The organism is Mesorhizobium sp. 2RAF21 (assembly GCF_052115345.1).
Taxonomy (GTDB): domain Bacteria; phylum Pseudomonadota; class Alphaproteobacteria; order Rhizobiales; family Rhizobiaceae; genus Mesorhizobium; species Mesorhizobium terrae.
Genome location: NZ_JBFRGM010000012.1, coordinates 1 through 222,551 on the forward strand (window position 1 = coordinate 1; position 222,551 = coordinate 222,551).

236 protein-coding genes, 2 tRNA genes, 4 pseudogenes and 1 riboswitch (1 of these 243 running past the window's edge) are annotated in these 222,551 nt (G+C 62.7%); of the genes and pseudogenes, 104 read left to right on the forward strand and 138 right to left on the reverse strand.

The window, feature by feature from the left end:
- Positions 1-1,126: porin (locus AB4136_RS19935; RefSeq protein WP_441931551.1), on the forward strand; the 1,126-nt coding region annotated here is incomplete at its 5' end.
- Between the two features lie 155 nt (positions 1,127-1,281).
- Positions 1,282-2,394, forward strand: a complete 1,113-nt coding sequence (locus tag AB4136_RS19940) for a pyridoxal phosphate-dependent aminotransferase (RefSeq protein WP_137900959.1) — start codon at positions 1,282-1,284, stop codon at positions 2,392-2,394.
- Between the two features lie 64 nt (positions 2,395-2,458).
- On the opposite strand, the gene AB4136_RS19945 is transcribed toward AB4136_RS19940, so the two are convergent.
- The gene (locus AB4136_RS19945; RefSeq protein ID WP_137900960.1) at positions 2,459-3,043 is read right to left on the reverse strand and encodes a histidine phosphatase family protein; all 585 of its coding nucleotides are present in this window, start codon (positions 3,041-3,043) and stop codon (positions 2,459-2,461) included.
- 284 nt (positions 3,044-3,327) lie between these two features.
- Between AB4136_RS19945 and AB4136_RS19950 the strand changes: the two genes are divergently transcribed.
- Entirely contained in the window at positions 3,328-4,305 is a 978-nt protein-coding gene (locus tag AB4136_RS19950) for a sterol desaturase family protein (RefSeq protein WP_036254879.1), read from the forward strand.
- Here AB4136_RS19950 and AB4136_RS19955 read toward each other — a convergent pair.
- Positions 4,302-5,159: a MurR/RpiR family transcriptional regulator gene (locus tag AB4136_RS19955; RefSeq protein ID WP_024925430.1), complete on the reverse strand. Its 858-nt coding sequence runs from the start codon at positions 5,157-5,159 to the stop codon at positions 4,302-4,304. The genes AB4136_RS19950 and AB4136_RS19955 overlap by 4 nt on opposite strands.
- 128 nt (positions 5,160-5,287) lie before the next feature.
- Between AB4136_RS19955 and murA the strand changes: the two genes are divergently transcribed.
- The 9 genes from murA (at position 5,288) to AB4136_RS20000 (ending at position 15,895) form a co-directional block, all read left to right on the forward strand.
- Positions 5,288-6,544, forward strand: a complete 1,257-nt coding sequence (gene murA / locus AB4136_RS19960; protein ID WP_024925431.1) for a UDP-N-acetylglucosamine 1-carboxyvinyltransferase — start codon at positions 5,288-5,290, stop codon at positions 6,542-6,544.
- On the forward strand, positions 6,541-7,437 hold the full coding sequence (locus tag AB4136_RS19965) for an N-acetylglucosamine kinase (RefSeq protein WP_024925432.1): 897 nt from the start codon (positions 6,541-6,543) through the stop codon (positions 7,435-7,437). The genes murA and AB4136_RS19965 overlap by 4 nt, the downstream gene beginning before the upstream one ends.
- 124 nt (positions 7,438-7,561) lie before the next feature.
- Positions 7,562-8,494 carry an N-acetylmuramic acid 6-phosphate etherase gene (murQ, locus tag AB4136_RS19970; RefSeq protein WP_024925433.1) on the forward strand — a complete coding sequence of 311 codons (933 nt, stop codon included), beginning with the start codon at positions 7,562-7,564 and terminating at the stop codon, positions 8,492-8,494.
- A 72-nt stretch (positions 8,495-8,566) separates the two neighbouring features.
- A complete protein-coding gene (locus tag AB4136_RS19975; protein ID WP_024925434.1) occupies positions 8,567-10,084 on the forward strand; it encodes an ABC transporter substrate-binding protein in 1,518 nt (505 codons plus the stop codon).
- Positions 10,085-10,189: 105 nt separating this feature from the next.
- A complete protein-coding gene (locus AB4136_RS19980) occupies positions 10,190-11,149 on the forward strand; it encodes an ABC transporter permease (protein WP_024925435.1) in 960 nt (319 codons plus the stop codon).
- Complete coding sequence (locus tag AB4136_RS19985; RefSeq protein ID WP_137900961.1) at positions 11,149-11,982, forward strand: ABC transporter permease; 834 nt, start codon at positions 11,149-11,151, stop codon at positions 11,980-11,982. The genes AB4136_RS19980 and AB4136_RS19985 overlap by 1 nt, the downstream gene beginning before the upstream one ends.
- 1 nt (position 11,983) lies before the next feature.
- Positions 11,984-13,747 (forward strand): ABC transporter ATP-binding protein, encoded by a 1,764-nt coding sequence (locus tag AB4136_RS19990; protein WP_024925437.1) that lies wholly within the window; start codon positions 11,984-11,986, stop codon positions 13,745-13,747.
- 16 nt (positions 13,748-13,763) lie between these two features.
- A complete protein-coding gene (locus tag AB4136_RS19995) occupies positions 13,764-14,783 on the forward strand; it encodes a serine hydrolase domain-containing protein (RefSeq protein ID WP_024925438.1) in 1,020 nt (339 codons plus the stop codon).
- Positions 14,780-15,895: an anhydro-N-acetylmuramic acid kinase gene (locus tag AB4136_RS20000; protein WP_024925439.1), complete on the forward strand. Its 1,116-nt coding sequence runs from the start codon at positions 14,780-14,782 to the stop codon at positions 15,893-15,895. The genes AB4136_RS19995 and AB4136_RS20000 overlap by 4 nt, the downstream gene beginning before the upstream one ends.
- A 36-nt stretch (positions 15,896-15,931) precedes the next feature.
- Here AB4136_RS20000 and AB4136_RS20005 read toward each other — a convergent pair whose 3' ends face one another.
- From AB4136_RS20005 to pdxR, 6 genes are all read right to left on the reverse strand, one after another.
- Complete coding sequence (locus tag AB4136_RS20005; RefSeq protein ID WP_024925440.1) at positions 15,932-16,363, reverse strand: GNAT family N-acetyltransferase; 432 nt, start codon at positions 16,361-16,363, stop codon at positions 15,932-15,934.
- Positions 16,364-16,515: 152 nt separating this feature from the next.
- Positions 16,516-17,526, reverse strand: coding sequence for a FecCD family ABC transporter permease (locus AB4136_RS20010; protein ID WP_024925441.1), 1,011 nt, complete (start codon positions 17,524-17,526; stop codon positions 16,516-16,518).
- Positions 17,527-17,528: 2 nt separating this feature from the next.
- Positions 17,529-18,476, reverse strand: coding sequence for an ABC transporter substrate-binding protein (locus AB4136_RS20015; protein WP_024925442.1), 948 nt, complete (start codon positions 18,474-18,476; stop codon positions 17,529-17,531).
- A gap of 20 nt (positions 18,477-18,496) precedes the next feature.
- Positions 18,497-19,285 carry an ABC transporter ATP-binding protein gene (locus tag AB4136_RS20020; RefSeq protein ID WP_024925443.1) on the reverse strand — a complete coding sequence of 263 codons (789 nt, stop codon included), beginning with the start codon at positions 19,283-19,285 and terminating at the stop codon, positions 18,497-18,499.
- Positions 19,286-19,469: 184 nt separating this feature from the next.
- Positions 19,470-19,675: riboswitch (cobalamin riboswitch) on the reverse strand.
- Between the two features lie 152 nt (positions 19,676-19,827).
- Positions 19,828-21,045 carry a zinc metallochaperone GTPase ZigA gene (gene zigA, locus AB4136_RS20025; RefSeq protein ID WP_024925445.1) on the reverse strand — a complete coding sequence of 406 codons (1,218 nt, stop codon included), beginning with the start codon at positions 21,043-21,045 and terminating at the stop codon, positions 19,828-19,830.
- Positions 21,046-21,283: 238 nt separating this feature from the next.
- Entirely contained in the window at positions 21,284-22,783 is a 1,500-nt protein-coding gene (gene pdxR / locus AB4136_RS20030) for a MocR-like pyridoxine biosynthesis transcription factor PdxR (RefSeq protein ID WP_051512108.1), read from the reverse strand.
- Between the two features lie 132 nt (positions 22,784-22,915).
- Between pdxR and AB4136_RS20035 the strand changes: the two genes are divergently transcribed.
- From AB4136_RS20035 to AB4136_RS20060, 6 genes are all read left to right on the forward strand, one after another.
- Positions 22,916-23,983 (forward strand): SIS domain-containing protein, encoded by a 1,068-nt coding sequence (locus AB4136_RS20035; protein ID WP_024925447.1) that lies wholly within the window; start codon positions 22,916-22,918, stop codon positions 23,981-23,983.
- Between the two features lie 569 nt (positions 23,984-24,552).
- Complete coding sequence (locus AB4136_RS20040; protein ID WP_024925448.1) at positions 24,553-25,146, forward strand: TetR/AcrR family transcriptional regulator; 594 nt, start codon at positions 24,553-24,555, stop codon at positions 25,144-25,146.
- A gap of 31 nt (positions 25,147-25,177) precedes the next feature.
- Positions 25,178-25,588, forward strand: coding sequence for an LIC_13387 family protein (locus AB4136_RS20045; protein ID WP_024925449.1), 411 nt, complete (start codon positions 25,178-25,180; stop codon positions 25,586-25,588).
- Positions 25,589-25,779: 191 nt separating this feature from the next.
- Positions 25,780-26,412 carry a DUF998 domain-containing protein gene (locus AB4136_RS20050; protein ID WP_036254882.1) on the forward strand — a complete coding sequence of 211 codons (633 nt, stop codon included), beginning with the start codon at positions 25,780-25,782 and terminating at the stop codon, positions 26,410-26,412.
- 228 nt (positions 26,413-26,640) lie between these two features.
- The gene (locus AB4136_RS20055) at positions 26,641-27,273 is read left to right on the forward strand and encodes a TetR/AcrR family transcriptional regulator (RefSeq protein ID WP_024925451.1); all 633 of its coding nucleotides are present in this window, start codon (positions 26,641-26,643) and stop codon (positions 27,271-27,273) included.
- Complete coding sequence (locus tag AB4136_RS20060; protein WP_024925452.1) at positions 27,254-28,417, forward strand: isovaleryl-CoA dehydrogenase; 1,164 nt, start codon at positions 27,254-27,256, stop codon at positions 28,415-28,417. Before AB4136_RS20055 ends, AB4136_RS20060 begins: the two co-directional genes overlap by 20 nt.
- 40 nt (positions 28,418-28,457) lie before the next feature.
- On the opposite strand, the gene AB4136_RS20065 is transcribed toward AB4136_RS20060, so the two are convergent.
- Complete coding sequence (locus AB4136_RS20065) at positions 28,458-29,606, reverse strand: PcfJ domain-containing protein (protein WP_024925453.1); 1,149 nt, start codon at positions 29,604-29,606, stop codon at positions 28,458-28,460.
- Positions 29,607-29,861: 255 nt separating this feature from the next.
- Positions 29,862-30,254 carry a hypothetical protein gene (locus tag AB4136_RS20070; protein WP_024925454.1) on the reverse strand — a complete coding sequence of 131 codons (393 nt, stop codon included), beginning with the start codon at positions 30,252-30,254 and terminating at the stop codon, positions 29,862-29,864.
- A 321-nt stretch (positions 30,255-30,575) separates the two neighbouring features.
- On the opposite strand from AB4136_RS20070, the gene AB4136_RS20075 reads away from it, so the two are divergent.
- From AB4136_RS20075 to AB4136_RS20100, 6 genes are all read left to right on the forward strand, one after another.
- Positions 30,576-31,469, forward strand: coding sequence for a hypothetical protein (locus tag AB4136_RS20075; RefSeq protein ID WP_024925455.1), 894 nt, complete (start codon positions 30,576-30,578; stop codon positions 31,467-31,469).
- A 12-nt stretch (positions 31,470-31,481) separates the two neighbouring features.
- Positions 31,482-33,089 (forward strand): carboxyl transferase domain-containing protein, encoded by a 1,608-nt coding sequence (locus AB4136_RS20080; RefSeq protein WP_024925456.1) that lies wholly within the window; start codon positions 31,482-31,484, stop codon positions 33,087-33,089.
- 44 nt (positions 33,090-33,133) lie between these two features.
- Positions 33,134-33,595: a hypothetical protein gene (locus AB4136_RS20085; protein ID WP_244431233.1), complete on the forward strand. Its 462-nt coding sequence runs from the start codon at positions 33,134-33,136 to the stop codon at positions 33,593-33,595.
- A gap of 215 nt (positions 33,596-33,810) precedes the next feature.
- Positions 33,811-34,257, forward strand: coding sequence for a DUF2019 domain-containing protein (locus tag AB4136_RS20090; protein WP_024925458.1), 447 nt, complete (start codon positions 33,811-33,813; stop codon positions 34,255-34,257).
- An 88-nt stretch (positions 34,258-34,345) separates the two neighbouring features.
- Positions 34,346-34,753, forward strand: coding sequence for a VOC family protein (locus tag AB4136_RS20095; protein WP_024925459.1), 408 nt, complete (start codon positions 34,346-34,348; stop codon positions 34,751-34,753).
- 42 nt (positions 34,754-34,795) lie between these two features.
- On the forward strand, positions 34,796-36,748 hold the full coding sequence (locus tag AB4136_RS20100; RefSeq protein ID WP_024925460.1) for an acetyl/propionyl/methylcrotonyl-CoA carboxylase subunit alpha: 1,953 nt from the start codon (positions 34,796-34,798) through the stop codon (positions 36,746-36,748).
- Between the two features lie 90 nt (positions 36,749-36,838).
- Here the strand turns inward: AB4136_RS20100 and AB4136_RS20105 are convergent, their stop codons facing one another.
- Positions 36,839-37,963 (reverse strand): ABC transporter substrate-binding protein, encoded by a 1,125-nt coding sequence (locus AB4136_RS20105; protein WP_024925461.1) that lies wholly within the window; start codon positions 37,961-37,963, stop codon positions 36,839-36,841.
- Between the two features lie 319 nt (positions 37,964-38,282).
- Complete coding sequence (locus tag AB4136_RS20110) at positions 38,283-38,549, reverse strand: SEL1-like repeat protein (protein WP_024925462.1); 267 nt, start codon at positions 38,547-38,549, stop codon at positions 38,283-38,285.
- A gap of 449 nt (positions 38,550-38,998) precedes the next feature.
- Between AB4136_RS20110 and AB4136_RS20115 the strand changes: the two genes are divergently transcribed.
- The 4 genes from AB4136_RS20115 (at position 38,999) to AB4136_RS20130 (ending at position 41,578) form a co-directional block, all read left to right on the forward strand.
- The gene (locus tag AB4136_RS20115) at positions 38,999-39,340 is read left to right on the forward strand and encodes a DUF2147 domain-containing protein (protein ID WP_024925463.1); all 342 of its coding nucleotides are present in this window, start codon (positions 38,999-39,001) and stop codon (positions 39,338-39,340) included.
- A gap of 219 nt (positions 39,341-39,559) precedes the next feature.
- On the forward strand, positions 39,560-39,718 hold the full coding sequence (locus tag AB4136_RS20120; RefSeq protein ID WP_162835303.1) for a hypothetical protein: 159 nt from the start codon (positions 39,560-39,562) through the stop codon (positions 39,716-39,718).
- A gap of 32 nt (positions 39,719-39,750) precedes the next feature.
- Positions 39,751-39,945, forward strand: a complete 195-nt coding sequence (locus tag AB4136_RS20125; RefSeq protein WP_024925464.1) for a hypothetical protein — start codon at positions 39,751-39,753, stop codon at positions 39,943-39,945.
- Between the two features lie 172 nt (positions 39,946-40,117).
- Positions 40,118-41,578, forward strand: coding sequence for an AMP nucleosidase (locus AB4136_RS20130; RefSeq protein ID WP_441931565.1), 1,461 nt, complete (start codon positions 40,118-40,120; stop codon positions 41,576-41,578).
- A gap of 43 nt (positions 41,579-41,621) precedes the next feature.
- Here the strand turns inward: AB4136_RS20130 and AB4136_RS20135 are convergent.
- Positions 41,622-41,721: pseudogene (locus AB4136_RS20135) on the reverse strand (winged helix-turn-helix transcriptional regulator); the annotation flags it as partial.
- 216 nt (positions 41,722-41,937) lie between these two features.
- On the opposite strand from AB4136_RS20135, the gene AB4136_RS20140 reads away from it, so the two are divergent.
- Positions 41,938-42,564: an MBL fold metallo-hydrolase gene (locus tag AB4136_RS20140; RefSeq protein WP_024925466.1), complete on the forward strand. Its 627-nt coding sequence runs from the start codon at positions 41,938-41,940 to the stop codon at positions 42,562-42,564.
- 71 nt (positions 42,565-42,635) lie between these two features.
- Here AB4136_RS20140 and AB4136_RS20145 read toward each other — a convergent pair whose 3' ends face one another.
- Positions 42,636-43,244: a DUF922 domain-containing Zn-dependent protease gene (locus AB4136_RS20145; protein ID WP_051504854.1), complete on the reverse strand. Its 609-nt coding sequence runs from the start codon at positions 43,242-43,244 to the stop codon at positions 42,636-42,638.
- A 75-nt stretch (positions 43,245-43,319) separates the two neighbouring features.
- Here AB4136_RS20145 and AB4136_RS20150 point away from each other — a divergent pair, with 75 nt between their 5' ends.
- Positions 43,320-44,381, forward strand: a complete 1,062-nt coding sequence (locus AB4136_RS20150) for an endonuclease/exonuclease/phosphatase family protein (RefSeq protein WP_244431231.1) — start codon at positions 43,320-43,322, stop codon at positions 44,379-44,381.
- 34 nt (positions 44,382-44,415) lie between these two features.
- Here AB4136_RS20150 and AB4136_RS20155 read toward each other — a convergent pair whose 3' ends face one another.
- The gene (locus AB4136_RS20155; protein ID WP_024925469.1) at positions 44,416-45,018 is read right to left on the reverse strand and encodes a DUF922 domain-containing protein; all 603 of its coding nucleotides are present in this window, start codon (positions 45,016-45,018) and stop codon (positions 44,416-44,418) included.
- 128 nt (positions 45,019-45,146) lie between these two features.
- On the reverse strand, positions 45,147-46,826 hold the full coding sequence (locus AB4136_RS20160) for an electron transfer flavoprotein-ubiquinone oxidoreductase (RefSeq protein ID WP_024925470.1): 1,680 nt from the start codon (positions 46,824-46,826) through the stop codon (positions 45,147-45,149).
- A 227-nt stretch (positions 46,827-47,053) separates the two neighbouring features.
- On the opposite strand from AB4136_RS20160, the gene AB4136_RS20165 reads away from it, so the two are divergent.
- The 3 genes from AB4136_RS20165 (at position 47,054) to AB4136_RS20175 (ending at position 49,403) form a co-directional block, all read left to right on the forward strand.
- Complete coding sequence (locus tag AB4136_RS20165; protein ID WP_024925471.1) at positions 47,054-47,698, forward strand: hypothetical protein; 645 nt, start codon at positions 47,054-47,056, stop codon at positions 47,696-47,698.
- A 132-nt stretch (positions 47,699-47,830) separates the two neighbouring features.
- Complete coding sequence (locus AB4136_RS20170; RefSeq protein WP_024925472.1) at positions 47,831-48,475, forward strand: MATH domain-containing protein; 645 nt, start codon at positions 47,831-47,833, stop codon at positions 48,473-48,475.
- Between the two features lie 64 nt (positions 48,476-48,539).
- The gene (locus AB4136_RS20175; protein ID WP_024925473.1) at positions 48,540-49,403 is read left to right on the forward strand and encodes a uracil-DNA glycosylase; all 864 of its coding nucleotides are present in this window, start codon (positions 48,540-48,542) and stop codon (positions 49,401-49,403) included.
- A 75-nt stretch (positions 49,404-49,478) separates the two neighbouring features.
- Here the strand turns inward: AB4136_RS20175 and AB4136_RS20180 are convergent, their stop codons facing one another.
- Entirely contained in the window at positions 49,479-49,868 is a 390-nt protein-coding gene (locus AB4136_RS20180; RefSeq protein ID WP_024925474.1) for a hypothetical protein, read from the reverse strand.
- Positions 49,869-50,071: 203 nt separating this feature from the next.
- Here AB4136_RS20180 and AB4136_RS20185 point away from each other — a divergent pair, with 203 nt between their 5' ends.
- Entirely contained in the window at positions 50,072-50,890 is an 819-nt protein-coding gene (locus AB4136_RS20185) for a helix-turn-helix domain-containing protein (protein WP_024925475.1), read from the forward strand.
- Here the strand turns inward: AB4136_RS20185 and AB4136_RS20190 are convergent, their stop codons facing one another.
- Both AB4136_RS20190 and AB4136_RS20195 read right to left on the reverse strand, forming a co-directional pair.
- Complete coding sequence (locus tag AB4136_RS20190) at positions 50,891-51,841, reverse strand: DMT family transporter (protein ID WP_036254885.1); 951 nt, start codon at positions 51,839-51,841, stop codon at positions 50,891-50,893.
- Complete coding sequence (locus AB4136_RS20195; RefSeq protein ID WP_024925477.1) at positions 51,838-54,144, reverse strand: xanthine dehydrogenase family protein molybdopterin-binding subunit; 2,307 nt, start codon at positions 54,142-54,144, stop codon at positions 51,838-51,840. The genes AB4136_RS20190 and AB4136_RS20195 overlap by 4 nt, the downstream gene beginning before the upstream one ends.
- A 152-nt stretch (positions 54,145-54,296) precedes the next feature.
- Here AB4136_RS20195 and pepN point away from each other — a divergent pair, with 152 nt between their 5' ends.
- Together pepN and AB4136_RS20205 are read left to right on the forward strand one after the other, a co-directional pair.
- Complete coding sequence (pepN, locus tag AB4136_RS20200; RefSeq protein ID WP_024925478.1) at positions 54,297-56,939, forward strand: aminopeptidase N; 2,643 nt, start codon at positions 54,297-54,299, stop codon at positions 56,937-56,939.
- Between the two features lie 176 nt (positions 56,940-57,115).
- On the forward strand, positions 57,116-59,434 hold the full coding sequence (locus tag AB4136_RS20205; protein WP_024925479.1) for a PAS domain-containing sensor histidine kinase: 2,319 nt from the start codon (positions 57,116-57,118) through the stop codon (positions 59,432-59,434).
- 70 nt (positions 59,435-59,504) lie between these two features.
- Here the strand turns inward: AB4136_RS20205 and AB4136_RS20210 are convergent, their stop codons facing one another.
- The 16 genes from AB4136_RS20210 to AB4136_RS20285 all read right to left on the reverse strand — a co-directional run bounded on the left by AB4136_RS20210 (position 59,505) and on the right by AB4136_RS20285 (position 77,406).
- Positions 59,505-59,954: a hypothetical protein gene (locus AB4136_RS20210; RefSeq protein ID WP_137900962.1), complete on the reverse strand. Its 450-nt coding sequence runs from the start codon at positions 59,952-59,954 to the stop codon at positions 59,505-59,507.
- A 62-nt stretch (positions 59,955-60,016) separates the two neighbouring features.
- A complete protein-coding gene (locus tag AB4136_RS20215) occupies positions 60,017-62,983 on the reverse strand; it encodes a bifunctional [glutamine synthetase] adenylyltransferase/[glutamine synthetase]-adenylyl-L-tyrosine phosphorylase (protein WP_137901063.1) in 2,967 nt (988 codons plus the stop codon).
- A gap of 15 nt (positions 62,984-62,998) precedes the next feature.
- Positions 62,999-64,456 (reverse strand): sensor histidine kinase, encoded by a 1,458-nt coding sequence (locus AB4136_RS20220; RefSeq protein WP_024925482.1) that lies wholly within the window; start codon positions 64,454-64,456, stop codon positions 62,999-63,001.
- A gap of 6 nt (positions 64,457-64,462) precedes the next feature.
- Complete coding sequence (locus AB4136_RS20225) at positions 64,463-65,137, reverse strand: response regulator transcription factor (protein WP_024925483.1); 675 nt, start codon at positions 65,135-65,137, stop codon at positions 64,463-64,465.
- Between the two features lie 190 nt (positions 65,138-65,327).
- Complete coding sequence (locus AB4136_RS20230; protein ID WP_024925484.1) at positions 65,328-66,857, reverse strand: Do family serine endopeptidase; 1,530 nt, start codon at positions 66,855-66,857, stop codon at positions 65,328-65,330.
- 127 nt (positions 66,858-66,984) lie between these two features.
- Positions 66,985-67,455, reverse strand: a complete 471-nt coding sequence (locus AB4136_RS20235; RefSeq protein WP_373426409.1) for a cytochrome c-type biogenesis protein — start codon at positions 67,453-67,455, stop codon at positions 66,985-66,987.
- A gap of 5 nt (positions 67,456-67,460) precedes the next feature.
- On the reverse strand, positions 67,461-69,446 hold the full coding sequence (locus tag AB4136_RS20240) for a heme lyase CcmF/NrfE family subunit (RefSeq protein ID WP_024925486.1): 1,986 nt from the start codon (positions 69,444-69,446) through the stop codon (positions 67,461-67,463).
- 11 nt (positions 69,447-69,457) lie between these two features.
- Positions 69,458-69,901, reverse strand: coding sequence for a cytochrome c maturation protein CcmE (gene ccmE / locus AB4136_RS20245; RefSeq protein ID WP_024925487.1), 444 nt, complete (start codon positions 69,899-69,901; stop codon positions 69,458-69,460).
- A 15-nt stretch (positions 69,902-69,916) separates the two neighbouring features.
- Positions 69,917-71,035, reverse strand: a complete 1,119-nt coding sequence (gene ccmI, locus AB4136_RS20250; RefSeq protein ID WP_024925488.1) for a c-type cytochrome biogenesis protein CcmI — start codon at positions 71,033-71,035, stop codon at positions 69,917-69,919.
- 203 nt (positions 71,036-71,238) lie between these two features.
- Positions 71,239-71,673, reverse strand: coding sequence for a hypothetical protein (locus AB4136_RS20255; protein WP_024925489.1), 435 nt, complete (start codon positions 71,671-71,673; stop codon positions 71,239-71,241).
- Between the two features lie 104 nt (positions 71,674-71,777).
- Positions 71,778-73,214 (reverse strand): ATP-binding protein, encoded by a 1,437-nt coding sequence (locus tag AB4136_RS20260; protein ID WP_024925490.1) that lies wholly within the window; start codon positions 73,212-73,214, stop codon positions 71,778-71,780.
- Positions 73,198-73,863, reverse strand: coding sequence for a response regulator transcription factor (locus AB4136_RS20265; RefSeq protein ID WP_024925491.1), 666 nt, complete (start codon positions 73,861-73,863; stop codon positions 73,198-73,200). The genes AB4136_RS20260 and AB4136_RS20265 overlap by 17 nt, the downstream gene beginning before the upstream one ends.
- A 64-nt stretch (positions 73,864-73,927) precedes the next feature.
- Positions 73,928-74,230, reverse strand: coding sequence for a hypothetical protein (locus tag AB4136_RS20270; protein ID WP_024925492.1), 303 nt, complete (start codon positions 74,228-74,230; stop codon positions 73,928-73,930).
- Between the two features lie 103 nt (positions 74,231-74,333).
- A complete protein-coding gene (locus AB4136_RS20275) occupies positions 74,334-74,540 on the reverse strand; it encodes a hypothetical protein (protein WP_024925493.1) in 207 nt (68 codons plus the stop codon).
- 30 nt (positions 74,541-74,570) lie between these two features.
- Entirely contained in the window at positions 74,571-76,982 is a 2,412-nt protein-coding gene (locus AB4136_RS20280) for a baseplate megatron protein TIM-barrel domain-containing protein (protein WP_137900963.1), read from the reverse strand.
- Entirely contained in the window at positions 76,936-77,406 is a 471-nt protein-coding gene (locus AB4136_RS20285) for a hypothetical protein (protein ID WP_036257044.1), read from the reverse strand. The genes AB4136_RS20280 and AB4136_RS20285 overlap by 47 nt, the downstream gene beginning before the upstream one ends.
- A gap of 430 nt (positions 77,407-77,836) precedes the next feature.
- On the opposite strand from AB4136_RS20285, the gene AB4136_RS20290 reads away from it, so the two are divergent.
- The 5 genes from AB4136_RS20290 to AB4136_RS20310 all read left to right on the forward strand — a co-directional run bounded on the left by AB4136_RS20290 (position 77,837) and on the right by AB4136_RS20310 (position 83,281).
- The gene (locus tag AB4136_RS20290) at positions 77,837-78,313 is read left to right on the forward strand and encodes a hypothetical protein (protein WP_024925496.1); all 477 of its coding nucleotides are present in this window, start codon (positions 77,837-77,839) and stop codon (positions 78,311-78,313) included.
- A 227-nt stretch (positions 78,314-78,540) separates the two neighbouring features.
- Positions 78,541-80,694 (forward strand): transglycosylase domain-containing protein, encoded by a 2,154-nt coding sequence (locus tag AB4136_RS20295; RefSeq protein ID WP_024925497.1) that lies wholly within the window; start codon positions 78,541-78,543, stop codon positions 80,692-80,694.
- Between the two features lie 84 nt (positions 80,695-80,778).
- A complete protein-coding gene (locus tag AB4136_RS20300; RefSeq protein WP_024925498.1) occupies positions 80,779-81,363 on the forward strand; it encodes a DUF1214 domain-containing protein in 585 nt (194 codons plus the stop codon).
- Positions 81,356-81,904: a DUF1254 domain-containing protein gene (locus AB4136_RS20305; RefSeq protein WP_024925499.1), complete on the forward strand. Its 549-nt coding sequence runs from the start codon at positions 81,356-81,358 to the stop codon at positions 81,902-81,904. The genes AB4136_RS20300 and AB4136_RS20305 overlap by 8 nt, the downstream gene beginning before the upstream one ends.
- 396 nt (positions 81,905-82,300) lie before the next feature.
- Complete coding sequence (locus AB4136_RS20310; RefSeq protein ID WP_024925500.1) at positions 82,301-83,281, forward strand: DUF2336 domain-containing protein; 981 nt, start codon at positions 82,301-82,303, stop codon at positions 83,279-83,281.
- Here AB4136_RS20310 and AB4136_RS20315 read toward each other — a convergent pair.
- The 4 genes from AB4136_RS20315 to AB4136_RS20330 form a co-directional block, all read right to left on the reverse strand.
- On the reverse strand, positions 83,268-83,615 hold the full coding sequence (locus AB4136_RS20315) for a DUF1491 family protein (protein ID WP_024925501.1): 348 nt from the start codon (positions 83,613-83,615) through the stop codon (positions 83,268-83,270). The two genes, AB4136_RS20310 and AB4136_RS20315, sit on opposite strands and share 14 nt — an antisense overlap.
- A gap of 125 nt (positions 83,616-83,740) precedes the next feature.
- Complete coding sequence (locus AB4136_RS20320; RefSeq protein WP_024925502.1) at positions 83,741-84,544, reverse strand: peptidoglycan-binding protein; 804 nt, start codon at positions 84,542-84,544, stop codon at positions 83,741-83,743.
- Entirely contained in the window at positions 84,519-86,237 is a 1,719-nt protein-coding gene (locus AB4136_RS20325) for a sensor histidine kinase (RefSeq protein ID WP_024925503.1), read from the reverse strand. Before AB4136_RS20325 ends, AB4136_RS20320 begins: the two co-directional genes overlap by 26 nt.
- Before the next feature lie 73 nt (positions 86,238-86,310).
- On the reverse strand, positions 86,311-86,457 hold the full coding sequence (locus AB4136_RS20330) for a hypothetical protein (RefSeq protein WP_161773083.1): 147 nt from the start codon (positions 86,455-86,457) through the stop codon (positions 86,311-86,313).
- Positions 86,458-86,761: 304 nt separating this feature from the next.
- Between AB4136_RS20330 and AB4136_RS20335 the strand changes: the two genes are divergently transcribed.
- A complete protein-coding gene (locus AB4136_RS20335) occupies positions 86,762-87,124 on the forward strand; it encodes a DUF5330 domain-containing protein (RefSeq protein ID WP_024925504.1) in 363 nt (120 codons plus the stop codon).
- A 146-nt stretch (positions 87,125-87,270) separates the two neighbouring features.
- Positions 87,271-87,699, forward strand: a complete 429-nt coding sequence (locus AB4136_RS20340; protein ID WP_024925505.1) for a SufE family protein — start codon at positions 87,271-87,273, stop codon at positions 87,697-87,699.
- A 25-nt stretch (positions 87,700-87,724) separates the two neighbouring features.
- Here the strand turns inward: AB4136_RS20340 and AB4136_RS20345 are convergent, their stop codons facing one another.
- Complete coding sequence (locus tag AB4136_RS20345; RefSeq protein WP_244431229.1) at positions 87,725-88,465, reverse strand: DUF6456 domain-containing protein; 741 nt, start codon at positions 88,463-88,465, stop codon at positions 87,725-87,727.
- 55 nt (positions 88,466-88,520) lie between these two features.
- Positions 88,521-88,928, reverse strand: a complete 408-nt coding sequence (locus AB4136_RS20350; protein WP_024925507.1) for a helix-turn-helix domain-containing protein — start codon at positions 88,926-88,928, stop codon at positions 88,521-88,523.
- A 221-nt stretch (positions 88,929-89,149) separates the two neighbouring features.
- On the opposite strand from AB4136_RS20350, the pseudogene AB4136_RS20355 reads away from it, so the two are divergent.
- Positions 89,150-89,416 (forward strand): annotated as a pseudogene (locus AB4136_RS20355) (cytoplasmic protein); the annotation flags it as partial.
- A 148-nt stretch (positions 89,417-89,564) separates the two neighbouring features.
- Here AB4136_RS20355 and AB4136_RS20360 read toward each other — a convergent pair.
- Positions 89,565-89,990 (reverse strand): MucR family transcriptional regulator, encoded by a 426-nt coding sequence (locus AB4136_RS20360; protein WP_024925509.1) that lies wholly within the window; start codon positions 89,988-89,990, stop codon positions 89,565-89,567.
- A gap of 421 nt (positions 89,991-90,411) precedes the next feature.
- Here AB4136_RS20360 and AB4136_RS20365 point away from each other — a divergent pair, with 421 nt between their 5' ends.
- Positions 90,412-92,517: a S9 family peptidase gene (locus tag AB4136_RS20365; RefSeq protein WP_137900965.1), complete on the forward strand. Its 2,106-nt coding sequence runs from the start codon at positions 90,412-90,414 to the stop codon at positions 92,515-92,517.
- 115 nt (positions 92,518-92,632) lie between these two features.
- Here the strand turns inward: AB4136_RS20365 and AB4136_RS20370 are convergent, their stop codons facing one another.
- The 4 genes from AB4136_RS20370 to AB4136_RS20385 all read right to left on the reverse strand — a co-directional run bounded on the left by AB4136_RS20370 (position 92,633) and on the right by AB4136_RS20385 (position 96,046).
- Complete coding sequence (locus tag AB4136_RS20370) at positions 92,633-93,565, reverse strand: cytochrome c (RefSeq protein WP_036254888.1); 933 nt, start codon at positions 93,563-93,565, stop codon at positions 92,633-92,635.
- Positions 93,566-93,578: 13 nt separating this feature from the next.
- On the reverse strand, positions 93,579-94,016 hold the full coding sequence (locus AB4136_RS20375) for a c-type cytochrome (protein ID WP_024925511.1): 438 nt from the start codon (positions 94,014-94,016) through the stop codon (positions 93,579-93,581).
- A 219-nt stretch (positions 94,017-94,235) separates the two neighbouring features.
- A complete protein-coding gene (locus AB4136_RS20380; RefSeq protein WP_024925512.1) occupies positions 94,236-94,832 on the reverse strand; it encodes a superoxide dismutase in 597 nt (198 codons plus the stop codon).
- 335 nt (positions 94,833-95,167) lie between these two features.
- Complete coding sequence (locus AB4136_RS20385; RefSeq protein ID WP_024925513.1) at positions 95,168-96,046, reverse strand: branched-chain amino acid aminotransferase; 879 nt, start codon at positions 96,044-96,046, stop codon at positions 95,168-95,170.
- 405 nt (positions 96,047-96,451) lie between these two features.
- Between AB4136_RS20385 and AB4136_RS20390 the strand changes: the two genes are divergently transcribed.
- Together AB4136_RS20390 and AB4136_RS20395 are read left to right on the forward strand one after the other, a co-directional pair.
- Complete coding sequence (locus AB4136_RS20390; protein ID WP_024925514.1) at positions 96,452-97,279, forward strand: L,D-transpeptidase; 828 nt, start codon at positions 96,452-96,454, stop codon at positions 97,277-97,279.
- A gap of 173 nt (positions 97,280-97,452) precedes the next feature.
- The gene (locus AB4136_RS20395; RefSeq protein WP_024925515.1) at positions 97,453-98,559 is read left to right on the forward strand and encodes an agmatine deiminase family protein; all 1,107 of its coding nucleotides are present in this window, start codon (positions 97,453-97,455) and stop codon (positions 98,557-98,559) included.
- Between the two features lie 95 nt (positions 98,560-98,654).
- Here AB4136_RS20395 and AB4136_RS20400 read toward each other — a convergent pair whose 3' ends face one another.
- Positions 98,655-100,172 carry a helicase HerA-like C-terminal domain-containing protein gene (locus tag AB4136_RS20400; protein ID WP_024925516.1) on the reverse strand — a complete coding sequence of 506 codons (1,518 nt, stop codon included), beginning with the start codon at positions 100,170-100,172 and terminating at the stop codon, positions 98,655-98,657.
- Between the two features lie 366 nt (positions 100,173-100,538).
- On the opposite strand from AB4136_RS20400, the gene fic reads away from it, so the two are divergent.
- From fic to scpA, 3 genes are all read left to right on the forward strand, one after another.
- Positions 100,539-101,636, forward strand: coding sequence for a protein adenylyltransferase Fic (fic, locus tag AB4136_RS20405; RefSeq protein WP_024925256.1), 1,098 nt, complete (start codon positions 100,539-100,541; stop codon positions 101,634-101,636).
- 153 nt (positions 101,637-101,789) lie between these two features.
- Positions 101,790-103,232: a methylmalonyl-CoA mutase subunit beta gene (locus AB4136_RS20410; protein WP_024925255.1), complete on the forward strand. Its 1,443-nt coding sequence runs from the start codon at positions 101,790-101,792 to the stop codon at positions 103,230-103,232.
- Positions 103,229-105,346: a methylmalonyl-CoA mutase gene (gene scpA, locus AB4136_RS20415; RefSeq protein ID WP_171020962.1), complete on the forward strand. Its 2,118-nt coding sequence runs from the start codon at positions 103,229-103,231 to the stop codon at positions 105,344-105,346. Before AB4136_RS20410 ends, scpA begins: the two co-directional genes overlap by 4 nt.
- Positions 105,347-105,439: 93 nt before the next feature.
- Here the strand turns inward: scpA and greA are convergent, their stop codons facing one another.
- The 3 genes from greA to AB4136_RS20430 all read right to left on the reverse strand — a co-directional run bounded on the left by greA (position 105,440) and on the right by AB4136_RS20430 (position 106,801).
- Positions 105,440-105,907, reverse strand: a complete 468-nt coding sequence (greA, locus tag AB4136_RS20420) for a transcription elongation factor GreA (protein ID WP_024925253.1) — start codon at positions 105,905-105,907, stop codon at positions 105,440-105,442.
- Positions 105,908-106,044: 137 nt separating this feature from the next.
- Positions 106,045-106,356: a hypothetical protein gene (locus tag AB4136_RS20425; protein ID WP_137900966.1), complete on the reverse strand. Its 312-nt coding sequence runs from the start codon at positions 106,354-106,356 to the stop codon at positions 106,045-106,047.
- A 19-nt stretch (positions 106,357-106,375) separates the two neighbouring features.
- Positions 106,376-106,801, reverse strand: a complete 426-nt coding sequence (locus AB4136_RS20430; RefSeq protein ID WP_024925252.1) for a hypothetical protein — start codon at positions 106,799-106,801, stop codon at positions 106,376-106,378.
- Positions 106,802-107,124: 323 nt separating this feature from the next.
- On the opposite strand from AB4136_RS20430, the gene AB4136_RS20435 reads away from it, so the two are divergent.
- Entirely contained in the window at positions 107,125-108,501 is a 1,377-nt protein-coding gene (locus AB4136_RS20435; protein WP_024925251.1) for a TIGR03808 family TAT-translocated repetitive protein, read from the forward strand.
- Between the two features lie 15 nt (positions 108,502-108,516).
- On the opposite strand, the gene AB4136_RS20440 is transcribed toward AB4136_RS20435, so the two are convergent.
- Positions 108,517-109,521, reverse strand: a complete 1,005-nt coding sequence (locus AB4136_RS20440; protein ID WP_137900967.1) for an asparaginase — start codon at positions 109,519-109,521, stop codon at positions 108,517-108,519.
- 183 nt (positions 109,522-109,704) lie between these two features.
- Between AB4136_RS20440 and AB4136_RS20445 the strand changes: the two genes are divergently transcribed.
- Positions 109,705-111,117 (forward strand): purine-cytosine permease family protein, encoded by a 1,413-nt coding sequence (locus tag AB4136_RS20445; protein ID WP_024925249.1) that lies wholly within the window; start codon positions 109,705-109,707, stop codon positions 111,115-111,117.
- Positions 111,118-111,281: 164 nt separating this feature from the next.
- Here the strand turns inward: AB4136_RS20445 and AB4136_RS20450 are convergent, their stop codons facing one another.
- On the reverse strand, positions 111,282-112,448 hold the full coding sequence (locus AB4136_RS20450) for an acetyl-CoA acetyltransferase (protein WP_024925248.1): 1,167 nt from the start codon (positions 112,446-112,448) through the stop codon (positions 111,282-111,284).
- Between the two features lie 189 nt (positions 112,449-112,637).
- Between AB4136_RS20450 and betI the strand changes: the two genes are divergently transcribed.
- Genes betI through betB form a run of 5 tightly spaced genes read left to right on the forward strand, consistent with a single transcriptional unit; the run spans position 112,638 to position 118,903 of the window.
- Complete coding sequence (gene betI / locus AB4136_RS20455; protein WP_024925247.1) at positions 112,638-113,222, forward strand: choline-binding transcriptional repressor BetI; 585 nt, start codon at positions 112,638-112,640, stop codon at positions 113,220-113,222.
- Entirely contained in the window at positions 113,219-114,745 is a 1,527-nt protein-coding gene (gene betC, locus AB4136_RS20460; RefSeq protein WP_024925246.1) for a choline-sulfatase, read from the forward strand. The genes betI and betC overlap by 4 nt, the downstream gene beginning before the upstream one ends.
- Positions 114,745-115,746, forward strand: coding sequence for a threonine/serine dehydratase (locus tag AB4136_RS20465; protein ID WP_024925245.1), 1,002 nt, complete (start codon positions 114,745-114,747; stop codon positions 115,744-115,746). Before betC ends, AB4136_RS20465 begins: the two co-directional genes overlap by 1 nt.
- On the forward strand, positions 115,739-117,391 hold the full coding sequence (betA, locus tag AB4136_RS20470) for a choline dehydrogenase (RefSeq protein WP_024925244.1): 1,653 nt from the start codon (positions 115,739-115,741) through the stop codon (positions 117,389-117,391). The genes AB4136_RS20465 and betA overlap by 8 nt, the downstream gene beginning before the upstream one ends.
- A gap of 48 nt (positions 117,392-117,439) precedes the next feature.
- Positions 117,440-118,903, forward strand: a complete 1,464-nt coding sequence (gene betB, locus AB4136_RS20475) for a betaine-aldehyde dehydrogenase (protein ID WP_024925243.1) — start codon at positions 117,440-117,442, stop codon at positions 118,901-118,903.
- On the opposite strand, the gene AB4136_RS20480 is transcribed toward betB, so the two are convergent.
- The gene (locus AB4136_RS20480) at positions 118,900-121,152 is read right to left on the reverse strand and encodes a mannose-1-phosphate guanylyltransferase/mannose-6-phosphate isomerase (protein ID WP_024925242.1); all 2,253 of its coding nucleotides are present in this window, start codon (positions 121,150-121,152) and stop codon (positions 118,900-118,902) included. The two genes, betB and AB4136_RS20480, sit on opposite strands and share 4 nt — an antisense overlap.
- Before the next feature lie 66 nt (positions 121,153-121,218).
- Positions 121,219-122,739, reverse strand: a complete 1,521-nt coding sequence (locus AB4136_RS20485; RefSeq protein ID WP_024925241.1) for a phosphomannomutase/phosphoglucomutase — start codon at positions 122,737-122,739, stop codon at positions 121,219-121,221.
- Positions 122,740-122,937: 198 nt separating this feature from the next.
- On the opposite strand from AB4136_RS20485, the gene AB4136_RS20490 reads away from it, so the two are divergent.
- Positions 122,938-123,014: transfer RNA gene (locus AB4136_RS20490), tRNA-Pro, on the forward strand.
- Between the two features lie 72 nt (positions 123,015-123,086).
- On the opposite strand, the gene AB4136_RS20495 is transcribed toward AB4136_RS20490, so the two are convergent.
- Positions 123,087-123,395 carry a hypothetical protein gene (locus tag AB4136_RS20495; protein ID WP_441931552.1) on the reverse strand — a complete coding sequence of 103 codons (309 nt, stop codon included), beginning with the start codon at positions 123,393-123,395 and terminating at the stop codon, positions 123,087-123,089.
- A complete protein-coding gene (locus tag AB4136_RS20500; RefSeq protein WP_137900968.1) occupies positions 123,392-123,718 on the reverse strand; it encodes a hypothetical protein in 327 nt (108 codons plus the stop codon). Before AB4136_RS20500 ends, AB4136_RS20495 begins: the two co-directional genes overlap by 4 nt.
- Positions 123,719-123,899: 181 nt before the next feature.
- Between AB4136_RS20500 and AB4136_RS20505 the strand changes: the two genes are divergently transcribed.
- From AB4136_RS20505 to AB4136_RS20525, 5 genes are read left to right on the forward strand one after another with little or no spacing between them, the layout of a single operon-like run.
- The gene (locus tag AB4136_RS20505) at positions 123,900-124,250 is read left to right on the forward strand and encodes a hypothetical protein (RefSeq protein ID WP_137900969.1); all 351 of its coding nucleotides are present in this window, start codon (positions 123,900-123,902) and stop codon (positions 124,248-124,250) included.
- A gap of 8 nt (positions 124,251-124,258) precedes the next feature.
- Entirely contained in the window at positions 124,259-124,990 is a 732-nt protein-coding gene (locus tag AB4136_RS20510; protein WP_137900970.1) for an SOS response-associated peptidase, read from the forward strand.
- 21 nt (positions 124,991-125,011) lie between these two features.
- On the forward strand, positions 125,012-125,209 hold the full coding sequence (locus AB4136_RS20515) for a hypothetical protein (protein ID WP_137900971.1): 198 nt from the start codon (positions 125,012-125,014) through the stop codon (positions 125,207-125,209).
- A gap of 41 nt (positions 125,210-125,250) precedes the next feature.
- Complete coding sequence (locus AB4136_RS20520; protein WP_137900972.1) at positions 125,251-125,493, forward strand: hypothetical protein; 243 nt, start codon at positions 125,251-125,253, stop codon at positions 125,491-125,493.
- Between the two features lie 9 nt (positions 125,494-125,502).
- A complete protein-coding gene (locus tag AB4136_RS20525; RefSeq protein ID WP_171020963.1) occupies positions 125,503-125,649 on the forward strand; it encodes a hypothetical protein in 147 nt (48 codons plus the stop codon).
- Positions 125,650-125,689: 40 nt separating this feature from the next.
- On the opposite strand, the gene AB4136_RS20530 is transcribed toward AB4136_RS20525, so the two are convergent.
- From AB4136_RS20530 to AB4136_RS20590, 13 genes are all read right to left on the reverse strand, one after another.
- On the reverse strand, positions 125,690-125,908 hold the full coding sequence (locus tag AB4136_RS20530; RefSeq protein WP_137900973.1) for a hypothetical protein: 219 nt from the start codon (positions 125,906-125,908) through the stop codon (positions 125,690-125,692).
- A 165-nt stretch (positions 125,909-126,073) separates the two neighbouring features.
- Entirely contained in the window at positions 126,074-126,433 is a 360-nt protein-coding gene (locus tag AB4136_RS20535) for a DUF4406 domain-containing protein (protein WP_441931553.1), read from the reverse strand.
- The gene (locus tag AB4136_RS20540; RefSeq protein WP_137900974.1) at positions 126,430-126,738 is read right to left on the reverse strand and encodes a dATP/dGTP diphosphohydrolase domain-containing protein; all 309 of its coding nucleotides are present in this window, start codon (positions 126,736-126,738) and stop codon (positions 126,430-126,432) included. Before AB4136_RS20540 ends, AB4136_RS20535 begins: the two co-directional genes overlap by 4 nt.
- Positions 126,735-127,760, reverse strand: coding sequence for a hypothetical protein (locus tag AB4136_RS20545; RefSeq protein WP_137900975.1), 1,026 nt, complete (start codon positions 127,758-127,760; stop codon positions 126,735-126,737). The genes AB4136_RS20540 and AB4136_RS20545 overlap by 4 nt, the downstream gene beginning before the upstream one ends.
- A gap of 15 nt (positions 127,761-127,775) precedes the next feature.
- Entirely contained in the window at positions 127,776-128,207 is a 432-nt protein-coding gene (locus tag AB4136_RS20550; protein ID WP_137900976.1) for a hypothetical protein, read from the reverse strand.
- Positions 128,204-128,749 carry a hypothetical protein gene (locus AB4136_RS20555; RefSeq protein ID WP_441931554.1) on the reverse strand — a complete coding sequence of 182 codons (546 nt, stop codon included), beginning with the start codon at positions 128,747-128,749 and terminating at the stop codon, positions 128,204-128,206. Before AB4136_RS20555 ends, AB4136_RS20550 begins: the two co-directional genes overlap by 4 nt.
- The gene (locus AB4136_RS20560) at positions 128,746-129,144 is read right to left on the reverse strand and encodes a MotA/TolQ/ExbB proton channel family protein (protein ID WP_137900977.1); all 399 of its coding nucleotides are present in this window, start codon (positions 129,142-129,144) and stop codon (positions 128,746-128,748) included. Before AB4136_RS20560 ends, AB4136_RS20555 begins: the two co-directional genes overlap by 4 nt.
- Positions 129,141-129,491, reverse strand: a complete 351-nt coding sequence (locus tag AB4136_RS20565) for a hypothetical protein (protein ID WP_137900978.1) — start codon at positions 129,489-129,491, stop codon at positions 129,141-129,143. Before AB4136_RS20565 ends, AB4136_RS20560 begins: the two co-directional genes overlap by 4 nt.
- Before the next feature lie 65 nt (positions 129,492-129,556).
- Positions 129,557-129,841: a hypothetical protein gene (locus AB4136_RS20570; RefSeq protein WP_137900979.1), complete on the reverse strand. Its 285-nt coding sequence runs from the start codon at positions 129,839-129,841 to the stop codon at positions 129,557-129,559.
- A complete protein-coding gene (gene lysC / locus AB4136_RS20575; protein ID WP_441931555.1) occupies positions 129,838-130,107 on the reverse strand; it encodes an Rz1-like lysis system protein LysC in 270 nt (89 codons plus the stop codon). The genes AB4136_RS20570 and lysC overlap by 4 nt, the downstream gene beginning before the upstream one ends.
- Positions 130,040-130,408, reverse strand: a complete 369-nt coding sequence (locus AB4136_RS20580) for a hypothetical protein (protein WP_137900980.1) — start codon at positions 130,406-130,408, stop codon at positions 130,040-130,042. Before AB4136_RS20580 ends, lysC begins: the two co-directional genes overlap by 68 nt.
- Positions 130,408-130,911, reverse strand: a complete 504-nt coding sequence (locus tag AB4136_RS20585) for a lysozyme (protein WP_137900981.1) — start codon at positions 130,909-130,911, stop codon at positions 130,408-130,410. The genes AB4136_RS20580 and AB4136_RS20585 overlap by 1 nt, the downstream gene beginning before the upstream one ends.
- The gene (locus tag AB4136_RS20590) at positions 130,904-131,134 is read right to left on the reverse strand and encodes a DUF7940 domain-containing protein (protein WP_137900982.1); all 231 of its coding nucleotides are present in this window, start codon (positions 131,132-131,134) and stop codon (positions 130,904-130,906) included. The genes AB4136_RS20585 and AB4136_RS20590 overlap by 8 nt, the downstream gene beginning before the upstream one ends.
- Positions 131,135-131,377: 243 nt before the next feature.
- Between AB4136_RS20590 and AB4136_RS20595 the strand changes: the two genes are divergently transcribed.
- Positions 131,378-131,638 carry a hypothetical protein gene (locus AB4136_RS20595; protein ID WP_137900983.1) on the forward strand — a complete coding sequence of 87 codons (261 nt, stop codon included), beginning with the start codon at positions 131,378-131,380 and terminating at the stop codon, positions 131,636-131,638.
- A 162-nt stretch (positions 131,639-131,800) separates the two neighbouring features.
- Positions 131,801-132,322, forward strand: coding sequence for a hypothetical protein (locus AB4136_RS20600; RefSeq protein ID WP_137900984.1), 522 nt, complete (start codon positions 131,801-131,803; stop codon positions 132,320-132,322).
- A 113-nt stretch (positions 132,323-132,435) separates the two neighbouring features.
- Here the strand turns inward: AB4136_RS20600 and AB4136_RS20605 are convergent, their stop codons facing one another.
- Genes AB4136_RS20605 through AB4136_RS20640 form a run of 8 tightly spaced genes read right to left on the reverse strand, consistent with a single transcriptional unit; the run spans position 132,436 to position 140,039 of the window.
- Positions 132,436-133,224, reverse strand: coding sequence for a hypothetical protein (locus tag AB4136_RS20605; RefSeq protein ID WP_137900985.1), 789 nt, complete (start codon positions 133,222-133,224; stop codon positions 132,436-132,438).
- Positions 133,221-134,822 carry a hypothetical protein gene (locus AB4136_RS20610; RefSeq protein WP_137900986.1) on the reverse strand — a complete coding sequence of 534 codons (1,602 nt, stop codon included), beginning with the start codon at positions 134,820-134,822 and terminating at the stop codon, positions 133,221-133,223. Before AB4136_RS20610 ends, AB4136_RS20605 begins: the two co-directional genes overlap by 4 nt.
- Positions 134,823-134,833: 11 nt before the next feature.
- Positions 134,834-135,958 carry a hypothetical protein gene (locus AB4136_RS20615; RefSeq protein ID WP_137900987.1) on the reverse strand — a complete coding sequence of 375 codons (1,125 nt, stop codon included), beginning with the start codon at positions 135,956-135,958 and terminating at the stop codon, positions 134,834-134,836.
- A gap of 16 nt (positions 135,959-135,974) precedes the next feature.
- On the reverse strand, positions 135,975-136,724 hold the full coding sequence (locus tag AB4136_RS20620; protein ID WP_137900988.1) for a DUF2612 domain-containing protein: 750 nt from the start codon (positions 136,722-136,724) through the stop codon (positions 135,975-135,977).
- A 4-nt stretch (positions 136,725-136,728) separates the two neighbouring features.
- Positions 136,729-138,165, reverse strand: a complete 1,437-nt coding sequence (locus AB4136_RS20625) for a baseplate J/gp47 family protein (protein ID WP_137900989.1) — start codon at positions 138,163-138,165, stop codon at positions 136,729-136,731.
- Positions 138,165-138,515 (reverse strand): hypothetical protein, encoded by a 351-nt coding sequence (locus AB4136_RS20630; protein WP_137900990.1) that lies wholly within the window; start codon positions 138,513-138,515, stop codon positions 138,165-138,167. The genes AB4136_RS20625 and AB4136_RS20630 overlap by 1 nt, the downstream gene beginning before the upstream one ends.
- A gap of 1 nt (position 138,516) precedes the next feature.
- Positions 138,517-139,176, reverse strand: coding sequence for a Gp138 family membrane-puncturing spike protein (locus tag AB4136_RS20635; protein WP_137900991.1), 660 nt, complete (start codon positions 139,174-139,176; stop codon positions 138,517-138,519).
- Positions 139,173-140,039 carry a baseplate hub protein gene (locus AB4136_RS20640; protein ID WP_137900992.1) on the reverse strand — a complete coding sequence of 289 codons (867 nt, stop codon included), beginning with the start codon at positions 140,037-140,039 and terminating at the stop codon, positions 139,173-139,175. Before AB4136_RS20640 ends, AB4136_RS20635 begins: the two co-directional genes overlap by 4 nt.
- 78 nt (positions 140,040-140,117) lie before the next feature.
- On the opposite strand from AB4136_RS20640, the gene AB4136_RS20645 reads away from it, so the two are divergent.
- Together AB4136_RS20645 and AB4136_RS20650 are read left to right on the forward strand one after the other, a co-directional pair.
- Positions 140,118-140,396, forward strand: a complete 279-nt coding sequence (locus AB4136_RS20645; protein WP_137900993.1) for a type II toxin-antitoxin system RelE/ParE family toxin — start codon at positions 140,118-140,120, stop codon at positions 140,394-140,396.
- Positions 140,396-140,704, forward strand: coding sequence for a HigA family addiction module antitoxin (locus AB4136_RS20650; protein ID WP_137900994.1), 309 nt, complete (start codon positions 140,396-140,398; stop codon positions 140,702-140,704). The genes AB4136_RS20645 and AB4136_RS20650 overlap by 1 nt, the downstream gene beginning before the upstream one ends.
- A gap of 487 nt (positions 140,705-141,191) precedes the next feature.
- Here AB4136_RS20650 and AB4136_RS20655 read toward each other — a convergent pair whose 3' ends face one another.
- From AB4136_RS20655 to AB4136_RS20755, 21 genes are all read right to left on the reverse strand, one after another.
- Complete coding sequence (locus AB4136_RS20655) at positions 141,192-141,497, reverse strand: phage baseplate plug family protein (protein ID WP_137900995.1); 306 nt, start codon at positions 141,495-141,497, stop codon at positions 141,192-141,194.
- On the reverse strand, positions 141,497-142,051 hold the full coding sequence (locus AB4136_RS20660; RefSeq protein ID WP_137900996.1) for a hypothetical protein: 555 nt from the start codon (positions 142,049-142,051) through the stop codon (positions 141,497-141,499). Before AB4136_RS20660 ends, AB4136_RS20655 begins: the two co-directional genes overlap by 1 nt.
- A complete protein-coding gene (locus tag AB4136_RS20665; RefSeq protein ID WP_137900997.1) occupies positions 142,051-144,312 on the reverse strand; it encodes a phage tail tip lysozyme in 2,262 nt (753 codons plus the stop codon). The genes AB4136_RS20660 and AB4136_RS20665 overlap by 1 nt, the downstream gene beginning before the upstream one ends.
- A gap of 175 nt (positions 144,313-144,487) precedes the next feature.
- On the reverse strand, positions 144,488-144,967 hold the full coding sequence (locus AB4136_RS20670) for a hypothetical protein (protein WP_441931556.1): 480 nt from the start codon (positions 144,965-144,967) through the stop codon (positions 144,488-144,490).
- Positions 144,968-144,977: 10 nt separating this feature from the next.
- Positions 144,978-145,409, reverse strand: coding sequence for a phage tail fiber protein (locus AB4136_RS20675; protein WP_137900998.1), 432 nt, complete (start codon positions 145,407-145,409; stop codon positions 144,978-144,980).
- Between the two features lie 28 nt (positions 145,410-145,437).
- Complete coding sequence (locus AB4136_RS20680; protein WP_137900999.1) at positions 145,438-147,390, reverse strand: DUF3383 domain-containing protein; 1,953 nt, start codon at positions 147,388-147,390, stop codon at positions 145,438-145,440.
- 14 nt (positions 147,391-147,404) lie between these two features.
- On the reverse strand, positions 147,405-148,133 hold the full coding sequence (locus tag AB4136_RS20685) for a phage neck terminator protein (protein WP_137901000.1): 729 nt from the start codon (positions 148,131-148,133) through the stop codon (positions 147,405-147,407).
- Between the two features lie 301 nt (positions 148,134-148,434).
- The gene (locus AB4136_RS20690) at positions 148,435-148,821 is read right to left on the reverse strand and encodes a hypothetical protein (RefSeq protein WP_137901001.1); all 387 of its coding nucleotides are present in this window, start codon (positions 148,819-148,821) and stop codon (positions 148,435-148,437) included.
- A gap of 8 nt (positions 148,822-148,829) precedes the next feature.
- Positions 148,830-149,267 carry a hypothetical protein gene (locus AB4136_RS20695; RefSeq protein WP_441931557.1) on the reverse strand — a complete coding sequence of 146 codons (438 nt, stop codon included), beginning with the start codon at positions 149,265-149,267 and terminating at the stop codon, positions 148,830-148,832.
- A complete protein-coding gene (locus tag AB4136_RS20700; protein ID WP_137901002.1) occupies positions 149,267-149,686 on the reverse strand; it encodes a hypothetical protein in 420 nt (139 codons plus the stop codon). Before AB4136_RS20700 ends, AB4136_RS20695 begins: the two co-directional genes overlap by 1 nt.
- A gap of 15 nt (positions 149,687-149,701) precedes the next feature.
- Positions 149,702-150,115 carry a DUF4054 domain-containing protein gene (locus tag AB4136_RS20705; RefSeq protein ID WP_171020964.1) on the reverse strand — a complete coding sequence of 138 codons (414 nt, stop codon included), beginning with the start codon at positions 150,113-150,115 and terminating at the stop codon, positions 149,702-149,704.
- An 8-nt stretch (positions 150,116-150,123) separates the two neighbouring features.
- Positions 150,124-150,549 (reverse strand): hypothetical protein, encoded by a 426-nt coding sequence (locus AB4136_RS20710; protein ID WP_171020965.1) that lies wholly within the window; start codon positions 150,547-150,549, stop codon positions 150,124-150,126.
- Between the two features lie 381 nt (positions 150,550-150,930).
- Complete coding sequence (locus AB4136_RS20715) at positions 150,931-151,329, reverse strand: hypothetical protein (RefSeq protein WP_137901004.1); 399 nt, start codon at positions 151,327-151,329, stop codon at positions 150,931-150,933.
- Between the two features lie 111 nt (positions 151,330-151,440).
- Positions 151,441-152,487, reverse strand: coding sequence for a major capsid family protein (locus AB4136_RS20720; protein WP_137901005.1), 1,047 nt, complete (start codon positions 152,485-152,487; stop codon positions 151,441-151,443).
- Positions 152,488-152,498: 11 nt separating this feature from the next.
- Entirely contained in the window at positions 152,499-152,999 is a 501-nt protein-coding gene (locus AB4136_RS20725; protein WP_137901006.1) for a structural cement protein Gp24, read from the reverse strand.
- 12 nt (positions 153,000-153,011) lie between these two features.
- A complete protein-coding gene (locus AB4136_RS20730) occupies positions 153,012-154,724 on the reverse strand; it encodes a DUF2213 domain-containing protein (RefSeq protein WP_137901007.1) in 1,713 nt (570 codons plus the stop codon).
- Positions 154,725-155,181: 457 nt separating this feature from the next.
- On the reverse strand, positions 155,182-155,820 hold the full coding sequence (locus AB4136_RS20735) for a phage head morphogenesis protein (RefSeq protein ID WP_441931558.1): 639 nt from the start codon (positions 155,818-155,820) through the stop codon (positions 155,182-155,184).
- Positions 155,821-155,920: 100 nt separating this feature from the next.
- Positions 155,921-156,091, reverse strand: a complete 171-nt coding sequence (locus AB4136_RS20740) for a hypothetical protein (RefSeq protein WP_441931559.1) — start codon at positions 156,089-156,091, stop codon at positions 155,921-155,923.
- Entirely contained in the window at positions 156,088-157,653 is a 1,566-nt protein-coding gene (locus tag AB4136_RS20745; protein WP_137901009.1) for a phage portal protein, read from the reverse strand. The genes AB4136_RS20740 and AB4136_RS20745 overlap by 4 nt, the downstream gene beginning before the upstream one ends.
- 9 nt (positions 157,654-157,662) lie before the next feature.
- Positions 157,663-159,126 carry a PBSX family phage terminase large subunit gene (locus AB4136_RS20750; protein WP_137901010.1) on the reverse strand — a complete coding sequence of 488 codons (1,464 nt, stop codon included), beginning with the start codon at positions 159,124-159,126 and terminating at the stop codon, positions 157,663-157,665.
- Positions 159,093-159,494 (reverse strand): terminase small subunit, encoded by a 402-nt coding sequence (locus tag AB4136_RS20755; protein ID WP_137901011.1) that lies wholly within the window; start codon positions 159,492-159,494, stop codon positions 159,093-159,095. Before AB4136_RS20755 ends, AB4136_RS20750 begins: the two co-directional genes overlap by 34 nt.
- A gap of 312 nt (positions 159,495-159,806) precedes the next feature.
- Here AB4136_RS20755 and AB4136_RS20760 point away from each other — a divergent pair, with 312 nt between their 5' ends.
- Positions 159,807-160,349, forward strand: coding sequence for a hypothetical protein (locus AB4136_RS20760; RefSeq protein WP_137901012.1), 543 nt, complete (start codon positions 159,807-159,809; stop codon positions 160,347-160,349).
- 78 nt (positions 160,350-160,427) lie between these two features.
- Entirely contained in the window at positions 160,428-160,793 is a 366-nt protein-coding gene (locus AB4136_RS20765; protein WP_137901013.1) for a hypothetical protein, read from the forward strand.
- A 466-nt stretch (positions 160,794-161,259) separates the two neighbouring features.
- Here the strand turns inward: AB4136_RS20765 and AB4136_RS20770 are convergent.
- From AB4136_RS20770 to AB4136_RS20800, 7 genes are all read right to left on the reverse strand, one after another.
- Positions 161,260-161,336, reverse strand: a tRNA-Arg gene (locus AB4136_RS20770).
- A gap of 167 nt (positions 161,337-161,503) precedes the next feature.
- Positions 161,504-162,202, reverse strand: coding sequence for a hypothetical protein (locus AB4136_RS20775; protein ID WP_137901014.1), 699 nt, complete (start codon positions 162,200-162,202; stop codon positions 161,504-161,506).
- Positions 162,199-162,645, reverse strand: a complete 447-nt coding sequence (locus tag AB4136_RS20780) for a hypothetical protein (protein WP_137901015.1) — start codon at positions 162,643-162,645, stop codon at positions 162,199-162,201. Before AB4136_RS20780 ends, AB4136_RS20775 begins: the two co-directional genes overlap by 4 nt.
- Entirely contained in the window at positions 162,642-163,043 is a 402-nt protein-coding gene (locus tag AB4136_RS20785; RefSeq protein ID WP_137901016.1) for a helix-turn-helix domain-containing protein, read from the reverse strand. The genes AB4136_RS20780 and AB4136_RS20785 overlap by 4 nt, the downstream gene beginning before the upstream one ends.
- On the reverse strand, positions 163,040-163,408 hold the full coding sequence (locus AB4136_RS20790) for a hypothetical protein (RefSeq protein WP_137901017.1): 369 nt from the start codon (positions 163,406-163,408) through the stop codon (positions 163,040-163,042). The genes AB4136_RS20785 and AB4136_RS20790 overlap by 4 nt, the downstream gene beginning before the upstream one ends.
- Positions 163,408-164,901: a DnaB-like helicase C-terminal domain-containing protein gene (locus AB4136_RS20795; protein ID WP_137901018.1), complete on the reverse strand. Its 1,494-nt coding sequence runs from the start codon at positions 164,899-164,901 to the stop codon at positions 163,408-163,410. The genes AB4136_RS20790 and AB4136_RS20795 overlap by 1 nt, the downstream gene beginning before the upstream one ends.
- Positions 164,902-164,914: 13 nt before the next feature.
- Entirely contained in the window at positions 164,915-165,472 is a 558-nt protein-coding gene (locus AB4136_RS20800) for a hypothetical protein (RefSeq protein WP_137901019.1), read from the reverse strand.
- 40 nt (positions 165,473-165,512) lie between these two features.
- Between AB4136_RS20800 and AB4136_RS20805 the strand changes: the two genes are divergently transcribed.
- Complete coding sequence (locus AB4136_RS20805; RefSeq protein ID WP_441931568.1) at positions 165,513-165,674, forward strand: hypothetical protein; 162 nt, start codon at positions 165,513-165,515, stop codon at positions 165,672-165,674.
- Here the strand turns inward: AB4136_RS20805 and AB4136_RS20810 are convergent.
- The 17 genes and pseudogenes from AB4136_RS20810 to AB4136_RS20890 all read right to left on the reverse strand — a co-directional run.
- A pseudogene (locus AB4136_RS20810) lies at positions 165,627-166,115 on the reverse strand (DNA cytosine methyltransferase); the annotation flags it as partial. The gene AB4136_RS20805 and the pseudogene AB4136_RS20810 sit on opposite strands and share 48 nt — an antisense overlap.
- Entirely contained in the window at positions 166,112-166,786 is a 675-nt protein-coding gene (locus AB4136_RS20815; protein ID WP_137901020.1) for a hypothetical protein, read from the reverse strand. The gene AB4136_RS20815 and the pseudogene AB4136_RS20810, both read right to left, overlap by 4 nt.
- Positions 166,786-167,058, reverse strand: coding sequence for a hypothetical protein (locus tag AB4136_RS20820; RefSeq protein WP_137901021.1), 273 nt, complete (start codon positions 167,056-167,058; stop codon positions 166,786-166,788). The genes AB4136_RS20815 and AB4136_RS20820 overlap by 1 nt, the downstream gene beginning before the upstream one ends.
- A complete protein-coding gene (locus AB4136_RS20825) occupies positions 167,055-168,485 on the reverse strand; it encodes a DUF4942 domain-containing protein (protein WP_441931560.1) in 1,431 nt (476 codons plus the stop codon). Before AB4136_RS20825 ends, AB4136_RS20820 begins: the two co-directional genes overlap by 4 nt.
- Positions 168,419-169,555 (reverse strand): DNA-methyltransferase, encoded by a 1,137-nt coding sequence (locus tag AB4136_RS20830; RefSeq protein ID WP_441931566.1) that lies wholly within the window; start codon positions 169,553-169,555, stop codon positions 168,419-168,421. Before AB4136_RS20830 ends, AB4136_RS20825 begins: the two co-directional genes overlap by 67 nt.
- Positions 169,556-169,564: 9 nt before the next feature.
- Complete coding sequence (locus AB4136_RS20835) at positions 169,565-169,957, reverse strand: hypothetical protein (protein WP_137901022.1); 393 nt, start codon at positions 169,955-169,957, stop codon at positions 169,565-169,567.
- A 5-nt stretch (positions 169,958-169,962) separates the two neighbouring features.
- Positions 169,963-170,208, reverse strand: a complete 246-nt coding sequence (locus AB4136_RS20840) for a hypothetical protein (RefSeq protein WP_137901023.1) — start codon at positions 170,206-170,208, stop codon at positions 169,963-169,965.
- Entirely contained in the window at positions 170,201-170,458 is a 258-nt protein-coding gene (locus AB4136_RS20845; RefSeq protein ID WP_137901024.1) for a hypothetical protein, read from the reverse strand. Before AB4136_RS20845 ends, AB4136_RS20840 begins: the two co-directional genes overlap by 8 nt.
- A gap of 5 nt (positions 170,459-170,463) precedes the next feature.
- Entirely contained in the window at positions 170,464-171,021 is a 558-nt protein-coding gene (locus tag AB4136_RS20850) for a hypothetical protein (RefSeq protein WP_137901025.1), read from the reverse strand.
- A 50-nt stretch (positions 171,022-171,071) separates the two neighbouring features.
- On the reverse strand, positions 171,072-171,437 hold the full coding sequence (locus tag AB4136_RS20855) for a hypothetical protein (RefSeq protein WP_441931561.1): 366 nt from the start codon (positions 171,435-171,437) through the stop codon (positions 171,072-171,074).
- A 222-nt stretch (positions 171,438-171,659) separates the two neighbouring features.
- On the reverse strand, positions 171,660-171,827 hold the full coding sequence (locus tag AB4136_RS20860) for a hypothetical protein (RefSeq protein ID WP_171020967.1): 168 nt from the start codon (positions 171,825-171,827) through the stop codon (positions 171,660-171,662).
- Entirely contained in the window at positions 171,824-172,129 is a 306-nt protein-coding gene (locus AB4136_RS20865; RefSeq protein ID WP_137901027.1) for a hypothetical protein, read from the reverse strand. Before AB4136_RS20865 ends, AB4136_RS20860 begins: the two co-directional genes overlap by 4 nt.
- Positions 172,126-172,491, reverse strand: coding sequence for a hypothetical protein (locus tag AB4136_RS20870; RefSeq protein ID WP_137901028.1), 366 nt, complete (start codon positions 172,489-172,491; stop codon positions 172,126-172,128). The genes AB4136_RS20865 and AB4136_RS20870 overlap by 4 nt, the downstream gene beginning before the upstream one ends.
- Positions 172,492-172,887, reverse strand: a complete 396-nt coding sequence (locus tag AB4136_RS20875) for a hypothetical protein (protein WP_137901029.1) — start codon at positions 172,885-172,887, stop codon at positions 172,492-172,494.
- Positions 172,884-174,398 (reverse strand): hypothetical protein, encoded by a 1,515-nt coding sequence (locus AB4136_RS20880; protein ID WP_441931562.1) that lies wholly within the window; start codon positions 174,396-174,398, stop codon positions 172,884-172,886. Before AB4136_RS20880 ends, AB4136_RS20875 begins: the two co-directional genes overlap by 4 nt.
- Positions 174,395-174,712, reverse strand: coding sequence for a helix-turn-helix domain-containing protein (locus AB4136_RS20885; RefSeq protein ID WP_137901030.1), 318 nt, complete (start codon positions 174,710-174,712; stop codon positions 174,395-174,397). Before AB4136_RS20885 ends, AB4136_RS20880 begins: the two co-directional genes overlap by 4 nt.
- Positions 174,709-174,924 (reverse strand): helix-turn-helix domain-containing protein, encoded by a 216-nt coding sequence (locus tag AB4136_RS20890; RefSeq protein ID WP_137901031.1) that lies wholly within the window; start codon positions 174,922-174,924, stop codon positions 174,709-174,711. Before AB4136_RS20890 ends, AB4136_RS20885 begins: the two co-directional genes overlap by 4 nt.
- Before the next feature lie 94 nt (positions 174,925-175,018).
- On the opposite strand from AB4136_RS20890, the gene AB4136_RS20895 reads away from it, so the two are divergent.
- The 27 genes from AB4136_RS20895 to AB4136_RS21025 all read left to right on the forward strand — a co-directional run bounded on the left by AB4136_RS20895 (position 175,019) and on the right by AB4136_RS21025 (position 192,322).
- Positions 175,019-175,441, forward strand: coding sequence for a helix-turn-helix domain-containing protein (locus tag AB4136_RS20895; protein ID WP_137901032.1), 423 nt, complete (start codon positions 175,019-175,021; stop codon positions 175,439-175,441).
- 807 nt (positions 175,442-176,248) lie between these two features.
- Positions 176,249-176,650 carry a hypothetical protein gene (locus tag AB4136_RS20900; RefSeq protein WP_137901033.1) on the forward strand — a complete coding sequence of 134 codons (402 nt, stop codon included), beginning with the start codon at positions 176,249-176,251 and terminating at the stop codon, positions 176,648-176,650.
- A 640-nt stretch (positions 176,651-177,290) separates the two neighbouring features.
- Positions 177,291-177,518, forward strand: a complete 228-nt coding sequence (locus AB4136_RS20905) for a hypothetical protein (protein WP_137901034.1) — start codon at positions 177,291-177,293, stop codon at positions 177,516-177,518.
- 3 nt (positions 177,519-177,521) lie between these two features.
- Positions 177,522-177,971, forward strand: coding sequence for a hypothetical protein (locus AB4136_RS20910; protein WP_137901035.1), 450 nt, complete (start codon positions 177,522-177,524; stop codon positions 177,969-177,971).
- Positions 177,968-178,285 (forward strand): hypothetical protein, encoded by a 318-nt coding sequence (locus tag AB4136_RS20915; RefSeq protein ID WP_137901036.1) that lies wholly within the window; start codon positions 177,968-177,970, stop codon positions 178,283-178,285. The genes AB4136_RS20910 and AB4136_RS20915 overlap by 4 nt, the downstream gene beginning before the upstream one ends.
- A 23-nt stretch (positions 178,286-178,308) precedes the next feature.
- A complete protein-coding gene (locus tag AB4136_RS20920; RefSeq protein WP_441931563.1) occupies positions 178,309-178,635 on the forward strand; it encodes a hypothetical protein in 327 nt (108 codons plus the stop codon).
- A complete protein-coding gene (locus AB4136_RS20925) occupies positions 178,635-179,066 on the forward strand; it encodes a hypothetical protein (protein WP_137901038.1) in 432 nt (143 codons plus the stop codon). The genes AB4136_RS20920 and AB4136_RS20925 overlap by 1 nt, the downstream gene beginning before the upstream one ends.
- A 254-nt stretch (positions 179,067-179,320) precedes the next feature.
- On the forward strand, positions 179,321-179,770 hold the full coding sequence (locus AB4136_RS20930; RefSeq protein ID WP_137901039.1) for a hypothetical protein: 450 nt from the start codon (positions 179,321-179,323) through the stop codon (positions 179,768-179,770).
- A gap of 97 nt (positions 179,771-179,867) precedes the next feature.
- Positions 179,868-180,107: a hypothetical protein gene (locus AB4136_RS20935; RefSeq protein ID WP_441931564.1), complete on the forward strand. Its 240-nt coding sequence runs from the start codon at positions 179,868-179,870 to the stop codon at positions 180,105-180,107.
- Positions 180,104-180,274, forward strand: a complete 171-nt coding sequence (locus tag AB4136_RS20940; RefSeq protein WP_171020968.1) for a hypothetical protein — start codon at positions 180,104-180,106, stop codon at positions 180,272-180,274. The genes AB4136_RS20935 and AB4136_RS20940 overlap by 4 nt, the downstream gene beginning before the upstream one ends.
- Positions 180,271-181,374, forward strand: coding sequence for a PD-(D/E)XK nuclease-like domain-containing protein (locus tag AB4136_RS20945; protein ID WP_137901040.1), 1,104 nt, complete (start codon positions 180,271-180,273; stop codon positions 181,372-181,374). Before AB4136_RS20940 ends, AB4136_RS20945 begins: the two co-directional genes overlap by 4 nt.
- A 4-nt stretch (positions 181,375-181,378) precedes the next feature.
- A complete protein-coding gene (locus tag AB4136_RS20950; protein ID WP_137901041.1) occupies positions 181,379-182,725 on the forward strand; it encodes a hypothetical protein in 1,347 nt (448 codons plus the stop codon).
- Complete coding sequence (locus AB4136_RS20955) at positions 182,725-183,414, forward strand: hypothetical protein (RefSeq protein ID WP_137901042.1); 690 nt, start codon at positions 182,725-182,727, stop codon at positions 183,412-183,414. The genes AB4136_RS20950 and AB4136_RS20955 overlap by 1 nt, the downstream gene beginning before the upstream one ends.
- Positions 183,411-183,821: an HNH endonuclease gene (locus AB4136_RS20960; protein WP_137901043.1), complete on the forward strand. Its 411-nt coding sequence runs from the start codon at positions 183,411-183,413 to the stop codon at positions 183,819-183,821. The genes AB4136_RS20955 and AB4136_RS20960 overlap by 4 nt, the downstream gene beginning before the upstream one ends.
- Positions 183,821-184,015, forward strand: a complete 195-nt coding sequence (locus AB4136_RS20965; RefSeq protein ID WP_137901044.1) for a hypothetical protein — start codon at positions 183,821-183,823, stop codon at positions 184,013-184,015. Before AB4136_RS20960 ends, AB4136_RS20965 begins: the two co-directional genes overlap by 1 nt.
- A 1-nt stretch (position 184,016) precedes the next feature.
- A complete protein-coding gene (locus AB4136_RS20970; protein ID WP_137901045.1) occupies positions 184,017-184,703 on the forward strand; it encodes a hypothetical protein in 687 nt (228 codons plus the stop codon).
- 4 nt (positions 184,704-184,707) lie between these two features.
- Positions 184,708-185,061 (forward strand): hypothetical protein, encoded by a 354-nt coding sequence (locus AB4136_RS20975; protein ID WP_137901046.1) that lies wholly within the window; start codon positions 184,708-184,710, stop codon positions 185,059-185,061.
- Positions 185,054-185,863: a hypothetical protein gene (locus AB4136_RS20980; RefSeq protein ID WP_137901047.1), complete on the forward strand. Its 810-nt coding sequence runs from the start codon at positions 185,054-185,056 to the stop codon at positions 185,861-185,863. The genes AB4136_RS20975 and AB4136_RS20980 overlap by 8 nt, the downstream gene beginning before the upstream one ends.
- Position 185,864: 1 nt before the next feature.
- Positions 185,865-186,317: a hypothetical protein gene (locus AB4136_RS20985; protein WP_137901048.1), complete on the forward strand. Its 453-nt coding sequence runs from the start codon at positions 185,865-185,867 to the stop codon at positions 186,315-186,317.
- Positions 186,310-186,474 carry a hypothetical protein gene (locus AB4136_RS20990; protein WP_171020969.1) on the forward strand — a complete coding sequence of 55 codons (165 nt, stop codon included), beginning with the start codon at positions 186,310-186,312 and terminating at the stop codon, positions 186,472-186,474. The genes AB4136_RS20985 and AB4136_RS20990 overlap by 8 nt, the downstream gene beginning before the upstream one ends.
- Positions 186,471-186,668 carry a hypothetical protein gene (locus tag AB4136_RS20995; protein ID WP_137901049.1) on the forward strand — a complete coding sequence of 66 codons (198 nt, stop codon included), beginning with the start codon at positions 186,471-186,473 and terminating at the stop codon, positions 186,666-186,668. The genes AB4136_RS20990 and AB4136_RS20995 overlap by 4 nt, the downstream gene beginning before the upstream one ends.
- Complete coding sequence (locus tag AB4136_RS21000; RefSeq protein WP_137901050.1) at positions 186,665-187,213, forward strand: hypothetical protein; 549 nt, start codon at positions 186,665-186,667, stop codon at positions 187,211-187,213. The genes AB4136_RS20995 and AB4136_RS21000 overlap by 4 nt, the downstream gene beginning before the upstream one ends.
- Entirely contained in the window at positions 187,210-187,422 is a 213-nt protein-coding gene (locus tag AB4136_RS21005; RefSeq protein ID WP_137901051.1) for a hypothetical protein, read from the forward strand. The genes AB4136_RS21000 and AB4136_RS21005 overlap by 4 nt, the downstream gene beginning before the upstream one ends.
- Positions 187,415-187,660: a hypothetical protein gene (locus tag AB4136_RS21010; protein ID WP_137901052.1), complete on the forward strand. Its 246-nt coding sequence runs from the start codon at positions 187,415-187,417 to the stop codon at positions 187,658-187,660. The genes AB4136_RS21005 and AB4136_RS21010 overlap by 8 nt, the downstream gene beginning before the upstream one ends.
- 437 nt (positions 187,661-188,097) lie before the next feature.
- Positions 188,098-189,345, forward strand: a complete 1,248-nt coding sequence (locus tag AB4136_RS21015) for a site-specific integrase (RefSeq protein ID WP_137901053.1) — start codon at positions 188,098-188,100, stop codon at positions 189,343-189,345.
- Between the two features lie 432 nt (positions 189,346-189,777).
- Positions 189,778-191,868, forward strand: a complete 2,091-nt coding sequence (locus AB4136_RS21020; RefSeq protein ID WP_024925240.1) for an O-antigen ligase family protein — start codon at positions 189,778-189,780, stop codon at positions 191,866-191,868.
- 139 nt (positions 191,869-192,007) lie between these two features.
- Complete coding sequence (locus AB4136_RS21025; protein WP_024925239.1) at positions 192,008-192,322, forward strand: YMGG-like glycine zipper-containing protein; 315 nt, start codon at positions 192,008-192,010, stop codon at positions 192,320-192,322.
- Between the two features lie 148 nt (positions 192,323-192,470).
- Here AB4136_RS21025 and AB4136_RS21030 read toward each other — a convergent pair whose 3' ends face one another.
- From AB4136_RS21030 to AB4136_RS21045, 4 genes are all read right to left on the reverse strand, one after another.
- Positions 192,471-194,090, reverse strand: coding sequence for an ABC transporter ATP-binding protein (locus AB4136_RS21030; RefSeq protein ID WP_024925238.1), 1,620 nt, complete (start codon positions 194,088-194,090; stop codon positions 192,471-192,473).
- Position 194,091: 1 nt separating this feature from the next.
- Positions 194,092-195,216 (reverse strand): ABC transporter permease, encoded by a 1,125-nt coding sequence (locus AB4136_RS21035; protein ID WP_024925237.1) that lies wholly within the window; start codon positions 195,214-195,216, stop codon positions 194,092-194,094.
- Positions 195,209-196,132: an ABC transporter permease subunit gene (locus tag AB4136_RS21040; RefSeq protein WP_024925236.1), complete on the reverse strand. Its 924-nt coding sequence runs from the start codon at positions 196,130-196,132 to the stop codon at positions 195,209-195,211. Before AB4136_RS21040 ends, AB4136_RS21035 begins: the two co-directional genes overlap by 8 nt.
- Positions 196,133-196,199: 67 nt before the next feature.
- On the reverse strand, positions 196,200-197,792 hold the full coding sequence (locus tag AB4136_RS21045; protein WP_024925235.1) for a peptide ABC transporter substrate-binding protein: 1,593 nt from the start codon (positions 197,790-197,792) through the stop codon (positions 196,200-196,202).
- Between the two features lie 380 nt (positions 197,793-198,172).
- Between AB4136_RS21045 and AB4136_RS21050 the strand changes: the two genes are divergently transcribed.
- Together AB4136_RS21050 and AB4136_RS21055 are read left to right on the forward strand one after the other, a co-directional pair.
- The gene (locus tag AB4136_RS21050) at positions 198,173-198,634 is read left to right on the forward strand and encodes a TadE/TadG family type IV pilus assembly protein (RefSeq protein WP_081766933.1); all 462 of its coding nucleotides are present in this window, start codon (positions 198,173-198,175) and stop codon (positions 198,632-198,634) included.
- Positions 198,634-200,412, forward strand: a complete 1,779-nt coding sequence (locus tag AB4136_RS21055; protein ID WP_244431227.1) for a pilus assembly protein TadG-related protein — start codon at positions 198,634-198,636, stop codon at positions 200,410-200,412. Before AB4136_RS21050 ends, AB4136_RS21055 begins: the two co-directional genes overlap by 1 nt.
- Positions 200,413-200,485: 73 nt before the next feature.
- On the opposite strand, the gene bglA is transcribed toward AB4136_RS21055, so the two are convergent.
- A complete protein-coding gene (gene bglA / locus AB4136_RS21060) occupies positions 200,486-202,114 on the reverse strand; it encodes a beta-galactosidase BglA (protein ID WP_137901054.1) in 1,629 nt (542 codons plus the stop codon).
- Positions 202,111-204,120 (reverse strand): glycogen debranching protein GlgX, encoded by a 2,010-nt coding sequence (glgX, locus tag AB4136_RS21065; RefSeq protein WP_441931567.1) that lies wholly within the window; start codon positions 204,118-204,120, stop codon positions 202,111-202,113. Before glgX ends, bglA begins: the two co-directional genes overlap by 4 nt.
- Before the next feature lie 210 nt (positions 204,121-204,330).
- On the opposite strand from glgX, the gene AB4136_RS21070 reads away from it, so the two are divergent.
- Entirely contained in the window at positions 204,331-204,774 is a 444-nt protein-coding gene (locus AB4136_RS21070) for an SRPBCC family protein (protein WP_024925230.1), read from the forward strand.
- 44 nt (positions 204,775-204,818) lie between these two features.
- On the opposite strand, the gene AB4136_RS21075 is transcribed toward AB4136_RS21070, so the two are convergent.
- The 8 genes and pseudogenes from AB4136_RS21075 to AB4136_RS21110 form a co-directional block, all read right to left on the reverse strand.
- The gene (locus AB4136_RS21075; RefSeq protein ID WP_137901056.1) at positions 204,819-206,447 is read right to left on the reverse strand and encodes an alpha-D-glucose phosphate-specific phosphoglucomutase; all 1,629 of its coding nucleotides are present in this window, start codon (positions 206,445-206,447) and stop codon (positions 204,819-204,821) included.
- Positions 206,444-207,895, reverse strand: coding sequence for a glycogen synthase GlgA (gene glgA, locus AB4136_RS21080; protein WP_137901057.1), 1,452 nt, complete (start codon positions 207,893-207,895; stop codon positions 206,444-206,446). Before glgA ends, AB4136_RS21075 begins: the two co-directional genes overlap by 4 nt.
- A 3-nt stretch (positions 207,896-207,898) precedes the next feature.
- Positions 207,899-209,164: a glucose-1-phosphate adenylyltransferase gene (gene glgC, locus AB4136_RS21085; RefSeq protein WP_024925227.1), complete on the reverse strand. Its 1,266-nt coding sequence runs from the start codon at positions 209,162-209,164 to the stop codon at positions 207,899-207,901.
- Positions 209,165-209,271: 107 nt separating this feature from the next.
- A pseudogene (gene glgB / locus AB4136_RS21090) lies at positions 209,272-211,425 on the reverse strand (1,4-alpha-glucan branching protein GlgB); the annotation flags it as partial.
- A 103-nt stretch (positions 211,426-211,528) separates the two neighbouring features.
- Entirely contained in the window at positions 211,529-213,997 is a 2,469-nt protein-coding gene (locus AB4136_RS21095) for a glycogen/starch/alpha-glucan phosphorylase (RefSeq protein ID WP_024925225.1), read from the reverse strand.
- A gap of 197 nt (positions 213,998-214,194) precedes the next feature.
- A complete protein-coding gene (locus AB4136_RS21100; RefSeq protein WP_024925224.1) occupies positions 214,195-214,986 on the reverse strand; it encodes an ATP-binding cassette domain-containing protein in 792 nt (263 codons plus the stop codon).
- Entirely contained in the window at positions 214,983-216,065 is a 1,083-nt protein-coding gene (locus AB4136_RS21105; protein WP_024925223.1) for an ABC transporter permease, read from the reverse strand. The genes AB4136_RS21100 and AB4136_RS21105 overlap by 4 nt, the downstream gene beginning before the upstream one ends.
- Positions 216,066-216,386: 321 nt before the next feature.
- Entirely contained in the window at positions 216,387-217,418 is a 1,032-nt protein-coding gene (locus AB4136_RS21110; RefSeq protein ID WP_137901058.1) for a sugar ABC transporter substrate-binding protein, read from the reverse strand.
- 215 nt (positions 217,419-217,633) lie between these two features.
- Between AB4136_RS21110 and AB4136_RS21115 the strand changes: the two genes are divergently transcribed.
- From AB4136_RS21115 to AB4136_RS21130, 4 genes are all read left to right on the forward strand, one after another.
- Entirely contained in the window at positions 217,634-218,860 is a 1,227-nt protein-coding gene (locus AB4136_RS21115) for an ROK family transcriptional regulator (protein WP_024925221.1), read from the forward strand.
- 2 nt (positions 218,861-218,862) lie between these two features.
- On the forward strand, positions 218,863-219,300 hold the full coding sequence (locus tag AB4136_RS21120; protein WP_024925220.1) for an RbsD/FucU family protein: 438 nt from the start codon (positions 218,863-218,865) through the stop codon (positions 219,298-219,300).
- Between the two features lie 5 nt (positions 219,301-219,305).
- Positions 219,306-220,229 (forward strand): carbohydrate kinase family protein, encoded by a 924-nt coding sequence (locus AB4136_RS21125; RefSeq protein WP_024925219.1) that lies wholly within the window; start codon positions 219,306-219,308, stop codon positions 220,227-220,229.
- A gap of 261 nt (positions 220,230-220,490) precedes the next feature.
- Positions 220,491-221,630, forward strand: a complete 1,140-nt coding sequence (locus AB4136_RS21130) for a DegT/DnrJ/EryC1/StrS family aminotransferase (RefSeq protein ID WP_024925218.1) — start codon at positions 220,491-220,493, stop codon at positions 221,628-221,630.
- Between the two features lie 51 nt (positions 221,631-221,681).
- On the opposite strand, the gene cysQ is transcribed toward AB4136_RS21130, so the two are convergent.
- Both cysQ and cysN read right to left on the reverse strand, forming a co-directional pair.
- Complete coding sequence (cysQ, locus tag AB4136_RS21135) at positions 221,682-222,455, reverse strand: 3'(2'),5'-bisphosphate nucleotidase CysQ (RefSeq protein ID WP_036254906.1); 774 nt, start codon at positions 222,453-222,455, stop codon at positions 221,682-221,684.
- A gap of 42 nt (positions 222,456-222,497) precedes the next feature.
- On the reverse strand, positions 222,498-222,551 hold the 3' portion of the coding sequence (cysN, locus tag AB4136_RS21140) for a sulfate adenylyltransferase subunit CysN (RefSeq protein ID WP_024925217.1). Its footprint extends 1,884 nt past the window's final position; the window shows 54 of its 1,938 coding nt (coding positions 1,885-1,938); its start codon lies beyond the right edge, outside the window — the gene reads right to left on this strand; the stop codon is at positions 222,498-222,500.

A 222,551-nucleotide genomic window follows, 5' to 3' on the forward strand; every position in this document is an offset into this window, starting at 1 on the left:
GGGCTCCGCTGCGGCACTGCTCGCAGTCTCCGGTGCGCGCGCCGCCGACGCTGTCGTCGTTGCCGAGCCGGAACCCGCTGAATACGTCAAGATCTGCGACGTCTACGGCGCTGGCTACTTCTACATCCCGGGCACCGAGACCTGCCTGCGYRTCGGCGGYTACATCCGTTATGACGCTGGCTTCGGCGACGTCGGCTCGTTCGATGGCGCTCGCGCCAACGACCGCCTCACCGGCAAGGACCAGGGCACCTGGTGGAAGCGCGGCCGCTTCGCGCTGAAGACCTGGACCGGTCAGGAGACCGAGCTCGGCACCCTGAAGACCTACACCGAGACCCGCTTCAACTTCGGCAACTCGCAGAACTACGGCTCCAACAGCTCGGGCAGCAGCTTCTCGCTGAACTTCGCCTGGATCCAGCTCGGTGGCCTGCGCGTCGGTAAGGACGAATCGGCCTTCAACACCTTCATCGGTTACGCCGGCAACGTCATCAACGATACGCTGGTTCCTTACGGCGACTTCGACACCAACCTGATCAGCTACACCTTCGATGCCGGCAACGGCCTCTCGGCGATCGTGTCGTTCGAACAGGGTTCGGGTGGCGAATCCCGCTTCCGTCGCCCCGGCGACACTTGGGTTATCGACAACAACACCATCGACAGCTACGTCCCGCACGTGGTTGGCGGCGTGAAGTACACCGCTGGCTGGGGTGCGATCACCGGCGTCGTTGCTTACAACAGCAACTATGAAGAGTGGGCTGGCAAGGTTCGCTTGGATGTGAAGGCGACCGACCAGATCGACCTGTTCATCATGGGCGGCTACGGCACCGACGACAATATCGACCGCAGCTTCTACAAGCAGTGGGGCGGCAACTGGGCTGTGTGGGGCGGTGGCACCTACAAGTTCAACGAGAAGACCTCGTTCAACGCCCAGATTTCGTATGACGACGCCAAGAACCTCGGCGTGGCTGCAAACATCGCGCACCAGCTGGTTCCGGGCTTCACCGTCACGGCCGAAGTCGACTACCTGAACGAAGGCAACTTCGGCAAGCCGGACTACACCGGCAGCTGGACCAACGCCAACAAGAAGAACAGCGTCGGCGGCCTCATCCGCTTCCAGCGCGACTTCTAAGAACAGTCCCTACGGACTTTCTGAAAACCCGGCGGGCAACCGCCGGGTTTTTTCTTTTTTCCCTCGTCATGCCGTTCCAGCGATCAGCAGCCAGTGCTTGCGCGGTTCGGTCGGTCGCTGTAGCCAGAACGCGAAACACCATCCGGGGCCTCTCCATGCCAAAACATCCTCCGCTGTCACCGATCGTCGCGGCGCTGCCGGCCACAGTGCCCTTCGTCGGCCCGGAGGCGCAGGAGCGCGACCGCTGCAAGCCGTTCCGGGCTCGCCTCGGCGCCAATGAAAGCAGCTTCGGCCCGTCGCCGCGCGTCGTCGAGCGCATGAAGGCGATCGCCGGCGACATGTGGATGTATTGCGACCCCGACAATCACGACCTCAAGCTCGCCGCGGCGGCGCATCTCGGCATCTCGGCCGACAACGTCGTGGTCGGCGAAGGCATAGACGGGCTGCTCGGCCTGGTGACGCGCATGTATGCCGGGCCGGACATGGCGGTCGTGACCTCGCTCGGCGCCTATCCGACCTTCAACTTCCATGTCGCCGGCACCGGCGGGCGGCTGGTCACCGTTCCTTATGAGAAGGATCGCGAGAGCCTCGACGGGCTGCTGGCGGCGGTAAAGCGCGAAAACGCGCCGCTGGTCTATCTCTCCAATCCCGACAATCCGATGGGGAGCTGGTGGGAGGCGGCGGACATCAACCGCTTCATGGAGGCCCTGCCCGCAACCACCATGCTGGTGCTGGACGAAGCCTATGGCGAGCTCGGCCCCGCCTCGGCGCTGCCGGCGGTCGACGCCAGCCTGCCTAACCTCATCCGCATGCGCACTTTCTCCAAGGCTTACGGGCTGGCCGGCATACGGCTTGGCTACGCCTTCGGCGAAGCCGGGGTGATCCGCGACTTCGAGAAGATCCGCAACCACTATGGCGTCAGTCGCATGGCGCAGGAGGCCGGCGTCACAGCGCTGGCCGACCAGGACTGGCTGCGGGCCGTGGTGGGCAAGGTCGAGGCGGGGCGCAAGCGAATCGCGACAATCGCCCGCGACAACGGTCTTACTCCCCTGCCCTCGGCCACCAATTTCGTGACGGTCGACTGCGGCCGCGACGGCGCCTTCGCGGCAAAAATCATGCAATCGCTGCTGTCGCGCGACGTCTTCATCCGCAAGCCGATGGCGCAGGGGCTGGATCGCTGCATCCGCATCAGCGTCGGCCTCGATCATGAGCTCGACATACTGGCCGAGGAACTGCCGGGCGCGGTCGCGGCGGCCCGAGGCAACTAGGCGCGGCAACTGCCGCAGCCTACTCAATAGAATAACAATAGCCTGTTGCGCGGAACCGGTATGCTCAGGCGCGCCTGGGCTTCGGCGCCGTCAAACCGCATGACCGCAACATCCAGCGGCGGCCGTCGCTGCGCAGGTCGGCGAGGCTGAGCGGTTCGACATCGATGTGACGGAAGCCGGCAAGCGGCGCCTGCAGCACACGCAGGATGGCGGCGCGGACGACCGTGGCGTGGGTGATAGCGACCGTATGACCTGGCTGGGCGACAAGGCTGTCGAGCAAATCCGAGACGCGGGCCGCGACAGCCGAGAAAGGCTCCCCTTCCGGCGGTGACGTGTCGGGATCGGTCAGCCAGCCCTGCGCCGCTTCCGGGGCGACCCGCTCGACCGCCTCGAAGGCGAGGCCGGCCCAGCCGCCATAGTGCTGGTCGCGCAGCGCCGGCGTTTCCACTGCGTCCAGCCCCAATGCTTCCGCCGTCTGGCGCGCGCGCCGGGCTGGAGCGGTGAGGAACCTATCCGCCGGATCGACAAGCCTGGCCAAGCGCGCCGCGGCGGTCACGGCCTTCGGCTCAAGCGGCTCATCGGACGGGAAAAAGCCGCGCCGGCTGGCCGCGCTGGCGCCGCAGCAGATCAAGGTAAGACGTACGAGCATCAGGCAAGCATCTGGAATCACGGCCCCAACTGCCGGCAAGCTAGCACAAGTCCGGCGCGCGGCGGCGCCACGCGGCTCGACATGGCTGGGGAGGAAATTGCCCGCAAGGCTTGCGGGTCCGGCGATCAGCTTTCAAACTGCCCGGCGAATCCGCAGCGTCCTGGTCAATAGGATGCGATTTCACCAATCCGTCGATTTTCTGCCTGCGACGGAGATTTGCAAGGCTCTTGTAATCCGGCCGCCATACTGAGCCGCGATGACAGATCGAGCCCGAGAAGGACAGCATGCAGGCGACATACTTCAATCCGCGGAGCATGATCTACGGGCTTCTCTCCGTCATTCTCTGGCCAGTCATCTTCACCGCCAGCATGATCGGCTCGTATTTCGCTTTCGAAAGCGACCATCCGATCCTGTGGTTCAACGTCGTCTACCTCACCAGCATCGCCGTCATCGCGCTTTTCGAGCGTTTGATGCCTTATGAGCGGAGCTGGCTGGAGCCGGATGGCGAGACGTTCAACAATGTCGCCCACACCACGGTGACCAAGGGGCTGACGCAGATCGCCGCCGCCATCACCACCTCGTTTCCGCTTCTGTTCGCGACCATCGCGCAACCGGCGCTGCACCCTTCCTATTCGCTGTGGCCAAGCGAAGCGCCGATGTTCGTGCAAGCCGTTCTCGGCCTGGTGATCGCCGAATTCGGGCTCTATTTCGCGCATCGGCTGAGCCACGAACGCCTGACGCTGTGGCGGTTCCATGCGCTGCACCACAGCGTGGAGCGGCTGTGGGTGCTCAACACCGGGCGATTCCACTTCGTCGATTCGCTGTTCAAGATGCTGCTTGGCCAGTTGCCGCTCTATCTTCTGGGCGCGCCGCTGCCGGTGTTTCTGTGGCTGGGCGCGGTCTCGGTGTTCATCGGCCTGCTCACCCATTGCAACATCGACATGCGCACCGGCCTGCTCGACCGGATCTTCACCACGCCGCGCATCCATCGCTGGCACCATTCGCGCGACCTGCGCGAAGGCAACACCAATTATTGCGAGAACATCGTGATATGGGACCAGGTGTTCGGCACCTATCTCAACCCGCCGCGCCCATCCTCGACCGACATCGGCATCAGCGGAACCATCGACAAGAGCTTCCTCGGCCAGATCGTGCAGCCCTTCTCCAAGGCCGGCATGCGGCGGATCATGGGCAAGGCTCCGCGCGAAAGCGACAGGAGCGTCCCAAAAAGCCAGGAACAGCCGGAGCGGCAGGAAGCCTAGGATGCATCCTGCTTGAGCGCGGACACCGCCATCTCGCTGTCGCGGATGTGTTCGTTGGCGTCGGGCTGGCGTTGCACCAGAAGGATGAACAAAAGATCGGTGAGCGCCAATTGCGCGTCGCGGGCCGAAATGGCGGAGGAGCGCACGCCATCGTCGTCGCCGACTGAATAGAGCACGACATCGGCGATGCGGCTGAGCGGATTGTTTTTCAGCGATGTCATGACGATGACCGCGGCGCCGCGGGCCTTGGCCAGTTCGGCGATACGCAGCGTCTCGATGCTGGCGCCGGAATGCGAAAGCGCGAAGAGAACATCATTGCGCCCAAGCGAGGAGGCGCTGGCGAGCTGCACATGGCTGTCGCTGTCGTGCAGGACGTTGCGGCCCAGCTTCATCAGCTTGATGGCGAAATCGCGCGCCACCAGCGCCGAGGCGCTGACGCCGGCAAGATGGATGCGCCCGGCCTTGTCCAGCCGGTCGAGCACCTCGCCGATGGTCTGCTCGCTGTTGACCGACATGCTCTGCTGCATGGAGGCGAGCTTGGAGGCGACCAGCTTCTGCAGGACGGTCATATAGCCGTCGCCGCGCTCGATCGAGCCATGCACCATGCCGGCCGGCGCGTGCCATTGCTTGGCCTTGGCCTCGCTGACGGCGAGCTTCAATTGCTGATAGCTGGAATAACCCAGCTTCTGCGAGAACTTGACGACGCTGGACTGGCTGCGGCCGGTCTGCTCGGCCAGCGCCGCGGACGACAATTGCAGCATCTCGTCGGGATTATCGACGATGAACTGGCCGATCTGCCGATCGGCCGGCGCCATGGTGTCGAGCGTGGCGTGGATCTTCTTGAGAACCGACATAGAGCCTGCTTCTTTGCCAATCGGGCAAGGAATAGAATATTCCAACGCAGGTTGACAGGGAAGAATATCCCGGTCAACTCTCGCCATGGTACCGCCAGTTCAACAGCTGCCGGAATGGACCCTGAACCATGGACAGATTGCGCATTGTCGGCGGGCAGCGACTGCAAGGCGCGGTCGCCATTTCCGGTGCCAAGAATGCGGCGCTGCCGCAGATCGCGGCATCGCTGCTCAGCCCCTCCCCGCTGGAACTGACCAACCTGCCGGCGGTCAGCGACGTGGACAACATGCTGAATGTGATTGCCCAGCATGGCGCCCAGATCAGCCGTTCGGCCCAGGCGGTGACGATCGACACCAGTGCGGCCGCTTCCAGGGAGACGACATACGACACGGTGCGCAAGATGCGCGCCACCGTGCTGGTGCTGGGGCCACTGCTCGCCCGCTTCGGCCAGGCGCAGGTATCGCTTCCCGGCGGTTGCGCCATCGGCGCGCGGCCGGTGGACATGCATATCAAGGCACTCGCACAATTGGGCGCCGACATCGGCATCAAGGGCGGGTCGATCGTGGCCAACGCGCCGGACGGCCTGACCGGCGCACGCATCGTGCTCGGCTCGCCCTCGGTCGGCGCCACCGAGACGGCGATGATGGCGGCAACGGCCGCCAAGGGCGAGACCGAGATCGTCAATGCCGCACGCGAGCCGGAAGTGGCCGACCTCGCCGCCTGCCTTGGCGCCATGGGCGCCACCATCGAGGGCGCCGGCACGCACCGCATACTCGTGCAAGGCGATACGCGCTGGCGCGCCGCCAGCCATCACACCATTCCCGACCGCATCGAGGCCGGCACCTATGCGATCGCGGCGGCCATCACCGGCGGACAGCTGGAACTGACGCATGCGCGGCTGGAGCACCTCGCCTCGGTGGTGCAGATCCTGGAGGCGACCGGCGTCAGCGTGTGGCCCGGCGACCGTGGCCTGATCGTCTCGCGCGACGGGCCGCTGCGTTCCGTCGACGTCACCACCGAGCCCTATCCCGGCTTTCCGACCGACCTGCAGGCGCAGTTCATGGCGCTGATGTGCTGCGCGCCGGGCGCCTCACTGCTGCGCGAAACGGTATTCGAAAACCGCTTCATGCACGTGCCGGAACTGATGCGGCTGGGCGCCAACATCACCTTGCAGGGAACCTCGGCGCTGGTGCGCGGCGGCAACCCGCTGCGCGGGGCGCAGGTGATGGCAACCGATTTGCGCGCCTCGGTTTCGCTGGTGCTGGCGGCGCTGGTGGCCGAGGGCGAAAGCGTGGTCAACCGCGTCTACCACCTCGACCGCGGCTATGAGAGCCTCGACCGCAAGCTGCGCATGTGCGGCGCGACGATCGAGCGGTTCCGCGAATGAGCGCCGCGCCGCATTTCTATCTCGGCGTCGACGGCGGCGGCACCGGCTGCCGCGCCCGCATCGAGGACGAAGGCGGCACGGTGCTCGGCCAGGGCCTGTCCGGACCGGCGACGACGCGGCTTGGCATCGAAGCCGCATGGGCCTCGATCGCGCGCGCCTTCGGGGCGGCCGCCGAGGAGGCCGGCTTCGGCCGGGCCGAACTCAAGCACACCTTCGCCGGCATCGGCCTGGCCGGCATCGGCCGCAAGGGCGCGCTGGAGGCGCTGCGGGCGATCGAGCATCCCTTTCTCGGCATCGACTTCACCAGCGATGGCATGGGCGCCTGCCTTGGCGCCCATTCGGGCCTCGACGGCGCCATTGTCATCGCCGGCACGGGCTCGATCGGGCTGGGTTTTGTCGGGGACCGCAATCTGCGCGTCGGCGGCTACGGTTTTCCAATCTCGGACGAAGGCAGCGGCGCCGACCTAGGACTGAAGGCAGTGCAACTGGCGCTGCGCGCCCAGGACGGCCGCCATGACCGCTCCGCCCTGCTCTCGGAAATCATGCAGCGTTTTCAAGACGATCCGATGGAGGCGGTGGCCTGGATGGATCGCGCCACGGCGACCGATTACGCGGCCCTCGCCCCGACCGTGATGCGCCATGCCGACCAGGGCGACGCGGCGGGACGGCGCATCGTGCAGGCGGCGGCCGAGCAGATCGACACGCTGGTGCGCACGCTGTTCGACAAGGGAGCGCCGCGCGTCACCTTGTTAGGCGGATTGGCCAGCCCGCTGGAACCGTGGCTGGCGCCTGATGTGCGCCGGCGGCTGAAACCGGCCGATGGCGACGCGGTGTCGGGCGCCATCATCCTGGCACGGCGGGCCGGTAGCCGGATGGCGAATTGCCCGCCTTGAGGTGGTTTGGAATATTTAATTCCATCCTATATTGACACAAAGGAATAATGCATTCTAAAAAGTTAACGGGATACTACCGGACCGGTATCGATGCGGTCCAAACGGGAATGCGCAGGTGAAGATCGTGTCCGAACAAGGCCTGATAGCGGAGCTGGAGCGACTGGTTTCCGAGGATCGGAACCCGCGCACCATGGACATGGACCTGTTGCCGACGGTCGAATTGCTGCGCAGGATCAACGACGAGGACCAGGGCGTCGCCGGCGCGGTCGCCAAGGTGATCCCTGAGATCGCCGCCGCCGTCGACCGCATCGCCGCCGCCTTCCGGAAGGGCGGCCGCCTGATCTATATGGGCGCCGGCACCAGCGGCCGCATCGGCGTGCTCGACGCCTCCGAATGTCCGCCGACCTTCCGCGTGCCGCCGACCATGGTGGTCGGGCTGATCGCCGGCGGCTATGACGCGCTTTTGAAGGCGACCGAGGGTGCGGAAGACAGCCAGGCCAAGGGCGCCGAGGCGCTGGCCGAGATCGGGCTGACCGCGAAGGACGTGGTGGTCGGCATCGCGGCCAGCGGGCGCACGCCCTATGTCATCGGCGGGCTGAACCACGCCAGGAAGATCGGCGCCACCACGGTGGCGCTGTCCTGCAACCCGCAATCGACGATTGCCGATATCGCCGAGATTGCCATTTCGCCCGTGGTCGGCCCGGAAGCGCTGACCGGGTCGACGCGGATGAAATCCGGCACCGCCGAGAAGCTGGTGCTGAACATGCTGACCACGGCCAGCATGGTGAAGATCGGCAAGACCTATCAGAACCTGATGGTCGACCTGAAGGCGTCGAACAGGAAGCTGGTGGCGCGCGCGGCGCGCATCGTCATGCAGGCGACCGAGTGTACGCTGGAGGAGGCTGAAGCGGCACTTGCCAAGACCCATAACGACGTGAAGCTGGCCATCCTGATCACAATGACGGGGATGAACCTCGCCGAGGCGCGGATTGCGCTGGAAGGTGCTAACGGCTTCCTGCGAAAAGCGATCGAACACGGCGGGCCTGCCGCGATGTGAGGCTGTCGGCATCGATCCGGACTTGGACAAAGAAGACCATTTCGACCAAGAAGAACATAAAGGGAGGATGAAATGACCAGTCAATTCAAGCGCCTGCTCGGCCTGACCGCGGCCATCGTGCTCGGCGCCACCGCATTTGCCGGCACCGCCGACGCGGCCAAGCTGCGCATGGCCTGGGCGCAGGATGCCACCGGCCTCGACCCGCACAAGCAGACAGCCTTTTCCTCGCTGCGTCTTTTGGAACTCATCTATGAGCCGCTGGTGCGCCTCGATGCGGAACTCAAGATCGTGCCCGGCATCGCCAAGAGCTGGGCCTTCTCCGCCGATGGCAAGGAACTGACCTTCAAGCTCGACCCCAAGGCGAAATTCCAGAACGGCGCAGCGGTCACTCCGGCCGACGTCAAGGCCTCGTTCGAGCGCATCCTCGACGAGAAGACGGGGGCGGCCAACCGCGCCAACTATCTGTCGATCGCCAGCATCGAGACGCCGGACGCGGAAACCGTCACCTTCAAGCTGTCGCAGCCGGACGCGCCGATCCTGACCGCGATGACCGACACCAATTCCTCGATCGTTCCGGCGGCCGACATCGCCGCCGGCACCATCGGCACCAAGGCCGTCGGCTCCGGCCCGTTCAAGCTGGAGCGCTGGGACCCGAATTCCAAGGAAATACTCACCGCCAACAAGGACTGGGCCGGCGGAGCGACCGGCGTCGAGGGCATCGAGATCAGCGTTCTGCCCGACGAAACCGCCATCCTGGCGGCGATGCGCACCGGGCAGATCGACTTCGCGCTGCTCAACGACCCGCTGATCGCCACGCTGGTGCCGAAGGAGCCGAAGCTGCAGCTGAACCGCGCGCCGGTGCTTGCCTATCACGTGTTGCAATTGAACCCGGCGCGCAAGCCGATGAACGAGCTGGCGGTGCGCCAGGCCATTTCCTGCGCCGTCGACCGGCAGGCAGTGCTCGACACCGCCTCGCTTGGCGAAGGCAAGGTGACCGGCCCGCTGACCATGCCGTTCTTCGCCTCCGATCCGAACACGCTGTTCTGCTACAAGCGCGACGTGGAGAAGGCGAAGAAGCTGATGGCGGATGCCGGCATGACCGGCGGTTTCACCGCCACGGTCATCGCCGCCACCGGCGAGCCGCCGACGGCGGCGGCCGAGGCGCAGGTGCTGCAGGCGCAGCTCGCCGAGATCGGCGTCAAGCTGGACATCAAGATGATGGAGCTGAACGTCTATGTCGACACCTGGCTGAAGGGCGATTTCGACATGGCGATCGCGCTGAATGGCGGCCGGCCTGATCCATATACGATGTACAACCGCTACTGGACCAAGAACGGCAACCTGCAAAAGGTCTCGAACTTCGCCGACGACACGCTGGACGCGCTTCTGCAGAAGGGCCGCGTCGAGACCGATCCGGAAAAGCGCAAGGCGATCTTCGCCGATTTCGACAAGGAGCTCGCCGAAAAATCGCCCTGGGTGTGGCTCTACACCTCCTATGGCTATACGGCGCAGCAGAAGAACGTGCAGGGCTTCGTGCCGATGCCGACGGGCTCGCTGGCCAGCCTCGGCAAGGTGACCGTCGGGCAATGACGCGGACGGCCTTACCTTTCCTTCAACCGGGAGGGTAAGGCGCCTCGCCTGACCGAAACCCGCACATCCCGACACCCCGCACATCCCGACACAAGGGCACGTCGCGTGAACTATCTGATACGGCGCCTTGCGGCCTTCCCCCTCGTGCTGATCGGGGTTTCGATCGTCGTCTTCATCGCCATCCGTCTCGTGCCGGGCGATGCCATCACCGCGATGCTGGGCACCGAGGCCGGCCTTTTGACGCCGCAGCAGCGCTCGTCGCTCGCTGCCTATTTCGGCATCGACCAACCCTGGCCGGTGCAATACTGGCGCTGGTTCACCGGCCTGTTTTCGGGCGATCTCGGCATTTCCGTCACCTATGGCAAGCCGGTGCTGGCGGTGATCCTCGAGCGTTTCCCGCTGACGCTGGAACTGGCGCTGCTGTCGATGCTGATCGCGCTGGCGATCGGCGTGCCGGCCGGCGTCTTCGCCGCCACCCGCAACGAGCGGCCGGCGGACCTTGGCGTGCGCGTCGCCGCCATGATCGGCCAGTCGACGCCGAGCTTCGTCGTCGGGCTGGTGCTGATCTACATCCTGTCCGCGGGTTTCGGCGTTTTGCCGACGATGGGCGCCTTCACCCCGCTCTGGCAGGATCCGCTGCAGAATCTCGGCCAGATGATCCTGCCTGCGGTCACGCTGGGCTGCGCCTTCGCCGCATCGGTGACGCGGGTGTCGCGCTCGGCCATGCTCGACGTGCTGAGCGACGACTATGTGCGCACGGCGCGGGCCAAGGGCGCGCCGGAACGCAGCGTCATCTGGCGGCACGCGCTGCCCAACGCGCTGGTGCCGGTGGTGACGCTGAGCGGCATCGAATTCGGTTACCTGCTGGGCGGCGCCGTCATCGTCGAGCAGATCTACGCGCTGCCCGGCCTTGGCCGCATGGTGCTGGAAGCGATTTTGCAGCGCGACTACGCGCTGGTGCAGGGCTCGGTGCTGTTCATCGCCCTCAACTTCATGATCGTGAACCTCCTGGTCGACCTCGCCTATGTGGCGCTCGACCCGCGCATTCGCCTGGAAGGCCGGTGATGGGCATGGTCAGAGCCATCTTCGCGCATCCCAGCGGCCGCATCGGCGGCGCGATCGTGCTGGTCTATGTTGTCATCGCGCTGTTCGGCGCCTTCGGCCTGACCCCGCACGATCCGCTGATGCAATACCGCATCGACCGGCTGCACGGGCCGTCTCCCTCCTACTGGATGGGCACCGACCTGTTCGGCCGCGACGTGGCGAGCCGGCTGATGAAGGGAGTGGGCCAATCCTTCACCGTGGCCTTCTTCTCGGTCGCGGCGGCCGCGCTCTCCGGCACGGTGCTCGGCCTCACCGCCGCCTGGTACGGCAAACGCTGGGACACGGTGATGATGCGGCTGATGGACGTGCTGCTGGCTTTCCCCGCAATCCTGTTGGCTCTCTTGGTGGTGACGATCATCGGACCCGGCACCTGGACCAGCGTGGTGGCGATCAGCATCGTCTACACGCCGATCTTCACACGCGTGGTGCGCGGCCCGGCGCTTTCGCTGAAAACCCGCGACTTCGTCGACGCCGCGCGCACCTTCGGCTCCAGCCGTTTCTACATCCTGACCCGCCACCTGCTGCTCAACCTCGTGGCGCCGCTCGCCGTGCAGGTGACGCTGGCGCTCGCCTGGGCATTGCTGACGGAGGCGGGCCTGAGCTTCCTCGGCCTCGGCACCCAGCCACCGGCCGCCTCGCTCGGCCTGATGTTGAGCGACAGCCGCAATTTGATGGAACAGGCGCCGTGGCTGCTGGCATTCCCGGCACTGGCCATCATGCTCTCCATCCTGGGCTTCAATCTGCTCGGCGACGCGCTGCGCGACATCCTCGACCCGAAGACGAGGAGGGCGTGAGATGAAACCCATTCTCTCCGTCCGCGACCTGCATGTCAGCTTTGGCCGAGCGCCCGATGCCAAGGAAGTCGTGCATGGCGTGAGCTTCGAGGTTGGCGTCGGCGAGGTGCTGGCGATCGTCGGCGAAAGCGGCTCGGGCAAATCGGTCACCGCGCTGTCGACCAACCGGCTGATCGATTATGCCGGCGGCCGCATCACCAGCGGCACCATCGAGCTGCTGCGCGCCGACGGCACGGTCACCGACATCGGCAGCGCCAGCACGCAGGAACTGACGAAAATCCGCGGCGCCGAAATCGGCGTGATCTTCCAGGAGCCGATGACCTCGCTGAACCCGGTGCTGAGCATCGGCGCGCAGGTGGAAGAAGCGTTCCGGCTGCATCGCGGCCTGACCGGCAGACAAGCCAAAGCGGCGGCGCGCGAGGCACTGGAGCGGGTGCGCATCCCCGATGCGGAGCGGCGCCTGTCGGCCACGCCCGACCAGCTTTCCGGCGGCATGCTGCAGCGGGTGATGATCGCCATGGCGCTGGCCTGCAACCCGCGCCTTTTGATCGCCGACGAGCCGACGACGGCACTCGACGTGACGGTGCAGGCGCAGATCATGGCGCTGCTGGCCGAGCTTCGGCGCGAGACCGGCATGTCGATGATCTTCATCAGCCACGACATCGGCCTGGTGGCCGGCATCGCCGACCGCGTGATGGTGATGCAGGACGGCCACGCGGTCGAACAGGGCGAGCTCGGCCAGATCCTCGACCATCCGCAGCATCCCTATACCAAACATCTTTTGCATGCCGTGCCGCACTTTTCCGGCGGCGACGCGGCACGGACGGACACCATCCGCGCGCAGGCGGACGAGATGCGGCCGACGGTGGCCAAACCGACGCTCGCGGTGGACGATCTCGTCGTGCGTTATCCCTTGAAGAGCGGCTGGCTGAGCCGGCCTTTCGGCGCGGTTCACGCGGTGGATGGCGTCGGCTTCGACCTTTTGCCCGGCGAAACGCTGGCGATCGTTGGCGAAAGCGGCTCGGGCAAGTCGACCACGGCGCGCGCCGTGCTTGGTCTCGTGGCGCCGACGCGCGGCGCGTTCTCGGTCGACGCACATGCGGCGCGGCCCGGACAAAGCCGGCTGCCGGTGCAGATGGTGTTCCAGAACCCCTATGCCTCGCTCAACCCGCGCCTCAGCATCGAGCAGATACTGGGCGAGCCGGTGATCGCCGCCGGCCAGCGCATCGACGCCACTGTGCGCGCCAGGATGACGGCGCTGCTCGCGCGCGTCGGGCTGCCGCAGGACAGCCTGGCGCGTTATCCGCACCAGTTTTCCGGCGGCCAGCGCCAGCGACTGTGCATCGCGCGCGCGCTGATGCTCAACCCCTCGGTGGTGGTGCTGGACGAGGCTGTCTCCGCGCTCGACGTTTCGGTACAGGCACGCGTGCTGGAACTTCTGGTCGACCTGCAGCGCGAATACGGCCTTGCCTATCTATTCATTTCGCACGACATGGCGGTGGTGGAACGTATCGCGCACCGGGTTGCCGTGATGTTTGCCGGCCAGATCGTCGAGATCGGCGAGGCGAAATCGGTGCTGTCCGATCCGCAGCATCCCTACACGAAAAAGCTGATCGGCGCGGTGCCGACCATCGCGCGGCGGCGCCAGCATTTCGAGCTCGATACAAGGCAGGTGCCCTCGCTGGTCAGGCCGCTCGGTTTCGAGCCGCCGCCGGCGACATGGCGCGAATATGGGCGCGACCACAAGGTGCGTGCGGAGGCCTGAAGGGGAACAACAAGGAATGGCCAGCGACGATTTCCGCCAGCGTTTCGACCGTGCCTTTGCCCCGCTGCAGGGGGCGATCGAAGCCGGCCGCATCCCCGGCGGCGTGCTGGGCCTGGCGACGCGCGACGGCCAGCGGCTGACCCGCGCCATCGGGCTGGCGCAACGCGTGCCGGGCGAGCGGCCGATGCGGGAGGACAGCTGGTTCGACCTCGCCTCGCTTACCAAGGTGATCTTCACGACGCCGCGCATCCTGGCGCTGGCCGAGGCAGGCGCGATCGATCTTGATGCGCCCTTGACCACGGCCCTGCCGGACCTGCGCCAATACGATGCCGATGCCTGGGAACGGCAGGTGACGTTCCGCCAGTGCCTCGGCCACCAGACGCCGTTCCCCGCCGTCGCGCCGATCTACACCTATGGCCGCGACCCCGATTTGTTGCGCACCTTCGTGCTGCAACGCGAATGGCGCCGGCTGGACGAGCCGGTCTATTCCGACATCAATTTTATTCTTCTCGGGCTCGCCATGGAGCGGCTGTCCGGCAAGACGATCCGCGCCATGGACGCGGGGCCGGGTTTCGCGTTCTTTGCCGAACCGGAGCGATCGGCGGCGACGGAGGACTGCACCTGGCGCCACCGGGTTTTGAGTGGCGAGGTGCATGACGACAATTGTTCCGCCCTGCAAGGCGCCGGCCATGCCGGGCTGTTCGGCACGGCCGGTTCGGTGCTCGACTTCGCGCAAGGCCTGCTCGACGGCAGCGGCGCCTCGGCAAGCGCCGTCGCGCTGATGCGGAAACCGCTGTCGGCCAGGCGCACACATGGCTGGGAACACGCTTATGCCGGCTGGTCGGGTGGCGATGGTTGCAGTGCCGGCACGATCGGCCATACCGGCTTCACCGGCACCGGGCTGTGGATCGACTTCGACGCAGGCCACGCCTGGACCTTGCTCACCAACCGCATTCACCCGACCCGCCATTTCGACAGCGGCATTGTCGATCTTCGCCGCCAGGTCGGCGACCTCTTGAACGGAGCAGAACCATGAACCCCATCTGGTCGGTCGGGCTGATGACCGGCACCGTGCTCGACGGCAATATCGACGTCGCGCTGTTGAAGACCGACGGCGAACGCATCGAGACTTTCGGGGCCTATGCGCTGGTGCCCTACGACGCCCCCATTCGCCCCATGCTGGAGGAAGCGCAGGCTGCAGCCCGCGTCTGGAATTTCGAGGGGCCGGAACCGGCGATCTTCGCCGAGGCCGAGGCCGCATTGACCCGCGCGCAATCGGCGGCGGTGAAAAAGGTGGTGGAAGAGGCCGGCATGACGATGGCCGAGATCGGCGTCGTCGGCTTCCACGGCCAGACCGTGCTGCATCGCGGCCCGCAGAAGGGCCGGCCTGGCGACACGCGCCAGCTCGGCGACGGCGCGCTGATGCAATCCATTCTCGGCACAAAAGTGGTCTACGACTTCCGCACCGCCGACATCCGCGCCGGGGGCCAGGGCGCGCCGCTGGCGGCGGTCTATCACGCGGCGCTGCTTGGTACGGCCGGCGCGCACGGTGACAGCGCCATCCTCAACCTGGGCGGCGTCGGCAACGTCACCTGGTGGGACGGCAAGGGCGACATCGTCGCCTTCGACACCGGCCCGGCGAACGCCCCGATCAACGACTTCATCAAGGCGCGGGGCTTGGGCGAAATGGATCGCGACGGCGCCCTTGGCGCCGCCGGCAAGGTGGACGAGGCGCGGCTGGCGAAGCTGCTGGAGCACCCCTATCTCGCGGCGCCCTTCCCGAAATCGCTCGACCGCTTCGACTTCACCGCGGCAATGGCCGACGGTTTGAGCGATGAGGACGGCGCCGCCCTGCTCACGGCGTTCAGCGCTTCCTGCGTCGGCAAGGCGCTCGACCTTTTGCCGCGGCGGCCGAAGACGCTGTTCGTGTCGGGCGGCGGCCGCCACAACCCGACATTCATGGCGATGCTGACCAGCCGCGCCGGCGTCGATGCGGTTTCCGCCGACAAGCTCGGCTGGCGCGGCGATGCCGTGGAGGCCGAGTGTTTCGCCTTCCTGGCGGTGCGCGCGCTGCGCGGCCTGCCGATCAGCTTCCCCAGCACCACCGGCGTGCCGAAGCCGATGACCGGCGGACGCATCGCGGGGTGACAGGCGGCCTCGCCTCCCCACTCGCGGGGCGGCGGGTCAGCCTTCTTCGCCGACCCGCAAACTCTTCGCCAAAAAGGTCCGCGTGCGGCCTTTCGGGAAATCCGGCAGGGTTCCGAAGGGCTGATAACCCTGGCGCTGATAGACCTTCAGCGCGGTCGGATTGAAGGTATCGATATAGGCACCGTGGCAGCCGCGCGCGGTGGCCTCGTCCTCGGCCGCCTGCAGCATCCTTGCCGCCATGTTCTGGCCGCGCAGGCTCTCGTCCACCCAGAGCCACTGCACGTAGAGCCAACCCCAGGCGGTGTAGCCGGAGATGCCGGCGGCCAGCCTGCTCTTGTCATCGCGAACCAGCACCGCCAGCGCGCGCCGCTCCGCCGGGCCGACATCCTGAACGTTGAACGCCGCGAGGCTGTCGCCAACGACGGCGAGCACCACGGGGTCGGGGGTCTCGGTGACTTCGATCTTCATGCGGTGCCTTCCAGTCCCTGCCTTACCGGCAAAGCCGATCCGGGACTTGGTGTAGCGGCCTTCGCCGGCCGCTTCAACGGCGCGGCGGTGCTGTTGGCATCGATCGGGCCGATGCCTGCGAAGATCGCGAATAGGCGGACAGGTCCTCCCCCTCAAAGCCGATTGCGCAGCAAGGTCGCGACCACGAAGAGCGCGCCGACCGAGGAGGTGATGATGCCGATCGGCAGTTCCTGCGGCGGCAGCAAGGTGCGGGCCAGGAGATCGCTGGCCAGGAGCAGGACGGCGCCGAAAACCGCGCAGGCAATGACCAGCCGCAGATGGAGCTGTCCGGCGAAACGGCGCGCCAGATGCGGGATCATCAGGCCGACAAAGCCGATGACGCCGGCGACCGAGACGAGGATGGCGGTGGAGAAGGCGGCCGCCAGGAAGGTGAAGGTCCTGAAGCGGGCGACCGGAACGCCGAGGCTTTCGGCGGTGTTCTCGCCGGCCAGGAACGCGTCGAGCCAGCGATGGTAGCGCAGCGCGAAGGCCAGGATGACGGTGGCGCCGAGAAGCGCCAGGCCGATATTGCTCCAGCGGGCGAGACCGAGCCCGCCCATGGTCCAAAACAGCACGGAATGGGCGGCGCGCTGGTCGCCGGCGAAGACCAGGTAATTGGTCAGCGCCGTGAACAGGAACGAGACGGCGAGGCCGGCGAGGATCAGCCGTTCCGGCCCCTGGCCGCGAATGCGGGCGACAAGCAAGAGCACGACGATCGCGGTGAGGATGCCGCCGGCGAAGGCGGCAAGCGGCAAGGTCCAGATGCCGAGCCGGTCGCCGAAGACGGTGATGACCGAAACCGCGCCGGCGGCCGCGCCTGACGACAGGCCGAACAGGAACGGGTCGGCCAGATCGTTGCGCGTCACCGTCTGCAACAGCGCGCCGACGACGCCGAGGCCAGCGCCGACGCAGATGGCGAGGATCGCCCTCGGCAATCTCAAGTCGACGACGATCTTCTCGACCGGCACCGAAACGGCGGCCGCGTCGAGGCCGACGGCGCGCGCAAGTGCCGCGATCACGTCTCCCAACGGAATGACCGTCGAGCCATAGGCGATCGACAGCAGCGCCAGCAGGACAATCAGTGCCGCGCCAATACCGATCGCCGCGCCGTAGGACCTCGTCACGTTCAGAAAGCCTCCGGGTGCATGGCCTTGGCGATCTTGTCGATGGCTTCGATGTTGGCCGGCCCGGGCGTCAGCTCCGCATAACGAAGGGCGACGAAGCGGTTGTTCTTGACCGCGTCCGTTTCCTTCATGGCCGGGTGGCTTTTAAGAAAATCAATCAGCTTCCGGTAGCCGGCCGCATCCTGGTAGTCGAGCAGGACCAGGAATTCCGGGTTCCTGGCGGCGACCGTCTCCCAGTCGGTGTTGCCCCAGCTGGTCTGCATGTCAGCCATGATGTTGGTGCCGCCGGCGGCCTCGATCATCGCGGTCGGAATGGCGAATTTGCCGGCGGTGAAAGGCTTGTCCTCGCCGGAATCGTAGAGGAAGACGCGCGTGCCGCTGCGGTTGCCGACCTTGGCGGTGATAGTGCCAAGCCTTTCCTTCCAGCCGGCGACCAGGGCGTTCGCCTTCTCTTCCTTGCCGAAAATCTTGCCGAGTTTCTCGACGTCGCCAAACAACAGGTCCATCGACGCCGCCGGGCGGTTCTTGTCGACGTGGATACAGCTTTCGGTGAGAAGCAGCGTCTTGATGCCGTGCGGGGCCAGCGTATCAGGCGTCACCTCGCCGCCGGGCTTCATGCCGTAATACCAGCCGGCGAAGAAGAAATCGGGCTCGACCGCGAGCAGGTTTTCCAGCGTCGGATACTTCGGCGCGAGTTCCGGGATCGCGCCCTGGGCGGCCTTGAACGCGGCATCGACCTTGTACCAGCCGGTGATGCCGGTCAGGCCGACGATCTCGGGCTGCAGCCCCAGCGCGAAGGCCATTTCAGACATGTTGAGATCGTTGATGACCGCGCGCTTGGGCGGCGCGTCGAAAGTCAGCGGAACGCCGCAATTGTCGACGGTGACCGGGAAGGCAAAAGCCGCCGATGCAAACAGCGAGAGGGCAAGACCAAGCGCAAGACGTTTCATGGGAACTCCGTTGGGATTGTTCAGCGGGAAAGGCGGATCGGAACGTCGAAGACCGTCAGTTCGCGGTCCCGTTCTTCCGGATGGGGGAACCGCAACACGTCGATCGAAAAGACCTCGCGCACCAGAGCGGGCGTCAGCGTCTCGACCGGCGAGCCGAGCGCGCGCAACCGCGCCTTGTCCATGACGGCGACATGGGTGGCAAAGGGCGCGACCAGCGGCAGGTCGTGCAAGACGGTGACGACGGCGATGCCCAGCCTGGCAACGAATTCGAGCAATTCGCCGCGCGCGCGGGGGTCGAGGTGATTGGTCGGCTCGTCGAGGAACAGCACGGTCGGCCGCTGCGCGATGGCGCGGGCAAGCTGGGCGCGCTGGCGCTCGCCGCCGGAGAGTGAGCCCATGGCGCGCGCTTGCAGCGGCAGCAGGCCGGTCTGACCAAGCGCATCGACAACGATGTCGCGCTCGTCCGCCTGGCCATGCAGGCTGGCATGCGGGATGCGACCGAGCCCGACATAGTCGAGGACGGACAGGCGTGGGTCCGGCTGGTCGGACTGGCCGACGACGGCGATCCTGCGCGCCCGCTCGGCCATCGACAGCCGGTCGAGCCGTTGGCCCTCGAGGCTGACCGTGCCCCGGCTCGGGCGCAGCATGCCGCACAGCATGCGCAAAAGCGTCGTCTTGCCGGCGCCGTTGGGGCCGATGATGGCGAGCCTTTCACCGGCTGCCAGGTCGATGCCGACTTCCTCGACGAGGCTGACGCCGGTTTCAGGCCGGTAACAAAGGCCGCGGGCCTGAAGAACCGGCCCGTTCATGGCAGAACGTCCGATGCGACGCGTGAGGTGCGTGGCGAGACCGACGCGGCCGCCGCGCGGCATACGCGTTTGCGTCGAAGAGCAGCAATACCTTCCACCGATCTCTCTTTCGATCAGGCGCGGAAGGATGGCCGGGATGACGGCAGACGCCGCCCTCTAAGCTTCCTCCCGGCACACCCCGTCCGGTCAACTCGTTGCGATGGCAGGTCTCCTGGCTCGCGGGTCTCGGCTCGGTCCTGCCTTCCCGGCCTGTCGGCCAGTGGCGTATTTCGGACTTTGCTACCGCTTACAGTTGCGGGGGCAGCCATGGCCTCGGCCCGAAGAGCCTCACCATGTTCCCTTTTCACCCCGGACCTTTCGATTCGGGGAACCATCGTCGGGCACCCTATTGGGGCGGCCGCCGCGTGGCAATGGCCATTCATGCTCGCCCGCGGAGCCGGCGGCGGGCCGATCGCCGGGCGGCGTATAACGAACGCGCGGGCGGTGGCAGTCGCAGTCGATATGGCTCCGGGCGGTGAACAGTTTGCGCAGCGAAGCGATGATCATGCCGCCTGCCCTTCCCAGTTCGGGAACGGATCGGACATGTCGCGCCACAGCTCCGGCGCGAAGACCGGACAATCGACGAGGCAGGCATCGAGCTCGGCCCGGATATGGACCTCGTTCATGGGATTGCAGCCGATGAAGACCAGTTCCTGGCGGCGGTCGCCCCACATTGGATCGAGATAGGGCAGCATGGCGTCCCGCCATTCATTGCTGTCGGGCCAGCGGTTGCGGGGAACTGCGGCCCACCACAGGCCGCGCCTGCCGGTTTTGACCAGCGCGCCGGCCTGGCTCAGTTCGCCGACATGGCTTGGCCGCGTCGCCAGCCAGAAAAAACCCTTGGCGCGCACCACGCCCGGCCACGGCCGGCTGACGAATGCCTTCAGCTTCATTGGATCGAAGGGGCGGCGCTCGCGATAGACAAAGGAGCGGATGCCGTATTCCTCGGTCTCGGGCATGTGGTCCTTGAAGCCGTTCAGCTCCTTGAACCAGAGCGGGTGCTGTTCGGCGCGTTCGAAATCGAAGCGGCCGGTGTCGAGCACCTTGCCGAGCGGGACGCGGCCGAAATCCGCCTCGATCAGTTCGGCCTCGGGGTTGAGCGCACGGACGATCTTGCGCGCCAGTTCGCGATCGGGCGCGGCGCAGGCCGAGACCTTGTTGAGCACGACGACATCGGCGAATTCGATCTGCTCGACCAGCAGATCGACCAGAGCGCGCTCGTCGGATGCGCCGAGCGAAGCGCCGCGATCGCGCAGGAAGTCGGCGGAGGAATAGTCTCGCAACAGGTTTGCCGCGTCGACCACGGTGACCATGGTGTCGAGGCGGCAGACGTCGGACAGGCTGGCGCCCGTCTCGTCGCGGAATTCGAAGGTGGAGGCGACGGGCAGCGGCTCCGAAACGCCAGTGGATTCGATCAGCAGATAGTCGAACCGCCCCTGCTCGGCGAGCTGGCGCACCTCCTTCAACAGATCGTCGCGCAGCGTGCAGCAGATGCAACCATTGGTCATCTCAACCAGCTGCTCGTTGGTGCGCGACAGGTTGGCGCCGCCGTCGCGGACGAGCGCGGCATCGATGTTGACCTCGCTCATGTCGTTGACGATGACTGCGACGCGGCGGCCCTCGCGGTTGTGCAGGATGTGGTTGAGAAGCGTCGTCTTGCCCGCCCCCAGGAAGCCGGAGAGCACGGTGACGGGAAGGCGGTTTGGACTGGGTTGGGGCATGGCTGCTTTCCGGGGATGACGATGAGGTCTGCGGCGGGTGAGGCAAAGGGTGCGGACGGGCCGTGTCGTCACGTCCGGCATCGGTGCCCGCCTTGGCGAGGTAGTTTTGTTATAACGTAACATATTTTGAAAAGGCAAGCCTCGGTTTGAAATCTCCTGTGTCGGCGGAATTGTCGTGCGGGTCTTCGGCACGGCCCGCGCGACATGACGTCGGCAATTGCGTGTGCGCAACTGTCGGTCAGGCCTTCGGGGTGAATGTCGCTAGCAGCCCGCGCAACTGCTCGACCGATTTCAGCATGTCCTGATCCGACAGCGCGCCGAAGCCCAGGACAAAACCCTGCTTGCGGGGCGTGCCCTCGTAGAAGGCGGAAAGCGGCACCAGGGTCAGGCCGAGCTTTTCGCCCGCCCTTGCCAAAGCCTGGTCGTCGATCCCTCGGAGAGTGTTTTCGTCCAGTTCCACGATGACATGCTGGCCGCATTCGCTGTTTGACACTTTCAGCCAGGCGGACAGATTGTTTTCGAGCAGCTCTACGAAACGCGCGCGACGAAGCGAATAATGTCGCCGCATCTTGCGCAGATGGCGGGTGAAATGACCGCGTTCCATGAAGCGGGCAAGCGCCAGCTGGCTTGCGGCCGGTGCGTGGTTGCCGGTCGCCGCGCGGACGTTGCACAGCGGATCGACAAGGGGCTTCGGAACAACGAGATAGGCAAGCCGCAAGGCGGGAAACAGCATCTTGGAAAAGGAACCGAGATGAATGACGCGCTCGCCGCCATCCAGGCCCTGCAGCGCCGGCAGCGGATTGCCCAGATGCCGGTATTCGCTGTCGTAATCGTCCTCCAGGACCCAGGCACCGACCGCGCGCGCCGCCGCAAGCAGCGAAAACCGCCTCGCCGGGCTCATCGTCATGCCGAGCGGAAACTGGTGGCACGGTGTTGCGCAGATCAACCTTGCCCCGGACCACTCGGCGCTGTCGGCCGGGACGATCAACCCCTCCCCGTCAACGGGCTTTGGGCGAACGGACAGTCCCCATGAGGCAAGCACGCTCTTCAGGCCGCTGTAGCCCGGCTCTTCGACAATCGCTTCATCATTCGGCGCAAAAAGGGCGCGGCACAGGAGATCAATGCCATCCTGGGCGCCGCCGACAATGAAGACCTGATCGTCCTCGCAGCGGACATTCCTGGCGGCCCTCAGATAGGCGGCGACCACTGAGCGCAGCTGCGCGTTTCCGCGTGGATCGTCGTGTTCCGCCAGCTGATGACGCGTCGTTCGCGACGCGGCAGCGACGCATTGCGCCCACGCCTTGGCTGGAAAGGCCTCGGACGAAGGCAAGCCCGGCGTGAAGGCCGGATTGCGGGATTGCGGCGCCAATGCGTGGCGCAGCGTAGCCTGGCCGCGCGCGGACAGCACCGACCCGGGCCGTGCTTCCGGCACGTCGGCGCCAGGCGCCGGCTGCGTCGAACTGCGTTCGGGAAGCATGCGGGAGACGAAGGTTCCGGCGCCGGCCCGCGCCTCCAGATAGCCCTCGGCGACGAGTTGGCTCAACGCTTCAGCGACGGTGTTGCGGGAGATGTCCAGCTCCAGCGCCAGATTGCGGGACGAAAGCAACCGGGTTCCCGGCGGCAGCTCTCCGGCGAGGATCTTCGCGCGCAGCTGGTGATAGAGCTGGCGCCCGAGCGAACGTCCCTGCCGCCGGTCGATGCCGAGCGGTGCCAGTTCACCCATATTCGTTGCCATCATTGTCCCCGCGACGCGTTCAAGACCAATGGCCCATGAAATCCGATATTTTCTGGAACTGGAAGTGGGACAAGATAACGCTTCAACATGCGGACAGCCGCTGATGACCAGCGGCCGACATCTGGAGAAGCGACAATGGCCATTGGCACCGAATCCGCACTGTATCAAACCATCCACCGGCAGCCCGCCGACCTGAGAAGGGTTCTCTCGGAAGAGTGGAAGCCGGCGGCGGAAGCGGCCACGATATTGGCCGGTGCGCGGCGCGTGTTCCTGGCCGGCATGGGCACGAGTTATTGCGCGGCCCTGGCCGGCGCCTGGATGCTTCGCGCCGCCGGCGCCGATGCCCGGCCGGTCAATTCCTACGACCTCGCATGCTACACGGATGCCTATCGGCCGTCGGAAAAGGACGTGTTCATCATCCTGTCTCACACCGGCGTGAAGCACTATTCGCGTGTGCTGTTCGATGTCGCCAGGCAGGCGCGCTGCCGCGTCGTGGCCATTGCCGGAACCGAGGCGGCGATCGGCGATGCCGATGCGGTGCTGCGCACGACGCAGCGCGAGACTTCGGCTGCCTACACCTCGTCCCACCTCTGCGCCATGGCGGCCATCGCCCAGATCGCAACCGAACTGGGGGATATCCGTCGATCTGACGGGACCGCCGGTTTCCGCCGATGCCTGGAGGCGATGCCGAGCCAGGTCGAGGAGGTGATCGAGCGCGGCGAAGAACTGGCGCCGTTCGCGCGCCGCTCGGCCAGCCGCGCGAACTACGCGGTCGGCGCCGGGCCCAACGAAGCGTCGGCCTGGGAAGTGGTGATCAAGGTTCGCGAGGCTGCTTTCGGCAAGATAGACGGGCTCGGGCTGGAGCAATATCTGCATGGCCCGGTCGTATCGCTCAACGCCGGCGACGGCGTGCTTCTGGTGAACTACCCCGGCGCCTCGACACGCCGCGTCAACGTGGCCGCCAGGGTCTTCGACATGATCGGCGCCGACATGCTCGTTCTGGGAGACGCACCGGAGCAGCCGACCGACGCCGCCGTCTTCCCCCTGCCCTCCACCGACGAACATCTCTCGCCGATGCTGTCGCTGCTGCCGATGCAGTTCTTCGCCTATCACATGGCGGCGGCCCAGGGCGTCAATCCCGACATGGCGCGTCGTGACACGCCAAAATACCACGCCGCGATTGCCGAACTGCTCAGGGCCTGAGGGGCGAAGCGATCCGAGACAAGGGCAGGTGGTCGTGGGTGATCCGGGTCACTCAGGAAATTGACGGTGAACGACCTTCGGAAGCCGGGGCATGGACCTGGTCGGCCATTGCGTCTTTATGCTCCCGATGCATAGTCAGGTTCGTCCAACGCGTTTTCGTCCGGCAATGGTCTAGCGACTGATCGCGCCGGACGAAAACGCGGTGGCGGTCGCGTTGCCCTTGCTCGGCATCGCCAGAATGCGTTTCGCGAACGGAGGCGCTGTTCAAGCCCTCCTCTAATCAACACCCCAGTCTCCCCGGCAGTTGGACCGCGTTGCTGGATCCCGCTTCCGTCGGAGCTCGCGAACGCAGCCCCCACTTGACTTGTTTTTATACAATGTCTAATATTGCACATAGTTCAATTATTGCCGCAAGGTTGAACCCGCCGAGCACCGGAGCAACTAACATAGGCACTCCTCGGCCAGGGATCAGTCCAGCAAAACGACGGCGATGCATCGCCAAGCCGGCGTAGTTGGACGCGAATTAGACGTCACTCGCATTTAGACATTGTATATTTTTGGAACACGCCATGGCCAGCAGACCGCAACTCGGGAAAAGTCAGCGCACACGTCTTCGTATCGCCGAGACCGCCCACGCGCTGTTCGAGCGCCACGGCTTCGACGCCGTGACCATGGAACAGATCGCCATCGAAGCCGACGTCGTACGCGGAACGCTTTACAACCACTTCCCGGTGAAGGAGGCCGTGCTCGTCGAATGGATGCACCTACGCCTGGCCGAAGATTTGGCCCCTTTGATAGGGCAGGTCATGACGCAGCGTTCATTTTCGGCCCGCATCTCGACCCTGCTGGACGCGTCCGCGTTATGGTGGGAGCAGCACCGGCAATACGCAGCCGCCTATCTCCGCTTTCGCTTCCAGCAATTGAAGCAAGGAGAGGCTGGGCAGACGTCCTCCGACATGGCCGCCGCCTATGCGGCTCTCATCGCCAAAGCCCAGGAGGTTGACGAAGTGCGCGTCGACGAATCCGCCATCCGGCTCGCCAACTATCTGCATTTCCTCATTCTCTACGCACTGATGACTTGGCTTGAAAGCCCGACGGCATCGTTGCGCGATGAGCTCGCGCATGCGTTCGAGTTCTTCATGCTCGGCGCGAAACCTCGTTGATCCATTTCCTCTTTTCATTGCGAGAAACAATATGACCATCAACTGGCCTGTAGCCGTTTGCGCCCTGATCGTCGCCGTCATCGGCGCGATGCACCTGGTGTACACGCTGTTCGGAACCGAACTTCATCCTCGCGAAGAAACGGCGCTGAAAACACTCCGCAGCGCGACACTGCGCGTCAGTCCCGGCGCATCGATGTGGCGCGCCTGGATTGGCTTCAACGCGAGCCACAGCCTGGGCCTGATCCTGTTCGGCGCGATTTACGGCTATCTGGCCTTGTTGCAGCCCGCGGTGCTCGAACTCCCCGCCTTGTCCGCGGTCGGCGCGGGGTTCCTGGCCACAATCGTGCTGATTGCAAAGCGTTTCTGGTTCAGCGTGCCTTTCATCATCATGTCCGTAGCCTTGGTGCTCTATCTGGCCGGAATGGTGATGGCGCACGGATGACCCGACGCGTCGGCTGACTTTCGAATTTCCAGACACCCCCGCCTTCAATTTTGGCGACGCGTTCTCCGTGGCCATCTCCGGCCATGGCCGCCACCCGCTGCGGGCGACCGGCACCGGCGCCCGCATCGCCTGCGAGCCGCCTTCCACGGCCATTCAGTCCCATTCCATTCCCTTCACTCATGGAGAGCCAGATGAAAACCGCCTCGCCCCAGCCTGTCGATCGCGCCCTCCTCGCCTGCGGCGTTGCGACTGCCCCGGTCTTCTACGCCGTCGTTGCCCTGCAACTGGCGCTGAGGCCGAGCCATGACATTCGGACCCAGCCTCTCAGCCTTCTTGCGCTGGGTGAGCTCGGCTGGATCCAGATCGCCAACTTTCTTTTGACCGGTTTTCTGGCGCTCGCTGGCGCGGTTGGGCTGCGCCGGGTTTTGCGTGACCAGCGCGGGAGCAGTGCTGGCCCCATCCTCGTCGGCCTTTACGGCCTTGGCATGATTGGGGCCGGATTGTTCGGCCCCGACCCGCTCCCTTCCCCGGGCCAAGCGCCGCAGATAAGCGCCACCGGCGCCTTGCATCTGGTGGCATTCCTGGTCTCGTTCCTGTCACTGATCGCGGCTTGCTTCGTCCTTGCGCGCCGGTTCAGTGCCGCGGGCAAGCCCGGCTGGATGGTCTACAGCATCGCCACGGCCCTGCTTGCCCCGGCGCTTGTTGCGACAGGCATAGCCAATCCTTCCTTTGCCGGTGTGATTATCGGAGGCGCCGGCGTCGTGCTCTTCGGCTGGTTTTCGCTCGTCTCTTTCGAGCTTCGCGACTCAAACGTCGTGTCGTGAGACTTGCCCAGCGCGGCACCAATTCGTCTTCCTGGACCACGCCCTTATTGGTCCTGAAAAAGGCTACGCGCGCCGGCATCGAACGAAGCGCAGGCTGCAACTGAATTGCAAGTTGCAGCCCTGAATCGGAAAATCCGCCCGGGACATCAACCGCCTCGTCACAGCGCGTGTCATCGCTCTTGAATTAATTGAACGTTCGTTTTATTATCCTCCAATCGGGAGGAGACGATGGCGAGAACAACGGGCTCTGACGGCGGCAGGACGCAGGCGGCGATCCGGGATGCGGCGCTGTCGCTGATCGCGCGTCACGGCTACGAGGCCGTCTCCATGCGCCAGCTGGCCGCCGAGGTGGGCGTGCAGGCCGCCGCGCTCTACCGCTATTTCCCGACCAAGGAAGACCTGCTCTACACGCTGATGCAGGACCATATGAACGGGCTGATCGCGGCCTGGGAAGGCGCACGCCCCGCCACGGTCGACCCGACGGCGCGGCTTGCCGCCTATGTCGAAAACCACATCGCCTTCCACATCGAGCGCCGCTCCTCGACGCATGTCTCCAACATGGAACTGCGCAGCCTCGCGCCGGAGCGGCTGACCCACATCCTGAAACTGCGCACGGCTTACGAGAAGGAATTGCGCACCATCCTGCGCGACGGCGCCGAGAAGGGCGTCTTTGCCGTCGACGATATCGGCCTCACCGCCATGGCACTGATCCAGATGATGACCGGCGTCATCGTCTGGTACCGGCCGGGCGAGCGGCTGTCGATCGACGGCGTCACCGAAACCTACCTATCCATGACCATGCGCCTTGTCGGCGCGCCACAGCCTGCTGGGGAGCAAAGGCATGTACACGCACACGCTTAATTTCGGATTGAACGAGGACGTCGAGGCAATCCGAGACCTGACGCGGCGCTTTGCCCAGGACAGGATCGCGCCGCTGGCGGCCGAGATCGATACCAGCAACGAATTTCCGCCGCATCTTTGGCCCGAACTCGGCGCACTCGGCCTGCTCGGCATGACCGCCGATCCGGACTATGGCGGCTCGGGCATGGGCTATCTGGCGCATGTGGTGGCGATGGAGGAGATCAGCCGTGCCTCGGCCTCGGTCGGGCTCTCCTACGGTGCGCATTCCAACCTGTGCGTCAACCAGATCAACCGCTGGGCAACGCCGGCGCAGAAGGAAAAATACCTGCCCAAGCTCTGTTCGGGCGAGCATGTCGGCGCGCTCGCCATGTCGGAGCCGGGTGCCGGCTCGGACGTGGTGTCGCTGCGCCTGCGCGCCGACAAGAAGAACGACCGCTATGTGCTGAACGGCACCAAGATGTGGATCACCAACGGCCCCGACGCCGAGACCATGGTGGTTTATGCCAAAACCGACCCGGAGCGGCATTCGCGCGGCATCACCGCTTTCATCATCGAGAAGAGCTTTGCGGGGTTCTCGGTGGCGCAGAAGCTGGACAAGCTCGGCATGCGCGGCTCCAACACCGGCGAACTGGTGTTCGAAAACGTCGAGGTGCCATTCGAGAACGTGCTGCACGAGGAAGGGCGCGGCGTGGAGGTTTTGATGTCCGGCCTCGACTATGAGCGCACGGTGCTGGCCGGCGGCCCGCTCGGCATCATGGCCGCCTGCATGGACGTGGCGATGCCCTATGTGCACGAGCGCAAGCAGTTCGGCCAGCAGATCGGCACCTTCCAGCTGGTGCAGGGCAAACTCGCCGACATGTATACGACCATGAATGCCTGCCGCGCTTACGTCTATGCCGTGGCGGCCGCCTGCGACCGCAAGGAGACGACCCGCAAGGACGCCGCCGGCTGCATCCTTTTTGCCGCGGAAAAGGCGACCTTGATGGCGCTGGACGCGATCCAGCTGCTTGGCGGCAACGGCTACATCAACGACTATGCGACCGGCCGCCTGCTGCGCGACGCCAAGTTGTACGAGATCGGCGCCGGCACCTCAGAAATCCGCCGCTGGCTGATCGGCCGCGAGATGATGGCGGAGGCGATCTGAGATGAAGCCCGCGCGACATTTCCGCCGCGCGGGCTGTCTTCTAGCGCTCGGACAGCGCGATGGCTTTCGCTTTCGCCCATCGGCCAAGCACCTGACGCTCTTCAGCGGTGGCCAGGCGATTACCGTGGCCGCGCACCTGCACCACATGGTGCTGGCGATTGAGCTCGATGGTGAGCAGACGCTTGATGTTGCCCTCCACGCAGCGACGCAACGACCAGATCGAAGCCTGCCCGGAGATGCACTTCTGCGCGTAGCTGGACACGCAGTGATGCATGGCGCGGGACTCGGCCACGAGCTCGTCGGCGGTGACGAGTTGCGTCACCGTGAACTGCTCCTTACGCACGCGCACCTCCCCCGCCGTCGGCTTCCAGCTCCAGTCGTCGAGCGGCGAACCGGCCCAACGCCCCTCGGGCTCGCCGCCCGCTGCCCGGAAGGCCCGGCGCCGGGCCGCCTCGATGCGAGCGATAGTCTCGAGGTCGCGATGCCACTCGGCCATCTGGCGCTGCAGCGAGGCGAGCGTACGGCCGTTGAGGCTGTAGCCGGGCTCCCGCTCGCGCCGCGCGGCAAGGTAGTCGCAGAGATCGTCGATCTCCGCGATGGTCGCCACGTTCACGCAGAAGAAGCGTGCCACCTCGCGCCAGAAGACGAAGCCGGCACGCGGCGTCCGCGCGATCTTCGAACGGGCAATGCGCAGCGCCGAGCCGAGGTCGCCGGTGTAGGAGCGGGCCACGGCCAGCCAGATCGCCTCGTCGAAACCGAGATCGCCGGGCGAGTTGAGGAACCAGTGGACTTCCTTGCGGGAAAGCCACGTTCGCGCCTCCTCCTTCCACAGCGAACGACCGCGCGCGGCAACCACGTACCAGCGCCGGCGCAGCGCGATTTCGTCGGCGTCGAGACCGGAACCGTCGAGCCAGATTTCTTCCAGCGCATAGGGAACCGGGTAGAGCGCGAAGAGATGGCGTGCCGCGGCCAGCTGCAGGCGTGCGGCATCGCGCGTCTTCAACATGGGGCGCCATGCCTCGGGTTCGCGGGCCATGACGCCGGCGAACCCTTGCCCGGCGTCGTTCAGCGCACGCGCGAAGTCCGGAGCCGGACGCGGCGCGCGCTGGACACGCCGCAGCGTCGCTTCATAGCAGGCAATGCGTTCGCGCTCGGCCTCGCGCCGGCGCTTGATCGTGGACTTGGCCATGGCCGTTCATCCTTGGTGAAACCCTGTCAGCCGGACGCGCGTCGAGCGCCGGCACGGAATGTGTCGATCTCGGTCTCGCGGTCATGGACGGGTCTCCTTTCGGTTGAACGGGGCGGCTCTCTAGGCCGCCAACGGATTTCGGGCAAGTGCGGAAAGAGTATTGTTTCCAATGCGATAAGTGCCTGTTGCATTCGCGCAACTGAGGCTTTGGACAAACCGGTGGCGTCGGCGGGGAGCACCTGGCTCCCCGCCGTTTCAGTTGAAGCCGCGCGGCGCTTCGAACGTCGGCTTCACCACCACCTGGTGCGCGTCGCGCCACAGCACTTCGCGGTGGCGGTCGATCCTGACCGCCCGCACCGGCAAGCCGCCCTCTTCGATCAGCCAGGCGCAATAATGCGCCCGGGCGATCATCTCGCGCGCGTCGTGGTCGAACCAGCACACGCCCCAGATCGAGTTGCGCCGCTTGAAATGGCGCGCCACCCGGCCCGGCACCGGCAGGTGCTCGTTGAACCATTCGAACTCGTCGTAGAGCTCGCGCAGAATCCAGTCCGGCGCGCCGATCCGGTGGAGATACCAGGACGCCCGGAAGAAGCCGGTCTCCACCCGGCTGTCGGGGTGGATAAGCGGCGTGACGAACCGCACATACATGATGACACTGGCGGCGCCGCGCGCCGCTCCTCAAACTTGCTGATGTTTCTGGCTAAAAAGTCGCCGCCCTCAGGCGGCTTGCTCGCACGCCCGAGGCAGACATTCGCGGGAAAGCAGAATTCTGCTTTTCATCGTCGCCTCCATCACAGTGTCATGCGCGACCAGACAGACGAGGCTTCGCGCGGGGCGTGGCCAATACATCGAAACGATTTGCGCCGCAAGGCCGGTCTGCCGAGAAATCGCGACGAAACTATAGTAAAACGCCGAAATGTTCCCTATAAGTTCCTCATACGTTCAAATGGAGCGTATTGGGGGGACATCATGAAACTGAAACAGCTCTTGAAGCTATTGATCCCGCTCGGGCTTCTGGTCGCGGTTCCGCTCGCGGTTTCGAGCCCGGTCTCGGCGGCGCAGCAGCAGGGTTATGCAACGGTCGAGCAGCTGGCGGCGGCGGTAGAAAAGCGCCTGCGCAAGGATGGCCGCTTTGTCGACATCAAGCCCAATCCCGACGACCCCGCGCAGATCGATCTTTCGCGCAAGAACGGCGAAGGCGGCCGCATCCGCATCGACGTGACCTACCTGCTCGACCAGGTCCGGGGCCTTCCACCGGCGGAGGCCGGAGAAGCGATCGAGACCTTCATCGGCGCTTTCGCCACCCTGCAAGAGGGGTACACCAGCGATCCGGCGCGGATTTTCGCCAATGTGCGCTCCAAGGGCTACCTCATGCAAAGCGGGGGAGACCTGACAAAGCGCGCGGTTTTCCAGGAACTGGCTGGCGATCTGATCGTGCTCTACCAGATGGACGAGCCGACGGCGCTGCGCACGCTCGACCGCTCGGAAACCGGCGGCCGCAGCCTCGAGGAACTTGCCGAACTCGGCCGCAAGAACCTGAAAGAGCAGATCAAGAAGGTGATCGAGCAGCGGATCGGCGACGATGTGTCGGTGTTCGAGATCGACGGCAATGCGCCGCTTTCGGCCGCCCTGCTGCTGTCGGACTGGTTCCACGGTTATGTCGCCAAGAGATTCCCCGGCGGCTATTTTCTGGGCGTGCCGGAGCGCGACTTCGTCATCGCGTTCAACAAGAATGCGCCGCAAGGGCTGCAAATGGCGCGCCAGCTCATGGACGAGTTCACCAAGGACGACCAGAATATCATGTCGCCGCTGCTTTACGAGCGGCGCGGCGGCAAGCTCGCGGTCGTGCACGAACCCATTTGAAACGAGGTCTTAATGCCAGCGCTCACCTCTTCGGTCTCCACCTCCTCCGAAACCTTCCGCGCCAATGCCGAGCGCATGCGGGCGCTGGTCGCCGACATTTCGGACAAGGCGGCAACGGTCCAACGCGGCGGGACGGAAGAGGCGCGCGCCCGCCACACCCAGCGCGGCAAGCTGTTGCCTCGCGACCGGCTGGCGCAACTCCTGGACACCGGCTCGCCCTTCCTGGAGATCGGCCAGTTCGCCGCCTGGGGCATGTATGACGATGCCATTTCCGCCGCCGGCATGATCGCCGGCATCGGACGCATCGAAGGCCGCGAGGTGATGGTGGTGGTGAACGACGCTACCGTGAAGGGTGGTACCTATTATCCCGTCACGGTGAAGAAGCACCTCAGGGCGCAGGAGATCGCGCTGCAGAACAGGTTGCCTTGCGTCTATCTGGTCGATTCCGGCGGCGCCAACCTGCCCAACCAGGACGAGGTGTTTCCCGACCGCGAGCATTTCGGCCGCATCTTCTACAACCAGGCCAATATGAGCGCCGCCGGCATCCCGCAGATCGCCTGCGTGATGGGTTCCTGCACGGCCGGCGGCGCCTATGTACCGGCGATGGCGGATGAATCGATCATGGTGCGCAAGCAAGCGACCATCTTCCTCGGCGGCCCGCCGCTGGTTAAGGCGGCGACCGGCGAGGATGTCAGCGCCGAGGAACTGGGCGGCGCCGATTTGCACACGCGCCAAAGCGGCGTCGCCGACCACTATGCGATGGACGACGAACACGCGCTGGCGATCTGCCGCCGCATCGTGCGCAACCTCAACCGCAAAAAGGAGAGCGGCCTCGACTTGCGCCAGCCCGTGGCGCCGCTCTACGACCCACGCGAAATCCTCGGCATCGTGCCGACGGATCTGCGCCAGCCCTATGACGTGCGCGAGGTGATCGCGCGCATCGTCGACGGCTCGGAGCTGGACGAGTTCAAGCAGAATTACGGCACCACGCTGGTCACCGGCTTTGCCCATATCCATGGCATGCCTGTCGGCATCATCGCCAACAATGGCGTGCTGTTTTCGGAGAGCGCTGTGAAGGGCGCACATTTCATCGAACTGTGCTGCCAGCGCAAGATCCCGCTGGTGTTCCTGCAGAACATCACCGGCTTCATGGTCGGCAAGAAATACGAGGCCGGCGGCATCGCCAAGGATGGCGCCAAGCTGGTGACGGCGGTGGCGACCGCGCAGGTGCCGAAGGTGACGATGATCATCGGCGGCTCGTTCGGCGCCGGCAATTACGGCATGTGCGGGCGCGCCTATTCGCCCCGCTTCCTGTGGATGTGGCCCAATGCGCGCATCTCGGTGATGGGCGGCGAGCAGGCGGCGATGGTGCTGGCGCTGGTGCGGCGCGAGAACATCGAGCGCAAGGGCGGCAGCTGGACGGCCGCGGAAGAGGCCGAATTCAAGCGCCCAACGCTGGAAAAATACGAGCGCGAGGGCCACCCGCTCTATTCATCCGCAAGGCTTTGGGACGACGGCATCATCGACCCGGTAAGGTCACGCGAGGTGCTGGCGCTTTCGCTGTCGGCCGCGCTCAACGCGCCGATCCCCGACACGAAATTCGGCGTGTTCAGGATGTGACGCCGTGCACTTGTTTTCACCGAAGCCAATACAGTGCTGTTCAAATGGGCCAGTCGAAGAATTGCATTGCCCGACAGCGACAATTTCTTCTATTGATTACGGTGTTCAATATTGGGCACATGGGGATAAATTTGCGACATCTTCGTTCTTTGAATATTTCCGTTCTGGCTTGCATGCTTCTTGCAGCGACTTCAAACATAACAACCGCCGGATCATTGGCGGGAAATCAGGGCGACAAGCGGTTCCCTCCGACTTTGCCGGACAATCCGAAAGACCCCTGCACCAAAGCGTGGAAGGCCTATGTGGCGGCTGGAGGCCACTCAGCCTACGCAATCACGCCCTATTCTCGCGTGCGGGATATCTTCGTCATTTGCGGCAATTCGTTGAACGCAAAGACGCAGGCGGCTGCGGAAGAAAAGGCGATGGCAAGCTGCGTGAGGACCCGCGACAGTTACAAGGGCAAGATCAACATAGGCGGCAGCTGCGAGATCGCGGCTTCGAAGTAAGCCGCGCGCGTCTCTCCGGCCGCAAAGCCGCGTTGCTAAGTCCAGCTGCGTGCCGGCCTTGCCATGATGGTGGCGGCCGGCACTACGGGGCAAGTGTCGATGCTCGGCCCGAGCGCCGCATTCGACGTGCAAATCCCGGACGCGACGTTCGGCGTGTTTGGGATGCGAGGTCTCCTATGGCCGCCGTTCCGAACCCGTCCGGAAGGAGTTCGCCCATGGCCTCTCCCGTTACCGATGCGCGTATCACGACCCTCGTTAGTCGTCTGATCGAAGCCAATGAGCTCGAGATTGCCGCACGGGAGCGCGAGGACACGCGTGCAGGAAACCGTCAGGTGGATCGGATGCGGCTCGTGCTGGATGAGCTTGTTAACTCCCCAATCGGGCGCGATACACTTGAGCGTCTGATGACACATGAGATGCCCGAAGTGCGCCTGCGCGCGGCCGGCCGAGTTATGGGGTGGGCGCCCAAAAAAGCCATTCCTGTACTCGGATCTCTGGTCGCCAATTGGATGCCGAAAGACCCGAAAAAGGGATATGTCGCCGTTGGCCTTTCTGCCGGCTGGAAACTCTACGAATACTTCGGCGTCAAGGATTTCGACCACAATAAGCTCATCGAGCCGTTGCGCACCTATGGGATCGAGCTGCCGAGGCGGCCAGACTAGCAGCGGAACAATCGAAGACGCGACCGGCGCGCGATGGCGCGCCGGCAGCACCACAACTACCCGGTACCAACACGAGGAAAGACTACCGATGCAATTCCATCGCGGCCGCCTGATCGACCATATCCATCTGCGCGCGGCCGACCTTGAAACGACCAGGCGCTTCTACCGCGCAGTACTCGAAGCCATCGGCCACGCCTCCTCCATTCATGAGGGCGAGACCTTCTTCTCGGCCGACGAATTGTGGATCGACGCCGCCAGCGGCCAGACCTCGCGCGTGCATCTCGCCTTCCAGGTGCCCGATCGCGAGACGGTGGCGAAATTCTACCAGGCGGGCCTTGCCGCCGGCGGCAGGGACAATGGCGGACCGGGCGAGCGCAGCTATCACCCCGGCTACTACGCCGCCTTCCTGTTCGACCCGGACGGCAATAACATCGAGGCCGTCCACCATGGCCCCTTCGAGCGCTCGGCGCCGTCGGTGGTGATTACGCCGAAATAATCAAGTCCGGCACCTTAATTGCCCTTACCATTGGAGGCCCCGATGTTTTCGAAGATCCTGATCGCCAACCGTGGCGAGATCGCGTGCCGCATCATCCGTACCGCGCGCAAGCTGGGCATCGATACGGTCGCCGTCTATTCCGACGCCGACGCCGCCTCCCTGCATGTCGCCATGGCCGACGAGGCGGTCCATATCGGCGCCTCCCCGGTCGGCGAGAGCTATCTTAGGGCCGAGCGCATCATCGCGGCGGCAAAGCAGACGGGTGCCGAGGCCATTCACCCCGGCTACGGCTTCCTTTCGGAAAACCCGAATTTCGTCGATCAGGTGGCGGCGGCGGGGCTGGTCTTCATCGGCCCGTCGGCCGCGTCCATCCGCGCCATGGGCCTCAAGGATGCTGCTAAGCGGCTGATGGAAAAGGCCGGCGTGCCTGTCGTGCCCGGCTATCACGGCGAGGCGCAGGACATCGTGCTGTTGGCCACCAAGGCGCGCGAGATCGGCTATCCGGTGCTGATCAAGGCGCGCGCCGGCGGCGGCGGCAAGGGCATGCGCCGGGTCGATCATCCCGATGATTTTTCCGAGGCACTGTCCGGCGCGCGGCGCGAGGCCAAGGCCGCCTTCGGCGACGACCGCGTGCTGGTCGAGAAATATGTCGACAAGCCGCGCCATATCGAGGTGCAGGTGTTCGGCGATAATTTCGGCAATGCCGTGCATCTTTACGAGCGCGACTGCTCGGCGCAGCGGCGCCATCAGAAGGTGATCGAGGAGGCGCCGGCGCCCGATATGACGCCGGCGCTGCGCAAGGCGATGACCGATGCCGCGGTGAAGGCCGCCAAGGCGATCCAGTATTCCGGCGCCGGCACCATCGAGTTCATCGTCGACGCCTCGAAGGGACTGTTGGCCGACCGCTTCTGGTTCATGGAGATGAACACGCGCCTACAGGTCGAACATCCGGTGACGGAAATGATCACCGGCGTCGACCTCGTCGAATGGCAGCTGCGCGTGGCTTCCGGCGAAAAGCTGCCGAAGGCCCAGGACGAGATCGCGCTTTCCGGCCATGCCTTCGAGGCGCGGCTCTATGCCGAGGATGCGACCAAGGGCTTTCTGCCGGCGATCGGCACGCTGCATCACCTGCGCTTTCCCGAGACCGCGCCGGCGGGTGCCAGCATGCGCGTCGAGACAGGCGTGCGCCAGGGCGATGCCATCTCGCCCTATTACGACCCGATGATCGCCAAGCTTGTCGTGCATGGGCCCGACCGCGCGAGCGCGCTGGCCGCGCTCGGCGAAGCGCTGGCCGGTACCGAAATCGCCGGCTCTGTCACCAACACCGCCTTCCTGGCTGCGCTGGCCGCCGATGAGGATTTCGCCGCCGGCGATGTCGACACCGGCCTTATCGGCCGCAAGCAGGAGGCTTTGACGGCGATCGCCCTTCCCGGCGACGATGTCATCGCGACGGCAGCACTTGCGGCGGCGGACGTCTCCATCCCTCGAAACGGTTCCGACCCATGGTCGTCACTTGTCGGCTACGCGCATTTCCACGCCGGCGCGCGCCGCATCAGGCTGAAAGCCGGCGACGAGGAAATCGCTGCCCGCATCACCGCGCGCGACGACGGTGGCTTCGATGTCGCGACCGAGACGGGCGTGCACGCCTTGCGGGCCGGCGGCGGCAAGCGGCTGGCGCGCTGGCCCGGCCACGTCACCGTCTTTGCCGGCGCCACGGGCTATAGTTTCGGCGTGCCGGATCCGCTGGCCAAGGCTGATGATGCCGGCGCGGGTGTCGGCAATCTGCGTGCGCCGATGCCGGGGCTGGTCAAGGTGGTGCGCTCGGTGGCTGGCGACGTGGTGGTCAAGGGGCAGCCGCTGCTCATCCTGGAAGCGATGAAGATGGAGCACACCATCGCCGCCCCGCATGACGGCACCATCGCCGAGATCGCTACGGAGGGCGCGCAGGTGACGGACGGAACGGTGCTGGTGCGGTTCGCCGAGACGGAGGCCTGAGCCGCCGACGATCCACGCCACGATCTCCAGCAAACAAAATGGCCGGGACAAGCCCGGCCATTCCGCTTTCATCAATCATCCCATGCGGGATCAGTCGACCTTGATCGGCGCGTACTTGCCTTCATGCCACTGGTTGATGTCGTACTTGGCGTTCTTCAGGTCACCCTTTTCGTCGAAGATGACTTCGCCAACCACGGTGCTGATCGGCTTGCCGTCCTTCAGCGCGGCGGCAACCTTGCCCGGATCGTCGCTGCCGGCGCGCTTGATGCCTTCGGCGAAAGCCTGGATCGTGGCGTAGGAGAACAGCGTGAAGCCTTCCGGCACGAAGCCCTTGGCCTTGATCTTCTCAATCGCTTCCTTGGCTTCCGGGCGGGCCTGCGGGTCAGCCGGGAACACGAACATCGTGCCTTCGCCAGCCGGGCCGGCAACCTGCCAGAATTCCGGCGAGGCGATGGAGTCCGGCATGATCAGCTGGTACTTGAAGTTCTGCTCGGCCGACTGGCGCAGGATGAGGCCGGCCTCCGGATGATAGCCGCCGAAATAGACGACATCGGCCTTCAGGTTCTTCAGCTTGGTGACCAGTGCCGAATAGTCCTTCTCGCCGGAATTGATGCCTTCATAGAGCACTTCCTTCAGGCCGCCCGCGTTCATCGTCGCCTTCACGGCGTCGGCGACACCCTGGCCATAGGCGCTCTTGTCGTGCAGCACGACGACGTTCTTGCCGGCATACTTCTTGGCAATCCACGGACCGATGAAGGCGCCCTGGGCGTCGTCACGGGTGTAGAGGCGCATGATCGTCGACCAGCCCTTCTTGGCGGCGTCGTCGGTCATCAGCGGGTTGGACGAGGCCGGGCTCATCATCAGCGCGCCGGCTTCGGCATAGACGGCGGAAGCCGGAATGCTCGAGCCCGAGCAGGCGTGACCGTCAATGAACATGACGCCGTTGCCGACGATGCGGTTGGCCACCGAAACGGCCTGCTTAGGGTCGCACTGGTCATCCTCGATGTCGATCTTGATCTGGCGTCCGTTGACACCGCCGGCGGCGTTGATGGCGTCGGCCGCGGCCTGCGCGCCGTGCTTGAACTGGTCGCCGATGGTGGCGAGCTGGCCCGTCATCGGCCCGACAACCGCGAAGGTGATGTCTTCGGCATAAGCGGCCGAGGCGCTGAGCGCCATGCCGAACAAGGCAGCGCTCAAAAATTTGGTCTTCTTCACTTTAAACCTCCCAAGGCTTGCGCAACCCCCTGGCCACGCTTGGCCGAGAATGGCCTCAAAATTCCACCGCTCGTCAAGCCCGTCGAAGCGTTTTTGCAATCGTCGGGTTAATCGCGCCGGCCAAATGCCGGGTCGAAAATGCGAAAACCGCGCCGGTCTTGTAACGACCGGTCGCGGTTTTCTTTCGCCGGGGCGGTTTCGAGCCAGATGGCTTCGAAAACGACCCGCCTTCCCTGTTTCGCCGGGCGGCCTTGCTGGCCGCTTCCGTTTCTTCAATTCGCCGTTGGAGCGGCGAGACCATCCCCTCGCGGGGCGGAATTCAGTGCGTGGTCATCCAGTCGCGGGCTTCGCGCAGGGCATGAGCGATCTCGCCCTTGGTCATGGAAGCCGAAAGTTCGGACCGCAGTTCCGCGGCGCGGGTCGAGCCCTTGATCGCGGCGATGTTGAACCATTTGTGAGCCGTGACTACGTCGGTCTCGCAGTCGCGGCCGGTCGCATACATCATGCCCAGTTCGAAGAGAATGTCGGCTTGAGCGGTTGCGCCCATCGTACCGAACCCTGCTTCCAGCATCTCGAAACGTGCCATTTCAAATCCCCTTGTCTGACCCTGTCTGCTCCTGAAAGCCGCCACCCTTTTCTTCAGTGGGTGTGCGCTCTTCCGATGCTTCGAAGAATGAAGGGGACGCTTGAATCCGTCGTTAAATGGCTTGCTTAACTGGAAGAAAACAAAGCTAAAACAAGAAGTAAACGTGAGAAACCGTTAAGGATAGGAAGTCCGCGATTGCTGGGTTTTCGCTCAAATTCGACGAAAATCCGAACCTCGCAAAACAAGGTTTCGCTAACCACGCGAAAGCTTCGCGAATTGAGAAATGCCTCAGCAGCCGGCGAAATGCCCTTTCGAACGCCGATGAAAAAGCGCTTTTCCTTCCCCAGCGGCACGGCTTTTGTTTTATTGGGGACTGGATTAGCCTGCTTGGGCGTGAGGGATGGAGAGGCTGGACCCGCAGGTCCGGCGGAGCGCACAGGGAGGAAGGAATGTTTCGCAAACTCAGCTTGGCTGTTGCGGCCACATTGATCATGGCGGGCGCGGCCTGGGCCGACCCGATCGAAGGCAACTGGAAGACGGCATCCGGTGCCACGGCGGCGATCTCGGGCAGCGGCTCGTTCTCGATCACGCTGAAGACCGGCAAGCATGCCGGCAAGACGATCGGCTCGTTCAAATCGACGGGTGAAGGCAAATATGCCGGCACCATCACCGATCCGGAGAACGACAAGACCTACAACGGCAAGGCCTCGATCTCCGGCAAGTCGCTGAAGATGAGCGGCTGTGTGCTGGGCGGCCTCATCTGCAAGAGCCAGACCTGGACCAAGATGTAAGCCGAACAGCAGACCCGGTTGACGACAAGGCGTTTCCGCCATGCGGGAACGCCTTTTGTTTTGGGAGCTGCGGTTGCAGTTGCCTCTCCTTCTCCCCTTGCGGGAGAAGGGGCGCTGCATCTGAATTTCCGTCAATCATTTTGAACCCTGGATGAACGGTGGCCTCAGAAGGGGTTCAGCCGCGCTCGGGCATTCTCTCCAGCATTGAGGGAGAGACCAATGCTTGCGCGCCGCTTCACCATCGTCTGCCTGCTGATGACGTTGTTCGGCATGGGCTTCGCGACACTGGTTGCCGGAGACGGCCGCTCCGCCCGGGCCTGGGATCAGGCCGGCTTGCGGCTCTGCGGTCTCGCCTGCCCCGACAGCTACACCCGTTGAACACCCGACACCTCGTATCGAAAGCCGCCGCCATGAACAGCATCGCCGAAAACACCGTCGCCGTTCTGAAGCTGTTGCCGCGCGCCATGCTGATCCTGATGCTGCTGGCTGCTCCGGTGCTGGCCGTGCCGATGATGCGGACAGGCACGGGCTCGACCATCGAGGCGCCGGCACTCAAGAAGAACGGCATCGGGCTGGTTCTTCTGGTCAGCCTGCAGCGCGGCTGATCAAGCTGATTGCTCAATCAGCTAAAAGCACGGGCAGCTAGAAAACACGGACCACTAAAAAAGCATGGGCCAATGAGCCTTTGGCGGGGCGGCCCCTCCCCAGTGTCATGTTCCATCTCTATAATGGGTCATGGAAAAGCGAATCTATCCACAAGCCATCGAGACCCTGGTCATGCCGGAGCCCTATGCCCGGCAATCCTTCGACGATGCCGGCGAGGCCGTCGCCGCGCTCAAGGTGCTCTACGAGCGCAACACCAAATTCCTGCGCGACTCCTTCTCGGCACTTGCCGCCGGCGGCGGCAACGACAAGCGCTACCGCGCCTTCTATCCGGAGGTCAGCGTCGTCACCAACTCGTTCACCCAGGTCGACTCGCGCCAGGCCTACGGCCATCTGCCGACGCCGGGGCAGTTCTCGACCACCATCACCCAACCGCATCTGTTCGAAAGCTACCTGACCGAACAGCTCAGGCTGATCATGCGCAATCACGGCGTGCCGGTGATCGTTTCGGAATCGGAGACGCCGATCCCGCTGCATTTCGCCTTCCTGGAAGGAACCTATGTCGACAGTGCCGCCGCCGAGCGCATCCGCCGGCCGATCCGTGACCTGTTCGACGTGCCGGACCTCGACGGCACCGACGATCAGATCGCCAACGGCACCTTCGAGGTGGCGCTGGGCGACCCGCGCCCGCTGGCGCCCTTCACCGCCCAGCGCATCGACTATTCCCTGCACAGGCTGACGCATTACACGGCGACCAGCCCGCAGCATTTCCAGAATTTTGTCCTCTTCACCAACTACCAGTTCTACATCGACGAGTTCTGCGCGATGGCGCGCGAGTTGATGGCGAAGGGTGGCGAGGGTTATTCCGAATTCGTCGAGCCGGGCAATGTCGTCACCAGGCCGGGCACGCCGCTGCTCAGCGAAGGCACCGCGCCGGGACGGCTGCCGCAGATGCCCGCCTATCATCTGAAGCGGCCGGACCATGGCGGCATCACCATGGTCAATATCGGCGTCGGTCCGTCCAACGCCAAGACCATCACCGACCACGTCGCCGTGCTGCGCCCGCATGCCTGGCTGATGCTTGGCCACTGCGCCGGCCTGCGCAACACGCAGGCGCTGGGCGACTATGTGCTGGCGCATGCCTATGTGCGCGAGGACCATGTGCTGGACGACGACCTGCCGGTGTGGGTGCCGGTGCCGGCGCTGGCCGAGGTGCAGGTGGCGCTGGAGGAAGCGGTGGCCGAGGTGACCGGGCTTTCCGGCTACGACCTCAAGCGCATCATGCGCACCGGCACGGTCGCCACCATCGACAATCGCAACTGGGAACTGCGCGACCAGCGCGGGCCGGTGCAGCGGCTTTCGCAATCGCGCGCCATCGCGCTCGACATGGAATCGGCAACCATCGCCGCCAACGGGTTCCGCTTCCGCGTGCCCTACGGCACGCTGCTGTGCGTTTCCGACAAGCCGCTGCATGGCGAACTGAAGCTGCCCGGCATGGCGACCGAATTCTACAAGCGGCAGGTGGCGCAACACCTGACCATCGGCATTCGCGCCATGCAGAAGCTGGCCGAAATGCCGATGGAGCGGCTGCATTCACGCAAGCTGCGCAGCTTCTCGGAGACGGCGTTCCAGTAGGAGGCCGTACTCCGAGCGGCGGTGTGCGGCGTCGGCCTCAACCGACTATAGTGACGGCGGTTGCCGAACATCAGGTCGCCGATGACGATCAGACTCCAGCGATCCCCCAGGGCCTCGAGAATCCGATTGATCGGGCAGCCCAGCGCAGGGCATTCACGCGCACTCCAAAAACCGATTGCAATATAAAATCAGTTTATGTAACCTACAACCGGTTGCGAGATGCAATCAGTCAGGCAGATATGCGCGTGGCTGATTGCAAGCGATGGAGGCGGAGGGATGCTCAAGACCGACGGCGTTATCTAGATGATCCCAAAACCCTGTTCGCAGCAGCGTGCAAAACTGTTGAGGGAGACGAAAAGATGAATGCCCCCGCCTCTATCACCATCTCGCCAATCCTCGTTGCCGACCTTTTCGTCGAGGGCGAGCGAATGCCAGTCTACGTGCACGTCATCGACCATCCCAACGGGCGCATACTGGTCGACACCGGCATGACGGAGCTGCACCCGGCAGTGGTGGCCGCCTTCAGTCCGCGCCTGTATCCGCTGAGCAAGCAGGACTTCGACCTCGCCGGCATCGACATCGTCGTCAACACGCACCTGCACGCCGACCATTGCGGAGGCAACCATCTCTTCGCCGGCAAGCCGATCTACGTCCAGCGCCGGGAACTCGACAACGCGCGCAACGAGGACGACTACACCATTCGCGAGTGGGTCGATGCACCCGGCGTGGAGTACGTGCCAGTCGACGGTGAGCTCGAGCTACTCCCCGGGCTCCGGCTTGTCCCGGCGCCCGGCCACACAGCCGGCATGCAGGTCGTCGTCGTTGAGACTGGCGGGCACCCGGTCGTCGTTGGCGGCGACGTGGCGGTCTGGTTTGGCGAGCTCGACGAGCCGCAGACCGAAGGCCAGCTGCGGGTGCGCGCGCTCGACCCCGAACTGGTCTGGCTCGCGCACGAGCACGAGCCGTGGCGACCCCGCACCGCATAAGGCATCTGGATGCCGGGCAGGCGCGCTACCGGAGAAAAGGTCGCCGTCAGCTCTCGCACTCGCCGAGTATCTCAGTCGCCGTTGACCAGCCCCAGGACAAGCCGCTGGATGTTGCCGCCCGGCCCCATCTCGACGCGATCGAACTCGCTGCTCTCCTGGCGCTGCGCCAGCGAGGCCTCCGACAGCGGCGTCTGGATCTGCTTGCGGATCTTCTGGCAGCCGGGGTCATTCGGCACCGAAACGCCGATGGTCGTCGCCTCGATCCGCTTCAACATCGCCTTCATGTGGTCGCCATGGACTTTCTCGTGACGCCGGATGCCGTCGATGAAGACGTCCCAGCGTTTCTGCACCGCCGGCGCAAGCGCATTGGCGGGCTTCGGCAGCGTATAGGTGATGGTTAGCTTGGGCGTCGCCGACACCAGCGTGCAGCCGCCGCCCTGCGGCACGTAATTCCTGGACCAAGTGAGCGTGAAGAAGGTGTGGGCGATGACGCGGCGGCCGCTGCTGCCCACCGCCGGGCCGTTCTGGCCGATGGAACTGTAGAGCTCAGCGCCGGATGCGCCGGTGATGGCATAAGGCTTTTCCTGTTCGATGGTGCGGCCACCGGCCTGCGCGGAGGAGGCCGCCAAGACAAAGCCGGCCGTAGCCGTCAGCAGGACAAGTCCGTTCTTCAAGATCATCGCGTTTCCAGGATAGGGCATTGCATTTTTCGCGCGCACCATAGAGAGCGCTTGCCCTACCATCAATGAGCCGCAATGTTTCGAGCTATGACCGCCATGGACAGCGCCCGTATCCTGTTTCAATTCCTGATCGCCGCCTGCGCGGTGGCGTCCTCCGTCGCGCTTCTGGCCGGATTCTTCGGCGCCTTTCATCCGGCGTTGGATTCCTTCTCGCATTTCCGCACCCACCTCGCGGCGCTGCTCGTCTTGTTGGCGCTGGTGATGATCATTGCCGGCCCGCGCTGGCAGGCGGTGCCGTTCCTGGTTTTTGCGATCGCCTGCCTTGCGACGACGACCAGCCTTCCGGGCCTCGGCAAATCACAGGCCGGCTTCACCGCCAAGCCGGACGACCGCGCCGTCTACCGGCTGCTGCAGATGAACCTGCGCTACAACAACCCGACGCCTGAAAAGGTGTTGTCGCTGATCGACAGCGTCAAGCCGGACGTGGTGACGCTGAACGAGGTTTCCGACATGTGGGCGGGCAAGCTGAAGCTCCTGTCCGGTGTCTATCCCTACAGCATCGCCTGCCCGTTTCCGAACGGCTTCTTCGGCGTGGCGCTGCTGTCCAGGCAGCCCTTTGTCGAAGGCAGCGAGCCGCAATGCAATGACCGTGGATCGATGGCGACGGCCCATATCGACTTCGGCGGCACGGAAGTGGCGGTCGCCGCCGTCCATATTGGCTGGCCGTGGCCGTTCAACCAGTTCCGCCAGATCCGCAGCCTGAGCCACCCGCTGGCAACACTGGGCGAAGACGCCGTCGTCGCCGGCGATTTCAATGCCGTGCCGTGGAGCGAGGCGGTGCAACGGTTCGCCAGAGCCGGCGCCTTGACGCTGGTGCCCTCCGCCGGCCCGACCTGGTTTTACCGGAGGCTGCCCGCCGCTTTGTCCTTTGCCGGACTGCCGATCGACCAGGTGTTGTACAAGGGCGCCGTGGTGGTCCACTCGGCCACGCTTCTGGAAGACACCGGCTCGGACCACCGGCCGGTCCTCGTCGAATTCTCGCTGAAGCCGGCGGCGGCGGAACCGGAGGGCGGACCGAAAACGGCGACTGTTTCGGCCGAACGACCCGAACAACGCAAATTGGTACGCGGCGGCTGACCGCCGGCGCCTCCCGGGATTTCAGGCGAAGACCTTATTGCGCTTTCTGCAGGGCGGTGACGAGTTTCTGGACATGGCCGCCAGGGCTGTGCTCGCGCATGTCGAAGGCGACCTGCCTGGCTTCGTAGTCGGCGGTGGCGGCGGCGGTCCTGCGCTCGGCTTCGCGGCGTGTCTTGATGCATTGCGGATCGTTGGCGAGGTTGAGACCGGAAACGGAGCGCTCGCCGGCCGCGACCATCTGGCGGGCGATGCGGCCGTGGGTTTCCTCATGTGCCCGCACGCCGGCGAAAAAGACCTGCCAGCGCTTGCGCAGCGCCGGCGACATTTTCGAGGTGACGCGCGGATATTGGTAGGTGAGGTCCAGGGTTCCGTCGGCGCGCAGCAAACGGCAGCCGCCAGCTGACGGCTCGGTCTTGTAATCCCAATTGAGGGTGTAGGACGTGCGGGCGATGGCGCGCGTGGTGAAGCCGTGCCGCGGGCCGCTCTGGTCCATGGCGGCGACCAGCGCCTTACCGCTGTCGCCCGCGATATCGTAATTCGTGGTGTGGACGACCACCTTGGCACCGGCCATGGCGAGGCCGGGCAGGCTTCCTGCAATCAAAAGTCCGGCCAGACAGCGAACCGCGGCGTGACGCATCAATGTTCCTCCCAACCCTCCGCCAGACCTTCAATGGTCGTCTTTTTCACGGAAGCTTGATCGAGCCTTGCTACGTCTCTGCGGTCGAATTAAGGCGCTAAGGTGCCCCATAGCGCCTTAGTCCCCAACTACATGTTCTGATAGACCGGCCCCTCGCCACCCTGCGGCGGCACCCAGTTGATGTTCTGGTTCGGGTCCTTGATGTCGCACGTCTTGCAGTGCACGCAGTTCTGGGCGTTGATGACGAAGCGCACATCCTTGGCCGTCGGATCAGCGGCGGCATTGCCTTCCGCGTCGACCCATTCATAGACGCCCGCCGGACAATAACGCGTCGACGGTCCGCCGAAGACGTCGTGCTCCGAACTCACCTGCAAGGCCGGGTTCTTGACCTGGAGATGGACCGGCTGGTCCTCCTCATGGTTGGTGCCCGACAGGAAGACAGACGACAGTCGGTCGAAGGTCAGCACGCCGTCCGGTTTCGGATAGACGATCTTCTGGTGCTTCGATGCCGGCTCGAGCGCGGCGGCGTCGGTCTTGCCGTGCTTCAGCGTGCCGAAGGGCGAGACGCCGAACAGCGTGTTCAGCCACATGTCGAGGCCACCGAGGCCAACGCCGACGATGGTGCCGAAACGCGACCACAACGGCTTGACGTTGCGAACCTTCTTCAAGTCCTTGCCGATGTCGGTGCCGCGCCAGGCTTCTTCATAAGAGGCCAGTTCGTCATTGGCCCTGCCGGTGGCGATGGCTTCCGCGACGTGCTCGGCCGCCAGCATGCCGGACAGGACGGCGTTGTGAGAACCCTTGATGCGCGGCACGTTGACGAGGCCGGCCGCGCAGCCCATCAGCACGCCGCCGGGGAAGGACATCTTCGGCACCGACTGCCAGCCGCCCTCGGTGATGGCGCGCGCGCCATAGCCGATGCGCTTGGCTCCGGCGAAGGTCGGCGCGATCGCCGGATGCGTCTTGAAACGCTGGAATTCCTCGAACGGCGACAGATAAGGGTTCTTGTAGTTCAGGTGCACGACGAAGCCGACCGCAACCTGATTGTCTTCCAGGTGATAGAGGAAGGAGCCGCCGCCGGTCTTCATGTCGAGCGGCCAGCCGAAGGAATGCTGGACGAGGCCGAGCTTGTGGTTCTCCGGCTTGACCTGCCAGAGTTCCTTCAGGCCGATGCCGAACTTGGCGGGCTCGCGGCCTTCGGCGAGGTTGTATTTGGCGATGAGCTGCTTGGCGAGCGAGCCGCGCGCGCCTTCGCCGATCAGCACATATTTGCCCATCAGCGCCATGCCGGGCGCGAAGTTCGGGCCATGCGAACCGTCTTTCTCGACGCCCATGTCGCCGGTGTAGACGCCGGTGACCGCGCCCTCTTCGTTATAGAGCAGCCCGGCGGCGGCGAAGCCCGGATAGATTTCGACGCCGAGCGCCTCGGCCTTGCCGGACAGCCAGCGGCAGACGTTGCCGAGGGAGACGATGTAGTTGCCGTGATTGTTCATCAGCGGCGGCATCAGGATGTTCGGCAGGCGGAAGGAACCGGCCGGTCCCAGAACCAGGAAATGATCAGCCGTCACCTCGGTCTTGAAAGGGTGGTCGCTCTCCTCGCGCCAGCCGGGCAGAAGGCGGTCGATGCCGATCGGGTCGACGACGGCACCGGACAGGATGTGGGCGCCGGCCTCGCCGCCCTTTTCCAGGACGACAACGGAAAGATCGGGGTTGACCTGCTTGAGCCGGATCGCCGCGGCGAGCCCCGCCGGCCCCGCGCCGACGATCACCACGTCGAATTCCATGCTCTCCCGTTCGATCTCGCTCATCAGGTCCCTCCGCACTGGCTTGCCGTTCCGGCATCTTGCTGGCTCATGCGCTCCATAGCGCATCATTCCGCGACGCGAAACCGGCTCGCAACGACAGCACCGTTCCGCCGGCCGGCAAAGCTTCACGTTGGCGCAGAATATTTGACGTTCACGTAAACGTCAAATAGAGCGCAACCCTTGAAAACGGGAGCTTTTCGCGGAACCGGATATCGGTCATAGTCCTGTTCATGCGCAGTCGTGGGCCAGCCGGCTTAACATTATCGCGCCTATCCCCTGCCCCAGGCCGACTATGGCCGGCGGCCATCCTCGGTTTTCTCCTGACGATCTCGACTGGCGCGGCGCAGGACAAGCAAAAGGTCTGGGACAGCGGCCCCTATTCCTTCTCCGACGAGCTGGGCGGTTTCCGCATCACCGGCGTTTCCGGCAAGGGCACGCGGCAGGACCCGATCGTCATCCAGGAAGAGCTGAGGTCGGCGACGCCGATTACCCTGACCATCAGGGCGATCCGCCCGGTCATCCCGTTCGATCCGTCCGGAGACTATGTCAGCGGCATCCTCTACATGCGTGTCGTCACGATGAACAACAGCGGCCATCCCTGGCAGGAATTCCAGTTCGAGCTGCAGAAGATACTGGGCGAGCCGAGCACATTCAGCGATGGCCTCTCCTTCGACCAGCGCGACCCCGAGCCGGAGCATGTCTCGTCGTCCAACTTCGCCAAATTCGAGCGGCTGCTGGAGCCCTATGACCGCCTGCTGTTCTCGCAGGGCAAGATCGACCCGAAAAAGTCCGGCGAGTTCGAATTCCTGATCACCGATTATACGCCGCGCTGGGCCTTCTACATCGTGCAGGACCCGCGCATTCCCTCGACCTGAACGATTGTTTCCACCCTGCGAGACCCTGGCGGCGGCCGGCCCGAAGGGTGGCCGCAGGGCCTTGTCAGCATAGTGCGAGGCCGACGCGGCGCGCCGCTTTCCGAAAAGCCCGCAATCAGTCATACTTGCGTCATGCGCAGCACCGGCCAGAGGTGGTTTCCAGCTTGGTGCCTTCCCACCGCCCGGCGCCTTGCGAGCCTGGCGATCCTTCCCGGTTTCCTTGCAGTATCAGCACCTCACAGCCATGCCGGCGAACACAAGGCGTGGCCGTGCGGCCCCTACGCCGTCTCGGACGAACTCGGCGGTTTCCGCATCTCGGGCGCTTCCGGCAAGGGCACGCGCACCGATCCCATCGTGATCGACGAGGAGCTGGATTCGCCCGAGCCCGTGACGCTGACCATCCGCACCACCCGCCCGATCGTGCCCTTCGATCCTTCCGGCGACTATGCCTCGGGGCAGCTCTATCTGCGCATCAACGCGCTCAACAACAGCGGCGAACCGTGGGTGGAGTTCGAATTCGAACTGCAGTCGGTTCTCGGCCAGCCGAGCGACGACACCGACGGTCTTTCCTTCGACCAGCGCAACGTGACCCCCGACAACATCCACTCCAGCACTTATGCCCAATACCACCGGGAGCTGCGCCCCTATGACCGGCTTCTGTTCAAGAAGGGCCAGGTCGACCCCAAGCATGTCGCGGAATTCGAATATCTGGTGACCGACTACACGCCACGCCTGGCGATCTACATCCTGCAGGAACCGCGCGTGCCGGTGATGTGAACAGCGGCCTCTTCGCGCGGGCTCCGCTCTTGCAAATCGCGGCCGGCCGGCAGATGGTGCCGGCATGACTGCCCCCAATCTCGACCATGGCGCGGACCTTTACGGGCTGCTCGCCTTCTATGCCGAAGCCGGCGTGGATGAAGCGCTGAGCGACGAGCCGATCGACCGCTTCGCCGAAGCGCGGCAGGCCGTCAACGCTGCGCCGATTGCAGCGGCGCAAGCCAGTGAAGCGACGGCTCCGACGCGCGCGGCCCCGGCGCCAGCCGCACGGTCGGCGCCCCCGCCCATGCCGGCGCAACCCTCAGCGAGCGTGCCGGATGAGGCGCAGGCGGCCCTGGCGCGCCAGCTTGCTGCCCAGGCCTCGACGCTGGACGAACTGCGACAGGCCATGGCCGGCTTCGACGGCTGCAACCTTAAATTCACCGCCAAGAACCTGGTCTTCGCCGATGGGAACCCCAATGCGGCGCTGATGCTGGTGGGCGAAGCGCCTGGCCGCGACGAGGATTTGGAAGGCCTGCCCTTCGTCGGCCGTTCCGGCCAGCTGCTCGACCGCATGCTGAAGGCCATCGGCCTCGACCGCAGCTCGGCCTATATCGCCAATGTCATCCCTTGGCGTCCGCCGGGCAACCGCACGCCGACGCCGCACGAGACCGAAATCTGCCGTCCGTTCATCGAGCGCCAGATCGAGCTGGTCAATCCGAAGGTGCTGATCAATCTGGGCGGGCCTTCGGCGAAAACCCTGCTCAACACCACCGAGGGGATTCTGAGGCTGCGCGGCAACTGGCGCGTCCATATGACGGCCAGCGGCACCGCCATTCCCGCGATGCCGACGCTGCACCCGGCCTATCTGCTGCGCACGCCCGCCCACAAGCGCCTGGCCTGGCGCGATTTCGTCGAAGCCAAGATCAAGCTGCGCTCCCTCGCCTGACGACAAAAACCAAGCGCCGCGACCCGTATCCGGTTCTCGGCGCATGATTTGTTCGGCACTTTGGCCAGTTCATTCTCAGGCAGGCTGACGGCGCAGCCCGACATATTGCAGCTCGGCGAACAGCGCGACCGCCACGGCCTGGGCGCTGACGAAGGCGATGCCGAGCAGGTTCGGCGAGATGGCGCCCGAGACGAGCAAGCCGAAGCTGGCGACGACCCAGAGCACGTTGATGGCGATGATCTCGACCAGCATGGCCCGCGACACCGTCTGACGGCGCGACACGGCGAAGACCATCGCCACGAAAGGCACCAGGGCAACGCCCGCCCAAAACAGCAGGCCGGAAGGAATGCCGAGCAGCGGGCCGAGCAACGACGCGCCGGCAAGCGCCAGGACGGCAGTGGCGCCCGTGGCGACGGCATCAAGCAGCAGCACGTTGCGGAGGAACGGGGTGACAGTGATCGGCATTGGCTTTCTCCTGTTGGTGATGCGGCGGACCGTTCCGGCATCTGATGACCGGACAATGCCAAGGCCGTTCATGCCTGGCGATTACGCGCCAGGTAATGGAAATAACTTTCTTCCGATCATAGATTTGCAGCCATCCGAGGAGCTTCAACGCGCTGCTGGCCTGCATTGCCCGCCGTCCGCGCGACAAGAAAGAAAAGACCACGATGACCACGCCCGAAACCTCAGCCGGCAGCCTGATCCGCGAATGGCGCACCCGCCGCCGCATGAGCCAGCTCGACCTCGCCATGGAGGCGGAAATCTCGCAGCGGCACCTCTCCTTCGTAGAAAGCGGCCGCGCCATGCCCTCTCGCGACATGGTGCTGCGGCTGAGCGAGCAGCTGGCGGTGCCGCTCAGACAGCGCAACCAGATCCTGTTGGCTGCCGGGTTCGCTCCGTCCTTCTCGGAGCGCAAGCTTTCCGATCCCGACCTGGCACCGGCCATGGACGCGGTGAAGCTGGTGCTGAAGGGGCATGAACCGTTCCCGGCGCTCGCAGTCGACCGCCACTGGAACCTGATTTCCGCGAACGCGGCACTGGCGCCGCTGCTTGCCGGCGTCACCGATCCTGCCCTGCTCGAGGCGCCGGTGAACGTGTTGCGGCTCAGCCTGCACCCCAAGGGCGTCGCGCCCAACATCGTCAACCTCGCGGAATGGCGCGCGCATCTGCTTGAACGGCTGAAGCAGCAGGTTGCGGCTTCGGCCGACCCTGTTTTGGAGAAACTAGAGGAGGAGCTGCGCTCCTATCCCGTCCTGTCCGCCACGCGGGCACCGAAACCGGAGGCCAACGCCTTCGTGCACCCGCTGCGGCTGAAGCTGGACGGCACCGTGCTGTCCTTCATCAGCACCACCACGGTGTTCGGCACACCGCTCGACGTGACGCTGTCGGAACTCGCCATCGAGACCTTTTTCCCGGCCGACGAAGAGACGCGCCACGCGCTGGCCTGCCTTGCGCTCGAACGCACAAAGGCAGTCGGCAAGGCCTGATCAGCCGGGCGGTTGCGACGCCTTGCGCGAGGCGGCGCGTTCGAGGCCGAGCTGCCGCTCACGCAGGATGATGAACAGGCCAGCGGCGACCACGATGGCGCCGCCCACCAGCATGTGCAGGGTGGGCACGTCGCCGAACGCGAAATAGCCGACGACGATCGACAAGAGCATGGACGTGTATTCGAACGGCGCCACCACCGACGCCTCGGCGTGGCGATAGGCCGAGGTCATCAATATCTGCCCGAGCCCGCCGCAGAAGCCGGCAAGGATGAGCAGCAACACTTGACGGGTGGCTAGCGCCTGCCAGCCGAACGGCACCGTCAGCAATGCTACCACGCTGGCGGTCAGCGAAAACCACAGGACGATGGTGGCGGTGCGCTCGCTGTGAACGAGGCTGCGTACCAGAAGCATGGCGACCGCCGAAATCGCGGCGGCGATGAAGGCGGCGATGACGCCGAGGACTTCCTGGTCGCCAAGTGCGGCGCCCGAGCGCAGCAGCGTCAGGGTCGGCCAGGAGATGATGAGCACGCCAACCAGCCCGACCGCCACCGCGCCCCAGCGGTAGATGCGGATGGTTTCGCCAAGGAAGATCGCGCTGAACACCACGACCAGCAGCGGCTGGGCATAGTTCAGCGTGATCGCCTCGGGCAGTGGCAGCCGGGTCAGCGCGAAGAAGCCGAAACCCATGGCGCTGACGCCGACCACGCCGCGCGCGATGTGGTTGAGCGGCCGTTTCGTGGAGAAGGCGGTGCGCAGCTCGTGCCGGAAACCGAGGAAGATCAGGATCGGAAAAATAGCGAAGAAGGAGCGGAAGAAGACGATCTGGCCGGCCGGCAGTTCACCGGCGGCCTTGATCAGCGACGACATCGCTACGAAGACGGCGACTGAACAGATTTTGAATGTGATGCCGACCAGCGTGCGCTGCTGGCCGGACGATGCGTCCGATGTCACTGCATGCCAGCGTCCTGGATCGCTCCCCAGATGCGCGACGGAGTTGCCGGCATGTCGATGTGCCTGATGCCGTAGGCGCGGTAGAGCGCGTCGGTGACGGCATTGAGCGTCGCCGGCGTAGCGCCGATGGTGCCGGCCTCGCCTGCCCCCTTGATGCCGAGCGCATTGGTGGTCGACGGCACGTTGCGGGTCTCGAAATGGAAGGACGGCACGGTGTCGGCGCGCGGCATGGCGTAATCCATGAAACTGGCGGTCAGCAATTGCCCGTCCTCGCTGTAGACCGTGTCTTCGGTGAGCGCCTGGCCGATGCCCTGCACGACGCCGCCATGCACCTGCCCGGCCAGAAGCAGCGGGTTCACCGTTACGCCGAAATCGTCGACGATGGTGTAACGCGTAATCGCGGTGGCGCCGGTGTCGGGATCGATCTCGACCTCGCAGATATGCGTGCCGTTGGGATAGGTGCATTCGTCCTGCAGGAATTCGCCGAAGCCGCGCAGATCGTCCGGTCGCTTGGCCGCCTTGGCAATCGCCGCGAAATCCATCGACCGGTCGGTGCCGACGATGCGAGCCATGCCGCCCTCGAGCTCGATGTCGGCGGCGGCCGCCTCCATCTCGTCGGCGGCAATGCGCCTGATCTTCTCGGCGAGGTCTTCGCCGGCACGCGCGGTGGAAACACCGCCGAGCGGGATCGAGCGCGAACCGCCGGTGCCGCCGCCGGCCTTCAATTCGTCGGTGTCGCCCTGTCGAACGTGGATCCTGTCGATCGGCAGGTTGAGCTTGTCGGCCAGGAACTGCGCATAGGCCGTGGCGTGGCCCTGGCCGTTGGACTGCGTGCCGATCTTCAACGTCACCGTGCCGTCGCCATTCAGCTCGACATGGGCCGGCTCGGAACCGGGGAAGGCGCAGGCCTCGACATAGGTGGCCATGCCGATGCCGCGTATCCTGCCGCGCCGTTTTGCGTCCTCCAGCCGTTCTGAAAATTGAGTCCACGCAGCCCGTTGCATGGCCTGGCTCATGTGGCCCTCGAATTCACCAGTGTCGTAGAGCCTGCCTGTCTGGGTGCGATAGGGCATCTGCTGTGGGCGGATGAAGTTGCGGCGGCGGATCTCCTCGACCGGCAGGCCGAGGTCGTGCGCGCAGGCGTCGACCAGCTTCTCGATCAGCAATGCCGCCTCGGGCCGGCCGGCGCCGCGATAGGCGTCGACGGGCGTGGTGTTGGTGTAGACGGCGGTCACCGAAACATCGAGCGCCTGGATGTCATAGACGCCGGTCGACATCGAAACGCCGACGACGGGAATGTAGGGACCGTATTGCGAAACATAGGCGCCGAGATTGGCGGTGAGGCCGATGCGCAAGCCGAGGAAACGCCCCTCGCCGTCCATCGCCATTTCCGCGGTGGCGAGGTTATCGCGGCCATGCGCGTCGGTCAGGAAATGTTCGGTGCGGTCGCCTGTCCATTTGACCGGCGTGCCAAGCCGCTTGGCCGCCTCCAGCACAAGCACGTGTTCGCGGTACGCGAAAGCCTTCGGACCGAAGCCGCCGCCGACATCGGGGGTGATGACGCGCAGCTTGTCGCGACCGATGCCGAAGACGCCGGCCACCACATATTGCATCGAATGCACGCCCTGCGAGCCGGTGGTCAGAACGAAGCGATCCTCATCGGCATTCCATTCGCCGATGGCGGCCCGCGCCTCCATATAGTTGCAGATCAGCCGGTTGTTGACGAAGTCGATGCGGGTGACCCGCTTGGCGCGGGCGAAAGCGGCGTCGGTCTTGGCCTTGTCACCGATATGATAGGCGTAGGCGCGGTTCGAGCCGAGTTCGGGCCAAACCAGCGGTGTTCCGGCATCGAGCGCCGTCGCGGTGGCGCCGGCGGCGTCCAGGCTGTCGTAATCGACCTCGATCAGTTCGGCAGCGTCCTGCGCCAGCGCCCGGCTATCGGCGACGACGAAAGCCACGGCATCGCCGACATAGTTGACCTGATCATGGCACAGGATCGGGATGTCGCGCGTCGGCGCGCGCGTGCCGTCCGGCTGCGGCTGCATCACCGTGGAACGCAAAGCCCGCAGATGACCGAGATCGGCGCCGGTCAGCACCAGATGCACGCCGGGCGCAGCCTTAGCGGCCTCGGTCGAGCCGATGGAAAAGCGCGCCTTGGCCGCCGGCGAGCGCAACACGTAGCCGTGCAGGACACCGTCTGGGCGAATATCGTCGGTATAGCGACCGCGGCCCGTGATGAAGCTGACGTCTTCGACGCGGCGGACCGCGGCGCCCATCCCGAATTTCGGAGTGACGGCCGTCATGGGAACCTCGCAGCGGATGGCGAAAGGATGGATCAGGTTGAGATAGACCTACCGCCAGTTTTGTCGAGGGGTGGTTTCGTGTAAAGAGCCGCAACCTCAATAATCTTGAACCAGCGTCTGCTGGTCTCGCCAGCCTTTCAGGAAAGCCACGGATGCGCACAGACACCGGCCAGGTCTTCAAGCTCGAAGACTACCGTCCAAGCGACTATCTCATCCCCGCCATCGACATGGCTTTCGCACTTGCACCGGACGCAACCAGGGTTGTGGCGACATTGACGGTGGAACGCCGGCAAGGCGTGGCCGCGGGCACGCCGCTGCTGCTCGACGGCGACGAGCTGAAGCTGGTCCGCGTCGAGATCGATGGCAAGCCGCTGAAAGAGGCCGCCTATGCGGTAACGCCCGACCAGCTGACGATCCTTGCTCCGCCAGCCGCACGCTTCAGCCTGACCATCGAGACCGAGGTGAACCCGTCGGCCAATAGCGCCCTGATGGGGCTCTACCGTTCGAACGGCGTCTATTGCACGCAATGCGAGGCCGAGGGTTTCCGGCGCATCACCTATTTCCTCGATCGGCCCGACATCCTGTCGGTCTACACGGTGCGCATCGAGGCGCCCAAGGCCGAGGCACCGCTGCTGTTGTCCAACGGCAACCCGGTCCGCCATGGCGAACTTGCCGGCGGCCGCCACTTCGCCGAATGGCACGACCCCTTCCCCAAGCCCTCCTACCTGTTCGCGCTGGTGGCTGGCGATCTCGGCAGGCTGGCAGACGAATTCACCACCATGTCCGGCCGCAAGGTCGAACTCGGCATCTATGTCGAGCACGGCAAGGAAGCGCTGGCCAGCTATGCGATGGACGCCCTCAAGCGCTCGATGACATGGGACGAGGAAAAGTTCGGCCGCGAATACGACCTCGACGTCTTCAACATCGTCGCCGTCTCCGACTTCAACATGGGCGCGATGGAGAACAAGGGCCTCAACATCTTCAACGACAAATATGTTCTGGCCGACCAACAGACCGCGACCGACGCCGATTTCGCCAATATCGAGGCGATCATCGCGCATGAATATTTCCACAATTGGACAGGCAACAGAATCACTTGCCGCGACTGGTTCCAGCTCTGCCTGAAGGAAGGGCTGACCGTTTATCGCGACCATGAATTCTCGGCCGACCAGCGTTCGCGCCCGGTCAAGCGTATCGCCGAAGTGCGCACGCTGCGCGCGCACCAGTTCCCGGAGGATCAGGGGCCGCTGGCGCATCCGGTGAGGCCGCGCCGCTACCGCGAGATCAACAACTTCTACACGGCGACCGTCTACGAGAAGGGCTCGGAAGTGGTGCGCATGATCCGCACCATCCTGGGCGCCGAGATGTTCCGCGCCGGCATGGACCTCTATTTCGAGCGCCATGACGGCGACGCCGCCACCATCGACGACTTCCTGAAAGTGTTCGAGGACGTTTCCGGCCAGGACCTGTCGCAATTCGCGCTCTGGTATCACCAGGCCGGCACGCCGCATGTGACGGTGAGTTCTGCCTACAACGCAAGCACCCACGAGTTCACGCTGGAGATCGAACAGTCGTCGCCGCCGACGCCGTCGGAGAGCCGCAAGCGGCTGATGCACATTCCGCTGGCCTTCGGGCTTGTTGGCCCCGATGGTGAAGACCTCGCTTTTGGCGAGGTGAGCGGCGCCACGGTGGAAGACGGCGTCCTTCACCTGCACAAGCGCCGGCAGACAGTGGTTTTCAAAGGCCTCAGCGAACGGCCGGTGCTGTCGCTGAACCGAGGCTTTTCCGCGCCGATCACGCTGTCGCTGGAGCAGAAGCCCGAGGACCGGATCTTCCTCGCCGGCAATGACGGCGACGCCTTCTCGCGCTGGCAGGCCTTCAACACGCTGCTCACCGACGCGCTGATTGCCGGCTTCCGCCGCATGCTCGGCAACAGGCAGCCGGAGTTCGCCGCCTCGCTCGGCGAGCTTGCCGGCCGCATCGCCGCAAATGCGTCGCTGGAGCCGGCCTTCCGCGCCCTGGCGCTGACGCTTCCCGCCGAAGCCGACATCGCCCGCGAGATCGGCAAGGGCATCGACCCGGACGCGATCTTCGCCGCACGGGAAGCGCTGGCCCGGTCGATCGCGACGGTCAATGAAGAGGGTTTCAGGCAGCTCTACGCTGAATTGAACAGCGATGGTCCGTTCCGGCCCGACGCCGACGGCGCCGGACGGCGCGCCCTGCGCAACGTGCTGCTCGACTATCTGGCGCTGCTGCCAGGCGGCGCCGAATTCGCCGCCCTGCACTTCGCCAGCGCCACCAACATGACCGATCGCGCCGCCGGCCTGACCGCGCTGGCGCATCGCCATGCCGGCACGCCGCAGGCCGTGGATGCACTGGCGCGGTTCGAAAACGAATATTCCAGCGACGCGCTGGTGATGGACAAATGGTTCCTGATCCAGGCCAGCGCGCCGGGACCCGCCGCGTTGGACACCGTGCGTGGGCTGACCGCGCATCCCGCCTTCTCGATCGGCAACCCGAACCGCGTCCGTTCGCTCATCGGCACCTTCGCCGGCGCCAACCAGACCGGCTTCCACCGCGCCGACGGCGAGGGTTACCGCTTCTTTGCCGAGACGGTGCTGGAGGTGGAGAAGCGCAATCCACAGGTCGCGGCGCGGCTCGCCACCGCGATGCGCTCCTGGCGGTCGCTGGAACCGGTGCGCCAGGGCAAGGCGCGCGAGGCGCTGGTGTCGATCCTCAAGGTGGAAAAGCTCTCGGCCGATCTGAAGGACATCATCGAGCGCACGCTGGCCTGAACCGGCCCAAGTGGAAGCTTTGGCCGGCGATACAGAAAACGCCGGTCAAATTTATTAAATCTTTAATATTTTCTCCCCGCCCACTGGACAAGGCGAATCACCTTTGATTCTTTAGTGACGATTCGGAAGTGCGGTGTAACCGGGTCATCATCGGGGTTTTTGGGGAGAGCCAGTCAATGGCCAAGGCGGACGCGTTGCGCGCGCCCGGACGGACAGCTTTTGAGCGGCGCGGGCAATCGCGACGCGGTGGCGCCTTCGCAGGCAATGCCCGGCTCATCTCTGCTCCGACCTACGGCCAGTTGCTCGCCGCCGAGCCGGTTCTGCGCCGGCTGATCCCCTCGCTCATCATCCTGTTTCTCATTGCCATCGCCGGCCTGCGCTGCCTGTCGCTGATGAACTGGCACGACGAGATCGACCGCAACGCCAAGGCGATCCTGACACTCGCAGCCGGCGAACTGGCGAAGTCCGGTCCGGCTAGCGGCGCCAGCGACCCGCAGGACCTGATCGAAGAGGCCGTGCGCCAGGGCTCGCTCAGCCCCGACCATGTGCTGGCGCTGACCGACCGGAACTTCAAGGTGCTGGCGGTATCGCCCAAATCGACGCGCTGGCAGGGCCGCGCGCTGGATACGGTCGTGTCCGGCGGACAGCCTCTGTTCCTGTTCGGCGAACGCGCCGGCGTGCTCGACGTGCAGATCGGCGAGCAGAACTGGTACGCCGCCGTCGATCTGAGACCCGATGGCAAGGGCGCCGCCGCCGTGCTGGTGCCGCAGGACGCCGTCTTCGTCGAATGGCGCAAGGCCGTCTCGCTCAATGTGACGCTGTTCGTGCTGACCGCCGGCGTGCTGCTCGTCGTGCTCTACGCCTATTTCTGCCAGGTGACGCGCGCTAAGAGCGCCGACCGCATCCTGGCAGAATCGCTGCAGCGCATCGACATGGCGCTGGTCAGGGGCCGTTGCGGCTTGTGGGACTGGGACATGGTGCGCGGCAAGATGTACTGGTCGCGCTCGATGTACGACATGCTGGGCTACGAGCCCTGCGAGACGATGCTGTCCTTCGGCGAGGTCGACGAGATCATCCATCCCGAGGACGGCAATCTGTTCGAACTGGCCGAACGCATCGTCGCCCGCGAAATCGACCAGATCGACCAGGTCTTCCGCATGCGCCATGCCAATGGCCAATGGGTGTGGATGCGCGCCAGGGCGCAGGTGATGGACCCGGACGCGCCCGAAATCCAGCTCATCGGCATTGCCGTCGACGTCACCGAGCAGCGCCATCTGGCACTGCGCTCGGAGGCCGCGGACCTGCGCCTGCGCACCGCGATCGAGAACATCAACGAATCCTTCGTGCTGTGGGATGCGGCCGAGCGGCTGGTGATGTGCAATTCCAAGTTCCAGTACGACAACGGCCTGTCGGACCGCAGCGTCATGCCCGGCACCGAGCGCACCGAGATCGAGGAACGCATGCTGGCCTTCGCCTCGGAGCGGCGGCTGGCCAACACCAACGGTCCGAATGGCGGCGTGAGCATCGAGCGGCAGCTTGGCGACGGCCGCTGGCTGCAGGTGAACGAATTGAAGACCCGCGACGGCGGCACCGTCTCGGTCGGCTCGGACATCACCCAGATCAAGCAGCATCAGGACAAGCTGATGGACAGCGAGCGCCGGTTGATGGCGACGATCCACGACCTCAGTCTCGCCCGCCGCGCCGAAGAAGAGCGCGCCCGCGAACTGGTGGAGCTGAACCGCAAATACATCCGCGAGAAGGACCGCGCCGAGGCCGCGAACCAGGCCAAGTCGGAGTTCCTGGCCAACATGTCGCATGAGCTGCGCACGCCGCTCAACGCTATCATCGGCTTCTCGGAGCTGATGGAACAGGGGCTGTTCGGGCCGCTCGGCTCGTCGCGCTACGACGAATATGCCACCGACATCAATTCGTCCGGCAAATATCTGCTCGGCGTCATCAACGACATTCTCGACATGTCGAAGATCGAGGCCGGCCAGTTCTCGATCGACCGCGAGGAGATCGATCTCAACCCGCTGATCAGCGAAACGGTGCGGGTGGTGTCGCTGCAGGCCGCGCAGAAGTCGATCACCGTGGAAACGCGCATCGCCGACAGCCTGACGCTGGTGGCCGACCGCCGCGCCATCAAGCAGATCGTCATCAATCTCCTGTCCAACGCCGTCAAGTTCACCGGCCAGGGCGGGCATATCGTGGTCAGGGCGCGCAATGCGTCGGGCGCGCTGACGCTGACCATCGAGGACAATGGCTGCGGCATTCCGAAGACGGCGCTTGGCAAGCTCGGCCGGCCGTTCGAACAGGTGCAGAACCAGTTTTCCAAGAACCACACCGGTTCCGGTCTCGGGCTCGCCATCTCGCGCTCGCTGGCCGAACTGCATGGCGGCGCGTTGAAGATCCGCTCCACGGAAGGAACCGGCACCATCGTTTCGGTGCGCATCCCGATCCGCAAGGCGCAGCAGCCGGTGAAGGCGGCGGCCTAACTTTCCGCAATGCCCGTCAGGCAATGGCCGGCGACTTCCGTCGCCGGCGTGCTCGCTTCATCGACCGCGCTTACTCCGCGCCTTCGAGGCGGTGGCCGCGGCCACCCTTCGGCAATTCGTTCTTCTCGATCTTGCCGTCGTTGTTCTTGTCGAGCAGCGCGAAGACCTTCTTCTGGCGGGCAGTGACATCTTCCTGGGTCATGACGCCATCACCCTTAGTGTCGTAGCGGGAGATGATGCGCTTGGCCATCTGCTCGAAGCGGGCTTTTTCGAGCGCCGCGGCAAGCTGTTCAACGGTGACCTTGCCGCCATTGTCGGCGAGGATCTTCGTCAGTTGCGGGTTCATCGCCGCCTCGAACTGGTCGAAAGTGATGCCGCCGTCGTTATCCTTCAACGCCTTCTGCAGACGCATGCGGACACCGTCGCGCATGCCGTCGCCCTTTTCCTGCGCATAAGCGGCCGTGCCAACCACACCGGCCAGGGCCACGAACGCAAATGCCAGTTTTGTCGATTTTCTCATCGGTATCTCCTGTTGCATCGTTACCCCCGATGCTTCGGGAAGGGGCGCGAGGTGTCAGTGCCTCATGACCGCTTCCCACGCAGCAAAAGGTCGAAATCCTTCCGCACCTTTTGCGACGTCTCCTTGAGGTGCGCTTCCAGCACCCCGAAATCCGGCAGATCGGTTGCTGCCAGAAGAAGGTCGGCCAGACCGGGCGGCACATCGTTCTTGTCGAAGGCGCTGGTGAGGCACAACCTGATCATCTGGGTAACCGACAAATAGAGCGAATATGCGTCGCAGAGCTCGCGCGTCGTGGTCGCATCGGCATAGTCGGGCGCCAGCCGCGCCAGCGTCTCGGCGGTGCCCGGCGTGCGTTCGGCACCGGTGAGGCGGCCGGTGATCGTCGCCACCTGCGCGATGAATTCGAGATCGATCAACCCGCCCGGAATGAGCTTGATGTCCCACAGATCGTGCGCCGGCTTCTCCTCTTCGATCAGCTTGCGCATTTCGCCGGCATCGGCACGCACCTTGGCGGCATCCCGCGGCAAAGCCAGGATCGCGGCCACTTCCGCTTCGAGCTCCGCTCCCAGCGAGGCATCGCCGGCGATGGCGCGGGCGCGGGTCAGCGCCATCTGTTCCCAGGTCCAGGCCTCCTGGCGCTGGTATTTGCGGAACGAACCGACATGGGTCGCCACCGGCCCCTTATTGCCGGACGGGCGTAACCTGAGGTCGAGTTCATAGAGCACACCCTCGGCTGTCGGCGCCGAGACGGCGGCGATCAGGCGCTGTGTCATGCGCGCAAAGTAGTGCGACGGCGCCAGCGGCCGCTCGCCATCGGAATCCTCGGCATCCTCGTCGTGATCGTAGAGCAGGATCAGGTCGACATCGGAGCCGGCGGTCAGTTCGCGGCTGCCGAGTTTGCCCATGCCGAGCAAAGCGACGCGCCCGCCGGCGATGCGGCCATGACGTTGCGCGAATTCGGCGCTGACCGCTTCGAGTGCCGCGCCGATGGTGAGGTCGGCGAGGTCGGAGAAGGCGCGGCCGGCGCGCGTGGCGTCGATGGAGCCGGCCAGCAGGCGCACCCCGATCAGGAATTTCTGCTCGGCGGCGAAGATGCGCAACCGGTCGAGCACGTCCTCATAAGCGCGGTCACCATCGATGAAGGCGGCAAGCCGGGCAGACAAATAGGCGCGGTTCGGCAGTTCGGTCAAAAGTGCAGGATCGAGCAGCCCGTCGAACACATGTGGACGGCGCGTGATGATGGCAGCCAGCCGCGGTGCCGCGCCCATGATGGTCGCCATCAGCCGCAGCAGGCCGGGATTGGACTGCAGCAGCGAGAAAAGCTGGATGCCGGCGGGCAGGCCGGAGAGAAACTCGTCGAAGCGCATCAACGCCTCGTCGGCGCGGCGCGTCTTGCCGAAGGCTTCGAGTAGCGCCGGCGTCAGTTCGGTCAACCGCTCACGCGCTTCGGCCGAGCGCGTCACCCTGTAGCGGCCGAAATGCCAGGTGCGGATGACGCGGCAAATGTCGCTCGGGCGCTGGAAGCCCAGGCGATGCAAGGTCTGCAAGGTGTCGGGGTCGTCGACATCGCCGGTGAAGACGAGGTTGCCGACGCCGGCCGAAAGCTCCGGCGCCGCCTCGAACAAAGCGGCGTAATGACCCTCGACCTGTAGCAACGCGGCGCGAAAGGCTGCGGCGAAGGTCTCGGCGTCCTTGTAAGCCAGCATGCGGGCGATGCGCTCCAGCCCCTCGTCGTCCTCCGGCAGCATATGGGTCTGTTCGTCGGCCACCATCTGCACGGCGTGCTCGACCCGGCGCAGGAACCAGTACTGGTTGGCCAGCACGTCGCGCGCCTCGGCGGTGATCCAGTTGCGCCCGGCCAGTTCGCCCAGCATCGGCACGGTCTCGCGACCGCGCAGTTCCGGAAAACGGCCGCCAGCGATCAGCTGCTGGGTCTGCACGAAGAATTCTATCTCGCGGATGCCACCGCGGCCGAGCTTGACGTTGTGGCCCTTCACGGCCACCTCGCCATGGCCCTTATGCGCATGGATCTGGCGTTTGATCGAATGGACATCGGCGATCGCCGCGTAATCCATGTATTTGCGCCAGACATAGGGCTGCAGTTCCTTGAGGAAGGCTTCGCCGGCCGCAATGTCGCCGGCAACCGGCCGCGCCTTGATCATGGCGGCGCGTTCCCAGTTCTGGCCCCTGCCCTCGTAATAATTGAGCGCCGCCTCGACCGGGATGGCCAGCGGCGTCGAGCCCGGATCAGGACGCAGCCTGAGATCGGTGCGGAAGACATAACCGTGTTCGGTACGGTCCTGCAGGATGCGGACAAGGCGGCGGGTGAGCCGCGAAAACAGTTCCGTGGCGTCCAGCGGATCGATCACCGCCGGCGCGAAGGGGTCGAAGAAAACAACCAGATCGATATCGGACGAGAAATTCAACTCGTTGGCGCCGAGCTTGCCCATGCCGAGCAGGACCCAGCCGGATTTCAGCGTCGGGTTCTCGGGATCGACCAGCTTCAGCTTGCCCTGCCCATGCGCGTCGCGCAGCAGGAAATCGACCGCAGCGCGGATCGAGGCATCGGCCAGGCTGGAAAGGCGGCGAACGGTGAGCACCGTTTCAGAGACGCCGGCGAGCTCGGCAAGCGCGATCAGGAAATGCGCCTCCGCCTTGAACTGGCGAAGCTCCATCATCAGGCTCTGTTCCGAAACGCCCTCGGCACGGGGAGCCATAGCAATCGCCTGCCCGATCGCCGCGAGCCGCTCCTCGACGGTTTCATCGAACAGCGCGTCGAGTATCTGCGGCCGCCGCCGGGCGAGATCGCGCAGGAAGGGAGAAAGGTCGAAAACGGCGGCAAGGAAATCCTGCACAGGCCCCTTGGCGGACAGGAACCGGGCGAGACGCGGCAGCTCGTCCTCGGCTGCAGCGGCGGCAACGTCGGCCAGCTCGTCTTGCGCGTGCCGGGCATCCAGCGGCGAAAGCCGCGCCTTCGGCTCCAACCGCCACAATGCCTTGGTCTTTTCCTTGCCCGCCGCGACTGCCATCATTCCGTCTCTCCCCTAGAAACCTTCCCGCGCGGGAAAGCTCATGACGACGCATAGTCCGGGATCGGCGGGTTTAAGATCAAGGGTGCCCTTGTGGAATTTCATGATTGCCTTGGCGAGACTGAGCCCCAGCCCCGAGCCCGGCTGCGAACGGCTCTTCTCAAGACGCACGAAACGCTCGGTGGCCCGCGCCCGGTCGGCGTCGTCCGGTATGCCCTGGCCGTTGTCGGCCACTGACAGCATGATCTTGCCGGCGACGCGTTCGAGCGAAACCTTGACGACCGGCTTGGCGGTCGCGTCGGTCGAATATTTGATGGCGTTGTCAACGATGTTCGATAATGCCTGCCCGACGAGCTCGCGATTGCCGTCGACCAGATAGGGTCCGGTCAGCCCTGCCTCGATCATCACGCCGGCCTCCTCCGCCACGGGCTCGTAGAGCTCGACGACGTCGCGCACGGCGGCGGCGAGATCGACCTGCGTGACGTTCTCGGACGAATAACCCGCCTCCAGCCTGGAGATCATCAGGATGGCGTTGAAGGTTTTGATGAGCTGGTCGGACTCGGTGATCGTGCCCTCCAGCGCCGCCTTGTAGTCGGCGGCGCTGTGTTTGCCGGACAGCACGGCCTCGGCCCGGTTGCGCAGCCTGGTCAGCGGTGTCTTGAGGTCATGGGCGATGTTGTCGGAGACCTGCTTCAGCCCTTCGTTGAGCGTGGCGATGCGGGCCAGCATGGCGTTGAGGTTTTCCGACAAGCGGTCGAACTCGTCGCCGGCACCGGTAACCGGCAGGCGGCCGGTGAGGTCGCCGCCCATGATGCGCCGGCTCGCCTCCGAGACGTTGTCGATGCGTTTTAGTGCGGCATGGCCGACGAAGAACCAGATCGCCAGGCCACCCAGCCCCATCATGCCGAGCGTCAGCATGAGCGCGCGCCGCACGACGGAGCGGAACTGCTCCGGCTCGCCCATGTCGCGGCCGACCAAAAGAATCATCTGGTTGGGCAGGCGCACCACCAGCGCAATGGCGTTGTGCCCCTTGCTCTGCTTGGCCTGGGCAGCAGGATGGCTGCTGTCACCCGCCGCCTGCGACTGCTCACCACCGGTCTCGCCGTAGCGTTCGTAGGAGAACGGCAATTCGGTCCAGCCTTCGCGGGCAATCACGCCGGGTTCGATGCTCTGGACGTTGCCGGTCAGGATCTGTCCGTTCGGATCGGCGATCATGTAGAGATTGGCGCCCGGCGCCCGCGAGCGTCGCTCCACGGTGCGCACCAGGAAAGGCAGGCCGCCGCGCTGATAGGCGCGGGCAAGGCCCAGCGCTTCCTCGTTGATGGTCTCCTGCGTCTGCGAGGTCAGCATGCGCGCCGACAGCGAGGTCATGTAGAAGACCAGAAGCATGGCGCAGAGCGCGAACAGCAACAGATACAGCGCGGAGAGCCGCGCCGCCGTCGTCCTCATGATGGCCGGTAAGGTCAGCGCCATAGGCAGCTAGCCGCTCTTCAGCATGTAGCCGGCGCCGCGGATGGTGTGCAGGATGGGCTTCTCGAAACCCTTTTCGATCTTGCCGCGCAGCCGCGACACATGCACGTCGATGACATTGGTCTGCGGATCAAAATGATAGTCCCAGACATTTTCCAGGAGCATGGTGCGCGTCACCACCTGGCCGGCATGGCGCATCAGATATTCAAGCAGCCGAAACTCGCGCGGCTGCAGCACGATTTCCTTGCCCGCTCGCTTGACGGAATGGGACAGACGGTCGAGCTCGAGATCGCCGGTGCGATAGACCGTCTCGGTCTCCTTCGCGCCGGCGCGGCGGTTCAGCACCTCGACGCGGGCGAGCAGTTCGGAAAAGGCGTAGGGCTTGGTCAGATAGTCGTCGCCGCCGGCGCGCAGACCGGTGACACGATCGTCGACCTCGCCGAGCGCGGAAAGGATGAGGACCGGGGTGGCATTGCCGCGCGAGCGCAAGCCGGCGATCACCGACAGCCCGTCGCGGCGCGGCAACAGGCGATCCACCACCATGACGTCGTATTCGCCGGAATCGGCGAGCGCAAAACCGGTCTCGCCGTCGCCGGCGACATGGGCGGTATGACCCGCCTCGGTGAACGCCTTCTCCAGATAGTCGGCGGCCTCCCGATCATCCTCGATGATGAGAATCTTCATGGGATCGTTATACGCAATTTCGGACGCTCTGGCGGCAGTCATTGCAACATCCCTAAAGTTTTGCGGCAGCGGGCGACGAGGCCCGCTGCCGCCGAGGTCGGACACCGAAGACTGACAGACTGTTCCGACCAGGTTTCCTTTGCGGCGATCCGGGGGTGTGGAAACCGCCGCATCGGAAAACGGAAGACTATCAGCCCTTGGCGACCGGCAAGGTGATGAAGCGGTTGTTGTCGTTGCGGGTGATCTGCACCAGCACCTGCTTGCGGCCGGCCTTCTGGGCGTCGGTCATCGCCTTGCTGATGTCGGACGCCGCGGTGACTTCCTGCGAGTTGATCGCGGTGATCACGTCGCCGGCCTGGATGCCACGGTCGGCGGCATCGCTGTCGGGATCGACCTCGGTGACAACCAGACCCTTGCCGTCCTCGGACTTGGTGACGGTAAGACCGAGGTCGGTCAGCGAATTGTGGTCCTTGGCCGGCGCCGACTGCTGTTCGGCCGAGGCCATCTTGTCGTTCTTCGGCAGGGTGCCGAGATCGACCTTGATGGACTGTTCCTTGCCGCCGCGCCAGACGGTGACGTCGACGGACTTGCCGGGCTGGTAGTTGCCGATGGTGCGGGCCAGATCCTTGGTCGTCTCGACCGACTTGCCGTCGACCTGGGTGATGACGTCGCCGGCAACGATGCCCGCCTTCTTGGCCGGGCTGTTGTCCTGCGAACCAGCGACCAGCGCGCCCTTTTCACCCTTCAGGCCGAGCGATTCGGCGATGTCGGAGGTGACCGGCTGGATTTCGACGCCGAGCCATCCGCGCTCGATCGATCCGCCCTTCATCAGAACCTGCACCACATTCTTGGCGGTGGAGGCCGGAATGTCGAAAGCGATGCCGACGCTGCCGCCCGAGGGCGAGAAGATGGCGGTGTTGATGCCGACCACCTGGCCGTTGAGGTCGAAGGTCGGGCCACCCGAGTTGCCGCGGTTGACCGGGGCGTCGATCTGGATGAAGTCGTCATACGGGCCGGCGCCGATGTCGCGGCCACGGGCCGAGACGATGCCGGCGGTCACGGTGCCGCCGAGGCCGAACGGGTTGCCGACGGCCACGACCCAGTCGCCGACGCGGGTCTTGGCATCGTCGGCGAAGTCGACATAGGTGAATTTCTGTCCGCCGCCGTCGACCTTGAGCACGGCGAGGTCGGTGCGCGGGTCGGTTCCGACCAGCTTGGCGTCAAGCTCCTTGCCGTCCTTCATGACGACGGTGAAGGCGCTGCCGCCATCGACAACATGGTTGTTGGTGACGATGTAGCCGTCTTCGGAAATGAAGAAGCCGGAGCCCTGCGCCACCGGGCGCGGTTCGCGATTGGGGTTATCGCGGTGCTGGAAGCGGCGGCCGCCCTGGCCGTCGGGACCGCGGAATTCCTTGAAGAAGCGCTTCAGCTGCGGGTTGTCCTGGAAGAAGTCCGGACCGTCGAACGGGCTCGCCTGGCCGTCGTCTGCAGCGGGCTGAACCTTGGCCTTGACCTGAACGGAGACGACCGCCGGCGAGACCTTCTCGACGAGGTCGGCAAAACCCGCAACCTGGGGAGCCTGGACGCGCACGGCCTCGGCCATCACGGGGGCGGTGCCGGTGGTCACGGCGACGAAGCCGATCGCGCCGGCGATGGCCACGGAAGCAGCGGCAGCAGTCAGGCGCGAGCGGGTGCGGGAGGAAATGGGGGAAGCAGTCATCGGTCTGTTGTCCTTTTGCACGCAGGTGCCAAAAGCACCCTTCGAACAAAAGGAATAAGATCGCCGACATTACGGCGCCATTTCCGGTGCATGAAATTTTGGTAATCTTGGGCGGTTGCCCGACGCTTCAATCCTGCTTCAGGATGGCGTCCAGCCTGGCCTTTTCTTCGTCGGACAGGGCTGCGGTCTCGGGCGCTTTGCGGCGGCGCGCGGCGCGCACCATGAAGGCGCCGCCGACGACCAGCAGCAGCACCGGCGCCCCCCACAGCAAGGCGTTGCGCCATTCGAAACGGGGTTTCAGAAGGACGAACTCGCCGTAGCGCGACACGACATAATCGATCACCTGCCCGTCGCTGTCGCCCGCCTTCAGCCGGTCGCGCACCAGGATGCGCAGGTCGCGCGCGAGGTCCGCGTCGGATTCGTCGATCGACTGGTTCTGGCAGACCATGCAGCGCAGGCCGGACGACAACGCACGGGCGCGAGCCTCGAGCGCGGGATCGGACAGAACCTCGTCCGGCTTCACCGCAAGGGCAGTGCCGGATGCCAGAACGCCGAGCACCAGCACGCATGCCGCCAGCGAACGAACGATGCCGGCCACGGGCTTCACGACAGACTTCCGGCAGGCACGGTCTTGGCCTTGCGTTTGGCAGGCGCGCCGACGCGCAGGCGGCGGTCGGCCAGCGACACGGTGCCGCCCGCCATCATCACCACCCCGCCCAGCCAGATCAGCGTCACCAGCGGTTTCCACCAGATGCGCACGACAACCGAGCCGTCCGCAGCCTCATCGCCCAGCGAGATGTAGAGCTGGTTGAAGCCGATCGTCTTGATGCCGGACTCGGTAGTCGGCATCTGGCGCGCCGGGTAGAATCGCTTGGCCGAGCTGATTTCGCCCGTCACCTGGCCGTTCGCGCCGATGAGTTCGAAGCGGGCGCGATCCTCGCTGTAGTTCGGTCCCTTCATCGGCATCAGGCCGTCGAAGTGCACGACACGGCCGGCGATCTCGACGGTCTCCTGCGGACGCATCGTCAGAATATGCTCGCTGCCGAACCCCAGTGTGCCGACAATACCGATCAGCGTGATGCCGAGGCCGGCATGGGCGAGCGCCGTGCCGAACACCGAACGGGGCAGGCCGGCAAAGCGGCGCAGCATGATCGGGAATGTCACCGAACCGAAGCCGGATTTGGCGGCGAGATCGGTCAGCGCGCCCATGATGAGCCAGAAGGACAGGCCGGCGCCGAGCGCGGCAAGGGCGGAACTGCCGTCGATGAAAACGAGCGTGACAATCGCTGCCAGCAGCGCCGCGCCAAAGGCGGCCATCAAACGCTGGGCGGCGGCCAGAATATCGCCGCGCTTCCAGGCCAGCAGCGGGCCGAACGGCACCAACAACAGCAGCGGCAGCATCAAAAGGCCGAAGGTCAGGTTGAAGAACGGTGCGCCGACCGAGATTTTGTCGCCGGTAAGCGCCTCCAGCCCCAACGGATAGAGCGTGCCGACCAGGACGGTGGCCGCCGCCGTGGTCAGGAACAAATTGTTGAGAACCAGCGCGCCCTCGCGCGAAATCGGCTGGAACAGCCCGCCGGCCGTCAGCGAAGCGGCGCGCAGGGCAAACAGCGCCAGAGACCCGCCGATAAAGAACAAAAGGATGCACAGGATGAAGACGCCGCGCGAAGGGTCGGTGGCGAAGGCATGCACGGAGGTGAGCACGCCCGAACGCACCAGGAAGGTGCCCAGCAACGACAGCGAGAAGGTGAGGATAGCGAGCAGCAGCGTCCAGATTTTCAGCGCCGAACGCTTTTCCATCACGATGGCCGAATGCAGCAGCGCCGTGCCGGCCAGCCACGGCATGAAGGAAGCGTTCTCGACCGGGTCCCAGAACCAGAAACCACCCCAGCCCAGTTCGTAATAGGCCCAGTAAGAGCCCATGGCGATGCCGCCGGTCAGGAAAATCCAGGCGACCAGCGTCCACGGCCGCACCCAGCGCGCCCAGGCGGCATCGATGCGTCCGTCGATCAGCGCGGCGACCGAGAAGGAGAAGCAGATCGAGAAGCCGACATAGCCGAGATAGAGCAGCGGCGGATGAATGGCGAGGCCGAGATCCTGCAGGATAGGATTGAGATCGCGCCCTTCCACCGGCGCCGGCGACAGCCGCGCGAAGGGATTGGACGTGGTCAGGATGAACAGGAAAAAGGCGGTGCCGATCGAACCCTGCACGGCAAGCACATTGGCTTTCAGCGTCGCCGGCAGATTGCTTCCGAAGGCCGCGACCAGCGCGCCGAAGAAGGTGAGGATGAGCACCCACAAAAGCATGGAGCCTTCGTGATTGCCCCAGCTTCCGGTGATCTTGTAGATCATCGGCTGCAGGGAATGCGAATTCTCCCAGACATTGACCACCGAGAAATCGGAACCGGCATAGGCCGACACCAATGCGGCGAAAGACAGCGCGGTCAGCGCGAAGCCGGTGATCGCGGTCGGACCGCCTACGGCCATCATGCGCTCATTGCCGGCGCGAGCGCCCACCAGCGGCACCACGGTCTGCACCAGCGCCAGCGCGAAGGCGAGTACGAGGGCGAAGTGACCGATCTCAACCATGGCGGCGTCCGCTATTCACTCTTCGTCTCCTGCCACACGCCCTTGGCCTTCAGCCCGTCGGCGACTTCCTTGGGCATGTAGCGCTCGTCGTGCTTGGCCAGCACGCTGTCGGCCACGAAAGTGCCATCCGGACCAAACGCGCCTTCGGTGATGACGCCCTGCTCCTCGCGAAACAGGTCGGGCAGGATGCCGGTATAGGTGACCTTGACCGAATTGTGCGTGTCGGTCACCGCGAAGGAAACCGTCGTCCCCTGCCCGCGCAGGATCGTGCCCTTCTCCACCAGCCCGCCCAGCCGGATGCGCTGGCCGGGCGCCAGATTGGCGGCGGCGATATCGGCAGGCATGTAGAAATAGGACGCCTTCTGACCGAGCGCATAGAAGGTCAAGCCGGCGGCCAGCGCCAGGAAACCCAGCCCCGCCACGATCACCGACAGCCTTTTCTGCTTGCGTGTCATGATCCCGTTTCGCCCCTACTCTGTCGCCGTCAGGCCGAGCGTGCCGGCAAAGGCGGTGAATTGCTTGGCCTCCGGGCTGTCGGCACCGAACACGGCAATGCCACGGCGCAGCGCGGCACGCGCCTCGTCGGGCTTGCGCAACACGGCATAAGAACGAATGAGGCGCATCCACCCTTCCGCGTCGCGTGGATTCTGCTTCAGTTTTTCATCGAGGCCGGCAACCATGGTCTCGATCATCGCGCTGCGGTCCTCGTCGGAAAGCGAGGAGGCTGCGGCCACTTGGTCCTCGCTCGGCCCTGCGGCCGGCCGCGAACCTTCAGCGGCCAGCGCCTGGCCGACGGCGCGACGCCACGGCGAATCCTGAGGCAGCGATGCCTGCATCTTCTGCAGCATGGCCACGGCCTCGGGCTTGCGACCCTCCTGCGACAGCGCCAATGCGAGATAGAAATTCGCCTTGGGGTTGGCGGGCTCAAGCTTGAGGGCTGCCTCAAACACCGCCTGTGCCTCGGCGGAGACGACCCCGCCGGCGCCATTGACCATGGCTTCGCCAAGTCCGGCCTGGCGCGCAGCCGTTTCGCCTGCCAAGCGAATGGCATTGCGGTAGGCGGTGACGGCATCGGGGAAACGACCGATCCTGAGATAGATCGGGGCCAGAACGTCCCAGCCACGGCCATCCGACGGGTTCTTCGTCAGATGCGCCTCGGCGCGCGCGACAAGTTCGTCCACCGAACTGTCGGCCGGGTTCTTCGCCAGCCGCTCGGCGAGCGGTTGGGACGGCAGATCGGGCGAACCGATACGGCTGTAGATGCCCCAACTCAACAGCGGCACGGCCAGCACGGCGGCCATCGACAACAGCCCCGCCAGCTTCGGCATCGTACCAGGCGCGGCGGCCGCCGTCTCGCCAGTTCCCAGCCGAATGATGCGGCGGGCGATTTCGGCGCGCGCCTGCTCGGCCTCGACCGGCTGGATCAGCCCGCGGGCGAGATCGCGGTCGAGTTCGGAAAGCTGGTCGCGGTAGACTTCGAGGTCATGGGCGTCCTGCGAATCCCGCTCCTTCGCGCTCCCCGCGAGGGGCAGCAGCACCGCCAGGCTCGCACCCAGCGTCAGCACCGCGGCTATGACCCAAAACAGCATGGAACTTCCAATAGCGGTCCGGCTTCGTCCTGCCAACACAAGCGTCCTGCGACGCTTTGACAGAATTACGGCCGGCCGCACTTGATCGAGCGCAAACGCTCAATCGAAATCGGACATTCGAAGCAGTTCGAGCGCCTTCACCGCAAATCAAATTGTCGGAGCGTCCTTTTGCGCGTCCAAAAAGGAGGCGCGGCGCTCCAACGTCAGGTCAGCGGCGTCCACGACCCGTCGGTGTTGCGGCAAGCCGTGCCACGGGCGATCTGGCCGTTGCCGCCCGAATAGACGGTGTGGCGATACTGGCGGCAGTCCTGCGAGCCGACGCGATAGGGCTGCGCGGCAACCACTTCGCCATAGCGCCCTCCCTGGTCGCTCTTCCAGGTGACCGTCTGGCCGCTGGCGGTGTATTCGAGCGCCTTGTATTCGGCCTCCAGCGCCTTGCGCTTGTCGGCCGCGGTCAAGCCGGAGCCGATATTGCCACCGATCAGGCCGTCACCCAGTTCCTCGAGCACGGTCGATGTGACCGAACCGCTGTCCTTGCCGGCTTTCGGCGCGGTGTCCGAACCATTGCCGGTCAACCCGGTCGTGGCGCAGCCGGTCAGCAGCAACATTCCGGCAACGAAGCCAATGCGAATCGTCATTCTCTCAAAAGTCCCCTCTTCGCCACGCACTGGGCGACGGTCGCGGCGATAGTGCCGATATTGGGCTGAAATTGGGCCGCATGCCAATCCCATAACTCTGTTCCTCACCGGACACTTCGCAGGCGCACAATCGCCTTGAGCCCACCGAGGTCCGAACGTTCCAGCGCGAGGCTGCCGCCATATTCGTTGACGAGGTCGGCGACGATGGCCAGACCAAGCCCCGTCCCGGGCTTGGTTTCATCGAGGCGTTTGCCGCGCTGCAAGGCATCGCGCGCCTTGTCTTCCGGGATTCCGGGGCCATCATCCTCGATGAGTATTTCGAACGGTTCGCCGCCTTCGCCACCCGTTGCCAATGGCCGGACCGTGACCCTGGCCGCGCCATTCGCCCACTTCATCGCATTCTCCAGAAGGTTACCCAAAACCTCCTCGAGATCCTCGCGCTCGCCGGCAAAAATAATGCCCTCCGGCGGCAGTGATAGCGACAGCGCGACGTTGGGATTGAGCTTCTGCATCACCCGCACCATGCGCTCGGCCAGTGGCGCCACCGGGGTGCGGTAGACGACGCTGTCGCGCTGCGCGGCGATGCGGGCGCGCTGCAAATAGTGCTCGACCTGTTTCTGCATCGAGGCCGCCTGGCCGGCGATCAGCTCGCCTTTCGGCCCGCCCAGCGCGCGGCCCTCGTTCAGCATCACGGCAAGCGGCGTCTTCAGCGAATGGGCGAGATTGCCGACCTGCGTGCGCGAACGTTCGACGATGCGTTTGTTGTTCTCGATGAGCGCGTTGGTTTCGTCGGCCAGCGGCTCGATTTCGGACGGAAAACGGCCGTCGAGCCGCTTCGCCGTGCCTTCCCGTACCATGGCAAGGGCGGCGCGCACGCGCCGCAGCGGCTGCAGGCCGAACAGGATGGCAATGGCGTTGATGGCGATCATGCCAACGCCGAACAGCGACAGGTAGGTGAGCAGCCGGCGCTGGAAAGAGCCAATCTCTTCTTCCAGTTCGCTCTTGTTGCCCATGACGCGGAAGCGGGCGATGTGGTTCTTCGAATCGAGCACGAATTCGCTCTCGAAGATTTGCAATTCCTCGCCTTTCAGCCCGTGAGCAGCGTAGCTGCGCTGGAAGCTGGAATTGAACGGGACGTCGCTGATGCTCGGCGAGGGAATTGCCTGCACCATGGAGGACGAACGCAGATGGCCGCCGACGCCGTCCGACGCAGGCTCCACCGACCAGTACCAACCCGAAAACGGTTCGGAAAAGCGCAGGTCGCCGAGATCCGGCGCGCCGATCAAAACGCCCTTGTCGGAAATGCCGACCGAGCCGATCAGGTTGAAGAGATGGGCTGAAAGCAGGCTGTCGAAGCCGCGTTCGCTGGCCTGGCGATAGAGCGTCGTGATCAGGGTGAAGATGACGACCAGCGTCAGCACGGCCCACATCGAGGAAAAGGCCACGACGCGAAAGGTCAGCGAGCGCAGCCAGAACCGCAGCGGCGCTCTCGTCTTGACCCGTTTGGTGGGAAGCGGTTCCGCTTTACGCCTCCGGTTCACGCATGCGGTAGCCCATGCCGCGCACGGTCTCGATCATGTCGACGCCCATCTTCTTGCGAAGCCGGCCGACAAACACTTCGATCGTGTTGGAATCGCGGTCGAAATCCTGATCGTAGAGATGCTCGACCAGTTCGGTGCGCGACACCACCTCGCCCATGTGGTGCATCAAGTAGGCAAGCAGGCGAAACTCGTGCGAGGTGAGCTTCAGCGGCACGCCGTCGACATCGGCTTTCGAAGCCTTGGTGTCGAGGCGCAGGGGACCGCAGGTCAGTTCCGACGAGGCATGGCCGGCGGCCCGGCGGATCAGTGCGCGCACCCTGGCCAGCACTTCCTCGATGTGGAACGGCTTGGTGACATAATCGTCGGCGCCGGCGTCGATGCCGGAAACCTTGTCGCTCCAGCGGTCGCGCGCCGTCAGTATCAGCACCGGCATCTTGCGGCCATCGCGGCGCCAGCGCTCGACCACGCTGATGCCGTCCATCTGCGGCAGGCCGATATCGAGCACGACCGCGTCATAGGGCTCGGTGTCGCCGAGATAATGCCCTTCCTCGCCGTCATAGGCGCGGTCGACCACATAGCCGGCATCGACGAGTGAATCGGCCAACTGCCGGTTCAACTCCTTGTCGTCCTCTACCACCAATACGCGCATCGTGCCTCGTGTCGTTGCTTTCGGTTGCTGAGATATAAGCCGATTCCGGCGGTAAGACGACCGCTCAGCCCTGCGGCACCACCACTTCGGCCCGGCGCGGGCGTTCGCCTTCCTTGCCTGGCACGAGGATGACGACCACGCAAACCGGCTGCCCGCCACGCGTTGACGGCGAGGCTTTGGCGAGCGTGCCGCCGTTCTGCGCCGCGACCTCTTGGCCGATGGCGTAGCAATCGGACGCCACCGTCAAAACCTGGCTGGGGCTGTCGAGAGGGGTGATCGGAAGCGCCCCTGCCGGCGGCACTGCAAACAGCCCGCTGGCGCCGAGCGCCAGCACAATCGACCGGAGATTGGAACGAAAGCTTTTCATGGTGCCCTTACTAGCGCACCGGGGCTGAACACGAAATGAACACCGGCGGCTGCGTCCCCTTTGACCTCGCACCATCGCGGCCGGATGGCGAGTTGCAGGAAGCTTAACCTATGCGGTCGGTGGCGGACAACCGGCCAAACAGGGCCACCAGCCCGGCGATCGCGCCGACGCCTTGCAGCAAGGCGTCGGTCAGCGCCGTTTCGTCGACCTGTTCAGGCGAAGCGCCAGCCAGTCCGGCGGCGCCGGTCAGGATGGTCACCAGCGCCGCCCAGATGGTGCGGGAAAGATACCAGGGTTTCATCGTTTTCATCTTCGTTCCTTTCGACGGAAAGTAGAGCTCTCAGGCAATGGAGAGGCGCTTGGAGACCGGTACGCCCCAACCTGCGGTGACGCTGAACTGCCGCACCGTGACATCGATCGCGGCAGGCGGCGCGGTGAAGTCGGCAACGATCATGGCCGCCTCGTAGAGCCAACGCGGTTCCGCGGTGACGACCGTACGCACCGGCATGCCGCCAGGCGCCGCAATCTCGACGCGATATTGTTCGACGGCTTCGCCGAGCGGGATGTCGCTCGCATCCCAGCCATCGGCGTCAACACGGCCACGGCGGATCCAGGAAAACACCACGTCGGCGCCGGCTCGCCGTGCGCGCAGATGCACTGGCGCCAGTGGCAACGCAGCCCGCTGGCCGCCGACAGCCGTGCTCTCGGCAACATTGAGGCCGGAACCGTCCAGGCCGGTCGGCCCGACCCGCCAGTTCAGCACGAGGCCAACTTCGCTGGAGCGCAGGCCGGCCGGCACGACCGCGTCGTCCAGCAGGACAAAATCCGCGCCTTCGGCGGCGCCGGCGGCCATCGCGTCCGAGGTGCCGAGCTGGCCACGCAGCAGACCGGACAGTCGCCAGAGCTGCGGCTCGATTTCCGTGGCCTGCTGGAATTGCAGAACTTCCCACACCCCGACCGTCGACCGCACCGCCGCCGCGTTGGCGCCGTTGAGCATTTGCGCCACGCTGATGCTCTCGGCCTGGCGATCGAAAAGCTCGACGAAGATCGCCCCGGCACGGTCGATACGTCCCTCGAAACCGGGGGCGAGCGGGGCGGTCAAGCGGCCCAGAACCGCCGATTTCGCCACCATGGCGCGCGCGGTGAAACCGGTCGTCTCCGGCGATGCGGAGAGCGCCTGCGTCCGCCACGGCTTTTGCCAGACCGCAACACGAAGCTGGTCGTGCAGGCTGCCCTCGCCGACACCCGCCGGCAGATCGAGAAAGACCGCGTGCGGTCGTCCTGACACGATGACCGGCGGAACCGGCGGCCTCGGCACGACGCTGCGCCAGCGCGGCACCGCACCGCGCGCGATCTGCCTTGCCGAGACGCGGCACACCAGCCCATCCTCGACGCCCGTGACCAGGAATTCGGACGGATTTCCCGAGGCAGGCAGCGTCACCACGGCGCCGGGCGCAAGTGCGTCGTCGGGCATGGCCACCGAAAAGCCGATCGTCTCGCGCTCGTACCAGGTGCGGCGCAGCCAGTCCTCGGCCAGCGCCTGCCCCTGCCCCTTTTCGAGCACTCCGGAAAACGACTGCACCTGCTGGCGGGCGCCGGCCGCACCCTGCCGCGCGAAGCGTGCGGTTGCGGATTGGTAGTCCGAGAAAGGATCACGAAACGCCAGCAGCGCCTCGGCGGGCAGTTGCTGGTCGGGCACGCGCATGGTCTCGACCGCCGGACGGTCGTCGTCCAGCACCAGTTCTGTTACCGACACAGCGGCGCCAGCCTGGCCCGCCTGCCGGAACACCAGCCCGTCGGCCTGTTCGATCACTGTCAGGTCGAACAGATCGACCAACGGTTCGAGGCTTGCCCTCGCCGAGGACGGGTCGTCGACGACATAGCCATGCACGACGCCGTCGGCGCCGGAAACGTCGGCAGCCGGCAAGCCGTGATCGGCCAGGACGGCGTTGATCAGCGCGCCGAGGTCCGGGCTCGCCAATCGTCCGTTCAGCCAGTGTCCACGCTCCCAGTTGACGCCGTCCGACCACACATCGGCGCGCTGCGGAAAAGCCGGAAACGGCCGCGCGTCCCACGCCCACAGATAGATGCGCGACAGATCGAGCATACGCCCGCCATAGGCTGGCGAAACCGGGTTCCAGGCCTGCTGGAAGCCGGGCCCAGCCGCATCCCAATGCTGCAGATGGGCCTCGATGAACCGGCGCTGGGCGATGTCGGAGCGGCTGCCGTCGGAAAAATAGGGAGCGGCGCTCTCCATCGATTTGGGATCGGGAAAGACATTGGGCTGGTTCGGGCCCTTGTCGGTCGCCGGGCATCCAAGCTCGTCACACCACGCGGCTGAAAATTGCGGCCCGCGCAGGCTCTCCGGATCTTCCGAGGAGAACAGCTGCGCCACCGCGCCGCTCGGCCACAACAGCCGCCGGCGCGTCGGCTCGAAACGCGGCCGGTCCTCGCGGGCGATGGTGAGGATGCCGGAAGGCCCCTCCACCATCACCTCGCGCGCATCGCCCAGCGTTTCGCCCACCAGCGCGATGCGGTCGTAGCGATTGCCGAACTCGGCGAAGGGCGGCAGGCACCGCGCCAGCGCGGTCGCCCATTCGGCGCCCAGCCTGGTCTTGCCGGAACCGCGCCCGCCGGTGACCAGCCAGGTCGCCGGCGTCGGGCGCCCCACCGGATATTGCACGCCATGGGCGCTCAGAAACCACTCATGCCATGCCAGCTCGGCGCCCCGCAGGCCGACCTGGCTCGTCATCCAGTAACGATTGATCCGCGACCATTTCGGCCGCCATCCGGGTGGCAAGTTCGACAATGCGTTCATTGATGCGTCCAAGAACCTCCGCGAGGTCTTCATTGCGCTTGATCTGGCTTTCCCTGGCGATGCCGCCGGTGCGCAAAATCTCGGCGATGCGATCCAGCGCGCGGATGGCGGCCGTCAGCGCATCGAAGCGGGCCTTGTCGATGTTCTCATTGGCCAGCAGTGCGCTGCACAACGTCTCCACCCGCTCCAGCGCCTGCGCCGCGATGGCTTGCACGCGCTCAGCCGCGTCGGTGCTAGGTCGCCGCGCGTGTGCCCAGCCTTCGCGCTCGGCCTGTTTCTTCAGCGCCTGCAGCGAGCGGCCGGACGCATCGGCCAGAAGATCGAGCGTCACCCGTGCGCCTTCCGCCAGCGCGCGCAACGCCCGCTGTTTCGCGTTCGGTCTCGAACTCGGCATTGCTTTTCCTGAAAACGGTCGGAACCTGACGGTTACTCAAAGTGCGCCGGCAGCCGAACAACCATGCAGGTGCCGCGCGCCGGCATCGTCTGGTGCTGGTGCAGAGACCGGCAGGCTAGATATTAAGGGGAAATCGCCGGGGCGCCGCTGCGCCACCTACACTTTTCCGACGATAACCAAATCCTAGCAAAGCATCGTAACGGTGTCAAGGACTATTTTCCTATTTTTTGAAAATGGCCGTTCATCACCGTTTGTCGTCGTAAGCCCGCAATTGGCGGCGGCACTTCGAAACGGCCTGATGGTCGCGCGCTTCTGGCACGGCGATCTCCGTGACCTTCCTCACATTCAGTCGGGCGGTTTCCGTTGTATGGAAATCCCGCTTGGGGGAAGCGTCATGTCCAACATCGATATCCTGTTCGCCGTGGCCGGCACCGTCCTGGTCGTGCTGGCGATCATCCTGATCCTGAAGAAGCTGGAAGTTTCGGCCGGGCATTCGGCCATCATCGTCATCGGCGCGGCGCTGCTGGCGCTGCCCTATGTCGCCAATTTCGAATGGACCGGAAGCGGCATCAGGTTCACCACCCGGGACCAGGGCTCGCAACTGGCCGAGCAGATCGCCGCCAACAGCGCGCAACTGGCCAAGATCAACGCCGATATCGCGGGCGTCGCCGACGCGTTGAAATCGTCGAACGAGCGCATAGCGGCGATCGAGGCCAAGCAAGGCGGCAGCGCCACGCAACCGCCCGTCAAGCCAATCAATCCCGCCTTCTTCGACAGGCTTATCCAGGAAAACAACAACGCCAAGCTGTTGACCAACCGGCGCCTGCAGGACCTCGACATGCTGAAACAATCGCTGTCGGTTGGAAACTGATCAAATTCAGCGCTTAGCTGGTCGCTAATATCGTTTATCCCTAATGGTTTGCCTTTACCCTCCCTTCACCAATCGCGCGTCCAATGGCTGAGCCCTTGCCAGTGCCGCAGCAATCGACGAATAGTCGGCCCTGACCGCCGAGAGGGCGCCGTCCGCGTTCCCGTTTGCGCGGCGAACGCGTATAATCCGATCACCGCGCAACCATCCGAAGCCAGTAACCGTCCTCGATGAGCAATTCCCAGGAACCGCGCAAGAAAAGAGGCCCGATCGCCGCCTGGTTCCTGTCGTTGGATGCCTGGCTCGATTCCAGCCTCTACGAGTTGCGCTACCGGGCCGGCGAGTTCTGGGAAAGCGCCACCATCTTCTTCCGCCGCTTCAAGGTCAAAGGCTGGCGGCGCTGGCTGGTCGAGATCCTGTCGGAAGGCTTTACGCTCGGCACCGGCGGCGCCGTCGTCATGCTGGCGCTGGCGCTGCCGGCCTTCCAGGAAACCAAGGGCGACTGGCGCGCCCAGGGCGACTTCGCCGTCACCTTCCTCGACCGCTACGGCAACGAGATCGGCCAGCGCGGCATCATCCAGCGCGATTCCGTGCCGGTCGACCAGATGCCCGACCATGTCATCAAGGCTGTGCTGGCGACCGAGGACCGCCGCTTCTTCGACCACTACGGCATCGACGTCCTCGGCCTGATGCGCGCCATGACCGAGAACGTGCGCGCCAATTCGGTCGTCCAGGGCGGTTCCTCGATCACCCAGCAATTGGCCAAGAACCTGTTCCTCACCAACGAACGCACGCTGGAGCGCAAGGTCAAAGAAGCCTTCCTGTCGCTCTGGCTGGAAGCCAATCTTTCCAAGAAAGAGATCCTGCAGCTCTATCTCGACCGGTCCTACATGGGCGGCGGCACCTTCGGCATCGAGGCGGCGGCCGATTTCTATTTCGGCAAGAGCGTGAAGGACCTGACACTGGCGGAATCGGCGATGCTGGCCGGCCTGTTCAAGGCGCCGACCAAATACGCGCCGCACGTCAACCTGCCGGCGGCGCGCGCCCGCGCCAACGTCGTGCTCAACAACATGGTCGAAAGCGGCTTCATGTCGGAAGGCCAGGTGCTGCAGGCAAGGCTGCATCCGGCCAATGTCGTCGACCGCGGCGAGCGCAAGAGCCCGGACTATTTCCTCGACTGGGCCTTCGACGAGGTCAAGCGCATCGCACCCAAGGGCACGCATTCGCTGGTCGCCCACACCACGTTCGACGCCAACATCCAGGACGCCGCCGAGGAATCTGTCGAGTTCCACCTGCGCCAATACGGCAAGGACTATCGCGTCACCGAAGGTGCGGTCGTGGTCATCGAGACCAATGGTGCCGTGCGCTCCATCGTCGGCGGCCGCGACTACGGCGCCAGCCAGTTCAACCGCGCCACCAAGGCGCTGCGCCAGACCGGCTCGTCGTTCAAGCCCTATGTCTATGCGACCGCTATGGAGCATGGTTTCACGCCGGAATCGGTGATTTCGAGCGCGTCGGTCAGCTGGGGCAACTGGACGCCCAAGAATTACAGCGGTGGTTTCGGCGGCAAGATCACGCTGCTCACCGCCTTCGTCAAATCCATCAACACCGTGCCGGTGCGGCTGGCCAAGGATTCGCTGTCGATCCCGCCGATCAAGAAGATGGCCGAGGACATGGGCGTGGAATCGCCGCTGGAATCGCACAAGACCATGGTGCTCGGCACCTCCGGCATGACGGTGATGGACCAGGCGACCGGCTATTCGGTCTTCGCCCAGAACGGCTTTGTCGGCACGCGCCACGGCATCACCCAGCTCGTCACTCACACCGGCCAGGTCGTCTACGACTGGGCCAAGGACGCGCCGCCGCCGCGCCGCGTACTGTCGGAAAAGGCGCTGCATTCGATGAACTCGATGCTGGTGCAGGTGCCGGTCATCGGCACGGCCCGCCGCGCGGCATTGCCCAACATCGTTTCGGGCGGCAAGACCGGCACCACGCAGAGCTACCGCGACGCCTGGTATGTCGGTTTCACCGGCAACTACACGGCTGCGGTCTGGCTCGGCAATGACGACTTCCGCCCCACCAACAACATGACCGGCGGCTCGCTGCCTGCGATGATCTGGCAGCGGATGATGGTCTATGCGCACCAGAACATCGACCTGAAGCCGATCCCCGGCATCGACCAGCCCTTCGTCGACAAGACGGTGGCGGCCAAGACCGAGCCCGAGAAGAAGCCGGCAGCCGACGACCAGGCCAAGGTGGCCGCCGAGCGGCCGCCCGTTCTGTCCAGCCGCACCACGCAGACCCTGCGCACGCTCAGCAAGACCTTCGAGGATGCGCCGGTGCTCACCCCGCCTACCAAACCCGAAACGCTCTCGGCGCTGTGAAGCAGCCCACAGCCTTGCACCAGCCCCGCACCGCCGCTATGCCGGCCACCATGTCGCAATGATCCCCTGCCCTGACGAGCCTCCATGCTGAAGAACGCATTGCTGACGCTTCTGGCTCTCGCCATCGCCATCGGGTTGGGCGGCGGCAGCGTCTGGTACGCGCTCGATGCCCAGAGCGGCGGCGGCGCCATCCGCATCGGGCCGTGGACGGCCTTTCCCGATATCGGCACAGCGGAGGCCGATCCCTATTCGCAGGCGCGCGTGGCCCGCCAGGGCGCGCTGGCGCTTGGCCGCGCCGAGGGTCTTTCCTTCGTCGCCGAGGCCGATTCCAACGGCGAAAGCCTGCGGCGCGAATGCAGCTACACCATCGAAGGCAGTTTCCCGACGGCGCGGTTCTGGACCCTGCACGCCGCCGACCAGGCGCTTGACCCGATCGTGTCCGGCCGGCCGCGCCAGGCGGCGCTGCAGTCGCACGAGATCCTGCGCCAGGCCGACAATTCCACCGTCATTACGGTGGCCAGTAACGCGGCGCCCGGCAACTGGCTTCCCGTCGCCGGCGCCGGTCCGCTGCGCTTCGTGCTCAATTTCTACGACACGCCGATTGCCGCCTCGACCGGGCTCTCCGACGTCAAGCTGCCGGCCATCCTGAGGATCGGCTGCGATGGCTAGGCTGTTCCACGCCATCCTGCTCGGCCTCGTCGGCGCGGCCATCGTACACATCGCCGTGCTTTTGCTGGTGCCGACGTTTTCCGAGCGCGACGCCTGGTCGAACCTGGCGATGAAGTCGGATTTCTACACCATGGCCCGGCTTGACGCGGATGCCGGCAGTCCGGCGCCGGTGAAGTCGATCGATCCGCAATTCTACGCCGCCGCCTGCCGCTTCGACCTCGCCGACGGCATGATACAGCTGACCGCGCCGGGCTCGGTGCCGTTCTGGTCGGTCTCGGTCTACGACCGCAACGGCCACAACATCTACAGCTTCAACGATCGCAGCGCGACAAACGGCCAGTTGGATGCGGTGGTGCTGACGCCGGCGCAGATGATCGAGGTGCGCAAGGCCCTGCCCGACGGGTTCCAGGGCTCGATCTTTGTCGAGGCGCCGATTGAGGAAGGCATCGTGGTGGTGCGCGCCTTCGTGCCGGATGAAAGCTGGAAGCCGGCGGTGGCGCGTTTCCTCGATCAGAGTTCCTGCGAATTGCAGCAATTCTGATCGGAAAGCGACTTACGCCGCCTCAGTGGCGCGGCTTCGACGACGGCGCGCCTTGCGTGCCCGTCTCGGCGCCCGATGCCGTTGCCGCACCTTCCTGCGGCCGCTCGTAGCGCACCCCTGGAAAGATGATGACGGACGCGGCCGTATCAACGCTTCGCGGAAGTCTGTTTGGTGCCGCGTTCCGCGGCTGGAAAGACAGTACCTGTCCCATGGTTCGCGCATTCCTCTCGGTTCGACCCAGAGCACAAACGCAACGCCTACAGGGTTGATTAGGCGCCTAGAGGGTTAACGGAGCGCTAACGGATCGCGGCTAATTTGATGCTTGTTCGCGCGCCCTCGGCCGGACTGTTGTCCGCGTCGGGATCGGAGCGCCGTGTGTTTGTACAGGCGTAACTCGTGTCATCTTCTGACTTCCGGCATATCGCGGTGCGGATGGAAACGGGAAAGGCCGAGCGGCTTTTCCGGGCCGCCATTTCGGCGTTCTGCTCGCTGCCGCGCCCGTCGCGCCGCGAGATAGCGCAGTTGGAAGACCTTGCCCTGCCATTGTTCGACGATACGCCCAATGAGGCGCTGCGCTTCGGCGCAGCCGCCCTTTCGGAAACCGAATACGCGCCGCGCCAATTGGTGCTCAGGCTTGCCGACGCCAAGGTCGATATCGCGGCGCCGCTCCTGATCCGCTCGCGGGCGTTGACGGATGTTGACCTCATCGCCCTGATCGGCCGTCATGGCTTGCCCCATGCGCGCGCCATCGCCCGCCGCAAGGACCTCAACCCCGCGATTTCGCATCTGATCCGCGCACTGGAACGGCCAGCACAGGGCCGGTCGCGCGAGATGCGCGATACCGCAACTGAGGCGCCTGGACCGGCCAAGCCCATGCCTGGCCAGGCGGCCGAGGCGGTGCGCCAGCGCCTGCGCGCGGTGATGGCCGACCCTAACAACACCGCCACCACCGCTCCGGCCAGAGCCGACACCAATCCCTACCGGAAGCTGCGCGACATGGCGCTGAGCGGCAACGCCGCCTTCTTCAAGACCGCGCTCGCCGACGCGTTGCGGATCGACTTCGCCACGGCGCATTCGATCGCGGCGGCGGACGACTATTCGCGGCTGCTCACCGCACTGCGCACACTCGAACTCGGCGACGACCACGCCTTCCTGATCGCCGTGGCGGTCTTTCCCGGCCAGTTTCCGCATCCGCAGTCGATCCGCCTGTTCCTCGACCGCTACAGGTTGCTGCCGTTGGACGTGGCGCGCGGCCAGCTGGCGCAGTGGCAGGCCGAGGCGCTGTCGCCGGGCCTGCGCGACGCGCGCGAGACAACCGCCAATTCCGACACGCCGGCGGCAACGCAGCAGGGCAAGCCGGCGTTCAAGGCGTCCTGATCGCGATCAGTTCTTCCACCGGTTCCGAACCCGGCTCGATCTCGACCACCCAGATGTCGGGGTCGAACTTCTTCTCCCGCTCCAGCCTTTTGATGACGACCTCCTCGTCCAGCGTCGTCTCGAGTTTGCCGAACAGGCGCTCGTCGGGCCGCGCGTTGTCATAACTGGTCTGCGGCGCCGGGCCGTAGAGTGTCACCTCGCCGAAGCGATCGCGCGTCAGCACGAAGACGGCGCCCGCCTCGGTGGCGCCGCGCTGGAGGATCGCCGCGAAGCCGCTCGACGAAAAGGCCCGGCGCACCAGCGCCGACACCCACAGGTCGGTGGTCACACGCATGGGCGGGCTCCGCGAGAAGCGGATTGCGGGAAATGCTTTTTCATAGGTGATTGCTGTAGCAGGGCGTGCGCTTGTGTCCAGCGCATGGTCCGTCGCCGTTTTGCCCGCGGGCGGAGAACCCGACCTCAGTTGGTCAGGCCGATCTCGCGCATCTTGGCATAGACCACTTCGTCCGGCTCGCCGGTTTCGGGCAGTCCGAACAGCGACTGGAACTCGCGAATGGCGGATTTGGTGCGGGCGCCGATGACGCCGTCCATCTTGATGTCGTTATTGCCGAAGGCGCGCAGGCCCGCCTGGATCTTGACGAGGCGGGCGTCGGTCTTCTGCTGATCCGTCATGGCATTGGCCGGCGCCGGTTTCGGGACCGTGCCTGTGGTGTCGCTGCGCGGCGCCGGTTGCGGCACCACCGAGGCGGTGGTGGCAATGCCGAGATGGTCGAGCAACGCTCCGTCGATGGCGCCGGAAACAGAGAGGCCCATCTTCTGGCGATAGGTCTCGATCGCCTTGCGCGTCGCCGGCCCGGTCAGGCCGTCGACGGTACCGTCGTAATAGCCGATCTCCTTCAGCACGCCCTGCACCCGCTGCACGACCGGATCGCTCTTGGCGACTGCCTGCTGCGAAGTGGCGGGGACTGCCGCCGCATTCGGGTCGGGTCGCTCAATGTTGATGGTGGTCTCCGGCTCCGGCACGGCCGGTACCGGGAATTGCTGGAAGCTGCGCGTGGCAAAGAAGGCGCCGGTGTGCAGGCCCGGCTGATACCACAGAGCGTTGGCCGAGACGTAGAATAGCGTCACCAGGAAGGCGGTCGAGCCACCGACCAGGACAGGGTTGTTGGCGATCATCTCGCCCAGCGCCGCGGTGCCGGTCTGCAGCATGCCGGGGCGCTTGTTGCGGGCGCCTTTCCTAGGCTGTTTTGCGGAGCGAGCCAAGGCCGGCCTCCTTTTCGTTCCTTGGCTGGGTCAACGGCAGCACGGTCGACTTGGGGGCATTCCCCTTCGGACCATCCACCGGCAGGCTGATGGTCACCTTGGTGCCCTCGCCCGGCGCGCTTTCGACCGACATCGTGCCTTCGTGCAGGCTGACGAGGCCCTTGACCAGCGACAGGCCGAGGCCGGTGCCTTCGAAGCGGCGTGTATAGTCGTTCTGGATCTGCATGAACGGCTTGCCGAGATTGCACAGATCCGCCTCGGCTATGCCGATGCCGGTATCGCTCACCCAGAAATGCAGGCGCGAACCGATGCGGCGCGAACCGATCGAGACCGCGCCGCCGTCCGGCGTGAACTTGACGGCGTTCGAGGTCAGGTTGATGAGGATCTGCTGCACGGCGCGGCGGTCGGCGTTGATCTCGCCCGAATCGGCGGCGATCTGCGTGGTCAGCCGGATGTTCTTGGCCTCGGCCTGCATGTGCATCATCGACTGGCACATCTCGACGGCGTCGACGAAGCGGAACGGCTCCGGCTGCGCCGAATAGGCGCCCGATTCGATGCGCGACACGTCGAGGATCGAAGTGACGACGGCGAGCAGATGGTGGCCGGAATCGCGCACCAGCTCGACATATTCCTTCTGGCGCGGGTCCTTGAAGCCGCCGAATATCTCGTTCAGCAGCATGTCCGAGAAGCCGATGATGGCGTTGAGCGGCGTACGCAACTCGTGGCTGACGGCGGCCAGGAACCTGCCTTTGGCGACATCGGCGCCAGCCGCCGATTCACGCGCGCCGGCCAGCGCATGCTTCAGGTCCTGCATCTCTTCGTTCGAGCGCAGCAGCGCGACGAAACCATCGCCGGCGCGCATCAGGTCGAGCCGGAACGGCTGGTGGTTGGAGGCGCCATCGCCCGCCTCGCCCCTGGGGAGGCGCACGCGCATCTCGACGCTGCGCAGCGCAGCGCCCTCGCGCATGTCGGCCAGCGACGACAGGTAGGCGACGCGGTCGGCCAGATGGATGCGGTCGAACAACCCGTTGCCGGACAGGAGTTCAGGCGCGAGCTTCAACAGCCCGCGCGACTGCGCCGACGCTTCCAGCACCTCGCCGTTCTGCGCCAAACGCAGCACCACGGCGTCGATAATGTCTTCCAGGCGCGTTGCCTCCGGCGTCGCGTCGTCATCGGCGAGCGACCGTCCGAGACCGCGAACGCGCGGCAGCCAGGTCAGGCCCCAGGCGACCGGGAACAGCCAGTGCCAGGCGGTCGGTGCTTCCACCGGCAGCAACGGCGCCAGGGCGAATTGCAGAACGAGCGCGGCGAGCGCAGCCGCGAGGCCAATGCCCGCGGCGCGGCGCGAATTGCCAATCCAGAAAGCCTCGGCCGACAGGGCCAGCGCCAGGATGACCAGCGGCGACGCGAGACCGCCACCGGCGGCGACCAGGCCGGCAAGGCCGACGGCGCCGGCGCCAAGTGCCACGCCAGCGGCCGGCATCAGGCGGCCCGTGGCAGCCACCAGCAGTGCGGTGAACCAGGACAGACCGAAGATCGCGAAAATGGTGGCAACGGTGACATCGGCACCCAGCCTGGCGGTGACCAGGACAACGGCGGCGCTGGCGAACAGGAAAGGTGCCGCCAGCATCAGGCCGATGAAACGGCGCTGGCTGCGGCGGGCGGCCTGATCGGTAACGCCAGCATGCACCAACCGCTCGCAGCCTGCGGCCACGGCGTCGGGCAAATCAACGTATCGGGTCGCTATCGAATTCAACGCAACGCACTCACACTGGTCTGCTTTGCAGATCGCTTTTGTTGATCTGAAACTCGCATCCAGCCTTTAAGGAATGAATAAAACCGGGCCGAACTAGGCCGATCACGGTGCGAATATCGGTATCCCCCGGCATCCATGCCCAGCCGATTGCGGTCATGGTAAACACCGGGTTAGCCGGACCGCCTTCAGGACTTTTCCGGCCATTTCGGACGCTATCGGAGCAGTGCCGGAAAAGACGAATAAACACAGCATCTTAGATGGTTACCGCAGCCCTAACGAAAAAGGCCGCATTTTAGCCTTGTCTAAATCGAAAATCGGGCCTTTCCAGATTGTCTAAAATTTGAGGCAAATTCTCGCATGGACCGCAAGCCGTCCTTTGCGCGGCTGTGTCAGGATCATCCTCAACAAACGAGACTGCGGCACAACGATGCCCGGTCCGGTCACAACGAGAGGGTCGTGTCATGTTCTTTCTGCTCAGAGCCGCTTTCTGGTTCTCGCTCGTGCTGCTCGTGCTGCCGTTCAGCGTCGGCTCCGACGAACAGGGCCAGAGCGTAAACCCCATCCAGGCGCTGCTGGCGGCGCGCGACGCGGTCGGCGACATTGCCGGCATGTGCGAACGCAAGCCCGACGTCTGCGAAACCGGCAAGGCCGCGGTGCACACCATCTCGGTACGCGCCAAGGAAACCGCCAAGATCGCCGCCGACATGCTGGACGACCAGCCGGCCAAGCAGGCCGAGGCCGCGCCGGCCGGCCCGTCGGACACCACGACCATCACCGGCAGCGTCATCCCGACGCCGTCCGCCCGCCCCGATCCGAACAACTGATCGGCCGGGGCGCCAGGCCCCGATCCCACTTTTGTCGCGAAAATCCCCTTGCCGATCTTCGGCATCACCCGCAGGCCGCCTCCCTCTCGGCGCCTGCGGTTTTCTTTTTCCGTGACTGTAGCGGCCGGCGTGACTATATCGCCTGCATGAGCGCCACCATCGAAGCCATACGCGACGACTTCTCCCTGCTCGACGAGTGGGAAGACCGTTATCGCTATGTGATCGAGCTGGGCGAAGCGCTGCCGGAATTCCCCGATACCGCCCGCATACCCCAGAACAAGGTGCCCGGCTGCGTCAGCCAGGTGTGGCTGACCACCGAACAGGGCAGCGGCGGCGATCCGGTGCTGACGTTCCAGGGCGATTCTGACGCGCATATCGTGCGTGGGCTGGTGGCGATCATGCTGGCGCTGTTTTCCGGCCACACTTCCAGCGATATCCTGAAGACCGACGCGGAAGCCACGCTGAAAGCGCTGGGGCTGGACGAACATCTGTCGCCGCAGCGCGCCAACGGCCTGCGCTCCATGGTCAAGCGCATCAAGCACGATGCCGAAGCGGCGCTGAAGCAGACCGCCTGAGCGTTTCGCGAAAGACTATCTACCGTCACGCGATGCGCGGGCGATAATCCTGCGCGCCCCAATGCAGGGGTTGCCTTGGTCCACGCGCCGGCGGGCGGTAGTGCCGCGCCAGTACTGCCAGGCCGGTCTTGAGCACGATCTTGGCCGAGCGCAGCGGCCAGCCGCGTTCGCTTTCGACCCGTTCGAGCCCCTTCAGGAAACAGCAGACATCGACCAGAACGCCGGACAGTTCCGGGCCGACCGCCGCCAGCGCGGCCTCGACGCGATGGCGCGCGGCGAGCGCGGCGTCGGTCAGGTCGGCGAGGCCGTCGGCGCGCCGGCCCGACGAGACCGATGCCTCCCAGTTGGCGCCCAGCCTCGGCATGATCTGGCCGCGCGTATAGTCGGCGCGCAGCCTTTCGCCCGCCTCGAATTCCGGTGGGCTCAGAAACGGCTTGCCGTCCTTGGTCTTGCGCCGCACCAGTTGCGCCAGCGGCGATTCCGACAGATTGGCCATGACCGAAACCGGACAGGTGCCGGTATCGGCGGTCACCACGCCAAGTTCGCGTTGTCGCCCGCCAAATGCGTCGGCAGGCGCGGACAGGCGCTGCGCCAGCGCAGCGCCGCTGGCCGTCAATGCCAGGCTGAACCCTTCGCGTTTGATCACGCCGCCGGAAGCGAGCGTGGCAAGCACATGCTCCTCCACCGCGATCGCACCCCGCCCCGAAGCTTCGACAAGCAGCCGGCCCGCGACCGAGGCCGGCCGCAGCGAGGCCGGGCCCGGCATCAGAAAATGCAGCAGCCTTCTTTCGCTTGAAACCACAGTCGCGCACGCCTCCATCTCAGCGCCCCAGCCGGTCGCGGAAGGCGGCATAGGCAATCCGTTCGACCACCAGCACGAGATGGTCGAATTCGGCGTCGTCGCGCATGTCCTCGATGAGGTGGCAGGCATGAACCACCGTCGTGCGGTCGCGGCCGAAGGCGCGGCCGATCTCGCCCTGGGTGAACTGCAGCACGACATGCGCGACATACATGGCGATCTGCCGGACCCGCGTCACCGGCGCCGACGTGCGCTGCGCCTTGCGCAGTTCCCTGCTCGACACCGAAAACAGCGCCGCGGTCATGTCGATCAGCCCTTCGCAAAGTTCGAACACGATCTCGTCGCGTCGCTTCGCATGTGGGTGAGACCCTTCCGAAAATACGAGCCCGCTGGTGGCAGGTTCGCCCGGTTCATCGGCTAGGACGGTCATCAATTGCACGAAACCCCTCCCGTTATAGGAATAAGTTCCTTTGTAGCCGGATACGCCGTACATGTGAACAAATCAAGAACATTGAATCTGGCAAATAGCGCGCAAAGTCTTGAAATGACTTGCGAATAATTTTCACCGTCCCGAAGCGCGCTTGTCCTTTCTCCCCACGCCCCGCGTAGCGGAGATGATCTCACCGTCACAGCAACAGCGAGGCAGGACGGATGAAGCGGTTCGAGGAAGAAGCGAAAAGTTTCGGTGCCAGGAAAACAGCGCAGGCAAACGAGGCACGCCAGCTCGCGGCGACGAGCCTGTTATGCGGCATCGATCTGGCGGCCGCGTTTACCGCGCCGCCCGAGACGAAAGCCAAATTGATGCAAAGGCTTGAGCGGGTCATCGAACGCGAGCGGCTAAAGGGCATGCGCCGCCACTGGAGCTACGATCTCAACCGTCATATCGCGCTGAAACAGGCACTGGACCGGCTGCGCGGCGAAGCGCCGGCGCAAAGCGAGGATGGCGGCCATGTCGGAAACCGGGCGCGCAGCCATGCCCGAAAAATGAAACGGCGCCCGAAGGCGCCGTTCGATCACGCGGGCAACAACTCCTTGGCGAAGCCGTGAACCCGTGAAAAGCCTGGAACTACCGGCCCTTCGGCTTGCGGCCGAGGCCCATCTTCTTGGCCAGCTGCGAGCGCGCGGCGGCATAGTTCGGGGCGACCATCGGATAGTTGGCGTCCAAGCCCCACTTTTCGCGGTACTGGTCGGGGGTCAGCCCGTAATGGGTCATCAAATGGCGCTTGAGCGACTTGAACTTCTTCCCGTCCTCGAGGCAGACGATGTATTCGTCATGAACCGAGCGCTTCGGATTGACAGCCGGCTTCTGCTTGTCGGCAGGCGGCTGTTCCACCGTTCCACCCACGCGGCCAAGGGCAGCGTGAACATCGGCGATCAGATTCGGAAGCTCACCCACCGGAACAGGATTGTTGCTGACGTATGCGGCAACCACGTCTGCGGTCAACTCGATCAGCATATCGCTGTTTTTTGGAGGCGTTTCGACAATATCCATAGCGTTCGGGTCCCAACGAGAGTTAAGTCTTGCCCATTCTGGAGAGGGCGCTGCACGCTTCTGCACAGGCTGTTGCCCGCGAGTCGTGTCACGGGGCTTTAATGGACTTGATAGACAAGTAAGTCAATTCATTCTTCAACTATATTAATACTGCTCAAGAAAATATTCTTTGACGGGTGGATATTTTTCCGTACTCCGTACAACTTCTGCGTTATCGCTTGGCCTAATCGAACCGCGGCTCTGGAGAACATCTTGAACTACATCCGGGCCGCCGGCGAGCGTTTCCCAACCTTCCCCAACGTCAACTACTGAGCAGCGCCTCCCTCGACCGCCGTCCGCCGCGTAAAGAAGCGGGCGCCTCTTGAATGCCGCCGCCTCGCCGTGTTCAGTCGCAACTCGGATTCTGCACAGCGAGATTTGGATGACCCGACCTGCAATTTTTCCCCAGGCCACTGCACCGCGCCCGGAAAAGCGACCCCATTCCGACACCCACCACGGCGTGACCCGGGTCGACAACTATGCCTGGCTGCGGGCCGACAACTGGCAGGAAGTATTCAAGAATTCCTCCGTGCTCGATCCGACGATCCGCAAGCATCTGGAGGCCGAGAATGCCTACCAGGCGGCCTTGATGACCGACACCGCCGACCTGCAGAAAGCTCTGTTCGGCGAGATGAAGGGCCGCATCAAGGAGGACGATTCCTCCGTGCCGATGAAGGACGGCCCCTTCGCCTACGGCTCCTCCTTCAAGCTCGGCGGCGAACAGCCGCGCTATTTCCGCACGCCGCGCGACGGCAGCGAACAGCAGATCCTGCTCGACGGCGACCTCGAAGCCGAAGGCAAGGCCTACTTCCGCCTGGGCGGCGTCGACCACTCTTCCGACCACAAAAGGCTGTTGTGGGCCTTCGACGACAAGGGCTCCGAATTCTACACGCTATACGTGCGAGATCTTGCCGACGGAAACGATCTTGCCGACCGCATCGAGGATACTGGCGGCGGCGGCGTGTGGGCGGCCGACAACAGCGGGTTCTTCTACACCAGGCTCGATGCCAATCATCGCCCATCCAAGACTTTCTACCATGCGATCGGCGCCAATTCGCAAGAAGATCTTCTTGTCTACGAAGAACAAGATCCAGGTTTCTTCATGAATGTTGGCGGAACGCGCAGCAACGAATGGATCATGATCGGCATCAACGATCACGAGACCTCCGAATACAGGCTGCTGCGCGCCGGCGAGCCGCTTGCCGAGCCGAAGCTGGTGGCGGCACGCGAAATCGGGCTGCAATACGACCTCGAGGAAGGCGGCGATGTCTTCTTCATCCTGACCAATGCCGACGGCGCCAAGGACTTCAAGATCATGACCGCGCCGGCACACGACCCTGTGCGCGCCAACTGGCGCGAGCTGGTGCCGCACGAGCCGGGACGCCTCATCCTCTCGGTCATCGGCTTCAAGGACTTCATGGTACGCCTGGAGCGCAAGGACGGCCTGCCGCGCATCGTCGTGCGCGAGCGGGCGAGCGGCGAGGAACATCTGATCTCCTTCGACGAGGAGGCCTTCTCGCTTGGCCTGTCGGGGTCCTACGAATACGACACCGAAATCATGCGGTTCTCCTATTCGTCGATGACGACGCCGTCGCAGCTGTTCGACTACGACATGCGCACGCGCCAGCGCACATTGTTGAAGACGCAGGAAGTGCCGTCCGGCCACGATGCCAGCCACTATGTCACCCGACGGCTGATGGCCCCCGCTCACGATGGCGAATTGGTGCCGATTTCGCTGATCCACCACCGCGACACGCCCATCGACGGCTCGGCGCCCTGCCTGCTCTACGGATACGGTTCCTACGGCATCGCCATACCGGCATCCTTCAACACCAACTGCCTCTCCTTGGTCGACCGCGGCTTCGTCTATGCGATCGCCCATATCCGCGGTGGCAAGGACAAGGGCTACGCCTGGTACGAGGACGGCAAACGCGCGACGAAGATGAACACCTTCACGGATTTCATCGCGACCGCCCGGCATCTGGTGGCCGAAGGCTACACCGCCCATGACCGCATCGTGGCGCAGGGCGGTTCGGCCGGCGGCATGCTGATGGGCGCCATCGCCAACATGGCGCCCGACGCATTCGGCGGTATCGTCGCCGAAGTGCCTTTTGTCGATGTGCTGACGACCATGCTGGACGCGACCCTGCCGCTGACACCGCCAGAATGGCCCGAATGGGGCAACCCGATCGCCTCGGCGGACGACTACCGCACCATCGCGGCCTATTCGCCCTACGACAATGTCGGCGCGCTCGATTATCCACCAATCCTGGCGCTGGCCGGGCTGACCGACCCGCGTGTCACCTATTGGGAGCCGGCGAAATGGGTGGCGCGGCTGCGCGAAATGAAACGAAGCGACAGCCCGGTCCTGTTCAAGATCAACATGGAATCCGGCCATGCCGGTGCGTCCGGGCGCTTCTCCAGGCTGGAGGAGATCGCCTTCACCTATGCTTTTGCTCTCAAGGTGACGGGGAAGATGGAAGCCTGAGCTGTCGGCAGTCGGCAGTCGGAAGAGATTGTTGACGTGGAATTCGCCGTCTCGCCTGTCGCAGCCGACACTGCGACGGGTTTTCTTCCCGACTGCCGATTGCCGACGGCCTTCGCTACTTCCGCGCCGGATAGCCATTGGCGTGCGGCGGTATCGCCTTCAGATAGGCGGCGATCGCGGCGCGATCTTCGGTCGTCAGTTGCGCCATGTTCTTCTGCACGTCGGCCATCGAACCGCCGACGGAATCGAACTCCGGCGTGAAGCCGGTCTCCAGATAGTTGGCGATGTCGGCGGCCGACCAGCCGGCGAAGCTGCCCTTGCCAGGCGTGATGTTCGGCACGATGCCGCCACCTTCGGCGGCGACCGCGCCGGCCAGCCATTGTGTCTTGTCGGGTCCGCCAGAGACATCGCGCGGTGTGTGGCATTCGCCGCAATGGCCGGGCCCTTCAACCAGATAGCGTCCGGCGACGACCGCGGCGGGTGCGTCGGCGGCGAGCGCCACAACCGGGTTGCTGTCTAGATAGAGCCGTTTCCAAAGGCCGATGCCGCGACGAATGGTGAAGGGGAAAGACAGTGAATGCGCCGCCGCCTTTCCGGGAACCGCTGGCAGCGTCTTCAGATAGGCGTAGAGATCGGCCACATCCGACGGCTTCATGCGGGCATAGGAAGTATAGGGAAAGGCCGGATAGAGATGTTCGCCGGAAGGCGAGACGCCGCGCATCATGGCGTTGGCGAAGTCCTCCAATGACCAGGCGCCGATGCCGTCTTGTCTGTCCTGCGAGATGTTAGGCGCAACGAAGGTGCCAAACCCGGTCTTCAGTTCGACCCCACCCACCAGTTCCAGCCGGGCGTCGCCTTCAGCCTTGGGCCGCGCGTGGCAGGATGTGCAGCCGCCGGCGTTGAAGATGCGTTTGCCGCGCACCGCATCGCCCGCCCCGAGCCCGGCAACGGTGGCTGCATCCAGCCCGACCGGCGCGGACAAAATCCATCCGGCTCCGGCGACAATGCCGGCCAGCGCCACGCCGGCGCCGACTATCCTGCCCCACACCGGGCGCGTCCCGTCAGCTCTTCTTCAGGCGATAGGGCTGGTGACAGCCGCCGCAATTGGCGGTCACCGCGCCAAAGCTGGTCTTCAGCGCGTCGACGCTGTCGGGCGCGGCAGCCACGGCTTCCTTCACATTGGCCAGATATTTATCCCCAGCGGCCTTGAAGCCGCTCGGGTCTTCCCAGATCTTCGGAGCGGCTTCGGTTTCGCCCTTGTCGCTGCCGGCCGGGAACATCGTCGCGACATCGAATTTCTGCGCATTCGCTTCCAGGGCCTTGAGCTGGTCGAGCACGGCGGCCGCGTCGAAAGCGGCATCACCCTTGACCACTTTGGCAAGGCCGCCCACGAGCTTGCCGCGCTCCTTCATCAGGGCCTGACGGTCGGCGATCGGATCAGCGAAGGCGGCCGAGCCCGCGAAGGCAAGCATCGAGACGGCGAGGACAAGCTTTCTCATTCGGTGAGTTCCTTGGTTGACGATCGAGACATTCGTATGCCTGGGACAACGGCCAAGGTGGCCCAAAAATTCCGGAATATCCACTCACGCGCCTTTGAACCTCAGTTGAATGGTCGCGAGATCGGCAGGACGGCCAAGCCCGGGCCGCTGGGCCAAAGAAAAAGCCCCGCAAAAGCGGGGCTCCTCCAGATCAAATTCAGTGGACCGAAAGAGCGGTCTTCACGCCTTTTCGTAGAGTTCCAGCACGTAATCCCAGTTGATCAGGCTGTCGACGAAAGCCTCGAGATATTTCGGGCGCGCGTTGCGATAGTCGATGTAATAGGAGTGCTCCCACACGTCGACGCCGAGGATCGGGGTAGCGCCGTGAACCAGCGGGTTCTCGCCGTTCGGGGTCTTGGAGATGGCGAGCTTGCCGTCCTTGACCGAGACCCAGGCCCAGCCCGAGCCGAACTGGGTGGTGCCAGCGGCGATCAAGTCAGCCTTGAACTTGTCATAGCCGCCGAGATCGCTGTCGACCGCCTTCTGCAGCGCGCCCGGCAGCTTGTTGCCGCCGCCGCCCTTCTTCATCCACTTCCAGAAATGGACGTGGTTGTAGTGCTGGGCGGCGTTGTTGAAGAGGCCGGCATTCTTGCCGAACGACTGCTTCACCACCTCTTCCAGCGACAGGTTTTCCATGCCGGCCTCTGCGGCCAGCTTGTTGCCGTTGTCGACATAGGCCTTGTGATGCTTGTCGTGGTGGTACTCCAGCGTTTCCTTCGACATGAAGGGCTGAAGCGCCTCGTAATCGTAAGGCAAGGCGGGCAGTTCAAAAGCCATGGTCGTACTCCTTCGTTGGCAATTTCCGGCAATCTCTCACCGGACAGACATATGGTGGAACTGTCTCGCGACAACCCATGAAACTGGTGTGCGGTTCCTTCTAAAGCATCGCACCGGAAAGTGGCAGGCCGTTTTCGCCATGGAACCGGGTTTACCCGAAAAAATATACTAAGGGAACACTTGGAAAATTAATTTTCAAGCGGTCGCCAGGCCGTGTGGGCAGTTCGAGATCGAACTCGCAAGCGGTCATTCCGGGTTCCACTAAGCGCCCCCGGGAATGACGTAGGTAAGGGTGGCCGGTCGCATCTTATGGAGGCCTAACCGTCCACAGGCTGCTAACCGGCGGGCGTCGAATGCGCCCATTCCCAATAGAGCTCGCGCGCCTTCTTGGCGACCGGACCAGGCTGCAGGTCGCGATCCTCGATGCGGGTGATCGGCACCACTTTCGAATGGTTGCCGGTCGAGAAAATCTCGTCGGCCTCGCGGAAATCGCGCACCGTCAGCGTCTTTTCGGTGGTGCGGAAGCCGTAATCAGCCAACAGCTTGACCGTGCGCGCCCGGGTAATGCCAGACAGGAAGGTGCCGTTGGCGGCGGGCGTGTAGATGTGCCCGTCCTTGACCATGAACACGTTGGACGAGCCGGTTTCGGCGACGTTGCCCAGCATGTCGAGTACCAGCGCATTGTCGAAACCGCGCGCCTTGGCTTCCAGAATGGCGCGGCCATTGTTCGGATAGAGGCAACCGGCCTTGGCATTGGTGGGCATGGTTTCGATCGATGGCCGCCTGAATGGCGACACGGTGATCGAAAATCCGGCCGGCGGCATCATCGGCGCCTCGTAGAGGCACAGGCAGAAGCGGGTCGAGGCGGGATCGGCCGGCACGCCCATATAGCCGCCATGCTCGGCCCAGTACATTGGGCGGATATAGACGGCGGTCTTGCCGTCGAATTTCTTCAGCCCTTCCCAGGTCAGGCCGATGATCGCTTCCGGCGTCATGGTCGGCTCCAGGCCGAGTGCGACAGCCGAGGCGTTGACGCGGGCGGCATGGCGGTCAAGGTCCGGGGCGACGCCCTCGAACCAGCGCGCCCCGTCGAATACCGACGAGCCCAGCCAGAACACGTGGCTGCGCGGCCCGACTAGCGCGACATTGCCCTCATGCCAGTCGCCGTCGACAAAGGTCCAGGTGGTTGAAAGTGCGGCGCTCGCCAAAGTCATGGTCGGATCCCGTTGCTGCCGATGAGGCTGGCAAGATTGGGCGCGAGGCGATGGTGCCGTCAACCGGCATCGGCCGGAATTGGTGAGGCCAGCGGCGACCGCTCCGTATCCGCAACCCCGTCACGCAGATGTGATCGGCTGGCGCGAAAATCATAAAGAAAACCATGTCAAACAAGGCTTTGCGCGACCGGAGCCAGCTTGAAAGGAGGCCGCGCCCGGCGAAAGCCATGAAAATGGCGTTGCCGATCGGCAACACTAGCCGGACCGTCACCCCCTCGCCTCTTTTTGTCCACCTTGCCGCCGGAATCAGAAACGCCTATCGCCCCCATCACAACGGCACGACCGTCAAGCGGGCCAACGCCCATTCACGCTTTCTTCGACATATCGAACTAATCCAAGGCCATTATGCTCAAGACGCCCACCATCCCCATGACCCGCCGGGGGTTCCTGAACACCGCATTGGTCGGCGCCGCCTCGATGGCGCTGGCCGCCTGTACCACCGTCAGCCAGGAGCCGCCGCCGGTGGTAGCACCGCCTCCCCCGCCGCCGCCCGCCGATCCGATCCTGCCCGACTACGCCGTCATGTATGGCCCGGTGGTCGACGAGAATTACGAGATCCCCGCGATCCCCTACCGCAAGATCGACCAGCAGTTCCTGCGCCAGGTCGTTCCGGACCCGACCGGCGAGAAGCCGGGCACGGTCGTTGTCGAGACCTCGACGCATTTCCTCTATGTCGTGCTGCCGGGTGGTCGCGCGCTGCGCTATGGTGTTGGCCTCGGCCGCGCCGGCTTCGCATGGTCGGGCACCGCCGTCATGCAGTGGAAGCGCAAGTGGCCCAAGTGGACGCCGCCCGAAGACATGATCAAGCGCCAGCCGGAACTGCGCAAGTTCAGCGCCGACAATGGCGGCATGCCGCCCGGCCTCAAGAACCCGCTCGGCGCCCGCGCGCTCTATCTGTTCCAGAATGGCGAGGACACGCTCTACCGCCTGCACGGTTCGCCGGAATGGAGCTCCATCGGAAAGTCGGTCTCGTCCGGCTGCGTGCGCCTGATCAACCAGGACGTCATCGATCTCTTTGATCGGGTCAAGAACGGCGCCAAGGTGATCGTCACCGAACGCGCCGGACAGCCGCTGGTCGCCAATTCCTACGACCAGGAGCAGGGTATCCCGATCGACAGCGGCGTCCCCGCTGGCTCGCAGTTGCTCGGCCCCGCCGGCCGCTCCTGGTTCTAAACACCGTTCGATATCGCGAAACGGCCGCTGCCCTGCTCGGACAGCGGCCGTTTTCGTTTGACGCTCGGCCGACGCGCCGTGCTCCAACCCGCCGCGCGCGTTGAAGCAGGTCGGGAATACGGATATCCGTTGTCCGTAACGTGCGCGGATGCAGCCTGTCTCGGGAGATCGCCATGCCGACACGCAGAGCATTTTTGGCAAAGGGTCTGCTGGCCGCGGGCGGCGGCATCCTTGGAGCAAGCATGACCGGCGTCGCCGCCCGCGCGGAAGACGCAGCCCGGCAATGGCACATGCCTGAAGAGGGCGAGCCGCACGCCGCCACATGGATGGCGTTCGTGCCGAGCACCCGGATCTGGGGCAAGCAGCTGCTGCCGGTTGTACGCGAAAACCTCGCCCGTATCGCCAAGGCCATCGCGGCCTATGAGCCGGTGAAGATGTTGGTGCGGGAAGACGAGTACGACCTGGCACAGCGCCTGTGCGGTCCTTCGATCGAGCTCGTCGTCCAGCCGATCGACGATCTGTGGATGCGCGATACCGGCCCGGTCTTCGTAAAGGACCAGTCCGGTCAACTTGGCGGCGCGGGCTTCAACTTCAATGGCTGGGGCGACAAGCAAAGCCATTCGCGCGATGCCAAGGTGGCCGCGTTCGTCGCCGGCCAGGCCAGCGCCCGGTTCCTGGAAACGGATCTGGTGCTGGAAGGCGGCGGCATCGAGGTGGACGGCGAAGGCACGGCCATCATTACCGAAAGCTGCGTGCTCAATCCGAACCGCAACCCGGATCTCACCAAAGCCGCCTGCGAGAAGGAATTGTTCCGGCTGCTCGGGCTTGAGAAGATCGTCTGGCTGCCCGGTATAGCCGGCAAGGACATCACCGACGGCCACACCGATTTCTACGCGCGCTTCGCCGGTCCCGGTGTCGTCGTGGCGGGGTTGGATACCGATCCCGCCTCCTTCGACCATGCCGTCACGAAACGGCATCTGGAGATATTGGGACAGGCGACCGACTCCAAGGGAAGGCGCCTGCGCGTCGTCACCCTGCCCGGCCCGACAAGCGTGCGGGAGGACTATGAGAACCGCGAGTTCGCCGCCGGCTACATCAATTTCTATGCCTGCAACGGCGCGGTGATCGCGCCCGAATTCGGCGACAAGGACGCCGACAGGACGACCCACGACACCCTATCGGACCTGTTCCCGAAGCGAGAAATCATTCAGCTGAACATCGACGGCATCGCCGCCGGCGGCGGCGGCATTCATTGCACGACCCAACAGCAACCGGTTTAGTGTGCGCCTGAAAATCGGCGTCGATTTTCGCAAAGGATCACGCGCAAAACCGGACTGTCAGGGACTACCCTTTAAGCGCCAAACAGCGATGCGGATCACCGCCGCGTAAGGCTGCCCAAGATTCCGCGCACGATCGCCCGGCCGAGCGAGGAGCCAACCGAACGCACGACGGACTTGATCGCCGCCTCGGTGACGGTCTGCCGGTTCGACGGCCTTGGCGCCGGCGCGCGTTGTCCAGGCTGCTGGCGGCCGCCGCCGCCGAAGTCCGGCAAGGTCCAGCCCGAACCGCCGCTTTGCGGGGCCTGCGCCTCGGCGGCCTTCTTCTGGAGGACCTCGAAGGCGGATTCGCGGTCGATCGTCTCGTCATACTGGCCGGCCACCGGGCTCTCGGTGATCAGCTTGCGGCGCTCCTCCGCAGTGATCGGGCCGAGCCTGGAGGATGGCGGGCGGATCAGCGTGCGCTGGACCATCGACGGCACGCCCTTCTCCTCCAGCGTCGAAACCAGCGCCTCGCCGGTGCCGAGTTGGGTGATGGCGGTGGCGCAGTCGAATTCGGGATTGGGACGGAAGGTTTCGGCCGCCGTCCTCACCGCCTTCTGCTCGCGCGGCGTATAGGCGCGCAGCGCATGCTGCACGCGGTTGCCGAGTTGGGCGAGCACCGTTTCCGGCACGTCGAGCGGGTTCTGGGTGACGAAATAGACGCCGACGCCTTTCGAGCGGATCAGCCGCACCACCTGCTCGACGCGGTCGACCAGTGCCTTCGGTGCGTCGTCGAACAGAAGATGCGCCTCGTCGAAGAAGAACACCAATTTCGGCTTGTCGGGATCGCCGATCTCGGGAAGCTGTTCGAACAACTCCGACATCAGCCAAAGCAGGAAGGTGGCATAGAGGCGCGGATTGGCCATCAGCTTGTCGGCCGCCAGCACGTTGACGGCGCCGCGGCCGTCGCGGGTGGTGCGCATGATGTCGGCGATCCTGAGCGCCGGTTCGCCGAAGAAATTGGCGCCGCCCTGCTGTTCGAGGATGAGCAACGAGCGCTGGATGGCGCCGACCGACAGTTTGGTGACATTGCCGAAGCGGGCCGATATCTCGGCGGCGCGCTCGGCGATGTTGGCGAGCAGCGCCTGCAAATCCTTCATGTCGAGCAGGAGCAGGCCTTCCTCGTCGGCGATGCGGAAGGCGATGTTCATGACGCCTTCCTGCGCCTCGGTGAGGTTCATCAACCGCGACAGAAGCAGCGGCCCCATTTCCGAGACGGTGGCGCGGATCGGATGGCCTTGTTCGCCGAACAGGTCCCAGAAGATGACCGGAAATTCCTGGAACTGGTACGGATCGAGCTTCACATCCTTGGCGCGCTTGACCAGGAAATCCTTGGCCTCGCCGATGGCCGCGATGCCGGAAAGGTCGCCCTTGATGTCGGCGCAGAACACCGGCACGCCAGCGTTCGAAAAACCTTCGGCCATGATCTGCAGCGTCACCGTCTTGCCGGTGCCGGTGGCGCCGGTGACCAGGCCGTGGCGGTTGCCATAACGCAGCAAGAGCTGTTCCGGTTTCTGGTAGCTGTCATCCGGCTTGCGGCTGGCGCCCAGGAAAATGCTCGTCTCGTCAGCCATTGTCTCGTCTCCGCAAAGCCGCTGTGCGCATCGTCACAAACCCGTTCCGCCGCAGGTATAGTAACGCAGTCGTCAAAATCAAAGGTGCGAAGTTCGAGGAGCGTGGCGGGGTAGCTCTCGGATTGTCGTCATTCCCGACCTCGTGAGGGAGCGAAGCGACCGGAGAGTGTCGGGAATCCATGCCGGAATGGCGGCGAGGGCTGCAACGGTCCAAAATCTGGCATTCATTCGCGCCGATTATCTGTCAATGCTCTTGTAGATCAGATAACATGTCGATAAAGTCAGAAAAAATCGACACAATAACCTCATGTGTCGAAGACATCGACATATCTGCCCTTCATGTCGATCAAACGGCAGATTATCACCATGAGCTTCCGCCCGGACCAGCCTTTCAACGATCTTCCGCCCCTGCCACCGGCGCAAGACATCGAAACCAAAGCAGTGCTGAAAGCCTGTATCGAGGCACGTGCCGCCTTGGCAGAGTTGAGGGTCTCGGGGCAACTCATCCCCAATCAAGCGGTGCTGATCAACTCGATCCCCTTGCTTGAAGCCCAGGCCAGTTCCGAGATCGAGAACATCGTCACCACCAGTGACCGGTTGTTTCGTTTCGCCAACGACGCGCAGGGGCAAGCCGATCCTGCGACCAGAGAGGCGCTGCGCTATCGCACGGCGCTGCATCGCGGTTTCGGGATGCTGAATCAACGTCCGCTCTCGACAGCCATCGCCGTCGAGGTATGCCGCACAATCAAGGGCGTCGATCTCGATATCCGCAATACGCCCGGCACCGCATTGGTGAATGACGCGACCGGCGCCGTGATCTATACACCTCCGGAAGGAGCCGACCTTCTACGCTCAAAGCTCGCAAACTGGGAGCGTTATATCCACGAGGTCGAGGAAACGGACCCGCTAATCCGTCTCGCGGTGATGCACTATCAGTTCGAGGCCATCCACCCCTTCGCTGATGGCAACGGCAGGACGGGGCGCGTACTGAATCTGCTCTATCTGGTGGACAAGAAACTGCTGGATATTCCCGTGCTCTATCTCAGCCGGCACATAATCCAGAACAAGGCGACCTACTACAGATATTTGCTGGAGGTTACGACCAGCGGTTCGTGGACGCAGTGGGTGTTGTTCATGCTGGAGGCGATCAGGACGACAGCCCAATGGACCACCGCAAGGATAGGCGCCATCCGCGATCTGCTGGAGCAGACGGCCGACCGGATGCGGCAGAACCTGCCGAAGATTTATTCCCGCGAACTGGCCGAGTTGATCTTCGTGAACCCCTATTGCCGGATTAGCGATCTGGTTGACTCCGGCGTGGCCAAACGCCAGACAGCCGCGGTCTATCTCAAGGCGTTGACGTCGGAAGGGTTTCTGCACGAGGCAAAGGCCGGGCGGGAAAACCTTTATATAAACCCTGCCTTGTTGGCGCTGTTGTCGGATCGTGGTCAGTCAACTGCCTGATCAGATGGCAATCGGACGGCCGCGTAGCTCCTTCAAACACCTGCACTTCAAACCTGACACACCACACTTGCCATGTTGCTGCATTGCGATGCGCGGCAATGGACCTTAGAGTGATTTGCAATGGCTGGTGCGGCCGGCAGACGAGGATGGATGATGGGCAGCAAAGCCATCGACGAACCGAGCGAACCCGACAGTCCGCAGCGGCAGCGCTGGCTGGCGCTGGCCGAGAAGGCATTGGCCGGCGCTTCCTTCGAGGAAAAGCTGGTTTCGCACAGCGATGACGGCATTCGCATCAATCCGCTCTACGAGCGCGCCAGCGGGCATGAGCACAGCCTGCGCGCCAACCCGCTGAAGCCCTGGATCGTTTCGCAGCGCGTCGACGACCCGGATGTCGAGCGTGCCCGCGCGCAGGTGGCCGAAGACATCGCCCAGGGCGCGACCGGCCTTTCGCTTGTGTTCGAAGGCGCGCCGAATTCATTCGGCTATGGCCTGCCCTATGCGCCCGACACGATCGACCGTGTGCTGGAAGGCGTGCCGCTCGACCAGACCTATCTGCGCGTCGACGTGCATCCGGCCAGCCGCGCCATGGCCGACTGGCTGACCGCCTTTCTCGCCAAGCGGCGTGTCGATCCGGCGAGGCTGAACCTTTCCTTCGGCATCGACCCGGCCGCGATCTTTGCCGGCACCGGGCGGCTGCGCATGTCGATCGAGGCGCTGCAGGCCTCGATGCCGCAGTCGCTGGCGCATTTCTTCGCCATGGACGTGCCGGGCGTGCTGCTCGAGGCCGATGGGCGCGTGTTCCACAATTCCGGCGCCACCGAGGCGCAGGAACTCGGCATCATGCTGGCTTCGGCCGTGTCTTACCTGCGCCTGTTCGAGGAAGCACGCCAGGCGCTGATCTATGCCGCGCCGCATATCGGCTTCGCATTGGCCGTCAACCAGGATCAGTTCCTGTCCATCGCCAAGATCCGGGCGCTGCGCAGGCTGTGGATGCGCGTTCTGGAGGCAAGCTCGATTCAGCCGACGCCGGCCAGCGTGCACGCCGAGACCTCCTACAGGATGGTGACGGCCGCCGACCCCGAAACCAATATCCTGCGCTCCACCATCGCCTGTTTCGCGGCTGCCGTGGGCGGCACCGATTCCATCGCGATCCTGCCGCACACCATCGCGCACGGCCTGCCGGCCGCCTTCGCCCGCCGCGTCGCCCGCAACACCCAGCTTGTCATCGCCCGAGAGAGCCATCTCGGCCATGTCGGCGATCCGGCCTTCGGCTCGGGCGGCATCGAGGCGCTGACCGACAGCCTGTGCGAAGCGGCCTGGAAGGAATTCAGGCAGATCGAAAAGGAAGGCGGCGTTCTTCAGAGCCTGAAGGACGGCCACATCCAGAGCCGCATCGGCGAAGCGCGCAAGGCACGCGCCGAGGCCTATCGCAGCGGCGAGCGCGCCATAGTCGGCACCACGCTGCATCCGGTGAAGACCGAACGGCCGGTGGAGACGCTGGAGGCGACGCCGCGCATCGCGCCCAGCGACGGTACGGTCTTCTGCGAACCGCTGCCGCCGGTCCGCGACGACGCGTCGGTCGGAGGCATGGTTTGATCCCAGATTTCAGCAGCATGGCGTGGACGGCGCCGCGCATGCCATCCGCCACGGTCGACGGCATCTGGGAAACGCCGGAAGGCATCGCGGTCAAGCGCCAGTACGGCCAGGCCGATCTGGAGGGCGTCGGCAATCTCGACACCTGGCCGGGTCTCGCGCCGTATCTGCGCGGCCCCTACCCGACCATGTATGTCCAGCAGCCTTGGACGATCCGGCAATATGCCGGCTTCTCCACGGCAGAAGAATCCAACGCCTTCTACCGGCGCAACCTCGCCGGCGGCCAGAAGGGCCTGTCGATCGCCTTCGACCTTGCCACCCATCGCGGCTATGACAGCGACCATCCGCGCGTGGCCGGCGATGTCGGCATGGCGGGCGTGGCGATAGATTCCATTCTCGACATGCACCAGCTCTTCGACGGCATCCCGCTCGGCGAGATGACCGTCTCCATGACCATGAACGGCGCGGTGTTGCCGATCCTGGCGCTCTACATCGTCGCCGCCGAAGAACAGGGCGTGGCGCAGAAGGATCTCACTGGGACCATTCAGAACGACATTCTGAAAGAGTTCATGGTGCGCAACACCTATATCTATCCGCCGAAACCCTCGATGCGGATCGTGTCGGATATCTTTTCCTACACATCCAAGAACATGCCGAAGTTCAACTCGATCTCGATCTCCGGCTATCACATGCAGGAGGCAGGGGCGACGGCCGACCTGGAGCTCGCCTACACCATCGCCGACGGCATCGAATATGTGCGCGCCGGCGTCGCCACCGGCCTCGACATCGACAAGTTCGCGCCGCGGCTCTCCTTCTTCTGGGCGATCGGCATGAACTTTTTCATGGAGGTCGCGAAACTCCGCGCCGCGCGCCTGCTCTGGGCCGAACTCATCGAGAAGAATTTCGCGCCGAAGGATCCGCGCTCGCTGTCGCTGCGCACTCACAGCCAGACGTCCGGTTGGTCGCTGACGGCGCAGGACCCCTACAACAACATCGTGCGCACGATGATAGAGGCGATGGCCGCCACGCAAGGCCACACCCAGTCGCTACACACCAACTCGTTCGACGAGGCGCTGGCACTGCCGACCGACCATTCGGCGCGCATTGCCCGCAACACGCAGATCGTCCTGCAGAAGGAAAGCGGCACCACCCGCATCATCGACCCCTGGGGCGGCTCGGCCTATGTCGAGCGGCTCACGCATGAACTGGCCGAGCGCGCCCGCGCCCATATCGAGGAAGTCGAGAAGCTCGGCGGCATGGCGGCCGCACTCGAAAAGGGCATTCCGAAGCTGCGCATCGAGGAAGCCGCCGCCCGCACACAGGCACGTATCGATTCAGGCGAGCAGGTGCTGGTCGGCGTCAACGCCTTCCAGCCCGAGCGCGACATCGAAGTCGATGTCCTGAAAATCGACAATGCCGAAGTTCGGGCCAGGCAATTGTCCAAGCTGCAGCGGCTCAAGGGCACGCGCGAAGTCGCCGCCGTCGAGAGCGCGCTGGATGCGCTGACGAAAGCCGCGCAGGGCGACGGCAATCTGCTGGAATTCGCCATCCGGGCGGCACGGGCCAAGGCTACCGTCGGCGAGATCTCGCTGGCGCTGGAAAAGGCGTTCGGCCGCCATGTCGCCTCGGTTCTGATGATCTCGGGTGTCTACCGCGCCGCGCTCGGCGACAATCCCGAAGTCGACCGGCTGCAGGACAAGATCGCTGTCTTCGAAAAGAAGAATGGGGCGAAGCCACGCATTCTCGTGGCCAAACTCGGCCAGGACGGCCACGACCGCGGCCAGAAGGTGATCGGCACCGCCTTCGCCGATCTCGGCTTCGACGTGACGGTGGGCGCGATGTTCCAGACGCCAGACGAGATCGGCAAGCTGGCGGTGGAGAACGACGTCCACATCGTCGGCGTCTCCTCGCTCGCCGCTGGCCATCTGACGCTCATCCCGGAACTGAAGGCCGTACTGAAGAAGCTCGGCCGCGAGGACATGCTGATCGTCGCCGGCGGCGTCATTCCGCCACAAGATTTCGACGCCGTGTTGAAGGCGGGTGCGGCCGAGATCTTCCCGCCAGGCACAGTGATCCCACAAGCGGCCGAACGGCTGGTGGACAGGCTGCTGGGATAAAGTCGGAATTGGTACCGCTGCTGACGCTCGACCGGCTGCTGCGCGAAACCGACGCAAACGTTGCCGGCGTAGGCGGCAAGGAACAGACAGCCCCTACCCCAGCCCCACCACTTCCCATTCGCGGCCGTTGACCGCGATCGTATCGCCAACGGCCTTGCCGAACAAAGCCCGCGCCACCGGCGAGACATGCGAGATCGAACCCTTGGCGGGGTCGGCTTCGTCCTCGCCGACAATGTGCCAGGAAACCGCTGCGCCGTCCTCGCCTTCCAGCGAAACCGTCATGCCGAAGCGCACCACGCCGCTGTTCGGCTCGGGCACGGAAAGCTCCGCGTTTTCGCGGCGCGCGTTCCAATAACGCAGGTCGCGCGAGACCAGCGCGATGCGTTCACGGTCGCTTGCCGTCTCGGCATTGGCCAGTGCTGCCCGCAAGCCTGCCAGTTCGGCATCGATCATCGCCAACCCTTTGGGCGTGACCAGATTGCGGTGTTGGCTGACAGGCCGCTCGCCAATACCGGCGATGGCGTTCTCGCTGTCTTCTTCACGGGTGAAAGCTCTGCTCATGAAGGAAACTTAAGGCCGGAGAGTTGGCTTAACAAGCACCGGTCGAAGCTCGGATGTCCTGAGTTTCAAAACATGGCGAACTGGAACATCCACGCACCCTAGTCAGCCAACCCACGGCATGGCACGGTCGCCCAGCCTCATTGAAGACGGGAACCGAGCCGATGTTGGATAGACGCCGCCTTCTGGGCTTTGCCGCCGGCGCTGCCGTGCTCAGCCTGATGCCGGGCAAGGCAGCCGCGGCCAAGGCTTCGGGCGCGAAGGCTTTGTCCAGAACCGGCGGGATCGATCCGGCCGATTTCGATGTGCGGCCCGGCGCCACGGATGACCAGAGCAAGGCGTTCACCAAAATGCTCAAGGCGGCGAGCGATGCCAACCAGAGAGTTCGAGAAACGATGCAGAACGCAGAAATCTGGAAACCGGCTTCGCTTAAATCGAGCGAAAGCCGTCATAAGCACCTCGTTGCGAGCTTCAATTATGACTGCGCTCGATGGCACAGCGCTCAATCCACTCGGCCGGCAATACATTCACCGCAGCGTTCGGAGGTAGCTCGTAAAAATCCATCTCACGATAGCTCCACGCATATGGCTTGCAGTGTTTCAAAGCGGCAGCGTGGAGAAAGAACTGAAATTCGTTTGGTGCCTCCTGCAACGAGCGGAAGAATGGTTTTTCAACATAGCTATCCGGTGCGAATTCCAAAACTTTCACTCGCCTCAAACGCTCTGCGTAGGCACCGACCAGACCAACGGAAAGGACCATCGTCAGTCCAATAAAAAGAGGTGTGCGGCTGAGAGCAAACCATGCTGGAACCCACGAGGCGACATACGCAGCGCATGCCATGCTCAAAACGACAATCCACCGCCAGAACGGCGCGCCAAGATCATTCGAATAAAACATAAGATATCCGATGGGAGGCAAGATACTATGGAAAAGAAGAAGTGAAGTGAATATACAAACGATAGCAGAGCTTCCAAAGCATATAAAATTTCTCACAATGGTTCCCTACCCCGTTCTCAAGATAGGTTCGTATCACATAAATTTCTGGGTCGCCACGCACCAACGCGAATGCCTGTTTCCGCAAACCGGGACTTGTTCACAACACATGTAACCGGATTCTGAGTTTTGCTCTCGCTGCGTTTGCAGGCTCACTACTTGCACTAGCCATCACTGCCACGCCATGGCACGGTCGCCCAGCCTCATTGAAGACGGGAACCGAGCCGATGTTGGATAGACGCAGCCTTCTGGGCTTTGCCGCCGGCGCTGCCATGTTCAGCCTGGTGCCTGGCAAGGCAGCCGCGGCCAAGGCTTCGGGCGCGAAGTCTTCGTCCAGAACCGGCGGGATCGATCCGGGCGATTTTGGAGTCAGGCCCAGCGCCACGGACGACCAGAGCAAGGCGTTCGGCAAAATGCTCAAGGCGGCGAGCGACGCCAACCAGCCTATAGTTCTGCCACCGGGCACCTATATCGTGTCCGGCCTCATCCTGCCGCCGCGCGTGCGGCTGGCCGGCACTGCCGGCGCCACCCGGCTGATCCATGGCGGCGGCGGGCCGTTTCTATCAGGCGAAAACGCCGACCATGTCGAATTCTCCGGCCTCGTCTTCGACGGCGCCAACCAATATCTCGGCGAAAGCGTTTCGGGCCTTCTCGACCTGCGTTCAGTGAAGACACTGTCGATCGACAACTGCCAGGTGAACGGCGCCTCGAAAAACGGCATTGCGCTGCAGCGCGCGGCCGGGCGCATCGAGCGCTGTTTCATTTCGGGCGCCGCGGACGCCGGCATCTGGTCGGTCGACGGAGCCGGCCTTTCAATCAGCGGCAACAGCGTGATCGATTGCGCCAATGGCGGCATCCTTGTCCATCGCCGGCAGACGGCCGAGGACGGCACGATGGTCACCGCGAACCGCATTTCTCGCATCGCGGCGCGCAATGGCGGCACCGGCCAGAACGGCAACGGCATCAATGTCTTTCGCGCAGGCGGCGTGCTGGTCTCCGGCAATGTCGTTGCCGACTGCGCTTTCTCGGCGATCCGCGCGAATTCCGGCTCGAACGTGCAGATCACCGGCAATTCCTGCCTGCGCTCCGGCGAAACGGCACTCTATTCCGAATTCACCTTCGAGGGCGCGGTGATCGCCAACAATGTTGTCGACGGCGCCGCCAACGGCATTTCCATCGTCAATTTCAACGAGGGCGGGCGCATGGCGACCTGCAGCGGCAACATCGTGCGCAACCTGTCGACCACTGGTCCGTATCCACCGGAAGTCGGCGGTTTCGGCATCGGCATCGGCGTGGAGGCCGACACGACCGTTTCCGGCAACATCGTGGAAAACGCGCCGCTCTACGGCATGCAGCTTGGCTGGGGGCCTTATCTGCGCAACGTCGTGGCCACCGGCAACGTCATCCGCAACGCCGGCACCGGCATCGCCGTCAGCGTCGTGGAAGGCGCCGGCAGCGCCATCATTGCCGACAACATCATCGACGGCGTGACCAACGGCGCCATCATTGGCCACCGCTGGGCAAAGCCCGCCACCGGCGATCTCGCCCAGAGCGGCACCAGCGGCTATCCGCACCTCGTCATCGAGCGCAACAGGGCAAGCTGAGTTGCCGACGGCCGTTCAGGCCAGCGCCGCCGTCGGCCGCATGCCGCCGACAACCGCGCCGATGCGGCTTTCGATGGCGGGATTGGCCTGTTCGGTGAGTTTGGCGGAGACTTCACGGTCGCCGCTCAACAGCTTCGCCAGAACCGCCGCCACCATCACCTCGGCGGCGCGGGCGGCACCGTCATCGGATTTCAGCGCTATGCCGAAGCCGAGTTCAGGCAGCGCCGCGCAATAGACGCCCTCGGCGCCGACCTTGACGAAGGTGCGGCCGGGGGCGGCCTGCATCAGCGCGACGTCGGCACGGCCGCTGCCGGCCACCAGGAAGGGCTCGGCCATGCAGGCGCCGAGCAGCCGGCGCGCCGCCCTGGCGCGTTCCGTGCCCAGCCCGTTGCCGGTGGCCATCCTGGCGAAGCCCAGCGCGAAGGAGCGCAGCGGCACAGCATAGGTCGGGATCGAACAGCCGTCGGTCGCCTGGTGGGCGGTATCGTGCGTCGCCCCGGTCACCGCCTGCATGGCATCGCGCACCATCTCCTGCAGCGCATGGCCGGCCGCGACGTAACCGCGATGGTCGACGCCGGCGTGGCAGCACACGCACAGAAAGCCGGAATGCTTGCCCGAACAATTATTGTGCAAGGCGTTGGGCACCCCGCCCTGGCGCGCCAGCGCGACGGTCGCATCATGGCTCGACGGCCAGTGCGTGCCGCATTCCAGCGCGTTGACGTCGAGGCCGGCTTTGGCCAGCATAGCAACCGCCAATTCCACATGCTCCGGCTCGCCCGAATGCGAGGCGCAGGCCAGCGCCAATTCGCGATTACCGAAGCCATAGGCGTCGGCCGCGCCGCTCTCGACCAGCGGCAGCGCCTGGATTGCCTTCACCGCCGAGCGCGGAAAGACGGGATGGGCGGTGTTGCCGATCTCCAGCACCGTGCGGCCATCGCCGTCCAACACCGCAACCGCACCGCGATGGGCGCTTTCGACGACAGCGCCGCGCAACACTTCGACCAGAACCGGATTGGCCATGAATCCCTCGAACAAGCTGTACTTTCGGCAAGGGGTAGCGGCTCAGTGGTCCGCTCGCAACCAGGATCGATGGGCACAGCCTAAAACCGCGGCTCTTGACTCTCGGCATCGCGCAATGCAATTTTATGTATATACATATTCTACCCCAGGTGGATAGGCCCACCGGGTCTCGGGAGGAACATCATGGCAGCGGCATCAACGGGCGTGGCCGAACGGCGCACGATCGACCGGATTCCGGAGAGCGAGCGACACGGCTCTCCCATCAACCAGTTCACCTTGTGGTTCGGCGCGAACCTGCAGATCACGGCCGTCGTCGACGGCGCGCTCTCCATCGTGTTCGGCGCCGAGGCGCTGACCGCAATCATCGGCCTTGCCATCGGCAATCTGCTTGGTGGCGCGGTGATGGCGCTGCATTCTGCGCAGGGCCCTCGCCTCGGCCTGCCGCAGATGATCTCCAGCCGGGCGCAGTTCGGCGTGAAGGGCGCTGCCCTGCCGCTCATCCTCACCGTTCTGATGTATCTCGGCTTCGCCGCCACCGGCACCGTTTTGTCCGGCCAGGCAATCAATTTGATGTTCGGCGTCCAGACGCCCGCCTTCGGCATGCTGGCCTTCGGCCTCATCACGGTCATCGTCGCGGTGGTGGGTTACAATCTCATCCACGTCATCGGACGCATCGCCACTGTGGTCGGCATTCTTGGCTTCGGCTACCTCTCGGTGCAGCTTTTATCGCACTACAATGTAGCAGAGGCGTTCGGCCAGAAACCCTTCACTGTCGCCACCTTCCTGCTCACCATTGCGCTGGCCGCCGGCTGGCAGATGACCTTTGCACCCTATGTGGCCGACTATTCGCGCTATCTGCCGACGAAGACGCCGGCCCCTACGACCTTCTGGTCGACCCTGCTCGGCTCGGCCATCGGCGCGCAAATCGCCATGAGCTTCGGTGTGATCGTGGCGGCACTTGGCGGCAAGTTCCTGCAGAACCAGGTCGGTTTCATGGGCGAACTGGCCGGCGCCGGATTGGCCGCATTGCTCACCTACATCGTCATCGTCACCAACAAGCTGACGGTGAATTGCCTGAACGCCTATGGCGGCTCGATGACGATGCTGACCACAGTCAGCGCCTTCACCGGCCAACAGCGCGTCTCGCAGGCGGTGCGCATCGCCTACATCGTCGCCTTCGTGGCGGCCTCGGTGGCAATCGCCATCTTCGCCAGCGCCAACTTCCTGTCGGCGTTCAAGAACTTCGTGCTTCTCCTGCTCGCCGTCTTCGTGCCGTGGAGCGCGATCAACCTCGTCGACTACTATCTGGTGTCGAAGGAAAAGGTCGATATTCCGGCGCTTTACGATCCAGCCGGCCGCTACGGCGCCTATAACTGGACGGCGCTGGGCTGCTATCTCTTCGGCGTGGTGGTGCAGATCCCGTTCCTGAACCAGGCGCTTTATGAAGGCCCGATCGCGGTGTTGCTGGGCGATGCCGACATTTCCTGGATCGTCGCCCTGGTGGCAACGTCGCTGCTCTACTACTTCCTGGCGCGCGGCAACGCCAATGTGCCCAAAGCCATGATCCTGCCCGAGGATGCGCCTGCCCGCGCATGAGCTAGGAGAGAGCCTGGGTGGAGGATGTATTGAGATTCAAGCCAGGGCGAGCCGAAAATGGTGGCTTTCGAGAACCGGAACGGAGCGTACATTCAAGTACGTGAGTACCGGAAGCGCAGAAAGCCGCCATTTGCAGGCCGGCCTCGCTTGAATATCAGAACATCCTAGCGGATGCGGTCGAGGATCGAGACGTAGTTCGCGACCGCGGCGCCGCCCATGTTGAAGATGCCGCCGAGCTTGGCATCCTTGACCTGGATACCGCCGGCCTCACCGGCAAGCTGCATGGCGGTCAGCACATGCATGGAAACGCCGGTGGCGCCGATCGGATGGCCCTTGGCCTTGAGGCCACCTGATGGGTTGACCGGCAGCTTGCCGTCCTTGGCGGTGTAGCCTTCCAGTGCCAGCTTGGCACCCTCGCCAGGCTTGGCCAGTCCCATCGCCTCGTATTCGATGAGCTCGGCGATGGTGAAGCAATCATGCGTCTCGACGAAGGAGAGATCGCCCAGCGCCACGCCTGCCTTCTTCAGCGCCCGCGTCCACGCCTGTTCGCAGCCTTCGAAGGCAAGGATGTCGCGCTTCGACATCGGCAGGAAGTCCTGCACATGCTCGTTGGCACGGAAGGTGATGGCACGGCGCATGCCGAGCGCGGTCTGGGTGTCGGCAAGTACCAGGGCAGCAGCGCCGTCCGAAACCAGCGAACAATCGGTGCGCTTCAGCGGACCGGCGACGAAGGGATTCTTCTCGCTTTCCTGACGGCAAAAGTCGAAGCCGAAATCCTTGCGCATCTGCGCGTAGGGATTGTCGACGCCATTCTTGTGGTTCTTGGCAGCGATCATGGCCAATGCATCGGACTGGTCGCCATAACGCTGGAAATAGGCCTGCGCGATCTTGCCGAAGACACCGGCGAAACCGGCCGGCGTGTCGCCATCCTCCGGCAGATAGGAGGCCTTGAGCAGGTTCTTGCCGATCTCGGGTCCCGGCGTCGTCGTCATCTGCTCGGCGCCCACCACCAGCACGATGCGGGCAGCGTTGGCGTCGATGGCGCGGATGCCCTGGCGCACTGCGGCCGAACCGGTGGCGCAGGCGTTCTCGACGCGGGTCGCTGGCTTGAAGCGCAGCCGGTCGTCGGTCTGCAGCACCAGGCTCGCGGTGAAATCCTGGGCCGAGAAGCCGGCATTGAAATGGCCGAGTACGATCTCATCGACGTCACCCGGGCCGATGCCGGCATGCTCGAGCGCCTCCGCGGCCACCTTGGTGATCAGGCCTTCGAGCGTCTCGCCCTCCAGCTTGCCGAAGCGCGAATGCGCCCAACCGACGATGCTTGCCGTCATGGGAGTTCTCCAGATTGGCCTTGTCTTTCCTAGCACAGTAAGCCCCTCGGCGTAACTGTTCAATCATGAACATATAGGCCACGGCATGGCACTCTACCCTCCCCCCGTCGCAATGATCACACCGCATGGCGGGATTTTTGTTGATTGATTAGTCAATAAAAAATAACTTACCCAGCGGGAGAAGCTGATATGCCGAAAATAGGAATGGAACCGCTGCGCCGCAGGGCGCTGATCAACGCCACGATCTCGGCGATCGGCGAACGTGGCTCGCTCAACGTCACCATGTCGGAGATCGCCGACCGCGCCGGTGTGTCCTCGGCGCTCGCCCACCACTATTTCGGGCCAAAGGACGAGCTGCTGCTCGCCACGATGCGACATCTTCTGGCCGATCTCGGCGCCGATGCCGTCGCGGCTTTGAACAAGGCCGGCACGCCCCGCGAACGGCTCTCGGCCATTGTCGGCGTGAACTTCAACGCCGGCCAGTTCCGCGAGGAGACCGTGCATGCGTGGCTCGCCTTCTATGTCGAGGCGCAGAACTCATTGCCGCTGAGGCGGCTGTTGCGCGTCTATGCGCGCCGGCTGCATTCGAACCTGATGAGCGGCCTTGCGCCGCTGGTGCCGCGCGAGGAAGCCGCGCGCATGGCCGAAGCGATCGCGGCCATGATCGACGGGCTCTACATCCGCCGGGCGCTGCGCGACGGCCTTCCTAACCCGGTCAGCGCCAGTGCGCTGGTCGAGGACTATATCGATGCCAAGCTGGCGCAAGCACGATGACAAGGGCGCCCAACATCCTCATCGTCATGGTCGACCAGTTGACGGGGACGCTGTTCCCCGACGGTCCGGCGGATTTCCTGCACGCGCCGAACCTGAAGGCGCTGGCCGCGCGCTCGGCGCGGTTCCGCAACAACTACACCGCCTCGCCGCTGTGTGCGCCCGGCCGCGCCGCCTTCATGAGCGGGCAATTGCCGTCGCGCACGGGGGTGTACGACAACGCGGCGGAGTTCATCTCGTCCATCCCGACCTTCGCCCATCACCTGCGCGCCGCCGGCTACTACACCTGCCTGTCGGGCAAGATGCATTTCGTCGGGCCGGACCAGTTGCACGGTTTCGAGGAGCGGCTGACGACCGACATCTATCCGGCCGATTTCGGCTGGACGCCGGACTACCGCAAGCCCGGTGAACGCATCGACTGGTGGTATCACAATCTGGGTTCGGTGACGGGCGCTGGCGTCGCTGAAACGACGAACCAGATGGAATATGACGACGAAGTGGTGTTTTTCGCCGGCCAGAAGCTCTATGAGCTGTCGCGAGCACAAGACAATGCGGCGCGGCGGCCGTGGTGCATGACCGTCTCACTGTCGCATCCGCATGACCCGTTCGTGGCGCGGCGCAAATACTGGGATCTCTACGAGAACTGCCAGGCGCTCGATCCCGAAGCCGGCTTCATTCCGCAAGAGAAGCAGGACCCGCATTCACAGCGGCTCTACCGCGCCAGCGACTACGCGTCCTTCGAGATCACGCGCGACAACGTGCAGAAATCGCGGCGCGGCTACTTCGCCAACATTTCCTATGTCGACGACAAGATCGGCGAACTGCTCGACCTCCTCGAGCGCACCCGCATGGCCGACGACACGGTCATCGTGTTCTGCTCGGACCATGGCGAGATGCTGGGCGAGCGCGGCCTGTGGTTCAAGATGAGTTTCTTCGAGGGCTCCGCGCGCGTGCCGCTGATGATCGCTGGCAAGGGCGTGCAGGCGGGTTTGATCAGGACGCCGGTTTCGAACCTCGACATCTGCCCGACACTCTGCGAACTCGCCGGCATCGACATGTCGGCGATCATGCCGTGGACGGACGGGCAGTCGCTGGTGCCACTCACCGGCGACGGCATCCGCACGGCGCCGGTGCTGATGGAGTACGCGGCCGAGGGCAGTTACGCGCCGCTCGTCGCCATTCGGCAGGGCCGCTACAAGTTCGTGCATTGCGAGCTCGATCCACCGCAGCTCTTCGATCTGGAAAACGATCCGCTGGAGCGGAACAACCTCGCCGAAGACCCAACCAAGGCGGCGCTGGTGGCGGAGTTCATGCAAGCCGTGCGGGCGCGCTGGGACATGGCGCAGTTCGACGCCGCGGTGCGCGAGAGCCAGGCGCGCCGCTGGGTGATCTACCCGGCGCTGCGCAACGGCGCCTATTACCCGTGGGATTTCCAGCCGCTGCAGAAGGCGTCCGAACGCTACATGCGCAACCACATGAACCTCGACACGCTCGAGGACAGCAAGCGCTTTCCGCGAGGCGAATGATGACCGAACCGCTCGTTCCCTCCCTTGACCATATCAGGCGCGCCTATGCCGAGACGGCGAAGGCAACGCAGATGACGCCGCTGCTCGAATCGACCGCGCTCGCCCGCGAGACCGGCGCTGCCCGTGTCTTCGTCAAACCCGAATCCTTGCAATGGGCAGGCTCCTTCAAGGTGCGTGGCGCCTATTGGCGACTGAAGCAGCTGTCGCCCGAGGAAGCCAGGAAAGGCGTCGTCGCTTATTCCTCGGGTAATTTCGCGCAAGGGCTGGCGGCGGCCGGCCAGGTGCTCGGCATTCCCGTCACCATCGTCATGCCGTTCGACGCGCCGGCGGCCAAGCGCGAGGCGACCGCCGGCTACGGCGCGCGCGTGGTGCTGACCGAACATGGCGACCGCGCCCGCGAGGAAGTGGCAGCGGCCAAAGCGCGTGAGATCGCGGCTACCGAAGGCCTCGCGCTGCTCCATCCTTTCGACGATCCCGAGATCGTCGCCGGTCAGGCCGGCGCCGGGCTGGAGGCGCTCGAACAGCTGGCCGCGCGCAATGCCTCTGTCGATCTCCTGTTCTGCCAGGTTGGCGGCGGCGGCCTGATCGGCGGCGTCTCGCTCGCCTTCCACTATCTGTCGCCGAAAACCCGCATCTTCGCGGTGGAGCCGGAAGGCTTCAACGGCATGGGCTCGTCGCTGGCGCGTGGCGCCATCGAGACAATGCCGCTCGGCCCGAAATCGATCTGCGACGGGCTGATGGCGCGGGCGCCGGGCGCGGCCCCGTTCGCGGCGCTGAAGACGGCCGGCGCCGAAGGCATCACCGTGGGCGACGCTGCGGTGCGGCGGGCGATGAAGACCGCCTTCGAGCGGATGAAACTGGTGCTGGAGCCTTCGGGCGCCGCATCGCTGGCGGCACTTCTTGGCGGCGGCGTCGACGTCGCTGGCAAGACGGTGCTGGTGATCGCAACCGGCGGCAACGTATCGCTCGCCGATTTCATGGCGCATATGCAAAATGCTTGAAGCGGATTTCGTCATCATCGGCTCCGGCTCGGCCGGCTCGGCCATGGCCTATCGCCTGTCTGAGGACGGCAAACATTCGGTGATCGTCATCGAATATGGCGGCACCGATGCCGGCCCGCTGATCCAGATGCCGTCGGCGCTGTCGATCCCGCTCAACATGCCGCTCTATGACTGGGGTTTTGCCTCAGAGCCGGAACCGCATCTCGGCGGCCGCATCCTCGCGACTCCGCGCGGCAAGGTAATCGGCGGCTCGTCCTCCATCAACGGCATGGTCTATGTGCGCGGCCATGCGCGCGACTTCGACCATTGGGCCGAACAGGGTGCTGCCGGCTGGGGCTACGCCGACGTGCTGCCCTACTTCAAGCGTATGGAAGACAGCCATGGCGGCGAAGACGGCTGGCGGGGCCAAGGCGGCCCGCTGCATGTGCAGCGCGGCGCCCGTGCCAACCCGCTCTATGCCGCCTTCGTCGAAGCCGGTCGCCAGGCAGGCTTCGAACTGACCGACGACTACAACGGCGCCAAGCAGGAAGGCTTCGGGCCGATGGAGCAGACCATCCGCAACGGCCAGCGCTGGTCGGCGGCGAATGCCTATCTGCGGCCGGCGCTGAAACGCAAAAACGTGAGTCTGGTCAAGGGTTTCGCGCGGCGCGTGGTGATTGAGAATCAACGCGCGGTCGGCGTCGAGATCGAAGCTCACAAACAGATTCAGGTCGTTAAGGCGCGACGTGAGGTGATCGTCGCCGCCTCTTCCATCAACTCGCCCAAGATCCTGATGTTGTCCGGCATCGGCCCGGCCAAACATCTGGCCGAATACGGCATTCCGGTCGTCGCCGACCGGCCCGGCGTCGGCCAGAATTTGCAGGACCATATGGAGCTCTACATCCAGCAGGAATCGACCCAGCCGATCACGCTGAACTCGATCCTCAACCCCTTCTCCAAGGCGCTGATCGGCGCGCGCTGGCTGTTCTTCAAAAGCGGGCTCGGCGCGACGAACCATTTCGAGGCGGCCGCCTTCGTGCGTTCGGCGCCCGGCATCGACTATCCCGACATCCAGTACCACTTCATCCCGGCCGCCGTGCGCTATGACGGTAAGGCGGCGGCGAAGTCGCATGGCTTCCAGGCGCATGTGGGGCCGATGCGGTCGAAGTCGCGCGGCTCGGTGACGCTGCGCTCGCACGATCCCAACGCCAAGCCGGTGATCCGCTTCAACTACATGTCGCACCCCGACGACTGGGCCGATTTCCGCCACTGCATCCGCCTCACCCGCGAGATCTTCGGCCAGGCAGCCTTCGACCCCTTCCGCGGCGAGGAGATTTCGCCCGGCAGCAACGTCCAGAGCGACGACGAACTCGACGCCTTCATCCGCGCCCACAGCGAGAGCGCCTACCACCCCTGCGGTACCTGCCGCATCGGCAGTGCCGACGACCGTCTCGCCGTTGTCGACCCCGAATGCCGGGTGATCGGCGTCGACGGCCTGCGCGTCGCCGACTCCTCGATTTTCCCACGCGTCACCAACGGCAATCTCAACGCGCCGTCGATCATGACCGGCGAAAAGGCGGCCGACCACATTCTCGGCCGCCCCATGCTCGCGCCGTCGAACCAGGAGCCCTGGATCAATCCGCGCTGGCAGGTCTCGGACAGATAGAGCATCATCGGCCGCCGCATCCGGCAGCCACAGAATTCGGAGTATTCCATGCGCGCCCAACCCAAGGCATCGCACTACATCAACGGCCGCTTCGTCGATGACGAGCAGGGCGCGCCCTTGCCGGTGATCTATCCGGCCACCGGCGAGACCATCGCCACGCTGCATTCGGCGACGCCCAACATCGTCGAGCTGGCGATCGAGGCCGCGCGCGCCGCGCAGCCGGCCTGGGCCAGGCTGAAGCCGGTAGAGCGCGGCCGCATCCTGCGCCGTGCCGCCGACATACTGCGCGCCCGCAATGCCGAGCTCGCCCGACTGGAAACGCTCGACACCGGCAAGGCCATCCAGGAAACTCTGGTGGCCGACGCACCGTCCGCCGCAGACTGCCTGGAGTATCTCGGTGGCGCGGTCGGCTCCTTTAACGGCTCGTTCATCGATCTCGGCGGACCGTTCGCCTATACGCGGCGCGAGGCGCTCGGCGTCTGTGTCGGTATCGGCGCCTGGAACTATCCGATCCAGATCGCCGGCTGGAAATCGGCCCCGGCGCTCGCCATGGGCAATGCCATGGTGTTCAAGCCGTCGGAAAACACGCCTTTGTCGGCGCTGGCGCTGGCCGAAATCTACAGCGAGGCCGGCCTGCCGGACGGGCTGTTCAACGTGGTGCAGGGTTATGGCGACGTCGGCGCGGCCCTGGTCGAGCATGAGGTCGTCGCCAAGGTATCGGTCACGGGCTCCGTGCCGACCGGCAAGCGGGTGCTGGCGCTGGCGGGCTCCAAGATGAAACATGCCACCATGGAGCTCGGCGGCAAATCGCCCATCGTCGTGTTCGACGATGCCGACCTCGAAAACGCCATCGGCGGAGCGATGCTCGGCAATTTCTATTCGACCGGCCAGGTCTGTTCCAACGGCACCCGCGTCTTCGTGCAGAAGGGCCTGCATGACCGTTTCGTGGAGCGGCTGGTGGAGCGCACCAAGGCGATCCGTATCGGCGATCCGCTCGACCCGGATACCCAGATGGGCCCGCTCATCAACAAGGTGCAGCACGACAAGGTGCTGTCCTATATCGACGTCGGCAAGCAGGAAGGCGCCACGCTTGCCTGCGGCGGCGGCGTTCCCGCCTTGCAAGGTTTCGGCGGCGGTTTCTTCGTCGAGCCGACCGTCTTCACCAATGTGACCGACCAGATGCGGATCGCACGCGAAGAGATATTTGGCCCAGTGATGAGCGTGCTGTCCTTCAGCGACGAGGAAGAGGTGATCGAGCGCGCCAATGACAGCGAATTCGGCCTTGCCGCCGGTGTCTTCACCCGCGACCTGCCTCGCGCCCACCGGGTGATCGGCGCCTTGCAGGCCGGCACATGCTGGATCAACGCCTACAATCTGACGCCGGTGGAAATCCCCTTCGGCGGCTACAAGCAATCCGGCATCGGCCGTGAGAACTCGCTGGCGGCACTGACGCACTACTCGCAGGAGAAGGCGATCTATGTCGAAACCGGCGACGTGGCGAGCCCGTATTAGGCTCGTCGCCTCGCCCCAGTCCCTTCGGTCTTGTCCAGGTACTGCGTAAGCGCGGTGACCAGATGATAAAAGATGCTGGCCGGCACTTCCGTCGCCTGCGAGCGGCCGCGTTCATCGATGCGGTCGATCCACAGGCCGACGGGAGCGGGGTCGATGTGCCAGCGGAACAGACGACCGACGCGCGCTTCGATTTCCGGTTTCAGATCAGGTCCGCCAGTGCCATCGAGGGCGATCGCTGCCTTGATCGCTTCAGTCTGCGGCCAGCTGCGCGAAATGCGGTCGAGCGGCAGCCCATCCCGCGACACGGCGCCATAAGCCAGCCCTGTTGCCCGGTTAAGGCCGTTGGCGATGGCTGAGGCGTAAAGTTTGCGTGCGTAGCCGGCGAGATCGTCGCGGTGGCTGCGCCCGGCGAAATCGACCAGCAGCGACGCCCATTCGAAGTGATGGCCGGGTTCGGTCCACTCACCCCGGTCGCCCGGGGCCGGTTTCCACGCTTCGTCAAAATACTCACCCAGCGTCCAGCTCTCGCGATCAAAGAAATGACTGCGGAAAAGATCGACCAATCGCGCCGCACGGCGCAAATAGGTGCGGTCGCCGGTCGCCGCGTGCCAGGCCAGGAATGCCTCGAGCAGATGCATATGCGGGTTGGATCTGCGTTCGCCTTCTCCCCCCGACGTCTCCAGAAAGCCCGTGAGGCGCTCATCCTCCAGATGCGCGTCGAGGAAGGAGAACGTCTCCTGAGCAAGTCGCAGCGCGTCGGGATTACCGCACATATGCGCATGGGCCAGCGCCAGCAGGACGCAGGAGTGGTCGTAGGCGTCTTCCGCCGCGTCGGCGACGCTGCCGTCGACATTCAGCGTGCGCACCCAGCCGCCCTTGTCGGTGCGGCCATTTCTGGTCATGAACTCAAGTCCATGCGCGATCAACCGGTCGGCGGGCCCGTCCCAGCCACGCGTCTTGGCGACGGCGAAGGCATAGACCTGGCGGGCCAGCGTGCGCATGCGTTTCTGCTTGACCAACGGCACGGCGTCGAAGCCCAACGCTTCATGGAAGCCGCCATGATGGTCGTCGACGCCGACCGTGGACCACAAGGGCATGGTCTCGTCGAACAACCAATGATGCACGCGCTTGCGCCAGGCACCGTTCTCAACCACGCGGTCATGCGTGGGCGTGAACTTGGTTTCGAGACGCCCGCTCTTTTCGAGCTGTTCGACCACCTTGCGCACATTCTGGCTATGGCTGACCGGAGCGACGAAAGTGGCATCGGCGGTGGAAACGATGGCGATGTCTTTCAGACCGACCGCGGACAGCAGACGGCCTTCGCTGCGGATGTAGGAGTTTTCGCAGTCGATGGCGACAACGTCGCCGATAACGACATTGCCATCCACGTCGGCCGGGCCGACATCGAGCAACGACTGCCACGAGCCGAGGTCGTTCCAGCGGAACCCGGCCGGCACCATGGCGATGTCGCTCGCCCGCTCCATGATCGCGTAGTCGATCGAGATGGACGGGATTGCCTCGTATAGATGCTGCGCCATGTAAAGACCGGACACATCGGTGGTGGCGGCATTGAACGCAGCCTCCGTCGCTTTCCATATGTCGGGACGAAATGACAGGAACGCATCGCGCATGGCGCTGGCGCGGAACAGAAAGATGCCGGCATTCCAGTAGAAATTGCCGGCCGCAAGATAGCTTTCTGCCGTCGCCAAATTCGGTTTCTCGACAAAACGCGACACGTCGAACGTACCGCTGTTTTCCGCCCCGACCTCGATATATCCGTAACCTGTCTCGGGTTGGGTTGGCTTGACGCCGAACACCACAAGCCTTCCGGCGCGGGCCGCGGGAACGCCCGCCTCAACCGTCTGCCAGAATTGCGCTGTCGTCGATATTTCGTGGTCCGATGGCACCACCAGCACCAACGCGTCGTCATAGTCGGAAAGGGTGCGCAGTGTCGCCAGTGCCACGGCGGCCGCGGTGTTGCGGCCGACCGGCTCAAACAGGGCGTCGCCGCCACGCAGATCGATACCAGTGAGGTCCGCGCCGACGCGCTGGGCATGACGCTCGGAGGCGATCAGGAAAACCGGCGTCTCGCCGCCCTTGCGCGCGGCAAGACGCTGCAGCGTCTTCACCAGCATCGACCCGTCGCCCGACAGGTCATGAAACTGCTTGGGATTGTCCTCGCGCGACAACGGCCACAGCCTGGAGCCAACGCCGCCACTCATGACGAAACCGACAATGCGTTCGCTCATCCCACCCCCAGACGCTCGTTGCGTCGCCCCGCTAACCTTGTCACCAATCGACATTCGCGATTGGTCCTAGAATGTCTGGTTGTAAGGGCCGACTTCAGGACTGCGCCGCAACACCCCATCGACCGCTTCGAACATCTGCAGGCGCCTTTCGGCTGAAACCGGACTTTCCACCACCACGACCAGTTCCGGCTTGTTCGATGAAGCCCTTACCAACCCCCAGGTGCCGTCTTCTGCCACGACCCGAACGCCGTTGACCGTGATCAGGTCCACGATCTTTTGGCCTGCGAAGATTTCGCCGCCGGCCTTCATCGCCTGGAAATCCGCCACCACCCTGTCCACCACACCATATTTCTTGTCGTCATCGCAATGCGGAGACATGGTCGGCGTCCCGTAGGTCAGCGGCAAGGCGCGATAAAGGTCGGCCATCGAGCTTTGTCGATTGCGGTCGAGCATCCGGCACACGGCAATGGCCGTCACCAGCCCGTCGTCATAACCACGGCCGATCGGCGGGTTGAAGAAGAAATGGCCGGACTTCTCGAAACCGGCGATGGCGCCAAGCTCGGCGACGCGGCGCTTGATGTAGGAATGGCCGGTCTTCCAGTAATCGGTCTTTGCTCCGTTGGCGCGCAGCACCGCATCGGTGTTGAACAGGCCTGTCGATTTGACGTCGACCACGAATGTAGAGCCAGGATGTTGTCCCGAGAAGTCGCGAGCCAGCATGACGCCGACCTTGTCGGCGAAGATCTCGTTGCCCTCATTGTCGACGACGCCGCAGCGGTCACCATCACCATCAAAACCCAGACCGACATCCGCGCCGGTCTCCAGAACCTTGTCGCGGATGGCATGCAGCATCTTCATGTCTTCGGGATTTGGATTGTAGCGCGGGAAGCTGTGATCGAGTTCGACATCGAGCGGAATGACTTCACAACCGATGCGCTCCAGAACTTCGGGGGCAAATGCGCCGGCAGTGCCGTTGCCACATGCCGCCACCACCTTGAGCCTGCGCGCGATGCGGCCCCCGGCAACAAGATCGTCGATATAGGCCGCGCGGAAATCGGCCACGAACTCGTAGCTGCCGCCGCCTACCAGATCGAAGTCGCCCGACAGGACGATTGCCTTCAGCGCGCTCATCTCCTCCGGGCCGAAGGTCAGCGGCCTCTGCGCGCCCATCTTCACGCCGGTCCAGCCGTTCTCATTGTGGGAAGCCGTGACCATGGCGACCGACGGCGTGTCGAGCGCAAACTGCGCGAAATAAGCCATGGGCGATAAGGCCAGTCCGATGTCCTTGACGCGTGCGCCCGCCGCCATCAAGCCGGAGATCAGGGCAAGCTTGATGGAAAGCGAATAAGATCGGAAATCATGGCCGGTGACGATATAGGGACCGGCTCCCAGCCGGCGAATCAGCGTGCCCAACCCCATGCCCAGCGCCTGCACGCCGACGAGGTTGAGTTCCGGCTGCTGCGTCGAGCCTGGATGGCCGAGCCACCAGCGCGCGTCATATTCACGAAAGCCGGATGGCTTGACGAGCGCCGACGTCTCGAAGGCGAACGTATTGGGCTTGGCTTCGGCGACAATCCTGAAGGTCAAAACAAAGAGACTCCCCTGTGGTCGAACCCCGGCAACAAGTGCGTAAACGTGGTTCAGCCGCCTCTCTTAGCACGTTAGCCTAACAGGAAACTTACTGCAGCAGGCGGTCGGTCAACAAAGCTGACGAAAGCCACCAAAGTTGCACCATTGCCGCTTGCAGGATCGGGATGCGGCAGCTATAAGCCCGCCGTCTGGTCGCGGAGTGTAGCGCAGCCTGGTAGCGCACATCGTTCGGGACGATGGGGTCGCAGGTTCAAATCCTGCCACTCCGACCAGAAAATTCAAAGGGTTAGCATTGACTGCGCTACCCACCCCACCCGATATCCCACCTGAAACGGCGAGAATCGCTAGCCGCCCTTGGCGTAGCGGCTCATCCGTTCCTGCGCCTCTTTCGCTTCGCGCTCCCGGCGTTCTGCGTCCATTCGCTCGTAGTTCGGATGTCGAATGATCCCCACCTTCTTGCCGCCGCACTTTGAGCAGCGAAGCTTGGGAACAATGTCATCGTGCATGCAGCCGTAGTCCGGCCCGAACTTGTCTCGTAGCTTGATCAGGTCGAGGGTTTGGTTATGACCGCAAAGTGGCTTGTGACAGTAGGCGGTCAGCGTATCGCCACTATCGATGAGAGACTGGATTGTTGATCCCTTCCTGGCACTCACGCTTTCTCATCCCGCCACGTCACTTTTCGCACATAGACAATGCTCTCGATGCGCCGGACTGTCATCCGCTGGCGGTCTTCCGCTGATGGCTTGACCACTTCCATCTCCAGAACACTGCCCTGGCCGCATTTCTCGCAGCGCCATCCAGGCTGGTAGACAACGTCATCGCACTCGATGTCGCCAAATAGCTGTTTGAGATCATCGATCCAGAAGTGCCTTTGCGTCTTGCAATAGCTGCACCAAATCCGCGCGATCTCAAAATGCTGACGGGCGTGCGACAGCTTGTACGCGTTCTTGCGTTTTGGCCAATAGGGTTCGGGCATGCCTTTCAAAAAGGACCAAATTCCTACGCCGTCAAGAGGGCACTTGACTCTTTTGTTCCTTTTTTGTTCACTATCGATTGCGGGCAAAACGGAGAATGGTGCCATGCCAGCGAGAAGGCCGCCACGTTTTCTAAAATCAGTCGGCTTGGATGTAATCCCGGCCGAACCAGGAGAGGAAACGTTGGGCGTTTTGACCGTCGACAGCGACCGGGGCATCGTGGAATACATGATCACGGCAGAAAGTGCCCGAGCGTTCCGCACCACAATGGACCAGTTCCTAGACTACGGAAGCGCGGTGTCCGGAGCCGGCCAACCCGGGCCACAACAGGAAGCCCAAACGCTTACCGTTCCGATTTCGCCAGCATCCATCACGGTTGGCGAAGCTGAAGTGGCGGGGCAAAAGGTCGGTGTCCTTCAAATACAATCGGAGGATGGCCGCGAAGCCAGCCTCTTGCTCGACGAAGGACAAGCGGAGTTCATCATCCAGGCCGCGACGCAATTGCAGGCCATTCTGAACCAGACCCGGCAATAAGGTTTCCCATGTGCAACCTCTACAACCTGACCACGACGCAGCAAGCAGTACTGGAATGGACACGCGCGCTTCGAGACATCTCGGGCAACTGGATGCCGAGCATGACGGTCGGCCCGGATCGCCATGGCCCTATCGTTCGCAATGGCCTCGACGGTAAACGGGAATTGGTAAAAGTGCGCTGGGGCATGCCGTCATCCCCCTATGCAATCTTGCAGGCCACAGAGGACCGCGTGACGAAGATGCGGGCCAAGGGAAAGACCGTCAGCAAGGAAGAATTCAAGGAGTTGATGAAGGTCGAGCCCGACGCGGGCACAACCAATGTGCGCACGCTCAAGAGCGAACATTGGGCGCAGTGGTACGATCTTCAGAACCGATGCGTCGTACCGATCACCAGCTTTGCTGAGTGGGATAAGGAAAACAGGCGGAACCAGTGGTTTTCTGTCACGGAGGAAAGGCCGCTAGCCTTCTTCGCCGGGCTGTGGGTTCCGCAACACACCAGCATCCGCAAAAAGACCGAAGGACCGGTGACGATCGATGTGTATGGCTTTCTGACCACCGAACCGAACAACGTCGTCAAGCCTATCCACTTCAAGGCCATGCCCGTCCTTCTCACCACACAGGAAGAAACCGAGACCTGGCTAACCGCACCGTGGGATGAGGCGAAGAAGCTGCAGCGCTCTCTGCCTGACAGCATGACAGCCTTGGTTGATGCACCGAAGGACGCGATCAGCGTTCAATAGGCGCTGTTCTAGGAGGTTCGAATGGACCGGATTGTTCGTCTCGATACACGGCAGGAAGCAGCGCTACAGCGCGTCGCTGACCGATTTGTGGCCAGCCACAAGGGCGACGTGATGATGGCGCTGAAGCAGATGATCGTACTCAACGGCGAACTGCAGCAGCGCATTGAGACGTTGGGAGACGGCTCGCTGTTCGACCAGGAGCATCGCAACCACCATTGAGCGATGATTGACCGCGCTGCAATCGCAGCTACACTATCTCCATGTGGTTCAACCCGCCAAAGCGACAGGACCCCTACCCCGACCGGCAGATAGACTGCCAGGAGGCGCTTGAACCGGGGTTTCAAATCCTCGTTGAAGAAATGATGGCCGTTGGCTGGAGCTGTGACGAAATCCGGCAAGCGTTCGTCGGCCTGATGTCGGCACACGATCTCGCTCAGGAATCGAATGCTGCGCTTGAAGTAGAGCTTGCCTTCATGCGCGCTCAAATGAGGTTGCCGAAATAGCGGGGGATCATGGCCAGCAAAGACAGTCGCGAGTATTTCGCCTGGGCCTACGGCCAGCAGGCCCGCAAGGATGGCCGCCCGCGCGAGGTGCCAGATGCGTGGAAAGACCATGCTACGGGCTGGTTGAAGGGCTACGACGGAGAGCCGGCGCCGTGATGACATACCGGGCTGCTGGCGCCATCAACGCTTTAGCGGCCTACTTCTTGCTGATCGACTGAATCTGGGGCGCGAGCGAAGCCAGCGCATCGACCGTCGGCTGGTAAGTATGGGCGTATGCGGGATAGCGTTGCTGCTGCTCCCGGTAAAAACCGACCCATTTCGCATGGTCTGAAATCGGATACGTGCCAATCCAGCCGCCGGCTTCGGAGAGCGTGAAGGTGCCGGCATCGGAATCAATTGTCGTCTTGGTTGTCATGCCGGCGGTCTAGCTCTTTTTGGGTGGCCGCCAAACGCAAAAAAAGCCCGCCCCGGCGAACCGGAGCGGGCCTATTGCCTGAGTGCGCTCGCCAACGGACAAGCGCGCAGCCGATTAGCTGCTGGGAATGGGCTAGGCAAGCATACGGAACATTCGATGACTCTGTCAGAGATACATCACGCGATGCCCCAGGGCTTCGGAGAGAGCAAGCTCCGCTTTTGCGCCTTTGCTACGTTCCCATCCCGGAAGCAGAGCGATCGTATCGGCCTGACGACATATCCACGCCGTATCGTCAGCCAATGCCTCCCTTAGTGAAAAGCCATGTTCGCGAGCGGCGGCTTCCTCACACCCGGTTAGGTTGCCCTTGGAAATATCCTTACCATGGCGCTCGTTGTCGCGTTCGGCGGGATTGAAAACCTCGTGCCCTTGTCCCCGCAGAATGGCCGTCGCCGCATTGAAGGCCGGAAAGTTGAATTCCGGTATCCCCCGCATCGGGCCGGCTACATAGATACGCATCCTGTTCATGGCCGATCATCCTCGCCAATCTGACGTGTTTCGTACGCAATGAGAAATGAGATGCAGCACGCGGCGTGCCAGAGATGGGAGCATCCGGTTTCCGGGTCGGCTCTCTCTTTGCGCCACCATGCCCACAAATGCCGCATGAGCGCTCCGAACACTCGGCCCCACTTCATGCCTTTTTCCCAGTTTCGATCCTCATATTTTTGAGCACCGAAGGTCAGGATTGTTGCGGTTGCTTCGAGCAATTCCGGCGGCAGCAGCTCCATCCGGATTTTGCCGGAATCGTCCTTGCGACCTTCTTGTGGGTTCATCGACGCAACCACGCCAGATAGTCCGCGCCCTGCTCCACATCGGCGAAGCATTGGACCTTCCCTGTCTGCGGAAACACGACTGACAACACCGCCGCGCCGCGATTGGACTGGGCATAGCCATTCACGAGGGCATGGCGATCGCCCATCTTGTAGCCCGATATCTGAGCCAGCCACGCGTTCGACTTCTTTTCAGGAAACTCGATATCGAATAGCCCGAACGAATGGATATGGCCGGTAACGAAAAGTGCCGCGTCCTGGCCGAACTTGGCATCTCTCAGCGTGCCATGGGTCGGATTGTAGATCGATGAGCCCTTACGGCCGTGGGCGGCATCGACACGCGTTTCCGACCCGTTCTTGTGGCAAAGTGTGAACTGTGCCCGCCAATCGATCACGGGGATCTGCGAAGCGCCGAGAAGCTTGTAGAACTCGGTGCCACCGTTCCATTCGTCGTGATTACCGCCGAGCCAGAGAAGCCATTTGATCCCGGCTTCCATCATGAACCAAGTCGCTAGACGCCGCTCGGTCTTGGATGAAATGTCGGCCTCGGCCCATAGCCGCGCCAACCTCCCGGTCCATGGCCAATTGTCTGAGGTGTCACCTATGTTCCCGCCATAGACGCCGGGATGTCTGGCGATGGCGATATGGCTTTCTAGCGTCTTCCAGTCACAATGGACGCCGAGATGAGGATCGCCGAACCAGAGAATTCCGTAGGGCTTCTCATCCTTGATCTTGATCGGGAACCAAGATCGAGCCTCGATTGCCTTCTGCTTGCGGTCGTGGGCTTTGCGAAATCGATCGAGGATGTCGTCAATCGGTTCTTCTTCATCGCCGTGGACGAAAGCGGGGAACTCCACCGCTTCATCCTTTTCGACGTGGATGCTACGGCGTTCCGCAGCCGCAAACTGACTTTTTAATGTTGATGCTGGTAGCCCTAAAGCCTTTGCAGCGGCCGCCTTTGATCCGTGTTCCTGTACTGCACAGAGCACGGCTCGCAGTTGTGCCTCATCGGTTGATACGACCATATGTGAGCCTCTGAATTATTGGAAAGCTGGGGTTTCGGGCCGTTTTTCAACGTTCCTCGAAACAGGAGGCGGTCCGTCAAAGGACACGCCTTCGTCATTGCGGCCGCGCTTTATGTGCGCTGAAACCCCATCGCCGTTACCGGCGTCGAGGGCATCTTGAAGTTGGTTGGCCGCAGCGGTCGAATAGGGAAGGACGTAGAAGGTCGGAACATCGCCAGCATCGAGCAGGACATAGATGGCCTTGTCGACCACAATCTTTGCCCCGACGACGGCATAATCACCTTGTGGTGGGGTTGTGAAGCGAGGCGAACCCGTTGGAACCCACAACGCAGCAGCGGCGACAAGACAAGAGATCGGTAGCGTGAGTAGGACCAGACGGCGATTAATGAACCATCCCATTGCGCATAGGATGAATGCTAGGCAAAGCCATGTTGTTGCGATGATCATTTGCCAACCTCGCGCAGAGGTTTGAACACCCTGTTCTCGCTGCCCTCGATCAGGCGCCCCTCGCCGTCGAGCCGGAACCGAATGACGGTCCTCTCCTGCTTGGGCTGGAGATCAATATTGGTTTTCACCAAAAGCCGGCCGTTGAGAGAGGCCTCGACATAGACCGGAACCGGACCTGTCGGCAGGGAATACCCATGGACGTTGACGACATACTCGCCGGCCGGTGTCGCGCGGGCGAAGGCGTTTTCCATGTTGATGGGAGACACGTCACCGGTGGTTCCCATATCGTCACGCAGAAGGCTCCAAAGCTTCCCCTGCTTGTTGCTATAGCCGACGGCGACAGGTTCGCCCGGACCAGTTACCCAAAGATCGACATCAATTGGTCCAACGGGCCACGAGATCATGACCGCGATGTTGCCGGGTGGCTTTGTTTCTTCGTTCGATTTGGCGGCTGGATTGATCTGCGCCAGCACGAGCACGACCAGCGCAGTGAGCCCAAGAAGCATATTCATGAGCAGGTCGCGCGTGAGGATCGGTATCATTTCGAAACGATCCAGGCGTTGACGTTCAGCCAAAGGGCACAGACCGCGCCGACGAGGGTCGAACAAAACGCGACACCCATGCCGGCCAAAAGAGACGCAGCGACCTTCTGCACACCCTCGGCAGTTCCAAGAGAGTTCATATCGATGTGATGCAGGGCAAGCACGAAACCCACGACGTTGCCGATGAGGCCCAGCGTCACGAGCCACACTTCATAGCGATCGAGATGATTGGTTCGTCCTGCAAAGACGCCGACCATCACAGCAAGGAAGATGGCGGTGATGAGATAGCTGAGACGGGAAATATCATGGCTGTAAACGAAACCGAGATATCCCATCCACCACGTCCATGCGAGAAAACACAGGGCCGCGAAGTTTAGAACAGCGAGCCTGATCATGGCGTTTCCGTCCCCGGAACGACTTCCTTGGGCGGGATGACATCAAGCCAATCCTGACCTGTCGCCACGACGCAGGCCTGCCCTTTCTGGTCGAGGATCGCGACGGTCCAGGTAGCTCCGGCTGGCGACGCGAATACAATCAGTGCAGCACTTCCCTGCCCCGTGATGCCGGAACCGGCGGGAACTTCGTGATATTTGTCAGCGAGACCCTTGGCGAGTTTCTGGAACTCGAGACAGGCCATCGACTGAGCATGTGCCTGCGAAAGGCTTAACGCGATGAGCGCAGCAACGATGCCGGCCAGCCACAACAATGTGAACCAGATGCGAAAACGAAATGCGGTACCCATGGCCAGAGTCCTTTCCGGCGTGCGAGGGAACGAAATTTCGATGCGAATGAGAGAGGCGAAGCGCCCTATGGTGGATTGCGGCCGCGTCGGCCGCCTTGGTCGTAGAGCCGGTCCAGGCGCTCGTGGAGACCATCCATCCGGCCGGCGACGCCTTCAATGGCGCGCATGATCGCGGTGGTCTGTTCCTGCATGCCGGCCTTCGTCGAATACGTCTCGGCAACGTGCGTTTTGTATTCCGAGAGTTCCTTGTCGACCTTGGCGATCGCCTGAGAAAATCGCCAATAGGCCGCGCCAACAGCGCCAACGACCGTCGCGATGAACAGGATGGCGCGCATGAGTTCTTCGCTCATTTGGCGGCTCCCGTACCGGCATTCCAGCGCCGAACCCCGTCGACCTGCGCTGCACAGACCCTCAGCGATGCCTCATTGGCCGTTGCTGTGCCCACGATGTCCTTCACCGTTGACCATTTGCGGCGATCAGCCTTCGGGCATGGGACCGTGAACGCCTCTGGTACCCGCAACTGCTCGACCTTCGGCGCAACCACGGTCTCAGTGCTGATACAACTTGCCAAGGTCACTGGGCACAGGACGATTGAGAAAATCGCGCACCACTTCATTTGACTTTTCCAGTTCGGAGAGTTTTTGGGATTGATCTTCGACCGACGCACCGATGTTGCGCATTTCTTGGACCAGCGAGGAGACAAGGCGGCTATCTAGCCGCGCCTGTTCCTGCAGAGCGTCGATAGTGCTGTTTGCGGCCTTGTTGGCATCGACGGCCACGGACAGCTGTTTCTGCGCGTCCCTGGCCTCGGCGGAGGCGCTTATGGCCTGCCCGCGATACCAGAGCGCCGTCGCGATAAGTCCGGCGAGCAAGACAGCGATTACCAGCGCTGCATAGAGCTTGGCTTGGGTGAACATCACAGCCCCGCCAGGCACAGTTCGAGTTCGCCAAGGCGACTTGCGTCGCCAAACTGCCGACGGTTCTTCAACCCCTGTATCTCTTTGCCATTCGCTTTATCGAACCAGGTCATCGCGTAGCAGGAGCCGGTGTAATCACCGACACGGGCGCGCTTCGCCGCGGTCGAATTGCAAACTGCCCCGACGCCCACGTTGTAGGAAAGGTCGAGCGTAGCGGCCTGCCAACTCAGTGGTTTGCCGTCGAACCCTTTGATGCAGCGGGTGAGCGGCTGGTGAAAATCGACCTCGAGGCGGCGATACAGCATGGCGCTGCACTGCTGGTCGGACATCACCATGTCGGGCTTCACGCCCTTGGTTTCGCCCGTGCAGATCGTCCACACCTTACCCAGCCTATCCCAATAGGCGCGGTTTACCGTCCCCTCCCAAGGCTGCGTCAAATAGGTCGCAGTCATCGCGACAAGGCCAAGACCGGAGGCGAGCGCCGCTTTTGCGCGCTTACTCATTGTCGTCATCCTTCAGGTTGGATTGGTCGATGATGCGGACCACCGGAACGGCAACAGCTAGAACGCCGTTGAGTGCAGCGAGCCACATCGGGGCGACTGGCAATGATCCGGTGATGATGGAGACGGTCACGGCAGCGCCGTTGAGTATAGCGGCCAAAAGCGCCAGACGGACGGTCCATGCATAGCGCAGGACCGCTCGCCAGTTCGTAACGAGACGAGGCACGGTCTTTCCTTTCCGGCGTTATTCGATTAGTTTCCCGGCATCTCACCGAAATGAGGTGGGATGGGGCGTGAGAACCCCTCCAAGCGACGCTCTCCGGCACAGGCTGGGGAGCGTTTCATACCCTCCCGATTACCGTTCGGGTCGGGGAGGCATACGCGTATGTCCAGGGCGAAAGTCTAAAGGCGTATGCGGTCGTCGCTTGGCGGCTTCTCAACTCCCCGATCCAGATTTGGGGAGATGGGTATGTTCGAAAACCTCTATGAACTTTCCTGCCAGTGGCTGGACCATTGGCAGCTAACGCATCCGAAGCACTGGTGGACGTGGTGGCGGACCGACCCTTTCGAGTGGTCGCCCTATATGCCGTTCGGACGAAAAATCCGCGATGAAGCTGGCAACCTGATCGAAGGCAACTGCATGAGGCGGTTTCGTGATGGCTCTTGGACCTACCGGCCGTTTACCGAAAAAGAATCAGCTGACGACGACATGTGGCACGGGGTCCGCTGACGCCGGATCGTCTCCCCCTGCTATGCAGATCGCGCCGAAGCGGGTGGTTATGAGTTCCAGATATTAAGCCGGGTCAACGAAAGTACATCTCCGCTGGAATTGCCCAATGGCGATGTTCCCATCTACTTTGTCGCTAGGGCAAAAAAACAATGGGACTGGGGAATGAAAAAAACCATTGCATGCGTCGTCGCCATAACGCTCACATTCTTGTTGTCGCCTGTGGCGGCAGATGAGTTTCGCGGTGCTCTGGTTCACAAGAATACCGATGCCGAGCAGATCGTTCCGAATAGCTATTCGCACGCACAGTGGGTGCAGGTTGAATTTCCTGAGGTCGAATACGACACGAGCGGCTTATGGGACGCGGCAAACCATCAATTCGTAATTCCTGACGGCGTACATTTTGTTCGTCTCTCAGGACAAATAGTATGGGACCACGACGCTAAGGGCTCGCGGCAGACACTCATTACCAAAAACAATGCCCTTTTCGACGGTTATGCCGCCCAGAACGGGCGAGCAACTTTTGGTACCACTCCCGATCAAAACGTAGCGACAGCCGTCATTCCGGTAAAAGCAGGAGACACGTTTCAGTTGCAGGCGTGGCATATACGCCAAAAACCAACAGGTGCGCCAACTAAGATTTACGGAAATCACGGAACGTGGTTTTCCATAGAAGTAATTGATTGATGACAAGAGGCGACCTACGGGCGTCCCAGTAGGTCGCACCATCCCATCATATCGACGGTATGCATCTGAGCATGGCGGGGGTTGCCAATCGTTCCCGTTGTTCTCGGCCGCTACTACGCAAGAACAAGCTGCAGAGCAGCCTTGATCGAAGCGCACTGAATGTCGTCCCCCGCCATGCTCAGATGCATACCGTCGATATGATTGGCATCGGCTAAGTTCCCCGAATTATCCACCAGTTGAGCCTTCGGACGCGCGAACTCCACGCGGGCCGTGCTGCTTGCCCAAGCTAAGCGGATGCGCGCGTTCACAGCATCGACCTGGGCATTGAACCCGGCGTAATTGGAGCTGACATTGGCAACCAACACCGGCTCATTGACCGGCAAGATTTCGCGGATCACCCATTTGCCAGTGGCCTGAGCCGCAACGCACTGATGCATGACGGCGATGTTGTTCAGCTTCGCTTCAAGCGGGTAGGCGTTGTAATAAGCGAAATTCGCCAGTTCATTCACGCCTGATGCCAGCACGACAGCCCCGGCCCTGTGGATCAGGCCGCCCCTGGAAAGCCGGTTCAGGCATCTGCGAAGGCTCTCACCACCAACGCCGAAGCCCTCGACAAATGGCCCAATCTTCCACGTCACCATGTCCTGCACGATGGAATCGCCCAAGACCATGATCGTGCCATTGAGGCAATGCGCCATCTTCCGATCATAATAGCCCAGATCCACCGCCGTGGGGACGGTGTCATTTGACGTATATCCGAGCGGATAAGGGAGGAGCGCCGTAGGCCACACACCGCCGAGACAATCAACCCCGGTTGGCATGGTGTAGGTCGACAGGCCGCCGCCGGGAATATTATCGAAAGCAGTAGCGATCGAGCGGAAGGTATCTCCAAGGGAGGTCATGCATTCCATCCATCAATTGGTACTGAGAAGCGAAGTTCCACCGGGACGGCGGAGCCAATAACCGTCCCAGGCACAGGGGTCACGCTATCGCGGCCGGCCGAGGCATAGCTGAGATTCACGACGTTCGAACCACCAAGCGCCAGAACATAGATGCTCTGCGTGCCGGCAACCTGGGATACTCCCACACCAACAACAGGCCTAAACGTATTCCAGTATGTATCGCAGACGACACCGCCACTGAGCCCGTTAAACCCCATCGTCATATCGAACGTCGTCGCAGTAACGGTACCGGTCATAAATGCCACTTCCACTTCCAGATTGGCGCCGACACGTCTTGATCGACATTGAATGCCGGTAGCGGTGCCGATCCCATTAAACGTTGGCGTGTAAGCCACCCACGGGGTCATGAATGAAACCGTGGGTAACGCGACGGCGACCTGATACGAGATCACCTTCCAATTGCCCGAGCCGAGTGATTGAACGACTGCACTATCACCGGCGGCGGTCGTGATATTGGCGCGCCCGGGCAAGATCATGGAAGTGGCATTGTAGGTTAGCGTCAACGCGGCCGAAAACGTCAGGAACCGCAGGGCACCGGCAGGGAGCGTACCAAAGGACGCGATTGTTGTCGTGCCGGTAATCGTAACCTCGGATGCAGCTACGATTGAAAGATTCGTCGTCGAGGCCGAGGCTATTGTTCCAGTGGACAACGCCAGCGTGGTTGCAGTTAATGCCTTGGGCGTACTGGCGCCGATAACCATGTTGTCTATGGTGCCAACGGTCGCCGGGTACACGGACACGAGGCCCGAGCCAGTCGGTGACACAATCACATTGTAGTTGGCCGGCGAGAGTGTAATAGCACTGCTTGCGGTCAGTGTAGTAAAAGCACCGCTTCCAGCGACAGTCGCCCCGACACTCATGTTATCCATGGCACCGGCTGTTGCCGGATTGATGGTGACCACACCGGAGCCTGTCGGCGACAGCGCAACGTTGGCGTTGGCTGGAGAAAGGGTTGTTGCGCCGCTGGCTGTAAGGGCCCCCGTTACCGTGAACGCTTTTGAGATCGTCAGCAGGTTGTTTGAGTGGGTTACGGTGACGTTGCCGTTGGCGAAGTTGATGGCTGCCCCACTGGCCAAGAATAGGCCCGACCATTGCAGGGTCGTTGACCCGAGCGATCCACCATTGTTAGAGACTGGCGTGATCCCTCCCGACGCGGAAAGGCTTGTAAAGGTTCCAGCCCTCGCCGTAGTCCCTCCGATGACCATATTGTCGATCGTGCCGGGACTCACCGGATTGATGTTGGTGATGCTGTTGCCGGCAACCAGCGGTCCAACGCTGACATTGTTCACCTGGATGAACAATCCGGTGGATGCCAACCACATATCGCCGTTATTGGGATTGGCTGGCGCGACACCTTGGTAGAGGCGAAAGCCGGAACTCTGTGCCGTTGACGCAGCGATAGACAGCTTCCCGACCATCGTGCCGCCCGCCTGATTGAGGGGCGTGTAGTCGAGATTGTCCTGCTTGTTGCCGAAGGCGTTGTTCCATTGGGCAGTCGTCGGAACAAAGCCGTAAGACCAGTTTGGATTCCAGCTCATTCAGATCAACCTCAGACAGTCGTGAGACGTTGGAATGCAACACGATTGACGAGCGTCATGGGTTGTGTTGCCCCTGAAACTTGGAAGCCCCACAGGTCGAAAACATCTCCGACCAAAACATCCTTGATTTCAGCGGCACCGCCGAAGAGCTGGCTAATAACCGTCGTGCTCAAGCGGAGAGAGCTCGAAGATAGTTCGTTGCCATTGTAATGGAGCCCAAAGGTAAGAGCCGTAGCTTGGGCTGAAACCATAGTGCCCCCAAGGGTGGCGAAGATGTTGTAGCGCCCAGCCCGCTGGCAAACCACGGTGTTCCCAGTCTGAACAAAATCGCCTTGGCCGTCGTCGGAAAACGACGTGATTGGCAACGTCGTGATGGTATTGTCCGCCATGCTGAAGGGCGAACCAAAGCTATACGCGGATGCGAAACGAGTGACGGATGTTAGTGAGATGTTTCCCGCGTCGACCCCTTGGAGCAGGAAGTTCGTGCCATCATAGACCGCGCCGTAAATCTTGCCGGTTTTGAGCCGGATGAGCGGCAAAAGGTTTTTGTTACCGAGCCCATTGGCGTTGAGGGTAAGTGCGCCGGTGCTGTCAGCCGTCGCCTTGAAGTAGATCACCGTACCGGCCGTGTAGGCAGGAAGCGCTGGCGCCAATGCCACCGTCAGGGCATTGGCTGTCCCGCCCGCGACGGCATAATTCCACTTTCCGGACTGCACATCAGTGGATATCGCGATCTGAACCCAGTTCACCCCCCCGGAATCCGGGTTCGTGATGTTGTCGTCGACTAGATTGAGCCACACCACACCTGCCGTCGAAGCACTGGCAAGCAGGGCTGATTTTGGATACCCGCCAACGGTTGTCGAGAATGTCCCGTCGTAGGTCGCAAGACCACCAGCACCCTGCCACTGACTCCAAAGCGTGATCTGCTTCAGAATGCCGTTCATATCCTGACCGAAGGGGGGCACGCCGCCCGCGCCAACGGGAAGGAAATTCATCGGCGGGAACCCCGTCGTAAGCGAGGCGGCACCGTCCTGAACACCGATCTGGGATGCCTCCGGTACTGGCCGCACGTAGCCGCCGCCAGCGCCGTTCGCAAAAGGGATGTTGAACCTTGCGGGAAGGTTGGAAAGTTTCATGACTGCCTCGAGGAGTTCAGAGAATGACGATGGCGGCCGCGACGCCGGTAGGCTTCGGCAAAACGCCTGAATTCTGGACGATGGCGAGTTCGACAGGGCTAAGCGGGAACTCGAACGTGTATGTCATCGTCATGGTTGTAATCGGCGAACCCGAGTAGAATGCCGCTTGATTGAAACCTTGGGCATTGACGGATTCCGCAAACCCGAACCACGTACCTTGCTGCTTGCCTTCGGTGACGTATGTGTTGCCACGATGAGGAAACAGATCCATCAGAATGCGGTTGATCGCCGGGATTGATCCGCTTGTGATGTTGGCTGCGGCCTTGGCAATGATCAGCGTTCGATAGGACGCATCGGATAGCGCGAAGTTATCGGTGAGCGTCTGACCTGAGTAGAGCGCTGACTGTCCGAAGGTGAATGAGCCTGGCAGCGCCTCGTCGTATCCGAACCAGTCGCCATTGACGACCTTCAGGACGCGATTGACACCAACAATTCGCCCCCAGCAATCTAAGCCGTATCCTTGGGCGGTATCGAGGTTCATCACCAGATCGAAGAAGGCTTCGATGTTTTGGGTCTGATCGACGTATTCGAAGATGTTTTCGATCAGCGTCGTAAGCACTGGTGAATTTGCGTACTGGCTGATGATTGTCTGCCAGACATCGAAGCTCGAAATGCCCCCGATCTGGCTAACGCCAATCTTGAAGAGCCCAACGCCATTCGACCCGGGAAGCGGCCCAGGCGGGTAATCCGGTCCTGTATCTGCCATGAGATCAGCTCAGCGTGACCGCAACATCGGCAGCCGTCACCGTTGGGATTTGGTTGATGTTGATACCGATCTCAAACAGGTTCGCTGCTACGGTCTGCATGGTTTCGGTCGCAACGGTCAGGCTGTTGCTCAGCGTGTAAGTGCCTGTGCCTCCTGTGCCCGTGCCCAAGGCGATGATGGATGTGCCAGCCACCACGGCACCCGAAGCATCAAGCACGTTTTGCCCAACGGCCAAGGTTCCCGATGAGATAGCCGAGACCGTCAACGTGTTGCCATTGATCGATCCCGTGAACGTGGCTGCCGCCGCATTTGTGGATCCGATCCTGATCGAGACAATCTGTGCCCACGGTCCAAGAAGTGAGATCGGAGCGTAGAACCGGCTCGCAAAGACTGGAGCACCGATCTTTGCTCGCAGACCGCCGTCGAGCCCGGCGAAAGCACCAACAATGGCATTTCGAATTTGTGTCGCGGCATCGGCCGGTACCAGCGTCGAGTTGTTGATGTTGACGTTGAAGATGATCCGAAGCGGGTTCGGAATTTGATATGAGACGGAGTATGCCGGATAGGGCGGCACATATCCGGGGCTCTGATCGAGGACGACGACCGAAGTATTGCCGTTATAAGCGCATCCCGGCGACTTCTTCGACCAGATGGCACGAACAATGTCATTGGGCGCTCCGCCCGCTGCCGCGACATAGAGCGAGTTCGGTAGCAACGACACTCCGCCAATCACCTGCGGGGCGTTGCTGGTGTTCTCGGTAACGTAGGCGTCAATAACGCCAGGAACCGTCAGAACAGCACCCAGAACCGATGGAAGAGTTCCGATGGAATTGTGAGCGACAGATGCGGCGCGCCTTGCTTCGAACGCGGCTCGTGATTCCACATTGTTGCCAAGCACGCCGGCACTTGGATTGTTGATCGAATCCCAACCAGGAATAGATTGATAGACCTGATTGAGCGTATCGGCGGGGCATGGGATCGGACCCGGAAGAACGCAATCGAACGGCAACGTGATCTGTCCCGAAACCGGGATGACCCCGTCTTGGGTGCAGACATAGCGATTGCCGTCCGCCGCAACTGCCAAGGCCCCCTGCGGGATCARCACGCCCTGTAGGCCGGTGCAGAGACATTGAACCGTTGTTGGCTGCGCCGGATTGCGCGAGATGAAGTAGATGCGCGCCAGCGCGTCCTGATAGCGGCCAAAGGCGAAGGCCGGATCGAACATCTGGGTCAGAAAGAGAAAATCGGCATCGGTGTTAAGAACAACAGCCGCTTCGCTCGATGCAAGCTGCCCTTGAGGCGTCTCCAGGGACGGATTGAGGCCGCCGCCAAAGGCAGAGTTGATATCCGCCTGCACGCCGTCCAACACTTGCTGCGAGGACGGAATGACAAAACCCCGCGGCCCGAACGTCGGGCGCGGCACATTGGACGTTGTTGCCATCAGAACGAAGCTGCCGTGACGTTGCCGTTGCTGTCTTTGACCTGAACCTGGCCCCGGACGGTTCGGTCAGTCCATTCCGAGATGTAGGCGACTGCCGAGACGACGCCCGGCACGGTCATTGCCGACCGGACGAACCACGCCTTCATCAAAGAGATCGGCGGAGCCTGCCCCAAAATCTGATCGAAATACGGAATGCCCGGTCGGGTATCGAAGTAGAGTTCACCCTGAAACAGGCGGATTGCGCTCGCCGCATCTTGGGCCAAAGCGTAGGGTTCAGCGGCCAGTGCGATATTGCCCGACGCATCAATCTTCAAATCCCATGCGCTGGGCTCAAGCATCAGCGTCTTCATCTCAGGTTCCCGGAACAGGCTGTGCCGTATTGCCACCACCCGGAACGACACCGGAGTGGAGATGATTAAGCAAGGAAACGTAGCCGCCACCGAAGCCCGCGACAACGTCGCCGGTCACGTGTAGCGTGCCGGTGATCTTGATGATGCCGCCAGAGTTCATCTCGATCACGTTCCCGTTCTTGTCGGCCACAGTCACGCCATCGGCGCGGAAGTGAACGAATTGATCCGGATTGTTCGGATTGAGCATCCCGCGCTGGTAGACGCTGTCGGCTAGATTGTGGCGCCGCTTGCTGCCCGGATTCGACTGAGCACCATCGTTCGATTTCAGTGCGGAGATGTCACGATCAGCGACCGATACCAGACCGACATCGCCGACGACCGGATCATTGATGATGGCGTTGCCGCCACCCTGGTTTCTGGAGACGGCGACGCCATAGATGATGCCGTGATCGGTCTTCTTGCCAACACCATCGGTCTGATTGACCATGATTTGCACGTCGACTGTCGGGGGCTTGCCGACGCCACCACCATGTTTGGCAATGACCTTGACGGGAATGTTTGTCCGGACTTGTGCCAGTGCCTGTCGAATTTGAAACTCGACAGTGTTGCTGTCGCCGGCAGCGTCGGAAACGCCCTGTTGACCGAAAAAGCTCTCACTCATCCGACCGTCTCCGACATTTGATAGCAGCTCACGATCGTGAACCATTTGCCTTTCGGCACCTCGGCGTCGAGGTAGTGGAATAGCTGACCGACCTTCCACTTCCCGCGTGCCGATGTGAGATCAGACTGGATTTCGACCTGCCCGCCCATCTTGTACGCCGGGTTGAAGAGACACTGACAAATGACCTGGGCCTCATTAAACATCGGATATCCGACGAGACCGGTGGTCGGAGAAATCAGTACCGCCTCGCCCTGTCTCGGTTTTCCGGGCGGGGAGATTGCGAGTGTTCCGCGATCAATGATCCATTCGATGCCAGCATCTCGGGCGATATTGGCGGCTTGTTGGAATGGCGTTCCCGCATAATACGGGTTGGCCAGTTTCACACTGACGCCGTTGCTCTCGAAGGTGAGGTTCATCTGGCCGGCGATCTGGCTCATCATCTGAGCGACATCGCCACTGCCGTTGATCGACATCGGCGTCGCCGGTTTGACCTTGTCAAATCCACCAGGTACGGCCTGGATACGAAACGCCACTTCCGGCATTGCTCGCGCATCGACGAATGCTCGAAAAATCTGGCCTTGGAAGACAAGATGCATTCCCATCTCATCATCGCCAGCCTGCACAGTAATTGTGTTCAGTAGCGACTTATTCAGATCCCTGCCGACGTTGCTCAGTTGGTTCATCAGGCTAAGGGGAAGCCCGTAGATTGCCATCTGCATATTGGACTGGCTGAAGCCGCCGTTGACTTCGATGATGCACGACGTGCGCAGGCCTTTCAGCGCTGCAGTGTTACCGCCGCCGATGCTGAATTGTCCGCTCGCCAGCGAGATGTCCGTCACGATGCGCTTTTTCGTGAAGGACATATGGAGTTCCGATCAATGAGCGTGGCTATTTTGTAAGGTAGTGCTTGACATATTTCCGTAAGCTGGTACCTTACAGAAATGATCGTGTCGTTCCGAAACAAAGCCCTGCAACGGTTCTTCGAGACCGGAAACCCACGCGGTCTGAGTGTTCAGGATGACAAGCGAGTGTCCCGCATCCTGCGCGCGCTTGAAGCTGCGTCTGCACCGGAAGACATGGACCTTCCTGGCTATCGTTTTCACGGCCTCTCAGGTCAGGACAAGGGCCGCTATTCGGTCCGCGTTACCGGCAATTGGCGCATCACATTCGGCTGGGACGGCGAACACGTCACCAACGTTGAATTAGAGGATTACCACTGATGACTACATCATCTCCTATCAAGCGCGGGCTTCCCCCGATGCATCCGGGGGAACTTCTGCGCGAAGACATCATTCCTGCGCTGGATAAGTCCAAGACTGAGATCGCAAAGATGCTCGGCATCAGCAGACAGACGCTCTACGACATTATCGACGAGAAGCAGCCCGTGACCGTCACGATGGCCCTCCGGTTCGGAAAATTGCTCGGAAACAGCCCGTTCTTCTGGCTGAATCTCCAGCAGGCATATGATCTGGAACGGGCCGAACGCGAGGTTGATGTCTCGGCAATTCCGACTCTTAAGGTCGCCTAGCCCGACTACTTCAGAATCTCCAATCCAACGGATATGGTTGTCCCCATCTCAACGGGGGCAACCATGGTTTTTGCTCGGATTCTGACTACTCTTCTCGCGATCGTAGCAGGCGTACTGTCCGCCGCTGCAACCGAAATCCCGCCTGGCAAGGTGGGAAACTATGAATACTGCCTTCGAATGCTTGGCGGCGCCACACCCGAGGCAGCCATAGTCAACTGCAATGGCACCTTCAGCCCTTATGTTTCCATATGCCAGAGCAAGGGCCACACCCAGTTCGCTTGCACTCAAGACGCGACTGCAATGGCCTATGCCGTGTTCTGGGAAGGCGCAAATGAGCGCTGCCGAGGTGGAACTGAAGAACCGGCGACTTCCGACGCATGTGACGAACGGCAGGTCTATTCTGAAAAGCTCCAAAGCATGCACTGGTGTGAAGGACATGCCCCAAACCAGCGATCGATGCTTAACTGGTCCCGCTGTGACTGATCAATCAGGGCCCGATTTCATCGGGAAAGAGGTACGCCAGCACATACCTCGATCCGATGCCTGAGTATTCCGGATCGTTCGTTCCCTGGGTATCGATCCACATCAGATCACCCAGGAAGCCGAGATACGCATCTCGCACGATCCGGTTGGCACGTTGGCAAATCACGCCCATCACCATCGGTGAGTTGTCAACCAGAAGGTCGAGGAACAAGCCTTGATCCTTTTGATAAATGTTGAACTGGCATTGCTGGTTGTTGAGTTGCACCCGGACCGCCTGGTTAGGCACGGCTTGAAGCGGAACAATCAGCATCAGAATGGCCCTGCTGGAAGTCCGCTAGCACCGAATTGTGCTGCGGTTGGCGCAACGGGCTGAACCGGCCCTCCATTGACCAGCCCCGCAACTGTCGGGCTTTTCGTTGCGGAGAACATGCCACCACCGGCTTCTCTGATTTCGATCACGGTCACATCGACCTGCATCAGACCAACACCGTTCGTTGCGGTCTGCGCATAGTCGTAGCGTTCGATATTTGCGTTCAGATAGACCCTTGCCGGGGTCACGATGTTATAGAGCTGCAGATCGCCTGCTATCGCCGATATCGAAGATAGCAATGCCTGCTGCCGAGCTTCATTGCCGCCGGCGGCGAACCGGAGCCTCGTGCCATAGGGCACTTCGACCTTGTCGTAGCTCTCGAATGAACCGCGCTCGACGGGATAGTCAGAGATCGCCCACTGCTTCCGGAAGTCGAACGCGGTGATGCTGTCGGCAATCACGACCGGAATGCCACCGCGATAGATGCCCCATGCCGATGCCCTGCCTCGAAATATCAGGGAAAGCGCGTCGGCGAGGAGGAGTTCAAGAGCCATCAGGTCGGACCAAAGTTCGCCGCCGTGGCATTGGCGGAATGTTTCATGCGCTTGTCGATATCGCCCCAAATGGCATCGGCAATGCCGTGCGGATCAGAGGCTTGGGTATGGATGTTCATGTTGCCGATCGATGTGTTCGAAGACACGCTGTTGGCGTAACGACGGTTGTCGTTGTTCGCTGAAGAGATTGCCGCCGAGCCTTTGGCGCCCGTGGCAATCCCCGGCTGTTCCGGTCTCAACAGATATGAATCCATTCCGCGCATACCGCCGGCCGTCCTGCCGGTGAAATTGTCTACGCCAGTTCGCGGATTGTAACCCTCAGCTCGTTCAAACCGGGAGGCGGCAATAGCGCCCTCGCGATCATTGCGAGCCGTGCGAAGTGCTGATTCAGACCCACCGCCAGCCTTGCCAGAGTTGATCTCCTTCAGCACATATTTGACTTGCGTCTCGAAATCGCGCCAATCCTTGCCGAGTTCGCGAGCGTGCTGAAGCATTCCGGCTTTCCGAGAGCCGAGCCATTGGGCAATCCCAGTTGCGCCGATAGAATTAACCGACGACGGACCACCAGAGGCCTCGACATTCATCCACCGCGAGATAAGTCCTTTTGCACCATGAGGCGACACGCCGCCCTCTGTCAGCATCTGGTAGGCTTGACGCTGCCGGTCCTTCGTCCACCAACCTCGTTCACCGGCACTTCGACCGCTGACGGCAAAATCGCTGCCACCGGCGAGGCCTCCGCCGCTCGCCCCAGCCGAAATCAGACTGCCACCAGAACCCATGGGGCCAGCGGACGCGCCAGACATGGCTCCGGTGATCCCCTTCCAGAGATTTGACCAGAAACCACCGCCGCCAACTTCGTTGGAGACCGGCATGACCGGAAGCGGGTTTGACTTCGAAACCGGGCGACCGTCGACTGGACCGTTCAAGAAGCCGTCGAGTGAGTTTTGTCGCTCTCGATCACCACGATCGCGGCCGGGACCACGCCCATGGGGACCAGAACCTGGTCCCTCCGGAATGCCGCGCATCTTCGCCCATTGGGCGACCCATTCGTCGGCGCGCGGATCATCACGCCAGCTACCCGCATTCTTTGCACTGTCACCCGATAGGCTGAGCATAGCTATCCATGGGGAAACACGGCCAAGAAGGCCGCGCGCTAAGCCACCAATACCTGCACCACCGGCCGCGGCAGCCCCTCCACCCGCTGCGGCAGCACCGGCACCACTCGCAATGGCCCCGCCGAACAGGAACTTTGCCGCCTTGCCACCAGCCCATAGGCCGAACATGATTTCGAGCGCGTTGGTGAGACCACCAACGGCATCGGCGGCAGACTTGGCGCCGTCACCGAAACTCTTCAAACCAGCGCCGACGGCGTTCCAGTCGATCTTCGCCAGATAGTCAGCGAACTTGGCAACCTTGTCGGAAATTTCGCTGGCGAGCCAATCCTTGTTGGCACCCAACCAGGCCGTCATCTTGTTGATGAGATCGGTGATCGGTGGTCCGGCCAACTCATAGAGCTTGTTGATCAGCGAACCGACCTGTTGGGTCAGCGTGAACCAGGCATTCTGAAGGTCTTGCGCTGCCTTGATCGCCCGGCCGGACGGCGAAATCGATTTTTCGATTTCGGCGACGTAAGCCCCAACGGCTGCACCTTGATCCTTCATCAGGGCAAATGTGCCGGGGTCGATGCCAAGTTCTTGCGCGATGTTGAATGCGCGGGCTGGATCGGTTGCCGCCAAATTCTTCAGCGCGGCCGAAGTCTGCTCTAGAAAAGCGATCGGGCCCTTATCGGTCGAGATCAGCCGGCCGGTAGCTGCTTCAAGCTGGTAGAACGCCTGCGGCAGTGCTTTGCCTTGAAACCGCAAGTCATACAGCGCCTTGCCCATGCGCTGGATGGTTTCGGCCGTGACCTGCCCAGTACCGCCGAAACGCTGCGCCGCAGCCTGCCACGCCGCGACTTGCTGCGGCGATTCCGCCATGTTGGCGGAGAACCGGCCCAACTCAGAATTGGCCAGGGTAAGGCCGCTGATGAGATCGGCAAGCGAACGAGAGCCCGCAATGACGGCAAAGAGCGTGATGACTTCGCGGGCCATCTTCTGGATGCTGGCGGCAACTTTGTTCGAAGCCGCTTCGACATCCTTGCCCGATTTGACGGCCTGATCCCGTGTCTTGAGAAATGCGGAAGCAGCTTCCTTTTCGCCCTTTTTGAAGTCCTTCGGATCGAGCCGCAAGGCCACGATGAGTTCGTCGATCAAAACGCCCATCAGGTTTCCGTTTTCTTGTGAGAATTGATGATGCGTCGGTTATGGCCGTCTACCGTCGCGACCTCGAGCAAGTCGTAGACGTCCTCGACGCCAAGCCACTCATCAAGGTCGCGCAGCGTGGCCAGCTTCTGGGAAAGAACCGCGCCTATCACTCGTGAAACGTTGGCGTACTCAATCAGGCCTTCGTCGTAGGCGTCGCGTCCGAGGTCGGCTTCGATGCGGCGCCGCCAAGCGAAAAACCCACATGCAATTCAAGCACCTCCCGGCGCAGATTGATGCGGGTCATCACTTCCTCGATGTCGTCTTCTATGAGGTTGCGCACGACATTGACGTTGGCTGGATCAGGCCTGATCTGGATGCAAGACATCATTTCGTCGAGCAGGGGTTCGGCATCATCCCAGTTGGATGACAGCAAAGCGCTGACGCCCATGACGGCGATGCCCTGCATGCCCTGCCCGGCTGCCTGCCCAATGTCGATACCAGAACGGGCCACGCTGAGAAGCGCACGCATGGCCCACTTCTCGGCCTGGCTGGCCGGCATCTCCCGAATGACGAACACCTTGCCAGCATCACGGCTGATCTCGCCGATTGGTTTCCCGTCGGCATCAATCTGGCGATCATCTGAGATCGTAACTGCTTTGACCTTACGCGCCATGGATCAAGCCTCAGATCGGGTTTGCCGTGACCCGCTCCCAGCGGATCATGTAGCGCCGGGGCTGCAAAATCCGCGCCGCTGTCGGGAGTGGCGATTTGTTGACCAGATACCCTTTGGTCGAGACATAGGTACGATTGACCGATGTCAGAGTAGTCTGACCATTGGCAGTGAACACATCCCGGTTGTTGATCATTGCCGCCGCCCATTGCTCGAAGATGAAGTTCGAAACGGAATCAGCTTGCAGCGAGAAATTCTGCTCAACCGGGGTGAAGACAAAACCGCCAGAGAGAAGGCCGTCTACACCCATTGCAGTTTCGACGACTTCCTGCTCGGCAGCGTCATAGATGTTGTCGGCCGAGAAGCCTTGGATGCGCTGCGGTACCGGGAACAACCCCGGAATGGTAAGCATGATGATGGCGTTGGCCGCCGTAATGGAGGACATGCGAAATCTCCCGATCTAGGGCGGTTGGTTACTGGACGAGGATAGATGCAAGGTCGATGTGCTGGACCGAGCCGCCGTCCATATACCAGAAGGAAATCGGCGGCGATTGGCGGGCCTGCCTGACGATCGGAGCGGCGTCCTTGACCTGCAGATACCAGCCCTGGATTTGCAGCGTGTCGCTGACAGGAAGGCCGGCGGCAGTGTTCACAAGCGAGGCCTGCTGGGCCGACAGAGTGACATTGGGCCGTATCGCGCCGAAGTTCAGTCCGGCGTTGATCGGGTCCATGCAGGCCTGCCGGATCAGTGCGTACCCATCAGGGTTGTATGGGACAGATTTCGCATTCGCGAGCAGGTTCATCAGGGCTAGCTGGAGCGCATTGTTCAGCCAGATCTGATTCTCATAGCTGTCCAGCCACTGGAAGATGCCTGAGACAGTACCGTTCTGGAACTGGCGGAATTGCTGGTTCGCCGTCGCGTAAGCGCCGTAAAAATTGTACGAGTTCGCGATCAGATTGCTGGCGACCGTCGCTGTGGTGACACCGGCGACAAGACCGCCCTGCCCCTTGAAGGCGAAGGTGATCCGGCCATTGGTAGCCTGGAAATCGATCGATGCCGCGGCACCGCACACGAAGGCGTCGATGCGCTGCACATCGGTTGCCAAGACATAGATCGGGCACGTGCCGTTGTAGCCAGCCTGAGCCAGTAAGTACCCGAAGCTCGTGGTGGCCTGAGCGGAAAGCGTCGGCGTCACATCGGTATCGAGAGAGACATAACCCCAGCGCTTGTTCTGTGCGTTGGTCCACTGGGCGAAAGCCAATTTCTGCTGGCAGCCGTTACCACCATCAGGATCGAAGATCGTCATGAAGTTCGCCCAGTTCTGGGTGAGATTGATGGTGTTCGTCATGAAGGCGGCAGGTGCCTGCGGAGCGCTACCCTGCGAAAGGATGGCACCGGTGTCGACAGTCAGGAAAACCTGCGGGGCTAGCGAGCCAGTTGCGAAAGCCACAGTAGAGCCGATGCCGACTGACCCGGAGGTGATGATGAAGCCACCGGAGATCGTGTCATAGGAAACGCTCAGCGGTGCGCCTGTGGCCGTGATCGTGGTGCTTGCGGCGGTCTGGGTCAGGTTGACGTAGTAGGTACCGACAAGGCCTGTGCCAGTGCCAAGACCCGTGATCTGCGTGTTGGCGGTCACACCGGTGCCACTAATCGCCTGCCCGACGGACAGAGTACCAGACGAGACGGCCGAGACGGTCAACGTGCCATAGGCTGCCGTGACAACGGTGCCATCGGGAACTGACTGGGCCTTCGACACTGCATAGGTGCCGAGCCCACCGGTGGTGCCCGAAAGCTGAGACACGATCACCGTGCCAACCGTCACGCCGGTGCCACTGATCGCCGCGCCGGGCACCAGATTGCCCGACCCGATAGCGGTCACTGTCAGCACGTTGCCAGCGATGTTGCCGGTCACGGTAGCGGTGCCGGCAGCAATGGCGCCGGTCACGCTCGCCGCCGAAGGCAGAGTGTTGTTCAGCGCGGTTGCGATGATGGCGGCAGCCGACGAATAGCTCGTCGCGGCAGCCAGACTCACCGATGCATTCGAATAGGTATAACCATCCACGACCACCGAAAGAGCGCCAGTGAGCGCCTGAAGCTTAGGAATGGTCAATGTGTTGACCGGACCACCGCGCAAATAGGCCGAGGCACCAGCGGCGGGGAACCGGGTGAACAGGATGGCCGCAGGCTTCTGGGTCGAGTTATCGAAGCCCTGGAAATAGACGTTCGCGATCCCGACTTCGTCCGACGACGGGCCGAAATACTTTGATACGGAAGTGCCATCATTCGGGAACGACAGCACTTGGCCGACGGGTACGCGGGTGTTCAGGGTCAGCACCAGCCCGTTCATCACGAGCGAGTTGCCGCCGGCGTTGAGAACGTTCGGAATCACGTTCACAAGAAGGCTTGCAGGTATCGACGACAAGGGTTTGTTCCTTCTCAGGTGGCCGGATAGGCCGCTTCGACGTTGATGAGTGTGGGCTGCAACTGATCCGCGAAGTCCTGCGGCGTTTGCAGTGTGATGTTGGCTTGTAGCCGCGCATCGATGACCCAGCGGTCATCGACTTGCTGCTCGCCGGTCCAGAACGGGATTTGCTTCGGATCGTCCGCATGGATCGGGGCGACGCCGGTGTTCAATGCAGCAAAAGCCGCGACTGCATATTGGTCTCTAAATAGCGTCGTGATGGTCTGAGCGTTGTCGGCGGAGTTGTCGCCGTGGACGTCCAGTTGAATAGTGATTTCAGTTGGTTGTAGAAAAGTCTCAAAGCCCGATGCGAGTTTGCCAGAGCCAACCGTTTGCGCCGGGCTGACTTGGTAGGTTCCGATGCCACCTGTCCCTGAAACGATTGCCGCGACTGTAGTGCCGGCGGCAACACCGACGCCAAAGACGGTCTGCCCTACGGCTATCGTGCCGAATTGAACGGCCGTCACGGTCATGACTTGGCCGGCAATCAATCCGGTGAAACTGACATCGGTATAGGTATCGACGTTGGTCGAGAGCCGGCGACGTCCGATTGGGTTCATCACTACGTAATCGGGTGCCTTCGGCGGCGGCACTCGGTTCACCTGTGCCCGCACGACTTCAACGCCAGAAGGCAGGATCGAGATCAGGAACGACCGTAGCGCGGTCAGTACCGCCGTCTCGGTCAGCGCTGGCGCGATGCTCACCCGGCCAGCCTGTAGAAGGCGACGTTCAGTTTTGCGCCGGCCGTCTGCTCGATGAAGCGCAGTGCGCCCAGATTGGCCGAGAACAGAAGTGGCGCATCAGCCACCGCCATGGTCATGCCGATTGCCGCCGTGGGAGCCGTGCCATCGTCCCGCCAACGGACCGCCAACGGACCGCCTGAGCTTCGCAGTCGATGAGCGCAACATTCGCGCCTGGAGGCACGGTAAGTGCTGTAGACGCGGCAAGGCTCGTGATCTGCTGATATCCGAGCGGCGCGTAGGATTGAGAGAACATGTGCCGTTCCTATGGTGAGACCTGGAGCGTCAGAGCCACTTTTGACCAATCGGGCCAGCGTTCGAGGACGTGCGCAGCGAGCCACACATTGCCCTCGGGTAACGTTCCGTTTGGGAATACGAAGAGATCGCCGCCAGCCCCGACATTGCGAACGACACCCATAGCCACACCGTTGAGATAAACGGCACGGTCAACGCCCTGGATGTTGAGACCGTCGAGCAAACGAAGATCCGAGGACGTTAGAGCTTGGACCTGAACAGAGATGGCGAAATCGGAGTAAGCCGGAATCTGCGATCCGTCGGGCGCCGTGGTGTATCCCGTTGAACGTCGCAACGTCGCGGGGACAAACGGGTTCACCGCACCAATTGCCGGCGCTACAATCCCATGAAGGTTCATTGCTTGGCCTACTTCACGCGCCAGTCGACGCTGTTCAGCATGTGGCTGGTTTCGATGAGCTGCTTGTCGTTGCCTTTGCGGGCGATGGTCGCCTCGCTGAGCGGAGGCCCGACATATTCGACAATCGCGCCTTGAAGCTGGCCCTTGATCGCTGCACCGGTCTGCCCGAGGGTCTTGTCGGCGTTATAGCCGTTTTCGACGAGCAACCCGCCGATGGCGTCCGGCCATTCCTCAGACTTCGCCTCGATCATGCCTCGGAAGAACGGGCGCGGCGGTGACTTCTCATTGCCGAATTCGTTCATCGCCGCCACGAAGGGAACGGAGGTGCCATCCGGATAAGTCGCTCCGGCGAGGAAGCCGATCTCGACGCTCGACGCATTGCTGACGCTCTGCGCGATTTCGGCCAGCTTGGCGGCGAGTTTGTTGCCGCCGCTGAACGCGACCATCAGCTCTTGGCCTTGGAGCCCTTCAGCGGCAGCACCTGTAGTTCTTCGGGCTTAGCCGGTTCTTCGGATTTCGCTTCGGCCTTCAATAGATCGGCAGTGGCGAGAGCGTCATCAGAAGCGGGCTCCTCGGAGGCCGGCGCCACAGATGCTGCGGCAGCCGCAGGCTCATCGCCGGCATGACCCGCTGGATCAGTTGCGCCCCCGTCATCTGCGACGGGCTGATGATCGGGCTCTGTCACTGCCGCCGGTTCAACTGGGGCCGCAACGGTCACATTTGCGATGTTCATCACCTGGGCACCGCCAGCGAGAGCTTCATCGATACGATCGAGGCGAGCCTCGACGATGGAAAGCCGATCCTCAGTCTCGATCTTGAAATCGCGCACTTCCTTGCGAAGCGCATTGAACATCTGTTCGTCCATGATCTTCATCCTGATTTACCGATAGGGGAACGGCGTTGGCGGCGGCGCTGGATAGCTGAACCCGCCAAGCCAGTACGGACGGGCAAGCTGCCAGAACAGCGCGCCGTATGTGGTTTGGGCGTACCAGGCCTGGGCCAGGCTCGTGGTGAACTCGACGTCCACCGAGACACTGCCCTCGGTCGCACTGGAGATGCGGCCGACCAGACCCGTTGCCGGGCTACCGACTACGCCAAAGTTGAGTTTGCAGAGATGCGCAACCATCAGCCACAGGAAGTTGGTCTGTTGCTGAGGATCGATCACATTTCCGATGAAGCCGGCAATGGCTTGCTGGGCACTCGGCAGAATTCTCGCCGTGATCTGAGGTTCTGTCACGTTCGAGAACTCAGGATAGGCCGCAGCCCATGCTGCATAATCGAACGTGATAGCCATGTCAGACCTCAGGCCGCAGCGGTTTCGACGCGGCGCTTGAACTCGGGGATCGGGTTCTTCGGATCGTGCGGCTCGAAACCGACACGTTCGCCGACATGATCCTGGGTGCGGGCCTTGATGTCGCCTGCCCGGGTCATGACCATGATGTTGCCCGACTTCACGGCCGGATGATCGGCGTTCTGCTCCATCCATTTGTCCATGAAGTCGGCATCGACGTTGTAGGTCAGCGCGTAGCCGTTCATGATCAGGTTCGGCGCGGCGCGGTCGACAGCGTGAGACCATCCGTTCAGGGTGATGGTATCACCCACCTTCTCCCACACCGGCACGTCTCGCGAGCCGCCGCCCATGACGGGCTCCGGACGGCTCGTTTGACGCTGGAGTTGGAGAACCAGCCCATGCGGGAGGCGGCAAGCCACGGTTACCGTTTTCGCCATGGTGAGTTTCCTTTTTACGATACTAGATGCCTTCCGGCATCGAATTGGACTTCGCAAGGTTGATAGACGCGGGGACTACTCTCAAATTCGTGTGAACGTGCAGACCGCTGCAAGTCTTTCCTCGAAGAGGATAGATATGATCCACATGATGCGAGATGCCGGTTTCGCGAGTAAGGCGATCAGCTTCCGCATAGATCTCTGCGATCGCATTCATATCAGCCCAAGAGGGTGTTCTTGCCTTTAGGTCAAATTCACGTTGCCTAGCGTTGGCAATGTAACAAGCTCGATTTTTTCGGTAGTCATTACGCCGTCTTTCACGGATTATGTCGCCGTTGCGAGCCCGTGAATTCTTTCGCCACTGCTTGAATTTTTCAGGATTGCTCACGCGATCCGCTTTGGCCCTGATTTTTCGATCGGCAGCAGTTTCTTGGTAGGCAGATCTTTGCTTTTCCCGAATTCTCGGTCGGTGTTTGGCATAACCTTGCCGTTGAGAGAGCTTTTTTCTCTCGATTTTCTCACTTTCGGAGAAAGCGAACTCCCGACGATTTTCAATGGAGGCTGCCCTGATCTTATTCCCATGATACCGGAGCGTGTTGGCTCCAGTGCATTCGAGAGAACAAAATCTGGACTTCTTTTCTCGGCATGTCGGCACATCGTATGGCGATCCACATTCCGCACAAACCAACGAAACAGTGGTTGTGCGACGAGGTTGAATACGGCGCCATTCGTATAAGCAAGCCATTGAACAGAAATTGCTAGGCTCTCGCCATGCCGGGACATAGTACGAATTAGAGCAGTTCTGACATGATTTATCTGTTCCAGACTTCTTTGACATTGATATACTCGGAAATCAATCTTTGAACTCCGAGTATACCATATTCGTTTTCCCGTTCAAACGCCCAATAGCTGCGCTACTGCCGCTGGGTATCTAATGACCGCACCCCAACTACCCGCCGTCTTCTTCTGCTTCCAGGCCGAGAGCTCGCGAACGATGGCATGATCCCGGGATTTTTCATTGAAGGAGCAGAAGCCGGTGTCCTGACCGTCGAAACGATCGGCGATGAGCTGGACGACATTGCCGGCACCGGTGGCATAGCGCGGCGAGGTCTTCACCTTCAGCTTGGGGAAGTTCTTGGCCAGAAGATCGGTGACATTGACGCCGAACGAGTTGGTCGAGGTCATGGCCACGGCAGAGCCCGGAGGCAGCGCCAGGGTCATGTCATCAGTCGCCTCAACACGGCCGGCGGTCTGTGCCACCAACTTGTTGAAGATGGCCTGGATGTCCGCGAACACTTCATTGGCCGTGGCATTGATGACGCCGGCGCCCGTGATCCAGGTCACGCCACCCGCTGCCTTCGTGGCCGGGGTCAGCGGAGCCGACAGGGCCGGATCATTGAGCAGGCCATAGTTCTGCAGACCAGCAACACCGTTGTGATAGGTGTAATCCTGGAACTTGCTCAGCGTTAGTGCGGCCGACATCTGCTTTTCAGCAACCCAGTTCAGCTTTGCCGTCGCCATGCGAGCCTGTTCAAGATCGCCATATTCGATGATGGTCTGGAACAGATAGGACTGGCGCTGCGGGAACGTGGCATTCGCGTCCGACATGCCGACATTGTTCTGGTCGCCGTAGCTGGACACCTCACCGGTGTTTTCCACGACGAGGAACATGGCTGTCTGGGTCGTCCAGTCGCCTTCCTTGCGTTCGCCGAGGATGTCAGCGCCCTTGTTGGGAGACTGAAGAACCCGGATCACTTCCGGATCGACATAGGTCGTGAACAGCGCCGGGACACCGCTGGAGCCGGGACCAACGGCGAGCGTCGGCTGGGCATCCAGTGCGACCTGATAGTTTCGCTTGTAATCGAGCGGAAGGTAGTCCTGAGCGAGGACGACAATACCCCAGTCCTGCTCAAGGCGGGTGAAATCAACGTGCTTGATCATGGCTGCCTCGCTTAGATCGTGTCGGTCATTTTGATGAGTTCCGACGCAGCACCAGCGGTGGCCGCATAGAACTTGGTCTCGATGCTGCCGGCGACAGTGGCGCCAGCGGCTGCGAAGGAGATCACACCAGTCGTGAGATTGGCGAACGCCTTCATGCCGACCGTGGCCGCACCGGCGCCGGCATTGTTCACCCAGACATCACCGCCGTTGATGATATCGCCGGCCGGGAAGCCGGATGGGATCGTGTTGCCGAACTCGGTCAGATACGTCGTGATGATGGCCTGTTCGGTCCGGATCACGATACCAGTGGGCAAACCCGAACCGGTGTTGTTCAGGAGCCGCGGAACGCCATTGGTGTCATTGGCCGTCCATGCGAACAGACCGACGGTGACGCCATTGGCACCGGCGCAAAAGCCGCCTTCCACGGTAAGAGCCGAATGGCGCGGATTGACGGAGGCGACCTGACCGGCAACGGCCGGCGCCTGGGTGAGATTGACCTGCCTCTGGAACATTGCTGGATCTCCTTACTTGAGGCGGCCGGCGTTCGGGAAACGCTGCGAATAAGCGTCCTGAGCGGCGGCATCCATGGCAGTGGTGACGGGAGCGGCGGAAGTCGAAGGCACGGGGAGAGCCTTCAACAGGGAGCGATATGCCGAGGGGTGAAGACCCGCGATATCGATCTTCATGGCATCCAGGGCGTGACGATAGACCTTGTCGGCGCTGTCGCAGGCCACGGCGATTTTGCCGACGTAGGGGCGAACCTCGTCCTCGGCGATGCGGATGTCGTTGAACTGTTTCCGAACACGCTTCTCGACGGCTTCGGCAGAGGTTCGGATCGCTTCATCCATGGCGGACTTGCTGACCTTCTCCTCCTTGTCGTCCTCATCATCCTCGTCTTCGGCGACTTCCTCGCCGTCGTCCTTGGCGCCCTTGGCCTTTTCGTCTTCTTCTTCGTCCTCGGCCTTCTTGTCTTCATGCTCCTCGTCTTCGCCGCGAGGCTCCATTTCGTCCTGGGCGATGAGCGTCTTGATCACCTCGTCGATATTGGCGTCTGCCGCCAGTTTACCGTCGAGGGCAGTTTTGAACGCCGCGACCCTCGCCGCGCGCGCCTTTGCTTTCGGCGAAGTCGCCATTGTGATGTTCTCCATGGGACGTGGGGTGAGTGCGCTATCTTGGACAAGAACGTCCGGGCCTGCGCGGCCCTGCTCAACGAGGGCTAAATGATTACCCCCGATGTCTCTCATCGTGCCGTCAAAAGCTTCCCCATCCGGCGTAGTGCCCGGTGTCATATCCGGGCGGTATCGATACCCGGCTGAAAGCTCTCGTTGTTCGTCGGTCTCGATCAACTCGATTGCCTTGCCATCCCACACCGTCAACGGCGCGGTGAGATAGGGCGCGTCGAAGCTGACCGGGCTTCCGATTGTGCCGACGGTTAGTTCCTTGGGATGATCATCGGCGTTGACCGGCTTGTGGCGGATCAAGAGCGGCTTGCCCTCAAAGCTCGACGCGGCACGCGCCAGTTCCTTGGGATCACGATACAGCCGGTAGATGTGCTCTGGATCGAGGCCAAGCCGTTCGAAATCTGGAACCTCACGGCCATAGTATGGGTTGACCACCGCCTTGCTAATCGGGGTCCGCTCGACGTGGAGGTGGCCGTCGGCATCGATCGAGCGAACCGTGGCCCGGTCCAACGCGATGCAATCCTGCGCACCCTTCACGCGATCCAACCAGTTGTCATCGATTTCCTCGAAGACCTCGGGTCCGAATTCCAAGGGGCCGTCATATGGCGCGACCTTGGTCAGATCGACGCCCGCTCCGAAATAGGTAATCGTGACGTGCGGCCTATATTGCGGCCAATCCCAAGATGCGCCGCCGTCCTCAAAGGTGCGGTGGCGTTCCGCGAGTTCGTCACTCTGAAACAGAAGGCAGACCGCTCCCTTGTCACCAAGCTCCTCGACCGATCGGGGGCCGAGGATGGCGACGGCAGTGTTCTCGCGCGGCTTGAACCGGTCCCAATCGACCGGCTCGTTGCTGTAGGCCACTGTCACATGGAGATCGTCGGCCTTCAGCGTCTCGTCGAAGCCCTGCAGGATCGCCCATGCCAGGAATTCACGGGTGTTCAGCAACGAGCGGCGAACATAGAGCGGGCGTGCTTCGGCCGCGTCCTTTCCAACGAACTCTTCGCCAACGGCCCTTGGGATGCCGAGCGTAGATTTGCCAGCGGCGGCGGCAAACATCGCCTTCCGCTGAGCCTCAGAGACAGCCGGCATAGAATTCTCGCAGTGTTAGGAGTGCGGTCTATTCGACCGTGAGACGCAAGCGGTCGAGTATCCAACGCGCCAATCTGTCGTAGTCGGCTTCTGAAGGTTGCCAACCGAAGAGAGCACAAAGCTTCCAGAAGACCATGCGGGCCCGTAGTTTCGCCCGGAGCGCCAATGGCACGGCTATTCGGATTTCGCTGACAATCATCACGAAACCCTCTTTTCACTCGGCGTCTGGGCTACCAGCCCATCGCGACAGCGGACCAAATGGCGAAACAAATGCCAAAGATCATGATCATGCCAGGACTGCGGAACGAGCCACCGGGCAGATCGTAGTTTGTTCGACGATCGATGGAGCGCATTACCTTCAAGGCGCGGGCCCTTTCAGCCGGGTCTTTTGGAAGAACCGGTGGGGGCGATGCAATCAATCCCATCACGAAAATCCCTTGATCACCGGCCTGCCGACGCATCTGCAGTTGATCAGTTCGCCGGGCTGAATGAATTGCTTCACAGCGGGATCGTACCAACCTTTCGAAACCTGATAGCGTGTCTTTTCGCGCCCGGCCTTCAGATGTGTATGGCGGGGCTCCCTGGCGGCACCGCTGTGCGTCCAGATGGCCTCGTCGATCCCGACTTCCTGCAACCTGACCCGATTGAAAGCCGCCGTAGCCTTGTTGTTCTGATCCAAGGATATAAACGCGGCCCGGCGCTTGGTGACGCCCAGCCTTGTCTCCAGATCGGACGCCAGTTGCCCGAGATCGCGGCCGGTCTGCACCGATCGCATCACCATTCCCTCGACCTGGTCCAGATACTGGGCGGGGATCGATTTGATCAGGGCAACATTCTGGTGAACCGTGGCGTCGACAACATCCCGCATCACCGGCGTCATCTTGAACTCGACCGACATGCCGCCGTCGCGAAGAATCTTCTTCAGCGCCGCGGTGGATCGTTTCTCAACCGATTGCGCGAAGTAGGCTGCCAAGTTCTCGGCTGCGGTATCGAACTTCTTCAGCCACTGCGCCGAAAGTTGTTTCATGGTGCGCCGAAGCACATCCGCCGGCGTCTCGTCCATTGCAACACGTGGCTCGTTCGCTCGATACGACGCCTTGACCCAGTACATCACACTGACGTGCATGGCCTCGACGAGACGATCAAGCTTCTTCCGGTATGCTTCAGCGATCCCGACGTTTGGTCGAACCGGGCGAAGCACCTTTTCCGTCTTGCTCCGGGGCGCTCGCTTCCGGCTTTGCAGGCTCGACATCGCGATCCTTCAGCGTATCAGCGATTGGCCGATCTTTCGGCGTTCTCGCGTTGATGACATCCCAGAGATCAAGCTTGATCACGCCGCGGCCTTTTTCCCGTCGTCGAATAGCCCATTTATAGGATGGCCGCCCTTCGGCTCAAGGCCTTCTTCCTCCTCAATGAGGAGGTCCGGCACTTCGTCCGGATCGAGGTTTTGATACATGCTGTCTGGATCGCTTGCTAGGCTACTGCGCGCTTCCTCTGGCGAGACAACACCGGAATCGATATCAATCTGGCGGGTTTCGGCCTTCGTCTTCTCGACTTCAGCCAGGCCCTTCTCGTCGAGAGACCACAGCGGCTCGAATTCGAAATCGATGCCATCGTCGGTTTCACCCCACAGCGAAAGCATCACCAAACCTAAGAGGGCATGCAAGTTCTGGCGATAAAGGTCCTCCTGGAAGCTGTGTGTCCAGTCATAAAACGACCGCAACTCACCTTCCGACGATGCGTTCAGGCCCGCCGGCTGGACGCCGAGCAGCTTCACCGTTGGGATATGGCTAACGGATGCCATATGCTCCTGTGATTGAGCCTGGAGCGCGTCGAGGCCACTGAGTGGCGACGAGACATTCTCGAACTCCTCCGCCTCTTTGTCGATCATCAGCAAACCGCGATTGGATCGCGTATTGTTGAACATCGCCGCGCGGGCCAGCATGCTGTCAGCCGAACCACCGCTCAGAACGGCATCCATTCCTGTCTTCAGAACGAACTGCGTAAACGACGTGATGATGTCGTTGACGCCCTGCCGAGTTTTCAACCAGTTCTCGACATAGGGATACGCCATCTGTGACAGCGAGATGCCCCCGAACGAATAGGCCGGTTTCAGCAGATCCGGCACCGGGCGGCCGATAAACGTCAGCAACCGTGTCTTGTGGACGCTCCTGCCCATCACGTTCCAGGATTGTGGGTCGTACCAGCCATCCTCAAAAGGATCGGCCGCATTGTAGCCCGTCGGGTATATCCAGACCGGCTCGATGAGCTTCAACTTCTTGATGCTGCCCTTTCCAATTTTGGCTGCCGAAACCTTGTCCCAGCCATCGCCGATACTCTTGGCCATCTCTTCGGGATTTTTGGAATCGCCGGTATCGATGCTGATATGAGCTCGCCCGAAGTACCCGTCGGTCTCGGCGACCTTTTTGAACACCGCCCTGACATTGAGGCGCTTGAACTCCGCCTCGAGTTCAGTGATCCGCTCAGCCTTGTCCTTCTCTTGGGCCTTATTCTTGGCCGTAAATCTGATCCAGCGGCGAGTGCATTCCCCGGCGATGATCTCCGACATCATCCGATATTCCGGACGCTGCGCGAGTTCGGCCAGGACCGGGTAGCCCATGAAGGCCGAACCCTGGTAGCCGAACGTTGCCGCAGCGCTGGCATAGGCATTGGCGGCCCAGCCGTTGATGCTGTCCATCGCCGTATCCATGGCGATGGCTTTGTCATGCGTTCCAACCAACGGGGGATGGACTGCAGCCTTGAACGGCCGGACTTCCGCCTGAACGACGCGCGTCGCGGCAACAGCCTCCTGCGATACCTTCATGACCTGTTGAGCAGGTTGCGCCACCTCGGCCGTTACTATTTCGGCCTTCCGGCGCCAGAACCAAGACAACATGAAGCTTCCTCAGATTCCAGGCATTGCCGTCTGTGTCACCGCCGTCGGGCTGATGATCATCGGGCGCTTGGCATGCGAATTGTCCGCAGCGATCACAGCATCCGCCAGGTTGTGAGACTTCACGCCCAGGTCCTTCTTGAGCTTCACCTTCGGCACGACCCGTTTTTTGCCCTCGGTTTCAACCCACCACGGCACGCATAGCTCGGTGAATAGTGCGTCGAGTTTGGCAACACCCATCCCCGAAGAGAACGATAGAACGTCCTCAGGCTTGATGGCGTGGCCCCGCGTCACCGCATTGAACGTCAACATCGCGCGGCGAGCCGTGTTGGCCCACGCCTGTGCCTTGCGGTTCAGATACTCGTCCTTGTTGAGCGGGCTTTGCCGATTGTAGGGATCGCTCGGCTTATCAGGATCTTCCACCGCGCCGCCGGCATGGAATGCGTAGTGCTGAACCTTCGCTTGGTTTTCACGGTTCTGCTCATCGATGTAGCCACCGACGAAAGCACCCACACCGATCGTGTCGTAAGAGACTGTCGCTCCCATGAGTTTGGCTTTGGCCCAAACCCGCTTGGCGTTCTGAACAAGTTCATCCTTGCCAGATGCCCAGTCTTCGGCGTCGAAGAATATGCCTCCGATCTTGTCGGCAGTGGCGCAATTATCCTCGCCGTCATCGGCAGGATCGAAGCCGATCGTATTCCGGCCGGTCAACGTGACATTCAGGACGGTATGCGCATCAACGCAGGCATCCAGCCAACGCCGCTTGAAGATCGAAAGCTCGCTATCGCCGAGTGGTACGCCACCGTAAACGTGCTCGAACTTCTCAGGCTCGCGCTCTTGCATTGCCGCAATGTCGCGCTTGGCCTTGTCCGAGAGGAACGGGTTTTCCGAGTAGTCGATCTTGTGGACTAGGCAGTGCTCGGGGGTGCTTACAACGAAATTCTTCCACACATAGTCCGTAACGAATTTCGGATTGAAGAGCAGGATCGTGAGGCTGTCCTCTTTGCGGATCGTCGGCGCGATAACGACCCACTGCTCTTCCGTAAGTTTCTCCGCCTCCTCCACCCAAAGGATGTCGATGTCCGACGTGCCTTTGATGTCGTCGAGGTTTCGCTCGATCCCGTAGAAGATGAACTCGGAACCGGTCGCCTTGTGGACGATCGTCGTCTTCATGACGTCGAACGCGGCACTGAGCCCGAGATGATTTATGGCCCACTTCAGTTCAGTGTAGACCGATTCCTGAATGCGATTCTGAAAGCGCCGGATGCAAAGAACGCGCATCTTGACAGTCAGGTGATTGATCAGCCTCACCAACTGGCAGGCGGTATCCCTCGTCTTCGAACTGGATCGACCACCGTGCAGGACAGCAATGTCGACGCTGCCGAGGAACACCTCTTCCCAAAAGTCATAAAGCGCCGGGTTGGTGAGGTGCGTGCTGTCCTCTAACTCTTCTCGCTGCGCAGCACGTCGCGCCATGTCCGGCTTTCTGTCTGGATCGGGCCACCTTCTGGACCTGAGACCTCAGTCTTCGTCGGGGCATGACTGCCCTGCATCTTGTTGGCCTCAGCGATGGCAGAGACGGCCACTCGGGCGTCGTTCTTCTCGGCGGCATCGGAGATACGCTTGAGGGCCGCAAGCCTGTCCACGGCCGTCCATTCGGCTTTCTCGGCGACTCTTTCCTGCTTCTTTCGGATCAAATCCGCGATGTCAGGTTTCGTCAGGTTTTCGGACCCGACACTCCGCGCCGTCTTCTCGCTGTACCCAGCGCGTATCGCTGCCTGGGTAGCATTCAGATCCACTAGGTATTCCGCGACGAAGCGCTGCTGCTTGTCAGTGAGATTCATTTCACAATCTCGGGCCAGTGGATGCTGAAACCATCTCCCGCCTATAGGAACAAAAGGAGCGGCTGTTCCTGACAGAAAGCCATGTCCCGACTAATTAGCCTTGGAAAGGAGGGCACTCGAAATGCGCGACGCACTGCTGGCAATCGCTTACGCGATCATTGCCATTCTACATCTGATATGACGAGCGAGCCGCCTCAGTTTACGCTGGGGCGGCATATCCTGTTCCTCAGCATCGCCAGTCTTCTTGCCTGTCTGCATCTAACCTGATCTATCTTTTGTCTACTTTAGAGGGGGCTGAAGTGCGCAAAGTCGATGGATGAGAACGATTTTTTCATGACGATCCAAGGACAGTTTGTTGCAGGTGCGCAGCGCTATCTTACAGCCGCCCAAGTGCTGTGCGATTCAACGGAATGGAGAACGAGAGGCAGATTGCTGCAGACGCCGGCGTTACATCTGCTAGCGCACGGAGCCGAGTTACTTTTCAAATACCCACTCATACGCCATGGCGCGAACCAAGATGAAGTGCGGTCCACCTACGGGCACGATTTGTTGAAGCTGTGGTCGGCTGACGCCAATGAAATTCTTAGACGGGAATCGCTCCAAGCCGCTGAATTGGTTTGGTCGGCGGCAAGAGACGGCGGGAAATGGCCTAACGACGACTTTTCGGAGAATCCTCGCGACGTTCTAGTTGGAGCATTAGGTGTTCTCTCCCACCTGCACGGCCGCTCCAGTTCATTTGCCCTGCGCTATATCATCCAGAAGGAAACTCGTGCACCAAGGCCGCCATTCCTGATTGAGGCCTTCGGGAGTATTGCCGAGCGCACATGCATGAACCCCGGCTTTCTCGATTACTAGATGCCCCTAGGTGACGCCGTCTTGCCCTTTGCCAGTGCCTGGGCGAAGCTCTCATGACGGGCCTTGGGGAGAATGGGCATGGAGTTTTGGGTTCCGCTGGTATCAGCTTTGGCCGGCGCGCTGATCGGTTCCGCAACTTCCATCATCACGATATGGATTCAAGGCAGGAGAGATGAAAGGCGACACCTCCGCGAAAAGGCGGTTGAGCTCGCCCTTTCCGACTACAAGTACCGATCTGATGTGATCTCTAAGATAGGTGGCAGCCTCTATCCGATTTCACTTCACTTCGCCTACCACCTTGAACTTCTCGAAGAGGCATCGAAGGGCAAACTGACACCAGAAGCGATGCAGCGGATTTCTGATAACCACACCGCGCTTCGCGATTTCATCGACCGAAGAGGACGAGAAGTATCTGATGCAGCAGCCCATCAAACGAAGAAGTAGAACGCCACCGCCGCTCTGAGCATTGCAGGGGGATCGTTACTGGCATGATGACCCCGCATTGGTATCAGGAACGGACTGGACCGCTCGCTTCCCACCCCGCCTTGGCGATCAGGGGAGTGGTACATCGGCTTTCGCCTCCCACACTTTCCCAAGCACCTCACGGGCCTTAGCCTCGTCCGTCCGCCGTTCCTGATTTGCTTACCCACACTGGCATCCGCTGGCACATGGCTCTTGAGGTCATGGAGCGCTGGCGCGGGCAATTCGAATGATACAGCGAGGGCCGGCCTTTCACCGGCTGCCAGGATAGCTCCTGAGCCTCGCTACGAGACGGGCAGGCCCCGCAAGCATCTGCCGGTTCATCTCGCATTTCTGCCGACGCCACCGCCCCCATGGTGACCTTAACGCGACCGGGCCATTATCCTGCTACCGGTGCCGGACTGTCGTTGCCGTCATGGACGGCGATGAATGGCGCACATGTCTGGACTCGAACCAGAAACCTACCGATTAGAAGTCGGTCGCTCTATCCTGTTGAGCTACTTGTGCGCGGTCCCGGTGCGCCCAACCCTGTCCGCTCTCGCGGAAACTCTATTGCTGCCTTAGTCGGCCTGCCGAAGCAGGTGCGTTGTTCACGAGGCCTTCCTGTCGCGTTCAACCGACTACGGCTATCTTCGGCGGCCGTCGCCTACTCGCAAGATACGCTTGCGAACGATCTAAGCCGCCTGCTTCTGGCGCCGCTTGGCGTTGCGCCACTCACGAAGGCTCATGCCAGTTGATTTGCTGAAGCTTGGGTCATCACGCCATGAGTATACTCGCTTGGCGTCGTATACTGCGCGATCACCTTCGACCGTAGCGAAAATATGACTGATTTCTTGGGTATCAGGCAACACCCCTTCCGCATGATTTTTGCAATGCAAATCAGGTTTGCCGTGCATTCCTGCAAAAAGTGATGCAATGGCGCGGTTTTTTCGCCTGTGACCAGTGATTTCCGCAATCTTCTCGACATCGCGACACCAGCGCGCAAAGCTGATCCTGCTGCGCCGTCCCGGCCTGGTCAAGGTGCCCGCTTGTGCCCTCGCCCATGCCCACAATGAACGCCTCTGACCTTCGTCGGTAAGAAAGGATCGCATGATGTCCATGCACCGCTCCCAATTCTCAATCTGCCGTGTCGTCGGTCGTTTGCCCCACTCCGCCAACACGCGGCTGGCGGACTTCGACCAATCACCCAAGGGGTCGTCCCCTGGTAGGAGTTGGTCCCCAAACTCACGCCTGCGCCCATTGATATCGCCGAGATCATGCACCCACGGCAATGTGTACCTGCCGAAGTTTTCCCGAAGCCCATTGACCTCGGGCAACTTGGCCTCGGTCTCCGCAGCGCGGATGAACAGTTCTGCGATATCGCCTTCGGTCATGGCTGGAAGTTCCTGTCATCGAGAAGATCGGGTTGAATGGATCTAGGCCCATAGGCGCGCCAGATGCGTTCGTAGATCATGCCGGCCAATGCGGGTCGCAAAGGAACGAAGCCGCGTAAATCATGCGCGATGGCCTGCAATTCAGCCACAGGGCAAATGTCCCAGACTTCCATCCATTTGGAAGGGTCATGCTCGAAGCGATCCCTGCCGTGCCTGTAGAGGTCGAAGGCCGCACCGATGCACTCCGCTTCGAGGCTGGCCTTGTTGTTGGCTGTCTCGGTCAAAGTGCGCATGACGACGCGGGCGTCATCCATTCCGCCACGTTCAATGACCTTGCGGATGGCTGCGACGGCTCGCGTCTCGCCTATGGCTGGATAGCGATGCTTCGGAACGATCGGAACGCCGAATTCATCGCATAAGCTTTGCACGTGCGGATCGATCATTTTTCCTCCGCCAGGACAGCCTGCAGTTTGGCGATGCTCGCCGGGTCCATATAGAACCCGCTTCCCCAATCGTTCCTTATTTCGATGCCGTGGTGGTGTAGCTTCTTGCGAATGTGATGGATGATGACATCGACCGATTTAGTCTCGTACTCGTCACCCCATTGCCGGCTGGCAGTCCTGAGCTGCTGGCGGGACTGGGTTCTGCCATTGGTCAGACAGGCGAGCATCCGCGCTTGTGTCCGTGTCAGCCCGAGTGCTCTCAATTTGGAGAGCTCGCTATCGCTTTCGGCGGGGAGAAGGGTTTGGAGAATATCCTCCAACGCATCGATGTGGCCTATGAGGCGGTCACGGCTTGCGGTGTCGAGGTCGATAGGGGGAATACGTGGGTGGATCGTCATGCCCGTGCCCTCCGGTTCCTGTATTCGACGGCTACAGTCGATCCGCTGGCATTGCGCGGCGTCATTGGTGCAGAGCCGAACACCTTGGCCTTTTCCGCGGCGGCTTCATCGGCCTTCTTGCGGCGCCATCGTTCGATTTCATCGAGTTCTGCCTCCGGCTCGACCGTGCAGGCCTGTACAGGCGAGTTGAGACGCTGCCTGACATATTCCCTGGCCACAGCCATGGCTTGTCCAGCAGTCGCCATTGGCTGATTGCCCGGAACAATATGAAGCTGCTTGCCAGTAAACAATCGATAGGCCGGAACGTAGCCGCCACCGACCGGCAGATACCAGTATTCTGGAAGGAAATCGGGTGCGTTGGGCATCAGAACAGCCTCATAGGATCAGAGGAAACGGGCGTGTCGAATCTTTCGGGAAACCCGTTCTCGCCAATTTCGAAGAATGAAGTGGTGCCGCCGTCCCATCCAACGGTAACGTTTGCGGGCCATGGCAACTCACGCGACAGGGCAAGAACGAACTGTGCCCGGCCGCGCCATTCGGCGACCTTGCATTCCCATACTCCGTAGAGTTCAGAGCCAGGCGTAGGCTCGTTTTCCATCAGGAAAACCTCGGGCCGGAACGGCATGATGACGTGATCGGCATCCCGTTCGACTGCCCCTATGAGGTCGGAATACCGAGGCTTGCGGCGGATAATGTCGTTAAGGAACTTCTCGTTGAGCGGCCCTTTGTTTTCCGCGAAGGTGTTTTTCTTCAACTGGACGCAGACGACAATCGGGCAATCGAGATCGCGTGCCGTCGCCTTCAGTTCGCGGGTGACTTCCTCGCCAAACTCCCAGTTGCTCATTTTGGCCGTGGCCCTATCCCGATCGAGCAACCCGGCATGATCCAGGATCAACAGGGACTTGCCGCGTTTGCGCACGATGCGTCTCCAGCGATCCTTCAACTGCGGCAGTGTCAGACGGCGATTTTGAATGAGGATCGGTGTGTCTTTAAGTGCTTGGTGGACTTCCACCATCTGCGCGAACTGCGCCTCGGTGAGTTCGCCGCGCTTTTGCCTGCGGACCGGAACACCGATGCGCCGCGATATTTCGCGCATGGCCAATTCCTGGGCCGTCATCTCGCCGGAATAGAAATCGACTGGGTATCCTTCCAGCGCCGCGCCGATTGACATCTGACCGACCAATCCGCTCTTGCCCTGCTTGGTCGCGCCGCCAATGATGATCAACTGCCCACCGAACAACGGCCCGATTAGGCGCTCAAGCGGCCCAACTCGATACCCGATACCGGCCGCCCGTTTGCCGTCCTTCATGAAGGCGGCGTTTGCCATGTCGATGGCGGACGTGATGGCATCGCCCATGCTGATCGCACCAAGCGTTTCCGCATCTGTCTCACAAGCAGCAGATATTTCGTCGATTGCCATGTCGCCGAGCGATTGCGGGTCCGCTTCCGCAGGGGCGTCAAATGCGGCTTCACGCAGGTGGTCTGCAGCCACGATCAGCCGTCGGCGTCGGGACATGTCTTCGATAGCGCGCGCATAGTCCACAGCATTGATGACGGTCACCGCCTCAGCTGCCAGCCGAGCTAGATATTGCGCCACCGTCATGCCGCCAACTTTTTCATCAGCAGGCAGGAACGACTTCACCGTGACCGGGTTCGCAGTCTTTCCCAATTTGATCAATTCGATGCAGGTGTCATAGATTCTGCGGTGTAGAGGTTCGAAAAAATGGGATGGGCGCAGAAACTCCAACGATCCCACGAGATCATTGTTGGCAAACAGCGCACCCAACAGAGCCTGTTCGGCCTCGATGTTGTTCGGGGATTCACGAGGAAGGGCGAAATCGTAGCTGTGAGCGTTCACTCTGCCACCTCCATCATCCGAACAAGGCGAGCTGCGCCGGCGGAGCCTCTGCCGGCAAGGCGAGCTGCGAGAGTGCGGATCGCATACGCTGCTTGAAGCGGGACAACTCCGTTGCCGAGCATGCGAAGTCGATCCACACGCCCAACGTCCAACCGGGAGGCCAGCCCATCAGCCACTCGACGAACAGCGGGTTCAAGCTCCGGCGCTCTTTCAAGGGTACGTCGCCAACTGGAGAGGTCGCTTGGCCCGGGAGGAAAGAGGCCAACCGCATCGTCTCGTTGTATGAGCGCGAGTTCCCCGGCTGATGGCTGTCTCCGAAACTCAACGATGTCGGCGTCGGCCATTGCACCGTCTGCGCTGGTAACGGCACCCCGCCCGCTCCAAAGGCTTGGTTCGGCCCGCCCTTCTCCCCGTCCGATGCCCGCGGTGTCGACCAAAGCTGTTCCGTCGCATAGTCCAGCCGGTCGCCTCGCATCTGGCCGTCCTTGCGCTCCAGCGTTGGGCCGCTGCCCTTCCAGTCGTTCGCAGTAGGCGTCGGCCAGGCCGACGCCTGAAACGCCTTCGCCTGCAATGTGAGTGTCCCTGTCTCCCCGGGTCGATCCGCTGGCGCCATGCGCATTCGCCGCACCTGCCAACTCTCTGGCGATTCGTCGTTCTCGTTCGCCCGCGGCGTTATCCACGCCGAGGATGAAGAGGCGTTCGCGCTCGTGGCTCGCGCCGACCTCTGCCGCCGTGAACAATCCTCCCTCAACGTCGAAACCCAATCGCTGTAGGTCACGCCTGACCCGTAGCGCGCCCGCATCGAGGCCGGGCTTCGCCGAGAGCATTCCCGAGACATTTTCGATGAGGACAAACCAAACGCCCGATTGGACGATGATGCGGCGGGCTGTTGACCAGAGGTCGCGTTCGTCGTCGGAGCCTTCGCGCTTTCCGGCAAGGCTATGAGGCTGGCACGGGATGCCGCCAATGAGGCCGTCCACGCATCCACGCCAGCGTCTGCCGTCGAAGGATCGGGCATCGCTCCACACAGGAGCCGGATGAAGGAGACCTTGTTCCATCGCTGAAACCAGGTGCGCGACGGCGAAGGCTTCCCTCTCGACCATGCAGACTGAGCGAGCGCCTGGAATTGCCAGCTCGACGCCGAGATCAAGTCCGGCTCCGCCTGTGCAGATGGAGAGGATGTCGAGGTGATGGGGACGAACAGCCACATTCACGCTGCCACCTGCAGATCGAGTTTCTTTTGAGCACGCTTGGCCGATGCCTTGGCCTTCTTCTCGGCCCGCTTTTGCTCCAAAGCTTCTGGCCCGTCGTGGACAAGCCAGTACATCATGCCGAGCGCGTCAGCCTCGTTATCGTTTTTCGGCTTGAGGTTGCGGCCAGGCGCATGACATTCGGCCAAGACCCGATCTTTCAGCCACTTGCGCCGGGCAGCATAGCGATCGTTATCTTCAAGCCCGGCCCCCACTTCCTTGGGCGCCTTGGTCGTGTGGATGAATGACGATCGCCACGTATCGGGCGGGCAAATGATCGGATAGGGACGGCCTTTGCCTGAGCACCACAATTCCAGGGCAATTCGCCACATCGCAGCCATAAGCCGCCCGGCTTCGCTCCGCTGTGAACCGTAAGATTCCCCCTCAAGCGCGATCTCGATTTCGTCGTCAGCGATATCGTGTTTGCGAAGCAGATCATTGAGGCATCGGATGAAGTGCCGGCCGTAGCTGGCGCGGTCTTTGTAGCGCGTGCCGTCGGTATCCTTGGTCAAATCCCATGTGCCATAGGAAAGACGCTGACCTGGCGTGCGCTGCTGGTCTGCCGGCAAATGGCTATCGTCCAGCATCAAGGCCCAACCGAATTGCGTCGAAGGATCGAGGGTGAGCTTGTGCATCAGGCGGCCTCCTCTCGCGACAAGCCGCCGAGCCGCAAGTCGGCTTCCGTCGGCTCTTCGATATGGTCGATGAAACAGCGGCCCCACATGCATGATGTATCGAAAATGGCGCGCTGATCATCTGTCCGGCCTTGGAGCAACATCACGCCTGTAAAGCAGTCTTTCGACTCGGACTCGTCTGCCCAAACCTCAATACGCGAGCCGCTGTCCATGACCGCTATCATGCCGGTAGGCGGATAGAAGAGCGGGCCAGCCCATTGGACTTGCGTCATGCTGCCCTCCTGATCTTCAGCATTCCGGTAGGTACGTTCGTGCCAGCCTCAGCGAAACTGCCTACGGGCAAGTCACGCCATTCGCCTTCGAGCTCGCCGTGGTCGTAGTGGGCGGTTGCCGGGAGGATCGAAACGAGCTGCCCGCCTGGCTTCAGGAACTCGAGTGCATGGCGGACGTGCTTGAGATAATGGCGACCGCTGAAGGGCGGGTTCATCACGACCATGTCGTAGACCGGGCTGGCCGGGCATTCGAGGAAGTTAGCCGTTAGGACGTTGTGTCCCTTGGAACGTGCCTCGGCGGCGCGGACGGCGTGATATTCGACACCAAACGCCCGATGGCCGCGAACGCGGATCGCGTCCATGATCAGGCCATCACCACAGGATGGTTCCAGGACGCGAGAAGGCTCGGGAGGATTGTTCCGCCACTCCCGTAAATTGGATAGGCCGGCAAATTCCAAAGCCCGTTCGATCACATCGGCCGGCGACCAATAGAATTGCAGGTCTTTCGAGACGGCTGTGCCAGTGCGCGGCTTGGCGTCGTCTTCTTCGGCGTCCGGCAAAACCTCGCCGTAGAATTCGGCGAGCGCACGGTTGATGTCGAGCAAGGTATTGGGTGCGAAGAAAACGTGGGCGTTGCCGTTGGCGAAGGTGCGAACCGTCATGCCGCGATCGAGCGTTTTGGCGACCGTCACCTTGCCGTAGCGGTCGGTTTCTGAAGCCTCTCGTCCATCAAGTATCCCATCGGCTCCGGCGCTGTGCATGATGGCAAGGGCGTTGAACTCTTCCCGTTCCATCAACGGCTGCCCGCGATAGGCCGCGAGCGCGTTCACGATGTCGCGGAACTTGTTCTTTCCATAAGTGTCGGAATAGCTGCCCCAAGAACCGATGATGACCCGCTTAGGCAGCCCCTTGACACCGATCTTGACCTTGGAGTGCGACTTATAGGCCGGGTCGAGGTCAGCAAAGGTTTCGGCGAGACCGCGAAGAATGTGCGCGCGCGGGTTCTCAAGATATGGGCCGAACGTCGCCTTGGCGTTGTCGAAGGTCAGTTCCGGCGGGTCGGCCAACGTGCGTTCAAAAAGCTTCTTGTCTTTGGCGCTGGCGATCCGGTCGATATTCAGGCGGCCGTAGATCGCCTTCCATCCCGAAGACAACAGGTTCTTGCGCATCTCGGAGGCATGCACATGGGCGCGACCGCGCAGCACCGGGTTGACGTAGGTGCCCATGATCGTGCCCGCCATTTCCACGGCAGTGCACGCGTCGTTGTACGCTTTGATAGCCTCGTCGACATTGGCAGCCTTGCGGTTGTATTCGGCGATGATGTCGAGGACAGTGCTTTGCCGGGTGAGAGTGTGCGAGGTCATGCGGCCTCCCCGCCGAAGAGCGGCCCGTATTCGACTGTCTTTGGCTTCTGCGGCACACGCCATTCGGTTTCGATCCGACGGCGGGCCATCTCGGCATATTCTGGGTTGAGTTCGATCAATGTAGCGTGCCGACCGTGGCGAAGGGCAACCAGGGCCGTTGTGCCAGCGCCGCCGAATGGGTCGAGTACCAAGCCGCCTTTCGGGCACCCGGCGAGGATGCAGCGCTCGGCTAGTTCCGGCGGGAATGTCGCGAAGTGAGCGTCAGAGAACGGCTGCGTCGCCATTGGCCACACGGTGAGCGGTGCCGGCTCGTAGTTGCGGAGATTGCGTCCTTCAATCGCCACTTCAAGATATTCAGGGTCTCCGCGTCCCTCGCGATGGATTGATCCATGCCCTCCTTCGCCTGTGTCCCACCCAGCCGGCACTTTGACCTTGCGAGACTGGCGAACCGGCATTGTGGCGGCCATGTTCGCCTTCTTTACTTTGCCGCTACCATCATCCTCGACGTCGTTGCGGACCGTGCCGTAGGTCGTCAGGGTCTTAGGCCGTAGTCCAAAGCGAACGGCCTCTGCGTCGTACCAATAGCGGGCTGACTTGGAGAGCAGGAAGATTTTCTCGTGTGAAGTTCCAGGGCGATCTTTCGCACTGTCCGGCATGGGGTTGGTCTTGCCCCAAACGATCTCTGATCGAACCCACCATCCAGCTTCCTGCAGCGCAATGGCGAGGCGGTTCGGCATCATGCAAAGGTCTTTGGCCTTCAGCACACCGCCGATGGTCGAAAATGGCTTGTCGCGGAATGTGCGATCATCGTTGCCGGTCGCTTTCGTGTCGGCCGCAGAGCGACCGTTGGGCGTGGTAGCGTAGCAGTCGCCGTAGTTGATCCAGCAGGTGCCGGTCGGCTTCAGAACCCGCTTCACCGCTTCGAACACGCGGACCATAACGTCGAGGTGTTCTCCGAGCGTCGGCTCGAGTCCGATCTGACCGTCCACGCCGTAATCGCGGAGCCCGTAGTAAGGAGGACTGCAAACCACACAATCCACGCTGTCGGCCTCAATGGCTTCGAGAGCGGCGAAGCAATCTGCCGTCCAGAGCGTCACCCGCCCGTCCAAGAATTGCTGATAGTCGGGATGGATGGACACGCCCTACTCCGCCGCCTGGAGTGCGGGCTTGCGGAAGTGCCGATCGCCTCGTTTGCGTTTCGCTTCGACCGCCGCCTCGTAGGATTTCTTGGCGTCGTCGGCCGCGTCATAGCCTTCCTCCAACCTGATCAGCACAGGCGCAAAGGCATCGATCGCAACATTGGTCTGCCGCAGCCGTTCCTGCCGGTCTGCGATCTCGCCTTCCAGCCGAGCCTTTTCGGTCCTGGCATGGGATAGGAAATCGGACACAACCGATGCCGACCGATCCAAGATCGTCGGCTGGCATTTCGGATCGAACCCGGCGAGATGCCTTTCAGCCGCCGCTTCGAACTCAGCGTCGAGGGCAGTGTCATCATCGGGGTAGTTGCGGGTGAAGAGGTTGAGGAGGATGCTCATGGCGTTTACTCCGAAACCATCTTGTCGGTGAGTTGCCCGCCGTCCGCGAGATGAGCATCGACTGCTGCGCTCGCCTGTGCCGCAGTCAGCGGTTCATCCGTTTTGAGGTCGCGGAACGATTCCGGCTCTGCCAGCATGTCGGCGTACGTCGGCGCGCAATCCTCACAAGCGATCTCTTCCGCGCCCTGGTGATAGAGGTCGCCCTCGTTGATGGTTTTCAGGCAGAAAACGCAGTTGCCCAGTTCAGCCATGCTCGCCTCCCGCAAACGACAATTTTTCGAGACGCGCGAGCTGCTTTTTGAGGGAGAAAATTCTCCTCGACCGCATCGTGTTTGCGGCGAAGACAGCATCTTCTCGCGAGTGATGGGCATCAATGCCAAGCTTGAAGTGCTGCCGATATGGGGCGCTGGCATAGACATATTCGGGATACGACGAACTGATTTCGCCCTCGATCTCAGTGATCCCAGTGCTCAGCGCATACTTGCTGATATAGACCTTCATCGCCGTTACTCCGTCTCGTCGCTCTGATCTGCGAATGGATCGGCACCGGCGATCAACTCGTCTGCCTCCGCCTTGATCCGCATCTGGCGGATCGAGAAAATGGCACCCTGCCCGCGATGCCATGCCTCGGCATAGGCCTGCCCCTCCGGCGATGCTTCGTTGAAGGGATTGGACAGCGTGTCGCCGCGCATGCCGGCTTCTTCGCCGTCGCGAGCCGCTCGCTCGACCACAGGGGCACGATCTTCGAGCAGATCAAGCTGAGTGCCGACAGGCATGCCCGCGAAACTCATCGCCTGCATCTTGGCGTCGATCTCAGCCTTGAGCCTGGCTTGACCTTCCGGCGTCTGTGCCGTGTCGTAGTCCTTGATCTGGCTGAGACCAAATTCGCCGAGATCGGCCTTGATGGTCTTGCCGACCAGTTTCATCTTGGCGTCAGCGGCCTTCTTCGCCGCAAGCGCCTCGTGGTAGTCGGACCTGTTCATGAAGAACAGAACACGCTTGCTGTCGTCGCTCACACCGCTGTTGTGGCCTTCTCCGGCCGCCATTTCTGCATGCTTTGCCATGTCACTCTCCTTCATGTTCGATCATCTCGGGCACGACCCACTCGGCTAGATCAGCGCCCCGATCCCGCAGCCACTTCGCCAGTGCGATCCGGGTCTCGACGGAGAGCCATCGCAACAAGACGGGTGGTTTCCTGCTTGAAAGCCGCATGTTCTTTCCTTGCCTGGACGACCGCGCGCATTTCTTCGATTTCACGGTGGTCAATCCTGTTTGCTTCCTGGTTGAAGACGGCGCGCACACGCCGCCTCGTCCACGCATTGTTACGCTTGCGCAAATCGCTAAAGGCACGCTCCAACATGGATTTGACGGGCTCGCGAATACCGCGAATACCGATCACTTCATCCATAAGACTTGCCGCAAGTTCACCGTCCTGCATAGCTGATCTTTCCAAGTCCTTGGCTGATTTTTCCACGTTCATGGACAACTCCTTCGATACTGTCGTGAGCATCGAAAGAGTTTCCCCGGTACGCGAAACCTGGGCCGGAGAAATTCGGGTAGACGGTCGGCAAAGCCGGCCACAGTGGAAGGAAGGGAATGTCAAATGGATCGAACACGGAACCGCCAAGAACAGCGTTCGACCCAGCTTGAGTTGTTTGGGAAACGGAGCCGGCTTCGGCCGGCGAATGAAAATTGCCCATTCTCAGCCCCCCACCCGACGCGCCGCGTCTTCAATGGACTGGGGAGCGGTCGAAGAGACCTCAGCATCGCGGATGCAATTGCCAGAAGCGGCCCGGCCCAAGGCATAGCCGACCATGCCCGTTGCGAACGGTAGAAGAGCGAAGATGAGATCGGCAAAGGTCGAGATCATATCGACACCTTCAGAACGATGGAGCGTGCTTTGCCTGGGACGCGATCGATAAAACCGCGCTCGGCGAGAGCCACGACGAGCCGATGAACGCCAGCCTTTGAGTTGAGACCGATGCCGTCCTTGATCTCGTCGAAGGTCGGCGTCCTTCCGTCGTGGCCGCGCACGTACCGCTTGATGAACTCCAACGCGTCGACCTGACGATCCGTCATCCCACCGGTGCTTGGCGCCAGCTGCCTGACAACTTCATTCGCCAGTGCAGGATCGGTGCGGATCAGTTCGGCTGCGGTTTTGGAGAGGGTCATGCGGACTTCCTGGGCAAATGAACCACATTCCCTTCGACCTTCGGTGTGGGGAGAGGCTTGCGAGGCTTCGGTTTTGGGCTGGTTGGTCCATCGGAATAGCCGAGTGGAGGAACCGGACCGCCAGCAAGCCAAACCTCAACCATTGCAAAGCGATGGAGGGCGTATGGGGAATTGCCAGCGGTGCCGATCTTTGATGCCGAACGTTGTCCGGCTAACTCGGTCAAAATCCAGTAGCCATCATGGCGATAGCGCTCGACACCGTCCTCATCAGTGACGTGAGAAATCCCATGAACGAAGCCGACATACTTCTGCTTTGGCTTTGGCAGGTGCGGTGGAAACAATCTCCGAAGGAACCAGCGCATCTATGCCGCCCTCCCCTGGATGCTCAAGCGAGGCAGCGAGACCCAATGACACTCGGCCTTTTCAGTCAGGAAATTGGTGCCGAGCGCCGTCCGGTTCGGAACGCGCATTGCGTAGGGCCTGATCGAATAGGTCTCGGTGAGCGCGATAGGATCGCGTTCCTGAATGCGCTCCTCGGGCTTTTCCCTCACCGGCGGCACAATGATGTAGCCGCGGGCGCGGTCGCGGTTGAAGTTGACGCGTTCGCGTCGATGCTCCGCATAGACCGGATCGATGGCGCAACGGACCGTGCTGCCCGTGAAGCCGAACTTCTTGCCTATTCCAGTGAAGGAGGCGCCCTCATTACGGAGCCGCTTCATTTCGGCCCGCATGGCTTCGGTGACGTGATTGGGTTTCATGCCGCCCTCGCAGCTTCATTCGCTTCCGCCCACAGACGGATTTGCTCGGTTTTCGGACGCCGCGACCAAGCCATCAGACAGTCGTGGCAGGCATCCCGGCTATGAGACAGATGACAGGTGTATGGCTGCAAGCAGCGTGGATTTTCGAAAGTGGTGCCCGATGCTGGGGAGAAGGTCAGCACCGGGCTATCCGCGATCACCGGGGAGGAGTTTGGCTCTTGCGGATTGGAAACTTCGGCCGTGGCTGGATCACGGGGGGCTTGGGGGTTACCAGCCACGGCCTCGACTGCGGGGGCAGTCGATTGGGAAGTGAGTGCCGTCTCTCCGGCTGTCACGCCTGCCCTTTCGGGGCCACTGACGTTTGTGCCGGGGAACTGCCCGGTCAGAGCTGGGATCACCTCAGGTTGCCCCGATACTCCAGCCTCAGCCGAACCCGTTGCCGGGCCGACCAGATTTGCGGTCCTTTCGGATACCGCCTCACATGGCCCATTTGCCAAGGATGCTTGTGCCCCATCGGGCGAATTGGTTGCGCCGACTTCCACGGCGCTGCTGGCGCGCTCTGCGCTGCGGTCTACATCGTCGCCTCCCGTGCCAGGGGCTGGATTGCTCTCTTGCCTGAGATTGAGTTTGGCGACGGCCTCGCTGCCCGTGATGTAGGCCTTGAAGTCTTGGCGGACGCCGGCGTCGGCTTCTTTCCAGAGTCTGACAAGCTCGTCGAAGATGTTGCGCGGGGAAATGGTGGGGAGGTCGACCGAAGCTGCCTCCCCTTCGTGGCGGCCCTCACGATCCGCAAGCGTCCCGGCACCTGTACCCTGGCTTTGGAAGGCTTCGGCTTGCGGACCTGCCTCCGGGGATGGCTCATCGTTTACGAGGGCCTCTCGTGCATTCTTGCGACCGGCGTTGATACCGGCGACGTTCATGACGCCGACTTTGCCGTGCTTGTTTTTGTAGAAACGAGGCGTTCCGCCTGCCGCTTCGATCTTTTCGAATCGATCCTGAACAGCGGCTGGCACTGGAGGAGGCGGTGCTGGCCTGGGTTTCTCACTTACCGCGCGGTAAGTGACTTCCTGTCGCTGCTTCTGCACGAATGCCAAGCTGACGTGGCACTTCTGGCGAATGTCGTTGTCCGACCACGCCGACCATTCCGGGTCATTCAGAAGCGTTTCGACCGCCCGGCGCTTGTCGTCGCGGGTCCGCCTCAGACCATGCATCTCATTGGCGCCGACGCTATGCAGAATTGCATCGCGGCGCGTTCCCTGGCGAACATCGGCGGCAACATTCTCCCGGCCGAGCTTCTGATAGGCATGGAACCGGTGGAACCCGTCGGCCAGCCAGTGCTTCTTGCCGTCGTAGAAAACAACGATTGGCGGGAACGTCGCGCCGGCCTTGATGGCCTCGGCATACTCGCTGACGACGTGCTCGTTGAGCGTTGCGCGCGACTGCGTTCCGCCGTCGATCTGGATGGCGTCGAGCGCGAGACCATGATCCTCGGGAGACTGGAGGCGGATCATGCGGGCCTCCGAAACGCGTCAAGGCTCGGCAGAAAACGCGGAGGCCTGCCGTTCCATGCCCATGCTTCAAGCCGGCGAATGCGAGCGAGCGTTTCGTTGGCAGGATCGCTTTCGCGTTCGTCGCCTTTCAATATCCAGTCGACGGAACACCGGAGGATGATGGACAACGCCACGAGCTTGTTGACGTCTGGGAGTGTCAGATCGCCTTCCCACTGCGATATTGCAGATGGCGTGATGTTCAGAACCAAGGCGAGGTCGCTTTGCGTAATGCTCAGACCTCTACGCGCTTCCTTGATACGGGCGCCGGCGCTCATGCTGCTTCTCCCGAAGCAGGGGCGACTGCCGGCACGAAGTCATTTGCGGTGACCGAGCCTTTGGTGACATGATCGATAGTTGCCAAGCTCTCCCACGATGGCTTCGAAATCCCACGCTTGATCCTGCTGATCTGGGATTGGGACATTCCAACCAACACGCCAAAGGCTTCGTCGGTCAGGTTGTTCACTGAGAGATATTCGGAGAGCTTCATGCTGCACAAAATGCATTGGATGCATATGCATGTCAAGCATGATTATGCATGCCATGACATTAAGCATTCAAACGGGGCGCAGTACCCTTAGAACATGGCACCCAGACCCAAACCAAAGCGCGATAGAGGCCGGCATTTCTTCCGTGCATGGCGGGAGAACGTGTTCCCAAATCAGATGGACGCCATGGAAGCTCTGGGCTGGTCACAGTCCAAGATCAGTCGTCTCGAAAACGGCGATACCCCGTACAATCAAGACGACTTGGAATTTGCCGCAGAGGTGTTCGGCTGCTCGCCGGCAGACTTGATAACGCGGCCGCCTGGTGATGCTGATCGAACGCCAGAAATCCAACTCCGATCGGCCCTACTGGCGTTTGGTGTTGATGCTGAAGATCTCGGCCGCGCCGTTTCGTCTGTCAAAGTGTTTGTCGACGACCTCGACGAGCAACCATCACAAGACCTTCCTGATGATCAACACGAACGCGCCAGTGGCCGCCGTGTAAAAGTGCCATCGCGGTAGATATCTCTGCGGCCTTGCGCTTGATGATCATCCTTGGATCGAGCGGAGCCCCCGCACCGGCAGCATTTCTCAGGTCTGCGACTATCCCCTCATTCCGCGTCCTCTGACGCAGCGCGTTCTCGGCCAATTCCCCTCACTCCTTAACCAAAAATAGAACATAATAGGAACAAAATCCTTAAAGCATGTCAACCGCTGACAAACCCAGCGCTGTTTCTATGGTGGATTTTCCCCCTGCAATCACGAAAATTCATAGATAACGAAAGTGCTACAGACCGTTAGGTTTTGTGTCTAGGGGGCGAAGTGTCCATTTTGGACAGTTCACCAACCGCAGTGCGAAGAACTCTTTCCGCGTCTGCGAAGAAGGAATCTGTCTCATTTGATGACGATTTGAAGTAATATACGATGCGCCGACCGACACGCGTCTGGGCAACCTTGCCTCTTACTTGCATTGCCGACAGATGCCGGAGTACCGATGTCCGGGGCAATGTCGTCACTGCTGCAATTTGGCTGGCATCCAATGCCTTCCCCTCGTACTGGCCCAGCCGAACAGCAAATGACACAACCATTTCCTCCGTCGGTCTGCCCTGGGACGTGACCAGCGAATGAAGATCCAGCATCATCCGAACGAGAATGCCTCGGATTTGCTTCTGCTGTTCTGTTGCGTCCGGCAATTAGGGCGATACCTCTAAGCGCCCCCACCTACTTCAAAACGAATTCCAATAGTCCCAGATTCCGGCACACAAGGCACATTTTCCGCCGAATATGGGACCATTTCAAGGGCTTAAGGATTCGGCGATAAGTCGAGGCATGCCTAAGCCGAAGCCCCACGAATTCAAACTGCGCGTCTCGCCGCAGCTCTGGGACGTTATCGAGCAGATTCGTGGTAAAAAGAGCCTGAACCGTCAAATCAATGATTGGTTATGGGCAATGGCCGATCCAGACGACGCCGACAAACTGGCTGCTGCCTTGCGGCCGATCCTGAAGACCATGAGCGAAACCGACCGATCCGCCTTCGTCGATCATGCGATGGGCGCGATTAAGGCTCTATCCGCACCGAAGCCGAAGGTGAGAAAGCGGCGCGTGAAGCCTGTCCTGTGGATCAGGCATAGCTTTCCCCTTCGCTTACTGCCCCCACCACAAGGCGGGCCGCGAACCGGGCAGGACGCTTTCAATCACGGTATAGCTGGAGTGCCGTTTACCTCTACATGAGGAAGATGGCCGGTCCCTGCCCCTCTACTGAGCCAAAAACCGCCGAAGATCGAGCGGCTCAGCCTGGCGTAGACCCTTCTTTCGAAAGTGGCAATTTGCACGGTATGGTTGCCGAAGCAGTCTGCCGGGTTTGTTTGCTCCAGTTACCTCTCAGCTCGCATCAGCTTTCGAGCGGTTGAACCTCTTTCGAGGAAAGACCCGCCGTGACTATCCGGTTCAGCCTGGGAACCGGTCACCGCATGGGGATTGATGCACCGGATGATCGGCGCGGCGGGGCAATCGCCCGAAAAGACCGTCGCTTTGCCGCTCCAATCACAAACTCTTGGCGGGAACCTCCGAGCAGACCCAAGATATTGCGATTTTCTGCGTCGCGACGCCGCTTTTTCGATTGCTCGTTTAGTATCGACCTGATACATAAGCGGTGACTTATTCCTTGCCTTTTTGGGCGTCGCGCCTCGGTCGGATCATCCCGCCGAGGCTTTTCTTTTATGCGCTCCAAAAATGCTTCGCAAGAAATTTATGCATCATATGCATTTTCCTCTTGCGCTTTGATATGCATTCGATGCATAGTCGCCTCATCAACCCAGCGCGAAGAAGCACCCAACGGGGCGCCGATCTGCCGGAAACGATGAGGACGACGATGAACACCGCATTGCAAACCGCGACCGTGAAGACCGTTGTCGCGAAGTACGTCGACCAGCGCGACGTGGTTATTGCCGATTTGAAGGCGGCCCTTGAGCAAATCCTGATGCCGGACGTTTTCCACGTCGCAGTCAATCGGATCGAGCTCTCCTCGGAGCCTGTTCAGACCGTCATCGGAGACATCTACGAAATCGCTCGCGTTGCCCTCGCCAAGGCGGAGGCCTGAGCCATGCGCCTCTCCCAAACCAAGCCTGATCCGTCCACCGCGATCAACTCAGCCACCTTCCAGCGTGCAGCTGTGAAGCGGGTGATCGACGAAGATACCGGCGAGCGTGTCGGCTGGATGCGTCTTTGCTTCGGCGAGATCGAATGGAGCGCCTTCGACTATCAGGGCTTCTCGGCCACGGAAGCCGAAGCCCTTGCTGAAATCGAAGCCGCCGTACTCCAGCACCGCGCCAATGAAGCCGCCGACGCCGCCTATGTGGCCGAGGTCATGGCCCTGCCGGAGCCGGCTCGTACCGCCCGCCGCAATCGCGACAAGGCCGTCGTGATGGTCGAGGTCGAACGCCATCGCATCGTCATCAATGCGTACGACCTCGCCAATGCGGAGCGCGCCCTCGCGGATGCCGAGGCTGATCTCGATGCGGCGATGGCGATTGGGAACCGGAGGGCGGCGTGATGGATGACGACGCGCCCAAGTCGGTCCCGTGCGGACAGGAGACACGCGGCAACATCTGCTTGACGCACGCTCTGTGGTGCCCGGTTTCGATGATCGGCCGCAGCGAACAGCCAGAAACCGGCGTTCGTCGCCTCGACATTCCGCGCGGCCAACCCGGCCATTTCGAACTGATGCAGCACGGCTGCCGGGACTGGAAATTCGTCACCGATCTCACATTCCAGGCTTTGGCCAAGGGTTGGGACACCCAGCGCATCAGCGACTTCATCCGCAATTTCGGCGAACGCCGCCGGCCAAGAGCGAGGGTACTTTTATGACCAAGTTCCGCAAAGGTGATCGCGTGTCGATCGAAGGCGTCGTCGCCTCCAACTACGTTCTCGACGGCGGCACGATCAAAATTACCGTCTCGCCGTATCACGAGATTTTCGTGAAAAAGGTCGACCTCACCATGGTCCGGCCAGCTTTCGAGGTCGACGATCAAGTCACTTGGTCAACGCACGATGGCGCGGATTCGTGGACCGGTCGCGTCCTGTCGATTTCCAATGATCACCTCTGGGTCAATCTGGACGACGGCTCGTTCTCAACGGTCTGGGTCGGCCATACAATGCGCGTCGACCCCGCGCCCGAACCGGCCGTCGAGCCTGCTCCTGTCGAGGAGGCGGCGTGATGGAAGCGCTTGGCTATACTGAGGGCGAGATCTGCAACCGAAGCGGTTGTACCGGCACCATCGCCACGCACCCGGCAGAAAACTGCAGCTGCCACATCAACCCGCCATGCTCGGCCTGCACGTCGCCTCGCAATTTCTGCGCGGCCTGCGACTGGCAGGAAAAAGACGATCCTCTAGTGGTCGAGGAGGTGCACACCTATCACCTCGCCATAAACGGAGGCTTCTGGGGCGAGACCCGTAAGCGTGTCCTCGATCCGACCAAGATCGACTGGATCGTTCAAAGCCACTCCAACTCTTCACAGAAGTGCATCGGGGTCTACCCAGAGGGAACCTCGCGCGCCGAGGTCGATGCGCGTGTCAAAGGCACCTTCGGTGGCCGGTTCGACACCTTCGGGGGCGGGCATTTCCAATACATCGCCTACACGGACTAGGAGCGCCTGATGTCCTCCCTCGACCACATCACGAACCACCTAGCCCTTCATCCACGTTGGACCTGCGCGCTGCTTTGCGCCGCGATCCTGCTGGCGGGGCAACTCGACCTGCGACTTCCCTGACCGTCTGACAACGAGGACACCACCATGACCACTTGGCTTACCGATGCACGAGGCAACCGCTGTTCCGTTGAATACTGGGGCAGCGAGGAAGAAGCGCAGAAGGCGCTCGACAGCCTCAAGAACTGTGACAATTGCACCAACTGCTCGGACTGCTCGGACTGCTCGCGCTGCTCGGGCTGCTCGGACTGCTCGGACTGCTCGGGCTGCTCGGGCTGCTCGGACTGCTCGCGCTGCTCGGGCTGCTCGGACTGCTCGGACTGCTCGGGCTGCTCGGGCTGCTCGGACTGCTCGCGCTGCTCGGGCTGCTCGGACTGCTCGGGCTGCTCGGGCTGCTCGGGCTGCTCGGGCTGCTCGTACTGCTCGGGCTGCTCGGGCTGCTCGGGCTGCTCGGACTGCTCGGGCTGCTCGTACTGCTCGGACTGCTCGCGCTGCTCGCGCTGCTCGGGCTGCTCGGACTGCTCGGACTGCTCGGGCTGCTCGGGCTGCTCGGACTGCTCGCGCTGCTCGGGCTGCTCGGGCTGCTCGGACTGCTCGGATGTTGCCTATGTCTGGGACAAGAAGGGCCTCAAGGGCGATCCTGACAAAGCGACCGCAACCCTTGGCCAGCCGACAATCCCTGTCATCGCGGATATCCATCAGAAAGTATTCGAGGCGGCATCTCAGCCCGGCGCACTCAATATGAACGACTGGCACACCTGCGGCACGACGCATTGCCGCGCTGGTTGGGTCGTGCATCTCGCAGGCGAGGCCGGATATGCGCTGGAGCGATTTCACAACACCGCGCTAGCGGCCCAACTGATCTACCGGGAAAGCGGACACCCGATCAATCCAGGCAAGTTCTACGTCAAGAATGACGAAGCGCTTGCTGACATGAAGCGCCTTGCGGAGGTCGCCCCCGCGACTGGCGGTGGCACATGAGCTGCCCTGAGAACACGGCCCTACAGCGCGCCGTTGAAGCGCTGGGCGATGACCTCGCCGCCGAGCTTCGCCAGTGCGAGGAAATCCTGAAATTCGAAGCCGACGTGGCCAAGCGTCGCGTGGCCGGCAATCGCTTCATCGAACTCACGAATAGGAGGGCAGCATGAACATGCAGGCAATCGGCGTTTCGGCGCATCTCGCCGTCGCAGAAGTCGCGCCTCTCATTGCTGACGGCATTCATTTCGGCCTTGCGGAAGCCTTTTACCATGCTGACTCGGCGCTCGGTTCGACCGGGTTGAAGGATCTGATCGACAACGCACCGGACTACTGGTGGTCGAGTTGGATGAACCCGGCGAGGGAGCCCGAGAAAGAAACGCCAGCCAAGGTTTTCGGTCGCGCTGTTCATAAGTGCGTCCTCGAAGGGCGAGACGCATTCGAGGCGGCTTACGCTCCATCTCCTGAGCCCGATGACTATCCCGAACATCTGCGAACGATGGATGATCTTCGCGCGTTCTTAGCCGATACCGGCATGTCGAAATCGGGCACCAAGGATGAGCTGATCCTTCGCGTCAAGGGCGTTTCAGGTTGCCCACCGATCTACGAGGATGTGGTCTCCGCTTTTGAAAAGTCCAAAAAGCTTCCTCTCAAGCGTGACGAGTTCAACCGCATATTGGCGGCATCGGCGTTCATTCGTGCCAATTCATATCTGCGTGACGCCTTCACCGGTGGGCAGGCCGAAGTGTCAGTCTTCTGGACCGCTGACGGCATTCGATACAAGGCACGGTTCGACTATCTCAAGATGCGGGCGATCGCGGACCTTAAGTCGATCCGCAACCCATTGAACAAGTCCTTTGTGCAGGCTTGTCGCGAGCGTATCGCCAGCCTCGATTACGTGATTTCGGCAGCGCATTACATGGACGCGCGTCGACGGATGGCAGGATTTGTGAAGGCCGGTCTGGTCTATGGCGCGCCCGATACCGAACAGTTTCGCTCGTGGCTGATCCAAGTCTCCGGCATCACCGAGTTCGCGTTCGTGTTTGTGTTCTGGCAGGCCGAAGGCGCGCCGATTTCCCACGGCTTCAAGATTTCCCCCGGTAACCCGCTTCTCGACAGCGCAAAGCACAGCATCGCCAAGGCCGTCTGGAACTACCAGCGCTTCATGGAGGAGTTCGGCACGTCTGCAGCTTGGGTGCCATCAACTCCCCTCGACGAACTCGACGAAACCGATCTGCCCGTCTGGTGGCAGCAGAAGCAATTGAAGGGCTGATCCGATGGAAGAGATTATCACCCAAGACGGCGAAGTGCTGGAGACTATGGCGCTTGTCCCGTCGTCGAGCATGGCTGTTCAGCTCCAGAAGGCCGAGATCGACCAGCTTGTGTCGACTGCCCGCGCCTTCCCGCGTTCGCTGAAGCACGTCCAGACGCGCATCATGAGCATGGCGACCCTGGACGAAGAAAGTGCCGAAGAGTGCATCTATGCCCTGCCTCGTGGCGGCAAGCCCATTCGCGGTCCTTCCATTCGGTTCGCCGAAATCCTGAAACAGTCCTACGGCAACTGCCAAGCGGCGGCTCGTGTCGTGCATGTCGACAAAGTGGACAAGTACGTCGAGGCGGAAGGAGTGTTCATCGACCTCGAGACCAACTCGAAGTCGACAGCGCGCGTTCGCCGTCGGATCAGCGGCAAAAATGGAGCCGTCTACAACGACGACATGATCATCGTGACGGGCAACGCTGCCTGTTCGATTGCCATGCGCAATGCGATCCTGGCTGGGGTGCCTAAGCCTCTATGGCGCCGCGCCTATGATTTGGTGCAGGCAACCATCACCGGCGACATCACTACCCTTACCGAGAACCGGGAAAAGGCATTCAAAGCGCTGGCAGCGTTCGGCGTGAAGCCCGATCAGGTTTTCGTCGCTCTTGGCGTTGAAGGCGTCGAGGACATCAGCGTCGACCATATCGCAACGCTGCGCGGCATGTATTCCGCGTTGAAAAATGGCGAGGCGACAGTCGAAGAAATGTTCGTCGGCACGGTCAGGGCTGTGTCCGATCATCAGAAGGTCGACAACCCGCTTTCGGACGAGCCAGCCTCACAGGGCGCGACGGCAGGCGCAGGCACGGAACAGAGTGCCGAGACGACGAACACTACTGGCGAGCCTGCCAGCCTCCAAGCCGAAGACAATTCCCAATCGTCGGACAATCCCCCCTCTCCGTCCGACGATGGCAGCGGCGGCGTCTCCTCATCCGCCGTCGCTGCCGACCTTCCCGCAACATCGGAAGATCAGAACCCCGATGAAGCGGCCTCGGAGGCCGGAGACATTGAAGCGGCTGATGGTCAGTCCGCGTCTCCGGCTTCCGAACAATCCAGCGGCCAGCAGCTCCTGATCCGCGTCTACCAGACCATGCAAGATTGCGTCGGCCCGTCAGTCGAGGACTTCAACCAGGCGTTCAAGATATTCGACGCCGATCTGGCGGGCGCGTCCGACGACATCAAGCGCAAGGCCGAGAACATCCGAGCCTCACTCGAATTCTGCTGCGGCGAGAAGCCCATGCGGACCAAGCTGCAGGCGCGCGCGTATCTCGCCGGCATCATCGGGGTTGAAGAGCGGGAGTTGGACTGATGACCGACCGCCCTATCCTTTTCAGCGGCCCGATGGTTCGTGCTCTACTCGCCGGTCGAAAGACGCAAACGCGGCGCGTCTTGAGCAACGAAAGGTTTGCCAGTCTCTTCAATGGCACTTGGGCCAATGAATACGTGCTCGACCCCGGCAACCAGTCATGGCGAGATTCTGAAATCCGCTATTCTGCTGGTGACCGATTGTGGGTGCGCGAATCCTTGTCGGTTGCAAGCAATGACCAAGGCGTTCGATGGCTCTCATATGCAGCCGACGGCAAAGACGTCTGGCCAACAACCCAGTGGCACAAGGAGCGCAACAGCGTCCCGTCTATCCACATGCCGCGCTGGGCATCGCGCCTCACCCTGCCGGTCGTCGACGTCAGGGTCCAGCGACTGCAAGACATTAGCGAGGAAGACGCACTCGCTGAAGGCGTTCCCACCGAGATGGAAGGCAACATCGGGGATGAAATCTACTGTTCCCTGTGTGAAGGCAACGGCGTTCACGCCGCGTTTGGCGCCGGCTATGGCGTCACCGAGGTCGATTGCGCCGAATGTGCCACCGCAGTTCAGCGGTTCCGCAATCTATGGAACGGCATCAATGCCGCTCGCGGCTACGGTTGGGACGCCAATCCCTGGGTGACAGCCGTCACGGTAACGGTCGAGCACCGCAACATCGATCAGGTGGCGCCATGAGCAGGCCCGTCCCCGAATGGATCGGCAAGCACCACGGCGTGAACATCCCGCCGCGTGTCCGCCAGCGCGTCTACGACCGCGACAACGGCGTCTGCCACTTGTGCAAGATGGCGATCAAGTCGGGCGAGACCTGGCACGCGGATCACGTCATCGCGTTGATCAACGGCGGAGAGCATCGCGAGACGAACCTCGCCCCGGCTCATGGCCATTGCCATGTCGGCAAATCAGCTCGAGACGTGAAGGAAAAGGCCAAGGTCGCCAAGATTCGCGGCAAACACATCGGCTCTATCCGACCGAAGCAGTCGATCAAGTCTGCCGGCTTTCCAGCATCCCCGAAATCCCCGCGCATCGACAAGGCTGCATTGCCGCCCTTGCCCTTGCCGCCATTGATGAGGCTCGCACGATAATGGACGCCATCTACAAAATCATGACGGAAGCAAACCGCCTCCGCAGCGCTGCTGCGACTGATCGGTTCAGTGCCGATGAACTTCGTAAATTCATGAATGAGGTCGCGGACCGCCTCATCGATCAAGCTCAGTTCGTCGCTCCAAAGTGGGGCGAACTCACCGGACTTATCCGAGATCTGGAAAAGGGCCGCTGATATGACACCCGAAACCTGCCAATCCCCTGACACGATTAGCCCCATAGCGAGAACGGATCGTGATGAGACAGCGAACGTCGCGCTGGCCAACGCGTTTGCGATTTTCAGCATCGAGGAAGACGAGAACTACATCCGTCTCTCCACATTCGGCCAACAGGTCGCATGCTGGCCGGCCAACTCGCCGCAGGGCAACGCGCTGCTGAAACTGGAGGCCGAGCGCCGTGCCGCTCCCACCCTCCCGGCAGACGTAAAGGGGCTGGTGGACGAATGGCGCAAGGCCATGGAAGACGTGACGCCTGGGCCTTGGCATACCGAGCGAATGGAAACGTCTAGGACCGTACAGCGTCTGTACGTTGCTGGCCCGAGCGAGATCGTCCATCCTCATGATGGCGTTTGCGAGCCTGATAGACACAACGATCGGTCCTTCAAGGAAGATGACGCGAATATGCGCTTCATCGCCCGCTGTTCCCCTGACAACATCACCATCTTGCTCGAAGCCCTCACCGCCCAATCCGCCCTGCTCGAAAGGGCGAGGGAGATAGGAGACGTGACGGATTTGATCCGGGCGCTTGAAGACCTCCGCTTGGATAACGAAACAAGCCTGTTCGCCAGCGAGATCGAGACAATCAAAAAGGCTGAGGCCGCCTTGGTCGCCGCTTCCCGGTTCCTCGCAGATATGGAGGGGTGAGCAGATGGCGAAGCACACACCCGGACCGTGGCAATGCTACGCCGATCTGCCGAGTACCGAACCGAATTGGCATATCGTAACCAACGCCAGTCGCATGCGTGTGCTTGCAAACGTCCATATCGAGACAGGCAACGATACCGACGAAGCGAACGCTCGCTTGATCACCGTCGTGCCAGAGCTTTTCGAGGAATTGAAACGGCTTCGCCTCGCCTACGTGAACCTGCTCGAAATCGGGCGGGATCGCATCCTTGCGTTTGGCGGCTCATGCGATCCCGTTGATGTCATGGAAGCCTCTGACCCAGCCTTGCGCGCGGTGGACATCATTATCGCCAAAGCGGAGGACCTTCCCCATGCATAACACAGCACCGCGCGTGAAGGCGCTGATAGATGAAGGCCCGGATTTCGGCGCCTCTACCCGCGAGCCATCGTTGCGAGCCGTCCTGCGAGCCCATTACACGCCGTGGTTCGGGCGCGACGAAGCCGATGGATTGGCGGACCGCTATGTCGATGCCGTCATCGCCGCTCTTGAGCCGCAGGAGGCCGAGCCGGTGGGCGATGAACAAGCGATCATTGAAGCGGCTGCAATTCAGGCCCTGGAATGGGAACACCTAAAGACGACCATCAGCAATGCCAAGGCAGGTACTGCTGGCCCTATCACGGGACATGAGTGGAAAGTCGCCACAACGGCGGCCCGGATCGCACTCTCTCACGCCGCATGCCTCAAACGATCTTCGGCCGTCCCCGCCTCAGAGAAGGCGGTGGACGCGGCAGTAGTTGAAGCTCTCGGCTGGCAGGACTTGCCAAACACGGTTGCCCTCGCTCGAACCGGGCAAGCTGGCCCGCGAACCAATCAGCGCTGGCTCGACGCTACTAACGCGGCCCGTATCGCCCTCTCCCATCCAGTGCAGGGCTGGCAGGAATGCGCCACCGAGGGCTGTTGCAGCCCCGCAACCGTGCACTTCGAACGAGGAGGCATCGGCTCCCACTACTGCCATTCCTGCTACATGCGCGTTCAGGCTCTCCCCGCCGGCCCTGCCGCCAAGGAGACGGCGCAAAATCCGGAAGGGTCACTCTGCTCAGATTGCCCACCGAAGGATTATCCGACCGACAAAACGCGATGCGATCCGTGTCCACGGCGTCCCGCCAAGGAGGGCCAGTAACATGGGCATCACCTACGGCGATCATCTCATCGACAGCGGCTATTACGATATCACGCCCGAGCAAGAGCGTGAAATTGAAGCCCGCGAGGAATGCGCCCGTCGCGACATCGATCCTGATGAGATTTGCGCGGACGGCGGTGTGACGGCTTGGATGGTCGTGGACCGCGAGCGCATAGCTGACGTTCTGGACCCAGAGGTTGGATTCCCATCCGACGATCTGCTGCGCTGCATCCATGCGGACATTGAAATTCGTGGTCGGAAGAACCCGACATTCGCAGTCAGTGTTCATCATCGCAACATCGTCCTATCGGCAGTCGCAAATGCGCTTCGAAGCTCTCACCTCTTAACGTGGGGCGAGTGGCTGGAGCATTGCGACTGTCGCCACCACGGCGACTGTGACGGCTCCTGCACGCATCCCGAGCCAGCCGCCAAGGAGAATGCGCGCCATGGCTAGGCAGGCCGAAGACCGCACCCAGGCTGAAGCGCTGCGTATTGCTGAGGCTCACCTAAAGTCCAAAGGATGGAAGTTCTCGCCGTCTGATGTCGGGACCACAGCGGCAGAGATTGTGACTGCCATGCGCGCCGCTTTAGCGAAAGAGGTGCAGGCATGAGCGCGACCGAGCCAAGCGAGCACCAGATCACCGAGGAAGATATCGCGGCTATCTGGGGGACTTTTGCCAAGTGCTATTTGGCCGAATTGCTCAACGGAAAGTACTCCGTGGAAGAAGTTCGCGGCGATGCGCTCAGCCTGATCGGCAGCAAATTTGACCCTCGCCAAGTCCTCGCCAAGGAGGCGCAGCCATGAGCATCACAACAGCAATTGAGCCTAAGTGCGGAAAGTGCGGTCAGCCCTTGGGTTCGTCATTCCTATACAATGGCCGGGCCGGATTTCATCACGAGTGTTTCCCGGTCTCACCGGCACAAAAACAGATAGCCGACCTCCAGCGCCAGCTATCCGAAGCCGTACAGGGACGGGATGAGATGGAGCGCGAACTGGCCATTGAGAAAACTCGTAGCCATGGCGACTGGTCAAACCAGCGCGAGAACGACGCCCTGACCATCCGCTTCTACGAAATGAAGGAGCGAGCCGAGAAAGCAGAGCGGGAGCGGGATGCGGCACAAGCCAACGCTTTTGACGCGGCAGTGGCCCACGGCAACGCAAGACGGCACGCGGATGCCGCCGAAGCCGAGGTAGCGCGTTTGGTTCGGGCCGGGGCGGGAATGGCCAACCTTCTCTACAACGTGGCACTGACGTCTTTCGGAACGCCAGAGCTACGCACCAGCATGAAACAGGCTCAAACAGCCTGGGATGGTGCCCGCACCGCCCTTCAGCAGGGAGAGCCGAAATGAGCGCGACCACGCTTCCGACTTTTGGCGACATCCGTCTTTCATGCAGCGAAATCATGCCAGACGACTGCATGGCGTTGATGCGCAACGGCAAAATCGTGTGGGTAGGCAAGTTCGGCTCACCGATCGAGGACGCCGACTTCGACGGTGTGATGCTCGCTCCGAGCAAATACGCCCTGTTCCGCGCCCTTACAGGAGGCGGGGATGACTGACCTTTCAAAACTCATCAATCGTGCAGGCTCGATCCATGAAACCATTGCCGAAAGCGTGCCGCAGATTAGGCGCGGCATCGTCTGGTGCACTATTTGCGGCAGATCGCAGAAGGTAGATGGCGCCGAGTGTATGCGTTCCGGGTGGCCGGTTTGCCACGGCTACACCATGACCATCGACAGCCCCGACGAACGCGCCACGCTCAAAGCCCTCCAGACAAAGGAGGCGGGTCGTGGTTGAACGCGAACTCAGGACCAGCGAGTTGGCGAAACTGTTGGGAGTAGACCCGAGCCTGATTCGAAAATGGAAGGCTCGCGGGCTGTTGAAACTTGCCCCTGGAGGTGTGGCGGGACAAGGGCGTTCAGTCGAATGCTACTGGAGCAACGCGGCGGTCGAAGAAGCCAGGCAGTTGAAAGCGTCTCTGCGTAAAACTCGTCCGCGCCGACCCCTCCCCGGAGGTGGCAAATGACCATCCACCCTAGGTCAGTGGAAATCGGGGAGAACGTCTCGCACGAAGCGCCTATACGTCTGGACGTAGCGGCGAAGATCGCATTCCCTGATGGGACTATGGGTGCGGCCGGTCTGCGCAAGGAGCGCGATAAGGGCAACCTGATCACCGAGATGATCGCCGGCAAGGAGTATGTCACCCTTGCCGAGATCGAACGCATGAGGGAACGATGCCGCGTCCAGCGAAAGGCGCCCGACTTGTCTGGCGCAAGGAAAGTCGCAAGGCAGACGGATCACTCCGTAGCAAAGCTGGATGGTTCATTGAGGACGGAGGACAGCGATCCAGCCTTGGCCTTGGCTATGGCGACCGTGATGAAGCTGAAAAACGCCTCGCAGCCTACCTCGCAGAAAAACACATCCCAGCGCGCCGGCGCGACCGTGACCCCGATCAGGTCAAAATAGCCGACGTCGTCACGGTCTACACTGAAGAGGTCGCGCCGTCACACGCCAAGCCGAAGGAAACTGCCGCACGTCTGGCAGCCATCCTTGGCTTCTTCGGGACAAAGACCCTCTCCCAGATCAACGGCAAGCTGTGTCGTGCATATGTCGAACAGGCGTCGTCAGTCCCTACTGCACGTCGTCAGCTTGAAGACCTACGCGCTGCGATCAAGCATTACCATGCCGAAGGCTACGTCGCGACGATCCCGGTTGTGGTCATGCCGGAGAAGTCCGAAGCGCGCATTCGCTGGCTGACACGCGAGGAAGCGGCAAGGCTCCTCCGGGCTGCGTGGCGTATGCGGCAGACATGGAAGGGAAAGGCAAGCGATCGTCGCACGGGACAGCATCTTGCCCGCTTCATCCTTGTGGGGCTCTACACGGGCACCAGATCGGCAGCTATCTGCGGCGCGGCCATGGGCCCTACAGAGGGACGCGGTTTCGTGGATCTCGACCGAGGCGTCTTCTACCGGAAGGCACAGGGGGAGCGGGAGACGAAAAAGCGTCAGCCTGCGGTCCGCCTCCCCGACCGTCTCCTGACCCACATACGCCGATGGGCGACAACACCTGTCACGGTGAGTACCGAAGCGCGCGGCAAGAGCAAGACCGCTGGCCGGATGATTTCGCAAGACCACGTCGTCGAGTGGAACGGAGAGCCTGTCCTATCGGTAAAAAAGTCGTTTAAGGCCGCTTGCGAGATCGCAGGGCTTGGCTGGTATGAGATGCGCGAGGTGAAGGGGAAAACGAAGCGGGTGTTCGTCACCGACGTGACACCGCATGTGCTGCGCCATACAGCCGCTACCTGGCTCATGAAGAATGGGGCAACCTTGACAGAGGCCGCCGATTATCTTGGCATGACGGAAGCGGTGCTGCGATCGACCTATTATCACCAACACCCGGATTTCCAAGCCGAGGCCGCAGCAAGGATCACCGCTAAGGCACCGGTGGCGCGGGCATCAACGAATGTTGTCAGGATGCGATAGGGTCCACCCGGCTCCCGCCCGGTTTCCCACCTGAAACCCCGGAAACAAACGGGAACATCCATGGTTGGGCGACATGAGAAAGGCCGGAAAACTGCCGGTTCCGTGGAGGGTAATGGTGTTCGGGACGATGGGGTCGCAGGTTCAAATCCTGCCACTCCGACCAGAAAATTCAAAGGGTTGCGCCCGAGAGCACCCTGACGACCTTTTCCATGAATCTGATTGGCCAGCGAGTCTGCTTCTTCGGCAGTCGCCGGAAACGCCTTCGCCGAGGCGATAGTCAAATCTTTGCCACGATGCTAACGCAATCGCGGCAAATTGGGCCACTTCTTTGCGTGTGGTTTGAAACAGTCTCGTCTTGAATACCACTCTCTTTCCCTCCAGTCTGATCGACGATTCGACTAAGAGGGGTGGCGCAGTCGAAAATGGACTTCAATGAACCTTCCGATCTTCGCCATTAACCTCGACCGTGACGCCAACCGCTGGAGCGAGTTGCATGCCAGTGCCGAAGCGGCTGGCCTGACCTTGCATCGCATCGCTGCAATCGACGGCCGCACGCTTGCCCAAAAAGACTGGACGGAGATCGATCTTCCAACCGCGCAGAATTTGAACGGGCGCGACATTCTGCCAGGCGAATATGCCTGCTATCGCAGCCACGTCCAGGCGCTGGAAACGTTCCTCGCCGACGGCAGCCCGTATGGCCTGATCGTCGAGGACGATGTCCTGTTCGGCGAGGACACGAAACCGCGCATCGAAGCCATCATCGCCGCGGTGCCGGATTTCGACGTCATCAAACTCGCCAACCATCGCATGAGCCTGTTCCTGCGCGCCGCCACGACGACGCAAGGCGACGAGATCGGCCGCGCGCTACATGGCCCGCAGGGTTCAGCCGCCGCCTATCTGGTGACCCGGGAAGGAGCACAAGGGCTGCTTTCGAAGCTCGCGGTGATGACCATGCCGTGGGACGTCGCCCTCGAACGGTTCTGGGACACCGGCCTTCGGGTCTATACGGTGCGCCGCAACGTCGTGCGCTTTGCCGCGTCGAGCGCGGTCTCCGGCATTGCCGGTCCGTCGGGCAGCTACAAATTCGCACGTTTTCCGTGGCCGAGCCGATTGGGTGCCGCCGCGTTCCGGGCCAAGGATCAGCTCAGCCGCCTGCATCACACGTTCTTGAGGCCGCCGCTGCCGCGCGAAACGCCGGACTACGCCAGAGACGACGCGCCGCGCAATAACTTCATACTGGTGCTTGCGTCCCTCGCTATTCTGGCCATGGTGTCCACGGTATGGCGCGAGGCCGACACCTACCGCGTCGCGGGCCTGGCGCTTGCCGGGGCTACGATTTTTCGCTGGTTCAGGCAGGACCTTTGGACCTACAGCAAACCGCTGATCGGCGGTGTCGGCTATCTGTGCCTGGGTTGGTCGCTTTATGTCTTCATCCGGCTGGCGATCGTCTATTTCGGCACGGGCCAGCTGGGCGGCGCCGAAGGCATCTATCTGTTTCCGCTGCTCTACGCGACGACCGGTTTCTCTCTCTTGCTGTTCGCCCGACGCCCCGCACAGCTGGTGCTCTGGTTCATGATCCTGAGCCTGGTCTTCCTGGCTGCCGACACGGGCTACTCGGACATTCTGCACGGCATCAAGCCGGACGCACGGCTGTTCAACAACCCCATCCATGCGGCGGTGGCCGCTGGTTTCATCTTCCTGTGCACACTGCAGTTCATCGCCCATACAGCGCAAAGAACGGACCTGAGCGGCAGCGCCAGGGCTTGGCACTGGGCACTTTCGGCGGCTGTGTTGCTGTTTGCCCTCGTCAACATCATCGCGCTGCGCTCGAAAGGCGTCTGGCTCGCCGTCGCCCTTGCGCTCCTCGTACTGGCAGTGATGGCCCTTGCCAGAGGCCATCGCCGCGAATTGCTGGTCGGGTCTGGCGTGCTGGCGGTCGTGGCAGCCGGCGTTGTCGCCACGCACAACCTCTTCTGGTCCACCGCAGGCGATACCATGATCTTCGTCAAGACCTTGGTTTCAGATACTTTCAGCCAAGGCCTGGGCAAGGCGATTTCCGCTGCCATCGCGAGCGACACAACGCCCCTTGGCGCCAAGGAACGGCTGATGTTGTGGGCCGATGCGATTGAGGTCTGGAAACGTCATCCGATCTTCGGCGCAAGTTCGGCCTGGCTCACCGAATGGGAGAGCAGGACCTATCATCCCAGCATCCACGACATCTTCCACAACGGTTATCTGGAAATCGCCGTGCGCTACGGTGTGGTCGGATTGGCGTTCTTTGCGTTTCTCTACATCTGGTCGTCCAGGCAGGTCGTGCTAGCCGTGCGCGCCAAGCTCGTCGCCCCGGCGGCGTGGTCGTGTTTCATCTCGACCTTGGTCTTCTTCGCCATCACCATCCTCAGCAATTCGAACAACCGGCTGGCGATCGGCGAGTCCTTCATGTGGGTTGCCGCCGCCTTCGGCTTCTATTGTTTTTATCTTCGCCAGCAAAAGGGCCTGGTCGAGCCGAAGACCTATTTCTAGGTGGGCCGGCTTCGGCCTGTATCGCAGAACCCTTGCCGATCACGTTGCGTTGCCGCCGGTAACGACGCATTCCCCTGCCCCCGTTCCGCCGCAATGGCCCGTCAGGGGAGCAGCGGGGCTATGTGGAGAGGATTTTTCAATGCGACTTCATACATCTATCGCCGCCATTCTGATGACAGTCGCGCTTGCCGGCTGCGAAACGTCGGAACAAGGCCAGCGCGCCGGTACCGGTGCGTTGATCGGCGGTGCCGGCGGCGCACTGGTCGGCCAGGCGATCGGCCGCGACACCAAGAGCACGCTGATCGGCGCGGGCGCCGGCGCGCTGCTTGGCGCGGCCGTCGGTTCGTCCACCACGCCGCAGCGCCGTGGCCAGGAAATGTGCCGCTATCAGGACCGTTCCGGCCGCATCTACACCGCGCCGTGCGACGATCGCTATTACAACGGCGATTACTGAGGTTCTGTCCGGGCGCAACGATTTCGGCGCCCGGTGACCAAACCAATGCCAAACCTGTCCGGGAAAGCCTGGCGGCGTCCGAGGCAATTCTTTCAAGGAATGAAGACACCGCCCGCCAGTTGTGCGGGCGGTGCCATTTCAGCGGGGTTCAAGCGCTCGCCCTGAAATGCGTCGAGTCGATCGCGGCGGCCATCAGCGTCTGGGTGTATTTTTCGGCCGGATGATCGAAGATCGCCTCGGTCGGTCCTTCCTCGACGATCTTGCCCTGTTTCATGACGATGATGTAGTCGGCCATGGCGCGCACCACCGCCAGGTCGTGGCTGATGAACAGATAGGACAGGTCGTGGTCGGCCTGCAGCTTGCGCAGCAATTCGACGATCTGCTTCTGCACCGACCGGTCGAGCGCCGAGGTCGGCTCGTCCAGCACCACCACCTTGGGTTTGAGGATCATGGCGCGTGCGATAGCGATGCGTTGGCGCTGGCCACCCGAAAATTCGTGCGGATAGCGGTTGCGCATGATCGGATCGAGCCCGACCTCCTTCAGCGCCTCGACGGCGCGCTTGTCGCGCTCCTTGCCCGACAGCGCCGGCTCGTGCACCAAAAGCCCCTCGGTAATGATCTGGCCAACCGTCATGCGCGGCGACAGCGAGCCGAACGGGTCCTGGAACACCAGTTGCAGTTCGCGGCGTAGCGGCCGCATAGCCTGTTTGTCGGCGCCGGAAATGTCATTGCCGCCAAAGCGGATCTGCCCTTCGCTGGGCAGAAGTCGCAAGAGGGCGCGGCCCAGCGTCGACTTGCCTGAACCGGACTCGCCGACAATGCCGATGGTCTGGTTGCGTTTCAGGCGAATGGAAATGTCGTCCACCGCGCGCAACACCACGGGATCGCCCGCCAGGAAGCCGCCGCCGATCTTGAACGTCACCTCGACCTTGCGGCCCTCCAGAAGCACGGGAGCGTCGGGCGCGGGCGGCGCCTTGCGTCCAGTCGGCTCGGCCGCCAGCAACATTTTGGTGTACGCATGCTGCGGATTGGCGAACAGCGAGGCCGCCTCGCCCTCTTCCACCACCTCGCCCGAGCGCATCACGTAAACGCGGTCAGCGAAACGCCGCACGATGCCGAGGTCATGCGTGATGAAGACGATGGCCATGCCGAGCTTCTTCTGGAGCTCGGCGAGCAACACCAGGATCTGCGCCTGGATGGTGACGTCGAGCGCCGTCGTCGGTTCGTCGGCGATCAGGATGTCGGGATCGTTCGCCAGCGCCATCGCAATCATGACGCGCTGGCGCTGGCCGCCCGACATTTCGTGCGGATAGGATTTCAGCCGCCGTTCCGGGTCGGGAATATGAACGAGGCGCAGGAGTTTCAGCGCTTCCTCGCGCGCCGCAGCGGCGCTCAGGCCCCGATGGCGGCGGATCGGCTCCATCAGCTGATTGCCGATCGAGTAGAGCGGATCGAGCGATGTCATCGGCTCCTGGAAGATCATGCTGATCTTGCGACCGCGCACCTTGTTGAGCTCGCCCTTTTTCATGGCGAGCAGGTTGGCGCCGCGGTAGTCGACGGCGCCAGTCGCCTCGCCATTGGAGGCGAGCAGGCCCATTGCCGCCATCATGGTCTGGCTCTTGCCGGAGCCTGACTCGCCGACGACCGCGACAGTCTCGCCGGCCTTGACGTTGATGTTGATGCCCTTGACGGCCTCGACGGCGCCGTCGAGCGTGCGGAAGCGGACCTTGAGGTCGCGAACGTCGAGAACGGTTTGCGCGTTGGCCATCTCAGCGATCCTTCGGGTCGAGCGCATCGCGCAGGCCGTCACCAACGAAGTTCAGCGCGAACAGCGTCGAGACCAGGAAGAAGGCGGGGAACAAAAGCAGCCAGTTGGCGGTGCCGATGTTCTTGGCGCCCGCCGAAATGAGCACGCCCCAGCTCGTCATCGGCTCCTGCACGCCAAGACCGAGGAACGACAGGAAGCTTTCCAGGATGATGACCTGCGGCACCAGCAGCGTCATGTAGATGACGACCGGGCCGAGCAGGTTGGGGATGACATGGCGGATCAGAATGCCGCCTTGCCGCACGCCCAGAGCCTCGGCGGCCTGGACATATTCCTGCCGGCGGATGGACAGCGCCTGCCCGCGCACGATGCGGGCCATGTCCAGCCACAACACCGCGCCAACGGCCAGGAACATCAGCACGAAATTGCGCCCGAAAAACACCACCAGCATGATGACGAAGAAGATGAACGGCAAGGAATAGAGCACATCGACGATGCGCATCATCACCTCGTCGACCTTGCCGCCGGCAAAACCGGCGGTCGCGCCGTAGAGCACGCCGATGACGACGGCAACGACGCCGGCGAGCAGGCCGATGGCCAGCGAGATGCGTCCGGCCATCAGCGTACGCGAAAGCAAGTCGCGGCCGATATTGTCGGTGCCGAACAGGAAATATTGCTGCTTCACCCTGGTGGCCACCACCATCTCGGTGCCGTCGGCGGATTTGCTGGTGATCGATGCGCCCTCGAACGTGTCGGAGCGGTCGAGATAGCGCAGATAGCGCTCGTCGATCGGCTTCGGCGAGGTCAGCGTGACGGCAAGGGTGTCGCCATCCTGCTTCATCTCCTTGATGTCGACGCGCATGCGCTTGACGACGTCGCCGAGCGCCGACTTGACCATATCCTCCTTCGGATAGGCCGACAGGCTGGGAGCCGTGCGCACATAGTCGGAGTAGATGGCGGTGTAGTCGTGCGGCACGAACCACGGACCGGCGATGCAGACGACGCCCATTACGATCAGGTAGCAGAGGCTGAACATGGCCGCGCGGTTGGCCTTGAGACGCGCCCAGGCATCGCCCCAGAGCGAACGCCCGGCGACATGCGGGGCGGAGGTGGCTGCGATATCAGTCATAGCGCACCCTCGGATCGACCACGGCGTAAAGAATATCGACGATGAGGTTGAAGATGATGGTGAAGATGGCGATCACCACCACCGTGCCCATGACCAGCGTGTAGTCGCGGTTCAGTGCCGCATCGACGAAGTAACGGCCGACACCCGGGATCGAGAAGATGGTCTCGACGACGATCGAGCCGGTGAGCAGAGCCGCCGCGGCAGGCCCCGCATAAGAGACGATCGGCAACAGCGCGCCGCGCAGGGCGTGCTTGACCACCACCGACCAGTCGGAAAGGCCGAGCGCGCGGGCGGTGCGGATATGGTGCGAGCGCAGCGACTCGATCATCGAGCCGCGCATCAGGCGGGCCACAATGGCGATCTGCGGCAGCGCCAACGTCAGCACCGGGCCGATCTTGTTGACGAGTGCGCCATCGCCCCAGCCGCCGATCGGCAGCAGCTTCCAACTCAGCCCGAAGACTAGCTGGATCAGCGGCGCGATGACGAAGGTAGGGATGGTGGAACCGGCGGTGGCCAGCGCGATCACCGCATAGTCGCCGACCTTGTTCTGGTTCAGCGCGGCCGTGATGCCGAGAATGGAGCCCAGGATCAGCGCCAGGATCAGCGCCGAGGAGCCGAGCTGGATCGAAATCGGCAGGCCCTTGGCGAAGAGTTCGCCCACCGTGAAGTCGGGCAGATTGTAGCTCGGCCCGAAACTACCATGCAGCAAATTATTGATATAGTTGAGATATTGTTTCCAGAGCGGATCATTGAGGCCGAACTGGGCTTCCAGATTGGCCTGGATCACGGGGTTCAGCCCACGCTCCTGGTTGAAGGGCCCGCCAGGAGCGACCCTGATCAGGAAAAACGCCAGCGTGACAATCACGAATAGCGTCGGGATGGCGGTCAGCAACCGCCTGAACACATAAAGCAGCATGGCCGCCGTACCTCACCTGCAAAGGGAAGCCGCCGCCCCTTGAGGGACGGCGGCTCTGGAGGACTTGTCAGTCCTTGCTGATGAAGCGCGACGGATGAACGTCCATCACGTTGTCTTCGAAGCCGTGCAGCTTCGGCGAAACGATGTTGTGGAAGCTGTAGTAGAGCAGCGGGATCTGGCCGACGTCGTCGATCATGATGCGTTCGGCCTCGGCGAGATCCTTCATGCGCAGCTCAGGCTTGCCGCCATCGGCGGCTGCCTTGTTCATGGCATCCTCGAACTTCGGGCTGTTGTAGCTCGAATAGTTGTTGCCGCTGTCCTTGCGGGTGATGCCGAGGAAGGTTTCCGGATCCTGATAGTCGGCGATCCAGGCAGCGCGGGCGACGTCGTAATTGCCCTTCTCCTGGAGGAAGGCGTAGTGGGTCTTGGTGTCGGTGTTAAGCAGCGTCACCTCGACGCCCAGCGGCTTCAGCTGTTCCTGAATGGCGACCGCGGTGTTCTTGTGGTTCTCCGAAGTGTTGTAGCGGATTTCCATCTTCAGCGGATTGCTCGGGCTGTAGCCCAGCTTCTCCAGGATCTTCTTTGCCGCATCCTCGCGGTCGATCTGCGACATCTCGGCGAACTTGGCCATCGCCGGCGTGTAGCCCTTGATGCCGGGCGGGACCATCGAATAGCCAGGGAACATGGAGTTGTTCCAGACCTTCTCGGCCAGGAAGTCGCGGTCGATCGCCATCGAGATGGCGTTGCGCAGTTCCGGATTGTCCCACGGCTTCTTGTCGGTCTTGATGGCGTAATAATAGGTGCCGAGATACGGCGCGACGCGGATCTGGTCGCCGAACTTCGCCTTCAGGTCAGGCAGCTGCTCGGTCGGCAGATCGTCATAGCTGTCCATTTCGCCGGCTTCGAAGCGCTTCATCGCCGAGGAGCGGTCCTCGGTCGGGATGAAGTTGACCACATCGATCTTGACGCTGGCGGCATCATGGAACTTCGGGTTCTTGACCATCTTGATATGGTCGTTCGGTACCCATTCGGCCAGCGTGTAGGCGCCGTTGGAAACCAGCTTGCCCGGCTTCACCCACTCGGCGCCCAGCTTTTCGAACGATGCCTTGTTGATCGGGTAGGTCGCCTGGTGGGTCAGCATCTCCAGGAAGTACGGGGTCGGTGCCTTCAGCGTGATCTGGAGCGTGTTGGCATCGATCGCCTTGACGCCCATTTCCTCCGGCTTGGCCTTGCCCTTGTTGACTTCCTCGGCATTGGCGACCGGATAGAGCATGGAGGCGTATTCAGCGCCGGTCTTGGGATCTTCCAGGCGGTGGAAGGCATAGACGAAATCTTCGGACGTTACCGGGGTGCCGTCCGACCACACGCCGTCCTTGCGCAGCTTGAACGTATAGGTCTTGCCGTCGTCGGAAACCGTCCAGCTTTCGGCGGCGCCCGGAATGAGCCCGGCCTTGGCATCCTGCATGACCAGGCCTTCGAACAGGTCGCGCAGCACATGCGCTTCATAGACGGTCGAGGTCTTGTGCGGATCGACCGTTTCCGGCTCGGCGGCGCTGCCGCGGTTATAGACGACTTCGGCATAGGCGGCCGCGTGGAAGGCGCCGCCAGCCAAAGCGAAGGTGGTGGCGAACACTGTCGCCTTCAGCATGTTTTTCAGCATGAAAACAAATCTCCCTTAGTCGTGCGGGCTTCCTGTCGGGCCCGCGGAGGTGTTGACGCCCGCTGACCGTTCACCGGCCTCTCCCTTGGGCGAGCCGCGGTTCCCTCTCCGCGGCAGATGGGCAGACACTAACGCCGCGATTTTTTATTTCAACATCCGCGCAACCTTCCCCAACGTCACCCGGAAACAAATATTGTGCAGAGCCTTTGAAAAACCAATGAAATCAAAAGCGTAACCTGTAGCTAACCATTAAACGGCTTAGCGCCCCTACAACGCCGGATTACTTGACACGCGGCTAAAATATTAATGCGCCATTAAGCAACCGACGGTTACATTTCACCGTACTTTTGTAGGCTTTTCTTTTTTAGGCGGGAGAAAGCATGCATAGTATACGAGGAACTTCAGCTTTAAAAATTCGTTCGATACTTTCGAGATGGAAAGTTGATGGCAAAGGCACGTCAGCGGTAGAATTTGCTTTTCTTGCGCCACTCTTCATCCTGTTTGTACTCGGAATAGTTGCATATGGCATCTACTTCGGCGCGAGCCATTCGGTGCAACAGCTGGCGGCCGATGCGGCCAGAACCGCCATAGGCGGGGCCAATCAGACCGAGCGACAGTCGCTCGTCACCACCTTCCTTGCCAACAATGCGGCCGGCTATCCCTTCGTGGACAGCACCAAGCTCACGGTCCTAGCGCAGGACAGCAAAGCCGACGGCAGCCAGTTCGTCGTTACCGTCAGCTATGACGCGCGCAACCTGCCGATCTGGAATCTGCTGTCCGGCCTGCCATTGCCGGGAACCACCATTTCCCGCCAATCAACGATCCGCGTCGGGGGGATATGATGCGCATCCTCGCAGAGTTTGCGGCCCTTGGCCGGCGTTTCCTGCGCGATCGCGGCGCCAACATCGCCATCATGGCGGCCTTGTGCACACCGGTGGCGGTGGCAGCCATGGCGGTGGCCGTCGACGAAGGCTCGCTCTACAATGAGCGGCGCGCGGCGCAATCGCTGACCGATCTCGCGGCAATCGCCGCCGGCTCCAACATCACCAATGCGGAGGCGGCGGTGCTGGCGGCTTTCGGCGACAATGGGTTGAATGGCGCCACAGTGGTAGCAGCTGGCTCGGGCACGCCGACGGCCGGCAAGCCGGTGGTCAGCGTCGTGCGCGGCCGCTACACGCCAACCGCGGCCTTGGGTCAGCGGTTCCAGGCCGGTGTGACGCCTTACAATGCCGTCTCAGTGTCGATGCGCAAGATCGGTACGCTGTATTTCGGTGGAGCGTTCATGGCACCACCGCAGATCGGCGCGAGCGCCATCGCCTCGACCACGCCGCAGGCCACCTTCTCCATCGGCTCGCGGCTCGCTTCGGTCGACACCAGCAAGAGCCCCTTGCTCAACGCGCTGCTCGGCGGCTTCCTCGGCACCAATGTCGCGCTGAACGCGATGGACTATAATTCGCTGCTCAGCGCCGACGTGAACGTGCTTTCCTTCCTCGACCAGCTCGCCATCAAGCTCAATCTCACCGGCGTCAGCTATTCGGATGTGCTGGCGTCCAAGGCGACGGTCGGGCAGATACTTGGCGCGCTGGCTGGCGTGCCCGGACTGGATTCGCGCAGCCAGCTCGCCCTGCAGACAATGGCCGCCGGCGCGACCAATCTCATCAAGATCCCGCTCAATGCATTGGTCGATCTCGGCAATGTCGGTCGTCTCGGCCTCGGCCAGCGGCCAGCTGGCCTGACCGTCGATGCCGGCGTGCTCGGCATGGTCTCCGCCGCTGCCGGCCTCGCAAACGGCGGCAAGCAGATCGACCTCGGTACGGCGATCAATATCCCAGGCGTGCTCAGCATTACCGCCTCCGTCGCCGTCGGCCAGCCGCCGCAATCCGCCCCCTGGTTCAGGGTCGGGCAGAAGGGTTCCGTAGTACGCACCGCCCAGACGCGGCTGAAACTGCTCGTCCAGGTCATTCCCAGCACCAGTCAGCCGGCCGCGGGCGTCAAATTGAACTCGGCGGTGATTACACTGCCGGTCAATGTCGAACTCGCTTATGCCGAGGGCACGCTCACCGACATCAGCTGCCCGACGGGATTGCCAGCAAGCCGCGTGGTCTCGATCGCGGCGCGGCCGGGAATTGGCAGCGTCAAGATCGCGCAGACCAGCGGCACGGGCTTCGCCGACTTCACGCAGCCGCAGAGCTTCAGTGCAGCTCCCATCGTCAATGTGAGCATCAACCTGCTGCTGCTCCAGCTCAGCCTCATAACTGTGAACGCCTATGCGGACGTCGATATCGGCAACACGATTACGACGCCGCTGACGTTCAACAATTCCGACATAACGTCGAAGGCCCCAAAGACCGTCACCTCCTCAAACTTCACGAACTCCGCGACCACCTCGCTGCTCGGGAATCTTGACCTGAGCGTCACCGTGGCGGGCTTAGATCTCGCCGTCCTGACAGGGCTTATTACCAACACGATCACACCGGCTCTGATGCCGATCCTGCAGACGGTCACCGCTCCGCTGGATAATTTGCTTGCCGGGTTGCTTCAGTCGCTCGGCATCGGCCTCGGCCAGGCCGACGTCCGCGTCACCGGTGCTACCTGCGGCCAATCGGTTCTTGTGCTGTAGGCAGGTTTTCCCCACCCTTGCCCGAAATGCTGAAGGCGGGAGGCTCGCAAGAGCTCTCCCGCTACTTTTCTGTTTAGCGCAGCCGGCCGAGAAGCGTCCCCAGTGGCGGCAGCAAGACCCCGCTATCGCCGAGCGTCGCCCGCGCTCCTGAAAGATCGAACACCTCGGCGATCTCGAACCCATCCGGCAGTGGCCACGAGCTCTCCGTCCCGCCGAAATTGAACAGGCAGAGCAGCCGCTGCCCGTCCGCTTCGCGCATGAAAGCCAGCACGTCGCCCTCCGCATCGAGGAAACGGATCGAGCCCCTGACCAGCGCGGGGTGAACTCGGCGCAGCGCAAGCGCTGCGCGGTAGGCGGCCAGCACGCTGCCATCATCGCCAGCCTGGACATCGACGGCACGGGCGCGATGCTGGTCCGGCACCGGCAGCCAGGGTTTCGCGGTCGAAAAGCCGGCATTGTCGGCGCCCACCTGCCACGGCATCGGCGTGCGGCAGCCGTCGCGCCCCTTGAAGCCCGGCCAGAAGCGGATTCCGTAAGGGTCGCGCAAATCCTCGAAGGCGAGTTCGGCCTCCCGCAGGCCGAGTTCTTCGCCCTGATAAAGACAGATCGAACCGCGCAGGCAGACGATGAGGCCGACCGCGAATTTCGCCACAATATCAGTATCGCCGCCCAGCGGCGTCCAGCGACTGACATGGCGCACCACGTCGTGATTGGAAAAGGCCCAGCAGGCCCAGCCTTGCGGCGCCGCCTTCTCGAATGCCTCGACGCAGCCGCGCACATGCGCGGCCGAGAAGGCACCGCCCAGAAGGTCGAAGGTGTAGCACATGTTGAGACGGTCGTTGCCCGACGTATAGGCCGCCATGGTCTGCAGCGAGCGCCCCTCGTCGCCCACCTCGCCGACCGCGGCGCGGTTTCCATATTCGTCGATCAACGCGCGGAAACGCTTGAGGAACTCCAGGTTCTCCGGCCGCGTCTTGTCGAACAGATGCTCCTGGAAGAGATAGGGGTTGGTCTCGTTGAGCGTGCCGGCGAGGCTGGCAACCAGCGGCGGGTTGGAGCGCAGCCAGCGGTCGTGGACAAAATAGTTCACCGTATCGAGGCGGAAGCCATCGACGCCGCGCTCCAGCCAGAAGCGCACCGTTTCCAGAAGCGCGGCCTGAACAGCGGGATTATGGAAATTGAGGTCGGGCTGGGCGGCCAGGAAATTGTGCATGTAATATTGCCGCCGCGTCGCATCCCATTCCCAGGCCGGGCCGCCGAACACGGAAAGCCAGTTGTTGGGGGCGGAACCGTCCGGCTTGGCCTCGGCCCAGACATACCAGTCAGACTTGGCGCTATCGCGGCTGGAGCGGCTCTCTTGGAACCAGGCGTGTTTGTCGGAAGTGTGCGACAGCACCTGGTCGATGAAGACCTTCAGCCCGAGGCGGTGCGCCTCCGCCACCAGCGCATCGAAATCGGCCAGCGTGCCAAAGATCGGGTCGACGTCGAGATAGTCGGAGACGTCGTAGCCCATGTCGGCCATCGGCGACTTGAAGAAGGGTGACAGCCAGACCGCATCGACGCCAAGCGAAGCGACATGGGCGAGACGCGCCGTGGCGCCGTTGAGGTCGCCGCTGCCGTCGCCCGTCGTGTCCTGGAAGGAGCGCGGATAGATCTGGTAGATGACGCAACCGCGCCACCATTCATGACCGGCAGTGGTCATTTCGCCTCTCCCTTGTCTGGCCGTCGCTTGCGTTCGCTCATGAATACTAACGCCCTGCCCTCGACCCGGCGCCAGGCCTCCGCGTCGGCGGCGGGGTCCAACGCGTCGACCCAGCTGTAGCCATCACGCACCGGCAATACGAAGGTGGAAGCGCGGCGGTCGCCATTGACGAGCACGGCAAGCCGGCCACCGTCGGCGTTCGCCGCGCCCAGAACCATCGCCAGGCGTCGCCGGCGCGGGTCGTTCCAGGCGCTGTCGTCCATCGGCTGGCCGGTCTCGGTCATCCACTCGACGTCGGCGCATGCATCGCCGTTCAGCGGCCGGCCGGTGAGCAAGGTCGGATCGCGCAGTGCGGGTACAGCGCCGCGCAAGGCCGAGAGTGCCGCGACATAGCCTTCCAGCGCGTGGTCGCGGCCGGCCCAGTCCAGCCAGGTGACGGCATTGTCCTGTGCATAGGCATTGTTGTTGCCGCGCTGGCTGCGCCCGAACTCGTCGCCTGCGGTCAACATGATGGCGCCGCGCGAGGCAAACAGGGTGGCGAGCAGCGCGCGCTGGTCGCCAGCCCGATGTTGCACGACGCCGGGATCGTCGCTCTCGCCTTCGACGCCATGGTTCCACGACTGGTTCTCGTCATGGCCGTCGCGATTGGCCTCGCCATTGGCTTCGTTGTGCTTCTTCTCGTAGCTGACGAGGTCGGCCAGCGTCATACCGTCATGGGCGGCGATGAAATTGACCGTGCGGCTCACTGTGCCGGGAAACACATCCGAAGAGCCGGCCAGCCGCGTCGCCAGCCGCCCGACCATGCCGGTATCGCCGCGCCAGAAACGGCGGACGTCGTCGCGGTATTTGTCGTTCCATTCCAGGAACGGTTGACCGAACCGGCCGAGCTGATAGCCGCCTGGGCCGATATCCCAGGGTTCCGCGATCAGGATACGGTCGGAAAGAACAGGGTCCGCGCGCATGGCGGCGAGCAACGGCGCGTTGGCGTCAAAACCTTTGTCGTCGCGCCCAAGCACCGGTGCCAGGTCGAAGCGAAAGCCGTCGACGCCGGCGTTTCGCACGAAGTGGCGCAGGCTGGCCAGCACCAGATCGCGCGCAGCCGGGTGGTCGCAGGCCAGCGTGTTGCCGGTGCCTGTTTCGTTGACGAGGCGCCCGTTGGACGCATGGCGATAATAGGCGCGGCTGTCCAGTCCGCGCAGCGACAGGGTCGGGCCGCGCTCGTCACTCTCGCCGGTGTGGTTGAAAACCAGGTCGAGGATGACGCCGATGCCGGCCCCATGCAGGGCCTTGGTCGTGCTGCGCAGATCGGCGATCCCCCGCGGCGCCAGGCGCGGGTCCAGTGCCATGAAGGTGACCGGGTTGTAGCCCCAGCCATTGGTCAGGCCGAGCGGCGGCAAATGGCGCTCGTCGATCTTCGCTGTCACCGGCATCAATTCCACCGCCGAAACGCCGATCTTCTTCAAATGATCGATGATTGTGGGATGGGCGACTGCGCGCAGCGTGCCGCGATCTTCGTCCAGCACATGCGGATGGCGCATGGAGAAGGAGCGAACCGACAATTCGTAGATCAGTCCGCCGGGCTCGAACAACGGCGACCGCGCCGGCACGGGATCGGACAAGGCGCGCACCACCGCTTTCGGCATCAACGGCGCGGTATCGCCGCCTTCGCCGCGCCGGGCGGCAAGCCTGGCATCGTAGACATAGGGGCGATCGATCTCGACGGCATAGGGATCGACCAGCAGCTTTTCAGGATCGAACCATAGGCCGCGTTCCGGCGCATAGTCGCCGTCGGCGCGCAGGCCGTAACGCGCACCCTCGCCGATGCCGCTCACACGCAGCCGGAAGATATCGTCAGCCCCGCGCGCCATCGGCAGGCGTTGCGTCTCACGGTCATCCGCATCGAAAAGGCAGAGCTCGATCTTGCCGGCCTGGCTTGACCAGACCGCGAATTCGGTGCCGGATCTGTCGGGGCGTGCTCCGAGAATGGCGATCCTCCTGGAACGAATTCATCGTCACCGGCGACTCGCCAGCATCCAACAATAGCAACCTTGCCGTATCTCGGAAGCCGTCGGAGTGGCTGTCAGGAGGTTGCAGCACTCTTCAGCCAAATGACCCGCTTGGGCTGGACAATTCGCCAGGGATCGAGAGGGTCAGGTGCACCTGAAACCAGAGCAAGGGACGATGTTTCCCGCCCATAATCGATGAGGAGTAAGGTCATGCCCTATACCATCCACCTGCATCGCGTCCTCAAGGCCCCGCCCGAAAAGGTCTATCGCGCCTTTCTCGATGCGGACGCATTGCGCCGCTGGCTGCCACCCTACGGTTTCCTGTGCAGTGTCGACCATGTCGACGCCAAGGTCGGCGGCACCTTCCGCATGTCATTCAAGAACTACACGACCGGCCAGGCGCATTCGTTCGGCGGCGAGTTTCTGGAACTCGAGCCCCATCGCAAGCTGGTCTATACCGACCGCTTCGACGACCCCAACCTGCCGGGCGAGATCAAGGTTACCGTCGCGCTCACCGAAGTGTTCTGCGGCACCGACATCAAGATAGAGCAGGCCGGAATACCGGATATGATCCCGGAAGCCGCCTGCTATCTCGGCTGGCAGGAATCGCTGTTGCAACTCGCCAATGTGGTCGAGCCCGATATCCGCCAGTAACAACAGCGGCGGTCGTCAAAAGGGAACGGCGCCTCCGAACGGCCTCAGGTGATCACGCTCGGCTTGTTGCGGCCGGTATGACGTTTGATGCCGGCGATATCGTCGGCGGCGGCGATGAGATCGGCCAGCGCCACCTGCGTGTCGATCCCGTGCTTGGCCTTGTCCGACTCGTAGCGCTCGATATAGACGCGCAGCGTCGCGCCCGAAGTGCCGGTGCCGGACAGGCGCAGCACCACGCGCGAGTTGCCCTCGAACAGGATGCGGATGCCCTGTTTCTCGCTGATCGAGCCATCGACCGGGTCGTGGTAGGAAAAGTCGTCGGCATTGGCGATCTTCAGGCCACGCACCGTCTTGCCGGGCAGCGAGGAGAGCTTGGCGCGCAGCTCGTCGACCAGCGCATTGGCGCGGTCGCTGTCGACCCCTTCATAGTCGTGGCGCGAATAATAGTTGCGGCCGTAGGTCGCCCAATGTTCGGTGACGATCTGCAAGGCGCTTTCGCCGCGCGCCGCCAGGATCGACAGCCACAACAGCACCGCCCATAGCCCGTCCTTCTCGCGCACATGGTTGGAGCCGGTGCCGGCGCTTTCCTCGCCGCAGATGGTGGCCATGCCGGCATCGAGCAGATTGCCGAAGAACTTCCAGCCGGTCGGCGTCTCGTAGATGCCGATGCCGAGCTTTTCGGCCACGCGGTCGGCGGCGCCGCTGGTCGGCATCGAGCGGGCGATGCCCTTGAGGCCGTCCTTGTAGCCCGGCGCCAGGCGCGCATTGGCGGCCAGCATCGCCACCGAGTCCGACGGGGTGACGAAGATACCCTTGCCGATGATCAGGTTGCGATCGCCGTCGCCGTCGGAAGCGGCGCCGAAATCCGGTGCGTCGGGACCCATCATCTCGTCATAGAGATGTTTGGCGTGGACGAGGTTCGGATCCGGATGATGGCCACCGAAATCCGGCAGCGGCTTGAAATTGCGGCAGGTGCCGGCGGCGGCACCCAGCCGATGCTCGAGGATTTCCTTGGCATAGGGACCTGTCACGGCATGCATGGCGTCGAAGCGCATGCGGAAGCCCGATTTGAACAATTTGCGCAGCGCGTCGAAATCGAACAGCGTCTCCATCAGCTCGGCATAGTCGGCGACGGAATCGATCACCTCCACCGTCATGCCGCCGGCCTTGACCGTGCCGATCGTATCGAGATCGATCGGGGCGATGTCGGCGATCTTGTATTCCTTGATCGCCTTGGTGCACGCGAAGATGGCGTCGGTCAGTTTCTCCGGCGCCGGGCCGCCATTCTCGGCATTGTACTTGATGCCGAAATCCTCGTGCGGGCCGCCGGGATTGTGCGAGGCCGACAGGATGATGCCGCCGAAAGCCTTGTATTTGCGAATGACGTTGGAGGCGGCCGGCGTCGACAGGATGCCGCCCTGCCCCACCATCACCTTGCCGAAGCCGTTGGCGGCGGCAATGGCGATCACCTTCTGCGCCACCTCGCGGTTGTAGTAGCGGCCGTCGCCGCCCAGGATCAGCGTCTTGCCCTCAATACCCTGCAGTGCGTCGAAGATCGACTGCACGAAATTCTCGACATAGTTCGCCTGCTGGAATTCCGGAACCTTCTTGCGCAGGCCCGACGTGCCGGGCTTCTGGTCGTCATAGGGCTTGGTGGCGACGGTGCGTATCATCGTTGGGCAACCTTCCTTGCAAGCAGCGAGCGATAGAGCTCGACATATTTTCCGGCGCTGCGGTCCCAGGACACGTCGGCCTTCATGCCCTGCCGCTGGATCGAGGCCCAGGCGTCGGTGTCGCCATGTGCCTGCAGCAGCCGGCGCACGGCGTGCAGCAATGCATCGCCATTGTTGGCGGCGAACTGGAAGCCGGTGGCGACCCCGGCCGCAACCGCGGCCTCGTTGGCATCGATGATGGTGTCGGCCAGACCGCCGGTGCGCGCCACCACCGGCACGCAACCATAACGCAGGCCGTAGAGCTGGGTCAGCCCGCAGGGCTCGAAGCGCGATGGGATGATGATGGCGTCGCAGCCGCCCTGCATGACATGCGACAGCGCCTCGTCATAACCGATGACGGTGCCGACGCGGCCGCGATGGCGGGCGGCGGCGGCCAAAAGCGCGCCTTCGAGACCCGGATCGCCGGAGCCTAGAACGGCCAGTTTGGCACCGGCGGCGACGATGCCGTCGGCCATGGCGGCGAGGATATCGATGCCCTTCTGCCAGGTCAGACGGCTGACCACGCAGACGATCGGGCTGCCGTCGCTGGCAAGATTGAAGCGCTCCTCGACCGCCGCGCGGTTGGCGGCGCGCCTGGCCAGGGTGTCGGCCGTGTAGGTCGAAACCAGGTGCTTGTCGGTGGCGGGGTTCCAGATGTCGGTGTCGATGCCGTTCACGATGCCGTGGAGGTCGGCGGCGCGCAGATTGATCAGCCCGTCCAGCCCCATGCCGAATTCCGGCACGCGGATTTCCTGCGCATAGGTCGGGCTGACGGTCGTGATCGCCCAGGCCGCCTGCAGGCCGGCCTTGAGATAGCCGACGCCGCCGTAATATTCGACGCCGTCGAGGCTCATCGCCTCCGCCGGCAGGCTGAGTTCGCCGAAAATGCCGGCGCCGAACTGGCCCTGGAAGGCCAGATTGTGCACGGTGATCAGCGAGGGCGTGCCGACCGCCTTGCCGTAGCGCATATAGGCCAGCGTCATCGCCGCCTGCCAGTCATGGGCGTGCACGATGTCGGGCTTGTAGCCGTCGATGCCGCCGCCGGCGATGTCGCCGCCGACACGGCACAAGGCCGCGAACCGGCGCCAGTTGTCGGGCCAGTCACGGCCGCCGGCATCGCCATAAGGCCCGCCGACGCGGTCGAACAGATGCGGCGCGTCGAGCACCAGGAGATCGAGCCCGGCGACCTCGGCCGCATAGACCGCCGCCTTGCCGCCATGCAGGGCCGGATAGGACAGAAGCGGCTTCTTTTTCTTGAAGGCGTCCATCACCACCGGATAACCGGGCACCAGCGAGCGCATGGCGACGCCCTTGCCGGCCAACGCGATCGGCAGCGCGCCGGCGACATCGGCCAGCCCGCCGGTCTTGACCAGCGGGAATATCTCCGGCGTCACGGACAGAACCTGCATGCGCTACGACCCCAATTTGTCGATCATATCCTGCGTTATCAGACAGATACCCTTTTCCGAAACCCGGAATCGCTTGGCATCCTCGACGGGGTCTTCGCCGACAATAAGGCTTTCTGGGATTTTCACGCCATGGTCGATGACGACATTGGTCAGCCGCGCGTTGCGGCCAACCGTGCAGTCCGGCAGCATGACGACATGGTCGAGGCTCGAATAGGAGTTGATGCGCGCGCCGGTGAAGATCAGGCTGCGCTTCAGCGAGGCACCCGACACGATGCAATCGCCCGACACCAGCGACGACACCGCCATGCCGCGCCGCCCCTCGTCGTCATGCACGAATTTGGCCGGCGGCTTCAATTCGGCATAGGTCCAGATCGGCCAGTCGCGGTCGTAGAGATCGAGTTCAGGCGTGATGTCGGTCAGGTCGATATTGGCTTCCCAATAGGCGTCGATGGTGCCTACGTCGCGCCAGTAGGGCCCGGCCTCCGCCGTCGAACGCACGCAGGACTTGGCGAAGCGATGGGCGACGGCTTTGCCGTGCTCGACGATGTAGGGGATAATGTCCTTGCCGAAGTCGCGGCTGGAATCGGGCGTCGCGGCATCGCGGCGCAACTGCTCCATCAGGAACTTGGTCTTGAACACATAGATGCCCATCGAGGCCAGCGCGTAGTCCGGCTTGTCGGGGATGCCGGGCGGATCGGCCGGCTTCTCGACGAAAGCGATGATGTTGTCCTTGGCGTCGACATGCATGACACCGAAACCGGTCGCCTCCATGCGCGGCACTTCGAGGCAGCCGACGGTGACGTCGGCGCCGGCATCGACGTGCTGGCGCAGCATCATCTCGTAGTCCATCTTGTAGATGTGATCGCCGGCGAGGATCACCATGTATTCGGGCCCGTAGGCCTCGATGATGTCGATGTTCTGGTAGACCGCGTCCGCGGTGCCTTCATACCACTGCGTCTCTGAAACGCGCTGGCTGGCGGGCAGGATGTCAAAACTCTCGTTTCGTTCGGGCCTCAGGAAGTTCCAGCCGCGCTGCAGGTGGCGGATCAGCGAATGCGCCTTGTATTGCGTGGCGACGCCGAGGCGGCGGATGCCGGAATTCAGCGCGTTGGACAGAGCGAAGTCGATGATGCGGGTCTTGCCGCCGAAATAGACGGCAGGTTTGGCGCGACGGTCCGTCAACTCCTTGAGGCGACTGCCGCGCCCACCGGCCAGAACATAGGCCATCGCATCGCGCGCCAGCGGTTGCGTCCGTTTGAAATCCGCCATTCTCAGCCTCCCTGCTTTGCCTTCGGAACCGCGCTTTTCCTGATGCGCGCCGCCGTAGCCGACTTCGCCTTTCCCGCGACCTTCCTGCCTTCGGTCGCGGGCATGAATTCCAGCATCACCGTCGCCAGCGGCGGCAGCACCATCACGGCGGCGGTGCGGCCGCCTTCGGCACGCGCCTCGACAGTGCCGCCATTGCCCCTGCCGGAGCCGCCATAGGCGGCAGCGTCGGTGTTGATGATCTCGCGCCAGGTGCCGGCCTCCGGCAACGGCACGCGGTAGTTCTCGCGCGGCACCGGCGTGAAATTGGTGACGACGGCGACCGGGTTGGCGCCCGGCGCCTTGCGCAGCCAGGCAAAGACCGAGTTCTCGCGGTCGTCGACGATCAGCCATTCAAAACCTTCCGGCTCGCAGTCGCGCGCATGCAGCGCCGGCTTTTCGCGATAGAGGCGGTTCAAATCGCGCACCACGTCGCGCATGCCGCTGTGCGGTGCATATTGCAGCATGTCCCAGTCGAGTGCGCGGGCCTCGCTCCATTCGCGGCGCTGGGCGAATTCCTGGCCCATGAACAACAGCTTCTTGCCGGGATAGCCCCACATGAAGGCGTAATAGGCACGCAGCGTGGCGAACTTCTGCCAGTCGTCGCCGGCCATCTTGCCGATCAGCGTCGCCTTGCCGTGCACCACCTCGTCATGGGAGAGCGGCAGCACGAAATTCTCTGTGAAGGCATAGGTCAGGCCGAAGGTGATCTGGTTGTGATGGTATTTGCGGAACAACGGCTCGCGGGCCAGATATTCCAGCGTGTCGTTCATGAAGCCCATGTTCCACTTGAAGCCGAAGCCAAGCCCGCCTTCGTGAACCGGGTGGGAGACCTTTGGCCAAGAGGTGGATTCCTCGGCGATGGTCATGACGCCGGGATGATGGCCGTAGATTTCCTTGTTCATGCGCTGCAGGAAGGCGACGGCCTCGAGGTTCTCGCGGCCGCCCTTCTCGTTGGGGATCCACTCGCCGGCCTTGCGTGAATAGTCGAGGTAGAGCATCGAGGCGACCGCATCCACGCGTAAGCCATCGACGTGGTATTTCTCCGCCCAATAGAGCGCGTTGTTGACGAGGAAGGACAGCACCTCGCCGCGACCGAAATTGTAGATCAGCGTGTTCCAGTCGGGCTGGTAGCCCTTGCGTGGATCGGCGTGCTCGTAGAGCGCGGTGCCGTCGAACTTCGCCAGTCCGAACTCGTCGGTGGGGAAATGCGCCGGCACCCAGTCGAGGATGACGCCGACACCGGCGCGATGGGCACCGTCGACGAAGCGCGCGAAACCTTCCGGATCGCCGAAGCGGGCGGTCGGCGCGTAGAGCCCGGTCGCCTGGTAACCCCATGACGGGTCGTAGGGATGCTCGGAGATCGGCAAAAGCTCGATATGGGTGAAGCCGGTGTCGACGACATAGGGGATCAGCCTTTCCGCCAGTTCGTCCCAGGTCAGGAAGCTGCCATCCTCGTTGCGCTGCCACGAACCGGCATGGACCTCATAGATGGAGATGGGCTGGCGCCGCGCTTCGGTTTCACGCCAGAACTTGCGATGCGCGGCATCGCCCCATTTGTGCCGCGAGGGCGCCGCCGTCACCGAGGCGGTGGCCGGGCGCAGTTCCGAGCGGAAGGCGAAGGGGTCGGCCTTGAGCGGCAGGCGCGCGCCCCTCGCCCCAACGATCTCGTATTTATAGGGGCGGCCCTCGCCAAGGCCGGGAATGAAGATTTCCCAGATGCCGGTGTCTTGCCGCAACCGCATCGGATGGCGGCGGCCGTCCCAGGCATTGAAATCGCCGACCACGGAGACCCGCTTGGCATTGGGCGCCCAGACGGCGAAATGCACGCCGCTGGCGCCTTCATGGTCGATGAGATGCGCACCCAGCTTGTCGAACAGGCGCAGATGCGAACCCTGCGCCATGTAATAATCGTCCATCGGACCGAGCACCGGGCCGAAGGTGTATGGGTCGGTGATCCACCATTCGCCGCCCGAATTGCGGGCATGGTATTTCAGCGGCTGACGCCGGGTGATCGAGACTGGTCCCTCGAAGAACCCGGCCTCGTTGCGGCGAAAGAGTTCACCGACAGGCTTGCCGGCGAGCGTATGGGCAGTGACGGTTTCTGCATCGGGGATGAAGCAGCGGGCGACAAAACCGACGCCAGTCTGCTGGACGCCGAGCACCGCGAAAGGGTTGCCATGCGTCCCCGCCACGATCGCCTTGACGTCGCTGGCCGAGGCCAGCCCTTCGGCCTGGTCGCTCGTCGCGGTCGCGCGCGGCTTTTTCGTCAAGCGGTACCCCTCCCTGGGTATCCGGCCACTTTGGCGTGGCCTTCATGCAATCACATCACACAGGCACGTTCCAGATTTCTTTCGCGTATTGGCGAATGGTGCGGTCCGACGAGAACCAGCCCATGCGCGCCACGTTGCGAATGGCGCGGGCGTTCCAGTCGGCACGATCATTCCAGACCGCGTCGACCTCGCGCTGCGTGGCGGCGTAGGCATCGAAATCGGCGGCGACCATGAACCAGTCGCTGTCATAGAGCCCGTTCATCAGGTCGCGATAACGGTCGGGATCGTGCGGCGAGAAAACGCCGGACGAGATCGCCGAAATGGCCTGCGCCAGTTCCGGCAAAGCTTCGATGATGGCGCGCGGCTGGTAGTCGCCACGGCGGCGCTCGGCCACTTCGTCGGCCTTCAAGCCGAAGATGAAGATGTTGTCGTCGCCGACATGTTCCTTCATCTCGACATTGGCGCCGTCGAGCGTGCCGATGGTGAGCGCGCCGTTCAGCGCGAACTTCATGTTGCCGGTGCCGGACGCTTCCATGCCGGCGGTCGAGATCTGTTCCGACAGATCAGCGGCCGGCATCATGATCTCGGCCGCGCTGACATTGTAGTTGGGCACGAACACCACTTTCAGCAGACCGCGCACCGCCGGGTCGCCATTGACGACCTTGGCGACGTCATTGGCCAGTTTGATGATCAGCTTGGCGTTGTGGTAGCTGGGCGCCGCCTTGCCGCCGAAGAATTTCACGCGCGGCGTCCAGTCCTTTTCCGGATGCGAGCGGATCTGGTCGTAGAGCGCCACCGCCTCCAGGATGTTGAGCAGCTGGCGCTTGTATTCGTGGATGCGCTTGATCTGGATGTCGAACAGCGCCGACGGATCGACCCGGATGCCCAGCCGGTCGGCGACCAGATTGGCCAGCCGCGTCTTGTTGGCGCGTTTGACGGCGGCGAACTTGTCGCGGAACGCTGCATCCCCGGCAAACCGGTCCAGTTCCTTGATCGCCTCGATGTCGTCGAGGAAACGGTCGCCGATGGCCTGTCGCGCCAGCGCCGTCAGCCCGGGATTGCACTGGATCAGCCAGCGGCGCGGTGTGATGCCGTTGGTCTTGTTGTTGATGCGGTCGGGATAGAGCCGGTGCAGGTCGGCGAACACGGTCTGCTTCATCAGCTCCGTGTGCAGTGCCGACACGCCGTTGATCGAATGCGAACCGACGAAGGCGAGATTGCCCATGCGCACGCGGCGGTCGCCATTCTCCTGGATCAGCGAGATCGCGGCGATCTGGTCGCCGGAGAAGCGGTTGGAGGAACGCGCCTCCTGCAACACCTCGGCGTTGATGGCGTAGACGATCTGCATGTGGCGCGGCAAAAGCCGCTCGAACAGCGGCACCGGCCAGCTTTCCAGCGCCTCGGGCAGCAGCGTGTGGTTGGTGTAGGCGAAGGTGCGCTTGGTGATGTCCCAGGCCTGGCTGAAATCCATGCCGTGGACGTCCATCAACAGCCGCATCAGCTCCGGCACGGCCACCGCCGGATGGGTGTCGTTCAAATGGATCGCGGCCTTGTCGGGCAGCGAGGCGAGCTCGCCATATTGACTGAGATGGCGCTGCACGATGTCCTGCAGCGAAGCGGTCGAGAAGAAATATTCCTGCCGCAGCCGCAGTTCCTGGCCGGCCTTGTGCGAATCCGCCGGATAGAGCACCCGCGACAGCGCGTCGGCCTTGTTGCTCTCGGCCAGCGCGCCGATATGGTCGCCGGCATTGAACTTGTCGAGCAGGATCGGGTCTACCGGCATGCCGGACCACAGCCGCAGCGTGTTTACGCGTTTGGCCTTCCAGCCGACCACCGGCGTGTCGTAGGCAACCGCCAGCACATGCTCCAGCGGCTTCCAGACATGGCGCTCCAGGCGCCCGTCCTTGGCGGTGACGGACTCCACCGAACCGCCGAAACCGACCTCGAAGGAGCGCTCGCGGCGCTCGAACTCCCAGGAATTGCCGTGGTCGAGCCAGGTTTCGGGCAATTCGACCTGCCAGCCATCCTGGATTTCCTGGCGGAACATGCCGTTGGCGTAGCGGATGCCATAGCCATGCGCCGGCACGTCGACGGTGGCCATCGATTCCATGAAGCAGGCGGCGAGCCGGCCGAGGCCGCCATTGCCGAGTGCCGCGTCCGGTTCCAGCGTGGCGATTTCGTCGAGGTCGACGCCGAGCGAAGCCAGCGCCTCGCGCATCGGGTCCATGATGTCGAGATTGGAGAAGGCGTCGCGCATCAACCGGCCGATCAGGAATTCGAGCGACAGGTAGTAGACCCGCTTTTCCTGCTGCTCGTAGGTTTCCTTGGTGGCGCTGATCCAGTGGTCGATGATGCGATCGCGCACCACCTTGATCGAGGCGGTCAGCCAGTCATAGGGCGTGGCGACGGTGGTGTCCTTGCCGACCCGGTATTTGAGGGCCATCAGCACCTCGGACGCCAGCGTCTGCGGGTCGGGATGGTCGAGAGCGGGCAGCGAAGCACTAAGCGTCTTGGTGCGGGTCATGTTGCCTCTCGCGCAACCGGCAATCAGGACCTCTCCGTCTCGCCGGGAACCGATTTTGCCTTTCAACAAGCATGCATAGCAGGACCATCTAGCCCATACCAGACAGTTGACTAGAATTTTTCAATCGATTTAAGTTCGCTAATATTCCGCGTTGCACCCAGAGCTTATCGCAATGCACTCCGGGCGCAATCAGGAACTCAGGCAGCGGCCCCTGCCATCTCCGGCGGCGCCTTGGCCCCGGTCATGAAGGCGACCGCATCCGACATCGAATAGTCCTTCGGGTTGATGACGGTCAGCCGCCGGCCGAGCCGGTGGATATGGATGCGATCGGCCACCTCGAAGACATGCGGCATGTTGTGCGAGATCAGCACGATGGGCAGGCCGCGCCGCTTCACGTCGAGGATCAGTTCCAGCACGCGCCGGCTTTCCTTGACGCCGAGTGCCGCCGTCGGCTCGTCCATGATGACGACACGGCTGCCGAAGGCGGCGGCGCGCGCCACCGCAACGCCCTGGCGCTGGCCGCCGGACAGCGTCTCGACCGCCTGGCCGATGTTCTGGATGGTCATCAGGCCGAGTTCCGTCAGCTTTTCGCGCGCGCGCTTCTCCATCGCCGTGCGGTCGAGCATGCGCAACCACGACCCCAATATGCCGGGCTTCCGCAGTTCGCGGCCGAGAAACATGTTGTCGGCGATCGACAGCGCCGGCGACAGAGCGAGGTTCTGGTAGACCGTTTCGATGCCGGCGTTGCGCGCCTCCATCGGCGATTTGAACTGCACCGGCTTGCCCTCCAGGCGGATTTCGCCCTCGTCCGGCGTGACCGCGCCGGAAATCGCCTTGATCAGCGACGACTTGCCGGCGCCGTTGTCGCCGATGACGGCGAGGATTTCGCCCGGATAGAGATCGAAATCGGCATTGTTCAGAGCGGTGACGCGGCCATAACGCTTGACCAGTCCGCGCGCGGTGAGAATGGGTTCTGGCTGTCCGGTCATCCTGCGACCTTCCTGATCCACTGGTCGATGGCGACGGCGCTGATAATCAGCACGCCAATCAACAGATAGGTCCATTGCGGGTCCGTGCCGATGAGGCGCAGCCCGAGCGAAAAGACGCCGACGATCAGCGCCCCGAAAAGCATGCCGAGGATGGAACCGCGGCCGCCGAACAGCGAGATGCCGCCAATCACCACCGCGGTGATGGATTCGATGTTGGCGAACTGGCCGGCGGTCGGCGATACCGAGCCGATGCGGCCGATGAGCAGCCAGCCGCCGAGCGCGCAGATCAGACCGGCCAGCATGTAGACCGAGACCAGTATGCGCTTGACGCGTACGCCGGACAGTTCCGCCGCGTCCGGATCGTCGCCGATCGCGTAGACATGGCGGCCCCAGGCGGTGTGGTTCAGCACATACCAGAGGATGGCCACCAGCAGCACCATGGCGATGACGCCATAGGTGAAAACCGCATTGCCCATCCGCAAATTGGTGCCGAAGAACTGGAGGATCGGCGCCTGTGTCTCGATGTCCTGGGCGCGGATCGTCTCATTGGCCGAATAGAGGAAGTTCGAGGCCAGAACGATCTGCCACATGCCGAGCGTAACGATGAAGGGTGGCAGTTTCATATAGGCGACGAGCGCGCCGTTGATCCAGCCGCACAACGCGCCGACGCCGAAGCCGCACAGGATCGCCAGCGAGGGCGGCAACCCGTAGCGGAAGGTGAACTGGCCCATCACCACTGACGACAGCACCATGATGGCGCCGACCGAAAGGTCGATGCCGGCCGTCAGGATGACCAGCGTCTGCGCCGCGCCGATCACGCCGGTGATCGCCACCTGCTGCAGGATCAGCGTCATCGAGAAGGCTGAGAAGAACTTGCCGCCGATGATGACGCCGAAGATCAGCACCGAGACCACCAGCACGATCAGCGGCACCGCAGCCGGATTGGAATGCAGGAAGTGCTGCACCTTCTCCACGCTCGAACGTGTGTGCGTGTCGAAATCAGCCACCGCCGTGTCGGCGCCGGTGAGTACCTTTTCGAATTCCTGCGGTCGCCTGGCGTCCGCCGAAGCGTCGGTCATGTCGGCTCCTCCCGATCGGGGATCTCTGCCCCCGTCATACGCCCAACGTAATGCCCGTCGACGTGCCGATGCCCTGTCCTCCGACCAGCCTCGCGTCAAAAACCGACACGCGAGTTGCTGGTCTGCAATCACCTTCCCCGGCAGGAGAAGAAGACGTCCGGAAGATAGGGCGCTCCGCCTTCGAGGCACCCTGCTGGAGCGCCGCGCGTCCATCTGGACGCACGGAACGCTCCAACACTTTCAATCTGCATATTGGCCCGAAAATCGGATCCGACTTTCGGGCCGATGCGCCAGACACTGTCACGCCGTCAGGCGTTCAGATCAACCCCAGCACTTGGCGAGGCCGGTCTTGACGTCGATGGAGTCGACGCCCTTGGCCGGCTTGCCGGTGACCAGCGCCACGCCTGTGTCGAAGAAGGTCTTGCCTTCGGTCGGCTTCGGCTTCTCGCCGCTGTCGGCGAACTTCTTGATCGCCTCCACGCCGAGCGAAGCCATCAGCAGCGGATATTGCTGCGAAGTGGCGCCGATGATGCCGGCCTCGACGTTCTTGACGCCCGGGCAACCACCGTCCACCGACACGATCAGCACGTTCTTTTCCACGCCGACGGCCTTCAGCGCCTCATAGGCGCCTGCAGCGGCCGGCTCGTTGATCGTGTGCACAACATTGATGCTCGGGTCCTTCTGGAGCAGGTTCTCCATGGCCTTGCGGCCGCCCTCTTCGTTGCCGTTGGTGACGTCGTGGCCGACGATGCGCGGATCGGTTTCGTCGCCGATCTTGGTCGGGTCCTTGGGGTCGATGCCGAAGCCGATCATGAAGCCCTGGTCGCGCAGCACGTCGACGGTCGGCTGCGACGGGGTGAGATCGAGGAAGGCTACCTTGGCGTCCTTGGCCTTGTCGCCCAGTGTGGCGGCGGCCCACTGGCCGATCAGCTTGCCGGCGAGCAGGTTGTCGGTGGCGAAGGTGGCATCCGCTGCGTCTGCCGGCTCCAGCGGCGTGTCGAGCGCGATCACCAGGATGCCGGCGTCGCGTGCCTTCTTGATGGTCGGCACGATGCCCTTGGTGTCGGAAGCGGTGATCAGGATGCCCTTGGCGCCGTCGGCGATGCAGCTTTCGATCGCCGCGACCTGGCTTTCGGTGTCGCCGTCGATCTTGCCAGCATAGGTCTTCAGGTTGACGCCCAGTTCCTTCGCCTTGGCGGTGGCGCCTTCCTTCATCTTGACGAAGAAGGGATTGGTGTCGGTCTTTGTGATCAGGCACGCACCGACCCCGGCCGCCGAAGCGGGAACGGTGAAGGCGGCAAGCGCGGCAACCGCCGCGCAGAACACGGACGTCTTCAAAACGGAAATTCGCATAGGTACTCCTCCCAGAACCAAGATTGGCGGCCCGCCTGCCGGGCATTGCGCCACGGCGCCCGAATGCCTTCCCGGTGGAGCGCCTGGCACGAACGAAACACCAAACATCGACATGAGTCAATAATTAAATCACTCTTATTTATTATTGACACACTTGCGGAGCCGGCACATTCTCGGCCAAAAGTCAGACAAGAAAAGACCGGAGGGAGGAGCGTTTGGACGACGGCGTTCAAAAGCACGGTTCGTCTGAGCCGGCCGCGAGCCGTCTTCATCGCGGCACGAACCAGAGCGGCATGCGCGACCACAATGAGCGGCTGGTGCTTTCGCTCGTGCGCCAGCATGGCGGGCTGGCCAAATCCGACATTGCCCGCATGACCGGCCTTTCGGCGCAGACCGTCTCCGTCATCATGCGCGAACTGGAGGACGAGGGCCTGCTGGTCAGGCGCGAGCCGCTGCGCGGGCGCATCGGCCAGCCCTCAATCCCGATGGCGCTCAACCCGGAAGGCGCCTTCTTCATCGGCCTCAAGATCGGCCGCCGCAGCGCCGAACTGGTGCTGATCGACTTCCTTGGCAAGGTGCGCGCCATGCTGCACCATTCCTATCGTTATCCCGAACCGTCGGAGACCGTCGATTTCGTCGCCAAGGGCGTCGCCAAGCTGCGGGCGGATCTGACGCCTGCACAGGATCGTCGCGTCGCCGGCCTCGGCATCGCCGTGCCATTCGAACTGTGGAGCTGGGCGGACGCGGCCGGCGCGCCGCGCTCGGTGATGGAGGAATGGCGCCACCGCGACATCCGCTCCGACATCCAGGCGCTGTGCGATTTCCCCGTCTATCTGCAGAACGACGCAACGGCGGCCTGCGGCGCGGAGCTGGTGTTCGGCAATGTCTCCGACGTGCGCGATTTCGTCTATTTCTACATCGGCGCCTTTGCCGGCGGCGGCGTGGTGCTCAACGGCCGCATCTATAGCGGCCCGACCGGCAATGCCGGCGCGCTGGGCTCGATGCCGGTTCCGGGGCCGGACGGCAGGCCAATCCAGCTCATCGACGTTGCCTCCATCGCCACGCTGGAGAAAACCCTCAACCAACGCGGCATCGACGCCCAACATCTTTGGACTTCGCCCGAGGACTGGGGCGAGATCGGCCCCGAGCTGGAGAGCTGGGTGGCGAACGCGGCCGCGGCACTTGCTTATGCCATCGTCGCTGCCGCCTCTGTAATCGATTTCGAGGAGGCGGTGATCGACGGCTGGCTGCCCGCGCCCGTGCGCCGCAGCCTGGTCGAGGCCGTCAACGCGGCGATCGGCCGGATCGACGCCGAAGGCCTCAAGCTGCCCGCCGTGCGCGAAGGCACAGTCGGCATCCACGCCCGCGCGCTCGGCGGCGCCAGCCTGCCGCTGTCCGAACGCTTCCTTGTTGGCCCACCCTCGGCATCCGGAACGTCCTGATTATGCTCATTGGAATCCCTTCCCTGCTCGGCCCCGAACTGTTGGCCGTCCTGCGCGCCATGGGCCATGGCGACGAGATCGCCATCGTCGACGGCAATTATCCGGCCGAGGAACAGGCCAAGCGGCTGATCCGCGCCGACGGGCTCGACCTGATCCCGGTGCTGGACGCCATTCTCACCGTGCTGCCGGTGGACGATTTCGTCGAAGAGGCGCTGTTCCGCTCCTCCACCAAAGGCGACCCGAAGCTGGTCGACCCTGTGCATGGCGAGATCGAGGCGGTATGCGCCCGGCGCGCGCCCGGCCGCAAGGTCGTCGCCCTGCCCGGTGCCGACTTCTACGCCAGGGTCAAGGCCGCGCATGTCATCGTCGCGACCTCCGAACCCAGACTCTACGCCAACATCGTCGTCCGCAAGGGCGTCATCTACCCGACCGGAGCCTGACGCCCATGATCCTTTGCTGCGGCGAGGCCCTGATCGACATGCTGCCGCGCGAGACCACCGCCGGCGAAGCGGCCTTCGCGCCTTATGTCGGCGGCGCAGTGTTCAACACGGCGGTCGCGCTCGGCCGGCTCGACCTGCCGGCCGGCTTCTTCACCGGCATCTCGACCGACTTCTATGGCGACATGCTGCGCGACGCGCTGGTTGCCAGCAATGTCACGCTGGATTTCATCAAATTCGCCGACCTGCCGACGACGCTGGCATTCGTGCGCCTCAGCGGCGGCCACGCCAGCTACCTGTTCTACGACGAAAACACCGCCGGCCGCATGTTGGTCGAATCCGACCTGCCAGCAGTCGGCGACGCGGTCGAGGCGATGCATTTTTCCTGCGTCAGCCTGATCCAGGAGCCCTGCGGCGCGACCTACGAGGCGCTGATGCGGCGCGAGCACGGCAAGCGGGTGATGATGTTCGATCCCAACATCCGCAAGAACTTCATCAAGGACAAGCCGAAACACCTAGCCCGCATGAAGCGCATGCTGGCCATGGCCGACATCGTCAAGCTGTCGGACGAGGACCTCGACTGGTTCGGCGAGAGCGGCTCGCTGGAGGAAATCGCCGCGCGCTGGCTACAGCTCGGCCCCAGCCTGATGGTGGTCACGCAGGGCGCCAAGGGTGTGCTGGCCTTTTCGAAGAGCCATGCCGTCTCGGTGCCGGCAACGCCGGTCACCGTCGTCGACACGGTCGGCGCCGGCGACACCATCAATGCCGGCATCCTCGCCTCGCTGCGCGACCAGGGCCTGCTTTCCAAACAGGCGATCGCCACGCTGTCCGAGGAACAGATCCGCACAATGCTTGCCTTCAGCGTCAAAGCTGCCGCCATCACGGTCTCCCGCGCCGGCGCCAATCCGCCCTGGCGGCGCGAACTCGCCTGAGATACGCCGGGTCGATCTCGGTCGGGCTCGCCAAAGCGGACTTCGCCAATCACATTATGTTTCGATCCGGCGGCCGACGCTCGCCTCGCCGCCCGCGAACGGCCGGAAACGCCTGTAAATCCGGCCTTTGCCGGCTCATCGCGCCAGGAACCGGGTAACATGGCCGGCTGCTGCCTGTGGTCGCGCCCTGCCCGCGCGGCTTTTCGGCGCCGTGCAACTCTGTTACCAGCGGCGCGTTATCAGGCAAATATTGGGGCCGACATGCAGTTCATCGATCTTGGCGCACAGCGCGAGCGTATCCAGGACCGCCTGACGCAGGCGATCGACCGCGTCGTCAAAGACGGCAAATACATCCTCGGCCCGCAGGTTGCCGAATTCGAAGCCAAGCTCGCCGACTATGTCGGCGTCAAGCATGTGGTGGCCTGCGCCAACGGCACCGACGCGCTGCTCCTGCCGCTCTATGCTTCCGGCATCGGGCCTGGCGACGCCGTGTTCGTGCCGAGCTTCACCTTCGCCGCCACCGCCGAGGTCGTCGCGCTCGCCAAGGCCGAGCCGGTCTTCGTCGATGTCGACGCCAAGACCTACAACATCGACATCGAGAGCCTTGAAGCAGCCATCGCCATGGTCAAGGCCGAGGGCCGCCTGACGCCGAAAGCGATCATCCCGGTCGACCTGTTCGGCCTTTCCGCCGACTACGACGCCATCATGGCGATCGCCAAGCGCGAGAAGCTTCTGGTCATCGAGGACGCCGCCCAGTCGATCGGCGGCACCGCCGACGGTCTCAAATGCGGCGCCTTCGGCCATGTCGCCGGCACCTCCTTCTACCCGGCCAAGCCGCTCGGCTGCTATGGCGATGGCGGCGCCATGTTCACCAACGATGCGGCGCTCGCCGACAAGCTGCGTTCCTTCGCCTTCCACGGCAAGGGCGCGACGCAATACGACAACGTCCATGTCGGCATCAATTCGCGCCTAGACACGCTGCAGGCGGCGATCCTGATCGAGAAGCTCGCCATCCTCGAGGACGAGATGATCGCCCGACAGAAGGTGGCTGCCCGTTATGCCGAAGGCCTCGGCGACATCGTCACCGCCGCGCGCAATCTCGACGGCAGCCGCTCGGCCTGGGCGCAATACGCCATCGAGACGCCGAAGCGCGACGGGCTGAAGGCGCATCTGCAGGAAAAGGGCATTCCCTCGGTCATCTATTACGTGAAGCCGCTGCACGAGCAGGTGGCCTATCGCCACTTCCCGCGCACGCCGACCGGGCTCACCGTGTCGGAAGACCTGCCGAAGCGCATCCTGTGTCTACCCATGCACCCGTATCTCAGCACATCCGACCAGGACCGCGTCATCGAGACGATCCGCAACTATATCGGCTCGAATTCAGCGCAGGCGGCCGAGTAGCCGCCTCTTCGGGTCTCCGTCTCCCCGCAAGCGGGAGACGGAAAAACCTCATTACCTTCCCCGGGCAATAAAGAACGGGTTGGCGAAATCCGCGTCGTGCGGCTGGCTGCGCTTGCCATAGGCGAGTGGCGTGCCGTCAAGCGTCTGCGTGGTGCCACCGGCGGCGCGCAGCACCGCATCGCCTGCCGCTGTGTCCCATTCCATGGTGCGGCCGAAGCGGGGATAGACGTCTGCCGAAGCTTGCGCCAGCAGGCAGAATTTCAGCGACGATCCCACCGAGACGATCTCGGTTTCGCCCAGCGTCGCGATATAGGCATCGGTCTCCGCCGTGCGGTGCGATCGACTGGCGACGACAGCGAGCGGCGAACCCGCCCGGCGCACTGTTATCTCGCGCCGCAAACCGACAGCGAAACCGGCATCGACCTCCGCTACTTCCGCCCTGCCCGGCCGGCCAAGATAGAGATGCCCCGAACAGGGCGCGAAGACCACGCCGACTTCCGGCGCGCCATGGCGCACCAGCGCGATGTTGACGGTGAAGTCGTTGCCGCGCTTGACGAACTCCTTGGTGCCGTCGAGCGGGTCGATCAGGAAGAAGGCGTTACCCAGCGCCTCTGGCAAAATGCCGGCGCTGACCTCTTCTTCCGCCACGCAAGGAATGGCCGGATAGGCGTCGCGCAGGCCAGCCAGGATGATCACCTCCGCCTCGCGGTCGGCGATCGTCACCGGCGAGGCGTCGGCCTTGGCATCGACGGCGCAGCCTTCGTGAAAGATGCGCATGATGGCTTGGCCGGCAACGAGAGCCAGCCTTTCGAACACGACGAGCATCGCCGCGTCGGCCGCTTCTTCTGCTATGTGGGCCGCGCTCATCTAGATGCCGCCGCCGCTCTCATATTGCGTTTCGGCCTTGTCGCGCTCGGCCAG

Excerpts from the sequence above, each read along its gene's own strand:
- AB4136_RS20330 (WP_161773083.1), bottom strand. The coding sequence starts at position 86,457 with ATGACCGCAATCGGCTGGGCATGGATGCCGGGGGATACCGATATTCGC.
- AB4136_RS19995 (WP_024925438.1), top strand. The coding sequence starts at position 13,764 with ATGGCCAGCGACGATTTCCGCCAGCGTTTCGACCGTGCCTTTGCCCCG.
- AB4136_RS20640 (WP_137900992.1), bottom strand. The coding sequence starts at position 140,039 with ATGTCCTTCACGAAAAAGCGCATCGTGACGGACATCTCGCTGGCGAGC.
- glgC (WP_024925227.1), bottom strand. The coding sequence starts at position 209,164 with ATGGCGGATTTCAAACGGACGCAACCGCTGGCGCGCGATGCGATGGCC.
- zigA (WP_024925445.1), bottom strand. The coding sequence starts at position 21,045 with ATGCCCCAACCCAGTCCAAACCGCCTTCCCGTCACCGTGCTCTCCGGC.
- cysQ (WP_036254906.1), bottom strand. The coding sequence starts at position 222,455 with ATGCTCGTCGTGTTCGAAAGGCTGGCTCTCGTTGCCGGCCAAGCCATC.
- AB4136_RS20870 (WP_137901028.1), bottom strand. The coding sequence starts at position 172,491 with ATGCGCTGGTTCCTTCGGAGATTGTTTCCACCGCACCTGCCAAAGCCA.
- AB4136_RS19940 (WP_137900959.1), top strand. The coding sequence starts at position 1,282 with ATGCCAAAACATCCTCCGCTGTCACCGATCGTCGCGGCGCTGCCGGCC.
- fic (WP_024925256.1), top strand. The coding sequence starts at position 100,539 with ATGAGCTTCCGCCCGGACCAGCCTTTCAACGATCTTCCGCCCCTGCCA.
- AB4136_RS20005 (WP_024925440.1), bottom strand. The coding sequence starts at position 16,363 with ATGAAGATCGAAGTCACCGAGACCCCCGACCCCGTGGTGCTCGCCGTC.
- AB4136_RS20290 (WP_024925496.1), top strand. The coding sequence starts at position 77,837 with ATGTCCAACATCGATATCCTGTTCGCCGTGGCCGGCACCGTCCTGGTC.
- AB4136_RS21045 (WP_024925235.1), bottom strand. The coding sequence starts at position 197,792 with ATGCTGAAAAACATGCTGAAGGCGACAGTGTTCGCCACCACCTTCGCT.
- AB4136_RS20515 (WP_137900971.1), top strand. The coding sequence starts at position 125,012 with ATGGACCGGATTGTTCGTCTCGATACACGGCAGGAAGCAGCGCTACAG.
- AB4136_RS20295 (WP_024925497.1), top strand. The coding sequence starts at position 78,541 with ATGAGCAATTCCCAGGAACCGCGCAAGAAAAGAGGCCCGATCGCCGCC.
- AB4136_RS20065 (WP_024925453.1), bottom strand. The coding sequence starts at position 29,606 with ATGGCCAAGTCCACGATCAAGCGCCGGCGCGAGGCCGAGCGCGAACGC.
- AB4136_RS21030 (WP_024925238.1), bottom strand. The coding sequence starts at position 194,090 with ATGGCCAACGCGCAAACCGTTCTCGACGTTCGCGACCTCAAGGTCCGC.
- AB4136_RS20120 (WP_162835303.1), top strand. The coding sequence starts at position 39,560 with ATGCTTGCGCGCCGCTTCACCATCGTCTGCCTGCTGATGACGTTGTTC.
- AB4136_RS20580 (WP_137900980.1), bottom strand. The coding sequence starts at position 130,408 with ATGTTCACCCAAGCCAAGCTCTATGCAGCGCTGGTAATCGCTGTCTTG.
- AB4136_RS20155 (WP_024925469.1), bottom strand. The coding sequence starts at position 45,018 with ATGCGTCACGCCGCGGTTCGCTGTCTGGCCGGACTTTTGATTGCAGGA.
- AB4136_RS21010 (WP_137901052.1), top strand. The coding sequence starts at position 187,415 with ATGACTGACCTTTCAAAACTCATCAATCGTGCAGGCTCGATCCATGAA.
- AB4136_RS20345 (WP_244431229.1), bottom strand. The coding sequence starts at position 88,465 with ATGCCGGGCCCGGCCTCGCTGCGGCCGGCCTCGGTCGCGGGCCGGCTG.
- AB4136_RS19945 (WP_137900960.1), bottom strand. The coding sequence starts at position 3,043 with ATGCTCGTACGTCTTACCTTGATCTGCTGCGGCGCCAGCGCGGCCAGC.
- AB4136_RS21055 (WP_244431227.1), top strand. The coding sequence starts at position 198,634 with ATGCGCATCCTCGCAGAGTTTGCGGCCCTTGGCCGGCGTTTCCTGCGC.
- AB4136_RS20845 (WP_137901024.1), bottom strand. The coding sequence starts at position 170,458 with ATGAAGGTCTATATCAGCAAGTATGCGCTGAGCACTGGGATCACTGAG.
- AB4136_RS20670 (WP_441931556.1), bottom strand. The coding sequence starts at position 144,967 with ATGGCGCGTAAGGTCAAAGCAGTTACGATCTCAGATGATCGCCAGATT.
- AB4136_RS20215 (WP_137901063.1), bottom strand. The coding sequence starts at position 62,983 with ATGGCAGTCGCGGCGGGCAAGGAAAAGACCAAGGCATTGTGGCGGTTG.
- AB4136_RS20885 (WP_137901030.1), bottom strand. The coding sequence starts at position 174,712 with ATGAGCGCCGGCGCCCGTATCAAGGAAGCGCGTAGAGGTCTGAGCATT.
- AB4136_RS20875 (WP_137901029.1), bottom strand. The coding sequence starts at position 172,887 with ATGAAACCCAATCACGTCACCGAAGCCATGCGGGCCGAAATGAAGCGG.
- AB4136_RS21070 (WP_024925230.1), top strand. The coding sequence starts at position 204,331 with ATGCCCTATACCATCCACCTGCATCGCGTCCTCAAGGCCCCGCCCGAA.
- AB4136_RS20365 (WP_137900965.1), top strand. The coding sequence starts at position 90,412 with ATGACCCGACCTGCAATTTTTCCCCAGGCCACTGCACCGCGCCCGGAA.
- AB4136_RS20520 (WP_137900972.1), top strand. The coding sequence starts at position 125,251 with ATGTGGTTCAACCCGCCAAAGCGACAGGACCCCTACCCCGACCGGCAG.
- AB4136_RS20900 (WP_137901033.1), top strand. The coding sequence starts at position 176,249 with ATGCCTAAGCCGAAGCCCCACGAATTCAAACTGCGCGTCTCGCCGCAG.
- AB4136_RS20760 (WP_137901012.1), top strand. The coding sequence starts at position 159,807 with ATGGATGAGAACGATTTTTTCATGACGATCCAAGGACAGTTTGTTGCA.
- AB4136_RS20730 (WP_137901007.1), bottom strand. The coding sequence starts at position 154,724 with ATGTTTGCCGCCGCCGCTGGCAAATCTACGCTCGGCATCCCAAGGGCC.
- AB4136_RS20785 (WP_137901016.1), bottom strand. The coding sequence starts at position 163,043 with ATGACGATCCACCCACGTATTCCCCCTATCGACCTCGACACCGCAAGC.
- AB4136_RS20635 (WP_137900991.1), bottom strand. The coding sequence starts at position 139,176 with ATGAGTGAGAGCTTTTTCGGTCAACAGGGCGTTTCCGACGCTGCCGGC.
- betC (WP_024925246.1), top strand. The coding sequence starts at position 113,219 with ATGACAAGGGCGCCCAACATCCTCATCGTCATGGTCGACCAGTTGACG.
- AB4136_RS20630 (WP_137900990.1), bottom strand. The coding sequence starts at position 138,515 with ATGAAGACGCTGATGCTTGAGCCCAGCGCATGGGATTTGAAGATTGAT.
- AB4136_RS20910 (WP_137901035.1), top strand. The coding sequence starts at position 177,522 with ATGCGCCTCTCCCAAACCAAGCCTGATCCGTCCACCGCGATCAACTCA.
- AB4136_RS20070 (WP_024925454.1), bottom strand. The coding sequence starts at position 30,254 with ATGTATGTGCGGTTCGTCACGCCGCTTATCCACCCCGACAGCCGGGTG.
- AB4136_RS20970 (WP_137901045.1), top strand. The coding sequence starts at position 184,017 with ATGACACCCGAAACCTGCCAATCCCCTGACACGATTAGCCCCATAGCG.
- AB4136_RS20110 (WP_024925462.1), bottom strand. The coding sequence starts at position 38,549 with ATGGCACGTTTCGAGATGCTGGAAGCAGGGTTCGGTACGATGGGCGCA.
- AB4136_RS20095 (WP_024925459.1), top strand. The coding sequence starts at position 34,346 with ATGCAATTCCATCGCGGCCGCCTGATCGACCATATCCATCTGCGCGCG.
- AB4136_RS20715 (WP_137901004.1), bottom strand. The coding sequence starts at position 151,329 with ATGTCCCGGCATGGCGAGAGCCTAGCAATTTCTGTTCAATGGCTTGCT.
- AB4136_RS20540 (WP_137900974.1), bottom strand. The coding sequence starts at position 126,738 with ATGAACCCACAAGAAGGTCGCAAGGACGATTCCGGCAAAATCCGGATG.
- AB4136_RS21050 (WP_081766933.1), top strand. The coding sequence starts at position 198,173 with ATGCATAGTATACGAGGAACTTCAGCTTTAAAAATTCGTTCGATACTT.
- betB (WP_024925243.1), top strand. The coding sequence starts at position 117,440 with ATGCGCGCCCAACCCAAGGCATCGCACTACATCAACGGCCGCTTCGTC.
- AB4136_RS20790 (WP_137901017.1), bottom strand. The coding sequence starts at position 163,408 with ATGCCCAACGCACCCGATTTCCTTCCAGAATACTGGTATCTGCCGGTC.
- AB4136_RS20735 (WP_441931558.1), bottom strand. The coding sequence starts at position 155,820 with ATGGACGAGACGCCGGCGGATGTGCTTCGGCGCACCATGAAACAACTT.
- AB4136_RS20360 (WP_024925509.1), bottom strand. The coding sequence starts at position 89,990 with ATGGATATTGTCGAAACGCCTCCAAAAAACAGCGATATGCTGATCGAG.
- AB4136_RS20825 (WP_441931560.1), bottom strand. The coding sequence starts at position 168,485 with ATGGCGTGTGCCGCAGAAGCCAAAGACAGTCGAATACGGGCCGCTCTT.
- AB4136_RS20465 (WP_024925245.1), top strand. The coding sequence starts at position 114,745 with ATGACCGAACCGCTCGTTCCCTCCCTTGACCATATCAGGCGCGCCTAT.
- AB4136_RS20160 (WP_024925470.1), bottom strand. The coding sequence starts at position 46,826 with ATGAGCGAGATCGAACGGGAGAGCATGGAATTCGACGTGGTGATCGTC.
- AB4136_RS20955 (WP_137901042.1), top strand. The coding sequence starts at position 182,725 with ATGACCGACCGCCCTATCCTTTTCAGCGGCCCGATGGTTCGTGCTCTA.
- AB4136_RS21120 (WP_024925220.1), top strand. The coding sequence starts at position 218,863 with ATGCTCATTGGAATCCCTTCCCTGCTCGGCCCCGAACTGTTGGCCGTC.
- AB4136_RS20570 (WP_137900979.1), bottom strand. The coding sequence starts at position 129,841 with ATGAGCGAAGAACTCATGCGCGCCATCCTGTTCATCGCGACGGTCGTT.
- AB4136_RS19990 (WP_024925437.1), top strand. The coding sequence starts at position 11,984 with ATGAAACCCATTCTCTCCGTCCGCGACCTGCATGTCAGCTTTGGCCGA.
- betA (WP_024925244.1), top strand. The coding sequence starts at position 115,739 with ATGCTTGAAGCGGATTTCGTCATCATCGGCTCCGGCTCGGCCGGCTCG.
- AB4136_RS20550 (WP_137900976.1), bottom strand. The coding sequence starts at position 128,207 with ATGATCATCGCAACAACATGGCTTTGCCTAGCATTCATCCTATGCGCA.
- AB4136_RS21015 (WP_137901053.1), top strand. The coding sequence starts at position 188,098 with ATGCCGCGTCCAGCGAAAGGCGCCCGACTTGTCTGGCGCAAGGAAAGT.
- AB4136_RS20820 (WP_137901021.1), bottom strand. The coding sequence starts at position 167,058 with ATGACGCAAGTCCAATGGGCTGGCCCGCTCTTCTATCCGCCTACCGGC.
- AB4136_RS21020 (WP_024925240.1), top strand. The coding sequence starts at position 189,778 with ATGAACCTTCCGATCTTCGCCATTAACCTCGACCGTGACGCCAACCGC.
- AB4136_RS20210 (WP_137900962.1), bottom strand. The coding sequence starts at position 59,954 with ATGAGAAAATCGACAAAACTGGCATTTGCGTTCGTGGCCCTGGCCGGT.
- ccmI (WP_024925488.1), bottom strand. The coding sequence starts at position 71,035 with ATGCTGTTTTGGGTCATAGCCGCGGTGCTGACGCTGGGTGCGAGCCTG.
- AB4136_RS20565 (WP_137900978.1), bottom strand. The coding sequence starts at position 129,491 with ATGGGTACCGCATTTCGTTTTCGCATCTGGTTCACATTGTTGTGGCTG.
- AB4136_RS20615 (WP_137900987.1), bottom strand. The coding sequence starts at position 135,958 with ATGAAACTTTCCAACCTTCCCGCAAGGTTCAACATCCCTTTTGCGAAC.
- AB4136_RS20340 (WP_024925505.1), top strand. The coding sequence starts at position 87,271 with ATGAGCGCCACCATCGAAGCCATACGCGACGACTTCTCCCTGCTCGAC.
- AB4136_RS20525 (WP_171020963.1), top strand. The coding sequence starts at position 125,503 with ATGGCCAGCAAAGACAGTCGCGAGTATTTCGCCTGGGCCTACGGCCAG.
- AB4136_RS20020 (WP_024925443.1), bottom strand. The coding sequence starts at position 19,285 with ATGAACGGGCCGGTTCTTCAGGCCCGCGGCCTTTGTTACCGGCCTGAA.
- AB4136_RS20990 (WP_171020969.1), top strand. The coding sequence starts at position 186,310 with ATGGCTAGGCAGGCCGAAGACCGCACCCAGGCTGAAGCGCTGCGTATT.
- AB4136_RS20720 (WP_137901005.1), bottom strand. The coding sequence starts at position 152,487 with ATGATCAAGCACGTTGATTTCACCCGCCTTGAGCAGGACTGGGGTATT.
- AB4136_RS19965 (WP_024925432.1), top strand. The coding sequence starts at position 6,541 with ATGAGCGCCGCGCCGCATTTCTATCTCGGCGTCGACGGCGGCGGCACC.
- AB4136_RS20975 (WP_137901046.1), top strand. The coding sequence starts at position 184,708 with ATGGCGAAGCACACACCCGGACCGTGGCAATGCTACGCCGATCTGCCG.
- AB4136_RS20815 (WP_137901020.1), bottom strand. The coding sequence starts at position 166,786 with ATGCACAAGCTCACCCTCGATCCTTCGACGCAATTCGGTTGGGCCTTG.
- AB4136_RS21105 (WP_024925223.1), bottom strand. The coding sequence starts at position 216,065 with ATGACCGACGCTTCGGCGGACGCCAGGCGACCGCAGGAATTCGAAAAG.
- AB4136_RS20000 (WP_024925439.1), top strand. The coding sequence starts at position 14,780 with ATGAACCCCATCTGGTCGGTCGGGCTGATGACCGGCACCGTGCTCGAC.
- AB4136_RS21025 (WP_024925239.1), top strand. The coding sequence starts at position 192,008 with ATGCGACTTCATACATCTATCGCCGCCATTCTGATGACAGTCGCGCTT.
- AB4136_RS20100 (WP_024925460.1), top strand. The coding sequence starts at position 34,796 with ATGTTTTCGAAGATCCTGATCGCCAACCGTGGCGAGATCGCGTGCCGC.
- AB4136_RS20600 (WP_137900984.1), top strand. The coding sequence starts at position 131,801 with ATGAAAAAAACCATTGCATGCGTCGTCGCCATAACGCTCACATTCTTG.
- AB4136_RS20555 (WP_441931554.1), bottom strand. The coding sequence starts at position 128,749 with ATGATACCGATCCTCACGCGCGACCTGCTCATGAATATGCTTCTTGGG.
- AB4136_RS21000 (WP_137901050.1), top strand. The coding sequence starts at position 186,665 with ATGAGCATCACAACAGCAATTGAGCCTAAGTGCGGAAAGTGCGGTCAG.
- AB4136_RS20695 (WP_441931557.1), bottom strand. The coding sequence starts at position 149,267 with ATGGTCGCGTTCAGCGGCGGCAACAAACTCGCCGCCAAGCTGGCCGAA.
- AB4136_RS20085 (WP_244431233.1), top strand. The coding sequence starts at position 33,134 with ATGGGCCAGTCGAAGAATTGCATTGCCCGACAGCGACAATTTCTTCTA.
- AB4136_RS20675 (WP_137900998.1), bottom strand. The coding sequence starts at position 145,409 with ATGTCCTCCATTACGGCGGCCAACGCCATCATCATGCTTACCATTCCG.
- AB4136_RS20380 (WP_024925512.1), bottom strand. The coding sequence starts at position 94,832 with ATGGCTTTTGAACTGCCCGCCTTGCCTTACGATTACGAGGCGCTTCAG.
- AB4136_RS20595 (WP_137900983.1), top strand. The coding sequence starts at position 131,378 with ATGTTCGAAAACCTCTATGAACTTTCCTGCCAGTGGCTGGACCATTGG.
- AB4136_RS20090 (WP_024925458.1), top strand. The coding sequence starts at position 33,811 with ATGGCCTCTCCCGTTACCGATGCGCGTATCACGACCCTCGTTAGTCGT.
- murA (WP_024925431.1), top strand. The coding sequence starts at position 5,288 with ATGGACAGATTGCGCATTGTCGGCGGGCAGCGACTGCAAGGCGCGGTC.
- AB4136_RS20230 (WP_024925484.1), bottom strand. The coding sequence starts at position 66,857 with ATGACTGCTTCCCCCATTTCCTCCCGCACCCGCTCGCGCCTGACTGCT.
- AB4136_RS20940 (WP_171020968.1), top strand. The coding sequence starts at position 180,104 with ATGAGCTGCCCTGAGAACACGGCCCTACAGCGCGCCGTTGAAGCGCTG.
- AB4136_RS20850 (WP_137901025.1), bottom strand. The coding sequence starts at position 171,021 with ATGGCAAAGCATGCAGAAATGGCGGCCGGAGAAGGCCACAACAGCGGT.
- AB4136_RS20860 (WP_171020967.1), bottom strand. The coding sequence starts at position 171,827 with ATGATCTCGACCTTTGCCGATCTCATCTTCGCTCTTCTACCGTTCGCA.
- pepN (WP_024925478.1), top strand. The coding sequence starts at position 54,297 with ATGCGCACAGACACCGGCCAGGTCTTCAAGCTCGAAGACTACCGTCCA.
- AB4136_RS20725 (WP_137901006.1), bottom strand. The coding sequence starts at position 152,999 with ATGTTCCAGAGGCAGGTCAATCTCACCCAGGCGCCGGCCGTTGCCGGT.
- AB4136_RS20965 (WP_137901044.1), top strand. The coding sequence starts at position 183,821 with ATGGACGCCATCTACAAAATCATGACGGAAGCAAACCGCCTCCGCAGC.
- AB4136_RS20585 (WP_137900981.1), bottom strand. The coding sequence starts at position 130,911 with ATGAGTAAGCGCGCAAAAGCGGCGCTCGCCTCCGGTCTTGGCCTTGTC.
- AB4136_RS21005 (WP_137901051.1), top strand. The coding sequence starts at position 187,210 with ATGAGCGCGACCACGCTTCCGACTTTTGGCGACATCCGTCTTTCATGC.
- AB4136_RS20655 (WP_137900995.1), bottom strand. The coding sequence starts at position 141,497 with ATGCTGATTGTTCCGCTTCAAGCCGTGCCTAACCAGGCGGTCCGGGTG.
- AB4136_RS20060 (WP_024925452.1), top strand. The coding sequence starts at position 27,254 with ATGTACACGCACACGCTTAATTTCGGATTGAACGAGGACGTCGAGGCA.
- AB4136_RS20400 (WP_024925516.1), bottom strand. The coding sequence starts at position 100,172 with ATGGCTGACGAGACGAGCATTTTCCTGGGCGCCAGCCGCAAGCCGGAT.
- AB4136_RS20335 (WP_024925504.1), top strand. The coding sequence starts at position 86,762 with ATGTTCTTTCTGCTCAGAGCCGCTTTCTGGTTCTCGCTCGTGCTGCTC.
- AB4136_RS20765 (WP_137901013.1), top strand. The coding sequence starts at position 160,428 with ATGGAGTTTTGGGTTCCGCTGGTATCAGCTTTGGCCGGCGCGCTGATC.
- AB4136_RS20165 (WP_024925471.1), top strand. The coding sequence starts at position 47,054 with ATGCGCAGTCGTGGGCCAGCCGGCTTAACATTATCGCGCCTATCCCCT.
- AB4136_RS20665 (WP_137900997.1), bottom strand. The coding sequence starts at position 144,312 with ATGGGCGTTTTGATCGACGAACTCATCGTGGCCTTGCGGCTCGATCCG.
- AB4136_RS20390 (WP_024925514.1), top strand. The coding sequence starts at position 96,452 with ATGCTCAAGACGCCCACCATCCCCATGACCCGCCGGGGGTTCCTGAAC.
- AB4136_RS20185 (WP_024925475.1), top strand. The coding sequence starts at position 50,072 with ATGACCACGCCCGAAACCTCAGCCGGCAGCCTGATCCGCGAATGGCGC.
- AB4136_RS20880 (WP_441931562.1), bottom strand. The coding sequence starts at position 174,398 with ATGATCCGCCTCCAGTCTCCCGAGGATCATGGTCTCGCGCTCGACGCC.
- AB4136_RS20040 (WP_024925448.1), top strand. The coding sequence starts at position 24,553 with ATGGCCAGCAGACCGCAACTCGGGAAAAGTCAGCGCACACGTCTTCGT.
- AB4136_RS20750 (WP_137901010.1), bottom strand. The coding sequence starts at position 159,126 with ATGGCGCGACGTGCTGCGCAGCGAGAAGAGTTAGAGGACAGCACGCAC.
- AB4136_RS20175 (WP_024925473.1), top strand. The coding sequence starts at position 48,540 with ATGACTGCCCCCAATCTCGACCATGGCGCGGACCTTTACGGGCTGCTC.
- AB4136_RS20275 (WP_024925493.1), bottom strand. The coding sequence starts at position 74,540 with ATGAAAACGATGAAACCCTGGTATCTTTCCCGCACCATCTGGGCGGCG.
- AB4136_RS20300 (WP_024925498.1), top strand. The coding sequence starts at position 80,779 with ATGCTGAAGAACGCATTGCTGACGCTTCTGGCTCTCGCCATCGCCATC.
- AB4136_RS19955 (WP_024925430.1), bottom strand. The coding sequence starts at position 5,159 with ATGTCGGTTCTCAAGAAGATCCACGCCACGCTCGACACCATGGCGCCG.
- AB4136_RS20645 (WP_137900993.1), top strand. The coding sequence starts at position 140,118 with ATGATCGTGTCGTTCCGAAACAAAGCCCTGCAACGGTTCTTCGAGACC.
- AB4136_RS20305 (WP_024925499.1), top strand. The coding sequence starts at position 81,356 with ATGGCTAGGCTGTTCCACGCCATCCTGCTCGGCCTCGTCGGCGCGGCC.
- AB4136_RS20690 (WP_137901001.1), bottom strand. The coding sequence starts at position 148,821 with ATGAACCTTCATGGGATTGTAGCGCCGGCAATTGGTGCGGTGAACCCG.
- AB4136_RS20015 (WP_024925442.1), bottom strand. The coding sequence starts at position 18,476 with ATGAAACGTCTTGCGCTTGGTCTTGCCCTCTCGCTGTTTGCATCGGCG.
- AB4136_RS20995 (WP_137901049.1), top strand. The coding sequence starts at position 186,471 with ATGAGCGCGACCGAGCCAAGCGAGCACCAGATCACCGAGGAAGATATC.
- AB4136_RS20890 (WP_137901031.1), bottom strand. The coding sequence starts at position 174,924 with ATGAAGCTCTCCGAATATCTCTCAGTGAACAACCTGACCGACGAAGCC.
- AB4136_RS20545 (WP_137900975.1), bottom strand. The coding sequence starts at position 127,760 with ATGGTCGTATCAACCGATGAGGCACAACTGCGAGCCGTGCTCTGTGCA.
- AB4136_RS20530 (WP_137900973.1), bottom strand. The coding sequence starts at position 125,908 with ATGACAACCAAGACGACAATTGATTCCGATGCCGGCACCTTCACGCTC.
- AB4136_RS20410 (WP_024925255.1), top strand. The coding sequence starts at position 101,790 with ATGGGCAGCAAAGCCATCGACGAACCGAGCGAACCCGACAGTCCGCAG.
- AB4136_RS20905 (WP_137901034.1), top strand. The coding sequence starts at position 177,291 with ATGAACACCGCATTGCAAACCGCGACCGTGAAGACCGTTGTCGCGAAG.
- AB4136_RS20935 (WP_441931564.1), top strand. The coding sequence starts at position 179,868 with ATGAACGACTGGCACACCTGCGGCACGACGCATTGCCGCGCTGGTTGG.
- AB4136_RS20055 (WP_024925451.1), top strand. The coding sequence starts at position 26,641 with ATGGCGAGAACAACGGGCTCTGACGGCGGCAGGACGCAGGCGGCGATC.
- AB4136_RS20660 (WP_137900996.1), bottom strand. The coding sequence starts at position 142,051 with ATGGCTCTTGAACTCCTCCTCGCCGACGCGCTTTCCCTGATATTTCGA.
- AB4136_RS21040 (WP_024925236.1), bottom strand. The coding sequence starts at position 196,132 with ATGCTGCTTTATGTGTTCAGGCGGTTGCTGACCGCCATCCCGACGCTA.
- AB4136_RS20205 (WP_024925479.1), top strand. The coding sequence starts at position 57,116 with ATGGCCAAGGCGGACGCGTTGCGCGCGCCCGGACGGACAGCTTTTGAG.
- AB4136_RS20150 (WP_244431231.1), top strand. The coding sequence starts at position 43,320 with ATGTTTCGAGCTATGACCGCCATGGACAGCGCCCGTATCCTGTTTCAA.
- AB4136_RS20805 (WP_441931568.1), top strand. The coding sequence starts at position 165,513 with ATGCGCATTCGCCGCACCTGCCAACTCTCTGGCGATTCGTCGTTCTCG.
- AB4136_RS20985 (WP_137901048.1), top strand. The coding sequence starts at position 185,865 with ATGGGCATCACCTACGGCGATCATCTCATCGACAGCGGCTATTACGAT.
- AB4136_RS20700 (WP_137901002.1), bottom strand. The coding sequence starts at position 149,686 with ATGGACGAACAGATGTTCAATGCGCTTCGCAAGGAAGTGCGCGATTTC.
- AB4136_RS20395 (WP_024925515.1), top strand. The coding sequence starts at position 97,453 with ATGCCGACACGCAGAGCATTTTTGGCAAAGGGTCTGCTGGCCGCGGGC.
- AB4136_RS20375 (WP_024925511.1), bottom strand. The coding sequence starts at position 94,016 with ATGAGAAAGCTTGTCCTCGCCGTCTCGATGCTTGCCTTCGCGGGCTCG.
- AB4136_RS20035 (WP_024925447.1), top strand. The coding sequence starts at position 22,916 with ATGGCCATTGGCACCGAATCCGCACTGTATCAAACCATCCACCGGCAG.
- AB4136_RS20535 (WP_441931553.1), bottom strand. The coding sequence starts at position 126,433 with ATGAACAGGATGCGTATCTATGTAGCCGGCCCGATGCGGGGGATACCG.
- AB4136_RS20255 (WP_024925489.1), bottom strand. The coding sequence starts at position 71,673 with ATGACGATTCGCATTGGCTTCGTTGCCGGAATGTTGCTGCTGACCGGC.
- AB4136_RS20835 (WP_137901022.1), bottom strand. The coding sequence starts at position 169,957 with ATGAGCATCCTCCTCAACCTCTTCACCCGCAACTACCCCGATGATGAC.
- AB4136_RS20840 (WP_137901023.1), bottom strand. The coding sequence starts at position 170,208 with ATGGCTGAACTGGGCAACTGCGTTTTCTGCCTGAAAACCATCAACGAG.
- AB4136_RS20510 (WP_137900970.1), top strand. The coding sequence starts at position 124,259 with ATGTGCAACCTCTACAACCTGACCACGACGCAGCAAGCAGTACTGGAA.
- AB4136_RS21110 (WP_137901058.1), bottom strand. The coding sequence starts at position 217,418 with ATGCGAATTTCCGTTTTGAAGACGTCCGTGTTCTGCGCGGCGGTTGCC.
- AB4136_RS20650 (WP_137900994.1), top strand. The coding sequence starts at position 140,396 with ATGACTACATCATCTCCTATCAAGCGCGGGCTTCCCCCGATGCATCCG.
- glgA (WP_137901057.1), bottom strand. The coding sequence starts at position 207,895 with ATGCAGGTTCTGTCCGTGACGCCGGAGATATTCCCGCTGGTCAAGACC.
- AB4136_RS20385 (WP_024925513.1), bottom strand. The coding sequence starts at position 96,046 with ATGACTTTGGCGAGCGCCGCACTTTCAACCACCTGGACCTTTGTCGAC.
- AB4136_RS20350 (WP_024925507.1), bottom strand. The coding sequence starts at position 88,928 with ATGACCGTCCTAGCCGATGAACCGGGCGAACCTGCCACCAGCGGGCTC.
- AB4136_RS20480 (WP_024925242.1), bottom strand. The coding sequence starts at position 121,152 with ATGAGCGAACGCATTGTCGGTTTCGTCATGAGTGGCGGCGTTGGCTCC.
- AB4136_RS21100 (WP_024925224.1), bottom strand. The coding sequence starts at position 214,986 with ATGACCGGACAGCCAGAACCCATTCTCACCGCGCGCGGACTGGTCAAG.
- AB4136_RS20605 (WP_137900985.1), bottom strand. The coding sequence starts at position 133,224 with ATGACCTCCCTTGGAGATACCTTCCGCTCGATCGCTACTGCTTTCGAT.
- AB4136_RS20745 (WP_137901009.1), bottom strand. The coding sequence starts at position 157,653 with ATGTTGTCTTGGTTCTGGCGCCGGAAGGCCGAAATAGTAACGGCCGAG.
- AB4136_RS20225 (WP_024925483.1), bottom strand. The coding sequence starts at position 65,137 with ATGAAGATTCTCATCATCGAGGATGATCGGGAGGCCGCCGACTATCTG.
- lysC (WP_441931555.1), bottom strand. The coding sequence starts at position 130,107 with ATGAAGTGGTGCGCGATTTTCTCAATCGTCCTGTGCCCAGTGACCTTG.
- greA (WP_024925253.1), bottom strand. The coding sequence starts at position 105,907 with ATGAGCAGAGCTTTCACCCGTGAAGAAGACAGCGAGAACGCCATCGCC.
- AB4136_RS20705 (WP_171020964.1), bottom strand. The coding sequence starts at position 150,115 with ATGGCTATCACGTTCGATTATGCAGCATGGGCTGCGGCCTATCCTGAG.
- AB4136_RS20710 (WP_171020965.1), bottom strand. The coding sequence starts at position 150,549 with ATGGCGAAAACGGTAACCGTGGCTTGCCGCCTCCCGCATGGGCTGGTT.
- ccmE (WP_024925487.1), bottom strand. The coding sequence starts at position 69,901 with ATGACACGCAAGCAGAAAAGGCTGTCGGTGATCGTGGCGGGGCTGGGT.
- AB4136_RS20445 (WP_024925249.1), top strand. The coding sequence starts at position 109,705 with ATGGCAGCGGCATCAACGGGCGTGGCCGAACGGCGCACGATCGACCGG.
- AB4136_RS20045 (WP_024925449.1), top strand. The coding sequence starts at position 25,178 with ATGACCATCAACTGGCCTGTAGCCGTTTGCGCCCTGATCGTCGCCGTC.
- AB4136_RS19985 (WP_137900961.1), top strand. The coding sequence starts at position 11,149 with ATGGGCATGGTCAGAGCCATCTTCGCGCATCCCAGCGGCCGCATCGGC.
- AB4136_RS20195 (WP_024925477.1), bottom strand. The coding sequence starts at position 54,144 with ATGACGGCCGTCACTCCGAAATTCGGGATGGGCGCCGCGGTCCGCCGC.
- AB4136_RS20270 (WP_024925492.1), bottom strand. The coding sequence starts at position 74,230 with ATGAAAAGCTTTCGTTCCAATCTCCGGTCGATTGTGCTGGCGCTCGGC.
- AB4136_RS21075 (WP_137901056.1), bottom strand. The coding sequence starts at position 206,447 with ATGATACGCACCGTCGCCACCAAGCCCTATGACGACCAGAAGCCCGGC.
- AB4136_RS19975 (WP_024925434.1), top strand. The coding sequence starts at position 8,567 with ATGACCAGTCAATTCAAGCGCCTGCTCGGCCTGACCGCGGCCATCGTG.
- AB4136_RS20125 (WP_024925464.1), top strand. The coding sequence starts at position 39,751 with ATGAACAGCATCGCCGAAAACACCGTCGCCGTTCTGAAGCTGTTGCCG.
- AB4136_RS20220 (WP_024925482.1), bottom strand. The coding sequence starts at position 64,456 with ATGGCGCTGACCTTACCGGCCATCATGAGGACGACGGCGGCGCGGCTC.
- AB4136_RS20080 (WP_024925456.1), top strand. The coding sequence starts at position 31,482 with ATGCCAGCGCTCACCTCTTCGGTCTCCACCTCCTCCGAAACCTTCCGC.
- AB4136_RS20980 (WP_137901047.1), top strand. The coding sequence starts at position 185,054 with ATGCATAACACAGCACCGCGCGTGAAGGCGCTGATAGATGAAGGCCCG.
- AB4136_RS20610 (WP_137900986.1), bottom strand. The coding sequence starts at position 134,822 with ATGAGCTGGAATCCAAACTGGTCTTACGGCTTTGTTCCGACGACTGCC.
- AB4136_RS19950 (WP_036254879.1), top strand. The coding sequence starts at position 3,328 with ATGCAGGCGACATACTTCAATCCGCGGAGCATGATCTACGGGCTTCTC.
- AB4136_RS20960 (WP_137901043.1), top strand. The coding sequence starts at position 183,411 with ATGAGCAGGCCCGTCCCCGAATGGATCGGCAAGCACCACGGCGTGAAC.
- AB4136_RS20945 (WP_137901040.1), top strand. The coding sequence starts at position 180,271 with ATGAACATGCAGGCAATCGGCGTTTCGGCGCATCTCGCCGTCGCAGAA.
- pdxR (WP_051512108.1), bottom strand. The coding sequence starts at position 22,783 with ATGATGGCAACGAATATGGGTGAACTGGCACCGCTCGGCATCGACCGG.
- AB4136_RS20865 (WP_137901027.1), bottom strand. The coding sequence starts at position 172,129 with ATGACCCTCTCCAAAACCGCAGCCGAACTGATCCGCACCGATCCTGCA.
- AB4136_RS20180 (WP_024925474.1), bottom strand. The coding sequence starts at position 49,868 with ATGCCGATCACTGTCACCCCGTTCCTCCGCAACGTGCTGCTGCTTGAT.
- AB4136_RS20050 (WP_036254882.1), top strand. The coding sequence starts at position 25,780 with ATGAAAACCGCCTCGCCCCAGCCTGTCGATCGCGCCCTCCTCGCCTGC.
- AB4136_RS20755 (WP_137901011.1), bottom strand. The coding sequence starts at position 159,494 with ATGAATCTCACTGACAAGCAGCAGCGCTTCGTCGCGGAATACCTAGTG.
- AB4136_RS21095 (WP_024925225.1), bottom strand. The coding sequence starts at position 213,997 with ATGACCCGCACCAAGACGCTTAGTGCTTCGCTGCCCGCTCTCGACCAT.
- AB4136_RS20280 (WP_137900963.1), bottom strand. The coding sequence starts at position 76,982 with ATGACGAGCCAGGTCGGCCTGCGGGGCGCCGAGCTGGCATGGCATGAG.
- AB4136_RS20925 (WP_137901038.1), top strand. The coding sequence starts at position 178,635 with ATGGAAGCGCTTGGCTATACTGAGGGCGAGATCTGCAACCGAAGCGGT.
- AB4136_RS21125 (WP_024925219.1), top strand. The coding sequence starts at position 219,306 with ATGATCCTTTGCTGCGGCGAGGCCCTGATCGACATGCTGCCGCGCGAG.
- AB4136_RS20450 (WP_024925248.1), bottom strand. The coding sequence starts at position 112,448 with ATGACGGCAAGCATCGTCGGTTGGGCGCATTCGCGCTTCGGCAAGCTG.
- AB4136_RS20500 (WP_137900968.1), bottom strand. The coding sequence starts at position 123,718 with ATGCCCGAACCCTATTGGCCAAAACGCAAGAACGCGTACAAGCTGTCG.
- AB4136_RS20315 (WP_024925501.1), bottom strand. The coding sequence starts at position 83,615 with ATGCGTGTGACCACCGACCTGTGGGTGTCGGCGCTGGTGCGCCGGGCC.
- bglA (WP_137901054.1), bottom strand. The coding sequence starts at position 202,114 with ATGACCACTGCCGGTCATGAATGGTGGCGCGGTTGCGTCATCTACCAG.
- AB4136_RS20895 (WP_137901032.1), top strand. The coding sequence starts at position 175,019 with ATGGCACCCAGACCCAAACCAAAGCGCGATAGAGGCCGGCATTTCTTC.
- AB4136_RS20430 (WP_024925252.1), bottom strand. The coding sequence starts at position 106,801 with ATGTTTTATTCGAATGATCTTGGCGCGCCGTTCTGGCGGTGGATTGTC.
- AB4136_RS20950 (WP_137901041.1), top strand. The coding sequence starts at position 181,379 with ATGGAAGAGATTATCACCCAAGACGGCGAAGTGCTGGAGACTATGGCG.
- AB4136_RS20115 (WP_024925463.1), top strand. The coding sequence starts at position 38,999 with ATGTTTCGCAAACTCAGCTTGGCTGTTGCGGCCACATTGATCATGGCG.
- betI (WP_024925247.1), top strand. The coding sequence starts at position 112,638 with ATGCCGAAAATAGGAATGGAACCGCTGCGCCGCAGGGCGCTGATCAAC.
- AB4136_RS20170 (WP_024925472.1), top strand. The coding sequence starts at position 47,831 with ATGCGCAGCACCGGCCAGAGGTGGTTTCCAGCTTGGTGCCTTCCCACC.
- AB4136_RS20560 (WP_137900977.1), bottom strand. The coding sequence starts at position 129,144 with ATGATCAGGCTCGCTGTTCTAAACTTCGCGGCCCTGTGTTTTCTCGCA.
- AB4136_RS20440 (WP_137900967.1), bottom strand. The coding sequence starts at position 109,521 with ATGGCCAATCCGGTTCTGGTCGAAGTGTTGCGCGGCGCTGTCGTCGAA.
- AB4136_RS21130 (WP_024925218.1), top strand. The coding sequence starts at position 220,491 with ATGCAGTTCATCGATCTTGGCGCACAGCGCGAGCGTATCCAGGACCGC.
- AB4136_RS20775 (WP_137901014.1), bottom strand. The coding sequence starts at position 162,202 with ATGACCGAAGGCGATATCGCAGAACTGTTCATCCGCGCTGCGGAGACC.
- AB4136_RS20145 (WP_051504854.1), bottom strand. The coding sequence starts at position 43,244 with ATGATCTTGAAGAACGGACTTGTCCTGCTGACGGCTACGGCCGGCTTT.
- AB4136_RS20620 (WP_137900988.1), bottom strand. The coding sequence starts at position 136,724 with ATGGCAGATACAGGACCGGATTACCCGCCTGGGCCGCTTCCCGGGTCG.
- AB4136_RS20240 (WP_024925486.1), bottom strand. The coding sequence starts at position 69,446 with ATGGTTGAGATCGGTCACTTCGCCCTCGTACTCGCCTTCGCGCTGGCG.
- AB4136_RS20130 (WP_441931565.1), top strand. The coding sequence starts at position 40,118 with ATGCCGGAGCCCTATGCCCGGCAATCCTTCGACGATGCCGGCGAGGCC.
- AB4136_RS20855 (WP_441931561.1), bottom strand. The coding sequence starts at position 171,437 with ATGAACGTGGAAAAATCAGCCAAGGACTTGGAAAGATCAGCTATGCAG.
- AB4136_RS20425 (WP_137900966.1), bottom strand. The coding sequence starts at position 106,356 with ATGACGGCTTTCGCTCGATTTAAGCGAAGCCGGTTTCCAGATTTCTGC.
- AB4136_RS20780 (WP_137901015.1), bottom strand. The coding sequence starts at position 162,645 with ATGATCGATCCGCACGTGCAAAGCTTATGCGATGAATTCGGCGTTCCG.
- AB4136_RS20265 (WP_024925491.1), bottom strand. The coding sequence starts at position 73,863 with ATGCGCGTATTGGTGGTAGAGGACGACAAGGAGTTGAACCGGCAGTTG.
- AB4136_RS20075 (WP_024925455.1), top strand. The coding sequence starts at position 30,576 with ATGAAACTGAAACAGCTCTTGAAGCTATTGATCCCGCTCGGGCTTCTG.
- AB4136_RS20435 (WP_024925251.1), top strand. The coding sequence starts at position 107,125 with ATGTTGGATAGACGCAGCCTTCTGGGCTTTGCCGCCGGCGCTGCCATG.
- AB4136_RS20140 (WP_024925466.1), top strand. The coding sequence starts at position 41,938 with ATGAATGCCCCCGCCTCTATCACCATCTCGCCAATCCTCGTTGCCGAC.
- AB4136_RS21035 (WP_024925237.1), bottom strand. The coding sequence starts at position 195,216 with ATGACTGATATCGCAGCCACCTCCGCCCCGCATGTCGCCGGGCGTTCG.